Consider the following 189,082-nt stretch of genomic DNA (forward strand, 5'->3'; position numbering starts at 1 on the left):
CATGCCGGTCTGACCGGTGGACGAACCCGGCGAGAGCTTGACGTCGGTGCCTTTCGGGTTGCTCGACGGCGTGACACCGTTGGTCATGTCGCCGTTCCACTGCTTGTGCTCAGGCGTTTTCGGCATGTCCATGCCGGTCTGACCGGTGGACGAACCCGGCGAGAGCTTGACGTCGGTGCCTTTCGGGTTGCTCGACGGCGTGACACCGTTGGTCATGTCGCCGTTCCACTTTCTGTGCTCAGGCGTTTTCGGCATATCTTTGCCGGTTTTACCGGTTGCAGAACCCGGAGAAAGCGTTGGGTAATTCGTATTTGGAACGTCCCATTTTTTCTTCGGCGTTGTGCTGTCAGCCGGTTTCGGCGCAGGCTTCAGATCGTCCGCTTTCGACGGCGTAACGGCAGGCACCGCTTCGCTGTGCGCGGTTTCAGACGGGGTGGTATCCGTCTTCGTCGTGCTGTCAGCCGGTTTCGGTGCAGGCTTCAGGTCATCCGCTTTCGACGGCGTAACGGCAGGCACCGCTTCGCTGTGCGCGGTTTCAGACGGGGTGGTATCCGTCTTCGTCGTGCTGTCAGCCGGTTTCGGTGCAGGCTTCAGGTCATCCGCTTTCGACGGCGTAACGGCAGGCACCGCTTCGCTGTGCGCGGTTTCAGACGGGGTGGTATCCGTCTTCTTCGCGCTGTCAGCCGGTTTTGGTGTAGGCTTCAGATCGTCCGCTTTCGACGGCGTAACGGCAGGTGCCTCTTCGCTGTGCGCGGTTTTAGACGGGGTGGTATCCGTCTTCTTCGTACTGTCAGCCGGTTTCGGCGCAGGCTTCAGATTGTCGGCTTTCGACGGCGTAACGGCTGGCACATCTTCGCTGTGCGCAGGTTTCGCTGGCGTAACCTCTTTCTTCCTGGTGCCATCGCTCGAATGCTTCGACGAGCCGCTATTGTGGTGGTCGCTCGGCGTATCGACGTCGTAACTGCCTTTTTTCTTCTTACCGATGCCAGGATCCGCAAGGGTATAGGAGATATTGTTGCCCGCTTCTTTTTCGTCACGGGTGACAACGGACATCTCATCCTTGTTGGTGTTGATCTCGCCAGTCGTACCTTTGCTGGTGGTGCCCCCCACGGAAATGGTGGATTTCTGCGTTTCGTTACGGTGGATCTCATCGACCGTATCCACGTAGATGTTAGCCGATGGAATGCCGCCTTTTTTACCCGGCAGACCACCGATACCTACGCCGCCACCGCCGTACAGGCCGTCCTGCTCAACGGTATCTTGCAGGTCTTTGGCGTTGATATTGCCCGCAACGTTGACGTTACCGGTGCCATTATCAGAGACGATATTAGCCCCCGCCATGTTGAGGTCGCCGCCGGTTTTCACCTGCACGTCACCCGTGGTGTGAATGCCGGACTGCTTCGCGGTGGTTGCCGAGTCATAAGCCTCTGAGCCGCCGCCGCCGTTAACGGCCCCGGTAGGCATCACGCCTTTCGTCGACACGGCTACACCGACGGATACACCCCAGTTGGCACGCTCGTTGTCCGTGTGAACCGTATCCTGAAGGGAGTTCACGGTCATATCCCCTGCAACATCCACGTCCGCGGTATTGGCATCAATGTTGGCACCGCTCATGGTCATGTCGCCGCCGGACTTAATTTTGACGTCGCCTGCCGTAATGGTGCTGTTGGTGTAGCTGGTGCTGTTGCCTGTTCCGGTCTCTTTGCTGCCGCTGTAGTCGACGGACGCGCCGCCGCTCACGCCGGAGAGATCCACGCCCACGCCAGCCGAGATGCCCGCCGAGTGCTCCTCGGTGGTGTTGCTGTAGCTGGATGTGGATTTCGCCGCATTCATGTTCACATCGCCGCCTGCGTTAATTTCAACATTCTGGCCGCTAATGTCTGTTCCGTTCAACGTGGTGTCTTTTTTGGTGTTGATCGAAACGTTATTGGCGCTGATGTGATTAATGTTTTCCGCCGTGGAGGTGGAGGTTGAGTGCGATTTAGACGAACTGCCGCCAATGGTAACGGAACCGCCAGCCAGATCGTTGAGCAGCAGATTAGAGGCCTCGCCCAGCACTTCCGCAGCCGTTGTTCCGGCGTTGGCAGACTGGCCTTCGGTGCCTTTTTCAATCAGGTTACCGGCTTTATCAAAGGTATCCACAAGGGTGCTGTGGGCTTCGCCCGTGATACCAAACGACGTCGCTTTATGGGATGAGGTGTTTTTCATCTCATCTTCATATTTCGTGGTCGCGACGTCCTCGGCGTTGATGGTCAGGGCATCGCCCGCGCTGAGATCCGCCCCACCGATGTCAGCGGTCTTACCGGCTTCAATCGTCCCGGACTGGCCAAAGTTGATTGCGGCATTGGTGTTCTTTTTGCTGTCGGTGACGGACGAGTCACTGGAGGTGCTCATGCCAAACGTGAAGCCAGCCGTATCATTCACCGGCGCACGGCCAGGCTTCTTGCCGATTGCAGAGGTATCGGATTCTGATCCTGCGCTGACATAGTCGCCGGAGGTCGTTTCGGTGCTGCCGCCGTCCATGGTGCCGTAGCTGGTGTTAACCGACTGGCCGCCGCCGCTGACGCCCGCGCTGATGACAAACTCGCGTGACGAGCTGTGCTGTTCTTCGTGAGCAACGTCCTGGGACGTTTTGATCGTCACGTCATTTTCAGCGGTGATGCTGCCGGTCTGGGCGTTGTAGGTCCCTCCTTCCATCACCACGTCGTTTTTGGCCTCGATACTCATGTTGCCGCCAGCGGAAACATTCGCGCCAATGGCTTTGCCCGTGGTGGTTGAGGTATCAGACATCGTGTAGTTGAGCGCGCTTCTGACGTCGTTATCAATGATACGCGTGGCGTCAATTTCATGCAGGTCATTGAAGGTGACGTCGCCGTCGGTGGCCTTCATGCTTACATCCTGACCCGCCGTAATATCCGACGCGTTGGAGGTGATAGATTTAGCCTCCATGTTAATGCTGCCGCCTGCGGTAACGCCGTCCTCAAAGGCGTGGATCACCTGCTTGCCGCTCTCATCGCGCCCTACGCTGGCCGTCATGGTGATGTCACCCTGAGCTGCGGACATGTTCACGTCGCCCTCAGCGTTAATCGCCGCGCCGTTGTTATTGATATTGCCGCTGGTGCTGGACATATTGATGTCGCCGCCCGCAGAGATACCCGCGCTCATGCCGTTGCTAACGTTGTTGATATCCCCATCAGAGACCAGCGTCATGTCGCCTTTGGATGAGATTGTACCGTTGGCGTTATTGATGCTGTTCGCGTCGACGTTCATATCGCCACCGGCATGAACGGTCGCGGTGCCGCCGTTAACGTCTCCGCTCTCCATCTGACGAAGCGTTTCAGGGCACAGGTACACGACCGGGACCATCACGTCCACGCCGTTCACCGTCTGATTGACGAACCAGACGATATCGGCGTCCAGTCCGTTGCGCTGCTCCTCGGTCAGGGATTGACCGACAACCAGCCCCAGCTCGCTGTCCTGTGCGGCCACGCCTGCATTGTCCATCAGGGCCTGCACCAGCGCGTCGCCTTCCAGACCATCACGGATCGAAAAGAAACTGCCCACCGAGCTGTTGATCTCACGGCGGATCAATTCTGAGGTGAAGTAGTTATCACCAATAACGTTAACCGGCTTCTGCGGGTCATAGCCCACCTGATCGAAGAAGTAATCCGATCCTGTGTAAGCGCTCTGATCGATCATTGACGGACGCGTTTCAAAGATCGGAACGATATTGTTGGCTGGCCCCGGATAAGCCGTGCCATTTTTTTCCGCTTCGGCGGTTTTCTTAAAGTCGGTTGAGACTTCAAACATGCCCGGAATGGAGACCATATCCTTGATGGTTGGCATCGGGCTAATGCCCATCGCCAGCTCGTCAATTTTTTTGGTATTCACCTGGACATCGTAACCGGCAATGACCGTATCCACGGTGTATTCACCCACGTCGATATCGCTTACGTCGCTGTGGCTGTTAATCACCCCAGCGTCCGCAATACCGTTATCCAGCGTGCCGCCGTTATGCGTAAAGTTACCGCCCGCGGTGATCTCACCTTTTTCAGAAGGAACGAAGTAGGTTTTATTGTTTTTTAATGCCTCATTATTGGAGGCTGTTACGCTCGCCCAGATACCGCACATTGTACCGTAGTCGGTGGTTTGCCAGGTTTCACCGAAGATGTCGGACATCATTTTGTTGAAAAGCGTGGACTCGTTGCCGGTCATCACGACGGCGTTGTACCAGAGCGCTTTTTCAGGGTCATCACTGCCTGTCTTACCGGCCGCTGCGCCATTGCCAAACTCGAAGTCGAGGAACTGGTAAAGAGTATCAAAGTTCCACGTTGACGTATGATAGGCGCCTAAATGCCACTGATAGGTGAGCCCGCCCTGCATCTCTAACGGCAGCTGCAGATAATCATAAATGGACATTTCACCGTATTCCGGTGAGTTGTAGATATCACCGGTAACCGTAATATCTTTCGCCGCCTGAATCAGACCACCTTTGTTTGTAATCTGTTTTCTATCGTAGATATTGCGCTGGTTGATATTAATGTTGCCGCCCGCGCTGATCTCGGCCTGATGATCCAGTCTCAATCCCGAGGTCACAACCGGCATTGAGAAGTTAATCATGGTGTTAGATTTCGTCGCGAGATGCTCAACGGTGCTATATACCGCACTGGCGTTCTGATAACCCGTCATGGAGATTTCGTCGCCGGTATAGCTACTTTCGTTTCTGATGGATTCCGCGTCTAAATTCACGTCCTTCTCAGCGCGAATGATCCCGGCCTGGTTATGGATCTCCTTCGCGATAATCGACATATCGCCCATGCTGAGCACGTTACCCGACACGCCGTTGAAGAAAGTACCGTTACGGGCTTCCAGACTCATATCGCCCATCGTCCACAGCAGGCTACCGGCATTGTTGGTGATATTGCCCGCGGTGACGTTGAGATCGCCTCCGGTCACGATAGAGACGGCGTTGGTGAAATTACCGTCTGCATTCACGGTCAAATCGCCAATCGCTTCCATCTGGGTGCTATTGGTAAAGTCGCCGTGCGTGGCGATCGCCATCGCGCGTCCGGCGTAGATATTCTGGTTATTGGCGTCGAGGGTCAGGCTGTTGTCGACGCTAAGCGTGAGATCGCGTCCGGCCTCAAGAATACCGGCCGTGTTGTTCAGGCTGGCGAGAGTCAGCTGCAGATCCCGGTCGGCGATGATGGAGGCGTTGGCATCGTTTTGCAGGTTTTTGGTCGCAACAGCAATATTCGTGCCCGCAATGACTGCTTCAGTGGTGTTTTTGATGTTGCCTGTCTGAACATTCAGCGAGGTCGTTTTTGCCCCTGCGAGCACGGCTTCATCGCTGTTGTTAAGGGTGTTCTTCACGTTCAGCGTCAGGTTGTTATCCGTCGAGACAATGGCCGCGCCACTCTCGTTGGTCACATTCTCTGACGTCACGGTCACATCGCCGCCCGCCACCAGAGTCGAATTCGAACCATTTTCACTGCCGCTGTTGAGGAGTGAATTTGCCGCGACGGTTAACGCCCCATCAACGGCCTGAATCACCCCACCGGAGAGGTTAGTCAGTACGCCAACGGCGTTCAGCACCGTGTTCATGCTGGCCGTGATCACCGCCTGGCTGGAGTTGGTCAGGGAATCCACATCCTCGATCGTCAGGTTCCGCAGGGCCATGAGCACATGGTCGCTCCCGTCGTTCATCAGGCTGCGGATATTGCGGATAATCAGATCGGTGCCCGCCTGCACGACGCCGTTATTGTGCAGCGTGTCGCCGTTCTGCACCGTAATGCTGCCATCGCTGAGGATCACCGAGGCATTGTTCAGCGTATTCACACCGTCCAGGGTCATGTTGCCCGAGGCGAGGAGCGCCGCGTCAGTGCTGTTGTTCAGCGTACCCACGTTGTTGATGCTGAGGGCATGCTCAGACTGGATCACCGCACTGTTGCTGTTGTTGAGCGTATCCACATTGCTGATTGTTACGCTGCCGCTACCGACGATCGCGGCGCTGTTGGTGTTGGATACGTTTGTGATGTTCAGCATCGCCAGCGCACCGTCTGCAACCATCTGAGACGCATCGTTGGTGAGGGTACCGATGTTGGACAGAGTGAGATTGCCGCTGCTGTAGAGGGTAGCATCGCTGATGTTATTCAGCGTGCCGATGTGGTCCAGCAGGATGGACGTTGCCTGAATGCCGGAGGCCGAGTTGGTCAGCGTTGTTGTGCCGGACAGATCCATCGCCCCACTCGCGAGCAGAACGGCGTCGCCCGTGTTGGTGAGAGTGGACATGTTGGTCAGGGTGACGTTTTTCCCCTGGATCCGGCTATTGTCGTTGGTCAGTGCAGTCGTCTGCGCGCCGTCCAGCGTAAGGTTTTCTCCCGCCAGGATCTCGCCGCCGTGGGTGTTATTTAATTGCTTACTGACGTTCAGCGCAACATCGCCCGCTGCGCTCAGGGTTCCGCCGTTGTTATTCAGCTTCGCCGCTTTCACCTGCGCTTTTTGTCTGGCGTTCAGCGTACCGCTGTTTTCAAGCGTCGCGTCGGCGTTGGACGCGGTCAGGGTAACGTTTTTCCCCTCGATTTTGCCCTGGTTCTTGATGGATTTACCGCTGGCAGTCAGGGAGACATCTTTTTCGTTGCTGATGATGTTACCGCTGTTGTCGACGTCGCCGCCGACGTTCAGGCTGACGGCTGCCGCATCACCCACGAGGGTGCCGCTGTTGGTCAAATTGCCGGTCGTGGTGACCTGCAGTGCGTCAGTGGTCGCACCGATGTTTCCACGGTTGTTCAGCGCGCTGGCGTTCATCACCAGCCGTTTTTCCGCGAAGATGCGGCCGTTGTTGTCCAGGTTGCCGACGCGGAGCGTCTGGTTATTGGATGCGTACAGCACGCCGTCGTTCTTCAGTGAGCCGGACGCAATCGTCAGGTCCCCCGTGGCGCTGACGGAGCCGCTGTTCACAAAGGCCTCTTTCAGGGTGAACTGCAGGGTGCCTTTTTTCGCCAGGACGCTGCCGCCGCCGTTATTCATGCTGCCTGCGGTAATCTGTACGTCACCGCTGTGGCTGATCACCTGGGTATCCGAGATCAGCGAGGCAAACGGCACTTCAACGCCGTTGACCTTCACGACGAAATCGCCGTTTTTCAGCGTCACGACGCCGTTTGCAATGATCTTACCGTTGGCATCCAGCGCCTGCAGTTTGCCGTTCAGGGTATACTGGCCCGCGACGTTAATCTGAATCGCCGGAACGGTGGTGGTGGTGCTGTTGGTTACCAGCGAGGCGGCGTTTTGCACCAGCGAGCTGGCATCAATGCGGATTTTGCCGGTTGAGGCGATCACGTCGTTATTCAGCGTGATGCCCGCCAGGGCGTTCATGATAATGTCGTTTTTTGCCTGAACGCCGGAAGTGGATTTGTTCAGGGTGATATTCTTGCCGGAGAGCGACATATTTTTCTCGCTCGACAGGCTGGCGAGCGTAATGTCGCCATCCGCGCTGATCTCGAGATCGCTGCTGGCGATAATGCCGCCGGCATGACGGACGCCCGCCCCGGATTCGGTGCTGATTAGCTGGATCTTTCCGCCGTACATGGAGCCAAGCGCGCTACCGTCGATAGCCACGGCCGGACCCCGTCCGTCGCCTTTGTTACGCACGGTGTGGCTACGGGTCGCAAGGTCGTAGTCGTTCTGGCCCGCCAGCACTTTGATGTCTGCTTTACCGGCAATTTCGCCTTCCAGCTGCGCGCTGCGGCTAACGATGTCAAAGTAGCCCAGCCCGTCGGTATTAATGCCCTGACCGGTGACGGATACCGCCCCTTTTTCGACCGCCAGCTTATAGGAACCGTCGTTATTTGCCTGCACTTTACCGGTGCTGAGGGTCAGGCTGTTGGCATTGATGGTGGTTGCGCCGTTTACGCTAATGCCGTTTTCGTTGGCAATGATGATGTCGGCCTTTTTACCGAAAACTTCCATCGTGCCGTTAATGTAGGACGCTTTCGCACCCGTTACTTCGCTGATAATGGCGCTGGCTTCGTGCTGCAGTTGGGCGTTTTTTACCGCATAGCCGCCAATTTTCGTTACGCCGTCCTGCATGCTGTTGTTAAAGATCATCCCCTGTTTTTCAACGTTAAATTCGTTGAATTTATTCATGGAGATGCCTTTCGCATTAGGATCGGCAATATTCACCACGGGCGTGCCGTTGGCCGCCTGGCCCATGGTAGGGCCTTTCGACTGACGATTATCAGGCGTGGTTGCCGCATCGACCGGGGCCGAGAAAATGCCGGCCAAAGACAGATATAATGGGCAGAGCCGCTTATGCAAATTGCGCGTGGTTATTTTTCCGCTGCGTGTGTTTTTGTTTTTCATTATTCTTCCCTTTGTTAGAAGTTAATTTCCGTTTTGTAATAAACCACCGTGTTATCGACGGTTTCTTCTTCCATTGAGTCTGGTTTTTTAACGGGCCACCCTGCCATAACGTAGGAAGAGAAATGGCTGCCAGTGGCTTTAACGCCCACTGATGCGCCCATCATGAATTGGCTGTCGCAGACATTGACGCCTTTCGGGCAATTATCTTTTGTGAAGCCAACGTCGTAGCCAATATAGGGCGTCAGCTGGTAAATACCGGCCAGTCCAATATCGAAAGGAAATTGCAGGCTATTGGCAATCCACGCGCCGCTGTCGCTCATCACGTTATCGTCTTTGAAACCACGAACGGTGTATTCATCGCCGATAGTCACTTTGGCATCACTCACCAGCACATCCGGCGTGTACTGAAAACCGCTGTTCAGCTCGTAGGTCATGCCGAGTCGGCCAAACTTAGCGAGCGGGCGCGTCCAGGAGGCAATGCCGTTGTATTTCAGATAATCGACGTCGAAACCCTCAAGGTCTTTATCGCCGTCGCGGGCTGAACCAAACCACGGCACCGCCGCGGTGACGCTCAGATCGCCATAGAACCAGCCACCGCCCATGGCGCCAACGTAGGTCAGGCCCGACGCCAGCGAGGTGTAGGTTTTTGAGCTAACGTCAATGCGCGCGTTTTCGATGCCGTTGTAGTTATCCCGGCGTTCGACTTTCATCCAGGCGCTGGTTTTGCCCGTCGCGCCACGCATCAGCATGCGGCTGATACGCAGGGATGCACGCTCCGACGTGCCATCGGAATCGTAAATGCCGAAGCCGCCGTCGATGCCTTTTTCGTATTCGGATTTGTAATAGCTGGTATCAAACCCCCAATAGCCCAGCGGCACGCTGTAGCTAAATGACCAGGAGTCCTGTTTATCATTATTATTTTTCAGATCGTTCCAGGAGTAATACGCATTAAAAATGTCGTTTAATCCGGCAATATTTTTTGCCGTCAGGCTGCCGTAATATTGCTGCCAGCCTTCTGATTTGCTCCCGGAGTTATTTAACCCCGCCGCCGCGTCAATCGGAAATGAGGGCTGATGAATCAGGTTAAGATCGGAATAGCCATTAATGATTGAGGGTTCAACGCTAATATTATCCCTCTCCGAGACCCGCATCAGGTTCTCAACCATCTGGTCGACATCCTGCATATTGAGGATCTTGTCTTTGGCAAACGGGTAGGCGGTAAAAAGACGCGTGCTATCACGCAGGCCCGGTGTCTGGCCGTTCACCTTAAAATCGTTAATCTTTCCCCACAGCACGCGAAGCTTAAGCGTACCGCTCTTGATGTTGCCGGGGTCGATGCTGATAAGAGTGGTGGCATAGCCACGGGAAATATAAAAATCCGTTAACTCTTTCACTAAGGTGAAAATGTCAGATTTACCCAGATCCTTACCCAGATAACGCTGGACGATCTCCTCGCGCTGCGGCGATCCGTCGAACAGATGATCGTCGAGGATCTCGATCCGGGTTACGTTGAACTTCCACGATGAATTTGCCGGCAGGCCGGTCTCCGCGTCTTCGCCGCGAATTGCGCGCTGCTGTTGCAGCAACGCTTCCGTTCTTTTCGCCTCTTCAATCAGATACTGGTTACTCTGCCGCTCCAGGCGGTCAAGTTCCTGCTTGTTCTGAACTGAGGGCAGTATGGCGGCATGGGCCACCTGTAATAAAGGCAGTAAAAACAGGACGTTTTTGATTTTAAAATGACAACGCATCACTCTCTCCCTGAGCGTTATTTAATGACAACGGTGTATTGAACGGCGCCGACAACTTTGCCGGGGGTGAGGGCCGTCTTACGATCGACCCCGCCGCCAACATAGATTTGTGCCTGATAGTTTTTCGTGAGCGTGGAGGCGGTATAGACCTTCTCCTTACCCAGCGTGATCGCGGTTGAGTTCTTCTCAAAAAGGCGAATACTAAAATTGCTTGCATAGCCATCGCCGCTTTCAACGCCGATCACACCGGTCAACGCGCCTAAAGGGGTGTTAATTAAGGAGTTGAAGGTGATGCCAATTTGTTCCGTAGAAGGGCAGCCCACGGTGATGCTGAAGTCTTTTTTAACGCCCTGAAAAGTATCGTCGTTTTGAAAATCGGCGATGTTATAGGTGCCTAAATCGACGTTCGTCGCTGAGGGGTAAATGGAGCACGAGGCGGTCACCACCTTAATGGCAACACCAAAGTTGATGGCCATAATCGGCAGTTTTTCGCTTTCATCGGCGGACGGGATCACCAGTGCCTCCGCCACCTTACCCGCTGGAATAAAGTATTCCCCTTCAGGCATCGAGCCGGTCTGGACCATTTCCACCAGAACCGTACTGTTTTTCACTCCACAACCGGTGGAGCACGTGGTCGGCGAACCCGAGTTACCCGGCAGCCATGAAGATTCGGTCTGCGTGGGCCACCGCATGCGAATGCCTATCCCCGGGATTTCGGTGTTATAGACATGATCAATCTGCGAACGGATATAGCTTCGCGAATAGCTTGAATGCCATGAAGATTGGGTGGACGCGTCGCAGGTGTAGCTGACGTCCGGTACCTGATAGGTTTTGCTCCATAAAACCTTGCCGACTTCACGCTGCTTTATGACGTTAAGCGTGATGTCGTCCATGATATTCAGCGTCGCCAACGGGGACGTGAGGGTGCACAACGCCGCATAGGCGTTGTTGCACGTTAAAGAGATAAACGCCGTGGATAAAAGAATCAGCGCAGCCGTAAAAATCCGTTTCATGGTGTTGCCCCGTTATTGATACAGGTAATTTCAATAGCCTTAAACGCTTCTTCCTCGGTTGGCCGGTCCTCAGTGCCTTGCTTCACATAACGCGCACCGCACTGCGCGGGCTTTTTATTTTTCTTCCACTGGAGGGTAAAGACGTTTTGGCCTTCCTTAAGCGCCACCATCGCCACGCCGTTTTGACCGACCATGCCGATGGCGTTGTGCGATTCGTCCAGTACCGACGCACCAAATGGGATCACTTCGCCGGAAGGCTGCATAAAGCGCACAAAGCTCTGGCGATTGGCCTGGGTGTCCATTTTGATCAGCACTGCCGCGCCGGAGGTTGGCACGATGGTTCGGCGGGTGTCGTCGACCTCGACGGTATACGCGGTGCCTTTCGGGTCGGCGTACACCTCGTTGTACTTGTAAGGCACCAGATACCCGACAATGCCGTAGCCGTTGTCTTTGATGACGGCCTGGGAATCCGGGTAGATGCGGGAGCCTTCTGCGCCTTTTGCTTCCACGATGCCAATGGTGTCTGCGAGGGTTGGCACAAAGTTGATGCCGCCTTCATGCACCACCACGCCGCCGTTCAGGTTGACCCCTCCCATAAAGGAGTCCCGGGACTGGCTGTAGGTCATCCCGCCCGAGGCGCTCTCGCCCGTGTAGGAGAGGTTCATGCCGAAGTTAGTTTCCGGCGTGTTGGACTGGCTGAAATAGCCGCCAAAGCCAAACTGTGAGCGTTCCCCGGCGGAGCCGTTCAGCGAGGTACGGAAGTTGGCTTCTTCGCTGTTATAGCTAAAGTTGGCCCCCAGGCGAGCCTGCTTCTCGTAGTGGTGGCCAAGCGGCATGCTCACGTTCAGGTAGAGCGTATCTTCGTGGTCGCCATCGTCGTTATTGGTGCGGCCAAGGGAGATCCCCCAGGTCGTGATGCCAAACTGGTTGTTGTAGCCCAGCACGAAGTTCGACTTTTCATTCCGGCCCTGCTCGTTATTCCAGACGTTGCCCACAAACCCGCTGACGTAGAAGCTTCCCCAACCGGCGGGAAGCGTCTGGTTGATGTTGGCTTCCAGTCGCTCGCGATAGCGTTCCGGGAGAAAGTCTTCTTCATCGGCTTCAATCGAGCGCTTCAGGCTGACCGCGTCGCTCAGGGAGTAGAAATTCGCGCTGGAGTAGCGATAGCCAATCAGGCTGAAGTTCGTCCCGGTTGTCGGGAGGGTCTTCGCCAGGCTAATGCGCAGGCTCATATTGCAGAACGTGCCGCAGCCTGCGGTGTCCGGCTGCCCCTCGAAGCGGGTGAAAGAGCGCGTCACGTCTACGCCTAATGCGCCCAGACGGGTGTTAATCGCAAAACCGGTCATCAGCGCCGCATAATCACCCTCGAACGCGCTCTGTCCGCCAACGTAGCCGGTAAAGTTATTGAATAAGCCGTACTGAAACGTGCCCTCAACCGCTTTCGGATCCTCTTTCAGCCAGGTATCGCGGATTTCACCCGCAGCCACAGAGTAGCGGGAGTAACCTTCGCGCAGCAGCTGCGGCACGCTGGAGTAGGGGACCACGAAGTAGGACTCTTTGCCGTTTGTCTCTTTAACGGTGACCTCAAGATCGCCGTTATAGCCGGTCGCATAGAGATCGCTGATGGCGAACTCCCCAGGCGGCACCACTTTTTCATACAGGGTGTTGCCAGCCTGCTTGATGGTCACCGTGGCGTTGCTGTTGGCGATGCCGCGCACCACTGGGGCATAGTTGCGTACCGAGTCGGGAAGCATGCGATCGTCCGTGGCGAGACGAACGCCACGCAGGGCGGTAGTGTCAAAAAAATCACCGGTGGTGTTCAGATCGCCCAGCACTATCTGCGATTGCAGCGGCGCAATGGCCCGCTCTGCATAGGCCTGGATATGCTGTACGCCGGTATTTTCCGTGTCGCTGCCGGAGCTCAGGCTGTCGTAGGTCGTAAAACGCCATGCCCCCAGTGCGAGGGTGTTGTGCAAATTGCTGTAGAGATAGGTCGCGTTGTCCTGAGCGGGGCGATAACGTGAACTGGTGGCGCTAAGGGTATAGGAGGACATCAGCGCCGGTACGCCGTTATCCCATAACTCCGGGCTTACGTAACCCGCAGGCGTATTCAGCAGCATTGCCTGAGGAATCGTGACATCCAGCTGTTCTTCTACCGCATTATAATTAACCGTCGCGCCTTTAATCAGCTCAGGGAGAATAATGCAGGTATTCTGCTTCCAGTCGGGGGGAAGTTTTGATGTGTCGACGTCAAAGCGGACGACCATTTCGGGCGTCATGCAGGCGTTGAATCCCTGCTCATTATTTGCAGCCACAAAGGTAACGGTCCAGGTATTAACCGGCTTGAGGTTGCTGTAAACCTCAAGCGTATATTTCCCCGGCAGTATTTTTTCAACGCCGTCAAATTGTGTCAGATCGATTCCGCTATCGTAATACTTCATAAACCCACGAGAAAATGTCATCGGCTTACTGGTATCACTGGCATATACTGCGAGTGGCGCAATGGCCACCGAAATGACAAAGCCACTAATCACCCGCAGAATGTTAGTTTTCTTGTAAAACATCGACATATCACCGTCCTGGTCAATATGATTACTAATCAGAAGTTATACGTGCGCTTAATATAGGCACCCAGATCGGTAATATAATTGTATTGGAATGTCCCTTTCCCCTGCACGGCGTTAACCTGCGGGAAGTGATATACCAGCGTGCTATATGGCGCGATCATCTCGCCATCAATCATGACATCTTTACCCTGAGCATCTCTGAGCCAGACATTTGTCATGCTTACATGGAAAGGCGAATTATTTGTTCCAACGACGTCATAACCGTTGGCTGCTTTTTTTAATTGCCAGGTTAATTCATCCGCCGCTTTCATCGGATTACCTTTCAGACCAACCGGGCGATAGAAAAATTTAATCAGCGTTCTGAACGCCATCTTTAGCTGATTTTTATCTACGTCTTCCGCCATTTCAGGCGGAATATCCAGGACATTGAGCCACAGAACCGTTTCACGATCTTTTGGATATTTCGCGGCGGCGCCTTCCGTCTGGAATATGCGGAAAACTTTCCCCTTTTGGCCGTTAATTCTGGCCGCCGGTGGGGTGATAAAGAAAGGCAAATCTTCTTTGGCGATGCCGTCACTCTTATCGGTGCTGGAAAGCCACACCTGAACCAGTTCAGGCGCTTTGCTGACGTTATTAATACGAATCGTTTGTTCTTTCTCCCCGGCGTTGAATGCCACGCGGGTCGTCATAATTTGAATCGTTGCACTGGCCGCAAAGGAAAAGGCCAGCGTCATCATGAATACAGAAGATATAACAAGTTTTTTTAACATCTGGCCTAATCCTTTAGGTGATACTTTTAGCGGATAAACCCGCGGTGCGCGCGATTACTGATATTTAATGGAGTACACAACGTCGGTTGAGACTTGACCGGCAGTAGATGCACCACCCGTCGCCACATATTGTGCCCAGTAATCAAAGCGAGCCGTATTACCGGCAACCGTAACGGTTTTAGCGCTATCGTTTGCAGTATTCAGGTTCAGTTTTGCTTTTGAAGAATCCAGTAAACCAACCTGAACTTTCTCCGCTCCGCCTGACGCTTTAGCCACGGTATTTTTCAGGTTACCGGTGGTGGCATCGATATTGGTGCTTTGCGCCAGTTCGAAGAATACGCTGGCAACTTTGCCATTGGTGCAGTTTGCGCCGCTTAACGTAATGTGGAATGGGGTATCACCTGCGCGCTGTCCATCCGTTGCAAGCGCGGTTGTACTAAGGAGGGTGCGAATAAGTACCCTCCGCAACGAAAATGAAACTTTTAGTCAATTAAATTCAATCACTTACATAGGCGTTTTTTTGCGTTTGGTGACTTATTCGCACCTTCCCTAATAGAAGGTAAATGAACGGTAAAATCAGGGCTTTCAGATTCGCCCTGTGCGTCACCGCCGGTAATAGTACAGGTTGCGTCGCTAATAGTACCTTCAAAAGTAATCGTGCCATCTTCTGCTGCCGCGGCGGTACCGATGGTTGAAAGAACGGCCAGGATTGCCAGCTTAGATAACTTCTTCATAAAAATATCCATATCATTTCATTGGGGGGGGCTATTGTATAGAGGTCATCTCCTCCACCGCTATCGGCCAGGCCTAAATATATTCCTAGTTTTAAAATGGTATATTTATTTAATTTATGAATTAAGTTTTGCTTCAAACTTTTAAACGCAAATAATGCGAAGAAATGGGGGGCTTAAGATAATATCAATTCTAAAAATGAATTTTATCGGCATGGTGAATAATTAGGGGCCGTAAAAGTCTGGCAACACAATTGATTTATGTTTTGAAAAGTGAGCTTGAATCTTCACGTTTCAGAGGCTAGCATTAGGCAAAAGCAGTAAGGACATCAATCCCTTCCTCGTCGGGTTTAACGACGCGGAGGGGATTTTTTTTCATCTGTATCTAATGCAACGACTTTTAAGAGGTCAGGACATGAGCACTTTAGGTCATCAGTACGACAACTCTCTGGTATCTAACGCGTTTGGTTTTTTACGCCTTCCGATGAACTTCCAGCCCTACGACAGCGATGCTGACTGGGTGATCACCGGTGTGCCGTTCGATATGGCAACCTCGGGTCGTGCCGGTGGACGTCATGGCCCGGCGGCGATCCGTCAGGTTTCCACCAACCTGGCCTGGGAGCATAACCGCTTCCCGTGGAACTTCGACATGCGCGAGCGCCTGAACGTGGTTGACTGCGGAGACCTCGTGTATGCCTTCGGCGACGCGCGTGAGATGAGCGAAAAGCTGCAGGCCCACGCCGAGAAACTGTTGGCTGCCGGTAAGCGTATGCTCTCCTTCGGTGGCGACCACTTTGTGACTCTGCCACTGCTGCGCGCCCACGCGAAACACTTTGGCAAAATGGCGCTGGTCCATTTCGATGCGCATACCGACACCTACGCGAACGGCTGCGAGTTTGACCACGGCACCATGTTCTACACTGCACCGAACGAAGGCCTGATCGATCCGAACCACTCCGTGCAGATCGGTATTCGTACTGAGTTCGACAAAGACAACGGCTTCACCGTGCTGGATGCCTGCCAGGTGAACGATCGCGGCGTGGATGACATCATCGCGCAGGTGAAGCAGATCGTCGGCGATATGCCAGTCTACCTGACCTTCGACATCGACTGCCTGGATCCTGCCTTTGCGCCAGGCACCGGTACGCCGGTGATCGGTGGCCTGACGTCCGACCGCGCCATCAAGCTGGTGCGTGGCCTGAAGGATCTGAACATCGTCGGGATGGACGTGGTGGAAGTGGCGCCAGCCTATGACCAGTCAGAAATCACGGCCCTGGCGGCAGCGACCTTGGCACTGGAAATGCTCTACATTCAGGCGGCGAAAAAAGGCGAATAAGCCTTAGGCGCTGATTGCTGCTGCGCGACGCATGCGCAGCAGCAACATTCCTCCGGCCAGCAGGGTGATCGCCTGCGACACGACCAGGACCGAAAAGCCAGAGCTGACCGACCCGACCGATTTCATCACCACCCCCATCAGCAGCGGAATAAACGCCGCGCAGATATTCCCTATGCCATTAATGATCCCATACGCGCTACCCACCGCTTCCCGCGCGGCATGATGTTGGATCACCGCAGGGATCGCAGCTCCCTGAAGTCCCCAGAAAGCATTGGCGGACAACATAAACATCCCCAGCCAGACAGGCTGATGGCTGAGCATCAGCGCGACCACGGACAGCGCCGTTAACGCGCCTCCCACCACAAACAGCACCGGTGCCTGTTCCGGGCGCATTTTGTCGAGCAGCACGCCGCCCAAAAATTTCGATCCCAGGCTCAGCAGGAAGGGAATGGCTGCAAGCAGGCCCGTAGCATGCAGTGAGAAGTGATGTTCATCGCGCAGCCATGCGGGCAGCCAGGCGCTGCTCCCCCAGAGATAGCTCAGCGTGGCGATTTCAACCAACAGGATCCAGCCCAGCAGCGGCGTTTGCCGGGCAAGGGTGAAGGTCTGCACCCATCCCGGCTTTTTCATCTTCCCCCGGCTCTGGGGCGCAGGCAGAAAGCGCCAGATTAACCCGCCACCCAGCACAAGATTCATGACGGCCAACGCGTAGAACGATCCCGCCCAGCCCAGATGCGCCATCAGCCAGGTGATCAGTGGAAAGCCTACCGCCAGCCCGAGCGAGACGCCCAGCGCGGTCACCGCGTTGGGTTTGCCGATCTCTTCTGCGTCAAAGCGCTCGCTGATAAAGCGCGTTTTTAATGAAAAGAGCGGCCCCTCCGCAATCCCCAGAATCACGCGCGCAATGAGCATCCCCATCAGCGAGCCGAGCAAGGGCGAAATCGCACAGACCGCGGCCCAAATCGCAATGCTGCTTAATAATCCCTGCCGATAATGAAGTTTGCTTTCAATAACTGGCGTTAATAATAAAGCCGAAAAACCATAACCCAGCAGAAAGCAGGTCATGAGCATTCCTTGTAACATTCTGTTTTCATTTAACTGAAAATGTGCGGCAAATTCCGGGTGTAAAATCATTACCGAGATATTCACACGGTCGATGTAGGAAATAATGATGAGTAATAACAGTGCAATTGTACCTTGCCATCTTGCCGTCATGATGCCTGCCTTATGTCTGCGCGTGTGAATATTTTTTATCAGGGTGATTGTCACGGGTGTAAAATGGTTCACCTGTGAAACTCTTTGTTTATTAAGAATAAAGTAAAAATAAGTTTCACAGGTGAAACACGATGACGTGCCACCTTTTTATTTTTAATGAGCAAAAAGAAAAGAAGTCAATATCTGTTTTTTGAAATTTTAGACTATCGAAAAATCGTATTCTTTCACGCGGCAATAATGAAAATTTCATATCGCTGCATTTTTTCGTGATCCTTTGCACACTTAGTTAATTAATTACCTCCTGGTTAACAAATTCGTCACATTCGCGCTTGACGAAACATTCATCGCTTTTATATTGACCGTATTAAATAAGAAACAGAGTTTCATATATGAAACAAAAGCCTGGAGGATCGTGATGAGCTGGATAGGCGTATGTGACGCAGAACAAGTACAGGAAGATTTCCCTTTTAGCGGCAACGTCGACGGTAAAGAGATCGGCGTTTATTTGATTGACGGTGAATATTACGCGCTGGAAGACGTATGCCCGCACGCATATGCCCTGCTGAGCCAGGGCTTCATCGAAGATGGCAAGGTGGAATGCCCGCTACACGAGGCGGTGTTCGACGTCAAAACCGGCCAGTGCCTGCATGGCCCCGGTGGTCGCAACCTTAACCGCTACCCGGTTCGGGTCTTTGAAAACCAAATCCAGATTACCTTCGTCGAGGAGACCGTGGCATGAGCGACACCCTAAACTACAACCCGGCGCTGCCGGAAAGCCGCCAGTTTACTCCGCCTGCAGAAGGCGGTAACGGTGCCATTCATAAGCCAGGCGATTACCAGAACCTGATCTGGCAAACCCGCAGCCGCGAGCCGGAAAACTGGGAGATGAACCTGATCGCGACGCTGGAAGATCTCTTCGAGCAGGGCGTTGAAACCTTGCCGGAGCTGGTGAACGGGCTGAACGCGGTGCGCATGCACGACCAGCAGGGCAAGCCCTGGAGCGACGCCAGCTTCCAGGCATTCTTACAGGTTAATGGCTACTGAGGACAACGCGATGACGACTACCGTACAAAACTATCTGGATAAAGGTCTGCGCGGCCTCTGGTATCCGGTACTGGCGAGCTGGGAAGTGCAGTCCGCGCCGGTGGGGATTACCCGCCTGGGCGAGCAGATTGTGGTCTGGCGCAATAAACACGGCCAGGTGCAGGCGCTGGAAGACCGCTGTCCGCACCGCGGCGCACGCCTGTCGATGGGCTGGAACCTTGGGGACCGTATTGCCTGCTGGTACCACGGCGTGGAAGTGGCGGGCAATGGCGAAGTGAAAGATGTGCCCGCCGTGGACAAATGCCCGCTGGTCGGCCAGCAGTGCGTGCGCAGCTATAACGTGCAGGAGGCGCACGGCGCCATTTTCCTGTGGTTCGGCGTCACTGCTGACCAGCAGCCGGACGAGCTGACTTTCCCGGACGAGCTCGCCGACACGGACAGTTTCAGCAACTTCCTCTGCACCGCCGCGTGGAAATGCAATTACCAGTACGCGCTGGAAAACGTCATGGACCCGATGCACGGCACCTATCTGCATTCGTCGTCACATTCGATGGCAGAAGGGGATCGCAAGGCCGACATGGTGCTTCAGCCGACCAAAACCGGCTTCATCTTCGAGAAAAAGGGGCAGAGCGGCGTCAATTTCGACTGGGTGGAATTGGGCAACAGCGGCACCTGCTGGATGCGTCTCTCCATTCCGTATAAGAAGCGTTTCGGACCGGGCGGCCATTTCTTTATCGTCGGCATGGTGGTGCCGGAAGATAACGACAACTGCCGCGTTTTCTTCTGGCGCATTCGCCGCGTGCAGGGCTGGCAGCGCGATATGTGGCGCTTTATGTACCGCAATCGTCTGGAAAAACTGCACTGGGAAGTGCTGGAGCAGGACCGCGTGGTGCTGGAAAGCCTGGCGCCAAATGCCCGTGACCATGAATACCTCTACCAGCACGACGTCGGGCTCTCGCGCCTGCGCCGCATGATGCAAAAGGCCGCGAAAGAACAGCTGGCGATGCGCGAAGCGCAGCAGGGAGCCGCCTGATGAACGGACTGCTGAGCGGGAAGCGCATCGTCGTGACCGGCGCCGCGCGCGGGCTGGGTTACCACTTTGCCAGCGCCTGCGCTGCGCAAGGTGCCTGCGTGGTGATGTGCGACATCCTCAAAGGCGAGCTGGCCGAAAGCGCCCACCGTCTGAACGAGCAAGGGTATGCAACCGAATCGCACGTTATCGATTTGGCCGATCCGCAGTCCATCGAGCAGGTATTCAGCGCCATTGGCAAGCTGGGGCAGATTGACGGCCTGGTGAACAACGCGGCAATGGCGACCGGCGTGGGCGGTAAAAACATGCTGGATTACGATCCGGATCTCTGGGATCGGGTGATGAGCGTGAACGTCAAGGGCACCTGGCTGGTGACGCGTGCCGCCGTACCGCTGCTGCGCGAAGGGGCGGGGATTGTGAACGTGGCGTCCGATACCGCGCTGTGGGGCGCGCCGCGCCTGATGGCCTACGTGGCCAGTAAGGGGGCGGTGATTGCGATGACCCGCTCAATGGCGCGCGAGTTGGGGGAAAAACGCATTCGAATCAACGCTATCGCGCCGGGGCTGACCCGCGTCGAGGCCACCGAATATGTGCCCGCCGAACGCCATCAGCTCTACGAAAATGGCCGCGCGTTAACGGGCGCGCAGCAGCCGGAGGATGTCACCGGCAGCGTGGTCTGGCTCTTAAGCGATCTGTCGCGGTTTATCACCGGGCAGCTGATCCCGGTCAACGGCGGTTTTGTCTTTAACTAAGGTATGGCGATTATGGCAAACGATCAGGAAGTGAAGTATCTGGTGCCGGGGCTTGAACGCGGTTTGCAGCTGCTGTTGGCCTTCGGCGAGCAGCATCGCGAGCTGACCTTTGCCGAGCTACATCGGCTGGTGGATATGCCGAAGGCCACTGCCTACCGCGTGGTGCAGACGCTGGAGTATATGGGTTTTCTGGAGCGCAATGCGCGCACCAATACCTTCTCGCTGGGCATGAACGTGCTGCGTCTGGGCTTTGAGTACATCGCCTCGCTGGATGTGGCGCAGGTAGGCCAGCCGGTGATCGAGCAGCTTCGCGATGTCAGCCAGTGCAGCAGCCATCTGGCGATCCGCGACGGACGCGACATTATTTACATTGCCCGCGTCAGCGCCGCCGGGTCGCGTATCAATCAGGTCAGCATTGGCACCCGTCTGCCGGTGCACTGTACCTCGCTTGGGCGCATGTTATTGACCGATATTTCCCGCGCCGATTTTGAACAGCTGTTCCCGCACGAGCGGCTGCCGGGCAACACGCCGGGGCAGCTTCACGACCGCGAAGCCCTGTGGCAGATGGTGCAGCAGGACAAAGCCCGCGGATATGTGATTGGCGAGTCTTTCTTCCGCCACGGCATCTCTTCCATCGTCTATCCGGTGTATGACCGAAGCCAGCGCGTGACGGCGGTGGTCAGCATTCTGGTGCCGTCGGAGGAGATCCCGCAGACCGACCGCGAGCGGCTCCAGAACGAGGTTCGCCTCGCGGCAGATAAAATTTCTGGCTTCTTAGGGTACCTGTCACAGGCCAGTTAAATCAGTGAGTTAACGTCAGGCGCTTCAGTGCGTCGGGCATGTTTTACGCCCAATTTGGGCCAGATGAGGCAACGAACGATGAGTGTAACCGGAATTGAAAAGCTGGAATTTGGCGTGGAAGACCTGACGCACTGCGCCAAATTTATGCGTGATTTTGGCCTGACGGGCGATGCCAGCGGCCAGCGTTTTACCACCCTGAGCGGCGCGCGCGTGGAGCTTAATCCGATTGACAGCCCCGACCTGCCGCCAGCCTTTGAAGCGGGCAACACCCTGCGCCGTATGACCTGGGCGGTGGCCACCCCGGCAGACCTCGATGCGCTGCGCCCGAAGCTTGCCGGGCAGCCTGGCTTTCGTGAAGTGGGCGACGCCCTGGAGTGCCGCGATCCGAACGGCATGACGCTGCGCGTGCAGGTCAGCCAGCAGACCGACGTGGAGCTGAACGTTGAGCCGATTAACCAGTGGGGAGACGCTCGCCGAATCGACACCCCCAGCCCGGTCTACGATCACGCCCAGCCGATTAACGTCGGGCATGTGGTGTTTTTCGTTGAGGAGCTGGCCGCGGTGGAGACATTTTATCGCGAGGTGCTCGGCTTCCAGGTCTCTGACCGCTACATCAACCGCGCCGTATTCCTGCGCTGCGGCGTGCGCGGCGGCCATCACAACCTGTTCCTGCTGCAATTACCGAACCGCAAGCGCGGGCTAAACCACGTTGCGTTTACGGTGCGCGACATCCACGAGGTGATCGGCGGCGGTATCGCGATGAATAAAAACGCCTGGAGCACGTTTATTGGGCCGGGCCGTCATCCGGTGTCGTCGGCCTATTTCTGGTACGTCAACAGCCCGACCGGCGGCGCGTTTGAGTATTACACCAATGATGATTACCTGACCGAAAACTGGCAGCCGCGCGAGCTGGAGCATTCGCTGGTCTCCTTCACCGAATGGGCGGTGGAAGGCGGCATCGACCACGACACGCGCCGTCAGCAGAAAAAGCCGGAGGCGGTATGACGTCGCGCATTGTCATTATCGGCGGCGGTCAGGCGGGCGGCTGGGCGGCAAAAACCCTCCGCGACGAGGGCTTCGAGGGCGAGATTTGCGTGGTGGCGGAAGAAGCGTGGGATTTCTATGAACGTCCGCCGCTGTCGAAGGCTTCTCTGCTGGAGCCTGACGCGGCGCTCCCGCGGCTGTTTTCCGAAGAGGCACAGCAGGCGCTGGATCTGACCTGGTACCGCCCACTGCGTGCGGAGCAGATCGACCGTCAGACAAAAACGGTGCGTTTAAGCAACGGTACGCATCTTAGTTACAACATTCTTTTGATCGCCACCGGAGGGCGGGCGCGTCTGCCGGGCGAGGCGTGGGCGGTGCATCCGCAGGTCTATACCCTGCGCCACTGGCAGGATGCGCAGCGTCTGAAGGGGCGTCTGGCGCAGAGTAAAACCCTGGCGATTGTGGGCGGCGGCTGGATCGGCCTTGAGATTGCCGCCTCCGCGCGCAAAAACGGCGTGGCGGTCACGCTGTTCGAGCAGCAGCCCGCGCTGTGCATGCGGTCGGTGAGCGGAGAAGTATCGCAACGCTTAGCGGCCATCCATCGCGAACAGGGCGTCGACATCCGTACCGGCTGCGGCGCGCTGGAGCTGGAGGACGACAATGGCCTGCCGGTTATTCACTGTGATGGCCAGCGCGAAACCTTTGATGCGGTGGTGGTCGGGATCGGCGTCGATCTCAATCTGGAACTGGCGCGCGATGCGGGGCTTCATACCGGGCGCGGGATCGTGGTGGACGCTCAGGGGCGTACCTCGGATCCGTTCATCTTTGCGGCTGGCGATGTGGCTCAGCATCACCACTACGGCTTGTGCATTCAGTCGTGGGCATTTGCCCAGAATCAGGCGGTGGCGACGGCGAAAGCGATGCTCAACCCCGATGCGCCAGGCTACGACGACGCGCCGTGGCTGTGGTCGGATCAATACCAGCACAATATTCAGATCCTCGGCATTCCGCAGCCGGGCAGCAACACGATAGCGCGTGAAGATTCGCTCTTTTTCTCGCTGGATGAAAACGGGCGACTGACGCAGCTGGTGGCGTTTAACGATGCGCGCACCGTCAAGCTGGCGAAACGCTGGATGGCGGCAGGGCGGGATTTATCGGACGTACCGCTCGTCGACCCGACTTTTTCACTGATGTCATTGCGATAGCTAACCCGCACCCGTAGGGGGAGAGATGACCACATTAGAGACCAACACCGCGCCCGTTGAGGTAGGCGGTGAGGGAACCCGCACGCCTGAAAAAGCAGTGCGCTGGGCTATCCCGCTGTCGCTGCTGGCCTGCGTGCTGCTGGCGTTTTTCGACAAAATCAGTATTGCGGCGCTGTTTTCTGACAGCCATTTCCAGCAGGCGATGGGGATCGATTTCGACACCACGCGCCTCGGCATTCTGATGAGCGCCTTTCTGCTGAGCTACGGTTTTTCGTCAGTCTTTCTCAGCGGGCTGGGGGATAAAATCGCGCCGCTGCGCCTGCTGACCGGGATGATGGCGATCTGGTGCGTGCTGATGGTGGCGATGGGCTTTACCCACAACTATACGCTGATGATCGTGCTGCGCATTCTGCTGGGGGTGGCGGAGGGGCCGCTGTTCCCGCTGGCCTTCGCCATTGTGCGTCACAACTTCCCGCAGCATCTGCAGGCGCGCGCCACCATGCTGTGGCTGCTTGGCACGCCGGTGGGCGCGGCGATTGGTTTTCCGCTCTCCCTCTGGCTGCTGAACACCTTCGGCTGGCAGAGCACCTTCTTCGTGATGGCGATGCTTACCGTGCCGGTATTGATTTTCGTGCGCGTCGGTCTGCGTGGTATCCGCCTGGAGGCGAAACCTGGCACCACGCAGGCGTCTCAGGATGAGCGGCGTGCCGCGCGGCGCGAGCTGTTCGTCAGCCCGCACTTCTGGATCATCTGCATCTTTAACATCGCCTTCCTGACCTACCTGTGGGGCATCAATGGCTGGCTGCCGGGCTACCTGATCAAAGGCAAAGGCATTCACCTGGAGCATGCGGGCTGGCTGTCGTCGATGCCGTTCATCGCCATGCTGGCGGGCGAAGTGATTGGCGCGTGGCTCTCTGACCGGGTCGATAAGCGTGCGGCAGCCTGCTTTATCTCCATGGCGGGCGCGGCTGTCGGGCTGGCGGCGGTCATGCACCTCGACACCCCGCTGACCATCATCGCCGCGATGAGCTTCAGCACCTTTATGTGGGGCACTGGCGCACCCAACATTTTTGCCCTGCTGGCGAAGGCCACTCATCCACGGGTGAGCGCGACGGCGGGCGGCATTTTCAACGGGCTGGGAAACTTCGCGGGCGCACTGTCGCCAGCGGTGATGGGGGCGCTTATCGCCTTCACCCACAGCATGGATTCCGGGCTGATTTTTCTGGCGGTGATGGCGGCGGTGGGCTGCGTCCTGTTACTGCCGCTGCTGAGACATTACTGAGGAGAGTGTCATGACTGATTCAACCGTAACCCATAAATCAGGCATCAAACCTGAGCACCTGACGATGGAAGAGTGGGTCGAGTCGCGCATCGCGCGCTTTGAAGGCCGTAAGTACGACTGGAACGCGCTGAAGTTCCAGGCCGACTATGACCCGAAATATCGCCGGGCGCAGATGCGCTACATCGGCACCGGCGCAACGGGCGTGGCGAACGACACCAACACCGTGCAGGCGGACCATTTCACCTTCTCCACCATGGTGCTGCCGTCGAAGTGTGAAGGGCCGCTGCACCTGCATGACGACGTGGAAGAGGTGTTCTTCATGCTTAAAGGGCAAATCACGCTGATGATCCAGGACGGCGAACACTACACCGAAACCGTGCTGCGCGAGCGTGACCTGATCTCCGTCCCGCCGGGTATCTATCGCGGCCTGTTTAACCACGGGGAAGAAGAGGCGCTGATGTGCGTCATGCTGGGGACCAACAAGCCGGAAATCCCAACCTATCCCGCCGATCATCTGCTTTCAAAAGTGAAGCGGAACTAAGGGGGCATGATGACGGGTTTTCGTGAACAGGGAAGCGGCATTCCGCTGATGCTGCTGCATGGGATCAGCTCGGGTGCTGCCTCCTGGCATAAGCAGATGGCGCTGAAGGGTTTTCGCGTGCTGGCGTGGGACATGCCCGGTTATGGCGAAAGCCCGATGCTGACCGTAGAACGGGCGAGTGCGGGAGATTACGCCGATGCACTGGCGGCAATGCTTGACCGCGCGGGCGTCTGGCAGGCGGTACTGGTCGGCCATTCTCTCGGGGCGCTGGTCGCCAGCGCCTTTGCGGCGAAGTTTCCCGACCGGGTGCGGCATCTGGTGCTGGCAGATGCCGCGCAGGGCTACGGTCAGGCCGCACCGGAGCAACGCGAGCAGGTCTGGCGCAGCCGCGAGCAGCAGATGGCGCTGGGCGGTGAAATCCTTGCCCAGACCCGCGCGGCGAAGCTGTTGCGCCCCGGCGCCCGCGGGGAAGATATCGCCACCGTCGCGTCGGGCATGCGCAAGCTGCGTCCTGAGGGCTACCTTGCCGCCGCGTGGATGCTGGCACACGACGATATTCACGGCTGGCTTAAACGTTACTCCGGCACGTTTGAGGTCTGGTGCGGCGAGCAGGATGCGATCACGCAGCCCGAGCTGGTGCAGGGGCTGGCACTGCGCTACGGCATGCCGTTTACCGCCATTCCCCAGGCCGGGCACGCCAGCTATCTCGATAACGCGGCGTTTTTTAACCAACAGCTTTTACGCATTAACGAAGAGGTGCGCGATGAATGCACAAATTGACGGGCGCGTAGCGGTAGTCACCGGCGGTTCTTCTGGCATTGGCTTTGAAACGCTGCGCCTGCTGCTGGGCGAGGGGACAAAAGTGGCTTTCTGCGGCCGAGACCCGGACCGGCTCGCCAGCGCCCACGCGACGCTGCAAAACGAATACCCCGACGGCGAGATTTTCTCCTACCGCTGCGACGTGCTAAACGCTGCCGAAGTCCAGGGCTTTGCGGATGCCGTTCAGGCCCGCTTTGGCGCGGCGGACATGCTGATTAACAACGCCGGGCAGGGCTATGTGGCGCATTTCAGCGATACCCCGCGCGAAGCGTGGCTGCACGAAGCCGAACTGAAATTGTTCGGGGTGATCAACCCGGTGCAGGCGTTTCAGCCTCTGCTGGAGCGGTCCGATATCGCCTCCATTACCTGCGTGAACTCTCTGCTGGCGCTGCAGCCGGAGGAGCACATGATCGCCACTTCTGCCGCCCGTGCTGCGCTGCTGAATATGACGCTGACGCTCTCAAAAGAGCTGGTGGGTAAAGGTATCCGCGTGAATTCCATTTTGCTCGGCATGGTGGAGTCCGGGCAGTGGCAGCGCCGCTTTGAGAGCCGGACGGACAAAAGTCAGAGCTGGCCGGAGTGGACGGCGGAGATCGCGCGTAAACGTGGCATCCCGATGGCGCGTCTCGGCAAGCCGCAGGAGCCCGCGCAGGCGCTGCTGTTCCTCGCCTCGCCGCTGGCGTCATTCACCACCGGCGCCGCGCTGGACGTTTCCGGCGGCTTCTGCCGCCACCTGTAAGGACACATTATGAAAAAGATCATGTTAATTGGTTTTGGCGCCATGGCGCAGGCGGTGATTGAGCGTTTACCCGCGGGCGTGGCTATCGGCTGGATCGTGGCGCGTGAATCTCATCATGCGGCGATTCACACACAGTTTGGTGATGCAGTGATGGCGCTCGGTACGCCGGTGGCGTGCGCTGACACGCCCGATCTGGTGCTGGAGTGCGCCAGCCAGCAGGCGGTGGCGCAGTACGGCGAGGACATATTGCGTCGCGGCTGGCATCTGGCGGTGATCTCCACCGGCGCGCTGGCGGACAGCGCGCTGGAGCAGCGTTTGCTCAGTGCTGGCGGCAAGCTGACGTTGCTCTCCGGCGCGGTTGCCGGTATCGACGGGCTTGCGGCGGCGAAAGAGGGCGGGCTGGAACGCGTGACCTATCAGTCGCGCAAAAGCCCGGCCAGCTGGCGCGGCAGTTATGCTGAGCAGCTTATCGACCTTAACGCGGTGTCTGAGGCGAGCGTTTTCTTTGAAGGCAGCGCCCGCGAGGCGGCGCGCCTGTTCCCGGCGAACGCCAACGTGGCGGCGACGGTGGCGCTCGGTGGCGTCGGGATGGACGAGACGCGCGTGCAGCTGATGGTCGACCCGGCAACGAAGCGCAATACCCACACGCTGCATGTCGAAGGCGTGTTCGGCGAGTTCCATCTTGAGCTGAGCGGGCTGCCGCTGGCGTCTAACCCTAAAACCTCCACCCTTGCAGCACTGAGCGCGGTACGCGCCTGCCGCGAGCTGGCCCTGAGCTGAGGAGCGACGATGGACGATCTGAAGATTTTTATCGGCGGCCACTGGCGACATGGTGGTGGCAATCCGATGCAGAGCCATTTCCCGGCAGACGGGTCGATCAATGCGACGCTGAATGCGGCAAGTCTCGACGATCTGAATGACGCAATCGAGGCCGGCGAGCGGGCGTGGCGCGATCCCGCGTGGCGCAGCAGCCTGCCGCACATGCGCGCGAGGATCCTGCATAAGGTCGCGGATCTGATTGAATCCCGCGTCGACGAGCTGGCGAAAATGCAGAGCCGCGATAACGGCAAGCCGCTCGCGGAGGCGCGTGGGCTGGTGATGAGTGCGGCAGGGACGGCGCGCTACTTTGCCTCTGCCTGCGAGCTGCTGGAAGGGGAACTCCCGACGCCACGCCAGCCGGATCTGCTGACCCTGAGCCGCTATGAACCGCTCGGCGTGGTGGCTGCCATCACACCATGGAACTCGCCGATTGCCAGCGAAATGCAAAAGGTTGCCCCGGCGATTGCCGCCGGAAATGCGGTGATCCTCAAACCTGCCGAGGCCACGCCACTGATGGCGCTGGAGCTGGCGCGTATTTTTGAACAAGCCGGGCTGCCCGCCGGGCTGCTGAGCGTGCTACCCGGTAAAGGCTCGGTGATTGGCGATGCGCTGGCGCGTCACCCTAAGGTGCGCAAAATCTCCTTTACCGGTGGCACCACTACGGGCCGCCATCTTGCACACGTGGCGGCGGAAAAGCTGATCCCGGCATCGCTGGAGCTGGGCGGAAAATCCCCGACCATCGTGCTGGAAGACGCAGACATCGAGCAGGCCGCGCGCGGCATCTGCTACGGCATTTTTAGCTCGGCAGGGCAGGCGTGCATCGCCGGTTCACGACTGTTTATCCACGAGAGCATTTACGCGCCGCTGATGTCGCGGCTGCTTGAGCTCACGCGCGGACTGCGCGTCGGACATCCGTTTACTGACGGTACCCATGTCGGGCCGCTGATTAACCCTAAACATCGTCAGAGCGTGCAGGATTACGTCGAGCTGGCGAAGCGCGAAGGGGGCCGCGTGCTGTGCGGCGGGGAGATCCCGGCCGATCCTGAGCTGGCAAACGGCAGTTTCTTCCTGCCCACCCTCATCGAAGGGCTGAGCAACAGCGCCCGCGCGTGTCAGGAGGAGATCTTCGGCCCGGTACTGGTGGCGATGCCGTTTCGCGACGAGGCCACGCTTATCCGCGAGGCCAACGACTCGGTGTACGGCCTGGCGGCGGGGATCTGGACGCGCGATGCCGGGCGCGCGCTGCGCCTGAGCGAACAGCTTGAGGCGGGCACGGTGTGGATCAACACCTACAAAGTCTTTGCGATTTCAACCCCGTTCGGGGGCTTTAAAGAGAGCGGTCTGGGCCGCGAAAAGGGCATTCAGGGGCTGAAAGCCTGGATGCAGCAAAAGAGCATTTATCTGGCGACGGGTAACAGCGTCAACCACTGGTGCGACTGAGAAAGGGTGAGCAATGAGCGAAATGATAACCGTCGGCGACGCCATCGCCAGAACGCTGGAGCAGTATCAGGTTGAGGCCATCTACGGCGTCATCTCCATTCACAACCTGCCAATCGCGGATGCGGTCGGGCAGCGCGGCAACATTCGCTTCGTGCCCGCGCGCGGTGAAGCGGGATCCGTGACCATGGCCGACGCCCACGGACGTTTTTCCGGTCTCGGCGTGGCGCTGACCAGCACCGGTGCGGGTGCGGGTAACGCGGTAGGCGCGCTGGTAGAAGCGATGAACGCCTGCACGCCGCTGTTGCATTTAACCGGACAGGTCGAAAAAGCCTGGCTGGATGCCGATACCGGGTTTATCCATGAAACCCGCGACCAGCTGACCTTCCTGAAGGCCAGCTCCAAACGGGCGTACCGCATCAGCAACGCCAACCAGGCGATAGCTATCCTGCACAAAGCGATTCAGGACGCGCAGACGCCGCCGTGCGGGCCGGTCTCTGTTGAGATCCCGATTGATATTCAGAGTGCCAATATTCCGCTTTCGCTGGTGACCGCACCGATGAAACCGACGTCGGTCGCCACCGTGGACCCCGCGATAGTTGACGCACTCTGGGCGCAGCTGAAGCAGGCAAAACAGCCGTTGCTGTGGCTGGGCGGCGGAGCGCTGAGAAGCGCTGATGCGGTGAAAAAACTGGCGGATGCAGGCATCACCGTCATCTCCAGCACCCACGCGCGCGGCGTGCTGCCGGACAGCCATCGCGGTAGTCTGCGGGCGTTTCACAACTCGCCATCCGTTGAAGCGCTCATCGCGCAATGTGACTTTACGCTGGTCGCCGGTTCACGCCTGCGCAGCAACGAAACCCGCTCATGGACGCTGGCGCTGCCGTCTCCACGGGTACAGATAGATATCGACCCGGCGGCGGCGAGCCGTAATTATCTGATGGATAACACGCTGATAGCCGATTGTTCCGCGTTGCTTAGCGCGCTGGCCGACAACGTACAGGGGCGTGAGTGGGGCAACGCGCAGTGGGACGCGCTGGTTCAACAGGCGGTTGAGCAAGCCGGGCAGGGCCTGCGCGATCAGTGCGGCCCCTATGCGAGACTTAACGATGCCATCGAGAAAGCGCTTCCGCAGGACGGCCTGCTGGTGCGCGATATCACCGTGTCCGGCAGCCTGTGGGGCAGCCGCCTGTTCCGCGCCAACGGCCCGCTGATGAACATTCACTCGCTGGCCGGAGCCATTGGTATGGGGCTGCCGATGGCCATTGGCACCGCGATAGCTAACCCGCAGCGCAAGGTTGTGGGGCTGGTGGGTGATGGTGGTCTGAGTCTGAACCTCGGCGAACTGGCGACGCTGGCCCAGGAGAAAGCCAACGTGACGCTGCTGATCATGAACGACGGGGGGTACGGCGTAATGCGTGGTATTCAGGATAAGTATTTCGGCGGGCGTCAGTATTACAACGAGCTGCATACGCCGGACTTCACTCTGCTGGCGCAGGCGATTGGCCTGCAGGCATGGAGCGTTGAGCGTGCCGAGGATTTTGATGCCGTTATGACAGAAGCGCTGGCGATGCCGGGCCCGTCGGTAGTGGAAGTGCGGATGGGGCAGATTGGCGCCCTGAAGTTTGCCGGGCCGCCGCAGAAGACGCTGTATTGATATCGTGGATATCGCCCGGTGGCGCTGCGCTTACCGGGCCTACGGTTTCTCACTCAATAACAGCGAAAAAACCGTAGGCTGGGTAAGGCGAAGCCGCCACCCGGCTTTTTTCATCAGAACACGTTAAACGGGTATTCCACGTAAGCACGGATCTCATCCCCACCCACGTTGTAATCGCTGGCGTTGCTGGAGACACGCAGCACGGAATAGCGCAGCTTCAGCTTCAGATCTTTCGCCGGACCATCCTGCACCTGGTACTGGATCTGGTTGAACCACTCATGCTCTTTGCCGTTGCTGGTTTCAGAGGTTTTGATGTTATCGCCACGCACGTAGGCGGTGGTCCAGCTCAGGCCCGGCAGGCCGAGTCCGCCAAAGTCCAGGCCGTACGATGCCTGCCATGAGCGTTCGTCTTCGCCGTTGAAATCAGACCAGTAGGAGTTAGCCAGCCAGATGGTGTTGCCGCCGTCACCCACACCGCCCTGGTCGCGGTAGCCACCGTAGTTGTAGCCGGTGCTGCCGCTGCTCTGCTGGTATGCCACTTTGAACGTGTGAATGTCCCAGATATAGCTCGCTGCCAGGCTCCAGATGGTGTTGCTGCGGCCCGTGTCGAGGCTGTCGGCGTAACCCTGCTCCAGACGCGAGTTATAGCCGTTAAAGTCGAGTACCAGCTGCTGCCCGGTGCTGAACGGTTGTTTGAAGTTCAGGCCCAGGTACTGCTTGTTCATTACCTCTTCATTATGCGAGGCATACACCGCACCGCTGAACTGCTCGTTAAACTGGTAGCTCGCGCCACCGAAGGTCAGGCTCTTCAGGCCGCTGTCGTGGCGGTCATCACTTTTGCGCTGCTCGTCGGTGAAGTAACCGGCGTTGACTTCCAGACCGTCGATCTCTTTTGAGGTCAGCAGGGTGCCGGTGTAGCTTTCAAACAGCAGGCGGGAGTTGTCGGCATTCACGATCGGCAGCTCAGGACGCTGACTACCGTAGCTCAGCACGGTATTTGAGATACGCATTTTGGCGGTTGCGCCAAATTTCGCTAAATCGGATTTTGCCCGGCCATCCTCTTCCTGTTTAAAGAAGTCGATACCGCCCGCACCGCTTTTTCCACGGCCACCGTCCAGACGAACGCCATACTGTGCAATGCCGTCTACACCAAAGCCCACCAGCCCTTCGGTATAACCGGATGTGAAGGTGGCAATAATACCCTGGCCCCATTCGGCTTTATCCTGCTGGCCCTGATGATAGTCGCGACTGATATACGCATTGCGTAAAAACAGGTCCAGATGGCTGTCGTCAATAAAACCCTGACTGTCGGATTGCTGGCTTGCAGCGGCGGGTAATGCGGCGAATAAACCTAAAGCAATTAACGATAATTCTTTTTTCACGGAGGGAACGTCTCTGTCTTAATATATTAAAATGAATTACTGCAGGTCGGATAATTACCCGAATGGTTAATGATTGCAATAATTATGTGTCCAGACGTTTCTGCGCTAAAAGCCTGATATGGAGAGGGTTTTGCGGGAGTTACCGATACGTGCGATTAAGTTGGCAATTCATGCGAAATAAAAAGGAGGCAAATTTGCCTCCTTCCAGAATTATTTAATTCCATCTGCGGCCATACGGTCGCGAATATGTTGTGCACGTTCTTCTGAGGCCGGGTGATCGTCAAACATGGAGCTCTGGCGTCCCGCTTCCAGCTTCGCCAGTTTTTCGAAGCTGGTGGCTAAACCTGACGGATTAATCCCGCGTTTGCGCAACAGATCGTAAGAGTAGTCATCCGCTTCGGACTCCTGGCGCTGGGAGAACTGGGAATTGACCAGCTTTTCTCCGACATCGCCGAGCTGTGACTGAGACAGGCTGCCCACGATACCGCCCGCAGAGGCAGCCGCCGCACGGATGGCGTTGGTGCCTAAGGCAACCTGCATCCCTTTTTTCACGTGGCCGAGCGCAACGTGACCCATTTCATGGCCGATAACCGCTTCCACTTCGTTGTCGGTCATCATATCCATCAGCCCGCTATAGACGCGGATGCAGCCGTTTGCCATCGCGAAGGCGTTGACGTCTTTAGCCATGTAAACCTTATAGTTCACCGGCTGACCGTTGATGTTATCGCCGAGCGCGGAAGCAATCTTATTCAGACGCTGTGTGTAGGTACTGTTAGCCGGCGCAATCGTGGCTTTTCCGTCCATATCTTTACAGGCCTGATCGCTCAGCGCTTTAACCTGCGCATCGCTCAGGGAGTAGGCCTGAAAGGCTTCTGCACCTGACGTCATCAGACCGTTAGAATCCATATTCTGACAGCCGCTCAGCATGAGCGTTGTACCCAGGGCCAGCACTATTGCACGCATTTTCATGAAGTTGCTTCCGTACTTGTTAATCTCAATAAAATCCGAAAAGTGCACCCGCAACGAAGCCGGGGCCGGGATAAGTATAAGGAATATCTACAGGCGCGGGCGAGCAGATTGCGCAACATGCGAGCATGATCCAGAGATTTCTTAAGCTGCAAAAGAATGGTCCATGTACATGCCCTGCGGCTTGGGTTACATTGTTGGCACTTTTTTCCGGCGTAGCCCAAAACGCGCTGTCGTCAAGGGCATGGCCTTTAACAGTCCGATCTGGAGTTAAAATGTCCTCACGTAAAGAGCTTGCTAATGCTATTCGTGCGCTGAGCATGGATGCAGTACAGAAAGCCAAATCCGGCCACCCGGGTGCCCCTATGGGTATGGCAGATATCGCCGAAGTCCTGTGGCGTGATTTCCTTAACCACAACCCGCAGAACCCGGCATGGGCTGACCGCGACCGTTTCGTGCTGTCTAACGGCCACGGCTCTATGCTGATCTACAGCCTGCTGCACCTCACTGGCTACGATCTGCCTATTGAAGAGCTGAAAAACTTCCGCCAACTGCACTCCAAAACTCCAGGTCACCCGGAAGTGGGTTACACCGCTGGCGTAGAAACCACCACCGGCCCACTGGGTCAGGGTATTGCTAACGCAGTGGGGATGGCGATTGCTGAGAAGACGCTGGCGGCGCAGTTCAACCGTCCTGGTCATGACATTGTTGACCACTTCACCTACGCGTTCATGGGCGACGGCTGCATGATGGAAGGCATTTCTCATGAAGTGTGCTCCCTGGCAGGTACCCTGAAGCTGGGCAAACTGGTTGCGTTCTATGATGACAACGGCATCTCCATCGACGGTCACGTTGAGGGCTGGTTCACTGACGACACCGCAGCACGTTTCGAAGCCTACGGCTGGCACGTTGTGCGTGGCGTTGATGGCCACGATGCTGACTCGATTAAACGTGCAGTAGAAGAAGCGCGCGCGGTCACCGATAAACCGTCCCTGCTGATGTGCAAAACCATCATCGGCTTCGGTTCTCCGAATAAAGCGGGTACGCATGACTCCCACGGCGCACCGCTGGGTGACGCGGAAATCGCATTGACCCGTGAAGCATTGGGCTGGAAACACCCTGCATTCGAAATTCCATCTGAGATCTATGCTCAGTGGGATGCAAAAGAAGTGGGCCAGGCGAAAGAAGCTGCCTGGAACGAGAAATTCGCCGCCTATGCGAAAGCCTTCCCTCAGGAAGCGGCTGAGTTTACCCGTCGTATGAAAGGCGATATGCCGTCTGACTTCGACGCGAAAGCGAACGAATTCATCGCTAAGCTGCAGGCGAACCCATCTAAAATCGCCAGCCGTAAAGCGTCCCAGAATGCGATCGAAGCATTTGGTCCATTGCTGCCTGAATTCCTCGGCGGTTCCGCTGACCTGGCGCCATCTAACCTGACTCTGTGGTCTGGTTCTAAGCCAATTAACGAAGACACTGCCGGTAACTACATCCATTACGGTGTACGTGAATTCGGTATGACCGCGATTGCCAACGGTATCTCCCTGCACGGCGGTTTCCTGCCGTACACCTCTACCTTCCTGATGTTCGTAGAGTATGCGCGTAACGCCGTGCGTATGGCTGCGCTGATGAAACAGCGTCAGGTGATGGTCTACACCCACGACTCCATCGGTCTGGGCGAAGATGGCCCAACTCACCAGCCGGTAGAGCAGGTGGCTTCCCTGCGCGTGACCCCGAACATGAGCACCTGGCGTCCATGTGACCAGGTTGAATCTGCGGTAGCGTGGAAATACGGCGTTGAGCGTCAGGACGGCCCAACTGCGCTGATCCTCTCCCGTCAGAACCTGGCACAGCAGGAGCGTACGCCAGAGCAGCTGGCGAACATCGCTCGCGGTGGTTACGTGCTGAAAGACTGTGCAGGCCAGCCTGAGCTGATCTTCATCGCGACCGGTTCTGAAGTTGAACTGGCGGTTGCAGCATGGGAAAAACTGACTGCCGAAGGCGTGAAGGCGCGCGTGGTCTCCATGCCGTCTACCGATGCGTTCGACAAACAGGATGCGGCTTACCGTGAATCTGTTCTGCCTAAAGCGGTTTCTGCGCGTGTGGCAGTGGAAGCGGGTATTGCTGACTACTGGTTCAAATACGTGGGCCTGAACGGCGCTATCGTCGGTATGACCACCTTCGGTGAGTCTGCGCCAGCAGAATTGCTGTTCGAAGAGTTCGGCTTCACCGTTGATAACGTTGTCGCTAAGGCGAAAGAACTGCTGTAATTGCTTGTACGGTGCGGGCTGATGCCCTCACCCCAGCCCTCTCCCACAGGGAGAGGGAGCAAACACTAAAAACGGTAACCTTTGGGTTACCGTTTTGCTTTTACCTCCCCGGCATTATTCCACCGAAAATGTGACGCATGTCATATAGCACGCTTATTCATCTGGACAGCCATTCCTTTTATTCCTCGATTCGCTTATTCTTGCTGAAGCGTTTCAGTCGATTAAATGTTCGACAATTGACCAATCAATCGCAGTTTGTGATAGCAAAGATTCCCCTTCGGGCGTAGCTGGATTACTCTTTCAGCCACCTCAAACTCAGGGATAGCTTTGCAGGAGATCTATGACCGTACGCGTAGCGATTAATGGCTTCGGTCGCATCGGGCGCAACGTGGTTCGTGCTTTATATGAATCCGGGCGTCGTGCGGAAATAACCGTGGTGGCAATCAACGAACTGGCGGATGCTGCGGGCATGGCGCATTTGTTGAAATATGACACCAGCCACGGCCGCTTTGCCTGGGATGTTCGCCAGGAAAGAGAGCAGCTGTTTGTCGGTGACGATGCCATCCGCGTGCTGCATGAAAGCAGTATCGCAGGGCTACCGTGGCGTGAGCTGGGCGTGGATGTGGTGCTCGACTGTACCGGGGTTTACGGCAATCGCGAACATGGCGAAGCTCACCTGGCAGCCGGTGCGAAAAAAGTCCTGTTTTCTCATCCCGGCAGTAACGACCTCGACGCGACCGTCGTGTTTGGCGTCAACCAGCATGAGCTGCAGGCTGAACACCTCATCGTTTCCAACGCCTCCTGTACCACCAACTGCATTATTCCGGTCATCAAGCTGTTAGACGATGCGTATGGCATTGAGTCCGGCACCGTGACCACGATTCACTCCGCCATGCACGACCAGCAGGTTATTGATGCCTACCATCCGGATTTACGACGCACTCGCGCGGCGAGCCAGTCAATCATCCCGGTAGATACGAAACTGGCGGCAGGGATCACCCGAATTTTCCCGCAGTTTAATGACCGTTTTGAAGCGATTGCCGTGCGTGTCCCGACGATTAACGTCACCGCAATCGACCTGAGCGTGACGGTGAAAAAACCGGTAAAAGCCTGTGAAGTCAACCTGTTGCTGCAAAAAGCGGCACAGGGAGCATTTCATGGTATAGTTGACTATACGGAATTACCGTTGGTCTCAGTAGATTTTAACCACGACCCGCACAGCGCTATTGTTGATGGCACGCAAACGAGGGTCAGTGGCGCACACCTTATCAAGACGCTGGTCTGGTGTGATAACGAATGGGGCTTTGCTAACCGGATGCTCGACACCACGTTAGCAATGGCCGCTCAAGGTTTCAGGTAAGACGCATCGTGCGTCTGCAAAACTTTAAGAATCAACGAGAGGATTCACCATGTCTGTAATTAAGATGACCGATCTGGATCTGGCTGGTAAACGCGTTTTCATCCGTGCTGATCTGAACGTACCGGTTAAAGAGGGTAAAGTGACCAGCGACGCGCGTATCCGTGCATCCCTGCCAACCATCGAACTGGCTCTGAAGCAGGGCGCGAAAGTGATGGTCACCTCCCACCTGGGTCGTCCTACCGAAGGCGAGTACAACGAAGAGTTCTCTCTGCTGCCAGTGGTTAATTACCTGAAAGACAAACTGTCCAACCCGGTTCGCCTGGTAAAAGATTACCTGGACGGCGTTGAAGTGGCTGCTGGTGAGCTGGTTGTTCTGGAAAACGTTCGCTTCAACAAAGGCGAAAAGAAAGACGACGAAACCCTGTCTAAGAAATACGCTGCACTGTGCGACGTCTTCGTGATGGATGCATTTGGTACGGCGCACCGTGCTCAGGCCTCTACCCACGGTATCGGTAAATTTGCAGACGTAGCATGTGCGGGTCCTCTGCTGGCTGACGAACTGGAAGCACTGGGCAAAGCGCTGAAAGAACCTGCTCGTCCAATGGTCGCTATCGTTGGTGGTTCTAAAGTGTCTACCAAACTGACCGTGCTGGATTCCCTGTCAAAAATCGCTGACCAGCTGATCGTTGGCGGTGGTATCGCGAACACCTTCGTTGCTGCTCAAGGCCACAACGTGGGTAAATCCCTGTACGAAGCGGACCTGGTTGACGAAGCGAAACGCCTGCTGGGCACCTGTGACATCCCGGTTCCAACTGACGTTCGCGTGGCGACCGAGTTCTCCGAAACCGCAACCGCGACCCTGAAATCTGTTAACGACATCAAAGATGAAGAGCAGATTCTGGACCTGGGCGACGTTTCTGCACAGAAACTGGCTGATATCCTGAAAAACGCAAAAACTATCCTGTGGAACGGTCCTGTTGGCGTGTTCGAATTCCCGAACTTCCGCAAAGGGACTGAAATCGTGGCTAACGCTATTGCAGACAGCGAAGCGTTCTCTATCGCAGGCGGTGGTGACACCCTGGCAGCTATCGATCTGTTCGGTATCGCTGACAAGATCTCCTACATCTCCACTGGTGGCGGTGCATTCCTCGAATTCGTGGAAGGCAAAGTACTGCCAGCAGTAGCAATGCTCGAAGAGCGCGCTAAGAAGTAAGCCATTCAAGGGCAGGGAAACCTGCCCAATTTTCAGCGCGCTTATCAGAGCTCGCACCTTTTCTAACGGCCGAAGATACAGGACTAAGCAACATGTCTAAAATTTTTGATTTCGTAAAACCTGGCGTGATCACTGGTGATGACGTACAGAAAGTGTTCCAGGTAGCTAAAGAAAACAACTTCGCTCTGCCAGCAGTTAACTGCGTAGGTACCGACTCCATCAACGCCGTACTGGAAACCGCTGCCAAAGTTAAAGCGCCGGTTATCGTTCAGTTCTCTAACGGTGGTGCTGCGTTCATCGCGGGCAAAGGCGTGAAAACTGACATTCCTCAGGGTGCTGCTATCCTGGGCGCTATCTCTGGTGCGCACCACGTACATCAGATGGCTGAGCACTACGGTGTTCCTGTTATCCTGCACACCGACCACTGCGCGAAGAAACTGCTGCCGTGGATCGACGGTCTGCTGGACGCGGGTGAAAAACACTTCGCAGCCACCGGTAAACCACTGTTCTCTTCTCACATGATCGACCTGTCTGAAGAGTCACTGCACGAAAACATCGAAATCTGCTCTAAGTACCTGGCGCGCATGGCCAAAATGGGCATGACTCTGGAAATCGAACTGGGTTGCACCGGTGGTGAAGAAGACGGCGTGGACAACAGCCACATGGACGCTTCTGCCCTGTACACCCAGCCAGAAGACGTTGATTACGCGTACACCGAGCTGAGCAAAATCAGCCCACGCTTCACCATTGCAGCGTCCTTCGGTAACGTACACGGCGTTTACAAACCAGGTAACGTGGTTCTGACTCCAACCATCCTGCGTGATTCTCAGGAATACGTTTCTAAGAAACACAACCTGCCTCACAACAGCCTGAATTTCGTCTTCCACGGCGGTTCCGGTTCTTCTGCTCAGGAAATCAAAGACTCCGTCAGCTACGGTGTTGTGAAAATGAACATCGATACCGACACCCAGTGGGCTACCTGGGACGGTATCCTGCAGTACTACAAAGCTAACGAAGCTTACCTGCAGGGTCAGCTGGGCAACCCGAAAGGCGAAGACCAGCCGAACAAGAAATACTACGATCCACGCGTATGGCTGCGCGCTGCACAGACTTCAATGATTACTCGTCTGGAGCAGGCATTCAAAGAACTGAACGCGGTAGACGTTCTGTAATTTGAGCTGCTGAAAGCGTCAGAAGGCCCGCAAATGCGGGCCTTTTTTTATGCTTTTTCAATATCCTGCAATACCTGTTTTTGTGATCTGTTTGGCAATAGGCGTACTTTTTGTTTACCCTTTACTGACCTGCCTGTCTCGCTATGGGATGGTTTTTGTTGTTTATAAGAGCATAAGGAAAGATAAATGGAAGATCTCGGTGTTGTAGATAGCATCAATAACGCTGGCTCCTGGCTGGTGCGCAATCAGGCGCTGCTCATCAGCTACGCCGTGAATATTGCGGCGGCAATTGCCATTATTGTCGTGGGGATGATTGTTGCCCGTACCGTTTCCCGAGCCATCAATCGCGTCATGCTCACTCGCCACATTGACGCCACGGTTGCTGATTTCCTGTCAGCGCTGGTGCGCTATGGCATTATCGCGTTTACCCTCATTGCGGCATTAGGCCGTGTTGGTGTTCAGACCGCCTCCGTCATTGCCGTGCTGGGCGCCGCCGGTCTGGCCGTTGGTCTGGCACTTCAGGGCTCGCTCGCTAACCTGGCGGCTGGCGTTCTGCTGGTCACCTTCCGTCCGTTCCGCGCCGGTGAATATGTCGATCTGGGCGGCACGGCGGGTACCGTGCTGAATGTGCAGATTTTCTCCACCACGCTGCGTTCGATAGACGGTAAAATCGTGATCGTGCCGAACAAGAAGGTCATCGACGGGAACATCACCAACTTCTCCCGCGAACCGGTGCGTCGTAACGAGTTGATTATCAGCGTAGCGTACGATTCTGATATCGATCAGGTGAAGTCACTGATTAGCAACATCATTGCCTCCGACGATCGTATTCTGAAGGATAAAGAGCAGACTATACGCCTGAACGAACTGGGCGCGTCCTCTATCAACTTCGTGGTGCGTATCTGGAGCAAAAGCAGCGATCTGCAAAACGTATACTGGGACGTGCTGGAACGTATTAAGCGTGAGTTTGACGCCAACGGCATCAGCTTCCCGTATCCGCAGATGGACGTAAACGTCAAAAAAGTCAAAGAAGCAGAGTAACGTCACACCCAGGCCCGGTAAGCGTCAGCGCCACCGGGCTTTATTTTTATAAGCCCTGCTAATCCCCAATTAATATTATCCATTTCCTCTAATGTGATTCGCGCAGTATAGTCTGCATCCAGAACATTACTGTGAGAATTTCGTCATGTTATCCTATTATTTTCAAGGGCTTGCTTTAGGTGCAGCCATGATCCTTCCCCTCGGTCCCCAGAATGCGTTCGTGATGAACCAGGGTATTCGCCGCCAGTATCATCTGATGATTGCCCTGCTGTGCGCGGTGAGCGATTTGCTGCTGATCTGCGCCGGGATTTTTGGCGGGAGTGCGCTTCTGATGCAGTCGCCGTGGCTGCTGGCGCTGGTGACCTGGGGCGGCGTCGCCTTCCTGTTGTGGTACGGATTCGGTGCGTTGAAAACGGCGATGAGCAGTAACCTCGAACTGGCAAGCGCTGAAGTGATGAAGCAGGGGCGCTGGAAGATTATCGTCACCATGCTGGCGGTGACCTGGCTTAACCCGCATGTCTATCTGGATACCTTCGTGGTGCTGGGTAGCCTCGGCGGACAGCTGGACGTTGAGCCTAAACGCTGGTTTGCGCTGGGAACCGTCAGCGCGTCGTTCCTGTGGTTCTTCGGTCTTGCGATTCTGGCGGCGTGGCTGGCGCCACGACTGCGGACCGCCAAAGCCCAGCGCATCATTAATACGCTGGTCGGTCTGGTGATGTGGTTTATCGCTTTCCAGCTGGCGAAAGAGGGCGTTCATCATGTTCAGGGTTTGCTCAACTAAGCGTTGTCTTATGGACAACTGAGCCAGACCCGCTAAGCTTGCTGGCATGCGCCCTGTTTCTGGGGCACTCTTCGCAACATGGAGGAATGACAGTGAAGTTTAAAGTGATGGCCCTGGCGGCATTAGTGAGTTTAGGTGCGGTGTCGGCGCAGGCGAGTGAACTGCCGGATGGCCCGCACATTGTCACGTCAGGCACCGCAAGCGTGGACGCGGTACCGGATGTTGCAACCCTGGCAATTGAAGTCAACGTGGCTGCAAAAGATGCCGCCTCTGCCAAAAAACAGGCGGACGACCGCGTTGCGCAATATCTCTCCTTCCTGGAACAGAACGGTGTCGCCAAGAAAGACATCAGCTCTGCTAACCTGCGTACCCAACCGGATTACGACTACCAGAACGGCAAAAGCATCCTGAAAGGCTACCGTGCCGTGCGTACGGTTGAAGTGACCGTGCGTCAGCTGGACAAGCTGAATTCACTGCTGGATGGTGCGCTGAAGGCCGGTTTGAACGAAATCCGTTCCGTGTCGCTGGGCGTTGCGCAACCGGAGAAATACAAAGACGAAGCGCGTAAAGCGGCGATTGATGATGCCATTCACCAGGCTGAACAGCTGGCGTCCGGCTTCAAGAGCAAGCTTGGCCCGGTATACAGCGTGCGTTACCACGTCTCTAACTATCAGCCAAGCCCGATGGTACGGATGATGAAGGCTGACGCGGCACCGGTTTCTGCGCAGGAAACTTACGAGCAGCCAACCATTCAGTTCGACGATCAGGTGGATGTGGTGTTCCAGCTGGAGCCCGTTGCAGCACAGCCGAAACCGGCTCAGTAACCTGTAGGCCGGGTAAGGCGTAGCCGCCACCCGGCTTTTTCTTTTTAATCCTGTCTCAACACCTTATGCCCATACGCCAGCAGTGCATCGGTGACGTTGCGCATCATGCGGCTTTCCGGCGCAAAACGATGCCAGTAGAGCATGCGGCGCTGATATAGCCCCGGCGTTAAATCAATCAACTCACCGCTTTTCAACTCTTTCTCAATCTGCAGATGCGGGATCATACAGCAGGTAGTGCCCTGACGCGCAAGCTGCACAAAAGCTTCAGACGAGTTGACGATATGGCACGGCACGCTGCCCGGCGGCAGGTCAAAGTTCTGCTGCAGGAACGCCTGATGCATATCGTCCAGATGGTCAAACGCCACGGCAGGCGCCTTCAGCAGCGCGGCGCGGGTGACGCCGTTAGGGAAGTAGCGCTCCGCAAAGGCTTTTGAACCCACAAACAGGTAGTCCAGCGCCCCCAGTTGATCCACCAGGCAGCTTGGCAGCGCCTGAGGCTGAATACTGACCGCCCCAACAACTTCACCGCGACGCAGACGTTCCTGGGTACGGGTTTCATCTTCAACCTGTAGATTCAGGCGAATCGGGGAGTCGGCCAGGACCGGGGCAAGGGCGGGCAGTAACCAGGTTGCCAGACTGTCGGCGTTGACCGCCAGAGAGAGCAGCAGCGGCGTGGAGCCCGTTTGTTCGTCACCCAGCCACTCGTCTTCCAGCAGCTCAACCTGGCGCAGCAGGGCGAGGAGCTTTTGACCTTGCTCCGTTGGGCGAGGCGGCACGGTACGCACCAGCAGCGGCTGCCCGAACATGTTTTCAAGCTGTTTGATACGCTGTGATACGGCGGACTGGGTGATACACAGCTTTTGCGCTGCGCGCTCAAAACCGCGTTCACGAATAACTGCATCAAGTGCCTGTAGTGTTCTGTAGTCCGGACGTTTCATTGCTCTGGCTGGCTCCTAAATTTTGCTTAATCTGCACTATGACACAATTTTCCCTTTGTGGCAGACGAAATCCATTCGACGTGTTCTATAATGCGCCCTGAGTTTTCACACCACAGGCAAAACGATCATGACGCAGGATGAACTGAAAAAAGCAGTAGGATGGGCCGCTCTCCAGTACGTACAGCCAGGTACCATTGTCGGTGTTGGTACGGGTTCAACGGCGGCACACTTTATCGATGCGCTGGGCACGATGAAGGGGCAGATCGAGGGCGCGGTTTCGAGCTCTGATGCGTCCACGGAAAAGCTGAAAAGCCTCGGCATTACCGTTTTCGATCTCAACGAAGTGGATCGTCTTGGGATTTACGTTGATGGCGCAGACGAAATCAACGGCCACATGCAGATGATCAAAGGCGGTGGCGCAGCGCTGACCCGTGAAAAGATTATCGCTTCCGTTGCAGACAAATTTATCTGCATCGCTGACGCCTCCAAGCAGGTCGATATTCTGGGTAATTTCCCGCTGCCGGTCGAAGTGATCCCGATGGCGCGGAGTGCGGTTGCCCGTCAGCTGGTGAAGCTGGGTGGTCGTCCGGAATACCGTCAGGGTGTGGTCACTGATAACGGTAACGTGATCCTCGACGTGCACGGCCTGGAAATTCTCGACGCGATTGCCCTGGAAAATGCGATTAACGGTATTCCAGGCGTTGTCACCGTAGGGCTGTTCGCCAACCGTGGCGCGGATGTGGCGCTGATCGGCACCGCTGACGGTGTGAAAACCATCGTAAAATGATCTGACGGGGGGAGCGCTCCCCCCGCTAAAAAATTTTTGAAAAGCTAAATTCGGTGACTTGTGTCACGTTTTTCCACCTCTTTTGCCGATCCTGCCACGTTTGTAAATTTCCTTAGCATTTTGCTCTGCCATTTTGCCCTGTATGACTTCTCTTCAGAGTGCCGACGCAAACGTTCATATTGCTGCAATAGTTTTTTTTGATATGTTGGCTACAGCGGATTTCAATCCAGCACAACATCAGTTCAGATAAAAAACAGGGTCGGGGAAATGGCAAAGGTATCACTGGAGAAAGACAAGATTAAATTCCTGCTGGTCGAGGGCGTGCATCAGAAAGCGCTTGATAGCCTTCGTGCGGCGGGTTACACCAACATCGAATTTCACAAGGGCGCGCTCGATACTGAAGAGCTGAAAGCGTCCATCCGTGATGCCCATTTCATTGGCCTGCGATCCCGTACTCAACTGACGGAAGACGTTATTGCTGCGGCGGAGAAGCTGGTTGCGATTGGCTGTTTCTGCATCGGTACCAACCAGGTTGATCTGAATGCTGCCGCCAAACGCGGTATCCCGGTATTTAACGCCCCGTTCTCCAACACCCGTTCCGTGGCGGAGCTGGTGATTGGCGAATTACTGCTGCTGCTGCGCGGTATTCCGGAGGCTAACGCCAAAGCGCACCGCGGCGTGTGGAACAAACTGGCTGCGGGCTCATACGAAGCGCGCGGTAAAAAACTGGGTATCATCGGCTATGGCCACATCGGTACTCAGCTGGGGATTCTGGCGGAATCTCTGGGGATGCACGTCTACTTTTACGATATCGAAAGCAAGCTGCCGCTAGGGAATGCGACGCAGGTGCAGCATCTCTCTGACCTGCTGAACATGAGCGACGTGGTAAGCCTGCATGTGCCGGAAAATGCGTCCACCAAAAACATGATGGGTGCAGAAGAGCTGGCGCTGATGAAACCGGGCTCACTGCTGATCAACGCCGCGCGCGGTACGGTGGTCGACATCCCTGCGCTGTGCGATGCTCTGAAGCGTAAGCATCTGGCGGGGGCGGCCATTGATGTGTTCCCGACGGAGCCAGCCACTAACAGCGATCCGTTTAACTCTCCGCTCTGCGAATTCGACAACGTGATCCTGACGCCACACATCGGCGGGTCTACTCAGGAAGCGCAGGAGAATATCGGCCTTGAAGTGGCGGGTAAGCTGAGCAAATACTCCGACAACGGTTCCACGCTCTCTGCGGTGAACTTCCCGGAAGTGTCTCTGCCGCTGCACGGTGGTCGCCGTCTGCTGCACATCCACGAAAACCGTCCTGGCGTGCTGACGGCTATCAACCAAATCTTTGCCGAGCAGAGCGTCAACATTGCCGCCCAGTACCTGCAAACCAACTCGCAGATGGGTTACGTGGTGATTGATATCGAAGCGGATGAAGATGTTGCCGAGAAAGCGCTGCAGAGCATGAAAGCTATTCCGGGGACGATTCGCGCGCGTCTGCTTTACTGATGGTGTCGGGTGGCGAGGTAAATGCAAAACGGTAACTATCGTTACCGTTTTTTATGTTTTCACCCTCTCCCTGTGGGAGAGGGCTGGGGTGAGGGCATCAGGCTGCACGCCTGTTTCACCACTCCCACAACGTCGATGGCGTCACCACCGCTGGCAACGGCACATCCCATTTCTCGACGGGCAACGCTTCTACAGCCTGGCAATCATGCGCATACCCCACCGGCTGTAATCCGTACTGCTGCCAGTTTTGCAGCGTTCTGTCATAAAAACCGCCGCCCATGCCCAGGCGCTGACCCTGTTCATCAAACGCCACCAGCGGCGTAATCAGCACGTCCAGCTGTGACAGCGGGAGCACGTCGCGCACGTCGAGTTTGGGCTCGGTAATTTTCAGACGATTCACCACCAGCTCGCTGTGCGGATGGTAGTGCAGAAACAGAAGATTGCCTTTGCTAAAAGGATGCAGCACCGGCAGATAAACCTTCTTCCCGGCGCGCCAGAGCTGGTCGATAAGTGGTTGGGTATCGAGCTCGCCATCAAACGACAGGAACAGAGCGACCGTGTTAGCCATAACCACCGGGGGCCACGCCATCATGCGGGCGGCGGCCTGCTGGGCAAAATGCGACTGTTGTTCAGCCGTAAGTGCACGACGACGCTGGCGAATAAGTTGACGGATATCCTGGCGTGAGGCAGAAACTTCAGGGAATTGAATCATGGTAGTAGGTAGAAGAAGAAAGAGGGAATCTCCGAGATGCCGCCGCAGGCTGTAACCCTTGAACCCTTGGTTCAAGGTGAATGTGTCGTCATAGTTTTAAGGCTTCTCGGACGGACCGAGCATGCTCACCAACCATGGAGCGCCACATTCTTGTGGTATGAAATATCGGCTCAGGGGACTGGCCCGCTTGCGAACATCTCAGAGAAATTTTGTCTTCACAGTTACTCTACCATAGTCAACTGAGAAGTGTTATTCAAACTTTGGTCCCGGTCTTTCGGGATTGCGACCTTGATCAAGCAATGCCTGTTCTATGGTCTGCTGGAGCATTTTAATGCGCTGCTCCATGCTAGCCGCGTAGTCGCGGGTCTTCGCTTTTTCCTGAGTCAGTTCATAGCTGATGTTCAACGCGGCGATGAAAACCAGCTGCTCAGTATTTGTGACTCTAGTGCGTTCTTTTAGATCTTGCAACCGCTGATTCAAATCGTCCGCAGCCTGATTCAAAGCATCCCTTTGTTCAGGCGGACAATTCACTCGCAGTGAACGGCCAAAAATCTGGAGATCGACGGGTTGTGCAGACATGCCACCTTCCTGCTGATTGACTGCGCTGCCTTCGCTTACTGCCCCGGGGGCTGCGAAGGGGCGACACTATAGCTACCCTGATGTGAAGATACAAGCCCTTTTCTGGTATCACCAGGGTCCAAAGTGGTAGCATATCATGAATATCCTCCCTTTGATGACGAATGCGTATGTCTATACAGAACGAAATGCCTGGTTACAAGGATTTAAACCAGTTACTGAACCAGCAGGGAGTAGGACTTACCCCTGCCGAAATGCACGGTCTGATCAGCGGCATACTGTGCGGCGGAAACAGCGACAGCTCATGGCAGCCGCTGATCCATGACCTCACGAACGAAGGGCTGGCGTTTGGCCACGAGCTGGCAGAATCGCTGCGTAAAATGCATGCGGCAACCAGTGATTCGCTGGAGGACGATGGCTTCCTTTTTCAGCTTTATCTGCCTGAAGGTGATGACGTCAGCGTCTTCGATCGTGCCGATGCGCTCGCGGGTTGGGTAAACCACTATCTGCTTGGCCTGGGCGTAACCCAGCCTAAGCTTGATAAAGTGACCGGCGAAGCGGGTGAAGCGATCGACGATCTGCGTAACATCGCCCAGCTCGGCTACGATGAAGAGGAAGACCAGGAAGAGCTGGAAATGTCCCTCGAAGAGATTATTGAGTACGTGCGCGTGGCGGCGCTGCTGTGCCACGACAACTTTACGCGCTCACAGCCGACCGCGCCGGAAGTTCGTAAGCCAACCTTACATTAAGAAAAATAACGCACAGGAGGGTGTCATGGTTATCTCGCAACAAGAGTATTTGCGCCGTCGTCAGGCGCTGCTGGCAAAAATGCAGCCCGGCAGTGCGGCGCTGATTTTTGCCGCGCCGGAAGTGACGCGCAGTGCCGACAGCGAATACCCCTATCGCCAGAATAGCGATTTCTGGTACTTCACCTGCTTTAACGAGCCGGAAGCGGTCCTGGTGCTGATTAAGAGCAATGACACCCACAACCACAGCGTGATTTTTAACCGCGTACGCGATTTAACCGCTGAAATCTGGTTTGGCCGCCGCTTAGGGCAAGAGGCCGCACCGGAGAAGCTGGGCGTCGACCGCGCGCTGGCGTTTAGCGAAATCAATCAGCAGCTCTATCAGTTGCTCAACGGCCTAGACGTGCTTTATCACGCGCAGGGCGAATATGCGTACGCCGATGAGATTGTTTTCACCGCTCTGGATAAGCTGCGCAAAGGCTCGCGTCAGAATCTGTCCGCGCCGGCCACGCTGACGGACTGGCGTCCGGTGGTGCATGAGATGCGTCTGTTCAAATCTGAAGAAGAGCTGAACGTGATGCGCCGCGCTGGCGAAATCAGCGCCCTGGCACACACCCGCGCCATGGAAAAATGCCGTCCTGGTCTGTTCGAATACCAGCTGGAAGGCGAAATTCAACACGAATTTAACCGTCACGGCGCGCGCTTCCCGTCATACAACACCATTGTCGGCGGCGGGGAGAACGGCTGCATTCTGCATTACACCGAAAACGAAAGTGCGCTGCGCGATGGCGATCTGGTGCTGATTGACGCCGGTTGCGAATATCAGGGCTACGCGGGTGACATCACCCGTACTTTCCCGGTGAACGGTAAGTTCTCGCCCGCGCAACGAGCAATTTATGACATCGTTCTCGAATCACTTGAAACGGCGCTCACGCTGTATCGCCCGGGCACGTCCATTCAGGAGGTGACCGGCGAAGTTGTGCGCATCATGATCACCGGACTGGTGAAGCTTGGCATCCTGAAAGGCGACGTGGACACCCTGATCGCCGAAAATGCGCATCGTCCGTACTTTATGCACGGCCTGAGCCACTGGCTGGGGCTGGATGTGCATGATGTGGGGGCGTACGGTACCGACCGTTCACGCGTGCTGGAACCGGGCATGGTGCTGACCGTCGAGCCGGGGCTGTATATCGCGCCGGATGCCGATGTGCCCGAAGCGTACCGCGGAATTGGCATTCGTATTGAAGATGACATCGTCATCACCGAAACCGGTAACGAAAACCTGACCGCGAGCGTGGTGAAACACGCAGACGATATCGAGGCGCTGATGGCAGCGGCACGCGTATGAGCGTGATTATCGTTGGCGGCGGCATGACCGGCGCCACCCTGGCACTGGCGATCTCGCATTTGACGAAGGGGCAGCTTCCGGTGCATCTCGTTGAGGCGGTTGCACCACAAACGAAGAATCACCCCGGCTTTGATTCTCGCGCCATTGCCCTGGCGCAGGGAACCTGCCAACAGCTTTCCCGAATTGGCATCTGGCAGGCGATTGCCGACTGCGCCACCGCCATTCATACCGTGCATGTGAGCGATCGCGGCCATGCCGGGTTTGTGACGCTGGATGCTCATGATTATCGTATTGACGCCCTGGGTCAGGTCGTTGAACTCCATGATGTTGGCCTGCGCCTGTTTCGTCTGTTGCAGGACGCGCCAGGCGTGACCCTGCATTGTCCGTCACGCGTTGCGAGCTTTACCCGCAGTGAAGAAACGGTCAGCGTGACGCTGGATAATGGCACCGTTCTCGACGGCCAGCTTCTTGTGGCGGCGGACGGGTCGCGCTCGGCGCTCGCAACCCAGTGCGGCGTTGAGTGGCAGCAGCAGCCTTACGGGCAGGTTGCGGTCATTGCGAACGTCTCTACTGCCGCAGAACACAACGGCCGGGCGTTTGAGCGCTTCACGCAGCACGGTCCGCTGGCGATGCTGCCGATGTCGGATGGTCGCTGCTCGCTGGTCTGGTGCCATCCGCAGGAAAAGGCGGAAGACGTTAAGGCCTGGTCCGACGAACGTTTTTGCAGTGAACTGCAGAAAGCGTTTGGCTGGCGGCTGGGTCGCATTACCCATGCGGGAAAACGTGCGGTATACCCGCTGTCGTTAACTACCGCATCACAGTCTGTTTCGCACCGCGTGGCGCTGGTCGGCAACGCCGCGCAAACGCTTCACCCCATCGCGGGTCAGGGTTTTAATCTGGGTCTGCGGGATGTGATGAGCCTGGCCGAAACGCTTTCGCAAGCGTGGAGCGAACAGAAAGATTGCGGCGCATACCCGGTACTCAGCCATTACCAGAAGCGACGTCAGGCCGATAAAGAGGCGACAATCGGCGTTACCGATGGTTTAGTCCATCTCTTTGCCAATCGCTGGGCGCCGCTGGTTGCCGGTCGCAACCTAGGGCTGATGGCGATGGAACTGTTCATTCCGGCACGCGACGTGCTGGCGCAGCGGACCCTGGGTTGGGTCGCGCGTTAAGGAGTTATCACTGTGCAAAATGTTGATGTTGCCATCGTTGGCGGCGGAATGGTTGGACTGGCCCTGGCCTGCGGATTACAAGGCAGCGGCCTGCGTGTGGCCGTGCTGGAGCAAAAGCAGCCTCAGCCCGTCGCACCTGATGCCCCGCCGGAACTCCGCGTGTCGGCAATAAATGCGGCCAGCGAAAAGCTGCTGACGCGCCTTGGCGTCTGGTCAGATATCGTGGCCCAGCGTGCGAGCTGCTATCACGGCATGGAGGTATGGGACAAAGACAGCTTTGGTCATATTGCTTTTGATGATGAAAGCATGGGCTATAGCCATCTGGGTCACATCATTGAGAATGCGGTGATCCACCACGCGCTGTGGCAGAAAGCTCAGCAGTGCAGCGACGTAACGCTGGTTGCGCCTGCGCAAATCCAGCAGGTTGCGTGGGGCGAAAACGAGGCGTTTATCACCCTGCAAAGTGGCGATATGCTCACCGCGCGTCTGGTGGTCGGTGCCGATGGCGCTAACTCCTGGCTGCGCAATAAAGCGGATATTCCGCTGACCTACTGGGATTACCGCCATCATGCCATGGTGGCGACGATCCGTACCCAAGAGCCGCACGGCGGCGTGGCGCGCCAGATTTTCCACAACGACGGCATTCTGGCATTCCTGCCGTTAAGCGATCCGCATCTCTGCTCAATTGTCTGGTCTCTGGTGCCGGAAAAAGCGCAGCAGATGCAAGAGGCGACGCCAGAGGCCTTTAACCAGGCACTGTGCGTGGCGTTTGATAACCGTCTGGGGCTTTGTACTCTTGAGAGCGAGCGTCAGGTCTTCCCCTTAACCGGACGCTATGCGCGTCAGTTTGCCGCGCACCGTCTGGCGCTGGTGGGCGACGCGGCCCATACCATTCATCCGCTGGCCGGGCAGGGCGTTAATCTCGGCTTTATGGATGCGGCGGAGCTGGTAGAAGAGCTGCGTCGTCTGCAGCGAGAGGGTAAAGATATTGGGCAGCATGTGTATCTGCGTCGCTACGAGCGCAGCCGCAAGCACAGTGCGGCGATGATGCTTGCAGGCATGCAGGGCTTCCGCGAGCTGTTTGCCGGGGCAAATCCGGCGAAAAAACTGCTGCGTGATATTGGGCTTAAGCTCGCCGATACCCTCCCTGGCGTCAAACCTCAACTCCTGCGTCAGGCGATGGGTCTTAACGACCTGCCGGACTGGCTGAAATAAAATAGACCCCCGTCACACTTTCTTTTCCCGGCCTCTGTGCCGGGAAAATTCCCTCGTTTGAAATATTCTAATTCCACGTCATTTTTCGCATTAGATAATCTAATGTCATGATTTTTATGTGACGGAAATTCGGCCCGTTTTTCCGCATGAAATATCACCATGTGCTAAATCCTGTTAGATCATTGTTAATTTTGTGCGGGGTTAATCGCATTTTTCCAGTGAATAACTCTGTAGGCTTTTCAGCGTTTTTTGGTCATAAGCTAATGTGATGACCCGTTTTACCTTATGGTTAACCGCCGGTTTCGGTGGTAAGTTCAGGTAAAAGAGAACGTTTGCGTCGGCATTCGGAAACGAGGCCGATACCGGGTTTCACGGTGAATTTTTCAACGAGGACAAGATGGCTCAACAGACTCCTTTGTACGAACAGCACGTGTTATGCGGCGCCCGCATGGTGGATTTCCATGGCTGGATGATGCCGCTGCACTACGGCTCGCAAATTGATGAGCACCACGCGGTGCGCACCGATGCCGGTATGTTCGACGTGTCCCATATGACAATTGTCGATCTGCGCGGTAGCCGCACCCGGGAGTTTCTACGTTATCTGCTGGCGAACGATGTCGCGAAGCTGAAGACACCGGGGAAAGCGCTCTATACCGGTATGCTGAACGCCTCGGGTGGCGTGATTGATGACCTTATCGTCTACTACTTCACCGAAGACTTCTTCCGCCTCGTTGTAAACTCCGCCACCCGCGAAAAAGACCTCTCCTGGATCACCCAACACGCCGAACCTTATGCCATCGACATCACCGTCCGTGACGATCTGTCGCTGATTGCCGTGCAGGGGCCGAACGCGCAGGCGAAAGCCGCGTCTCTGTTCAGCGACGAGCAGCGTAAAGCCACCGAAGGGATGAAGCCCTTCTTTGGCGTGCAGGCGGGCGATCTGTTTATTGCCACGACCGGCTATACCGGTGAAGCGGGCTATGAAATTGCCATGCCAAACGAGAAAGCAGCTGATTTCTGGCGTGCGCTGGTGGAAGCGGGCGTGAAACCGGCTGGCCTGGGCGCGCGCGATACGCTGCGCCTTGAAGCGGGAATGAACCTCTACGGTCAGGAGATGGACGAAGGCGTCTCTCCGCTGGCGGCCAACATGGGCTGGACCATCGCATGGGAACCCGCTGACCGTGAGTTTATTGGCCGCGAAGCGCTGGAAATGCAGCGCGAGAAGGGCACTGAACAGCTGGTTGGCCTGGTGATGAAGGAAAAAGGCGTGCTGCGCGGAGAACTGCCGGTGCGTTTTACCGATGCCGACGGCAATCCGCGCGAAGGCGTGATCACCAGCGGGTCCTTCTCCCCGACGCTGGGCTACAGTATTGCACTGGCTCGCGTGCCGGCGGGCATTGGCGAGTCGGCGGTGGTGCAAATCCGCAACCGCGAAATGCCGGTCAACGTGACCAAACCGATTTTTGTTCGCGCCGGTAAGCCGGTCGCCTAACTATTTTTATCAGGAGAACTTCAATGAGCAATGTGCCAGCAGAACTGAAATACAGCAAAGAACACGAGTGGCTGCGCAAAGAGGCGGACGGCACTTACACCGTAGGGATCACCGAGCATGCGCAGGAGCTGCTGGGCGACATGGTGTTTGTTGACCTGCCGGAAGTGGGCGCAACCGTGAGCGCGGGCGATGACTGCGCCGTGGCGGAGTCCGTTAAAGCAGCATCCGATATCTACGCACCGGTAAGCGGTGAAATTGTGGCCGTAAACGACGCGCTGAGCGATTCGCCGGAGCTGGTGAACAGCGAGCCTTATGAAGGTGGCTGGATCTTCAAGATCAAAGCCAGTGACGAATCTCAGGTTGCCGCGCTGCTGGATGCGACCGCGTACGAAGCCCTGTTAGAAGACGAGTAATTGTTAATCCCCCTCTCCCTCCGGGAGAGGGCAGGGGTGAGGGTGCCCATCTTCCCCTCACCCTAACCCTCTCCCGAGGGGAGAGGGAACTTAAATTCACTGCACGTTTCAGGAACCATCGCTCATGACACAGACTTTAAGCCAGCTTGAAAACCGTGGCGCTTTCATTGAACGTCACATTGGGCCGGATGCTCAGCAACAGCAGGAGATGCTGAAAACGGTTGGCGCGGATTCATTAAACGCACTGATCGGCCAGATCGTGCCAAAAGACATCCAGCTTGCCACGCCGCCTCAGGTGGGAGAAGCCACCACGGAATTCGCCGCACTGGCGGAGCTGAAGGCCATCGCTGGCCTTAACAAGCGCTATAAGTCTTACATTGGCATGGGCTACACCAACGTGCAGTTACCGCCGGTTATCCTGCGTAATATGCTGGAAAACCCGGGCTGGTACACCGCCTATACCCCGTATCAGCCGGAAGTGTCCCAGGGCCGTCTGGAAGCGCTGCTGAACTTCCAGCAGGTGACGCTCGACCTGACCGGGATGGATATCGCTTCCGCCTCGTTGCTGGATGAAGCGACCGCGGCAGCTGAAGCCATGGCGATGGCAAAACGCGTCAGCAAGCTGAAAAATGCCAACCGCTTCTTCGTGGCGGCGGACGTGCATCCGCAGACGCTGGACGTGGTGCGTACCCGTGCGGAAACCTTTGGTTTTGACGTGATTGTCGACGACGCTGACAAAGTGCTGGATCACCAGGATGTCTTTGGTGTGCTGCTACAGCAGGTTGGCACCACCGGCGAAGTGCATGATTACAGCGCACTGATTGCCGAGCTGAAATCCCGCAAAGTGGTGGTCAGCGTTGCCGCTGATTTTATGGCGCTGGTGCTGCTGACGGCTCCGGGCAAACAGGGGGCGGATATTGTATTCGGCTCGGCCCAGCGTTTCGGCGTGCCGATGGGCTACGGCGGACCGCACGCGGCATTCTTTGGCGCGAAAGATGAATTTAAACGTTCCATGCCAGGCCGCATTATTGGCGTATCGAAAGATGCCGCCGGTAACACCGCGCTGCGCATGGCGATGCAGACTCGCGAGCAGCATATCCGCCGCGAGAAAGCGAACTCTAATATCTGTACTTCTCAGGTTCTGCTGGCAAACATCGCCAGCCTGTACGCCGTCTTCCACGGCCCGGTTGGGCTGAAACGCATTGCCGGCCGCATCCACCGTCTGGCGGATATTCTGGCCTGTGGCCTGCAGCAGAAAGGCCTGAAGCTGCGTCATGAGCACTACTTCGACACGCTGTGCGTTGACGTCGCAGATAAAGCGGCGGTGCTGGCACGTGCGGATGCCGCACAAATTAACCTGCGCAGCGACATTCATCACGCCGTGGGCATCACCCTTGATGAATCCACCACGCGCGACGATATCGTCAACCTGTTTAATGTCGTGCTGGGTGACGCGCACGGTCTGGATATTGATGCGCTGGACAAAGAGGTCGCGCATGACAGCCGCTCTATTCAGGAGAGCATGCTGCGCAATGACGCTATCCTGACGCATCCTGTGTTCAACCGTTATCACAGCGAAACCGAGATGATGCGTTATATGCACTCTCTGGAGCGCAAAGATCTGGCGCTGAACCAGGCGATGATCCCGCTGGGCTCGTGCACCATGAAGCTGAACGCCGCGGCAGAAATGATCCCTATCACCTGGCCTGAGTTCTCCGAGCTGCACCCGTTCTGCCCGCCAGAGCAGGCGGAAGGGTATCATGTCATGATCAACCAGCTTTCCGACTGGCTGGTGAAACTGACCGGTTATGACGCGCTCTGTATGCAGCCGAACTCCGGCGCGCAGGGTGAATATGCGGGGCTGCTGGCAATCCGTCACTATCACGAAAGCCGTAACGAAGGCCACCGTGATATCTGCCTGATCCCGAGCTCTGCCCACGGCACCAACCCGGCGTCTGCCCAGATGGCGGGCATGGAAGTGGTGGTCGTGGCGTGTGATAAGAACGGTAACATCGACCTGGCCGACCTGCGCGCGAAAGCCGAGCAGGCGGGCGATAAGCTCTCCTGCATCATGGTGACCTACCCGTCGACTCACGGCGTGTACGAAGAAACCATCCGTGAAGTGTGTGAAGTGGTGCATCAGTTCGGCGGTCAGGTGTACCTCGACGGCGCGAACATGAATGCTCAGGTGGGCATTACCTCTCCGGGCTTCATCGGCGCGGACGTGTCGCACCTGAACCTGCACAAAACCTTCTGCATCCCACACGGTGGTGGCGGTCCGGGCATGGGGCCTATCGGCGTGAAAGCGCATCTGGCGCCGTTCGTGCCGGGTCACAGCGTCGTGCAGATAGAAGGTATGCTGACCCGTCAGGGCGCGGTCTCTGCTGCACCGTTCGGTAGCGCTTCAATCCTGCCAATCAGCTGGATGTACATCCGCATGATGGGCGCGGAAGGGCTGAAACAGGCAAGCCAGGTCGCGATCCTGAATGCTAACTATATTGCGACTCGCCTGAAGTCGGCCTTCCCGGTGCTTTACACCGGTCGCGATGGGCGTGTGGCACACGAGTGCATCCTCGATATTCGTCCGCTGAAAGAAGCGACGGGTATCAGCGAACTGGATATCGCCAAGCGTCTGATCGACTACGGCTTCCACGCACCAACCATGTCGTTCCCGGTTGCGGGTACGCTGATGGTGGAGCCAACGGAGTCTGAAAGCAAAGCCGAGCTGGACCGCTTTATTGACGCGATGCTGGCCATCCGCATGGAGATAGACCGCGTGCAGGACGGCGAATGGACGCTGGAAGATAACCCGTTGGTTAACGCTCCGCACACCCAGCACGAGATGGTGGCCGAGTGGAATCACGGTTATTCCCGTGAACTGGCTGTCTTCCCGGCAGGCGTGGCGAATAAATACTGGCCGACCGTGAAGCGTCTTGATGACGTATACGGCGACCGTAACCTGTTCTGCTCCTGTGTGCCGATGAGCGAATACCAGTAATTTTTTTGCTGTAGTAACGTAGGCCGGGTAAGGCGAAGCCGCCACCCGGCTTTTTTATTGGGAGAAGACAATGGCAATTGCACTGGTCACCGGCGCCAGCCGCGGCATTGGCAAAGCCACCGCGCTGCAACTGGCTCGCGAAGGTTATACCGTGGCGGTGAACTATCACCACAATATCAAAGCCGCAAAGGACGTCATCAATCAGATCGTTGAGGCGGGTGGAAAAGCATTTGCCCTGCGTGCAGACATTAGCGATGAAGCGCAGGTCATGGCCATGTTTGACAGCCTCGATCGCGAAGGTGAGCCCCTTACCGCGCTGGTCAATAATGCAGGCATTCTGTTTGAGCAATCCACTATTGAAAATCTGTCCGCTGAACGCATTAATCGCGTGCTGAGCACCAACGTCACGGGCTATTTTCTCTGCTGCCGTGAGGCGGTAAAGCGCATGTCGCACAAACATGGCGGCAAGGGTGGCGCGATTGTCAATGTCTCCTCTGCCGCGTCTCGTCTGGGCGCGCCGGGGGAGTATGTCGATTACGCGGCCTCCAAAGGCGCGGTAGATTCCCTGACTACCGGATTATCGCTGGAGGTCGCGGCGCAGGGTATCCGCGTAAACTGCGTGCGGCCCGGGCTGATTTATACCGATATTCACGCGTCTGGTGGGGAGCCGGGGCGGGTGGATCGCGTGAAATCGTTACTGCCGATGCAGCGCGGCGGCCAGCCGGAAGAGGTCGCGCAGGCGATAGTCTGGCTGCTGAGCGAGAAGGCGTCATACGTGACGGGCAGTTTTATTGAACTGGCGGGCGGGAAATAAACGCCGGGTGGCGGCTTCGCCTTACCCGGCCTACGATTCGCAGGTTTTGTAGGCCGGTGCAAGCGTAGCGCCGCCCGGCGTTACGGCGTTAAAGTTGCTCGCCGTTGCTGGCAATCACGCCTTTATACCATTCGAAGCTTTTCTTACGGGAACGCGACATGTCGCCGGTGCCGTCGTCGTGTTTATTGACGTAGATAAAACCGTAGCGCTTGCTGTACTGGCCGGTAGTGAATGACACGCAGTCAATGCAGCCCCATGGCGTATAGCCCATCAGATCCACGCCATCGTGGGTGACGGCTTTGATCATCTCTTCAACGTGGGCGCGCAGGTAGTCGATACGATAGTCATCGTTGATGCTGCCATCCTCTTCCACCTTATCGTAGGCACCGAAGCCGTTTTCCACGATAAACAGCGGCTTCTGATAGCGTTCGTACAGTTCGCACAGGGAATAACGCAGGCCCACCGGGTCAATCTGCCAGCCCCAGTCGGACGCCTTGACGTGCGGATTAGGTACGCTGCCCTCGAAGCCAGAAATCGCGTCACCGGTGCCACCTTCCGCTTTCACCGCATTGGTCATGTAGTAGCTGAAGCCCAGGTAGTCGCAGGTACCTTCGCGGAGGATCTGCTCATCGCCTGCGTCCATTTTGATGGAGAAACCGCGGCGCTCCCATTCATTCAGTACGTAAGATGGATAGTAGCCACGCAGCTGAACATCGGTAAAGACATAGCGCTCGCGCATGGATTCCTGGGCGAACATCACGTCTTCCGGTTTGCAGGAGAATGGATAGAGCGCCACCATGGCCAGCATGCAACCGACTTTCATCTCCGGATTGATACGGCGCGCGGCTTTCACCGCCAGGGCACTCGCCACAAACTGGTGGTGCAGCACCTGATACATGGTCTCTTCCGGATTTTCATGTTCGGTATAGACCACGCCTGAGCAGCAATAACCAAAGAGCGGCGCACGCCAGTTACGCTGGTTGTTGATTTCATTGAAGGTCATCCAGTATTTGACCTTGTGCTTGTAGCGCTCAAAAACCACTTCCGCGAAGCGTACAAAGAAATCGACCACTTTACGGTTGGTCCAGCTGCCGTACTCCTGCACCAGGTGCAGCGGCATTTCGAAGTGGGAGAGGGTGATCACCGGCTCGATGTTGTATTTCAGCAGCTCATCGAACATGTCGTCATAGAACTTCAGCCCTTCCTCGTTTGGCTGCGTTTCGTCACCTTTCGGGAAGATGCGCGTCCAGGCAATCGAGGTGCGGAAACATTTGAAGCCCATCTCGGCAAACAGCTTGATATCTTCTTTGTAGTGGCCGTGGAAGTCGATGGCCTCGTGATTTGGGTAGTATTTACCCGGCACTACGTCCTGCGTGATTTCGCGCGGCACACCGTGCGCCCCGCCGGTCAGTACGTCGCAGATGCTTGGCCCTTTGCCGCCTTTGTCCCAGCCGCCTTCAACCTGATGCGCCGCAACGGCACCGCCCCATAGAAAATCTTTCGGTAAGGTCAATTTTTTCATCGCTGCTATTCTCAATAAATGACGTATTGGTTTTGAGTCTAGCAAAGCGAAATTGAATGTCACGATATAACAATTCGCGGAAATTGTGATTTGTCACATCAAAAAAACAGGATGTTTTATTCCGCCAGTTTCTTCGCCAGTTTGCGTCCGAGAGATTCCAGAATATAGATAACGGGGATTTGTGTGGTGATGTCGTAGACGCCTGCAATACGCGTCTGGGGAACGTGCCAGGAGAGATTAAAGTCCGCCAGTTTTGCCAGGCGCGAGTGTTCATGGCTGGTAATGGAGAGAACCTTGCAGTGATGCAGGCTGAACTGGCTGGCGAAGCGCAGGATCTCCTCGGTCTCGCCCGACACAGAGAGCACAATTGCCAGTGCATTTTTCGCCATATCATTGGTGACCGGGAAATAAGGGTCATCAATATGGTTGCTGAATTTTCCGATATTCGAAAAGAAACGGGCACCGTATTTTGCCAGCGATCCTGATGTCCCTGCGCCGACAAATATAATTCGCTCCGAAGAGAGAATGATATTTACCGCGTCATCCAGTAAAGCGTCGAACTCTTCATTATTCACGCTTTTAAAGAAACTGATAATTTCGCTGGCGCCGAAATTCGCCTGCTGAGGTTCGTTCTGTTCAAGATAGAGCTTAAAGCGCACGCGAAACTCAGAATACCCTTCACAGTTGAGCTTACGGCAAAAGCGCAGGATGGTGGTGGTTGAGACGCCCGCCACATCCGCCAGTTCGCGGATGGTCATGTACATCACTTTGTCACGGTTTTTAATGACATAGTTGTAGACCATCATCTCCAGGTTATTGAGACTGGCAATGGCGGAGTGGGTGAACATACTCACAGTGGCAAAACTCTCATTCAGACCTCGTTTAACCATCATAACATGCAGCCAGACGGCAGGATCTAATTTTATGCTATTGATTCGTAAAGCATAAATTTTAATGTGAACAAATGTCAGGTGAAAAATATATCTATGTTTTTGATTTTTATTGTAAAAAAATTACATGGAAAATATTTTAGCTAACAGGTGTTCACTGGAATCATTCTCAGTTAGCATAGTCATGCGATGAATAATCATCTTTAGTTTCCCGGAGTTTTGTATGGCGAGCAGACCATTAATCGCACAGGGATATTCACTGGCGGAGGAAGTAGCCAACAGCATCAGCCATGGCATTGGCCTGGTGTTTGGGATAGTCGGTTTAGTGTTATTGCTGGTACAGGCGGTTGATACCAATGCCAGCGCGATGGCGATTACCAGCTATAGCCTGTATGGCGGAAGCATGATCCTGTTATTCCTGGCGTCGACGCTCTATCACGCGATTCCGCATCAACGGGCCAAGATATGGCTCAAGAAATTTGACCACTGTGCTATCTATCTGCTTATTGCAGGAACCTATACGCCTTTTCTGCTGGTGGGGCTCAACTCGCCGCTGTCGCGCGGACTGATGATTGTCATCTGGAGCCTGGCGCTGCTGGGGATCCTCTTCAAGCTAACCATTGCACACCGGTTTAAAGTGTTGTCACTGGTGACCTATCTGACCATGGGGTGGCTGTCGCTGATTGTGGTGTATCAACTGGCGATTAAGCTGGCGGTTGGCGGGGTTACGTTGCTGGCAGTGGGAGGCGTAGTGTACTCGCTGGGCGTCATTTTCTACGTCTGCAAGCGCATTCCATACAATCATGCCATCTGGCATGGTTTTGTACTGGGCGGCAGCGTGTGCCATTTTTTGGCAATTTATTTGTATGTGGGGCAGGTGTAGTTTGTTGTCGGGTGGCGGCTTCGCCTTACCCGACCTACGGGATCGGTAGGCCCGGTAAGCGCAGCGCCACCGGGCGATACAGCATCACTCTTCCAGCGAATACGGTAACGGCTCAATACTCAACGTATTCGCATCATCACGCACGCGGAACACGCTGTCGGCTTCCATGTCGTTGTTCATGACGGCCTGGACTAAAAGACGACCATCATCCAGCTGTACGGCGGCTAACACGGTGCCGGTACGGCGCCAGTTATCGCCCATTTTCAGCTCTAAATCTTCACCCGCTTCCGGTACGCGGCTGGCATGACCTGCCAGTGTCCACAGTGCACGTTTATTTGCCCCACGGAATTTTGCACGCGCCACCATCTCCTGGCCGGTGTAACAGCCTTTTTTAAAGCTGATGCCGCCCAGCGCCTGCAGGTTGGTAGCCTGTGGAATAAACTGCGCGCTGTTGGCGGCGTCAATGATCGGCAGACCGGCTTCAATATTCAGCGCCAGCCACTGCTGGCTGTTGTTGAGCTGCGCTTCACCGCGCAGTGCTTCGGTGACGCGTTCGGCGGTTGCGGCATCCGTGACAAGCAGGAAGCGCTCCGCCGGATGTTCAAACCACAGGATGGAGGTGGCCCCCTCGCTGACGACCTGTTTTTCTGCATCCGGCAGCTCAGCAAACAGATTTTTCAGCGCGGCACGTGCCTGGAAGCCCGCCACGCCCAGCAGAACATGTTCGTCGTCCGGGACGATAGTGACTTTGGAAAAGACTGCATACTTTTTCAGCTCTTTGAGCTGCGCATCTCGCAGGCTGCGGCGTTCAATAAAGGCAAACCCGTCCTGACGGCGAAACAGACGCAGATTGCTCCACATTTTGCCTTTGGGGTCACAATGCGCCGCCAGCAGGTGCTGGTGTTCGGTCATCTGGCTGACGTCGGCGGTGACCTGGCCCTGGAGGTATTTTTCGGCGTCGGCGCCGGCGAGCGTCGCCAGCGCCCAGTCATCAAGAGAAATAAGCGTCAGCGGCAGACGCGCAGAGGCGGCGGGCTGGCGAGGAGAAAATGGTGTAAATGCCATAACGATATCCTGAATTGCTTAACGCTTTGATAATGCCTAATGGTAAAAGAGCCTGCTGGCAATGCAAGCGCTTTCAGCAGACCATTTGTGCCATAAACCGGTTATGCGTAGCGCTACGTAAAATAGTGTAATCCGCTGTCTTTGTAGGGTTTATTCTGGAAGCCTGCTCGTTGATCGCAATATTCCAGTAATGAAACGGTCAAAAACACGTTACACTAGCTGGTGTCCCCGTAGAGAAATAAAGAACACTGAACGGGGGCCCGACTGTGCCAAACGTAATGCAGGAAACTGAACATGGATATTAACAACAAGGCCCGTATTCACTGGGCATGCCGTCGCGGCATGCGTGAACTTGATATTTCCATCATGCCTTTCTTCGAATATGAGTATGACAGCTTAAGCGATGATGATAAGCGGCTGTTTGTTCGCCTGCTTGAGTCTGACGATCCGGATTTATTCAACTGGCTGATGAACCACGGCAAACCCGCCGACACCGAGTTGCAACGGATGGTGCAATTAATTCAAACACGGAATCGGGAACGTGGTCCTGTGGCAATCTGATCTTCGCGTCTCGTGGCGCTCACAGTGGATGTCGTTAATGCTCCACGGCCTGGTTGCGGCCATCGTGTTACTCATGCCATGGCCCCTGAGCTATACACCGCTGTGGCTGCTATTACTTTCGTTTGTCGTTTTTGACAGCGTACGCAGCCAGCGTCGCATTAATGCTCGTCAGGGTGAGATCAAGTTACTGATGGATTCCCGCCTGCGCTGGCAGGGAAAAGAGTGGGATATTCTGGGTATGCCATGGATGCTCAACTCCGGCATGATGTTACGGTTACGCAATGTGGACGGCGGGCGTTGCCAGCACCTGTGGCTGGCGGCTGACAGTATGGATGCTTCAGAATGGCGAGATCTGCGCCGGATGTTGTTGCAACAGCCGACGCAGGAGTAACCCACTCAGCTAAATTTTTCTGCCATTTCGCCAAGTATCTGTTCGCACCAGGCCTGCAGGCGCTCGTCGCTGAGATCGTACTGATTGGTTTCATCCAGGGCGAGTCCGACAAACAGCTGGCCGTCGGCAATGATCGGTTTTTGACTGGTGAACTCGTATCCTTCGGTTGGCCAGTAGCCGATAAACGTCGCCCCTTTCGGTACCAGTTTGTCATGCAGCATGCCAAGTGCATCAAGAAACCATTCGCCGTAGCCCAACTGATCGCCCATGCCGTACATCGCAATGATTTTGCCGTCGAGATTGACTGAATCGAGCTGATCCCAGATGGCTTCCCAGTCTTCCTGTATCTCACCAAAATCCCAGGTTGGGATGCCGAGGATCAGTACATCGTACTGTTCCATCAGCGCGACCGCGTCATCTTTCAGGTTATGCAACGTCACCAGTTCGGGGCCAATGATGTCGCGAATTTTCTCTGCCGCCATTTCGGTGTAGCAGGTGCTGGAACCATAGAAAAGACCAATATTCATCGCGTAACTATCTCAATTCATGCTTTGACTTTGTGCGTAGTGTACCAGAAACCGGTCGCAATCAGGCATAATGGCCTGACTGCAGAATCAAAGGGGCCGATGTGGAAAAGGATCTCGCACTCGTTGAACAGTTTCTCGATGCGCTGTGGCTGGAGAAAAATCTGGCCGAGAACACGCTCAGTGCCTATCGGCGCGATCTCACCATGCTGGTGGAGTGGCTGGCGCGTCGCGAATTATCGCTGGCGAGTGCGCAAAGCGACGACCTTCAGGCGCTGCTCGCGGAACGGGTTGAAGGGGGCTATAAGGCCACCAGTTCTGCACGCTTGCTCAGCGCGATGCGTCGGCTGTTCCAGCATCTCTACCGTGAGAAGATTCGGGAAGACGATCCGAGTGCGCTTCTGGCGTCCCCAAAACTCCCGCAGCGGCTGCCGAAAGATCTCAGCGAAGCACAAGTTGAGAGATTATTACAGTCACCTGCTGTTGACCTGCCGCTGGAGTTACGCGATAAAGCCATGCTTGAGCTATTGTATGCTACCGGTTTGCGTGTCTCTGAACTGGTTGGCCTGACGATGAGCGACATCAGCCTGCGTCAGGGCGTGGTGCGCGTCATCGGTAAAGGAAATAAGGAAAGGCTGGTGCCGCTGGGAGAAGAAGCGGTTTACTGGCTGGAAACGTATCTTGAGCATGGCCGTCCATGGTTGCTCAATGGCGTGTCTATCGACGTCTTGTTTCCGAGCCAGCGCGCACAGCAGATGACACGACAAACGTTCTGGCATCGCATCAAGCATTACGCCACACTGGCGGGTATCGACAGTGAAAAGCTTTCGCCGCACGTATTGCGTCACGCTTTCGCGACGCATCTGTTAAACCACGGCGCAGATTTACGCGTGGTGCAGATGCTACTGGGACACAGCGATCTTTCTACGACGCAAATTTACACCCATGTCGCGACGGAACGCCTGCGGCAGCTACACCAACAGCACCACCCTCGTGCGTGAGTGCCGACAAATTGTAACGGGATCAACTATGAAAAAGTCTTTCGCGCTGTTCACCCTGCTGGCAGCCTCTTTTACCGGGTTCGCCCATGCGGATGACGCCGCTATTAAACAGTCACTGGCTAAACTGGGCGTTACCAGCAGCGACATCCAGTCTGCACCGGTTGCCGGGATGAAAACGGTACTGACTAACAGCGGCGTGCTGTATGTCACCGAAGACGGCAAACATATTATTCAGGGGCCAATGTATGACGTGAGCGGCGCGCAGCCGGTCAATGTCACCAACCAGCTGCTGATGAAAAACCTGAATGCGCTCGAAAAAGAGATGATCGTCTATAAAGCGGCGCAGGAAAAACATGTGATTACCGTCTTCACCGACATCACCTGTGGCTACTGCCACAAGCTCCATGAGCAGATGAAAGACTATAACGCGCTGGGCATTACCGTGCGTTACCTGGCCTTCCCGCGTGCAGGCGTGCAGAGCCAGCCAGAGCAAGACATGAAAGCGATTTGGTGTGCGAAAGATCGCAACAAAGCGTTTGACGATGCGATGAGCGGTAAAGAGGTTAAGCCTGCGTCCTGCGATATCGATATTGCTAACCACTACGCGCTGGGCGTGCAGTTCGGCGTAAGCGGTACGCCAGCGATTGTCCTGAGCAATGGCTATGTTGTGCCGGGTTACCAGGGACCAAAAGAGATGAAAGAGTTCCTCGACGCGCACCAGAAACAGTTTGGTGGTAAATAATCCGCGTGAAAGCCCCGATAAAATTGCGCCGCCGCGAGGCGGTTGAACCGGTTGATTTGCCAGACGATCTCCCGCCCCTGCTGAAGCGTCTCTACGCCAGCCGCGGCGTGCGCAGTGCTGAGGATCTTGAACGCAGCGTCAAAGGGATGCTGCCCTGGCAGCAGCTCAACGGCATCGAAAAAGCCATCGAAATGCTCTACAACGCGCTCCGTGAGGGAACGCGTATTGTGGTGGTAGGGGATTTCGATGCAGATGGCGCAACCAGCACGGCCTTGAGCGTTTTGAGTCTGCGCGCGCTGGGCTGCGATAACGTCACTTACCTTGTGCCGAACCGCTTTGAAGACGGTTACGGCCTCAGCCCGGAAGTGGTCGATCAGGCTCACGCCCGCGGGGCACAGATGATCATGACCGTTGATAACGGGATCTCTTCCCATGCAGGTGTCGATCATGCGCACGCGCTGGGGATCCCGGTGTTAGTCACCGATCACCACTTGCCGGGTGAAACGTTGCCGGACGCTGAAGCGATCATCAATCCCAACCTGCGCGACTGCGATTTCCCGTCAAAATCTCTCGCCGGTGTGGGGGTAGCGTTTTATCTGATGCTGGCGCTGCGGACCCTGCTTCGTGATAAGGGCTGGTTCGAATCACGCGGTATCGCCATACCAAACCTGGCCGAATATCTCGACCTGGTGGCGCTGGGTACCGTCGCGGACGTCGTGCCGCTCGATACCAATAACCGTATTTTGACCTGGCAGGGCTTAAGCCGCATTCGCGCGGGCAAGTGCCGTCCGGGAATTAAGGCGCTGCTGGAAATTGCCAACCGCGATCCGCTCAAGCTGGCGGCAAGTGATTTGGGTTTTGCCCTCGGGCCGCGTCTGAACGCTGCCGGAAGGCTGGACGATATGTCCGTCGGTGTGGCGCTGCTGCTGTGCGATAACATCGGCGAAGCGCGCGTCCTGGCCAATGAGCTCGACGCGTTGAACCAGACCCGTAAAGAGATAGAGCAGGGAATGCAGGTCGAAGCGCTGACCCTTTGCGAAAAACTCGAACGCAGCGGTGAAACGCTGCCGGGCGGGCTGGCTATGTATCATCCTGAGTGGCATCAGGGTGTGGTTGGCATTCTGGCCTCGCGCATTAAAGAGCGCTTCCACCGCCCGGTGATCGCGTTTGCCCCGGCTGGTGACGGCACGCTGAAAGGCTCTGGCCGTTCGATTCAGGGTCTTCACATGCGTGATGCACTGGAGCGTCTGGATACGCTGTACCCGGGCCTGATGATCAAATTTGGCGGCCATGCGATGGCGGCGGGTCTGTCGCTGGAAGAGGCGAAATTTGACGAATTTCAGCGGCTATTTGGTGAACTGGTCACCGACTGGATAGACCCTGCCTTGTTGCAGGGAGAAGTGGTGTCCGACGGCGAGCTCTCACCGCATGAGATGACAATGGACGTGGCGCAGATGCTGCGCGATGCCGGTCCGTGGGGACAGATGTTCCCTGAACCGCTGTTCGACGGCCGTTTCCGCCTGCTTCAGCAACGTATCGTCGGCGAGCGTCATCTGAAAGTCATGGTTGAGCCCGTTGGCGGCGGACCGCTGCTGGACGGCATCGCCTTCAACGTCGATACGGCCATCTGGCCGGACAACGGCGTGCGCGAGGTCGAACTGGCATACAAACTGGATATCAACGAGTTTCGCGGAAACCGCACCCTTCAGATCATCATCGACAATATCTGGCCAATTTAGCGGCAGTAATCTCTATAAAAAAGGGCGTGGATTCGGTACAATCCCGCTCTTATCACCGCATTTTGACAAGTCCATAAAAGAAAACAGACCATGTTTGAAATTAATCCGGTAAAAAACCGTATTCAGGACCTCACGGAGCGCTCTGACGTTCTTAGGGGGTATCTTTGACTACGATGCCAAGAAAGAGCGTCTTGAAGAAGTAAACGCCGAGCTGGAACAGCCGGACGTCTGGAACGAACCTGAACGCGCACAGGCGTTGGGTAAAGAGCGTTCCTCTCTCGAAGCTATCGTAGATACGCTGGATCAAATGGCTCAGGGGCTGGAAGATGTTTCCGGTTTGCTCGAGCTGGCCGTCGAAGCCGACGACGAAGAAACCTTTAACGAAGCCGTGGCAGAACTCGACGTGCTGGAAGAGAAGCTGGCGCAGCTGGAATTCCGTCGTATGTTCTCCGGCGAATACGACAGCGCTGACTGTTACCTCGATATTCAGGCAGGTTCTGGCGGTACCGAAGCGCAGGACTGGGCCAGCATGCTGACGCGTATGTACCTGCGTTGGGCAGAAGCGCGCGGCTTCAAAACCGAAATCATCGAAGAGTCTGAAGGTGAAGTGGCCGGTATTAAATCCGTCACCATCAAGATCATTGGCGACTACGCCTACGGCTGGCTGCGTACCGAGACCGGCGTTCACCGTCTGGTGCGTAAGAGCCCGTTCGACTCCGGTGGCCGTCGCCATACCTCCTTCAGCTCGGCGTTTGTTTACCCGGAAGTTGACGAAGATATTGATATCGAAATTAACCCGGCGGACCTGCGTATTGACGTTTATCGCGCCTCCGGTGCGGGTGGTCAGCACGTTAACCGTACGGAATCGGCGGTGCGTATTACCCACATTCCAACCGGGCTGGTAACACAATGCCAGAACGACCGTTCCCAGCATAAGAACAAAGACCAGGCCATGAAGCAGATGAAAGCGAAGCTTTATGAGCTGGAGATGCAGAAGAAAAATGCTGAGAAACAGGCGATGGAAGATAACAAGTCCGACATCGGTTGGGGCAGCCAGATCCGTTCTTACGTCCTTGATGACTCCCGCATCAAAGACCTGCGTACCGGGGTTGAAACCCGTAACACGCAGGCGGTGCTGGACGGCAGCCTGGACCAATTTATCGAAGCAAGTTTGAAAGCAGGGTTATGAGGAACCAACATGTCTGAACAACAAGCACAGGGCGCTGACGCGGTAGTCGATCTTAACAACGAACTGAAAACCCGCCGCGAGAAGCTGGCAGCGCTGCGTGAGCAGGGCGTGCCGTTCCCGAACGATTTTCGTCGTGACCACACCTCAGACCAACTGCACGCTGACTTCGACGGTAAAGAGAACGAAGAGCTGGAAGCGCTGAACATCGAAGTGGCCGTTGCTGGCCGTATGATGACCCGTCGTATTATGGGTAAAGCCTCCTTCGTGACTTTGCAGGACGTGGGTGGCCGTATTCAGCTGTATGTTTCCCGTGACGATCTGCCGGAAGGCATCTACAACGAGCAGTTCAAGAAGTGGGATCTGGGCGATATCCTTGGCGCGAAAGGTAAACTGTTCAAAACCAAAACCGGTGAACTGTCTATCCACTGTACCGAGCTGCGTCTGCTGACCAAAGCGCTGCGTCCGCTGCCGGACAAATTCCACGGCCTGCAGGATCAGGAAGCGCGCTATCGTCAGCGTTATCTGGATCTCATCTCTAACGATGAATCCCGCAAGACCTTTAAAATTCGCTCCCAGATCATGGCCGGTATTCGCCAGTTCATGGTGAACCGCGACTTTATGGAAGTGGAAACCCCGATGATGCAGGTGATCCCAGGCGGTGCGTCTGCCCGTCCATTCATCACCCATCATAACGCCCTGGACCTGGACATGTACCTGCGTATCGCGCCGGAACTGTACCTGAAGCGTCTGGTGGTAGGTGGCTTTGATCGCGTATTCGAGATCAACCGTAACTTCCGTAACGAAGGTATCTCCGTTCGTCATAACCCAGAGTTCACCATGATGGAACTCTATATGGCGTATGCAGATTACAAAGATCTGATCGAGCTGACCGAATCCCTGTTCCGTACCCTGGCGCAGGACATTCTGGGCACCACCCAGGTCCCTTACGGTGAAGAAGTGTTCGACTTCGGCAAGCCGTTCGAAAAACTGACCATGCGCGAAGCGATCAAGAAATACCGTCCTGAAACCAACATGGCGGATCTGGATAACTTCGACTCTGCGAAAGCGATCGCGGAAAGCATCGGTATCAAGGTTGAGAAGAGCTGGGGTCTGGGCCGTATCGTGACCGAGATCTTCGAAGAAGTGGCCGAAGCGCACCTGATTCAGCCGACCTTCATCACCGAATACCCTGCTGAAGTGTCTCCGCTGGCGCGTCGTAATGACGAGAACCCGGAAATCACTGACCGTTTCGAATTCTTCATCGGCGGCCGTGAAATCGGCAACGGCTTTAGCGAGCTGAACGATGCGGAAGATCAGGCGCAGCGCTTCCAGGATCAGGTTGATGCGAAAGCAGCGGGCGATGACGAAGCGATGTTCTTCGACGAAGACTACGTGACCGCGCTGGAGCACGGCCTGCCACCGACGGCGGGTCTGGGTATTGGTATTGACCGTATGGTCATGCTGTTCACCAACAGCCACACCATCCGGGACGTGATCCTGTTCCCGGCGATGCGTCCGGTGAAATAAGGCGTTAAGATGTAAAAAAAGCCCCGTTAGGGGCTTTTTTATTGCGCGGCAAACGCTCTCAAAGCGTCTCGTGCGACCGTTGCTTCCAGCACCATCCACGGGCTGAAACCCCAGGGCGCGGCGTTTAGGGCCTGGAACAACGATTCCAGTTCAACCCATTCAAATTCCATCACTTCTTCGTGATTAATACGCAGTTCGCTGGTAATACGTGCCGCGAATACCGGGCAAATCTCATTTTCCACAATCCCGGAAGGATCGGTTTCGCGGTAGCGAAACTCGGCGGCCACGGGGGTAATCGCCGTGATTTCAGCGCCAACCTCAAAACGGCAGCGGCGGATAATCGCCTCTTCCGTCTTTTCACCGGTTTGAGGGTGCCCGCAGACGGAATTCGTCCAGACACCCGGCCAGGCTTTTTTGCTTAGCGCGCGTCGGGTGACCAGGCACTCCCCTTCGGCGTTAAACAGCCAGGAGGAGAAGGCCAGATGCAGAGGGGTTTGGGTGGTGTGTGCGGCGTACTTTTCCTGAGTGCCAATCACCATTCCCTGGTCGTTTACCAAAATAACGTGTTCTTGAATACTCATTCGTGCTCCAGTGCCAACGATGCGGATGGTTCTGCACCATCAGCAGAGCAGTATTATACGGCATTCTTATACGAACGGTTTGACCCACAGAGCGGAAAAGGGCTGACCCATTTCTGCCAGGGCTGGTATCATAGGGCGCCATTCACGCTGACCGAGGATCTGTTTTGTTTGCAGGAAGCCTGACGAGAAACCCCATCATCGCCATTTTTTGCCTGACGCTGACATTATTACTGGCCGGCTGTTCGGGGAGTAAATCTTCAGATATGGGCAGCTATTCCGGTTCGGTCTACACCGTTAAGCGCGGTGACACGCTGTATCGGATTTCGCGCGCGACGGGGACCAGCGTGAAGGATCTGGCGCGTCTGAATAACATCTCTCCACCGTATACCATCGAAGTGGGGCAGAAGCTGAAGGTTAACGGCAGTTCGACCTCGGGTAAAAAATCCTCTGCGAAAGGCAAAACCGCTAAAGTGACGCCATCCTATGCGGTGCCGCAGTCCTCCTGGCCACCGGTCGGTCAACGCTGCTGGATTTGGCCAGCCAGCGGTAAAGTGGTGCTGCCGTACTCCCTGTCTGAAGGGGGTAACAAAGGCATTGATATCGCCGCTGCACGCGGTACGCCGGTTTATGCCTCAGGCGCAGGTAAGGTGGTTTATGTCGGTAACCAGCTACGCGGCTACGGTAACCTGATCATGATTAAGCATGGCGAAGACTACATCACGGCCTATGCGCACAACGACACGATGCTGGTCAATAACGGGCAAAACGTCAAAGCAGGGCAGAAGATTGCCACCATGGGCAGCACGGGAACGGATTCGGTGAAGCTGCACTTCCAGATTCGTTATAAGGCGACGGCCATCGATCCGCAGCGTTATCTTCCGGCACCCGGCAGCAAACCGAAGTGCTAAGTGATTATTTTATCGCCACTTAGTGGTGAAGAGGCTTGTATGAAGAGGCGTAAGGTCTATAATGCCTTACGCACCTCAAAGCGGGCGTAGTTCAATGGTAGAACGAGAGCTTCCCAAGCTCTATACGAGGGTTCGATTCCCTTCGCCCGCTCCAGATCTCTCCCCTTGTGGAGAAGCCTTAAAAGCCTTCTCTATCAGCAACTTAAATAGTTACCTATTTTAGTCGCCTATTGGTTCTACCATTGTGATCCGCCCTTGGTAACTGTCACGCTAAGTTACATGGTGAGATGACAGTATAACTCAGCGTTGGCGGCAGTTGCATCCTCACACCGCGATAGAAAACGTGAAGAAAAAGCCCATCCAGGCATCGTTATGTCATCGACAGATTGAACACACGCGCCCTATGAGCCACGTAAGCAGGTTTATGGTGATAACGTACCTACAAACGACATGTAGGCTCTATCAGCGCTTCAGCCACGCTCCCGCAAAGGTACACGGTTATCCTGATAAGGTGTGATCCCTCTGACAGTCTGATGAAGTCGCTACGCTTGTTGCTGTATCACCAACGGGGCTTTATGGCTTCTATTGTCCAAAATCAGAGAGTTGCACAAGTTATGCTCGATAGTTAATCTAAGATAAATCTTAGATTGCAAGAGGTTTTTTGATGTCTTCAAAAGCAAATCGAACATACAAGTATGGCGACCAACCGATAAGAATCACTACTGTCCAAGTGATTGAGGAACAGTTCGGAGGGGCGGCAACGGCGAAGCAAGTGGATGCTTATCTGAAAGAGCGATTTCCACATTATAAAGACGACACCCACTTGAATCTCATTGTCAACTCAGTCAACTGCAATCGTAGCTACTGGAGTTTCAACAAAACAGCCAGGCGAACTGATGATGTAACCCATCGGCATCATGAGTATGACCGATTGTTCAAGCGAGGGAAGATCTTTGAAATCTATCAACCCTCTATTCATGGTATTTGGGAGTTGTATCAGGATCAGCAAGGTAAATGGTGTTACCGTAAGGTGAAATCTGAGTTTGAAAAGGCTGTTGATGATGCGTCAGAACTGCCCCCGTCAGAACGCAAAGAGATTTTAGACGCTGAGAATAAAACTCCTGAGCTAATCGAGGTTACAACACGAGTTTATAAGCGAAGCCCCTATGTGGTAGCCGAAGTTCTTTCAAGGGCTAATGGCAAGTGTCAAAGCTGTAAGAGTGACGCTCCTTTTCTCAAAGTAGACGGCACACCATTTCTTGAGGTTCATCACATTGAGTGGCTTTCGAATGGTGGGGAGGATTCCGTTGAAAATGCGATTGCATTGTGCCCGAACTGTCACAGACAGGCGCATTATGGCGTTTTGGAGTTAGTACCAGTTAACAAATAAACTGAACATGCTTGTGATAGTATGAATAGGGTAAGTATCTTGGGGATTCTATGAGACCTTATTTAATATCTTGCTAAGCAGGGAATGTAAATATCGACATTTTTATATTATGGGAAACTTATGAAAAGTATCTGTAAGTTATGTCTCGAAGAGAAAGAACTACTGGAATCTCATAGCATACCAAGAAGCTATTTCAAACGATTGAAGAAGAATGATTCGCAGTTGATTATATTTCAAAAAGGTAGTAAACCAAAACGAGAAAATGTTGATCCTAAAGAGCCACTTCTATGCTTCGAATGTGAGCAGTTTATCAGCCATGAGTACGAATCGTATGGAACAAGATTGTTGAGAAATCATCATAATATACGTAAAAACTCTGACCATATTATCATCAACTCTTTCGATTATAAGCGATTTTATCTTTTCTTACTAAGTATACTATGGAGAGCCTCTATCTCTAAAAGTGTGCATTATTCAACTGTTAATGGAGTTCCTGAGTTGGATGACTTGATGAGGCATTGCATTAAAAATAAACAGGTGAGAATAAATAAACTTAGTCATTTGAAGGTGGATAACTTCATCCGTATTTGTGTATTTAGATTGATCGATACAACGAATAATATTCCTGATCACGTTATTAAATCTATTCTTAGTAACTTTGCTTTTATAAAAAGTGATGAGGCTGACAGTGTACTATGGTATTTCGTTGTGGAGGGATTTGCTATATTCTATGTTTTCTCTGCTTCTAAAGATTATCATGATGTCATTAGAATGAGATTAAAATCACAGTTAACTTCTGGTAGTCATCAGAAGATCTTTAAGATTGATATTTTTAAAGACGCTCTCTTCTCCGAGATTTTTATTGATTTACTTACTGCCGCGAATGAACAGAAATGATGATTTAATAATCAAAGTGTTCTGAATACTCTACAGACGTCTTAATACATTTGCATTGTTCAAACGGACTGATCGTCATAGATTGTATTGCTGTAAATACACGCCTTAGTATTGTCAGTCTCCTGTTAGTCTATCAAGATTAGCGTGATAAGTTCTACGTGAGTTTGTTGGGTCATGAGCGCCAGTGTTATCAGTAATACCCTGTTTTTATGTGTGACTTCTTATAAATCCATTTTATTGATCATATGTCTATAAGTCCGGTGTGTAGCGTTATGAGCTACATAACATAAACAGGTGCAGAGTGGCAATCACTGCGATCATCCGTACCCATGTACTTGTAATATGCAGGTACTACAAGTACCTCGCTTATGCTCAGCTTGTTACTTGTATCATTAACGGGGCTTTGTGGATGGTATTGTCTAAACTAAAGTACATCCAATAAGGCGGAGGAAGATGATGAGCATCACGTATAAAATCACATACGAACACAGAGACGGGAAAGAAACCAGAGCGGAGACGGTGTTACTTCGCTCTGACCACGAGCCAACACAAGATGAAGTCCAGGACGCAGTCAGAAGGGATTCCGCCAGATTTCACTCTGGCAGAGGGGGGACGGAGATTGCTGGATTCTCTATTATTTCAGTTGTATCTGAACCTTAATCCATAATGGCTTACCCCTCATTAGCCTGATTTGGAATGTTAAGAGAAAAAACAAAACACTCAAGTTGCTCTGAGGTTAAATATGTTTAATAACAAACTGTTGACGGTGGATCATGTGTATTAAAGGATTATCACTTTTTTTCTGTGCCATTTGCGTCGGTTGTAGCGGGGGTTCTCAGCGGCAAGAGCACTTAGATGTGCCTACTTATTCGGAGAGTTATGATCAGAGCTTAGGATGGCTTGTAACCGCTCGTTACAGAGACGTAAGTAACGCGGATATTGTAATGTCACTGATTGGGGACTTTTGCAAAAGCAAGGGGAAGGAAGCAACTCTATATAAGACGAATGCTGGTACTTCATCCTCCATTCAAGATATTTGGGCTTGTCAGACTCCCCCATTGTTAAATGATACAGATGTACTAAGCGGGATTTATTGCCATTTCATTGCTAACGCGCCCCGCTACTCGGTAGATTTCACGAACTCCCAAAAGGAAATTGCAGAAAAAATATTTGTTAAAACTTTCATTAAAAAGGGGATTGAATATCCAGTTGGTGGCTTTTACGAAAAGTACCTGAATAACTTTTCTGTGTGGGCAGTAGCCAAACACAAAGAGAGCGCTACTACTGATGAGGTACGTGAGTGGTTTGACACACATTGCCAGTAGGCAAAACGCTGATGCTGTTGCACCACCCATTGTCATACCATCAATGGGCAATAAGGCTTTATTGTCCAAAATCTGTTAGTTGCGCATTTTCTGCACCCTGAATACTCTGCGATTAATCCTAATAACTCAAGGGTGAGCATGGCTATCGGGAACAGACAGATTCAAGATGAATCACCTGAGGAAGAGTTAGAGCGCTTGCTGGAAGAACTTGCACTGACGCATGAGCAACGAGAGTTTATTGAGTCCATGCTACAAGAGGACGGGGATAGTACCAATGGGGAGTAACGCTTGCACCATCACTGTATTTGATGAATGGCTAATGTTCGTGTATAGACTATTTCGACTTATGATTTTACGATTTAGATAAATCATACAAGGAGGACGGTTTATGAGCGCACAGGCAGAAGAAGGAACATTACGCCGGATGACTTTAGGCGAGATAGCAATGGCTCGTAGGGTGTTCGGTGATTCGATAGTGTATAGCCGTGTCTGGATTCATTGCGACAGCTATTTACCATTCGGACTACAAAAACAGAACTACGCGATGACTCCAAACGGGGAGTTATGGTACAGAAAGTCGATGTACAGGGAAGATTTTTCCGCAAACTCGGTTTTCATCGAAGATAAATATGTTTTCATCCATGAGCTGGGGCATGTCTGGCAACACCAACACGGGCAATGGGTGAGAATGCGGGGAGCTTTTAGCTGGGCTGCTGAATATACCTACAGGCTGGATAAAGAAAAGCTCACTGATTATTCTCTTGAACAGCAAGCCTCTATTTTAGCTGATTACTGGTTACTGCTGGTTTATGGGATCAGTAAGTGGTCTTACTATCAGAGACCAGGGCGCATGGGGATGTACAGGGGCGTAGATTTGTTGCAGGATGTCCCTTCGCTTTACCAGAAAATCGTAACAGGGAAGGGGCGTTAAACATGAAAAACAAAATGTTGCTGGGTGTTGTATTCCTCTTAACGGGATGCCCTGGGCCAGGTGATCGAATGGTAGATCGTGAATCTACAACGGCATTGATCAAAGATAATCAAGTTTGTGTGTTGTCACCACTGGAGCCGCAGGAACGGATCACTGCTATTCAAATCAAAAGCGATAATAGCGACTCTCTTCACAAGATTTTCGATGACAAGCCTGTTTATGTGCCGAAGGGGGAGTGTCTTCCTGTATTTGGATTTAAGTTTACGTCTGGGGAGCGGTATAGCTTCGCGTATGACGTCCAATCTGATAAGTCAGAATCACATTTAGTCACCGCTGAACTTTCATACCCTAAAGAATAGGGGGCAAACTGCCCCTTTATATTCATTTCAACGCACGTACGTGATCAAGTAAGCGTTTAATGCGCGTATATATCTCTTAATGCATATAGTCTATCACGCTTGCTGAAGCCGCTTAACAACCTGATCGAAGGCTCCCGCTTGTAACTGGGAGATTCCTCAAATATCAGTAAGATGGGTCAGTAGGTCTTTAGTCGGTAGAAGGTGGCTTTGCTGATAGCCAGCCTATCTTGAACCATTGCTGGAGAGCAACCTTGATCTAATAGCTCTCTCACCTGTTCAGCGGTTGCTTTAATCGGTCTGCCACAATGTTTGCCTTCCGATTGAGCACGCTTGATACCTGCCGTTCTGCGCTCTGCTATCAGGTCTTTCTCCAGGCTGGCAAGTCCTGCCATCATGGTAAGCATTGCTTTACCCACTGGTGTTGACAGGTCGAACCCTTCTCGCAAGCTGACAACCTTCACGCCCTTCGCTTGCAACATTTCAACTGTCGACAGTACATCAATGGTATTACGTCCCAAGCGGTCTATGGCAATCACAATCAGCGTATCGCCTTCTCGCACATAGCTGAGTAGTTCACCAAACCCTGGACGATCTGATGCCTTTACTGCACCACTCACGGCTTTATCACTGAACCAGCGATTAACACTATATCCAGCTTCGGTTATCTGCTGCTTCTGGTTTTCAACGTTCTGGTCGCTGGTGGAAACTCGCACATATCCGATCACAGTTGTCATGATGTTCTCTAAGTCTCAAAAGATAGTATCAAAATAATAGCTGTCCCAAAATAAAAGATCAACCTTTTGAGACAAGGCGAAGCCGCATTTTGCCGTTGTGTCGGTGTAGTCTTATAAGGAGATTGTTTTGAGACTGGATAATAGAGGTTTAGGACTCGGGACTGAGAGCAAATGTAAGTGGAAATGATAATCGCGAAGCTGGTGATAGGCTCAAATGCTCGTTGCGGTTTGATTGTTGGGGTCGAGCAAATATATAGGGCGTGATTACTCACGCCTTTGTTTACATCTCAGAGCACAGGCTGAGCGTGTAGACAGCAGTCTGTCCATCATTGTTTGTGGGGCGCATAACGAAAATAGGCTCACTCCCATTGTCGATGTATGTGACGGCAATCCCTCCGTCTGGCGTGGCGTACATCTTCGCAATACTTTTCTCACCCAAGAAACCGAGTCGCCAGGTTTTACCACCCATGTTCACCTTCATACTTTTGTCCTGCACATCAAGGCGAGTTTCGACTGAAGATTTTTGGCTACCAGAATCGATCTGCCCTTCCTGGATCGCCTTACAGGTGAATGTGGTTGCACTTGAGGCGAAGGGGAGAACGATCAGTGACGTGAGAATCAATCTTTTCATGGTCTTCCTTTTCTTGTTTGATTTGGTGACAAGGCGCTGTTAGCGCATTACCTTATCTTACCACTTTCATTAATTAAATCGATCTTATAGATCAGTAAAATCGATCGATGTGGGTGATACAATGCTATTGTACAAATACTGAGCACTGTGACATTCGGCGATAACAGTCAACTGGAGTGAGGCTTATGAAGAAATCAATATTGGTGATATCGGGACTACTGATTTCACAGTTGGTGATGGCAGGACAAATCACAATGACAGATCCGCAGCAGGAAAAAACGGAGAATGGTAAGACGCTTTGCACCTATGAGAACAGCCAGTATGTTTTCACCTACGTCACTAAAGGGCAGTGCCCGTATGCAAAGACTTTCAATACCAGTAGTTCAGAGTAAAAGTGGGTATAAAAATCGCTGGTTATTTTAACATCGCAAGAAAGAACGGTTGCTTAGTATTAGCACTTAATGATTCGTCATTGATTTAGCTGTAAGCCGCATAGAATAAGGCTTTGTTGAAAGTTGATGGAAGGATAAAAGTTTCGTAAAGGCGTTAGAAAATGAATAATAAGGGAGGAATTATGATAGGTTACATCTATCAAATGTGGTTGTTTATCGGTTATTTACATCCTGTTAGTCATGAGGAGTTTTCCGGCTTTCTGGAGTGTTGTTTCATGCGGAGCACTGCGACCATGAAAGGTATGCTGCATGAGTAGCATGTAATGCGGAGCATGGAAGATATCGATTACAGGAAAGTAACCTTTGTACCTGATGTTATTACTCAGAAGCTATTTTCCTGTAAAGAAAATCTGCTATGCTCGCAGTACTCACATAACGAACATTAATACCTAAAAAACCATTAACTACTATTTAAATAGTAAATATTGATTATTTCCTGTGTTATGTACTCGTACACCTCGTCCATGAATCCATTGTGCAAGTTACTCTTGTGAAAATGAGTTTATGCACCATTACACACTTTCAGTGTTTCATTGTAAGCCTCCATTTTTACCGAAGATGCAAATAACTCTAAAGTACCTTTAGACTTTTCTGCATCCTCTGTATCAGGTTACTTGTGCAAATGGCGTAGCCATAAGAGCGGCTTACTTGCATATTAAGCCGGAAATTTCATTGTTAATAATATAGATAAGATGGTATCCGAGTCAGTGAAGCTACCGGACATCCATGATGTATGTGGGAGAGCAACGTGACCATACGATCCTTGATAGTATCTTGTTGAAAGTTAATAAATAACTTGACAAAACGTTCGTTTCATGGTAAGGTGGTATTAAGTGAGGGATATCTTCACTTCTCTAACAAATGCCCACTCTAATGACTTTATCTTCATGCCTCCTCCGGGTAAACGGTGTGGGGGTTTTGTCATGTCTGGAACACAATACTCATTCCCGATGAGTTGCTAAGCAGGAGGAACATTGCTTTGAAATATTTTAGTAGTGACCAGGTTTTTAATGAACTGGTCAATGGCGAAGTCACTCGTGAAGTGATATATGCATCTATGAACGTAGCCAGAAAACGCAAATACGCGGAACGTGAAAAACTGTTTGCTGATGCACTCGCTCGATTTGATGAATACCGAAAGGAAAAAACAAAATGAATATCCGATTCACTGATGACATCCACAAGGCGCTGATTGAACGTGCCAACCGTGAAGACAAATCAGCCGCCGCGCTGGTGAGTGAGTTAATAACAGCAGTCCTAAACCGAGAGGAACCGAATGACCGAAAAGAAACCAGTAGTAAACTTCGTTAATGCGATTTGCGGCTCAGGAAAGAGCCACCGTTTGAAAGAACACATTTACGACTTCAATCGAGAAGCTGTCCCAGAAAAGTTCTTAATCGTAGTACCAACCCACGCTTTAGCCGAGCAGTTCAAGCAAGAACTAAATCGTTTGAGAATCCCAAATCATCACATTTGCGTTGAAGGTGCGACTCTCAACCTGAAAAGTACTCTGGCGAACAGCTTCCAAACGAATGTGGTGATAACCACCCACGAATGTTTCACCAACTACTGCCACCTCGCTACGTTCAATCCTGAGATGCGCTCTCTACTGGCAGAACACAACGTGATGATTGACGAGATCCCTGATGGTTGGTTTGGGGCTGAAGCGAAGATCCGACATGCGGACAGAACGGCAGAAAACTTCCCATTCCTGGCATGGCTGGAAGAGCGAAACGGGTTGCTCTATTTGCGTGATGAGCACTACGACAAGCTGTACCAGTATTACCATGAGAAGCACGCTAACAGCGACAGCCTGAAGAAAGTGCTTTACGTGGCGCTCGACGGTGGTGGTGTGATGCATACCGAGTGTGATTCTTCATACAGCTTCTTTGCATACACTTATAACCCGATACTGAAGGCCGCAACGTGGGCGAAGAGCTTCACTGTGCTTGGCGCTGGTGTAGATCGCAGTGGGTTTGTATGGATGGCTGAGAACGTTGCTCAAATCGCAGTACAGGAAGCCGGGGAACACCTTCAGCCAGAACCCGAGAGACGCAAGCATAAGAACGTGCCTATCAAGATTGTGGTTGTCCTCTCAGAAGATGTCAAAAGAGCGGGGCAGTCAGAGCTGGCTAATGTTTTTAACAGTCATCTGAAAGAGATAAATCAGATTGTTGGGAAGGATTTTATCTTCGCAACTAACAACGATAAACCCATCTGTGACTTCCAAACTATTGGACTCGCTGAGCTCGGTGATCGCATGGGAGGTGAAGCTGTTTCGATGTCCAGCTACGGAATGAACAGCTACCAGGATGTTCACAGTGCTGTGTTCCTCGGATGTGCAAATCTGGGCGATAAAGATCGTAAGAGATGGGCTGACTATTGCAAACGTATCGGTTGGGATTTTGAAACGGTGATGAAGAAGAAGCGCCAGGCAATGTATCTTGAACGGTGCTACCAGTTTCTTAGCCGAACATCCATTCGCAACACTGATACCGATCACCCTCTCGTCTTTGTCGTTCCCGACATGGCGGCAGCGGAATACCTCAAAACCCATTACTTCCCTGGCTCAACCATCGAATGCCTTGGGATCAAGAAAGCTGGCAAGCAGGAAGAAACACGCTTGAAGGTGCTGGAATACAAGGCGCAAGGGCTAACTCAGAAAAAGGCTGCTGAAGTGATGGCGGTGTCTGTGAGGACAGTCGCAACCTACTGGAACCAGGGCGCTTACGTATGATTATCGCGCTTTACTGGTATCTGCTGTTCCTGTTTATCTGGGATGCAATCCGCACCTTTGAAAAACGTAGAAAAACAGAACGCAAAACTGAATCTCGGGATGTTTGATGTGGTGATTGATACAGCAAAGGGGCTAATGCCCCTTTTCTCGTTTTTTTAGTTTGTAGATTGAGCTAACACCGTTGCTGCACGCTGTTTAGTTTTTTCGCTTGAGCGCGGATTATCGCGTGCCTTAGCTGCAACTGTCTCCATTCTTTTTCGCTGGTATGGCGGAAAGTATCATGTTGTGTAAGCGGTGAAGGTGTAGTTTTGATGAGTTTTAAAGTTTGTCCGGCAGCAGAAGCGAATTTACTGGGCATTTACCATCGCCACATACCTATCTAACTCTTCCATACTTCCAGACGGCATGCTTACCACTGTTTTTTGGCTGCTTTCTATACAGCTGATGATGTCTTCGCGTGGGCCGCTGCGCCAGTCAGTGCTTGCATAAAAAGCATCAAGGACAACAACCATGTTCTCATGGCTATCAAAAGCGCGTATCAAATAGTAGCAATCCGGGTTATGCATGGAGTGTCCGAACGAAATAACCTCGATCCCGTGGCGCTGGTGTAGGGGAATGCTGATTTCCCGCATGATATTGTGAAAAGTGACTCCGGTGCCTTTGCGTAATGTGTATTGCAATATTTCGATGATTCGTTCCATTAATGCGATCCCCAAATGAGCGCCATCCCTTCGCTTTCAGGACGGACGGTTTTAAAACCGAATTTTTCATATAGCTCTGGAACATCTGCGATCAAGGTAATGTATGCTCCAACTGGTGCTTGTTGCCCGAGCCAGGACATTAATGCCTCCATGACTTTCCGGCCCAGCCCTTTACCTTGATGTTCTGGATCGACTGCAACATCTACGATTTCGAAGTTGAGCGCTCCATCTCCGACAATCCGCCCCATGTCGACAATAAGATCAGAATATTCAATATATACGCCATGACAGCTTCTTGGGAGGGCTTGTTTTGCGGCCTCAAGAGGGCGGGGGGTTAAACCGGATATGATGCGCAAGCGGCAAAAGTCCTCTGCGGGTGGCACTGCATCAACCAGAGTGTATCGTGATTCCATATTCAGCCTCAGTGCCATGAATGATCTTTTGTTTAGCATTAACAATCGCATCTATGCAATCTTCACGGTCTATTATAAAGACCGCCTCGTCACTGCCGAAAATATTTGAGGGCTGTGACTGAGTGGGGGGACGGTCATCAACTGGGGGATGACGGTAGATATTACTTTTTTTGCTATATGTTGTATGATGTTTTTTAATGTTGTGTAGATGTTTTGTTTTTTCTTTGACGCCGCTTCGCTTATTACCTACTATTAAAAAGGTTAAGTAGTTCTATCCTTCATTTAAGATGAGGTGTTTTCATGCCTAAACAAAAGGTAGTTCGTGATGCGGGTACTGGTCAGTTTGTAAAGCCGGAAGAGGCTAAGAAACGTCCAGGGACAACTGTTACGGAAACTGTAAAAATCCCCCCTAAAAAAGGGAAAAAGTAAAAACATCTCAAAGCGCTCATTAGTAGCGCTTTTTCTATTTCTGGAGATCTTTTGATGGAAAACCATAACTTTGAAAGGCTAAAAGAACATATTTTGTCGTTATCTGTTTCAAAAAACTTCGAAGTTGCCAAAACAGAGTGGAGTCTACATTCGATAGAAGTTTCTGAAGAAATGGATTTCTGTCCCTGTGGTCAAGATATCAAAGAGCATTGCTATATTGAAAATAAAAAAAATGGCAATACCACGTATGTCGGTAACGTTTGTATAAATAGGTTTTTGAATATTTCAACTGGAACTTTGTTTGAAGGGTTGAAAAGGATTAAGAAAAATATTCATGCCAATCCAAACTTGGCATTGATTGAGTATGCAAATGATAAAGGGTATTTATACGATAAAGAGTATGATTTCCTTGTTGATACGATGAAGAAAAGAAATCTTAGTGAAAAACAAAGGTTGTGGAAAGAGAAAATAAATAATCGTATCCTTAAAGAAGTCGTTGTTAAGAATCGTACAGCAAGATGAGTATTATTTTTTAGTAACTCCGATTTGATAACGCTGAAAACCAACACATTATATACAGAGTTTAAGAAATAAGGGGCTTGCGCCCCCTTTTCTTAGATTAATGTTTTCACATCAAAATCTATGTTTGTATCGGTATCGGCTTCGTAGTTAACCTCTTCAAATCCGAAACCAAACAACTTCAGGAACTCTTCTTTATAAGCAATGTAGTCTGTTAGCTGCTCCAGATTTTCATTGGTGATCGTCGGCCACAGATCTCGACATGCTTGCTGAACGTCTTCCCGAAGTTCCAGATCGTCCATGCGGATTCGCTGCTCGTCATCAAGTTTGGCACTACCCCCATATAGGCTGGTAGTCATCAGACGATTAATTTGCTCGATGCAGCCTTCGTGGATCCCACGATCTTTCATGAGCTTGAACACGATAGAAATATAAAGCGGCATGACTGGAATAGCTGAAGACGCTTGGGTGACAACAGACTTTAACACCGCGACGTTTGCAGCACCGTTGAGAGGAGCCAGCTTGTTGCGTAACGCGTTTGCCGCCCGATCCAGGTCTTCCTTCGCCTTACCGAGCGCACCGTGCCAGTAAATAGGCCAGGTCAAATCCGTGCCGATGTAGGAGTAAGCAACGGTCTTCACACCATCAGCCAGAACGCCAGCGTTATTAAGCGCATCAATCCACAGTTCCCAGTCCTCGCCACCCATCACGGTAACAGTGTTACGCACTTCTTCTTCGGTTGCCGGTTCGATACTGGCAGTAATGATCTGATCTTTGTTGGTATCAATGGCTTTAGAGGTATAAACCTCACCGATTGGCTTCAGCGCAGAGCGAACAATTTCGCCTGTTTTTGGCATCTTTCTTACCGGAGATGCAAGCGAATAAACCACTAAATCAATCTGACCCAGATCTTCTTTGATGAGGCTGATAACTTCGTCGCGGCACTCATCGGAGAACGCGTCGCCGTTGATGCTTTTCGAGTAAAGACCTTCACGTTTCGCTGCTTCATCAAAAGCCGCAGAATTATACCAGCCCGCAGAGCCAGGCTTGGTATCCGTACCCGGTTTTTCAAAGAAGATACCGATAGTGGAAGCACCACCGCCAAATGCTGCAGAAATTCTGGATGCAAGCCCATAACCAGTTGAGGCACCGATCACCAGCACACGTGCAGGACCATCAGTGAGTTTTCCGTTTTTGCGGACGTACTCGATTTGTTTGTTTACGTTGACCTGGCAACCAACCGGATGTGTAGTTGTGCAGATGAAACCACGAATCTTGGGTTTAATTATCATGTTGATTTTAATCCATTTTGCAAAACTTCTTTAACATACAATAATGATAACTTTTTTATGAAAAGTTGTAATGAATAATACACATTCATTAACTAACTCTGGGAAGGATAATGGTCTTGTTGAAACGTTACTATAATTAGATTTCAGGGTAGTCCACCAATTCGACATACCCTGCTAACTCTTCCATGCTCGCCCCCTGTGAATAGGTACGGAATGCTTCGGTTTTCGCTTTCTGTTCAGTGTGTCCGGTGATACTGCCTATTCTTGTTTCCTGCACCCCGGCACGGTCTAAGCATGTGATGAACATCCCGCGCAAGCTGTGGAAGCATTGACGATCTGTAGCGGTAGGCAAAACCTTGTCACGCAACCTGGTGAAGTTTTGAGAGTAGTACGGCCCTTTCTTACCATCCTTCCTGTTAATCTTGTTAGCTTGTGGGAACAGGTATTCGCCGTAACTGTGGTTCAGGTATTCATCGACAATCGCAGATAGCCGGGAATGAATAGGGACGTACCGTACCCCCGCCTTAGTCTTTGATTTCGAAATGTAGAAACAGCGTACACATTCCACCGTTTTGATCTCTGACTTCTTTAGGCTTGCCAGTTCATCAAGGCGGCATCCTGAAAACAGCCCCATGATTATGATGTTCCTGATCTCCGGCTCTGCTGCATCAAGTAACTTTTGCATCTGGTCAGGTTCAAACGGCTGATAACTCTCTATCGTGCGGCGTGCTTCGAGGTTATGACCGTGAAAAGGGTTGCGGTCTGGTATGCCATCGTAGCGGCGCTTTGCAAACTCGTAGAGGCTCCCTAAACACGTTAGCCAGTTTTGACGAGATTGATCGGCGGCTCCTTTCTCCTTTTGTGTATCGAGGAACTCAGTCACCAGGCGGCGGCCTATCCTTTCTAAGGCAATGTCCGGTTGTTTGGCACTTTCAAGGAATAGTTCAACGGCTCGCGCTGATTTGCTTAACGTTGAATAAGAGCGGCGGTTTTTATAGCTTTCGGCGTATTCGTCCCGTAATAGGCACAGAGTGGGAATCGAACAGGATCGCGTTACAGGTTGAGGGCGGCTCTTGTTCTTCTTCTCTTCGGTATGCAAGGCGGCTATTGACTGCTGCAACCACTGATCGGGGTTGCTCGGATTGTACTTCCGCTTAAGCTCTTCCCATTCTAATAAGAGGTAGTTTCTGAACCGTCGAGCCTCATTGAGATCGCGGGTTGAGGTGGTTTTGCGCCACATCCGGCACGGATATAAAAATCTGAGGTACTTCGGGACGAAGATCTGAAACATCCAGATTCCGTCTTTTCGTTTGTATAGGTAAGCCTGGCCCTTGATTGACACGATAATGATCCTCTATTATCACGTAATCAGTTACCTATGCTGATCGCAATATCGTTATCTGTTAGTAGGTTACAGAAGTGGAATGGATTTTTGTTCGATTCCCTTCGCCCGCTCCACTCCTTTAAAAGCCTTGTAACCTCTTCCCTTTACCTTGAACAACAAGCTTCTGTTTTAGCTGATTATTTTTTTTTGCTGGTTTATGGGATCAGTAATAAGTTTACATCTGGGGAGCGGTATAATTTTGCGTATCACATCCAAACTGATAAATCAGAGACGCATTTAGTCACTGCTGATATTTCTTATCCCGGAAAATAAAGGACTGTACTCCCTGGTGCGGTAATTAGCCATTCCAGTGATCTGGCTGGCCTCCTGTACCCTGTGACGCCTGGGCGTAAATGCAGGTCAGTATAAATACGATCAGAGAATGCTGTTGTTCGTCTTCAAAGATAAAGCTATGACGTTCAAGTCCTTCTAATACTTCCTCAAGCGACAATCTGATCATTTATCTTCCCCGTTGCAGCCTCGCATCCATGCACGACAGAAGATCCAGCCGATGACGAGCCATAGCACTGACAGCGCCACTATTTCTAAAAAGATTTTCATTTTGTTTTGGTGAGTGATTATTATCCTGGTAACGTTTCTGGGCGGTATTATTACTGGTGAGATCGGATGGGGCAAGTAACTAATTTTAATCGGGTATTAGTGATTCTAATAATTTCCTCCCCCTTATAAGACGTAAAGCATCCGTCGTGATTCAAACCCATTATTAAAAACATATGTGTTTTTCCGAATGTGTATTGAGTTTTCGTTCATGCCGGGTATCCTGTTGGTAAATACTCAGGAGGTTTGATGTCACTAACATCCTTACAACTCTTCAAATACCTCTCCGATGAAACCCGTCTGGGCATCGTACTGCTGCTCAGAGAGATGGGAGAGTTGTGCGTATGCGATCTCTGCACGGCACTGGATCAGTCGCAGCCCAAGATTTCCCGTCATCTGGCAATGCTAAGGGAAAGTGGGCTATTGCAGGATCGTAAGCAGGGCAAGTGGGTTCACTATCGCCTTTCCCCGCATATTCCGTCATGGGCTGCTCAGGTGATTGAGCAGGCCTGGTTATGCCAGCAGGACGACGTACAGGCCATCGCCCGTAAGCTGGCAACGGCAAATTGCTCTGGTAGCGGTAAGGCTATTTGTCTCTAAAAAAAAATTTGCCTGAACATATATGATTTTTCAAATATGAGGTGTTCAGAATGAAAACGTTAACGGTGTTTGACCCGGCATTGTGCTGCAGTACCGGCGTATGTGGTTCAGATGTCGATCAGGTTCTGGTTGATTTTTCTGCGGATGTGCAGTGGTTGAAAGAACGCGGCGTACAGGTGGAACGTTACAACCTGGCGCAGCAGCCCATGAGCTTCGTTCAGAACGAAAAAGCGAAAGCCTTCCTGGAAGCCTCGGGAGCAGAAGGGCTTCCGCTGCTGTTGCTGGACGGTGAAACGGTAATGGCCGGGCGATATCCAAAACGCGCTGAGCTGGCTCGCTGGTTTGGGATCCCGCTGGAAAAAGTGGGCTTAGCGCCCACCGGCTGCTGTGGTGGGAATACTTCCTGTTGCTGAGTATGTCGGGAGGACATATGAAATTCTTACAGAATATCCCGCCTTACCTGTTTTTTACCGGAAAGGGCGGAGTGGGCAAAACCTCCATTTCCTGCGCGACGGCTATCCGCCTGGCGGGACGGGGTAAGCGGGTATTGCTGGTGAGTACCGATCCCGCTTCCAATGTCGGCCAGGTCTTTGATCAAACTATCGGTAACACGATCCACTCTGTTAATGCCGTTCCCGGGCTTTCCGCTCTGGAGATTGACCCACAGGAAGCTGCACAGCAGTATCGCGCCAGAATCGTTGATCCTGTTAAGGGGCTTTTGCCTGATGACGTCGTTAACAGCATCAGCGAGCAGCTTTCCGGCGCCTGTACGACTGAGATTGCGGCGTTCGATGAGTTCACCGGTTTATTGACAGACGCTTCCCTGCTGACCCGCTTCGATCACATCATTTTTGATACAGCGCCGACGGGCCACACTATTCGCCTGCTCCAGCTTCCCGGCGCCTGGAGTAGCTTCATTGAAAGTAACCCGGACGGTGCTTCCTGTCTCGGCCCAATGGCCGGGCTGGAAAAACAGCGTGAGCAGTACGCACACGCGGTAGAGGCGTTATCCGATCCTGCGCGTACCCGTCTGGTTCTGGTTGCACGACTGCAGAAATCCACTTTGCAGGAAGTCGCCCGCACCCATGAAGAACTGGCGGCGATCGGCCTGAAAAACCAGTATCTGGTGATTAATGGCGTTTTGCCGGCAGCCGAAGCGGAACATGACGCACTGGCTGCTGCGATATGGCAACGGGAGCAAGAGGCCCTGGCAAATCTTCCTGCCGGTTTATCCGGGCTGCCGACAGATACCTTATTACTGCAACCCGTCAACATGGTTGGCGTGTCGGCATTAAAGGGCCTGCTGGAAAGCCGTTCTGAGGCATTACCGCTCCCGGCAACGAACGCCCTGGGTACGCCTGAAAACGCATCGCTCTCTGGTCTGGTCGAGGATATCGCCCGTAACGAACACGGCCTGATTATGCTGATGGGCAAAGGTGGCGTGGGTAAAACCACGATGGCGGCTGCCGTCGCCGTCAGGCTGGCAGACATGGGGTTTGATGTCCATCTCACCACCTCCGATCCCGCCGCACATCTCAGCACAACGCTAAATGGCAGCCTGAATAACCTGCAGGTCAGCCGGATCAACCCACACGAGGAAACCGAACGCTATCGCCGGCATGTCCTTGAGACGAAGGGAAAAGATCTGGACGAAGCAGGGAAACGGCTACTGGAAGAAGATTTACGTTCCCCCTGTACTGAAGAGATCGCCGTCTTCCAGGCATTTTCCCGCGTGATCCGCGAAGCAGGTAAGCGGTTTGTGGTGATGGATACGGCTCCCACGGGGCATACGCTGTTGCTGCTTGATGCAACCGGGGCTTATCACCGCGAAATTGCCAAAAAAATGGGCGACAAAGGCCATTTTACTACCCCGATGATGCAGCTTCAGGACCCGGAGCGAACCAAAGTGCTGCTGGTTACGCTTCCGGAAACCACTCCAGTGCTGGAGGCAGCGAATTTGCAGGCCGATCTTGAACGCGCGGGGATTCATCCGTGGGGCTGGATTATCAATAACAGCCTTTCTATTGCGGATACGCATTCTCCATTGCTTTGCCAGCGCGCCCGGCAGGAATTGCCGCAGATTGAGGCGGTTAAGCATCAGCATGCTGACCGTATAGCGCTTGTTCCGCTACTGGCGTCAGAGCCTGCCGGTATCGAAAAGCTCAGAGCGTTGATGCGCTAATTTATTGGTTAATACAGGGCGGCAGAGCCGCCCTGTCAGGAGGTTTTATGTTACTGGCAGGCGCTATTTTTGTCCTGACCCTTGTTTTGGTTATCTGGCAGCCGAAGGGGGTGGGAATTGGCTGGAGCGCGACGCTGGGCGCAGCCCTGGCTTTAATTTCAGGCGTTGTGCATTTAGGCGATATTCCGGTGGTGTGGAATATCGTCTGGAACGCGACGGCAACGTTTATTGCCGTCATTATTATTAGCCTGCTGCTTGATGAATCCGGCTTTTTCGAATGGGCAGCGCTGCATGTATCGCGTTGGGGAAACGGTCGGGGCCGTTTGCTCTTTACCTATATCGTTCTGCTCGGCGCAGCGGTGGCTGCACTGTTTGCCAACGACGGTGCTGCTCTTATTCTGACACCGATCGTGATTGCCATGCTGCTGGCATTAGGGTTCAGCAAAGGCACCACGCTGGCATTCGTGATGGCCGCCGGGTTTATTGCCGATACCGCCAGCCTGCCGCTTATTGTGTCAAACCTGGTGAATATTGTTTCGGCAGACTTCTTCGGTCTGAGGTTCACCGAATACGCGTCGGTGATGGTTCCGGTCGATATTGCAGCCATTGTCGCCACGCTGGTGATGCTGCATCTGTTCTTTCGCAAAGATATCCCGCCGACTTACGAGCTGTCTCTTCTTAAGACACCGGCAAAAGCGATTAAAGATCCGGCGACGTTTCGTACCGGCTGGGTCGTTTTAATTCTGTTGCTGGTAGGTTTTTTCGTCCTTGAGCCGCTCGGTATTCCGGTGAGCGCGATTGCGGCGGTGGGGGCCGTCATCCTGTTTGCTGTGGCGAAACGCGGCCATGCCATTAACACGGGCAAAGTGCTGCATGGCGCACCCTGGCAGATCGTCATCTTCTCGCTGGGGATGTACCTGGTGGTCTACGGTCTGCGCAACGCCGGGCTTACCGAATACCTTTCAGGTGTGCTGAACGTGCTGGCGGATAAAGGACTGTGGGCCGCGACGCTGGGTACCGGTTTCCTGACGGCTTTCCTGTCCTCCATCATGAATAACATGCCGACCGTGCTGGTTGGTGCGCTCTCTATTGATGGCAGCACCGCAACCGGTGTTATCAAAGAGGCGATGATCTACGCCAACGTGATTGGCTGCGACCTGGGGCCAAAAATCACCCCTATTGGGAGCCTGGCAACGCTGCTCTGGCTGCATGTCCTTTCACAGAAGAACATGACGATTACCTGGGGATATTATTTCCGCACCGGGATCGTTATGACTCTGCCTGTGCTATTTGTAACGCTGGCCGCGCTGGCGCTACGTCTCTCTTTCACTTTGTAATGAGATACTGTTATGAGCAACATCACTATTTATCACAACCCGGCCTGCGGTACGTCCCGTAATACGCTGGAGATGATCCGCAACAGCGGAAATGAGCCGACCGTCATTCATTACCTGGAGAATCCGCCGTCTCGCGATGAACTGGTCAAACTCATTGCAGATATGGGGATCACGGTACGGGCACTGCTGCGTAAAAATGTCGAGCCTTATGAAGAACTGGGGCTGGCGGAAGATAAGTTTACTGACGATCGGTTAATCGACTTTATGCTGCAGCATCCGATCCTGATTAACCGGCCTATTGTCGTGACACCGCTGGGAACCAAACTGTGCCGTCCTTCAGAAGTGGTTCTGGATATTCTTCCTGATGCGCAGAAAGCGGCTTTCGCGAAGGAAGACGGCGAGAAGGTCGTTGATGAAACAGGTAAACGATTGAAATAAGTATGGAGGAGCGCATTCGCGCTTTGAATGTCGGCCTGCCATCCCGTTTAGCCACTGAATGGCAGGCCGATTTCTCTAGTTTTTCGGGAATATCCAGACATGCTTCTCTGGCAGCGATAGATGACAATGCTGCGGGTCGCGAAGCTCATTCCCGTAAGCGCGGATCACATAATCATCCCCCGCCGTGCGGAACAGGTACTCCCAGCGGTCGCCAAGATACATGCTGGTGAGGAGCGGCAGCGCAAGCTGATTTTCCCCCGGCCCCTCGACCACCGCCACGCGCTCGACGCGGATCACCGCCGTAGCCTCATTACCGCTCTGCACCCCTTCACCCGCCTGGCCCCAGAGCACCCAGTCTTTTCCTTCAATGCGTGCTTTGCCGTCGCGTACCTCGGTGATTTTGCCATGCAGGCGGTTATTACTGCCCATAAACTCGGCCGTAAACAGCGTCTTCGGTGAACCGTACATCTCCTGTGGTGTACCCTGTTGCTCAATTTTACCGTTGTTGAGCAGCAGGATGCGGTCGGAAATCGACATCGCTTCGTTCTGGTCGTGCGTTACCATCAGCGCGGATAACCCGAGCTTAATGATCAGCTCGCGCAGAAATACGCGGGCCTCTTCACGCAGTTTGGCGTCGAGGTTGGACAGCGGCTCGTCCAGCAAAATCACCGGCGGGTTATAGACCAGCGCCCGGCCAATCGCCACGCGCTGCTGCTGCCCGCCGGAGAGCTGGTGCGGGTGACGTTTACCAAGATGACCGAGACCCAGCTGGTCCAGCACATCCTGTACGCGCTGCTGGATCTCTTTAGTCGGGACTTTACGCAACTTGAGCGGATAGGCCACGTTTTCAAATACGGTTTTGTGCGGCCACAAGGCGTAGGACTGGAACACCAGCCCCAGGTTACGCTCCTCCGCCGGAACCTCGCTGCGCGGCGTACCGTCGTAAACTTTATTTTGACCAATGACAATCGACCCCTGGGTCGGTTTTTCCAGACCCGCGACGGCGCGCAGCAGGGTGGTTTTGCCGCTGCCGGAAGGGCCCAGCAGGGAGACCACTTCGCCGCGTTTCAGGTTCATGGAGACCCCTTTTAAAACAGGATTGTCGCCGTAGGTTAAGTGCAGATCGTCAACCGCTAATTCAATCATGTAATTTCACTCCGAAACGAAGGGCAATGCCCAGACCTACCACGACCAGCAGGATATTAATGAAAGAGAGCGCCGCCACGATATCAATTGCACCCGCGGCCCACAGGGAAACCAGCATCGAGCCGATGGTTTCCGTGCCGGGGGAGAGCAGGTACACACCGGTTGAATATTCGCGCTCAAAGATCAGGAACATCAGCAGCCATGAGCCGATAAGCCCGTAGCGGGAGAGCGGAATGGTGACGTGGCGGGTGATCTGCCCGCGCGTCGCGCCGGTGCTGCGCGCCGCCTCTTCAAGCTCCGGCCCCACCTGCAACAGCGTGGAAGAGATGAGCCTCAGTCCGTAAGCCATCCACACCACGGTATAAGCCAGCCAGACGCTAAAAATGGTGCTGCGCAGCGAGCGCAGCCAGACGATGACGTTTTCGCGCATCCAGTCGGTCCAGACGAATCCGGAAAGCCAGCCGGATTTCAGGGCGTTATCCAGCCACATCGGCAGGAACAGAAACACCCACAAAAAGGCCAGACCCGCCAGCAATCCCGGCACGGCGCGCGGCACCAGCACGCTGTAATCCAGGAACCGCGTGGTGTTGTCCGGTTTACGGTGCATGGCAATACCAACAAACAGGTAGCACGCGACGGCCAGTGCGCCGCCAATCACGCCAATAGACATCGAGTTGACGATGGCGCGCAGCAGGTTAGGCTGCGCCCAGATGGTGCGAAAGGTACTCAGCGAAAGCTCATCCCACAGCGAAACGCCCACCCCCCAGTTGGAGATGAACGCGCGCAGCACTACGCCGAGCAGGGGAACGCCGATGGTGACAGTCAGCCAGAAGGCGACCACCGCCCCGGCCACCCAGCGCCATTTACCCAGTGGTAACGCGCGAGCCTGAGAGGCTTTCCCTTTCATGGTGACAAAGCGGTTGGCGGTGCGCATCAGGCGACGCTGGAGCATGACCAGCGGGATAGTGATGCAAATCAGCACCACGGCGACCGCCGCCATCAGATGATAGGAAGGCGTTCCGAGCTTGTTCGTCAGCTGGTACAGATAGGTCGCCAGCACCATGTTGCCTTCCGGATCGCCAAGTACCAGCATCAGACCAAACACTTCCAGCCCGAGGAAGAACAGCAGCACGATGGCGTACAGGATGGATGGCCGCACCATCGGCAGGCTGACGGAGGTCATCACCTGCAGCGGAGAGGCGCCCGCGGTGCGCGCGGCTTCTTCCACATCGGAGCCCACGCTACGCAGCGCGGAGGAAATATAGAGATAGGCATGCGGAACATGCGTCAGGCCGGCAATGACCACGATGCTCGACATGTCATAGATGTTCCACGGCACAAAGCCGATCAGCGCCTGTGCCCACAGGGACAGAAAGCCCACCGGACCGGCAGCCACCACATAGCCAAAACCCAGCACCATCGGTGAAACGAAAATCGGGACCAGGATCAGCGGTTCGATCAGGCGTCGGCCTGGCAGATCGGTACGCACCATCAGAAACGCCAGCACGCCACCCAGCGGAATGGCAATGATGACCAGCCCGAACGCGAGAAGAAAGCCGCTTCTCAGGGCCTTGTAGAAATCAGGGTCGGTGAAGATAAAACCAAATGATTCAAGGCTCCACTCTTTTGCCGGGGAAAAGAACGGGGCGGACAGGAAGCTCTGTATCACGATAAACGACAGTGGCGTATAGATAACCAGGGCGGTTATCAACACGACAATACCGCGTGGCAGGCTTTGCCACTTTCTGCGTAATGTATTCATGGGGTATCCCTGGTGTTGCAGCCCGGAAAAATGAACTCAGTCAGATGAACAGACGCGCGACGGCGCACGCCGCCGCGCCAGGACGCTTATTTGGCGGCGGCTGCACGCCACTCTTTGATGTACTCCAGGCGTTTCTTCGGCTGCAGATACTCCAGCAGCGATTCATCAACCGGGATCGGCTTCAGCGCATTGCCGAGGATTTTGGTCAGGCCGTCGATATCGTTTTTGCCTTCGATATCGTTACGAATGGATGGAATGTCCGCCTGATTTGCCAGGATGCTTTGGCCTTTTTCAGACAGCACATAGTCCAGCCACAGTTTTGCCGCATTGCTGTTTTGCGCCTGCTGGCTGATGAACGACACGCGCGACAGCACCAGGGTGTAATCTTTTGGATAGGCTATGCCGAGCGACGGGTCGTTCTTCGCACGCGCTTCAGCGTAAGAACCAAGGATATTGAAGCCGATCAGGTTTTCACCGGAGGAGACCCTCTCCATCATGGTGCCGGTAGACGACTGTACCGCTAAGCCACCTTTGGCAACGTCGGCCAGGGTTTTAAAGTAATTTGGATCGGCCTTGTGATCCTGCACTGAGAGCATAAAACCAAGACCCGATTTCTCAATGTCATAGGTGGTGACTTTACTCTTGAATTTATCCGTCTGGCTGGCAATCAGCTTCGCCAGCGCGGCGTGTGAATCCGGCACGTCACCGGCCGGGATCAGGCGTTTGTTGTAGATAAAGACCACCGGCTCATAGGTGGTGCCGTACGCCTTATCTTTCCAGACCGCCCATTTCGGCAGCTGGCTCTGCTCCGGCGATTTGTACTCCATAGCGTAGTCAGCGGCGAGCTTCAGTCCGGTGTCCATGGACGAGCTCCAGACCACATCACCGCTCCCGCCACCGGAGGCCTGTTCGCTGATAAAACGGTTGTACAGTTCCGTGCTGTTCATGTCGTTATATTCAACTTTGATGCCTGGATACGTTTTTTCGAAGCCTTCGATCAGCGGCCCGGCGGCTTTGGTGTCGGTGGTGGAGTAGATGACAACTTTGCCCTCTTTCGTGGCGGCATCGACAACCTTTTGATACTCAGCCGGATAGCCCTGCGGCAGGGCAGACAGCGCAGAAGCGGAGAACAGGACGGTAGCGGTAATCAGAGAAATTCGGAATGTGTTCGACATTATAGTTAACCTTTTAGTTACATTTGAGGAACTAATTGTCAACATAGCCTATCAGCCTCCACCCACAATAGGGGGAAGCGGGCGATGATTCCGAAGTGTGATTGTCACCGTCGTTTCAGCAATTAACACCATAGAATCCGCGAACGTTTGCTGGCTAATGTTCGCGGATTACGTTTTATCGGGGGCTTTACGGTATAGCCTTCGCGGATGACCGATATTGCCGTACAGCATTTCGACGCTGATTAACCCACTCTCCACGCAGTATTCAAGATAGCGACGCCCCGTGGTTTTGCTGACCCCGACGTTTTCCACGACCTCCTCCACCGACATTGCGCTGTCGGGACGATCGGCGAACAGCCGTTTGATCCGCTCCAGGGTCTGAGGCTCAATGCCCTTCGTCGACGGCGTGTGCGGGGATTCCGCAGCAGGCAGGTTAAACAGGCGATCCAGCGCATGCTGGTCAACGACTTTTACCTGCTGCACGGTGTGGATGAAGCGCATAAAACGCTCCAGCGAGGCGTGCAGGCGCTGGAAAAAGACCGGTTTAATCAGGTAATCAAACGCGCCGCTGCGCATGGCATGGCTGCAGGTCTGCATATCGCTGGCGGCGGTGATGAAAATCACCGAGCACTCATAGCTTTTCAACAGGGGAGTGTCGATTAACTCCACGCCTTTGCCGTCCGGGAGATAGTTATCCAGCAGAATAAGCCGCGGCTGATGCTGGCGAATCAGGCTGCATGCCTGCTCAATCGACGCGGCGATGCCCACCACGTGCAGATGAAAGTTCTGCTCAATATACTCGCGATGCAGCTCCGCCAGGTGCGGCTCATCCTCAACGATCACAACATCAAGTGCTTGGGTCATGCTTTAGCCCATTCGGAATAAATACAGAGAAAATCGTGCCCTGCGGCGTATTGTCGGCAATCTCAATGCTGCCGCCCGCTTTGTTGATATAGCCTGCCACCAGAAACAGGCCGATACCGTGCTCGGTACCCACAATGTCGTTTTCACTGTCCGGCTTGCTGCTGAATCCCTGTCGAAAGATATGCGGCTTCAGCGCATCATCCACCCCGCAGCCCCGGTCGGCCACCTCAATCAGCAGCTCCTGGTTGCGATCGGAAATATAGAGTTCTACCGGCGCGGGGACCGGTGCGGTGAGGGTCGCATCCACGGCGTTATCCAGCAAATTACCAATAATGGACATCAGCTCCGTTTCACTGAGGCGGGACGGCATGCGGGTGAGCTGGCATGCGGGATCAAACTGTAGCTCAACCCCTTTTTCCCGTGCGCTGACATATTTCCCGAGCAGCAGCCCGCATAAGGCCGGAGAGGCAAAATGGGCCGACACGAAGTCCAGCACGCGCTGTGCTCCTTCCGACTGCACCTGGATATAGCGGATCGCTTCGTCATAGTGTTTCATCTGCAACAACCCCACCAGCGTCGCGGTCCAGTTCAGCTGTTCGTGGCGCATAATGCGCAGGTTGTCGGCATAGCGTTTGATCTGGCTGAGCTGGCTGCTGAGGGTATTAATGTCGTTTTTGTCGCGAAAGCTGTATACCCAGCCGCTTTCAACGCCAGGCTCGACCTCAATCGCCACGCGGTTGACGATGACCTCGCGCTGGTTAAGTACCGCAATCTGGTCGTGGCGGCCGCTGCTCACCGAGGCGTAGCGCTGTGTTAAAAACCCCGGCGAGGTTTGCAGAACCTCGTCCAGCGGCTTGCCGATAAGATCTTTTTCACTCCGATGAATATCCAGCATTTCTCGTGCCGCGCGGTTAATTAAAATCAGTTGCTTCTCTTCATTGACGGCAAATACCCCTTCATACATGGCTTCTAACAGCGCCCTTTGCTGCAAAACCAGCTGGGCAATATCTTTCGGCTCAAGTCTGAACATCTGTTTTTTAAGGTTGCGGGTAAACAGCCAGGAGAAAATAAACAGCAGCAGCAGAAGGGCAATCCCGTATAAACCGGCCTGCCAGAGAATGCGGGCGTTAATGTTGGCGATATACGAAGTCAGATAGCCGACCGAGACAATGCCAATCACCTGATGCTGTGCATTGAAGATGGGCGCTTTGCTGCGCAGCGAAACCCCAATCCCGCCCTGACGCACGGAAATAATGGTTTTGCCCTTGAGTACTTCGGCATTATCACCGCCGATCATCGGTAAATTAATGCGCTCCGGGGATTCCGAATGATAAAGATGCTGCTCGTGGGTATCGCCAATCACAATATAGCTGGCGTCACTTTCGGCACGAAGCGGCTGAATTAACCGGGCGATGCCGGGGATATCTCTGGCCGCCACCTTTTCCGCCAGACCCGGCATCAGCGCAATCTCACTGGCCTGAACCCGGGCGCGCTGGCCGAGATCGTGATGGAGCTGCCGGTCAATAAAATGAAACAGGATCGTACCCAGCAGCACTAACAGCAGGCAGGAGAAGCACACCAGCGCTAAAAACAGCTTTACCTGAAAAGAGAGTCTGCGTTTCATTCAACCCGCGCTAGCCTTGGAAAAGGGGATATTTATGGAGCCTGACATGTGCAAATAGTGGACGCAATCCGGTAAGAAAAGAGTTGTGAGCTGGCTTTTCGTTTTCAGCGTGATAGCCATCGGGATCCCGTAAGGCTATGCTTCATTCAGCACGAGAATAATTACAGAGGCAATGTCATGGATAAAGAACTACTGGATGCGGGTTACCGGGCCTATACCGGCGAGAAAATTGACGTGTACTTCAACACCGGGATCTGCAAACACTCAGGTAACTGCGTGCGTGGGAGCGCAAAGCTGTTTAATCTGAAACGTAAACCGTGGATTATTCCTGATGAAGTGGACGTCGAAACGGTTGTACGCGTAATTGATACCTGCCCGAGCGGTGCGCTGAAGTATCGCCAAAAATAAGCGAGGAACCATGGATATTCTGGAAGGCCATAACAAGTTTTACGTGAATGATGCAGACGGAAATCAGGTGGCGGAGATTGTCTTCGTGCCGACCGGCGAGCACCTTAGCATTATTGAGCATACTGATGTCGATCCGAGCCTGAAAGGGCAGGGCGTTGGCAAACAGCTGGTGGCGAAAGTGGTCGAGAAGATGCGCGGTGAGAACCGTAAAATTATTCCGCTGTGTCCGTTTGCGAAACATGAGTTTGATAATACGCGGGAATATGACGATATCCGGGCGTGATTCTCTGTAGGAATGTAGGCCGGGTAAGCGCAGCGCTACCCGGCACAATGTATGGCAGGAACATTAGCCAACAAACATCACCGACACGCACAGCACGCCGACGATCAGCGTCAGCAGGCTGCCAGGGGAGCGGTAAGGCTTCAGCGAAGGGATCAGGTACGTCGACAGCGTCGGCATGATAAACAAAATCATGGCGATAAGCGGGCCGCTGATGGCGTAAATCATCGAAATCGCGTTCGGGTTGATGCAGCAGACCGCGAAGGTAATTAACGACACACCCATAATGGAAATCGCGCGGTTAAAGGCGCGGCTCTTTTTCACACCCACCTGATTGAGCGACGACTTCACGATCTCCGTCGCCCCCTCAATGACCCCAAAATAGGTGCCGAGGAACGATTTCGACATCGCAACAATCGCCACGATTATCCCGGAAATGCCGAGCCATGCGGGAGAAGAGGGCATCATCGACAGTGCTGACAGGATGGTTACCCCTTGCTCTTTGGCGGCCACAATGTAGGACGGCGGAATCGAGAGCAGGCAGCTGAAGACAAAGAACAGCACGCTCAGGCAGATAATCAGGTACGCCACCTTCATGATTTTCTTGCATTTATCCATGGCGGCGTCAGCAAACTTCTCGCGACGATCCACGGCAAATGTCGAGATAATCGGGGTATGGCTGAAGGCAAACACCATCACCGGAATGGAAATCCATACCTGATGCAGCGTATGGCGATCAACGGCCATCTGGCTGGTAAGTAGCGAGGGTTGCCAGCTCCCGGTCAGGTAGATCGAGACAAAGAGGAAATAGGCAATCAGCGGGAATACCAGGAAGCCCATCACCTTTATCGTGATATGCCGTCCCATCAGGAAGATCAGATTCAGCACCAGCACCACACCTAAACTGACCAGCACGCGCACGGCGGTATCCACCGTCAGGTGTTTTGCCAGTTGCTCGGTTAACGAGTTGGTGATGGCCACCGCGTAAATCTGCACCACAACAAAGAAGGCGATGAAATAGAGTGTGGTGATCAGATTGCCAATCTTCTTGCCGTAATAGTGCGAGACGGCGCCGGTGATCCCTTCATTGCCTTTTGTTTTTGAAGAGAGAATAAATTGCGCCAGCGCGCGATGCGGCCAGTAGGTTAACGGGTAGGCCACAAGGGCGGTAATAAACAGAACAATAGCGCCTGCAGAGCCCAGCTGAATGGGCAAGAACAGCGTTCCTGCGCCCACGGCCGTGCCATAGAGAGCGAAACTCCAGAGAGTCTCATCTTTTGACCAAATTTTCGACATTAGAGCAACGTTTCAACTATCAAACCATCAGAATGGCGTGCAATTTACCATAGTTATGCTCGTAGAGCGCAGTTGCTTCGTTGGCGTTTGGCCGGAACAGGCGTCCGGCCAGAGAGCATTTAGCCTGCCAGGGCGCGTCGTTGCTGGCGACGCTTAAGGAATTTCTCACGCAGGTTATCGTATGCCCAGTTATAGAACATGGTGTAGGGCAGGAAGAACAGGAAGAAACCTATTTCCAGTGTGAATGCCTGAAGCAAGGTGACGCCCAGCACGGCCGCGACAATCGACACGCCAATCACAATAAACCCACATTCGAACCCCAGGGCGTGCAGCGCACGTACTTTTGCCGTGCGTGTTACCCGCTGGACTGGCCAGAAACGGTCGAAACCGAAGTTATAAATAATGTTCCAGAGCATGGCGGTAGTGGCCAGAATAACGGTCAATCCCCCCATTTCCACTACGGAGCGCTGCATGAGCCACGCCGCCGTAGGGGCGAGGATCGCTGTGGCAATCCCTTCGAAACAGACAGCATGGAAGATCCGCTCCGGCAGTTTACGTTGGAGTGCATCCTGATGTTGCATAGTGTAGACCTCATTAATTCGCCGGTATGGGCGGTGATGCGGCCTATTTTTATCGTTAAAGCTGATATATTAAAGATGGTATCCATCGATAAAGTAGATAGGTTATGCGCTATTCACCTGAAGCCCTTACCGCGTTTGTTGAGGCCGTTGCGGCTGGCTCTTTCTCTGCTGCTGCACGCCGGCTGCGTAAAAGTCAGTCGACGATCAGCACCTCCATTGCCCATCTTGAAGCCGATCTTGGTTTTGAGCTGTTTGACCGCTCGGCGCGTCAGCCGGTGTTAACGGCTCAGGGTGAACAGGTGCTGGGTTATGTGCAGGCCATCCTTGCCGCCAGCACGCGACTGGATGAACTGGCGGTGTCGCTAACGGCACAAACGGAGGCGCGTCTGACATTTGTCCTTTCCGATACCCTGAACCCGGACGTGCTGGAAGAGATGATGAAGCAGTTTGACGCTCGCTTTCCCCATACGGCGTTCGAATGTCTGATTGGCGAGGAAGAGGATGTGATCGATCTGCTGCAAAAGGCGCGAGCGCAGGTGGGGCTGACGGAAGCGCGGGACAGTTACCCCACCGATATTGGCGTTACCCGCCTGCCGATGCAGACCCGTATGGCAATTTATGTTGCGACCACGCACCCCCTGGCGGGCCAACCCAAAGTGCAGAGTGACGAGCTGCACGGCTGGCGCGAACTGCGGCTTAGCACCTATCTGGAACGCGAGGCTGAAATTGCGCGAGGACCCGTCTGGTCAGCACCGAATTACCTGTTACTCTTGAGTATGGCAGTGCAGGGATTCGGCTGGTGCGTGTTGCCGTGCGCGCTGGTGGATGAATTTGCCGCCGCGAAATCCCTGGTTCAGCTCAATGTGCCTGGCTGGCCAAGGGCGATCGGCATCGATCTGCTGTGGAATAAACGATCCCCTCCCGGCGTTGCCGGAAGCTGGCTGCGGCAGTATCTGCAGGATGTCCGTTAATCCTTGTGATTAAACTCACTATTTTTAAACAATTAAGATAATTGCCAGTAACAATCCTCTACTATCGTCATGTCATTTAACACAGAGGTCGTGATGAAAGATGTCGTCATAGTGGGTGCGTTGCGTACAGCTATCGGCTGTTTTCAGGGAGCGCTCGCGCGTCACTCGGCGGTTGACCTGGGCAGCGTGGTGGTCAAAGCGCTGGTGGAACGTAGCGGGGTCGCCGCACACGAAATTGATGAGGTGATCCTGGGGCAGGTTCTCACTGCCGGAGCCGGGCAAAACCCTGCGCGCCAGGCGGCCCTGAAAGGCGGTCTGCCCAACACCGTATCCGCCATCACCATCAACGACGTCTGTGGTTCAGGACTCAAAGCGCTTCATCTCGCTACGCAAGCCATTCAATGCGGTGAAGCGGATGTGGTTATTGCTGGCGGACAAGAGAATATGAGCCGTGCGCCGCACGTTCTCACCGACAGTCGTACCGGCGCGCAGTTAGGTAACAGTCAGTTGCTCGACAGCCTGGTGCATGACGGGCTGTGGGATGCGTTCAATGACTATCATATGGGCGTGACGGCGGAAAACCTGGCGCGCGAGTACGGTATCAGCCGTGAATTGCAGGATGCTTACGCGCTCAGTTCCCAGCAAAAGGCGCGTGCTGCGATTGATTCTGGTCGTTTTCGCGACGAGATTGTCCCGGTCAGTACGCAGCGTCAGAACGGCGAGGTGGTTGTCGTGGATACGGACGAACAGCCGCGCACTGACGCCAGTGCTGAAGGCCTGGCAAGACTCAATCCTGCGTTTGAAACCCAGGGCTCGGTCACGGCGGGCAATGCCTCCTCCATTAACGACGGCGCCGCAGCCGTTATGATGATGAGTGAAAGTAAAGCCCAGGAGCTGGATCTCCCTGTCCTGGCCCGCATCAAGGCGTTTGCCAGCGTGGGTGTTGATCCGGCACTGATGGGGATCGCACCCGTCTACGCTACCCGTCGCTGTCTGGATCGCGCAGGGTGGCAACTCTCCGATGTGGATCTGATTGAAGTGAACGAAGCGTTTGCCGCGCAGGCGATCTCGGTCGGCAAAATGCTGGAGTGGGATCCGCTGCGGGTCAACGTAAACGGTGGAGCCATTGCGCTGGGTCACCCTATCGGGGCGTCCGGTTGCCGGATACTGGTTTCACTGGTCCACGAAATGAAAAAACGCAATGCCCGCAAAGGGATAGCAACGCTCTGTATAGGCGGCGGGCAAGGGGTGGCGCTGGCCATAGAACGCTAATCTTTCCTGATTAATGAAACCTCCTCCGGGAGGTTTTTTTTATCCTCCCTTCATTCCCATACCTCTTAACCGTGATCCGGGTGTCATTTTCGTTATAAAGAAAATAAAAAATGAAACGTTGTTTTGAATTTAATTGAAAAGCCTATTTTATGCCGATAGTATGTGTTCATCATGAAAACGGAACGTTGTTTCGTTTATTTTCTTCTTTTGGGCATGACCACATCTGGAGGTTACCGTGGACGTCAGACAAAGCATTCACAGTGCGCACGCCAAAACGCTGGATACGCAGGGGCTGCGCAGTGAGTTTTTAGTTGAGCAGGTGTTCGAGGCCGACAAGTACACCATGGTCTACAGCCATATCGACCGCATTATTGTCGGCGGCATTATGCCGGTGGCAAAAACCGTCTCCGTGGGCGGGGAAGTGGGTAAACAGCTGGGCGTGAGCTATTTTCTGGAACGTCGTGAGCTGGGGGTGATTAATATCGGCGGGCCTGGCACGATTACCGTAGACGGCCAGTGCTTCGAGATTGGTCACCGCGATGCGCTGTACGTCGGTAAAGGGGCGAAAGAGGTGGTCTTTGCCAGCATCGACGGCGGTAAGCCCGCGAAGTTTTACTATAACTGCGCCCCTGCGCATACCTCATACCCGACCAAAAAAGTGACGCCTGAGGACGCAGCGCCCGTAACGCTGGGCGATAACCTCACCAGCAACCGTCGCACCATCAATAAATATTTCGTTCCGGATGTGCTGGAAACCTGCCAGCTCAGCATGGGGCTGACTGAACTGGCCCCGGGCAACCTGTGGAATACCATGCCGTGCCATACCCATGAACGCCGCATGGAAGTCTACTTCTACTTCAACATGGACGACGATGCCTGCGTGTTCCACATGATGGGGCAGCCGCAGGAGACGCGCCATATCGTCATGCATAACGAGCAGGCGGTGATTTCACCAAGCTGGTCTATTCACTCTGGCGTAGGGACCAAAGCCTATACCTTCATCTGGGGTATGGTCGGCGAAAATCAGGTCTTCGATGACATGGACCACGTTGCTGTTAAGGATCTGCGCTAGTCGCGGGCAGTTAAGTATCTATCTGCCTGTTGGTGACAGGCGCTGAAGAGTAAGGAACTAACATGATTCTGGATGCATTTTCTCTGCAGGGCAAAGTGGCGGTGGTTTCCGGTTGCGACACAGGCCTGGGTCAGGGGATGGCGTTAGGTCTGGCGGAAGCGGGTTGTGACATCGTCGGGATTAATATCGTTGAACCCACAGAAACGACTGAGCGCGTGACTGCGCTGGGGCGTCGTTTTCTTAGCCTGACCGCCGACCTGCGTAAAATTGACGGCATTCCGCAACTGCTTGAGCGCGCGGTGGCGGAATGGGGCCATATTGATATTCTGGTCAACAACGCGGGTCTGATCCGTCGTGAAGACGCGATTAACTTCAGCGAGACTGACTGGGACGACGTCATGAACCTGAATATTAAGAGCGTATTCTTTATGTCTCAGGCGGCGGCAAAGCACTTCATCGCGCAGGGAAAAGGCGGCAAGATCATTAACATCGCCTCGATGCTCTCCTTCCAGGGCGGCATCCGCGTGCCGTCTTATACGGCGTCAAAAAGCGCGGTGATGGGCGTGACCCGTCTGCTGGCGAACGAGTGGGCGCAGCACAATATCAACGTCAACGCGATTGCCCCGGGCTACATGGCCACCAATAACACCCAGCAGCTGCGTGCTGACGAAGAACGCAGTGCGGCCATTCTGGAGCGTATCCCGGCCGGGCGCTGGGGTCTGCCGAGTGACCTGATGGGGCCGGTTGTGTTTCTGGCCTCCTCAGCCTCGGACTACATCAATGGTTATACCATTGCGGTGGATGGCGGCTGGCTGGCACGATAACGTCGCTTCTGACAAAAACCTCTGCCCTTCAGCGGAGGTTTTTTTTGCTTAAAAATTGTCAAAATCCATATCGATAAACACGAAAAATCCATACTGAAAAATGATAAATGACCACTATCACACTTTTATTCCTGAAAAATTAACGCATTAGTAAAATATTGTGATTATTCAGGATTAGTTGAAATTGTAATGTCCATCACAGATCGCTATGCCATAGCGAAATCATCCATATCTTCGCGAATTCCAGCCTGACACTTTTCCGCGCTTTCTCGTAATTTCACTTAACAAATTTTGCTGTTGAGGCAGGAAAAATATGACATCTATCAATGACTCTACCCTGATGCCCGTTGCGCTGCGCGATACCCGACGCATGAACCAGTTTGTCTCCATTGCGGCTGCTGTAGCAGGTTTGCTGTTTGGCCTGGATATTGGCGTCATCGCCGGGGCGCTGCCGTTCATTACCGATCATTTTACGTTGAGTAATCGCCTGCAGGAGTGGGTGGTGAGCAGCATGATGCTTGGTGCGGCTATCGGTGCGCTGTTTAACGGCTGGCTTTCGTTCCGCCTCGGGCGTAAATACAGCCTGATGGTCGGCGCCGTCCTGTTTGTTGCGGGGTCGATTGGCTCTGCATTTGCGACCAACGTAGAGGTGCTGCTGCTTTCCCGCGTGCTGCTCGGCGTGGCAGTGGGGATCGCCTCCTACACGGCACCGCTTTATCTCTCTGAGATGGCAAGTGAGAATGTGCGCGGCAGGATGATCAGTATGTATCAGCTGATGGTGACGCTGGGCATCGTGCTGGCGTTCCTGTCCGATACGTACTTCAGCTACAGCGGCAACTGGCGCGCCATGCTCGGCGTGCTGGCGTTGCCTGCGGTGGTGCTGATTGTACTAGTGATCTTCCTGCCCAATAGCCCGCGCTGGCTGGCGCAAAAAGGGCGTCACGTCGAGGCGGAAGAGGTGCTGCGGATGCTGCGCGATACTTCTGAAAAAGCGCGTGAAGAGCTGAACGAAATCCGCGAAAGCCTGAAGCTGAAGCAGGGGGGCTGGGCGCTGTTTAAGGTCAACCGCAACGTGCGCCGCGCGGTGTTCCTCGGCATGTTGCTGCAGGCGATGCAGCAGTTCACCGGGATGAACATCATCATGTACTACGCGCCACGCATCTTCAAAATGGCCGGTTTTACCACCACTGAGCAGCAGATGATTGCCACGCTGGTGGTGGGGCTCACCTTTATGTTCGCCACCTTTATTGCGGTATTCACCGTCGATAAAGCCGGGCGTAAACCGGCGCTGAAAATTGGCTTTAGCGTGATGGCTCTCGGTACGCTGATCCTCGGCTACTGCCTGATGCAGTTTGATAACGGCACGGCCTCAAGCGGTCTTTCCTGGCTTTCTGTCGGGATGACCATGATGTGTATTGCCGGTTACGCGATGAGCGCCGCACCTGTGGTGTGGATCCTGTGCTCCGAAATTCAGCCGCTCAAATGCCGTGACTTTGGGATCACCTGTTCCACCACCACCAACTGGGTGTCGAACATGATCATTGGTGCGACCTTCCTGACGCTGCTGGATGCCATTGGCGCTGCGGGAACCTTCTGGCTCTACACGGTGCTGAACGTGGCGTTTATTGGCGTGACCTTCTGGCTGATTCCGGAAACCAAAGGTGTGACGCTGGAACATATTGAACGCAAACTGATGGCCGGGGAAAAACTGCGTAATATCGGCGTGTAATGTGAATACCGGGGCCCTACGCTTATTGGGCCTGCGTGGGCAAAATGTACGCCGGGTAAGCGCTAGCGCCACCCGGCTTTTTTTTAGCTCGATAATTAACAAGAGCAATGTCGTAAATAACTACCAACTTTGATAGCAAGCACACACACAGCCAATTCTTGCGTTCAGATTATTCTTATTTCCTAGTATTATCTGAAAACTGAACTCACCAGGCAGAACTTTACTGCAATCGCAACAGAAGAACGGCTATGTCAGCAATGGATTTCAAAAAAAATACGGATCTCGATTTTCCCTCATATGCTACCCCCGCAATCTCTCCAAAAGAGATCGACCTTCTGGGTCTGTTAGATGTTCTGCTTGCCGCGAAAAAACGCATCGTCACCATCGTCTTTATCTTTGCGCTGGCAGGTCTGGCTATTGCGTTTATGTTGCCGCAAAAATGGACCAGTAAAGCGGTGATCACCCCGGCAGAGCAGACGCAGTGGAACCCGCTGCGCCAGATGATGGTTGCGCTGCAGGTTCTTGACGTGAAGGCGCAGGTGACACGTTCGGAAATCTTTGACCTGTTTATCAAAAAATTCCAGTCGCAGTCATTGCTCAAAGAGTATTTGACCTCTTCCCCTTACGTCATGTCACAGCTCGAAGAGGTTGAGGTTGACGCGCTTGAACTGCACCGTGCGGTCGTCAATATTGCGGAAAGAATGAAAGCGGTGAATGACGCACAGGCAAAAGATGCGGATAAAGTGCCTTATGTCTCCTGGACTCTGAGCTTCACGGCACCGAAAGCCAGTGATGCGCAAACCGTACTGGAGGGGTATATCAATTATATCGCGGCGGTTGTTGAAAAAGAGACGGTGCAAAATATCCGTAACCAGATCGCCCTGAGGACGAATGAGGTAGAGCAGCAGCTGAGGCTAGACCGTGTTCGCCTGACCAATATTCACAATACTAACCTGCAGCGGCTGAATTATTCGCTGGAAGTGGCGAATGCCGCGGGCATTAAGAAGCCAGTCTACAGTAGCGGGCAGGCGGTAAAAGATGACCCGGATTACTCCGTTGCGCTCGGTGCCGACGGAATCGCGCAAAAGCTGCAGATTGAAAAAAATCTCAAAGACGTGACGGAGCTGAACGCGGAGTTCCAGAACCGGGAATACTATCTGGCGCAGCTGAAAAATCTCTCCTTTGCAGACGTTAAGCTTGAGCCCTTCAGGTATCAGCTTTCTCCGTCTTTGCCGGTGAAAAAAGACGGTCCGGGCAAAGCCCTGATTGTAATTCTGGCGGCACTCCTGGGCGGGCTCTTTGCCTGCGGTAGCGTGTTGCTGCGTGAAGCGATGCTCTCCCGTCATCCGCTGTCAGAGCCGTTGACACAATAAACGCAGGGTTTAAAAAGGCGCTGAATACAGCGCCTTTTTTTATGGGCGTCGGTTGTGTTAAAAGAGATACCAGAGATAAGGAGAGATAATGAAAACGATCGGCCTGATAGGTGGGATGAGCTGGGAATCGACAATCCCTTATTACCGCCTGATTAACGAAGGGGTAAAGCAGCGTCTGGGCGGACTGCATTCTGCGAGTCTGCTGCTGCACAGCGTTGATTTCCATGAAATTGAAGCCTGTCAGTCGAGCGGAGAGTGGGATAAAGCCGGTGAAATACTGGCGGATGCCGCGCTGGGGCTGGAGCGTGCGGGGGCGCAGGGCATTCTGCTATGTACCAATACGATGCACAAAGTCGCATCGCACATTGAAGCACGCTGTTCGCTGCCATTCCTGCACATCGCCGATGCCACAGGACGTGCGATTCACTCGTCGGGGATGTCGCGCGTGGCATTGCTCGGCACGCGCTACACCATGGAGCAGGATTTCTATCGCGGGCGTTTGCACAGCGAGTTCGGCATCGAAAGCCTGATACCGGATGAGAAAGACCGGGCGCGCCTCAATCAGATTATCTTCGAAGAACTGTGCCTGGGTACCTTCAGCGAGCCTTCCCGGGCGTATTACGTCAGCGTGATTGAAAAGCTGGCGCAGCAGGGGGCTGAAGGGGTGCTCTTCGGCTGCACGGAGATCGGCCTGCTGGTGCCTGCAGAGCGAAGCCCGGTCCCGGTCTTTGATACCGCCGCCATTCACGCTGCCGATGCCGTGGAGTTTATGCTCTCATAATGGGTTTTGCCGTTCAGGTAAGCGAAGCGCCACCTGGCGGGCGTGCTCCATTAAGTGTTCGGTGAATGTGTCCACCAGCGCGGAGGCCGGACGGTGTAGCGGGCGGATCAGGCTCACGGTGAACGGAACGGATAGGCTAAACGGGCGAATCACGATATCGCTCCCGGCATAATCCAGCGCCGTGAGCGGGTTAACGACCGCGACGCCGACGCCAGCCCGCACCATTGCACATATTGACGCCGCGCTGTGCGTTTCCACTACCATCCGCCGTTTCACCTGATGCTCAGCAAAAAGCGTATCCAGCAGCTGCCGGTAGCTGTCGGTTTGCGACAGGCTAATATAGTTCTCCCCGTGGAAATCCTCTGGTGCAATCACTGTCTTACCGGCGAGCCGGTGCCCGGCGGGCAAAACGCACACTTCATCTAAAGAAAGTAACTCCGTGCGTGCCGTTCCCGCAGGCGTGGAGAGCGTTTCGGTCAGGCCCAAATCATGACGCTGTGCTGAAAGCCACTCTTCAAGTAGGGGGGACTCCTGCGGCACGATGGTGAGATTGACTTCCGGATAGCGGGCCAGAAAAGGCTGAAGCAGGGTCGGTAAAAAAGACTGAGAGAAAACCGGAAGACAGACAATCGACAGCTCGCCCTGACGAAACTCGCGCAGACTTTCCGCCGCACTGACAATTCTGTCCAGCCCGTACCAGGAGCGCTGGACTTCCTCAAACAGGCGCAACCCCTGCACCGTCGGGTGAAGTCTTCCTCGGGTGCGCTCGAACAGTTTCAGTTCCAGTACCTTTTCGAAGCGCGCCAGCTCGCGGCTGACCGTCGGCTGCGACGTATGCAGCATCTGCGCGGCTTCGGTGAGATTGCCGGTGGTCATCACAGCGTGAAAAATCTCTATATGGCGTAAATTCACAGCGGGCATAGGGCACCTGAAAGCAGAGAACTGTCCATATCATTTTTGCATAGACTCACGATAAAACGATATTTTTTATTCTCCTTCCGCTGTGGCGTAATCATGAAAAATGAATTTATCCGGAGAAGACCATGCCACGCCCGCTCAATCAAACTGATACCGATTTAAATGCCGAAAATCTGCTGCGCCTGCCCGCCGAGTTTGGTTGCCCGGTATGGGTCTACGACGCGCAGATCGTTCGCGAGAAGATCGCGGCCCTGCATCAGTTTGACGTGGTGCGTTTTGCCCAGAAGGCCTGCTCCAATATTCACATCCTGCGCCTGATGCGTGAGCAGGGGGTCAAGGTTGACTCTGTCTCGCTGGGTGAAATCGAACGTGCGCTGGCGGCCGGATTTGATCCGAAAACCGATCCAGACGCGATTGTCTTTACTGCGGATCTGATTGACGATGCCACGCTGGCGCGCGTGCATGAACTGCAGGTGCCGGTAAATGCCGGTTCGGTGGATATGCTGGAGCAGCTGGGTCAGGTTTCACCAGGTCATCGCGTCTGGCTGCGTGTGAATCCGGGTTTCGGTCACGGTCATAGCCAAAAAACGAACACCGGCGGCGAAAACAGCAAGCACGGCATCTGGTATGCCGACATGCCAGCCGCGCTTGACGTGTTGCAGCGTTACAACCTGAAGCTGGTGGGTATTCACATGCACATTGGCTCTGGCGTGGATTACGGCCATCTGGAGCAGGTTTGCGGAGCGATGGTGCGCCAGGTTGTCGATTTTGGCCAGGATCTTGAGGCGATCTCCGCCGGGGGCGGGCTTTCCATTCCTTACCGCGAAGGAGAGGAGGCGATCGACACCGATCACTATTACGGCCTGTGGAGCGCCGCGCGTGACCAAATCGCCGCCCATCTCGGTCATGCCGTGAAGCTGGAAATTGAGCCGGGTCGTTTCCTGGTGGCCGAAGCCGGTGTGCTGGTGGCGCAGGTACGCAGCGTCAAAGAGATGGGCTCCCGCCACTTCGTATTGATTGACGCGGGCTTTAACGACCTGATGCGTCCATCGATGTACGGCAGCTATCATCACATTACCGCGCTGGCCGCTGATGGCCGCGATTTAACGCATGCGCCGCGCCGCGAGACGGTTGTCGCAGGCCCGCTGTGTGAATCGGGGGACGTATTCACTCAGCAGGAAGGTGGAAAAGTGGAAACCCGCGCGCTGCCAGAGGTGAAGCCGGGCGATTACCTGGTGCTGCACGACACCGGGGCGTACGGGGCGTCGATGTCCTCGAACTACAACAGCCGCCCGCTGCTGCCGGAAGTACTGTTTGATAACGGCAAAGCGCAGTTGATCCGTCGTCGTCAGACCATTCAGGAACTGCTGGCTTTAGAACTCATCTGAGTAAAGTACGGCCCAGTGGTGACCGAATCGCGTAATACCAGCGTGCCGGTAAACGGCGGGATCGCATCGACCGGCTGGTTTTTTGCCAGCCGGATCGCCTGATCGATAGCCGTAATAATCATGTTATCTATCGGCAGATAAACCGATGAAAGCGCAGGCTCCAGCCACTTCGCGCTTGGGGCATCGTCAAAACCGAACAGGGAGATATCCTGCGGGATCTTGAGTCCTGCCTGGTGCAACGCTTTGGACGCACCCAGTGCCATATCATCGTTACAGGCAAACAGGGCGCTAAACGGCACGCCGTCGGCAATCAGCTCCTTGCACAGCTCATAGCCTCTCGTCATTCCGGCATCACCGTACTTAATTCGACGCTCGTCCAGGCGAATACCGTGCTTTTCCAGCGCTTTGCGATAGCCCATCAGCCGCGCTTTACCCGTGGGCGTGTGGATCGGGACGGTAATACAGGCGATCTCCCGATGGCCCTGATTGATCAGGTAATCCACAGCTTTAAATGCGGCATCCTGCTGTTCGAAGAACACGCAGCGATCCGGAGCCTGACTGACTTCACGGTTGATGACCACCAGCGGCGTTTGCACGGTATTCATCAGTTTGATGATCGCTTTTTCGCTCATATAGCGCGTGTAAAGCACGATGGCATCACACTGACGATCGGCCAGCATTTGCACTGCCTGTTCTTCCTGTTCCGGCGCGTCGTGACCGTCGGTGACGATCAGCTGTTTGCCGTGGGTTTCGGTCTGCCGCGACGCCTGCTGCAGAAGGCGCCCAAAATAAAAGCCGTCGAAGGTGGAGACGACCAGACCAATGCTGTTGCTGGTCTGGTTAGCCAGTGAGCGCGCGAGAAAGTTGGGGCGGTAGCCCAGCTCTTCCATCGCAGCAAAGACCTGCTGACGCGTACTCTCTTTAACCTGACCCGTGCCGTTCAGCACGCGCGAGACGGTAGCCTTCGACACGCCCGCACGCATTGAGACATCCAGCATTGTTGCCATTCTACATTCCTGCTTCCACGTAATGCCCTGCAGTTTAACACAGACCTGACGGCGTATAAGCGATGCGGGAAGGGCAAAACTTCTGCCACGATCACGCTTTTTGGTAACGATTCGCCAGGCCCCTCAGAAGTAAAACGTAATAGTCTGACTCTGGTAAAATAATCGACAGACCGGGCTGTAGGCGTCAGGCTAGCCCATTAATAAGAACACCCAGGTGAAACGTGAAAAAGAGTGTCATCCTCCCGCTTTATGAAGCCCCGCAGTATGCGGAGCAGGTTACCGACTGGATATGGCAGGCGTTTGGCGAGGGGCTCCCACGGGCATTTTTCCACAGCATCGTTGAGCACAGCCAGGCGCCGGGGGCACTGCCGTTGACGTTTATCGCTTTAGAAGACCAACAGCTTCTCGGCACGGTGGGCCTCTGGCGCTGCGATTTGATTACCCGACAGGATCTCTGTCCGTGGCTGGCGGCGCTCTACGTTGATGAGGCGGCGCGCGGTAAGGGACTGGCAGGTAAGTTACAGCAACACGTTATCGCCTTTGCCGCACAGGCCGGATACGACGAACTCCATCTCTGGTCTGCCTGCCGTGACTTCTATGAACGTTACGGCTGGCGGTACATTGGCGATGGGCTGGAGTATCCCGATAAAACGGTACATCTGTACCGTTATTCGCTTTGCGCTTCAGCAGGCGACGCAACGGAGTGACGGCGCACTAAGGTTGGGCTGAAGAGATTGGTAATTTCCGGTGGCTGGCGTTGCTCGGCCAGTGCTAACGCCAGCTCGGCAGCCTGTGTGGCCATCGTGATGATAGGGTAACGCACGGTGGTCAGGCGCGGGCGCACATAGCGAGAGACCAGCACATCATCAAAGCCAATCAGCGAGATTTCTGCCGGGACCTCAATCCCGTTATCATTCAATACCCCCATTGCGCCAGCGGCCATCGAGTCGTTATAGCTTGCCACTGCCGTGAAGTTCCGTCCGCGGCCCAGCAGTTCCGTCATAGCCTGTTCGCCACCGCTCTCATCCGGTTCACCATAGGCCACCAGACGGTCATTACAGGGCAGACCGTTTTCGCGCAGGGCATCGTAGTAGCCCTGAAGACGATCTTCTGCGTCAGAAATAGGGTGGTTGGAACAAAGATAGCCAATCCGCGTATGTCCCTGTTGAATCAGATGACGGGTCGCAAGCCAGGCGCCGTAGCGGTCGTCGAGAGCCACGCAGCGTTTTTCAAATCTAGGAATAATGCGGTTGATGATGACCATGCCGGGCATCTGCTTCATCAGGTGGATCAGTTCGGCATCCGGGATCATTTTGGCGTGAACCACCAGCGCTGCGCAGCGGTGGCGGATCAGCTGTTCGATCGCCTGGCGCTCTTTTTGCTCATTATGATAGCCATTGCCGATCAGTAAAAAGTTACCCGTCTGATAAGAGACCTGTTCAACCGCCTTCACCATGGCGCCGAAAAAGGGGTCGGAGACATCACCCACCACCAGACCAATGGTTTCAGTGGACTGCTGGGCGAGCGCGCGAGCATTGGCGTTGGGGTGGTAGTTCAGGGTTTCCATGGCGCTTTGTACCGCCTGGCGTGATGCGTCGCTGGCTTTGGGGGAATCATTAATCACGCGGGAGACGGTGGCAACCGAAACACCGGCCAGACGAGCCACATCCTTTATTGTCGCCATTTATAACCTTCTTATTAGGGGTAAGCGTTTACACACCAAATAGTGTTGCGGAAAAGTGGCGTGCATTCAAGGGGCACCGATTTCCCCTCACTACAAACGTGACGCAGAACACCCCTGATCGTGTAATCGTTACACGCGCAGTCATGTCAGAAGACGGTGAATCTGAACCTTTGGTTACACTTTGCCTCAGGCTGTTGCGATTGTCCGGTGGCGATGACGTTAAAGAGGTTGATAGAGTCGAGATCCCAGAGGTATTGATAGGTGGAATCAACTCCGGTTGATTAACACGACTTACACCAGCCTGCGTTTTTACGCAGGTTTTTTTTTGCCTGATAGTTCAACCTGTAACAGCAAAAGAGAATATTCACACCTGGTTGCACTTCGGCTCATTCCCTTGCGTTTTCCTGCTGGCGAAGCGCAGGGGCAACGGCCACAATCAAGATCCCAGAGGTATTGATTGGTGAGAATTCTTAGTACGTTTTCGTACTCATCTCTTGCACCAACCTGCGCGGATGCGCAGGTTTTTTTTTGCCTCCACTTTTGCTGTCGCTCCCATAGCACTTCTCGTGTAATCTGCCACCATTTACTGTCAACCCTCCACACTGTCTGGCAAAGGGAGTTGAGATGCTATTTGGGTTCTTCCGTACACTTTTCCGTATTCTTTTTCGCATCCGCGTCACTGGCGATGCCCAGGCGCTTCGCGGCGAACGCGTTCTCATCACACCAAATCATGTTTCCTTTATCGATGGCATCCTGCTGGCGCTGTTTTTGCCCGTGCGTCCGGTGTTTGCGGTGTATACCTCCATCAGCCAGCAGTGGTATATGCGCTGGCTCACGCCGCTGATTGACTTCGTGCCGCTCGACCCCACCAAACCGATGATGATTAAACATCTGGTACGTCTGGTTGAGCAGGGGCGTCCGGTGGTCATTTTCCCGGAAGGGCGCATTTCAGTGACCGGCTCGCTAATGAAAATCTATGACGGCGCGGGATTTGTCGCGGCGAAGTCAAAAGCGACCGTGGTGCCACTGCGTATCGAAGGCGCAGAGCTGAGCCACTTCAGCCGCCTGAAAGGGCTGGTGAAGCAGCGTCTGTTCCCAAAAATTACCCTGCATATTCTGCCGCCAACGTCGTTACCGATGCCCGATGCACCGCGTGCCCGCGATCGCCGTAAAATTGCCGGAGAAATGCTGCACCAGATTATGATGGAAGCGCGAATGGCCGTTCGTCCGCGCGAAACGCTGTATGAATCTCTGCTTTCGGCACAGTATCGCTATGGTGCCAGGAAAAACTGTATTGAAGACATCAATTTCACGCCTGACACATATCGCAAACTGCTGACCAAGACCCTGTTTGTGGGCCGCATTCTTGAAAAATACAGTAAGAAGGGTGAAAAGATTGGCCTGATGCTGCCTAACGCGGGCATCAGCGCAGCGGTGATTTTTGGTGCGGTGTCCCGCGGCCGTATTCCGGCAATGATGAACTACACGGCGGGTGTAAAAGGGCTGACCAGTGCCATCACTGCGGCCCAAATCAACACCGTTTTTACCTCTCGCCAGTTCCTGGATAAAGGCAAGCTGTGGCATCTGCCGGAGCAGCTGACTCAGGTTCGCTGGGTCTTCCTGGAAGATCTGAAGGCGGACGTGACGACGGGCGACAAGCTGTGGATTTTCGCTCACCTGCTGATGCCCCATCTGGCACAGGTTAAACAGCAGCCGGAAGATGACGCGATTATCCTCTTTACCTCCGGTTCGGAAGGCAACCCGAAAGGCGTCGTCCACAGCCACAAGAGTATTCTCGCGAACGTTGAACAGATCAAAAGCATTGCTGACTTTACCGCCAGTGACCGTTTTATGTCTGCGCTGCCGCTGTTCCACTCCTTTGGTCTGACGGTGGGGCTGTTTACGCCGCTGCTGACCGGCGCAGAAGTGTTCCTCTATCCCAGCCCGCTGCATTACCGCATTGTGCCGGAGCTGGTGTATGACCGTAACTGCACCGTCCTGTTTGGGACCTCAACCTTCCTGGGCAACTATGCGCGTTTCGCTAATCCATATGATTTCTATCGTGTGCGTTATGTGGTGGCGGGGGCGGAAAAACTGCAGGAGAGCACGCGTCAGATCTGGCAGGACAAGTTTGGCCTGCGCATTCTTGAAGGCTATGGCGTTACGGAGTGCGCACCCGTCGTCTCCATCAACGTGCCGATGGCGGCGAAGCCGGGTACGGTTGGCCGAATTCTGCCGGGAATGGATGCGCGTCTGCTGGCGGTACCGGGCATTGAAGACGGTGGCCGCCTGCAGCTGAAAGGACCAAACGTGATGAACGGTTACCTGCGCGTGGAAAACCCGGGCGTGCTGGAAGCGCCAACGGCGGAAAACGTGAACGGTGAGGTCGAAACCGGCTGGTACGACACCGGTGATATCGTTCGCTTCGACGAGCAGGGCTTTGTGCAGATTCAGGGGCGCGCAAAACGCTTCGCCAAAATCGCCGGTGAAATGGTCTCTCTGGAGATGGTTGAACAGCTGGCGACGGCGGTGTCCGCGGATAAGATGCACGCGACCGTGGTGAAGAGTGATGCCAGCAAAGGCGAGGCGCTGGTCCTGTTTACCACCGACAGTGAGCTGAAGCGCGACAGGTTACTTAGCCATGCGCGTGAGCATGGCATTCCCGAGCTGGCGGTACCGCGCGATATTCGTTACCTGAAACACCTTCCGGTACTGGGTAGCGGTAAGCCTGACTTTGTGACCCTGAAAGGCATGGTTGAAGAGGCGGAACAGCAAAATGCGTGAGTCAGTGCACACTAACACATCGCTTAGGTCTAAAGGCATGATGGCAGTGATTGCCGCGCAGTTTCTCTCTGCGTTCGGCGATAACGCGCTGTTGTTTGCCACCCTGGCGCTGCTGAAGGCCGAGTTTTACCCTGACTGGAGCCAGCCGATCCTGCAGATGGTGTTTGTGGGCGCTTACATTATCTTCGCGCCGTTTGTAGGGCAGGTGGCGGACAGTTTCCCCAAAGGCCGGGTGATGATGTTTGCCAACGGTCTGAAGCTGCTGGGGGCTGCCAGCATTTGCTTTGGTTTCAATCCGTTTATTGGCTACACGCTGGTGGGCATTGGTGCTGCCGCCTACTCACCGGCGAAATATGGCATCCTCGGAGAGCTGACCACGGGTGATAAGCTGGTGAAAGCCAACGGCCTGATGGAGTCGTCTACTATCGCCGCTATCCTGCTCGGCTCCGTCGCGGGCGGTGTTCTGGCCGACTGGCATGTCCTGGCGGCGCTGGGCGTCTGTGCGGTGGTGTATGGCGGTGCGGTCGTGGCTAACCTGTTTATTCCGAAGCTGCCGGTAGCCCGTCCAGGACAATCCTGGCGCTTCAAACCGATGACCGGCAGTTTCTTTAATGCCTGCCGCGTGCTCTGGCGTAACGGTGAAACACGTTTCTCTCTGATGGGCACTAGTATGTTCTGGGGCGCAGGCGTCACGCTGCGCTTCCTGCTGGTGCTGTGGGTGCCGGTGGCGCTGGGCATTACCGACAATGCGACGCCGACCTATCTTAACGCGATGGTGGCGATTGGCATTGTTGTTGGTGCGGGCGCGGCGGCGAAGCTGGTGACGCTCGAAACGGTGGCACGCTGCATGCCTGCGGGGATCCTGATTGGCGTCGTGGTGCTCCTTTTCTCGCTACAGCATGCGTTATTGCCTGCTTATGCTCTGCTGATCCTGATTGGTATTCTGGGTGGTTTCTTCGTGGTACCGCTCAACGCGTTACTGCAGGAGCGCGGCAAGCAGACTGTTGGGGCGGGGAATGCCATTGCGGTGCAAAATCTGGGTGAAAACCTGGCGATGCTGTTAATGCTGGGGCTCTACTCGCTGGCGGTGAAAGTCGGTGTGCCAGTGGTGGGAATTGGCGTCGGGTTTGGTGCGCTGTTTGCGCTGGCGATTGCCGCATTGTGGCTTTGGCAGCGTCGCCGTTGATTTATGCGGTCTGATGCCCTCACCCCGGCCCTCTCCGACGGGAGAGGGTGCGAACACTAAAAACGGCAACGTGCGTTGCCGTTTTGCATTTATTACGGTGCAGGATACGTATAAACCTGATGCACCGCTTCAATCTCCGCTAATACCTCTTCACTCAGGTCCAGATGGAAACTCTCAATATTGGTTTTCAGCTGTTCCAGTGTGGTTGCCCCCAGCAGAGTACTGGCCACAAACGGCTGACGGCGCACGAAGGCCAGCGCCATCTGTGCGGGGTCAAGACCGTGACGCTTTGCGATATCCACATAGGCCGCAACGGCTTTCTGTGTCTGCTCGCCGCTGTAGCGGGTAAAGCGGCTAAAGAGGGTATTACGCGCCCCGGCCGGTTTTGCGCCGTTCAGGTATTTCCCCGTCAGCGTGCCAAAACCGAGGCAGGAATAGGCGAGCAGTTCCACCTCTTCATATTGTGTCACTTCCGCCAGGCCAACTTCGTAGCTGCGGTTAAGCAGGCTGTAGGGGTTTTGAATGGTGACGATGCGCGGCAGATCGTGTTTATCCGCCAGGTGCAGATAGCGCATCACGCCAAAGGCCGTTTCGTTAGACACGCCAATGTAGCGGATTTTCCCCGCGCGCTGGCATTCGGTCAGCGCTTCCAGCGTTTCCAGCAGCGTAACGGCGGGAGCGCTCTCATTCCAGCTGTAGCCAAGCTTACCGAAACAGTTGGTTGGACGCTGTGGCCAGTGGACCTGGTACAGATCAAGATAGTCGGTTTGCAGGCGCTTCAGGCTGGCATCCAGCGCGGCGCGGATATTTTTGCGATCGAGGATTTGGTTTGGGCGGATCCCGGCATCGTTATTGCGCGAGGGGCCGCTGACTTTCGAGGCGATAACCAGCTTTTCACGGTTGCCGCGTTTTGCCAGCCAGTTACCGACGTAGGTTTCGGTAAGTCCCTGGGTTTCAGGGCGTGGCGGCACAGGGTACATCTCTGCGACATCAATCAGGTTAATGCCCTGGCTGACGGCATAATCGAGTTGTGCATGGGCATCGGCTTCGCTGTTTTGTTCACCAAATGTCATCGTGCCCAACCCCAGTTGACTTATCTCCAGAGCGCTGTAGGGGATACGGTGATAATGCATAGCCGGCTTCCTTCAATAGACATGTAGACCGCGTCAGGAACCTCCCGACAAAGGAATATAAACATGGCAGAGGGGAAGCAAAAGGGGAAGAAAAAAATCAAAAAGGCCAGTACGCTACTGACCTCTGACTGTTATCGCTCAATAATTTGCGAAACTTCGTCGCGATTGATCTGCATTTTATTGCCTGCCTGGTCGTGGTAGCTGACCAGACCGGTATCGTCGTCGACTTCGGGTTTGCCGTCGGTCAGGATCATCCGGCCATCTTTTGTCGCCATAACGTAATCGCTGCTACAGCCCGATACAGCAAACGCCAACCCGACTGCTGAAATTAACACCGCCCATTTTTTCATCATTATCGTCCTCATCTGGCTCGTATCAAATCATAGTGTAGTATTAACCCGTTATGAAAACAGGGAAAAGCAGTAAAATCTTAAAAACCAGGCGATTATGTTTGTTAGCTCGCAAAATAAGTAAAAAACTATGTTTTTAGTAAGAAATGACGAGCAAGCAGTGCGCCGGTGAAATTCTTTTTGAGATAAAAACCGCGCGGCAACGTCAGTATCGGCTCGCCCATTGCGCCGATCGCCTCGGTCAGCGCTTTGCTGTTAGCCGCCTTTGGGCGCAGCTGTAACACTTCTCCGTGTCGGGCGGTGATGCGCTCCACCTGCCCGAGCACGATCATGTCCATCAGCTCTTCCCAGTCCAGACGCAGCTGATGCTCTTCCTCTTCATCCGGGCTCCAGAGCAGCGGCGCGCCAACGCGACGCTCAGCCAGTGGGATCTGACGTTCACCTTCAACCGGAACCCACAGCACGCGCTTCAGCTTATGGCGCACGTGGCTGGTCTCCCACGTCACGCCGGTGTTACCGGTCAAAGGCGCAACGCAGACAAACGTCGTCTCCAGAGGCTTGCCCTGGCTGTCGATGGGAATGGTTTTTAACTCTACGCCAAGGGCAGCAAAATCTTGCTCTGGTTTGCTCCCGGCGCTGGCACCCAGCCACAGTTCCAGCAGCATGCCGATCCAGCCTTTATCTCGTTTCAGATCCTTCGGGATCGGAAGCCCTGCCATCGCCGCCAGTTCGCCCAGCGAGAAACCCGCCAGACGCTGAGCCTGCTGCAGCAACTGACGCTCGCTTGACGGCGGTGTGAGCAAGGGGGTAAGCGGATGCATGAAGGTAACCTTTTGATTAAAAAATAAACGAAGAAATTGTCCCTTGTGGATAGAGTTTAACTTTTTCTGTACCAATATTCCATGTCTATGATTTATAGGTTTTTTTATCGAAAATTTAGCACCAGATCTGAAACGTAAAATGGGTTGTTCAAATCTGGTCACTGACAATAAACAGGATCTTACACCATGTTATCCACAGAAAAGTGGGATAACTGGGCATAACCCTGACTACTGTTTCAATTTACAGCCTTGACGTGCGACGAAAATCCAAATTTCAGACAAATTGTGTTTAACTTATTGGCACAATCTGTGGATAAAACCGACGCTGTTCGATCTTTCATCAGCACGATGATCCCTGGTGTGATGATCGTCACGCTATTCTCTTTTTTGTTGATGGTTTCATGCTTAACTATATGAAAATAATAATTTTATATAATTTCATTAAAAGAGGGAGCCTGACGGTGATTCAGGTTGTTCATGGGTAATCAGACACTTCTTCACAACTATATCCACAGAAAAGGTGAATAAAATTCCCTTCGCAACTGCACTTCTGTTTATAACTCTGCCCTTATTTGTGAGTTATTCAAATGTTATTAGGTTGCAGGCCTGTAAGAGAGTGGTTTACCGCCTCCCTGTAGTGTGAAACAATCATTCATATATAAGGTTTAGATTGGGGTAGTCCGGTGATTGATGACGATGGCTACCGCCCGAACGTAGGAATAGTAATTTGTAATCGTCAGGGCCAGGTCATGTGGGCAAGGCGATATGGTCAGCACTCCTGGCAGTTCCCGCAAGGTGGGATCAATCCGGGAGAGTCCCCAGAACAAGCGATGTACCGGGAGCTTTTTGAAGAGGTCGGTTTAAGCCGTAAAGATGTTCGCATCCTGGCGTCGACCCGCAACTGGTTGCGTTACAAGTTACCGAAACGTTTGGTGCGTTGGGACACAAAGCCGGTTTGTATCGGCCAGAAACAGAAGTGGTTTCTTCTGCAGTTGGTGGGCAACGATTCAGACATCAATATGCAAACCAGCAGTACGCCGGAGTTCGATGGCTGGCGCTGGGTAAGCTATTGGTATCCTGTTCGTCAGGTCGTGTCATTTAAACGCGATGTTTACCGTAGGGTGATGAAAGAGTTTGCAAGTGTGGTTATGCAGCTTCAGGAGATCCCGCCTAAGCCGCAAAGCGCACCTGCCTGGCGACGTAAAAGAGGTTAAGCTACGCAAATCATGCTCACCCGCTTGCGAGAAATAGTCGAGAAGGTGGCCAGTGCTCCGCGTCTGAACGAGGCGTTGAATATTCTGGTTACTGACATCTGTCTTGCGATGGAGACCGAGGTCTGTTCGGTGTATCTGGCCGACCACGATCGGCGCTGCTATTACCTGATGGCGACCCGTGGTTTGAAAAAACCACGGGGACGAACCGTAACGCTCGCATTCGATGAAGGGATTGTCGGTCTGGTTGGACGGCTGGCGGAACCCATCAACCTTGCCGATGCGCAAAAACACCCCAGTTTTAAATACATTCCTTCCGTAAAAGAAGAGCGCTTCCGCGCTTTCCTTGGTGTGCCAATTATCCAGCGTCGTCAGCTGCTCGGCGTTCTGGTCGTCCAGCAGCGTGAGCTGCGTCAGTACGATGAAAGCGAAGAGTCATTCCTCGTTACGCTTGCCACACAGATGGCGGCGATCCTCTCACAGTCTCAGCTTGCTGCGCTTTTTGGTCAGTATCGTCATACGCGTATCCGTGCTCTTCCGGCCTCGCCAGGCGTGGCGATTGCTGAAGGCTGGATGGACGCCACGCTGCCGTTAATGGAGCAGGTGTACGAAGCCTCCACGCTTGATGAAGCGCTGGAGCGCGAGCGTCTTACCGCCGCCCTGGAAGAGGCGGCGAATGAATTTCGTCGCTACAGCAAACGCTTTGCGGCGGGTGCGCAAAAAGAGACGGCGGCTATCTTTGACCTCTATTCGCACCTGCTCTCAGACGCGCGTTTGCGTCGTGAGCTTTTTGCCGAGGTGGATAAAGGTTCGGTAGCAGAATGGGCCGTTAAAAAGGTTATCGAAAAGTTTGCTGAACAGTTTGCAGTATTAACTGACGGTTATCTGAAGGAGCGCGCCGGAGATTTACGCGCGCTGGGCCAACGTCTGCTGTTCCATCTGGATGACACCATTCAAGGGCCAAATGCCTGGCCAAAACGGTTTGTCCTGGTTGCCGATGAACTCTCGGCAACCACGCTGGCTGAACTGCCTCAGGACCGGCTGGCCGGCGTCGTGGTGCGCGATGGTGCCGCCAACTCACATGCCGCCATTATGGTACGTGCGCTGGGTATTCCTACCGTTATGGGGGCGGATATCCAGCCGTCGGTACTGCACCGACGCACGCTGGTGGTTGATGGTTACCGCGGTGAACTGCTGGTCGATCCTGAGCCGGTTCTGCTTCAGGAATATCAGCGTCTCATCAGCGAAGAGAATGAATTAAGCAAGCTGGCGGAAGATGACGTTAACCTGCCTGCGCAACTCAAAAGCGGAGAGCGGATCAAAGTCATGCTCAACGCGGGCTTAAGCCCGGAACACGAGGAGAAGCTTGGCAGCCGCATCGACGGCATCGGTTTATACCGCACTGAAATCCCGTTTATGCTGCAAAGTGGTTTCCCCTCCGAAGAGGAGCAGGTGGCGCAGTATCAGGGCATGTTGCAGATGTTTAACGACAAGCCCGTCACCCTGCGTACCCTGGACGTCGGGGCGGATAAACAGCTGCCGTATATGCCGATCAGCGAAGAGAACCCATGCCTGGGCTGGCGCGGGATCCGTATTACGCTCGATCAGCCGGAGATCTTTCTGATCCAGGTGCGCGCCATGCTGCGCGCCAACGCGGCGACGGGGAATCTCAGCATCTTACTGCCGATGGTGACCAGTATTGATGAGATCGACGAAGCGCGGCGCCTGATTGAACGTGCTGGCCGGGAAGTGGAAGAGATGATTGGCTATGCGATCCCTAAACCACGGATCGGTGTCATGCTCGAAGTGCCGTCGATGGTCTTTATGTTGCCGCAGCTGGCTAACCGCGTTGATTTTATCTCTGTCGGTACGAACGACCTGACGCAATATATTCTGGCCGTAGATCGTAACAACACCCGCGTCGCCAGTATCTACGACAGTCTGCATCCGGCGATCATTCGCGCGTTAGCGATGATTGCCCGTGAGGCGGAGCAGTACGGCATTGATTTACGCCTGTGCGGCGAAATGGCCGGGGATTCAATGTGCGTCGCGATCCTGATTGGTCTGGGGTATCGCCACCTGTCGATGAACGGCCGTGCCGTCGCACGCGTGAAGTATTTGTTGCGACATATCGACATCAATGATGCTCGCGAGCTGGCTGAGCGCAGTCTTGAAGCGCAGCTGTCCGCGGAGGTACGGCACCAGGTGGCGGCGTTTATGGAACGACGCGGTATGGGTGGCCTGATTCGCGGCGGCCGCTAATCCTCTTACTCCCTCTCCCTGTGGTGAGAGGGCACCAGTGCGGATAAAACCCTATACACATCTTTTACATCTCTGGCGCATCCTCCACGCCCGCCTTATGCTATGATTCGCAACTTTGGAGCCTCTGCTTAAGGCAGAATCGCATTTCTACCGCTGTCCACTTTCAGCGGAATAACAACATCTTGTGGTGACAGATGAACAGTGGTTATCTGCATTTTCCGGAATTTGATCCGGTCATTTTCTCATTAGGACCTGTTTCGCTTCACTGGTACGGTTTGATGTACCTGGTGGGCTTCATTTTTGCCATGTGGCTTGCTGGTCGTCGCGCCAGCCGTCCTGGCAGCGGCTGGACCAAAAACGAAGTGGAAAATCTGCTGTACGCGGGCTTCCTCGGCGTGTTCCTCGGTGGCCGTATTGGGTATGTGCTGTTCTATAACCTCCCGGTATTCCTGAACGATCCCCTCTACCTGTTCCGCGTCTGGGACGGCGGCATGTCCTTCCACGGCGGCCTGATTGGGGTGATCCTGGTGATGGTGATTTTTGCCAAACGCACCAAACGCAACTTCTTCCAGGTATCAGATTTTATCGCACCACTGATCCCATTTGGGCTGGGGGCTGGCCGTCTGGGCAACTTTATCAACGGTGAGCTGTGGGGGCGTGTTGACCCGAGCGTCTCTTTCACCATGCTGTTCCCCGGCTCGCGTGCAGAAGACATGGCGTTGCTGCCGTCGCATCCAGAGTGGCAATCCATTTTCGATACCTACGGCGTGCTGCCGCGTCATATGTCCCAGCTTTATGAGCTGGCGCTGGAAGGCGTCGTGCTGTTCATCATCCTGAACCTGTTTATTCGCAAACCGCGCCCGATGGGGTCTGTCTCCGGCCTGTTCCTGATTGGCTACGGCGCGTTCCGCATCATTGTTGAATTCTTCCGCCAGCCGGATGCACAGTTCACCGGTGAATGGGTACAGTACATCAGCATGGGACAGATCCTCTCCATTCCGATGATTGTCGCGGGTGCCATTATGATGATTTGGGCGTATCGTCGTCGTCCACAGCAACAACTTTCCTGAGGAACCATGAAACAGTATCTTGAATTGATGAAAAAAGTGCTCGATGAGGGCACGCCGAAAAACGACCGTACCGGCACCGGTACGCTCTCCATTTTTGGCCACCAGATGCGCTTCAATTTACAGGAAGGCTTCCCTCTGGTGACGACCAAGCGCTGCCATCTGCGCTCGATCATTCATGAACTGCTCTGGTTCCTGCAAGGCGATACCAACGTTGCATATCTGCACGAAAACAACGTCTCCATCTGGGACGAATGGGCAGATGAAAACGGCAACCTGGGCCCGGTTTACGGCAAGCAGTGGCGCGCATGGCCAACGCCTGATGGCCGCCATATTGACCAGATCACCACCGTGATGAACCAGCTTAAAAACGATCCGGACTCGCGCCGAATCATTGTTTCCGCCTGGAACGTGGGCGAGCTGGACAAAATGGCGCTGGCTCCGTGCCACGCGTTCTTCCAGTTCTACGTCGCTGACGGAAAGCTCTCCTGCCAGCTCTACCAGCGTTCCTGTGACGTGTTCCTCGGCCTGCCGTTTAACATTGCCAGCTATGCGCTGTTAGTCCATATGATGGCGCAGCAGTGTGACCTGGAAGTGGGGGATTTTGTCTGGACCGGTGGGGACACCCATCTCTACAGCAACCATATGGAGCAGACCCATCTCCAGCTGACCCGCGAACCGCGCGCGCTGCCGAAGCTCATCATCAAGCGCAAACCGGCGTCAATCTTTGACTACCGCTTCGATGATTTTGAGATTGAGGGCTACGACCCGCACCCTGGCATCAAAGCGCCCGTCGCTATCTGATGCGGTAAAGCGTGACACAACCGGTGCTATTTAGCGCCGGTTTTTTTTCGTCTTTATCCCGTTTCCCGAGGCGTTATCCAGAAAGCGTGCAACGCGCTGCAACTCGCTTAATCCCCTGGATAACGCCTCGTAAAACGTTAATTCGCTGCTCGCCACTTTATCGGCGCATCGCCACACTCCCCGTATGAAAAAAGAGAACGGTTTTACGCTTATCGAAACGCTGGTGGCTGTGTCGCTGGTCGTCATTCTCAGTGCCTCAGGCCTGTACGGCTGGAGCAGTTGGCAGGGGCAGCAGCGGCTGTGGCAAACCGCCAGCCAGGTGCGCGACTACCTGGTGTTTCTGCGCAACCATGCTAACCGGTACAACCGCGAGCACCGCATTACCTTGCAGCAGGTGGGGGAAAGGGCATGCCTGGTGAGTTCTGCCGTAAAAGGCTGTGAGCAGGGCAGCCCCTTTGCACTGATTCCACTCTGGCCAGAAGTCGCGGTCAGCGAGGTAACGCCGTCACTCGGGTTCTATGGATTGAGGGATACGGCATGGGCAGGTCGGATAAGAGTGCAAAGCCGTGCAGGAGAATGGCTGATTATTGTCTCAGATGGAGGGCGCATCAGGATGTGTCAGGTCTCGCAGGGGGGGCAATGTTGAAGCGTCAGCAGGGATTTTCCCTTACTGAAGTTCTGATTGCTACGGCCATCAGCAGCCTGTTATTGATCGGCGCATCGCGCTTTTTACCCGGTTTGCAGCGAGCGGTGTTACTGCAATCCGGCCAGCGAGAACAGGAAGAGGAGGTCTGGCAGAGACTGTTTTCCCTCGGCAAACAGCTCCAGCGGGCAGGCTACTGTGCGGGTAACTGCCAGGGACAAGGGTTGTTAACGGGCAGGCAAGGTAGCTGTGTCATTGTGCGATGGGATGCCAACAGTAACGGCAGCTGGGATAACAGTGCATCAGAAAACGACAGCACCGGTTTTCGTCTGGAGTCGGGTGCACTGGAAACCCTGCGTGGTGCAACCTCGTGTGAAGGCAAAGGATGGGAAAAGCTCACGGATCCGGACAGGCTGGTGATCACGCACTTTATGGTGAGAAAAGTTGAACACGCCAGGTTTGCGCCTGAGTTCACTATCGAACTGGCCGCTATCCGCAAGGGCGAGCAGGGGAAGCCTTATCAGGCGGTGTATACGGTCACGGGGTACAACTTGTGAACCGTCAACGTGGAATGTCTTCCCTTGCGCTGGTTCTGCTTTTACTGGTGCTTGGTACCCTGATCCTCACCGGTCTCAACCAGCAACTCACTACGTTTAGTGCGCTCGTTGGCGGAGAAAGCCGTTCATTTCAGCAGCAGGCCGCGGTGCAATCTGCGCTTGAGTGGGGACGCGTTCAGCGTTGGTCATCGGAGCCTCTGGCGCAGTGCAAACAGGCATCAGCGTGGCGAGTGTGTTTACGGCGGCTGAGTGAGACGAGTGTGCTGCTGATTGCCGGAGGCAATGACCTGCTGCTCTGGCGCTCAGGAGAGATAATCGACGGTAAAATTCACTTTTCACCCCACGGCTGGAGTGATTTTTGTCCCCTTAAGGAGCGCGCGTTATGCCAGCTACCGTAAACAAAGAGAAAGGATTTAGCATGGTTGAGGTTCTGCTGGCGATGATGCTGCTGGTGATGATCGTAACCGCACTGGCCGGTTATCACAGGGCACTGGCGGCGCGGTTTACCCTGTTTAACCAGTACCGCCAGCTCTGGCATTATGCCTGGAACCAGGCTCAGCTCTCAACGACTGCGCTGCCCGCAGGCTGGCAGGTGAGTCGGGTGCAGACAACGCACTCAGGATGTGTCAGCATCACGGTTACACTTTTTTCGCCTCTGGGGCGGCGCGGTGAGATAACGCGTCTGCATTGCCCTGTTAGCCAGTAGTCGGGAGCGTCTATGTTAAGGGTCTACCACTCAAATCGTCTGGATGTGCTGGAAGCGCTGATGGAATTTATCGTTGAGCGCGAGCGGCTGGACGACCCTTTTGAGCCTGAAATGGTGCTGGTGCAAAGCACCGGTATGGCGCAGTGGCTGCAAATGTCGCTTTCCCGTAAATTTGGCATTGCCGCGAACATTGATTTTCCGCTGCCGGCGAGCTTTATCTGGGAAATGTTTGTTCGCGTATTGCCAGACATTCCCGAGCAGAGCGCCTTCAACAAGCAGAGCATGAGCTGGAAGCTGATGGCGCTGCTGCCGGAAATGCTGCAGCACGATGAATTCGCCATGCTGCGCCACTATCTCAATGACGATACCGATAAGCGCAAGCTGTTCCAGCTGGCGTCCCGTACCGCCGATCTCTACGACCAATATCTGGTTTACCGTGCTGACTGGTTAATTCGCTGGGAAGCGGGTGAGCGGGTTGAAGGGCTACCGGAGGCGCAAATCTGGCAGGCGCCGCTGTGGAAAGCGCTGGTTGAGCATACGGAGAAACTGGGCCAGCCTAAGTGGCACCGTGCCAATTTGTACGATCGGTTTATCTCGATACTCGAAAATGCGTCGGAGCGCCCGGCCCGTCTGCCGTCACGCGTCTTTATCTGTGGGATATCCGCATTACCCCCTGTCTATCTGAAGGCGCTGAATGCGCTGGGTAAACATATTGATATTCATATTTTGTTTACCAACCCCTGCCGGCACTATTGGGGGGATATCCTCGATGAACGCTGGCTTTCACGACTGGTAACCCGCCAAAGAAAGCGCCTTTTTGAAGAGCGATCCGTCCCTTTGTTTAAAGACGGCTCCACCGCCGCGCAGCTTTTCGATGAAGACGGTATTCAGAACCTGCCCAATCCGCTGCTTGCCTCATGGGGGAAGCTGGGACGTGATTACATTCACATGCTCTCTGATATCACTTCATCGGGTGAAGGCGATGTGGATGCTTTTGTCGAGATCGCCCCGGATAACCTGCTGCATAACATTCAGCTCGATATTCTTGATCTGGAAAACCGTGCCGTTATGGGCGTGACGGCGAAAGAGTTTGAACGCAGCGACAGCAAGCGTCAGCTGGACGCTGACGATCGTAGTATCACGATCCATGTGTGCCATAGCCCGCAGCGTGAGGTCGAAGTGCTTCACGACCAGTTGCTGGCGATGCTGCAGGACGATCCCGAACTCACGCCGCGTGACATCGTGGTGATGGTGGCAGACATCGATAGCTACAGCCCCTTTATTCAGGCTGTTTTCGGCAGTGCGACAGGGGAGCGATACTTGCCTTACGCTATCTCTGACCGTCGCGCTCGTCAGTCGCATCCCGCCTTGCAGGCCTTTGTTACCCTGCTTTCACTGCCGGATAGCCGCTTCATCTCGGAAGATGTCCTGGCGTTACTGGATGTTCCCGTGCTGGCCGCACGCTTCAACATCAATGAGGAAGGGCTGCGCTACCTTCGCCAGTGGGTGAATGAATCTGGCGTGCGCTGGGGGATTGATGACGACAACGTCCAGGAGTTCGAGCTTCCTCCGACCGGGCAACATACCTGGCGGTTTGGCCTGACGCGTATGCTGCTGGGCTACGCCATGGAAAGCAGCCAGGGCGAGTGGAATGAGGTGCTGCCATACGATGAGTCCAGCGGTTTGATTGCTGAACTGGTGGGGCATTTAGCGTCTCTGCTGATGCAGCTTAACCGCTGGCGTCGTGAGTTAATGCAGCCGCGTCCGCTTGAAGAGTGGCTTCCGGTTTGCAGGGCGTTGCTCAATGATTTCTTCCTGCCAGACAGTGACACCGAAGCGGCGATGGCGCTCATTGAAACGCAGTGGCAGGCTATCGTCGACGAGGGCGTGAATTCCCACTATCACGCGGCGATTCCATTGTCGCTGCTGAGGGACGAATTGACGCAGCGTCTTGACCAGGAGCGAATCAGTCAGCGTTTCCTGGCGGGCCCAATCAATATCTGCACGCTGATGCCAATGCGTTCAATCCCCTTTAAGGTGGTCTGTTTGCTCGGCATGAATGACGGCGTTTATCCTCGCGCCCTGGCGCCGCTGGGGTTCGATTTAATGAGCGCAAATCCAAAGCGGGGTGACCGTAGTCGTCGTGATGATGACCGCTATCTTTTCCTCGAAGCGCTCATCTCTGCCCAGAGTAAGCTCTATATCAGCTATATCGGCCGCTCCATTCAGGATAACAGCGAGCGCTTCCCCTCCGTTCTGGTGCAGGAGTTAGTGGATTATATCGGCCAGAGCCACTATCTGGCGGGTGATGAAGCCCTTAACTGTGATGAAAGCGAACAGCGGGTCAAAGCGCATATCACCTGTGTCCACAGCCGTATGCCGTTTGACCCGATGAACTACGTTGTTAGCGAACAGCAGAGCTATGCCCGCGAGTGGCTACCGGCGGCGAAAAAGGAGGGGAGAGCACATACGGATTTCATTCAGACACTTGACCCGCTGCCCATTAACACCCTGACTTTTGAACAGCTTCAACGCTTTTGGGCGCATCCTGTTCGCGCCTTCTTCCAGCAACGATTGCAGGTCAACTTCCGTTCTGAAGAGAGCGAAATTCCGGATGCAGAACCTTTTACGCTGGAAGGGCTGGAGCGCTATCAGTTAAATCTGCAACTGCTGAATGCACTGGTTGACGAGGAAGATGCCGACAAGCTTTATCGCCGCTATCGTGCGGCAGGGCAACTGCCTTATGGCGCGTTTGGGGAGATCGTCTGGGAGGCGCAATGCCAGGAGATGAACGCTCTGGCGGAGCGCGTAAGGGAGCAGCGTCAGCCCGGACAAAGTTTTGAAATCGATCTCAGCTGCAATGGCATCCAGCTCACCGGCTGGCTCACTCAGGTTCAGCCTGATGGGCTGCTGCGCTGGCGGCCTTCACTGCTCAGCGTTTCACAGGGATTGCAACTCTGGCTGGAACATCTTGTCTACAGTGCGTTGGGCCATATAGGCGAAAGCCGGATTTTCGTGCGCAAAGAGGGCGAGTGGCGCTTTCCGCCAATGGAGGCAGAGCAGGCGTTTCGCTACCTCTCTTTGTACATTGAAGGCTATCTCCAGGGAATGAACAAACCTCTGCTGTTATTGCCTGAAAGTGGTGGTGCGTGGATAAAAGCCTGTTACGACGCACAGAATGATGCGATGTTAACGGATGAGGCTTCTCTGCAGAAAGCGCGCAGTAAATTTATACAGGCCTATGAAGGGAACATGATGGTGCGCGGCGAGGGGGAAGATGTCTGGTACCAGCGCCTATGGCGCACGCTCGAACCAGAGTACTTTGAGGCTATCACGGAAGAGGCAAAGCGCTACCTGTTACCGTTGTTTAAATTTAATCAGTCCTGAGTGCTGTATAAAAATTGCGCAGCATGGGGTGTTCATTTATGATGCACTTCTTATCACGGACTGATGTACCCCCAATAAAGAGATGTTGGCGTGTCCAGCACGCAGTGTGTTAATGATGTTTACCCTAAATAATTCGAGTTGCAGGAAGGCGGCAAGGGTGTGAATCCCCTGGAGCTTACATAAGTAAGTGACTGGGGGGGAACGCACGCAGCCAACGCACATGCAACTTGAAGTATGACGGGGATAGCCGTGATAAAGAGGTCGTAATGCCAGGCAGCACCGTGTTCAAAGCGTTTGTTTTGTTTATCGCCCTTTGGGCTCCCTTCACTCAGGCAGACTCCGGTTGGCAACCCGTTCAGGACACTATCCGTAAGAGCGAAAAAGACACCCGGCAGTATCAGGCGATCCGGCTTGATAACGGCATGACCGTGCTGCTGGTTTCCGATCCGCAGGCGGTGAAATCCCTCTCGGCATTGGTCGTGCCGATTGGATCGCTGGAAGATCCTGAGGCTCATCCGGGGCTGGCGCATTACCTCGAACACATGACGTTAATGGGGTCAAAGAAGTATCCGCAGCCGGATAGCCTGTCCGAATTTCTAAAAATGCATGGCGGCAGCCACAATGCCAGCACGGCACCTTACCGCACGGCCTTTTATCTCGAAGTCGAAAATGACGCGCTGGACGGGGCGGTTGATCGTCTTGCGGATGCTATCGCCGCGCCGCTGCTGGATAAAAAGTACGCCGATCGTGAACGCAATGCGGTGAATGCCGAACTGACGATGGCCCGTACCCGAGACGGTATGCGTATGGCGCAGGTCAGCGCTGAGACGATCAACCCGGCGCACCCAGGTGCACGCTTCTCGGGCGGCAATCTGGAGACGCTCAGCGATAAACCCGGCAGCCCGGTCATTGATGCTCTGCATGCGTTTCGCGACAAATACTACTCAGCCAACCTGATGAAGGCGGTTATTTACAGCAACAAACCGCTGCCTGAACTGGCTGGTTTGGCGGCAAAAACGTTTGGCCGGGTGCCAAATAAAAATATCGACCTGCCCAAGATTGACGTGCCGGTTGTCACGGACGCGCAAAAAGGGATCGTCATCCACTACGTTCCTGCCATGCCCCGCAAGGTGCTGCGCGTTGAGTTCCGCATTGATAACAACACCGCACAGTTTCGCAGCAAAACCGACGAGCTGGTGACCTACCTGATTGGTAACCGCAGTCCGGGAACATTATCCGACTGGCTGCAAAAACAGGGGCTGGTGGAAGGGATTCGCGCCGATTCGGATCCTGTTGTAAACGGCAACAGCGGCGTGCTGGCAATTTCCGCCACCCTGACCGACAAAGGGCAGGCCAACCGTGATGAAGTGGTTGCCGCTATCTTCAGCTACCTCTCTTTGCTGCGTGAGAAAGGCGTCGATAAGCGCTATTTTGATGAACTCGCTCATGTGCTGGATCTCGATTTCCGTTACCCGTCCATCACCCGCGACATGGATTATGTGGAGTGGCTGGCGGATACCATGATCCGCGTGCCGGTGGAACACACTCTCGATGCGGTCAATATTGCCGATCGCTATGATGCGGCGGCGTTAAAAGCGCGCCTGGCGATGATGACCCCGCAAAATGCCCGTATCTGGTACATCAGCCCGAACGAACCGCATAACAAAACGGCCTACTTTGTCGATGCACCTTATCAGGTAGACAAGATCGGCGACCAGACCTTCGCTGCCTGGCAAAAGAAGGCTGGAGAGATTGCGTTGACGTTGCCGGAACTGAACCCTTACATTCCGGATGATTTTACGCTTATCAAAACCACTAAGGATTATCCGCACCCCCAGCTCATTGTCGATGAGCCGACGCTGCGCGTGGTGTATACCCCAAGCCGTTATTTCGCGAGCGAGCCAAAGGTGGATGTCAGCGTGGTGCTGCGTAATCCGAAAGCGATGAATAGTGCCAAAAATCAGGTGATGTTCGCGCTTAATGACTATCTCGCGGGTATCGCGCTCGATCAGCTTAGCAACCAGGCAGCCGTTGGCGGGATCAGCTTCTCCACCAATGCCAACAATGGGTTGATGCTGAATGCAAATGGCTATACCCAGCGTTTGCCTCAGCTGTTCCAGGCACTGCTGGAGGGCTATTTTAGCTATACACCGACGGAAGAGCAGCTTGAGCAGGCCAAGTCCTGGTATGCGCAGATGATGGATTCTGCGGAAAAGGGCAAAGCCTACGATCAGGCGCTGATGCCAGCGCAAATGCTGTCGCAAATCCCGTATTTCCAGCGTGAAGAACGCCGGGCATTGCTGCCATCTATCTCATTAAAAGAGGTGCTGGCTTACCGTGATGCGCTGAAAACTAACACGCGTCCTGAGTTCCTTATCGTCGGTAACATGAGTGAGGAACAGGCTAAAACGCTGGCAGAGAATGTCCGCACTCAGCTGGGTTCGAAAGGCGACGAGTGGTGCCGTAACCAGGACGTGCTGGTTGAGAAAAAACAGAATGTGATTTTTGAAAAAGCGGGTAGCAGTACCGATTCCGCGCTGGCTGCAGTGTTTGTGCCCACGGGCTATGACGAATTCTCCGGGTCCGCACAGAGCGCGGTGCTGGGGCAGATTATTCAGCCGTGGTTCTATAACCAACTGCGTACGGAAGAGCAGCTTGGCTACGCGGTATTTGCTTTCTCGATGAACGTTGGCCGTCAGTGGGGGCTGGGCTTCCTGCTGCAAAGCAGCGATAAACAACCGGCCTATCTCTGGCAGCGCTATCAGGCGTTCTTCCCGCAGGTGGAAGCAAAGCTGCGGGCCATGAAGCCGGAAGAATTTTCCCAGATCCAGCAGGCCGTCATTGCGCAGGTGATGCAGCCGCCGCAGACGCTGGGCGAAGAGGCATCGCAGCTGAGCAAAGATTTTGATCGCGGTAATATGAAATTTGATTCGCGTGATAAAGTAGTGGCCGAGATAAAACAGCTGACGCCGCAGAAGGTTGCGGACTTCTTCCATCAGGCCGTGATTAAGCCGCAGGGCATCACCATTCTGTCTCAGGTTTCCGGTAGCCAGAACGGGAAAACGGAGTACGTGAACCCACAAGGCTGGAAAGTCTGGAAGAGCGTCAGCGCGCTGCAGCAATCAATGCCCTGGAGTAAGAAAGAATGACCGATACCGCTGAGTCCCTTGATCCCTTACGTTTACCTCTACAGGGTGAACGATTGATTGAAGCCTCAGCGGGAACGGGAAAAACGTTTACCATTGCCGCGCTCTATCTGCGCCTGCTGTTAGGGCTTGGCGGTAACGCTGCTTTTCCGCGCCCTTTGAGCGTTGAAGAGCTATTGGTCGTGACCTTTACCGAGGCCGCCACCGCTGAGTTGCGCGGCCGTATTCGTACCAATATTCACGAACTGCGCATCGCCTGCCTGCGCCAGAGTACGGATAACCCTCTCTACGCGAGCCTTCTGGAAGAAATTGCTGATAAGCAGCAGGCCGCCCAGTGGCTGCTCCTTGCGGAACGACAGATGGACGAAGCGTCCGTCTTCACCATTCACGGGTTTTGCCAGCGCATGCTGAGCCTGAATGCGTTCGAATCCGGCATGCTGTTTGAACAACAACTCATTGAAGATGAATCCGTGCTGCGCTATCAGGCCTGTGCGGATTTCTGGCGTCGCCACTGCTACCCGTTACCGCGCGATATCGCCGAAGCGGTACATGCCTTGTGGAAAGGGCCAGAGGCACTGCTGCGCGCCATCGATCGTTATCTTCAGGGGGAAGCGCCGATCATCAAATCGCCGCCGCCAGCGGATGAAACCCTGGCCTCACGTCATGAAAAAATCATCGCGCGAATCGCAGACATCAAGCAAAAATGGAATGAATCAGTCGGCGAGATTGAGGCGATCATCGAGAGTTCCGGGATCGACAGACGCAAGTTCAACCGTGGCAACCAGGGGAAATGGATCGAGAAGATCAGCGCATGGGCGCAGGAAGAGACGCGCGGTTATCAGCTTCCGGACGCGCTGGAGAAATTCTCACAGCGTTTCCTGGTTGAGCGGACCAAAGCCGACGGCATTGTGCCTGAACATCCCCTGTTTGTGGCAATTGAAACTCTGCTGGCGGAGCCCCTGACGCTTAACGATCTGATGATCACCCGTGCGATGACGGAAATTCGCGATGCCGTGGCGCGCGAAAAGCGCCGGCGGGGCGAGCTGGGTTTTGATGACATGCTGAGTCGCCTTGATGCGGCGTTGTGCAGCGAAAATGGCGAAGCGCTTGCAGAGGCGATTCGTACTCGCTTCCCGGTCGCAATGATTGACGAGTTTCAGGATACCGATCCTCAGCAGTACCGTATTTTCCGCCGTATCTGGCGCCATCAGCCCGGCACCGCACTGCTGTTAATCGGCGATCCGAAGCAGGCCATTTACGCTTTCCGCGGTGCGGATATTTTCACCTACATGAAAGCCCGCAGTGAGGTTGATGCGCACTATACGCTCGATACCAACTGGCGATCCTCTCCCGGCATGGTGGAAAGCGTTAACGCGCTGTTCAGCCGCATGGATATGGCGTTTATGTTCCGGGAAATCCCGTTTCTGCCGGTCAAATTTGCCCCGAAAAACGATTCGTTGCGCTTCGAATTCAACGGTGAGACGCAGCCCGCCATGCACTTCTGGCTGCTGGACGGCGAAGGCTGTGGCGTCGCCGACTATCAAAATGCCATGGCCCAGTACTGTGCGGCGCAGATTAGGGACTGGCTCAGCGCAGGCGCGCGGGGAGATGCGCTGCTGTGGAAGGGCGATAAACCCGCGCCGGTAAAAGCATCCGATATCACGGTGCTGGTACGAAGCCGCCAGGAGGCCGCGCTTATTCGCGACGCCCTGACGCTACTGAATATTCCGTCCGTCTATCTTTCAAACCGCGACAGCGTTTTTGAAACGCTGGAAGCCCAGGAGATGCTTTGGCTGCTGCAGGCCGTGCTGGCGCCAGAGCGTGAAAGTACGCTGCGCAGTGCACTGGCGAGTGCGATGCTCGGGCTGAATGCGCGTGATATTGATGTGCTCAACAATGACGAAGCCGCGTGGGATGCCGTGGTAGAAGAGTTTGTTCGCTACCGCGAAAAATGGCAAAAGCGCGGCGTGATGGCGATGGTGCGCGAGCTCATGGCAGAGCGTCACATTGCGGAGAACATGCTCGCAACCGCGGGCGGTGAGCGCCGTCTGACCGATATTCTGCACATCAGCGAACTGCTGCAGGAAGCGGGGACACAGCTGGAGAGCGAGCATGCCCTGGTGCGCTGGCTGGCGCAGCAGATTGCCGACCCGAACAGTAATTCGTCCAGCCAGCAGATGCGCCTTGAGAGTGATAAACACCTGGTGCAAATCGTCACCATTCACAAATCGAAAGGCCTGGAATATCCGCTGGTCTGGCTGCCCTTTATCGCCAATTACCGCGTGCAGGATCAGGCTTTTTACCACGATCGCGAGTCGTTTGAAGCGGTACTCGATCTCAGCAACGCAGAGTCAAGCGTTGAGCTGGCCGAAGCCGAGCGTCTGGCAGAAGACCTGCGTCTGCTTTATGTGGCGCTGACCCGCTCGGTCTGGCACTGCAGCCTGGGCGTTGCGCCGCTGTTTCGTCGCCGGGGCGATAAGAGCGGCGAGAGTGATTTTCATCTGAGTGCGCTGGGAAGGCTTATCCAGCGAGGCGAACCCAAAGATGCTGCCGGTCTGCGCCAGTGCATCGAATCTCTTTGCTCAGAGCATGTTGCCCTGCATATTCCGTCTCAGCCCGACAACAGCCGCTGGCAGACGCCGGAAGAGAGAGCGTCAGAGCTGCATGCCCGCCAGGTTGCCCGCACGATTGCCGACGACTGGCGCGTTACCAGTTACTCCGGTTTACAGCAGCACGGGCAAAGCGTTGCTCAGGATTTAATGCCTAAACTGGACGTAGATGCCGCAGGCGCAGGAAGCGCGCCCGCTGAACCGGTGCTCACACCGCATCAGTTCCCGCGTGGGGCCTCGCCGGGCACGTTTTTACACAGCCTGTTTGAAGAGCTGGATTTTACCCAGCCTGTCTCTGAAGAATGGGTGCTGAAGATGCTCCAGAGCGGCGGCTACGACGCCCAATGGCAGCCGGTTCTCACCGACTGGCTCCGCGCTGTTTTGCACGCGCCGCTCACGACACAGGGGATTTCCCTCAGCCAGCTGACCGCCAAAGATAAACAGGTCGAAATGGAGTTTTATCTCCCCATTGCCAGCCCGCTCAGGGCCGACGCGCTTGACGCATTGATCCGTGAGTACGATCCGTTATCCGCCGGGTGCCCACCGCTCAACTTCCGCCAGGTTCAGGGGATGTTAAAAGGGTTCATCGACCTGGTTTTCCGCCACGAAGGGCGCTACTACCTGCTGGATTACAAATCGAACTGGCTGGGTGAGAACAGCGAAGCCTATACCCAACAGGCGATGGCCTCAGCGATGCAAATGCATCGCTACGACCTGCAGTATCAGCTCTATACCCTGGCGTTGCACCGGTACCTGCGCCATCGCATGGCCGATTACCGTTACGAAGACCATTTTGGCGGCGTTATTTACCTGTTCCTGCGCGGTGTAGATGCTAACGACCCGCAGTCGGGCGTTTTTAGCACCCGTCCGGATGCGGAGCTGATTGAAAAAATGGATAACCTGTTTGCTGCACGCACAGAGGAGGTGGCATGACGATGCAGGCGCTATTGCTGGAGGCGGTAGAACAACGATTATTGCGCCACCTGGACGTGCAGTTTGCCATGATGGTGGCGGGCGAGGAGCCAGCCGTTATGCTCGCTGCCGCCATTCTGAGTAAGGACGCAGGCGAGGGGCATGTGTGCCTTCCGCTGTCGCGTCTGGCTGTGGATGAGAAAATGCCTCCGGCGCTGCAGTCGTGTTTCGCGCTGCTCGGTGAGGCAGTGGACTGGCAGGCGATATTACTCCGCTCGCCTGCCGTCAGCGCGACCGATACCGGGACGCCACTGATTTTGACCGGCGAGCGTTTGTATCTGAACCGACTCTGGCGTAACGAACTGACGGTGGCGCGCTTCTTCAGCGAGACCAACGCCCCGCTTCCCTGCGATGAAGCGCAGCTCCGGCAAGTGCTGGATACGCTGTTTACCTCTGACGACGCGACTGACTGGCAGAAAGTGGCGGCCGCCGTGGCGTTAACGCGGCGGATCTCGGTGATTTCGGGCGGCCCGGGCACCGGGAAAACAACGACGGTGGCAAAACTGCTTGCCGCGCTGATTCAGTTATCCGGTGAGCAAAAGTGTCGTATTCGTCTGGCGGCTCCCACCGGTAAAGCCGCGGCACGTCTGACGGAGTCATTAGGCGGTGCCCTGCAAAAATTGCCGCTCACAGGGGAACAGCTTGCGCTTTTTCCCAATGAAGCCAGCACGTTGCATCGGTTACTTGGCGCGCAGCCGGGTAGCCAGCGTCTGCGCTACCATGCCGGTAACCCGCTACACCTGGATGTGCTGGTGGTGGATGAAGCGTCGATGATTGACCTGACGATGATGTCTCGGCTGATCGATGCTTTGCCGCCTCATGCGCGGGTCATTTTCCTCGGCGACCGTGACCAGCTAGCGTCTGTGGAAGCTGGGGCCGTGCTGGGTGATATCTGCACCTATGCCAGTCTGGGTTATACCGCGGAACGCGCGGAGGAGTTGGCCCGCCTGACAGGGTGTTCCCTTGCGGCGGAACAGCACTCGATCGCGGGCGCGCTGCGCGACAGCTTGTGCCTGCTGCAAAAAAGCTACCGTTTCGGCAGTGACTCCGGCATCGGGCAGCTTGCGTCGGCGGTGAACCGGGGAGACCGGCACACGACCTGTGCGGTGTTTGACGGTACCTTTACCGACATTGAGAAAAAATCGCTGCAAAGTGGGGAAGAGTATCAGGCGATGCTGGATGATGCCCTGCTGGGGTATCAACATTTTCTCACCGGCGTACAACAGCAACGTCCGCCGGAGCAGGTGATTGCCGCGTTTGGCGAATATCAGTTGCTCTGCGCGTTGAGGGAGGGGCCGTTTGGCGTCAGCGGCCTGAATGACAGGCTGGAACAGCTGCTGGCGCAGAAACGTAAAATCAACCGTACCCTGCACTCGCGCTGGTATGAAGGGCGCCCGGTGATGATTTCCCGCAACGACAGTGCGCTGGGGTTGTTTAATGGCGATATCGGCATTGCACTCGATCGCGGGCAGGGGTTGCGCGTCTGGTTCCAGATGCCGGATGGTAGCGTGAAGTCCTTCCAGCCCAGCCGTTTGCCCGAGCATGAAACTGCGTGGGCGATGACGGTGCATAAATCGCAGGGCTCTGAGTTTAACCATGCGGCGTTGATCCTGCCGACGCAGCTTTCACCTGTCGTTACCCGCGAGCTGATCTATACCGCCATCACGCGTGCGCGTCAGCGCCTGTCGCTGTATACCGATGAACGCGTGCTGATGCAGGCCATCGCCACCCGCACGGAACGCCGAAGCGGGCTGGGCGCAATCTTTGAGTCTCTCTGAATGGGGGACGAAATGCAGGCCGGGTAAGCGCAGCGCTTCCCGGCAAGTGGCGTATTATCCCAGGTCGGCCATCAGCACTTTTGAACGGCGCTGATAGTTGTACATCTCTTTCTTCGTTTCCGGCAGGGAATCGATATCCACCGGCGTGAACCCGCGTTCCTGGAACCAGTGAATGCTGCGCGTGGTCAGGACGAACAGCTTGCTCAATCCCATCTGGCGCGCCTGCGCCGCCACGCGCTCTAGCAGCATTTCTCCGCGAGAAGAGCTCCGGTAGTCAGGATGCACAGCCACACAGGCCATTTCACCGATCTTCTCTTCCGGGAACGGATAGAGCGCGGCGCAGGCAATGGTCAGGTTATCGCGCTGAATAATGGTGAATTTGTCGATCTCCATCTCCAGCTGTTCACGGGAACGACGCACCAGAATACCCTGCTGCTCCAGCGGGCGGATCAGTTCCAGAATACCGCCGATATCGTTGATGGTCGCGCGGCGTATCTGCTCCGCACTCTCCATGACAATCTGGGTACCGATGCCATCCCGGGAGAACAGCTCCTGCAGTAAGGCCCCGTCTTCCTGATAGCTGATCAGGTGGCTACGGCGCACGCCGCTACGGCAGGCCTTCACCGCACCACGCAGAAAACGCACGGTGCCGGAGTGGTAATCTCCTTCGGCCTCCAGCGCTTCCACGCGCGCCTGGGCTTCATTCGGGAAGAGTTCCGGCACAATCACCCCTTCATCGTTAACGACGCCCTGTGAGGAGCAAAACCCAATCATTTTTTCCGCCTTCAGCTTGATAGCCAGCTGGGTGGCAATCTCTTCTGACGTGAGGTTGAAGCTTTCGCCGGTCACGGATACCGCCACCGGGCCCATGAGCACGATGGCACCGCTGTCCAGCTGACGGTGAATGGCCTCTTCATCAATACGACGAATGCGGCCGCTGTGGCAGTAATCCACGCCATCGTCCACGCCGAGGGGCTGGGCGATGATAAAGTTGCCGCTCACGACGTTGATATGCGCCCCCTGCAGCGGCGTGTTGTTCAGACTCATCGACAGGCGAGCCGTAATATCCAGCTGCAGCAGCCCCGCCGCCTGTTTCACCAGTTCCAGGGTTTTCGCATCTGTGACGCGGGTATGTTTGTGATAAATCGGCTCGTGGTGGTGAGCGGCCAGGTTGGCATCGATCTGCGGGCGCGCGCCGTAGACCACCACCAGGCGGATCCCGAGACTGTGCAGCAGGCCTATGTCATTGACGATGCTTGAAAAGTTTTCATGTTCAATGGCTTCGCCACCAAGCATGATGACAAATGTTTTTCCCCGGTGGGCGTTGATATAGGGAACAGAATGGCGGAATCCCTGGACCAGTTCGGTTCTACGTTCCTTCACCATGGCACAACCCTTAATGAATGTTTATTCGTAATTTCTGTATTTTTATTCGATTGTGGCCGCGTGTGCAAGTGCAAATTTTCTGCGACCCACAGAAATGAATAAGTAATCCGTGCGTTAGCAGCGAATTGTTTACCCTTTTATAGATGACAGTTTATGCGTCATTCGTTAAAGTTTTCGGTCAATCTGGACTTTTATATATCAGTTCGTTTTCTTGCTCGGGAGAAGCATGTCGGGATCCAATTCAGCAATAAGCCGCCGCCGTTTGTTAAAAGGGGCCGGGGCAATGTGGTTGCTTAGCGTCAGTCAGGTCGGCCTTGCCGCCACGAGTCAGGTGGTGGCGGTGCGCGTCTGGCCGTCGTCCACGTACACGCGCGTGACGGTCGAATCCAATCGTGTGCTGAAATATAAGCAATTTGCCCTCAGCAATCCTGAACGTGTGGTAGTGGATCTCGAAGGCGTGAACCTTAACTCCGTGCTGAAGGGGATGGCGGCGCAGATCCGCGGTGACGATCCGTTTATTAAATCGGCGCGCGTCGGGCAGTTTGATCCGCAAACCGTGCGTATGGTGTTTGAGCTTAAACAGAACGTGAAGCCGCAGCTGTTCGCTCTCGCCCCTGTGGCGACGTTTAAAGAGCGTCTGGTGATGGATCTCTACCCAGCCAATGCAACGGATATTCAGGATCCGCTTCTGGCCCTGCTGGAAGATTACAACAAAGGCGATCTGCAACGTCAGGTTCCGCCTGCGCAAAGTGGTCCGCAGCCGGGCAAAGCGGGGCGCGATCGCCCGATTGTGATCATGCTCGATCCTGGCCACGGCGGCGAAGACTCCGGTGCGGTGGGGAAATATCATACGCGGGAGAAAGACGTGGTGCTGCAAATTGCCCGTCGTCTGAAGGCGTTGATTGATAAAGAGGGCAATATGCGCGCCTACATGACGCGCAATGAAGATGTCTTTATCCCGCTGAAAGTTCGCGTGGCAAAAGCGCAGAAGCAGCGCGCCGATCTCTTCGTCTCGATCCACGCAGATGCCTTTACCAGCCGTCAGCCGAGTGGATCGTCAGTGTTTGCGCTCTCAACCAAAGGCGCGACCAGTACCGCGGCGCGTTACCTGGCCGACACTCAGAACGCCTCGGATCTGATCGGTGGCGTGAGCAAAAGCGGTGACCGCTACGTCGACCACACGATGTTCGATATGGTGCAGTCCCTGACCATTAACGACAGCCTGAAGTTTGGTAAAGCAGTGCTGGGCAAGCTGGGTAACATCAATAAGCTGCATAAAAACAGCGTTGAGCAGGCCGGGTTTGCGGTGCTTAAAGCGCCGGATATTCCCTCCATACTGGTCGAAACGGCGTTTATCAGTAACGTTGAAGAGGAGCGTAAGCTCAAGACGGCAAAATTCCAGCAGGAGGTGGCGGAGTCGATTCTGGCGGGGATTCGGGCGTATTTCTCAGACGGGGCGACGCTGGCGCGACGCGGATAGCGCATTCAGCCGGGTAAAACGCCCGGCACATTCACAAACGACAGATACAAAAAAACACCCTTCAGGGTGTTTATTGTTTTTAGAAGTGTTGGTTGCGGGGGCCGGATTTGAACCGACGACCTTCGGGTTATGAGCCCGACGAGCTACCAGGCTGCTCCACCCCGCGTCCGTCTTTCTACTCTTGTAGAAACTTACTTCTTCAAATTTGATTGGTTGCGGGGGCCGGATTTGAACCGACGACCTTCGGGTTATGAGCCCGACGAGCTACCAGGCTGCTCCACCCCGCGTCCGTCTTTCTACTCTTGTAGAAACTTACTTCTTCAAATTTGATTGGTTGCGGGGGCCGGATTTGAACCGACGACCTTCGGGTTATGAGCCCGACGAGCTACCAGGCTGCTCCACCCCGCGTCCGTCTTTCTACTGTCGTAGAAGATACTTCATCAAATTTTAATTGGTTGCGGGGGCCGGATTTGAACCGACGACCTTCGGGTTATGAGCCCGACGAGCTACCAGGCTGCTCCACCCCGCGTCCGTGGATGCGCACTATACTCGGATAGGTTTGTGATGCAACCCCTTTTTTACATAAATCATGATTTTGTATGCAAATTGAACGACATGGCGCTGTATGGACTATTTTGTGCGCAAAATTTACCAAAGGGCATGCGAACGCATTTCATTAGCCCTGGCGGTTTGTTATCTTCATCACGCGGAAATGGGCAACTTAAAGACGAGATATAATGAAAGGACGTTGGGCGAAGTATCTGATGGCAGGCGCAATGGTAGCGATTCTTGCGGCCTGCTCTTCCAAACCGACCGATCGCGGTCAACAGTATAAAGACGGGAAGTTATCCCAGCCTTTCTCTTTAGTTAATCAGCCTGATGCTGTCGGTGCTCCGATCAACGCCGGCGATTTCTCCGAGCAGGTTTACCAGATCCGCAATGCGTCGCCGCGTCTGTATGGCACTCAGAGTAGCGTGTACAACGCGGTCCAGGACTGGCTGAAAGCAGGCGGTGATACACGTAACATGCGCCAGTTTGGTATTGACGCCTGGCAGATGGAAGGGGCGGATAACTACGGCAACGTCCAGTTCACAGGGTATTACACGCCCGTGATTCAGGCGCGACACACGCGCCAGGGTGAGTTCCAGTATCCTATCTACCGTATGCCGCCAAAACGCGGTCGTCTGCCTTCTCGTGCAGAGATCTACGCGGGTGCGCTGAGCGAAAACTACGTTCTGGCTTACAGCAACTCCCTGATGGATAACTTCATCATGGACGTTCAGGGCAGTGGCTACATCGATTTTGGCGACGGTTCGCCGCTTAACTTCTTCAGCTATTCCGGTAAAAACGGCCACGCCTATCGCAGTATTGGTAAGGTGCTGATCGACCGCGGTGAAGTGAAGAAGGAAGATATGTCGATGCAGGCGATCCGCGAGTGGGGCGAAAAGCACAGTGAAGCCGAGGTGCGTGAACTGCTGGAGCAGAACCCGTCGTTCGTCTTCTTTAAACCGCAAAACTTCGCACCGGTGAAGGGGGCGAGTGCCGTTCCGCTGATTGGCCGCGCGTCGGTGGCATCGGATCGTTCTATTATTCCTGCGGGTACTACGCTGCTGGCGGAAGTCCCGCTACTGGACAACAACGGTAAATTCAACGGTCAGTATGAGCTGCGTCTGATGGTGGCGCTGGATGTGGGCGGGGCGATTAAAGGCCAGCACTTCGATATTTATCAGGGCATTGGCCCGGATGCTGGCCACCGTGCGGGCTGGTATAACCACTACGGACGCGTGTGGGTGCTGAAGGCCGCACCGGGTACCGGAAACGTATTCAGCGGTTGATTGTGGTATTCTGAGCGCAATACGGATTACTTGTTCAGGGTGAGGAAGAACCTCACCCTTTTTACATCTGAGGTTTTATGTCTGTGGTAATCAGCGATGCCTGGCGTCAGCGTTTTGGCGGCACGGCACGTCTCTATGGTGAAAAAGCCCTACAGCTGTTTGCGGATGCGCATGTCTGCGTCGTGGGCATTGGTGGTGTGGGGTCGTGGGCGGCAGAGGCGCTGGCGAGAACCGGTATTGGCGCAATCACGCTGATTGATATGGATGACGTTTGCGTCACCAATACCAACCGTCAAATCCATGCCCTTCGTGATAACGTCGGCCTGGCGAAGTCTGAAGTGATGGCGGAACGCATTCGTCTCATTAACCCGGAATGTCGCGTGACGGTGATCGACGACTTTGTCACGGCAGATAACGTCGCGGAGTACATGAGCAAAGGCTATAGCTATGTGATTGACGCTATCGACAGCGTGCGTCCCAAAGCGGCGCTGATCGCCTACTGCCGTCGCTACAAGGTGCCGCTGGTCACGACGGGCGGCGCGGGCGGGCAAATCGATCCGACGCAAATCCAGGTCGCCGACCTGGCGAAAACCATTCAGGATCCGCTGGCGGCAAAGCTGCGTGAACGCCTGAAAAGCGACTTTAACGTGGTGAAGAACAGCAAAGGCAAGCTGGGCGTTGACTGCGTGTTCTCGACCGAAGCGCTGGTCTATCCCCAGGCGGACGGGTCGGTCTGCGCAATGAAAAGTACGGCGGAAGGACCCAAACGTATGGATTGCGCCTCAGGGTTTGGGGCGGCCACCATGGTAACCGCTTCCTTTGGCTTTGTGGCGGTTTCTCACGCCCTGAAAAAGATGATGGCGAAGGCGGAACGTCAGGCCTGAGCCTGACGTGCTGCGTCCAGTACCGCGTCGCTGAGCGCGATCAGACCCTGACCGCGTGAGGCGCTGAGCTGCGCGCGCAGCCCGAGCTCATCGAAGAACATTAGCGGCGAATGTGCTAACAATTCTGCCGCGCTTTTCCCTTCCACTGCGGTTAACAGAACCGCCAGCAGCCCGCGCACGATACGGCCTTCGCTGTCGCCGAAGAAGTGAAGCTTCTCCCCGGATACGCTAAACCCGAGCCAGACGCGGTTCTCGCAGCCAGCGATCTCTTTCGCCTGCGCTTTAAGATCGTCTGAAAGCGTGGGGAGCTGCTTGCCCAGCAGGATCAGCTGACGATATTTGTCCTCCCACTGCGTGAGGGGAGCGAAGGTCTGTTTTAAGGTCTCTTCTGTGATGACCGTGCCGAACGGATGTCCGGCTAACGCTGCTTGAGTCATTAATCCACCAGTATTTCAAGGGCGCGGTCAACGGCGCTAATCAGTGCCTCGACATCGCTTTGAGTATTATACGGCGCAAACGAGGCTCGCAGGGTGCCGCTCACGCCGAGCGCTGCCAGAAGCGGCTGGGCGCAGTGCTGTCCTGCCCGCAGGGCAATGCCGTACCCGGCCAGCAGCGTCACCATGTCGCTATGATGAACGCCTGCGAAATCAAAGGCGAGCAGGCTCGAGTCTTGTACGCGGAACGAGCGGAAACCGGGGCGTTTTTTAAGTTCTTCTTCTGCCAGCGTCGCCAGGCCGCGGCTCCAGCTCTCCGCCTGAACAATGTCTGTTTCAGTCAGCCACTCCAGCGCAGCGCTTAAGCCAATCACGCCCGCCACGTTTGGCGTACCGGCTTCCAGACGATAAGGTACATCCTGCGTTTTGAAGCCGTCGAATGTCACCTCGGTAATCATTTTGCCGCCCCCGAGCCACGGCGTCATTTGCGCCAGCCGTTCCGGCTTGCCGTAGAGTGCGCCAATGCCGGTTGGCCCGTAGAGCTTATGTCCGGAGAAGGCATAGAAGTCGATATCAAGCGCCTGCACATCAGCCGGGAAATGCACTACCCCCTGCGCCCCGTCGACCATCACCACCATACCGCTGGCATGGGCAATCTCAATAGCGCGGGCCAGATCCGGGCAGCCACCGGTGACGTTGGACATCTGCCCCAACGCCAGGATGCGGCTGCGTGGGGTAATCAGCTCGGGCAAACGTGCCACATCAGGCAGGAAGTCTGCACCCAACGGAAGTTTGACAATCTGCGCCCCCGTTTGCTCGGCCACCATCAGCCACGGCACCAGGTTAGCGTGGTGTTCCGCCTCGCTGACGATGATTTCATCTCCTGCCTGCAGCCGTGGGCGGGCATAGCACTGAGCCACCATATTAATGGCTTCGGTCGTGCCGCGCGTCCAGACGATACTTTTTCCGCTTTCAGCATTGATCAGGCGTGCAACCTGATCGCGTGCGGCTTCGTAGCGCGCGGTTAAGCGCTGCGCTTCGGCAAACTGACTGCGATGCACGTTCCCGGCGCTCAGGCTGTAGAACTGCTGCGTCGCGTCAATCACCGCCTGGGGCTTCAAAGCGGTGGCGGCGCTATCAAGGTAAACACCGGCATCGGCCAGCGCCGGGAACTGTGCGCGAAACTGCGCAGGACTGAAAGCGTTCATGGGACTCCTCATATCAATAACGCGATCGTCGCGCAATTTCAGCGGCAGGGCAAGGAGGTTGATATCTATCAGATTCGTCTGCTTATCCTGGCGACCTCGTAAAAGCAGGTTATGCTAAATAGTGTTAGGCGGATGTTTTAGCCTGTTATAAATCGAGGTTTGAATAGCATTAATTGCTAAAGGAGAATAATCATGAATAAGACAGCTGCAATCATTTCTGCCTGTGCGTTTACTTTTGCCCTGAGCGCCTGTTCTGGTAACAACTACGTGATGCATACCAACGATGGTCGTTCCATCGTTTCGGAAGGGAAACCGACAACCGATAACGATACCGGGATGATTTCGTATAAAGATGCGAACGGGAACAAGCAGCAGATCAACCGCACGGACGTGAAAGAGATGAAAGAGATCGAGCATTAACCGATCGCAGGCGAAAAAAAAGCACCGCAAGTTGGCGGTGCTACATTAATCACTATGGACAGACAGGGTAAATGTACAGGAAGTGAAAAATTGGTAGCGTTGCTACCGTGGTCTGAATCGCAGACCAATTGCAAACACAACAACACAACATCACAACCGTAAGCCAAAAGCCCTTCAGAACACGCATTCCGAAAAAAGCTCTTCGTTCCGGCTCAGGAAGTGCCGCCACTATAGGTATTTGCTGGTAGTTCCTCAACGGACAAATTATAATGGCTCAGATAAAAAAAACTAATAGGTTAAACGTTGTTTCCTATTTGTTAAATTCAGTTAACATCTAAGCCAGATAACCATGTCAAAGCGATTGCCACCCCTTAATGCATTACGCGTTTTTGATGCAGCAGCACGTCACCTCAGCTTCACCCGTGCGGCAGATGAGCTTTTTGTGACACAGGCCGCAGTAAGTCACCAAATCAAGTCTCTGGAGGATTTCCTGGGCCTTAAGCTATTTCGTCGACGCAATCGTTCATTGCTGTTGACTGAAGAGGGGCAGAGCTATTTTCAGGATATTAAAGAGATTTTTTCCCAGCTTACGGAAGCCACGCGCAAGCTGCAGGCCCGCAGTGCAAAAGGTGCCCTGACTGTCAGTTTATTGCCCAGTTTTGCCATTCAATGGCTGGTGCCAAGACTCTCAAGCTTTAACTCAGCTTATCCGGGGATCGACGTTCGAATCCAGGCGGTGGATCGTCAGGAAGACAAGCTGGCCGATGATGTGGATGTCGCCATTTTTTACGGTCGAGGTAACTGGCCGGGCTTGCGTGTCGAAAAATTATACGCAGAATATCTGCTGCCGGTCTGCTCGCCTTTGCTGTTAACGGGCGACAAAGCGCTGAAGACACCCGCTGACCTGGCGCAGCATACGCTTTTACATGATGCCTCTCGCCGCGACTGGCAAACGTATACCCGTCAATTAGGTCTAAGTCATATAAACGTGCAGCAGGGGCCCATTTTTAGCCACAGTGCGATGGTGCTACAGGCTGCCATTCACGGGCAGGGCGTGGCGTTGGCTAACAACGTGATGGCGCAGTCCGAAATTGAGGCTGGCCGTCTGGTTTGCCCGTTTAATGACGTACTGGTCAGCAAAAATGCATTTTATCTGGTTTGTCATGACAGTCAGGCAGAACTGGGTAAAATAGCCGCCTTCCGGCAGTGGATACTGGCAAAGGCGGCAAGCGAGCAAGAGAAATTCCGCTTCAGGTATGAACAATAACGTTTGTGTGCCGGGCACGCATTAATTCAGGACTTAAACATGACCAGCCGATTCATGCTTATTTTTGCCGCGGTGAGTGGCTTTATTTTTGTTGCACTGGGCGCCTTTGGCGCACATGTATTGAGTAAGTCGTTGGGTGCTGTCGAGATGGGCTGGATCCAGACCGGCCTTGAATACCAGGCGTTCCATACGCTGGCTATTTTCGGACTGGCGGTGGCGATGCAGCGTCGGATCAGCATCTGGTTTTACTGGAGCAGCGTTTTTCTGGCGCTGGGTACAGTGCTGTTCAGCGGCAGCCTCTACTGTCTGGCACTTTCACATCTGCGCCTGTGGGCGTTTGTTACACCCGTCGGCGGCGTCAGCTTCCTGGTGGGGTGGGTATTAATGTTTATCGGAGCTATCCGTCTGAAACGCAAGGGCGTTGTTCATGAATAAAGTTGTTTTATATTGTCGCCCGGGGTTTGAGAAAGAGTGCGCCGCGGAAATTACCGATAAAGCGGCGAAGCGCGACGTCTTCGGCTTTGCCCGCGTGAAAGAGAATGCGGGCTATGTGGTCTTTGAATGCTATCAGCCCGAAGATGCGGATAAGCTGGCGCGCGAACTGCCGTTTAGTTCGTTGATCTTCGCTCGTCAGATGTTTGTGGCGGGTGAGCTCTTGAAAGACCTTCCCCCGGAAGACCGCATCACGCCAATTGTCGGCATGCTGCAGGGCGTAGTGGAGAAGGGCGGCGATCTGCGCGTGGAAGTGGCGGATACTAACGAAAGTAAAGAGCTGATGAAGTTCTGCCGCAAATTTACCGTGCCGCTGCGCGCGGCGCTGCGTGATGCGGGCGTGCTGACGAACTACGAAACGCCGAAGCGTCCGGTAGTACACATCTTCTTTATCGCTCCGGGCTGCTGTTATGCCGGCTATTCGTATACCAACAATAATTCGCCATTCTATATGGGGATCCCGCGTCTGAAGTTCCCGTCGGATGCACCGAGCCGCTCAACCCTGAAGCTGGAAGAGGCCTTCCACGTCTTTATCCCGGCCGATGAGTGGGACGAGCGTCTGGCTAACGGTATGTATGCCGTCGATCTTGGCGCGTGCCCGGGCGGCTGGACCTATCAGCTGGTGAAACGCAATATGTGGGTATCGTCTGTTGATAACGGCCCAATGGCGCAAAGCCTGATGGACACCGGGCAGGTAACCTGGCTGCGTGAAGACGGTTTCCGCTATCGTCCGACCCGTAACAACATCTCCTGGATGGTGTGCGACATGGTTGAGAAGCCAGCAAAAGTGGCCGCGCTGATGGCCTCCTGGCTGGTGAACGGCTGGTGCCGCGAGACCATTTTCAACCTCAAGCTGCCGATGAAAAAGCGCTACGAGGAGGTCTCCCAGAACCTGGCCTACATCCAGGCGCAACTGGATGAGCACGGTATTAACGTGGAGATCCAGGCACGTCAGCTATATCACGATCGCGAAGAGGTGACGGTACATATTCGTCGCTGGTGGGCGGCAGTAGGCGGGCGTCGCGACGAGCGATAGCGCGCGCTTTGTTTTGCCCGGTGGCGCTGTGCTTGCCGGGCCAACAAAACCGTGAACCGTTTAACGCTCTAACCGCAACTGCTGCAAGTTCCCGTCCAGCTGTAAATCCGTCTGTAACGTCGCCACATCCCGACAGATAAACGCCATCTCTTTGTGCGCCTCCAGCTTTTTGCGCCATTTTTCCGGCACGTCATCCAGCCTGGCGTATATCCCCTCCAGACTCTGAAAATCTGTCAGCAGCTGGGCGGCGCTCTTCGGCCCGATGCCCGCGACCCCCGGTACCTTCGAGCTGCTTATCCCCGCCAGTCCCCAGTAGTCAGGCAGTTGATCTGGTGAGACGCCAAACTCGCTGGCAATAAATGGCGCGTCCAGCCAGCGTTTCTGGAAGTAATCGCGGATGCGGATGGTGGGAGAGAGAAGCTGGCAGTAGCCTTTGTCCGTTGAAACGATAGTGGCCTGATGTCCGGCACTCGCTACCTTGACCGCAAGCGTCGCGGCCAGATCGTCAGCTTCGTTGCCGTGCGCGCCCCAGCAGGGAACGCCGCGTTGTTCAAAGGCCGCGCGAATAACGGGCATTTCGGCATGCAGGTCGTCCGGCATCGGCGCGCGTCCGGCCTTGTAGTCAGGGAGACGCTGGTGTCGCCAACCGCTGTTCCGCGCTTCGTCATCAAACACCGCCACTGCATGGGTAGGTTCGCTATGGCGAATAAGCTGCTCCAGCGCGTGCAGGCAAGTGTCCTTACAGGGCGTGCCCTGTACCGCATGGATACGGCGAATCAGGTTGAGCGCGTCGACGATAAGTAAATGAACAGCCACAGATAATCTCCCTTAAAGCTAATGGGTAAAGGGTATCACTGTCAGCGGGTTGAAACGAATAGCGTGAGGGAAAACAGGAAGAAGCCTCGCAAAACGAGGCTTCCTGAGAGGCTTAATCGCAGGTCACGATCTTCATCGCCAGGCCGCCGCGAGAGGTTTCGCGGTATTTGGCGTTCATATCTTTGCCTGTTTCGTACATGGTTTCGATAACTTTATCGAGGCAGACGCGCGGTTCGCTGGTGCGGCGCAGGGCCATACGTGCCGCGTTCACCGCCTTCACGGAGGCGATCGCGTTACGCTCGATGCACGGTACCTGTACCTGCCCGGCAACCGGGTCACAGGTCAGACCCAGGTTATGCTCCATGCCGATTTCCGCCGCAATGCACACCTGAGCCGGGCTGGCGCCCAGCAGTTCAGCCAGACCCGCCGCCGCCATGGAGCAGGCCACGCCGACTTCACCCTGGCAGCCTACTTCCGCACCGGAAATCGACGCGTTCATCTTATACAGAGAACCAATCGCGCTGGCGACCAGCAGGTAGCGCGCCAGAGAGTTGGCGTTGACCTCACGGATAAACTTGTCGTAGTACGCCAGCACGGCCGGAACGATACCGCATGCGCCGTTGGTCGGCGCGGTGACCACGCGGCCCCCTGCGGCGTTCTCTTCATTCACCGCCAGGGCGAACATGTTAATCCAATCCACGACGGCCATAGGGTCGGTAGTCGTTTTGTCGGTGCTCACCAGCATACGGCGCAGCGCCGCCGCACGACGCGGTACGCGAAGCTTGCCAGGCAGAACGCCTTCGGTAGTGATCCCGCGCTCAATACCGCCGCGCATCACTTCCCAGACGCTGGTGAAGTGCTGTTCAAGTTCCTCTTTGCTGTGAAGGGCCAGCTCGTTTTTCATCATTAGACCAGAGAGGGAAAGCCCCGTCTCCTGGCAGTGACGCTGAAGATCCGCCGCCGTTTTGTACGGATACGGCACTTCAACAGAAGAGGTACTGGTTTGACCAAAGTGGTCTTCGTCGACGATAAAACCGCCGCCGATAGAGTAATACGTCTGGCTGTAAACCGCTTTGTCGCCGGCCAACGCGGTAATGCGCATGCCGTTTTCGTGCAGCGACAGGTTGTCCGCATGGAAATTCATGCAATGGTCAACCGGGAATTCAACCTCATGCTCACCGTTCGCCAGCAGCAAACGACCGTGGGTGTTCACATCCTGGATGAATCCAGGGATCGCATCAATATCAACGGTATCCGGCAGGTTCCCCGCCAGGCCCATGATAATGGCGATATCGGTATGGTGGCCTTTCCCGGTCAGAGAAAGGGAACCGTAAACATCGACAACCACGCGGGTAACGTCATGCAAGATGCCGCGTGCAATCAAGTCGTCCGTGAACTGCTTACCGGCTTTCATTGGTCCGACGGTGTGAGAGCTGGAAGGACCAATACCGATTTTGAAGATATCGAATACGCTAATCATGATGCGTCCATTGCTTTCAGTCAGAGAGGGAGGAGTGCGCCGTCCGAAGACGGCGCGGGTGACAATCAGAACATGGTGTACAGGGAGTAGAAGATCGCAGAGATAGCGATAAGACCCATGATAACCACGAAGACATTACTCACATGGCCGCTGTACTTACGCATGGCTGGCACTTTCTGAATCGCATACATCGGCATCAGGAACAGAATCATCGCGATGACCGGGCCACCCAGCGTTTCAATCATACCCAGGATGCTTGGGTTCAGGGTCGCTACCGCCCAGGTGGTGAGCAGCATGAACAGCGCAGTGATTTTATTCAGCTTGCTGATTTCAATGCTCTTGCCTTTACCACGCAGAGATTTAATCACCATACCGTTGAAGCCTTCGCGTGCGCCCAGGTAGTGGCCCAGGAAGGATTTGGTGATGGCGATCATCGCGATGATCGGTGCCATCCACGCAATCAGCGGTGCGTTAAAGTGGTTCGCCAGGTAAGACAGAATAGAGATGTTCTGATCTTTCGCTGCCGCCAGGTCTGCCGGGGAGAGGCTCAGTACGCAGCTGAAGACGAAGAACATCACGGTCAGCACCATCATGATGTGAGCGCGAGCCAGGATGCTGGAGCACTTCTTCTCAGCGCCATTACCGTACTCTTCACGTTTCGCCACCGCGAAAGAGGAGATGATCGGGGAGTGGTTGAAGGAGAAGACCATGACCGGGATTGCCAGCCACAGGGTCATCAGCAGGCCGTTACCGGTTGCAGACGCGCTGCTCAGGGACAGCGTTTCCAGTGCGGCACCGTTCCACTGTGGGATCAGGTAGCAGGCCAGCAGCATCAGTGCAGCGACAAACGGGAATACCAGCACGCTCATGGCTTTCACAATCATCTGCTCACCGAAGCGCACGATGGTCATCATGCCGACAATCAGGATCAGAGACAGGATGGCACGCGGTGGTGGCGTCATGTGCAGCTGGTGCAACATGAAGCTTTCAACGGTGTTGGTGATGGCCACGCTGTAAACCAGCAGGATGGGATAAATCGCGAAGAAGTAGAGCAGGGTAATCAGTTTACCTGCACCCACGCCGAAGTGTTCTTCAACAACTTCAGTGATGTCTTCGCCCGGGTTTTTACCGGACAGCACGAAGCGGGTCAGACCGCGGTGTGCGAAGTAGGTCATCGGGAAGGCGATGATGGCCATGATGATCAGCGGAATCAGACCGCCGACGCCTGCGTTGATAGGAAGAAACAGTACACCAGCGCCGATTGCTGTGCCGTAAAGGCCAAGCATCCACATGGTATCCGTTTTGCGCCAACCACTTCGGGATTCAATCGAAGCAACGGTGCTGGTTTGAGTGGTTTCCATCTATATCTCCTGGAGGAAGCAAATTGTCAGGTTTCTAGTCAAATCCGATGAAAAAGTGCCTGACGGTAATATGAAATTCGTTCAGTGACGGTTTTTTAATAATTTTCGCCCGTAACTATTGGCGGGCGGAAAGATACATTCTCGTTATGAATCTATCAGTGATCCTGATCCCAAATGCAATAATCCACTTATGAAGTGGGCATCTTTAGACCATTTATCTGTTAAAAAAACATCAAAGAGAATTTACGCGCGCGCAGGCTATCACCAACGACATGTAAGCTAAAAGGGCGGCCCGCGAGATAGGTGTCTTTTGCTGTAAAGAAATGGCTTTTTAGGATTTTCTGGCGGGTAATTTAGATTAAGGCTGATAATTTGCGGTTGCTAATGCGAGGTAATCGTTTGCGTTTGCGGCGAGTTTGTTTAAGACATAAGTGATATCTATGAATTGATTCGGTAATAAAAAAGCCGGGACGCACAACAGGGCGTCCCGGCTTTAACGACAACAGACCAACCGTTAAGTGCAGATTTCGTAGCACGGAATATAGGCTGAGCCCGGCAACTTCATGCGGTGTTGGGCCACAAAGCCCTGAAGCATGTCATCCATGCGACGCATCATCTCCCGGTCACCGTGGATCTTGTACGGACCATACTGCTCAATCGCGCGAATGCCCATCTCTTTCACGTTCCCCGCGACAATCCCGGAGAAGGCGCGACGCAGATCGGCAGCCAGCACTTCCACCGGCTGGTCCGGGTAGAGTTTGAGGTTCGCCATATTTTCATGGGTAGGCTCAAACGGGATCTGCAGATCGGGCGCAATACGAATTGACCAGTTGAAGCTGTAAGCATCGCCGGTATCACGACGATTCTCTTTCACCAGCGGCATCGCTTTTTTCATCTGACGCGCCACTTCCGCCGCGTCATCGATGATGATGCGGTAGTGACGACGCGCGGTTTCTCCCAGCGTATGCACGATAAACTCGTCCAGCACGCGGAAGTAGTCTGCGCTCTCTTTTGGCCCGGTCAGGATCAGCGGCAGAACCTGATCTTTGTTGGCCGGGTTCATCAGAATACCCAGCAGATAGAGCAGCTCTTCCGCCGTGCCCACGCCGCCCGGGAAGATGATAATACCGTGCGCGATACGGACAAACGCCTCCAGGCGTTTCTCGATATCCGGCATGATAATCAGCTCGTTCACCAGTGGGTTAGGCGGCTCAGCGGCAATGATTGACGGCTCGGTCATGCCGATAAACCGTCCCTCTTTGTAACGCTGCTGCGCATGACCCACCGCGGCACCTTTCATTGGCGCTTCCATTGCCCCTGGACCACAGCCGGTACAGATATTTAGCTCACGCAGGCCAAGCTGCGTTCCTACCCGGCGGGCATAGAGATATTCGGTTTCGTTAATCGAGTGACCGCCCCAGCAGACCACCATGTTCGGGGCTTCGCCAACGTGCAGGGCACGTGCGTTGCGCAGAATAGAGAATACCAGGTTGGTAATATGGACCGAGCTTTCCAGATCGAGATGCTGGAAACGGCCTGCGTTGTGGATCTGCCCGTTAACAAACAGGATGTCACGCAGTACGGCAAACAGGTTGGCCTGAAGGGAACGAATGATACGCCCGTCAACAAAGGCCTCTTCTGGCGGGTTGATCACTTCCAGTTTCACGCCGCGCTCGCGGCGCAGCACGTTGATATCAAAGCTTTCGAAGCGGGACAGCAGTTCTTTACTGTTATCTGTCAGGCTTCCGGAGTTCAGTACGGCAAGTGAACAGTTACGAAACAATTGATACAAATCGCTGCTGGCCGTGCGTTTAAGCATGTCCACTTCCAGCTGCGACAACATATCCATTGAGCCAAGCGGGCTAATATGTGTAATCAAGTGAGCTCCTTATGGGACGATTATCGTCATTCCCTTTGATTACAATAGCCCTGGCGTGTGAGGTTTCACAACACTTCGGGCGGAATACCGCCCGCATATTGTGAAAAAATTTATATTATTGACGTACCAGGCGACCCGTCGCTGGCACAAAATCAGTGTTGGTGCGCCACGGGTTAATGTCCAGCCCACCACGTCGGGTATAGCGCGCGTAAACGCTCAACTTCTCTGGCTGGCAGAAACGCTGGATATCACTAAAAATACGCTCCACGCACTGCTCGTGGAATTCGTTGTGATGGCGGAACGACACCAGATAGCGCAGCAGCTTTTCGCGATCGATTTTCGGGCCGCGATACTGGATCTGTACCGAACCCCAGTCCGGCTGGTGGGTAATCAGACAGTTGGATTTCAGCAGATGGCTGACCAGCGTCTCTTCAACCACCTTGCCGCTCGCCGCGTTTTCGAGGTAATCGGCGCTGAATTCATAATTCTCCACCTCGATATCCTGATCGTCGATGCAGGTTCCGTTGAAGTGGGCGATCGGCTGCCCTTCCAGTTCGTGCAGGCGGTACAGCGAAACGCTGACCTGACCCTGAGCACAGGCGGTTAAATCGCGTTCCAGCGTCTGCTGAACCTCATCCCAGTGATTAAATTTGGTCTGGTTGAAACTGTTGAGATAGAGCTTAAAGCTCTTGGATTCCACCAGATTCTGGCTGGCGTAATCCAGCTCAACGTGTCCGACCGCCACCTGCGGCAGGCCGCGCGCGTTGAGCCAGGAGATTTCATACAGCGTCCAGATATCGCCGCCCACGAACGGCAGCGCGTCCGCGTGCAATCCCAGAGGATCGCGGTTCAGACTGCGCGGCACACCCTGCAGCAGGCTTGCATCGTAGGTATCGCGGTAATCGGTCGATTTACCCAGCGTTAAGCCGGTTAACGCCTGATGATTTTCGTAAGACATGTTTCATAGCCACTTTACAGGTACACTTATGGGCTGAGTTTATCCTGTCTTACAAGAAGAGAGAAATCGGTGGACATCGAAACTGCAAATGCCCTTACTACCTTCACGACCCGCTATTGCGATGCGTGGCATGAAAAGCATGGAACGTGGCCGCAAAGTGCTGAATTATATGGCGTACCGTCACCGTGCATTATCTCTTCTCAGGATGATTATGTTATCTGGCAGCCGAAGCCGAGTACCGCCGGGCAAAATGTAAATGCGGTTGAACGGGCTATGGAGATTGTGGTACAACCAGCGGTTCACGCGTTTTACGTCACGCAATTTGCAGGGGATATGCCCGCTCGCTTGGGTGATTTGACGCTGACGCTGTTGCAGACCTGGAGCGAAGACGATCTGCAGCGTGTTCAGGAAAACCTGATTGGTCATCTGGTCACGCAAAAACGCCTTAAGCTTTCTCCGACGCTCTTTATTGCTACGCTCGACAGTGACCTGGATGTGATTTCCGTCTGTAACCTGTCTGGCGAAGTGATTAAAGAGACCATCGGCACCCGCAATCGCGAGACCCTCGCCCCTTCACTTGCGGATTTCCTTACCCGACTTGAGCCTCTTCTGTAATCCATAATGCTACAGCGCGTGTGAGAGATCTCTTACAAGGTTTGTGAGAGATCGCTGGAACATTCAGTATTACCTCATTTAATTAAGATTAATATCACGCTGTTTTTCAATGGATTAGCTGTTTATCCCAGCTTTTATAGGGCTTTCTTACGTCTTACAACGCTCCCCTGGTGGGTTGTAAGACGAAGCGGAATAGCGGATTCTATCTCTGTCGACAGGACGCCGACACGAGAAACGAACATCAGGATGATGGCGTTTCTTACTCAGGACACGTCAGGATGACGCTGCAGGAAGGCTTCAGGATGAAGCAAAGGGATAACGCAGGACGCGTAAGGGACACCTCCAGGAAGGAGAACGAGAGCCGAACAGGACGGTCGGTGGGTCAGGAAGGCCAGGACGTTTCAGGATGAAACAAGCACGTCAGGAAGATGTGTGCAGGATGCGAAAGGTAGACGGATGACCAGCCCTTCGGGCATCAGGAAAAGTTGTCACGGATGAGCAGGGAGCACGAATTGTAGCTGGAATGCTGCGGAACGAACCGGGAGCACTGTTTTTACAGTGCTCCCTTTTTTTATTTCTGCCTCCCGCAATGCTATGCTGCGCGCCGTTCACTTTTTCAGTTGAGGTTACCATGACGCAACACGATAGCATTCGTGCTCAGTTGCACGCCATCGAAGCCCTTTTGCGCCAACATCAGCTGTGGCAAGAGACCGCGCCGCAGCCGGAAGCGTTCGCCAGCACCCAGCCATTTTGTCTGGATACCCTGGCCCCGTTCGAGTGGCTCCAGTGGGTGTTAATTCCGCGCATGCACGCGCTGCTGGAAGGCGGTCATCCGCTGCCGCAGGCGTTTGCGGTCTCTCCCTATTATGAAATGGCTCTTGAGGCGACGCACCCTGCGCGCGCGGTCATGCTGGTTGAGCTGGAAAAACTGGATGCCCTGTTTGCCGGTGAAGATGCATGACGCTTGAGATCCTCTATCAGGACGAGTGGCTGGTGGCGGTGAATAAACCGTCTGGCTGGCTGGTGCACCGCAGCTGGCTGGATCGCGACGAGAAAGTGGTCGTGATGCAGACCGTACGCGACCAGATTGGTCAGCATGTTTTTACCGCCCATCGTCTCGACAGACCGACCTCCGGCGTGCTGCTGATGGGGCTTTCCAGCGAGGCGGGACGTCTGCTGTCTCAGCAGTTCGAACAGCACCAGATCCAGAAACGCTACCACGCGATCGTGCGCGGCTGGCTGACGGACGCCGCCACGCTCGACTATCCGCTGGTAGAGGAGCTGGATAAAATCGCCGATAAATTTGCCCGCGATGACAAAGGCCCGCAGCCTGCCGTGACGGATTATCGCGGCATGGCGACCACGGAAATGCCGGTGGCAACCAGCAAATTCCCCACTACGCGCTACAGCCTGGTTGAGCTTTTGCCCAAAACCGGGCGTAAACACCAGCTGCGACGCCATCTTGCGCACCTGCGCCACCCGATTATTGGCGACAGCAAGCACGGCGATCTGCGCCAGAATCGCAGCGCGGCCGAGCATTTTGGCTGTAACAGACTGATGTTACACGCCAGCGAGCTTAGCCTGACCCACCCGTTTACCGGCGAACCGCTGAATATCCGTGCAGGGCTGGATGATGTCTGGATGCAGGCGCTGTCACAGTTTGGCTGGCTGGGGCAACTCCCCGAAAATGAAAGGGTTGAGTTTGTATCTGGCAACGTTCAGGATGAACAGTAAACGCATTCATAGGGAAAAATATCATGGCTGAAGTAGGCATTTTTGTCGGCACTATGTACGGCAACTCACTGCTGGTAGCGGAAGAGGCTGAGGCGATTCTGGCAAGCCAGGGCCATAAAGCCACGGTCTATGAAGACCCGGAACTGGCAGACTGGGAAAAGTACAAAGATAAATACATTCTGGTGGTGACGTCCACTACCGGGCAGGGCGATCTGCCGGACAGCATCGTGCCACTTTTCCAGGGCATTAAAGACCAGCTTGGCTATCAGCCGGACGTTCACTACGGCATCATTGCCCTGGGCGATAGCTCTTACGCAAACTTCTGCGGCGGCGGCAAGCAGTTTGATGCGCTCCTGCAGGAACAGAGCGCCCAGCGCGTCGGCGAGATGCTGCTGATTGATGCCGGTGAGCATCCTGAACCGGAAAGCGAATCGAACCCGTGGGTCGAGCAGTGGGCTACGCTCCTGAAATAGTTTTCCAGGCCGGGTCAGGCGAAGCCGCCACCCGGCAATACACTCCGCACCAAACCTCAATTCCGTGAACCACCTTCCACTTGCCTGGGCTTATGCCATAAACAACCGCTCGCACACCCTTTAATACTGTGTTTTTGCACGGTGAGAGAACGTGTTACTCCTTCATATACTTTTCCGGTCACTTATAAAACGGCTTCAGGCCGTACCAAAACGACAAAACACATCTCATTCTGATTACCCTACCGGTGCTGTACAGAATGAACCAGGCGAAAGCTATGTTTCAGGAGTGCAACAATGAGTACATTAAGCCACGCAGCGAGCAGCGCTGAGAAGCGCACGAATGCCCGCTACTGGATAGTGGTGATGCTGTTTATCGTCACATCCTTTAACTATGGTGACCGCGCCACGCTGTCGATTGCCGGCTCTGAAATGGCAAAAGATATCGGCCTTGATCCGGTGGGCATGGGTTACGTTTTCTCCGCATTCTCATGGGCCTACGTCATCGGGCAAATTCCAGGCGGCTGGCTTCTGGACCGTTTTGGCTCTAAACGTGTCTATTTCTGGTCCATCTTTATCTGGTCTGCATTTACACTTTTGCAGGGCTTTGTCGATGTTTTCAACGGTTTTGGCATTATCGTCGCGCTCTTTACGCTGCGCTTCCTGGTAGGCCTGGCAGAAGCGCCTTCCTTCCCGGGAAACAGTCGTATTGTCGCGGCCTGGTTCCCGGCGCAGGAGAGGGGAACGGCGGTGGCGATTTTTAACTCCGCCCAATATTTCGCCACGGTGATCTTCGCACCCATTATGGGCTGGCTGACGCACGAAGTGGGCTGGTCGCACGTCTTCTTCTTTATGGGCGGGCTAGGGATCATCATTAGCTTCGTCTGGCTGAAAGTGATCCACGAACCGAATCAGCATCCTGGCGTAAACAAGAAAGAGCTGGAGTACATTGCTGAAGGTGGTGCGCTGATCAACATGGATCAGAAGTCCGGGAAAGTAAAAGTCCCTTTCAGCCAGAAATGGGCGCAGATCAAACAGCTTGTCGGTACGCGGATGATGATCGGCATCTATCTGGGCCAGTACTGTATCAACGCGCTAACCTACTTTTTCATCACCTGGTTCCCGGTGTACCTGGTGCAGGCGCGAGGTATGTCGATCCTGAAAGCGGGATTTGTTGCTTCGATCCCGGCGATCTGCGGCTTTATCGGTGGCGTGCTCGGCGGGGTGATATCCGACTGGCTGATGCGCCGCACCGGATCGCTGAAAATCGCGCGTAAAACGCCGATTGTGCTCGGCATGTTGCTCTCCATGACCATGGTGTTCTGCAACTACGTCAGCGCCGAGTGGATGGTTATCGGCTTTATGGCGATGGCCTTCTTCGGCAAAGGCATTGGCGCGCTGGGCTGGGCGGTGATGGCGGATACCGCGCCAAAAGAGATCAGCGGCCTGAGCGGCGGTCTTTTCAACATGTTCGGCAACATTTCCGGGATTGTTACGCCAATCGCGATTGGCTACATCGTTGGTACGACGGGGTCGTTCAACGGTGCACTGATCTACGTCGGCGTGCATGCGCTGGTGGCAGTCCTGAGTTACCTGGTGCTGGTGGGGGATATCAAACGTATTGAACTCAAACCCGTAGTGGAGCGTGGCTGATGACAACGCAATCAAGCCCCATCGTGACTGAAATGAACGTTATTCCCGTGGCCGGGCAGGACAGCATGCTGCTCAATATTGGCGGCGCGCACAATGCGTGGTTTACCCGCAATATCGTGGTGTTGACTGATAGCGCAGGAAATACTGGCGTGGGTGAGGCGCCTGGCGGGGAGGTGATCTACCAGACCCTGGTCGATGCAATTCCGCAGGTGGTGGGCCAGGAGGTTGCCCGCCTGAACAAGGTGGTTCAACGGGTGCATAAGGGCAATCAGTCGGCAGATTTTGATACCTTCGGTAAAGGAGCCTGGACGTTTGAGCTGCGCGTCAACGCGGTGGCCGCGCTGGAGGCCGCCCTGCTTGATTTACTGGGTAAGGCGCTGAATGTCCCGGTCTGCGAGCTGCTGGGGCCGGGCAAACAGCGTGATGCCGTCACCGTGCTGGGCTATCTGTTCTACGTGGGCGATCGCACGAAAACCGATCTCCCCTATCTGGCGCAATCACCGGGTAACCACGACTGGTATCAGCTGCGCCACCAGCAAGCCCTTACCCGCGACGCGGTGGTCCGCCTGGCCGAGGCGGCTCAGGATCGCTACGGCTTCAAAGATTTCAAGCTCAAGGGTGGCGTGCTGCCCGGTGAGCAGGAGATTGAAACCGCCCGGGCGTTGAAAAAACGTTTCCCGGAGGCGCGTATCACCGTTGACCCTAACGGCGCCTGGCTGCTGGAGGAAGCCATCAGCCTGTGCAAAGGTCTGGGAGACGTGCTGACCTACGCAGAAGACCCGTGTGGCGCGGAGCAGGGCTTCTCTGGCCGTGAAGTCATGGCCGAATTCCGCCGTGCCACCGGCTTACCGGTCGCCACCAATATGATTGCCACTAACTGGCGCGAAATGGGTCATGCGGTGATGCTGAACGCCGTCGATATTCCGCTGGCGGACCCGCACTTCTGGACGCTCTCCGGCGCGGTGCGTGTGGCGCAGCTGTGCGATGACTGGGGACTGACCTGGGGCTGCCACTCCAACAATCACTTCGACATTTCGCTGGCGATGTTCACCCACGTTGGTGCCGCGGCACCTGGAAATCCGACCGCTATCGACACCCACTGGATTTGGCAGGAAGGCGAAGCCCGCCTGACGAAAAATCCGCTGGAAATCAAAAATGGCAAGATTGCTGTACCCGATGCGCCGGGCCTGGGCGTGGAGCTTGACTGGGATCAGCTTCATAAAGCCCACGAGGCGTATAAAAAGCTACCGGGCGGTGCGCGTAATGACGCAGGCCCGATGCAATACCTTATTCCCGGCTGGACATTTGACCGTAAGCGCCCTGTTTTTGGACGTCACTGATAAAAGGATTACACGATGAGTACTTTTACGACCCCTGTCGTCACTTCCATGCAAATCATTCCGGTCGCGGGTCATGACAGCATGCTGATGAACCTGAGCGGGGCACATGCACCGTTCTTTACCCGCAATATTGTCATTATCAAAGACAATGCCGGCCATACCGGTGTGGGTGAAATTCCGGGCGGGGAGAAGATCCGTAAAACGCTGGAGGATGCCATTCCGCTGGTGGTGGGCAAAACGCTGGGTGAGTACAAAAATGTCCTCAACACCGTGCGCAACACCTTTGCCGACCGCGATGCGGGTGGCAGGGGGCTGCAAACCTTCGATCTGCGAACCACCATCCACGTGGTGACCGGGATTGAAGCCGCAATGCTGGATTTGCTGGGCCAGCACCTGGGCGTTAACGTTGCCTCGCTGCTGGGTGAGGGGCAGCAGCGTTCAGAAGTAGAAATGCTTGGCTATCTGTTCTTTGTCGGCAATCGCACACTGACGCCGCTGCCGTACCAAAGCCAGACGAAGGAAGCATGCGACTGGTACCGGCTGCGCCATGAAGAGGCGATGACCCCGGATGCGGTGGTGAGGCTGGCGGAAGCGGCATACGAAAAATATGGCTTCAATGATTTCAAACTGAAAGGCGGCGTGCTGGCGGGTGAAGAAGAGGCAGAGGCCATTTCCGCGCTGGCAAAACGCTTCCCACAGGCGCGCGTGACGCTTGATCCAAACGGTGCATGGTCGCTTGATGAAGCGATCAAAATAGGTAAACAGCTCAAAGGTGTGCTGGCGTATGCCGAGGATCCCTGCGGGGCCGAGCAAGGTTTCTCGGGCCGCGAAGTGATGGCGGAATTCCGTCGCGCCACGGGGCTGCCGACCGCGACCAATATGATTGCCACCGACTGGCGTCAGATGGGGCATACCCTGTCATTACAATCCGTCGATATTCCGCTGGCTGACCCGCACTTCTGGACGATGCAGGGCTCGGTCCGCGTGGCGCAGATGTGCCATGAGTTTGGCCTGACCTGGGGATCGCATTCTAATAACCACTTCGACGTGTCGCTGGCAATGTTCACCCACGTTGCCGCCGCCGCACCGGGCACCATTACTGCTATCGACACCCACTGGATCTGGCAGGAGGGGAATCAGCGTCTGACCAAAGCGCCGTTTGAGATAAAAGGTGGCATGGTGCAGGTGCCTTCAACGCCGGGATTGGGTATTGAGCTCGATATGGACCAGGTGATGAAAGCGCACGAGCTTTATCAGAAACACGGTCTGGGCGCGCGGGACGACGCGATGGCGATGCAGTATCTGATCCCCGACTGGACATTCGACAATAAACGTCCGTGCATGGTACGATAAACGCACTGGGACCGCTCCCATGAGCGGTTCTTTACGTGGTGTATGCTTAACGTAACGACTATGCGTAAGGATGGCTTATGAAAATTGTTATCGCACCGGACTCGTATAAGGAAAGTTTGAGTGCGCTTGAGGTTGCGACAGCGATAGAGCGCGGTTTTCGCGAGATCTTTCCCGAGGCGGTTTACGTCAAACTGCCCGTCGCGGATGGCGGAGAAGGCACCGTTGAGGCGATGATCGCGGCAACGCAGGGGCGAAGGGTACATGTCCCGGTGACCGGTCCCCTCGGCGAGCGGGTGGAAGGATTTTACGGGATTTCGGGTGACGAACAGAGCGCCTTTATTGAAATGGCGGCGGCAAGCGGTCTGGAACTGGTTGCGCCTTCGCAGCGCGATCCCCTGAAAACGACCTCCTGGGGCACTGGTGAACTTATCCGTCACGCGCTGGATGCGGGCGTTAAGCATATCATCATCGGTATCGGCGGCAGCGCCACCAATGACGGCGGGGCCGGGATGATGCAGGCGCTGGGGGCGAAGCTGCTCGACGCCAGTGAACAGCCGCTGGGGCAGGGCGGAGGCGAGCTGGGAAAACTCGCGCGTATCGACCTGAGCGGCCTGGACACGCGTCTGGCCGAGTGCCGGATTGAGGTCGCCTGCGACGTGACCAATCCTCTGGTTGGAAAGGATGGCGCGTCAGCCGTATTTGGCCCGCAAAAGGGGGCCACGCCTGAGATGATCATCACCCTGGACAATGCGCTTGCTCATTATGCGCGGATTATTGCCCGGGATCTGGATATGGATGTGCTAAACCTTGCTGGCGGTGGTGCGGCGGGGGGAATGGGCGCGGCGCTGTACGCTTTTTGCGGCGCACAGTTGCGCCAGGGCATTGAGATTGTAACCGATGCGCTGCACCTGGCCGACCAGGTGGCCGATGCAGATTTGGTTATCACCGGCGAAGGCCGCATCGACAGCCAGACGATCCACGGCAAAGTCCCGGTGGGGGTAGCGAAGGTCGCGAAACGCTTTAACAAACCCGTTATCGGGATTGCGGGCAGTCTGACGGCGGATGTTGGCGTGGTTCACGATCACGGCATTGATGCGGTGTTTAGCGTGATTTACACCATCTGCTCGCTGGAAGATGCGCTGGAAAATGCCAGCGCGAATGTACAGATGACCGCCAGAAATATCGCGGCGGTGCTGAAAGTGGGGCAGGGAATGTAGTTCTCCCTCTCCCTGTGGGAGAGGGTTGGGGTGAGGGCATCAGGCCGCACCCGCAATCGTAGGCCCGGTAAGGCGAAGCCGTCACCGGGCTTTTATCTCAGCTCCCCAATACCTTCATCGCTTCACGCGTCACGTTATCCATTTCATCCAGCAGCTCCAGAAACTCGGGTTCCAGCTCCGATTCTGGCGTACCTGCGCGCAGTTGCTGCTCCAGCAGCTGGCAGAGATTTTTAAGCCGCGGTACGCCGCTATAGCCGCAGCTGCCGTGAAGCTTGTGGATGGCTTCCAGCAGTTCATCCGGGTGTTCCCCCACAAGCTGTTCTTCAACTTTATTACGAATCTCCGGCAGAAACGCGACCAGCATTTGCAGCATCTCGCGGGCTAAATCGGGTTTACCTGCCGCCTGACGCAGCGCAAGCTGCCAGTCAAAGGTTGCGTTTTGATTGACGGTAACCTCAACCGGCTCGCTGGAAACCGTGTAGCTTCCGCCAATATGTCCCGGCTTATAGCGTAACAGCAGGTTATGAAGCTTCTCTTCGTCGATAGGTTTCGCCAGATAATCATTCATCCCGGCGCTCAGTAACTTCTCTTTCTGACCGGCCATCGCATGCGCGGTGACCGCAATCACCGGTGTTTGCTGCTGATGTGGCAGCTGGTGGATCAACTCACAGGCCCGAATGCCATCCATGCCCGGCATCTGAATATCCATCAGAATTAAATCGAACTGCATCTGTTTGGCTTGTTCAACGGCCTGCGTGCCGCTGGTGCACAACTCCACATGCTGAACCTGATCTTCCAGCAACACGCCAATGAGCTTCAGGTTTGCCGGGTTGTCATCAACTGCCATCACGCTCATCGGCAGTTTTTGCTCATCGTTAATCAGCGGAAGGACATGCTGGCTAAGACGGCAATACTCCGTGAGGGCGGGCAGCAGGCGGGTGGCGGTGAGGGGTTTAAGCAGACACGCAGCTGCCCCGTCGTTTTTCAACTCCTCCGCGTTTATCTGAGCGTGACAGGGCAGCGCCAGCAGCAGATAGTCGGTCATCGACGCGGCTTTCGCCAGCCGCTCCTGCTGCATGGTCAGTTCGCCGGTGAACGTCACCGGAATACCCATCAGCAGAATGTCGTAGTGCTCAACGGCAAGCGCCGAAAAGGTAGGGCTGTAGACTACCTCCAGAGGTGTGGTGCTTAAAATATCCAGCGTGCACTGCGCGGCCGCCGCGTTAGGCTCGACGTAGGCCTGACGCTTACCGTTCAGGCAGCTTGTCACCGGACCGTCGGTCAACGCGTTCGGATTGAGATCCAGGTTAATGTGGAACCAGAAGGTTGAACCGCGGTTTGGCTGGCTGTGGAAAGAGATATCGCCGCCCATCTCGTTTACCAGCCTCTGCGTAATCACCAGCCCCAGACCGGTACCGCCATGACGACGGGAGATACTGGCATCCGCCTGGCGGAACGCCTGGAACAGACGCGACTGATCGCGCTCGGGAATACCAATCCCGGTATCGCGGATCTGAACCTCAATCTGTACCTTGTTGTTACTGAGCGCGCGTTTTTCTACCAGAATGTCGATGTTGCCGCTTTCGGTGAATTTAATGGCGTTGCCAACAAGATTGGTAATGACCTGCTGAAGGCGCAGAGGATCGCCGATGACGTTATCCGGCACGTCGTTTTTGATGTTAAGCGTCAGTTCAAGGCCTTTGTCGTGTGACGAGTGGGCGAGCAGCGTGACCACTTCATCGAGCGTACCGCGCAGCGGGAACGGTATGCTCTCCAGAATAAGCTTGCCCGCCTCCAGCTTGGAGAAGTCCAGCACGTCGTTAATGATCGCCAGCAGGTTGTTGGCCGAACGTTCAATGGTGTGCAGGTGATCGCGCTGCGTCGGGTTAAGCTCGCTTTTCAGCGTCAGGCGGGTAAAGCCGATCACCCCATTGAGCGGTGTACGCAGCTCGTGCGACATATTGGCAAGGAATTCAGATTTAATCCGCGCCGCTTCCTGGGCGCGCTTTTTCGCCAGATCCAGCTCAACGTTCTGGATCTCCATCTGCTCCAGCGTTTCGCGCAGGTCAGACGTCGCCTGGTCAACGTTATGCTGCATCTCTTCGTGATAGGCCGCCAGCGACATGGCCATCGAGTTGATGCCGTTTTTCAGCATATCCAGCTCGCCCAGCATAAAACCTTCTACGCGGCTGTCGAGCTGTCCCCGGCGGATGCGGTCAACAGTATTGACCATATTGCGGATGGGGCCCGTTACGTCGCGCATCAGGCGCCAGCCGAAGATCAGTGCAATACCAATACAGAACAGCATCATCACGCCAGAGATAAAAATCTCTTTGTACTGTTGTAGCCGGACTGATTTGAGATCCAGCTCCAGCGCCACGTATCCCAGCATGTTATTGCTGGATTTGGCGTCAGATTGCGCAGACTCGTCGGGGGAATAACTTTCCGACACGATCGGCGTGCGCAGGATCATGATATCGCCGCGCCGCAGTACGGTGAGATGGCGCGGAAATGGCGTACCGTCCGGGATTTTCAGGGCCGCCGGATCGAGATGAAAATTCGAGGTGACAAACAGGCGGTTATGTTCGTCGTAGACGGAAATGGCGCGTACGATGTCCGAGTGGCGTCGGTGAAGCACGCTGATTAACTGCCCAATGGATTCGCGGTTTTGCAGGTTCATCCCGTACTCGCTTGAGACGGCGAGCGGTTCGATGATGCTGGCACCTGCATCCTCCAGCTGTCGCTGCAAATCGTTATAGCGGTGCACCACAAAGAAGATACTCAGCAGCAAACCGATGAGAACGGTGGGGGCGAGGATCAAAATCATCATGCGCGCGCGCAGGCTGTAGTTGGTCATGGCGTTCCGTTATGGGACAATTAAGATAATTATGTTTATGTGAGAAAAATCTCGGCGATGGCGCAATTCTACTCTGCAAAACGACGCGTGACGACGCGTCAAATCATTACTGTTGAAGCCACAGACCTTGACCCGTTTGGTCAGGGGGTGGCTCATCACAATGGTAAGACTCTGTTTATAACAGGTTTGCTGCCAACAGAACGAGCAGAAATTACGCTGACGGAAGACAAACGCCAGTACGCGCGCGGACAGGTGAAGCGTCGCCTCAACGATAGCCCGGCGCGCGTTGCGCCACGCTGTCCGCATTTTGGCGTTTGCGGAGGCTGCCAGCAACAGCATGCGAGCACAGAATTACAGCAAAAAAGCAAAAGCCGCGCCCTGGCGCGTCTGCTGAAGCACGACGTGAATGAAGTTATTGCTGATCAGCCCTGGGGCTACCGTCGCCGCGCGCGTCTGAGTCTGAGCTATCAGCCCAAAACGGCGCGGCTGGAGATGGGTTTTCGCAAAGCGGCCTCCAGCGATATTGTTGATGTGAAGCAGTGCCCTGTTTTGGTGCCCCATCTTGAGGCATTGCTTCCGCACGTGCGCACTTGCCTCTCAGGACTGGACGGCGTTCGCCATCTTGGGCATGTCGAACTGGTCATGGCCAATAATGGCCCGCTGATGGTGTTGCGCCACACCGCGCCATTATCGAAAAAAGATCGCGAAAAACTGGAACGCTTTTCGCATTCCCACGACCTGGCGCTTTTCCTTGCTCCACAAAGCGAGATACTTGAACAGGTTACCGGTGATGCGCCCTGGTATGCGTCAAACGGGCTACGCTTAACGTTTAGCCCGCGGGATTTCATTCAGGTAAATGATGGCGTAAACCAGCAGATGGTTGAGAAAGCGCTGGCGTGGCTTGATATACAGCCCACCGATCGGGTGCTCGATCTGTTCTGCGGCATGGGCAACTTCACGCTGCCGCTGGCGCGAAAAGCAGCAAGCGTCGTTGGCGTGGAAGGCGTTGAAGCGCTGGTGGCTAAAGGGCAGGAGAACGCACAACAGAACGGCTTGCAAAATGTGACATTCTTTCATCAAAATCTTGAGGAAGATGTGACGCAACAGCCGTGGGCACAGCAGGGATTTGACAAAATCCTGCTCGACCCGGCGCGCGCCGGTGCCCCGGGTGTCATGGCGCATGTGATTAAACTTGCCCCGAAGCGTGTGGTCTATGTTTCCTGTAACCCGGCAACGCTTGCCCGTGACAGTGAGGTATTAATCAGCGCGGGTTACCATATTCAGCGTCTGGCAATGCTGGACATGTTCCCGCACACTGGACATCTGGAATCGATGGTGTTGTTCGAGCACATCTAATTTGTTTGGCTTGTCGACTTCGACAGGCCCTGGTCCCTAAAGGAGAGGACAATGGTTGCGGTAAGAAGTGCACATCTCAATAAAGCTGGGGAGTTTGACCCACAAAAATGGATCGCAAGTCTGGGAATTTCCAGCCAGCAGTCGTGTGAACGCTTAACCGAAACCTGGGCCTACTGTCTTCGCACCACACAGGGTCATCCGGATGCCGATCTCCTCTTGTGGCGCGGTGTGGAGATGGTTGAAATCTTATCCATGCTGAACATGGATATTGAAACGCTGCAGGCCGCGTTGCTGTTTCCTCTCGCCGATGCGAACGTCGTGACGGAAGACGTGCTGCGTGAGAGCGTCGGAAAATCCGTCGTCGCGCTGATCCACGGCGTGCGCGATATGGCGGCTATCCGCCAGCTTAAAGCCGCGCACACCGATTCCGTCTCCTCTGAGCAGGTCGATAATGTCCGCCGGATGCTGCTGGCCATGGTGGATGATTTCCGCTGTGTGGTCATCAAACTGGCCGAGCGTATTGCCCACCTGCGTGAGGTGAAGGATGCGCCGGAAGACGAGCGCGTGCTGGCCGCCAAAGAGTGTACAAACATCTATGCGCCGCTGGCGAACCGGTTAGGTATCGGTCAGCTCAAATGGGAGCTGGAAGATTACTGCTTCCGTTATCTGCACCCGGCGGAATATAAGCGCATTGCCAAACTTCTGCATGAACGCCGCATCGACCGTGAGCACTATATCGAGGAGTTCGTCGGCGGCTTGCGCCAGGCGATGAAAGAAGAGAACGTGCGCGCCGAAGTCTACGGGCGACCTAAGCACATCTACAGCATCTGGCGCAAAATGCAGAAGAAACACCTCGCCTTTGACGAGCTGTTTGACGTGCGTGCCGTGCGTATCGTGGCGGAACGTCTGCAGGACTGCTACGCCGCGCTGGGGATCGTCCACACTCACTTCCGCCATCTGCCGGATGAGTTTGATGACTATGTGGCTAACCCTAAACCTAACGGTTATCAGTCCATTCACACCGTGGTGCTTGGCCCTGGCGGCAAAACGGTCGAAATTCAGATCCGCACCAAACAGATGCACGAAGATGCCGAGCTGGGCGTTGCCGCGCACTGGAAATACAAAGAGGGAACGTCGGGCGGGGCGCGTTCTGGTCACGAGGATCGCATCGCCTGGCTGCGCAAGCTGATTGCGTGGCAGGAAGAGATGGCCGACTCGGGCGAAATGCTCGACGAAGTCCGCAGCCAGGTCTTTGACGACCGGGTCTACGTCTTTACCCCGAAAGGGGATGTGGTCGACCTGCCAGCCGGTTCAACGCCGCTTGATTTTGCCTACCACATCCACAGTGACGTGGGGCACCGCTGTATCGGGGCGAAAATCGGCGGGCGCATCGTCCCGTTCACTTACCAGTTGCAGATGGGCGATCAGATTGAAATCATCACCCAGAAGCAGCCTAACCCGAGCCGGGACTGGCTTAATCCGAACCTGGGGTACGTCACCACCAGCCGCGGACGCTCAAAAATTCACGCCTGGTTCCGCAAGCAGGATCGTGACAAAAATATCCTTGCCGGTCGTCAGATCCTTGACGACGAGCTGGAACATATCGGGATCAGCCTGAAAGAGGCCGAGAAATTCCTGCTGCCGCGCTACAACTTCAACGAGCTTGACGAGCTGTTAGCGGCAATTGGCGGCGGCGATATTCGTCTCAATCAGATGGTTAACTTCCTGCAGGCGCAGTTCAATAAGCCAAGCGCGGAAGAGCAGGACGCGGCGGCGCTGAAGCAGCTGCAGCAGAAAACCTACGCCCCGCAGCAGCGCAGTAAAGACAATGGCCGCGTAGTGGTCGAGGGAGTGGGCAATCTGATGCACCACATTGCCCGCTGCTGTCAGCCAATTCCGGGCGACGACATCGTCGGCTTTATCACCCAGGGGCGCGGGATCTCGATCCACCGTTCCGACTGTGACCAGCTTGCCGAGCTGCAGTCCCATGCGCCGGAGCGCATCGTGGAAGCGGTCTGGGGGGAGAGCTACTCCGCCGGCTACTCGCTGGTGGTGCGTGTTACCGCCAATGACCGCAGCGGCTTGCTGCGCGATATCACCACCATTCTCGCCAACGAGAAGGTCAACGTGCTGGGTGTTGCCAGCCGCAGCGATACCCGCGAGCAGCTTGCCACCATCGATATGACCATCGAAATCTACAACCTGCAGGTGCTGGGTCGCGTGCTCGGCAAACTGAACCAGGTGCCGGATGTGATTGACGCGCGTCGTCTGCACGGCGGGTAAATACACTCTTCTGTAGGCCGGGTAAGGCTTTGCCGCCACCCGGCTTGTTTTTTAATGGAAAACACTATGACTCAAATCGACCGCCTGCTCGGCATCATGAAACGCCTGCGCGATCCGGAAAACGGCTGCCCGTGGGACAAAGAGCAGACTTTCTCCACCATCGCCCCGTACACGCTTGAAGAGACCTACGAGGTGCTGGACGCCATTTCTCGCGAGGATTTTGACGACCTGCGTGGTGAACTCGGCGACCTGCTGTTCCAGGTGGTGTTCTACGCCCAGATGGCGCAGGAAGAAGGGCGCTTTAACTTTGATGATATCTGCGCCGCTATCAGCGACAAGCTTGAGCGCCGTCACCCGCATATCTTTGGCGATGCCACCGCAGGTAACAGCGCGGAAGTACTGGCCCGCTGGGAGCAGATAAAAAGCGCCGAGCGTGCTGAAAAATCCCAGCATTCGGCGCTGGACGATATTCCTCTGAGTCTGCCTGCGCTGATGCGCGCGCATAAAATTCAAAAGCGTTGTTCCGCCGTCGGTTTTGACTGGGACTCTCTGGGGCCGGTGCTGGATAAAGTGCATGAAGAGATCGACGAGGTTATGCACGAAGCACAGCAGGCGGTGGTGGATGAAGCAAAGCTTGAGGAAGAGATGGGCGATCTGTTGTTTGCGACCGTCAACCTTTCGCGCCATTTAGGTGTAAAAGCGGAAACCGCATTGCAAAAAGCCAATCTGAAATTCGAACGTCGTTTTCGTGAAGTGGAGCGGATTGTCGCCTCGCGCGGCCTGGAAATGACCGGAATTGACCTCCAGGCGATGGAAGAAGTCTGGCAGGAAGTAAAACGCCAGGAATCTGATCTCTAACGGAATTTTGCGATCAAGCGCAATTTGTGTGATTTTTTAAATGACAAGCGCTTGATTTGCGTCAAAAACATTTACCCAAAAGGGGCTATTTTCTCACTCCTTATGTTTGTCATGGCCTGGAATGGAGACGGAGAATGAAAGTTTGTGGCGCTCGCCGTGTTCGGGTATACTACTTTCCCGTCCTGGTTATTCCATCGTTTCACCCTAACTTCTCAGGTTCAGCATGACAACGAACTATATTTTTGTGACCGGCGGGGTCGTATCCTCTCTGGGTAAAGGCATTGCCGCAGCCTCCCTCGCAGCCATTCTTGAAGCCCGTGGCCTTAATGTGACCATGATGAAACTGGATCCGTACATCAACGTCGATCCTGGCACCATGAGCCCAACCCAACACGGGGAAGTGTTCGTTACTGAAGACGGCGCTGAAACCGATCTGGATCTTGGCCACTACGAGCGTTTCATTCGTACCAAAATGACCCGTCGTAACAACTTTACGACTGGCCGCATCTACTCCGACGTTCTGCGTAAAGAGCGCCGCGGTGACTACCTGGGCGCGACCGTTCAGGTTATCCCACACATCACTAACGCCATCAAAGAGCGTGTCCTTGCCGGTGGCGAAGGGCATGACGTTGTGCTGGTTGAAATCGGAGGTACCGTAGGGGATATCGAATCCCTGCCGTTCCTCGAAGCGATTCGTCAGCTGGCGGTAGATATTGGTCGTGAGCATGCGCTGTTCATGCACCTGACGCTAGTGCCTTACATGGCGGCTGCAGGTGAAGTGAAAACCAAACCGACTCAGCACTCTGTTAAAGAGCTGCTCTCCATCGGTATTCAGCCTGACATCCTGGTTTGCCGTTCCGATCGCGCTATCCCGGCGAACGAACGTGCGAAAATTGCATTGTTCTGTAACGTGCCTGAAAAAGCCGTTATTTCAATGAAAGATGTCGATTCCATTTATAAAATCCCGGGCCTGTTGAAATCGCAGGGCCTGGACGATTATATTTGTAAACGATTCAGCTTGAACTGTCCGGAAGCTAACCTGTCTGAATGGGAACAGGTTATCTATGAAGAAGCCAATCCGGCGGGCGAAGTGACTATCGGTATGGTCGGCAAGTACATTGAACTGCCGGATGCCTATAAGTCAGTTATCGAAGCGCTGAAACACGGTGGTCTGAAGAACCGCGTCTCCGTGAACATCAAGCTGATTGATTCGCAGGATGTTGAAACGCGTGGCGTGGAAATTCTGAAAGATCTGGATGCGATTCTCATCCCTGGCGGCTTTGGCTACCGCGGTGTTGAAGGCAAGATCGCCACTGCACGCTACGCGCGTGAAAACAATATTCCTTACCTCGGCATCTGCCTGGGTATGCAGGTTGCGCTGATCGAATTTGCGCGCAACGTAGCGGGAATGGAAAACGCGAACTCTACGGAATTTGTGCCAGACTGTAAGTACCCTGTAGTGGCACTGATTACGGAATGGCGCGACGAAGACGGTAACGTCGAAGTCCGTACCGAGAAGAGCGATCTGGGTGGCACAATGCGTCTTGGCGCACAGGCCTGCCAGCTGTCCGACGATAGCGTGGTTCGCAAGCTGTATGGCGAATCGGTCATCACCGAGCGCCATCGTCACCGCTATGAAGTCAACAACATGCTTTTGAAACAAATTGAAGCTGCGGGCCTGCGCGTTGCGGGCCGCTCCGGGGATGATCAGTTAGTCGAGATCATTGAAGTGCCAAACCATCCATGGTTTGTTGCCTGCCAGTTCCACCCGGAATTTACTTCAACGCCGCGTGACGGGCATCCGCTGTTTGCAGGCTTCGTGAAAGCCGCCAGCGAGTACCAGAAGCGTCAGGCGAAGTAAAAAAAGTTAGAACGGCAACGCGTACCTTTGGTACGCGTTGTTTGTCTGGAGTTTTAGTTTAACTTGTACTGAGGAAAATCTAATGTCCAAAATCGTTAAAGTCATCGGTCGTGAAATCATCGACTCCCGTGGTAACCCGACCGTTGAAGCTGAAGTTCATCTGGAAGGTGGTTTCGTCGGTATGGCAGCTGCTCCATCAGGTGCTTCTACGGGTTCCCGCGAAGCGCTGGAACTGCGCGATGGCGACAAATCCCGTTTCATGGGCAAAGGCGTACTGAAAGCGGTTGGCGCTGTAAACGGTCCTATTGCTCAGGCCATCATTGGCAAAGACGCTAAAGACCAGGCTGGCATCGACAAGATCATGATCGATCTGGACGGTACTGAAAACAAATCTAACTTCGGTGCGAACGCAATCCTGGCGGTTTCCCTGGCGAACGCCAAAGCAGCAGCGGCTGCTAAAGGTATGCCACTGTTCCAGCACATCGCTGAACTGAACGGCACCCCAGGCAAATACTCCATGCCTGTACCAATGATGAACATCATCAACGGTGGTGAGCACGCAGACAACAACGTTGATATTCAGGAATTCATGATTCAGCCAGTTGGCGCGAAATCCCTGAAAGAAGCGGTACGTATGGGTTCTGAAGTGTTCCACAACCTGGCTAAAGTTCTGAAAGCTAAAGGTATGAACACGGCTGTAGGTGACGAAGGTGGCTATGCGCCAAACCTGGGTTCTAACGCAGAAGCTCTGGCTGTTATCGCAGAAGCAGTAAAAGCTGCTGGCTACGAGCTGGGCAAAGACATCACCCTGGCGATGGACTGTGCAGCATCTGAATTCTACAAAGACGGTAAATACGTTCTGGCTGGCGAAGGCAACAAAGCGTTCACCTCCGAAGAGTTCACTCACTTCTTGGAAGACCTGACCAAACAGTACCCAATCGTCTCTATCGAAGACGGTCTGGACGAGTCTGACTGGGATGGTTTCGCATACCAGACCAAAGTACTGGGCGACAAAATCCAGCTGGTTGGTGACGATCTGTTCGTAACCAACACCAAGATCCTGAAAGAAGGCATCGAGAAAGGCATCGTTAACTCCATCCTGATCAAATTCAACCAGATCGGTTCTCTGACCGAAACCCTGGCTGCGATCAAAATGGCGAAAGACGCTGGCTACACCGCTGTCATCTCTCACCGTTCTGGTGAAACTGAAGATGCAACCATTGCTGACCTGGCAGTGGGTACCGCTGCAGGCCAGATCAAAACCGGTTCTATGAGCCGTTCTGACCGTGTTGCTAAATACAACCAGCTGATTCGTATCGAAGAAGCGCTGGGTGAAAAAGCACCATACAACGGTCGTAAAGAGATCAAAGGCCAGGCATAATTGCTTAAGCCTTAAATGAAAATGCCAGTCGAAAGACTGGCATTTTTTTTGGCTATTTAAAATCGACCGCCATTTGCTCCGGGATGGTCAATCCCCGGGTGGTCTGGACGCAGCGGGCGATATAATCCGTAAAACGCGGGGGTTTCGGCATTCCCATGCTGAGCAGCTTATCGTTGCTGAAGCGCACGTTCAGCGTGGCAAAGGCGCCGTATAAGCGCATCGCTCTCAGCATCAGGCGTTCGTTGCATGGACCAAAAATCGTTTTCAGCTCGCGGCGCATTCTGACCAGCGTTTCGTAGCTGACCTGCGCATATTTATCACCGACGGGCGCTTTCTCCAGCGCCTGCGCCATCGCCTGATCGATGTCTGCAAAGCGAACGCTGTTTTCTTCCCCGGCAGAAATATGCACCACCTCACCCGGACGCGCGTTGCTGCCGAGCAGCATTAACAGCGCGTCGGCGCAATAATCCACCGGCACTACGTCGATCCGGTCTTCCATTGAACACATAAACTTTTGCAGCATCAGGCCCATACTGAAGACCCAGAAGATGCTGCTCGACGGCGTGCAGCCGTGACGGGTATGGCCGACGACGATGGAGGGGCGGGCGATAAGCAGCGGCAGGTCCGGGCACTCCTGACGCATCAGCTTTTCAATGGTTGACTTCGAATAAGTGTATTCCACCAGATGTTCAGCATTTTCTCTGAATTCAGCACTTTCCGCGACCAGTGAATCCTGCTCCGGGGTGCATGACATTGCTGTGCCTACGTGCAGGAAACGCTGCAGTCCAGTGACCTGTTCCATGCGGCGTGCCAGCGCAAGGGTACCGTCGACGTTTACCTTCCAGATAAGCGGGTTGTTTCCAAATGAGGCGACAGCCGCGCAGTTAACCACATGCGTGACCTGGTTCAGTCGCGGATCGTTCAGAAAGGCCTCCGGCTGACTGAGGTCGCCAATGAGAATATTCTCCACGCTCAGGGAAGCCAGTTTCTCCTCAGAAACGTTGAACTTACGCATGTTCTCCTGCACGCGCTCCAGCCCGCTTTGCGGATCGCCGGCGCGGGTAAGCAAAAGGAGTTTCACGGATTGATCGCTCGTCAGGATTTTTTCAAGTACTGCACCGCCCAGGAAACCGGTCACGCCTGTAATCAATAACATCTTCATTAATACCGTCTCATTATGATTGATGAGGCGGATTGTAGGCGCGCAAAAGTAAACGGCATTTAAATAATAAATCGCCGAAACAGGCAGCATCTTAAGCTTATTTTAAGGAAAGGAAATCAGGTGGAGATATTGGACATTGCGGAAAGGTGAAAAATTCAATTTATAAATAATTATATTTCAACTTTATGATTTGTATGTATTTTTATGATTCAGGGTTAGGGTGGTTACAGCATAGAAAATGTAATAAATAAAATATTTTGTTACACCAAACATTTATCTGGAAAATAAATTAAATTTTGCTTAAGGGAAATTGAGTAACGTAAAAAGCAGGCTAGTTTATGTAGCCTGCGTAATATTTTCAGAGCAGCAAAGGAAGCGTAGCGCTGGCTGTTTGCTGGCTAACATCCGCGTAATGGTTGTCCAGCGTAATAAGAGTGGTGGTCAGCAATTCGACCAGCAGCATGACACCCACCTTTGCATTGAGCGCGCCAGCGCTAAGCGGGCCTTCTGGCTTGGCGGCTACCAGTTGCATATCACTCAGGGAAGCCAGCGGGCTACGTGGCGTGTTGCTGAGCGCCAGAACCTTTACGCCGCGCTTGCGGGCCAGTTTCACCACATGAAGTAAATCCCGCGTAGAACCGGAACTGGAGATAGCCACGACCAGCGTTTCAGCCGAGAGCGTTGCCGCATTCATGGCTGCGCGGTGCATGTCGCTAAATAACTGTGCGGGTTTACCCAGCCTTAATAACTTGTAATGCAGATACTCACCGAGGATTGCGCTGGCCGCGACGCCATAGATCTGCACGGAGTGCGCCTGGTGCAGTGCCAGTGCGGCTTTTTCAAGCAGCGCCCGGTCCAGGAGCCTGGCGGTATCCTGCAGAGCCAGGATTGACTCATCCACCACGTTATCAATTTCATCCCCGGCCTCTCGCGCGGGCTGACCCTGCTGAATATCCAGCGCCAGCGCCATTTTGAATTCGTTGTAGCCCTTGCAGCCCAGCGTCCGGCAAAGACGCGTCACGCTGGCCTCGCTGGTGTGACTCTCGCGCGCCAGTTCCGTGATCGTCAGGTAGAGCACTCGGGCGGGATCGCTGAGGACAAACTCGCCGAGTTTTTGTTGTGTTGGGCTGTACCCGGAAGCCTCCTGGCGGAGCTTCAGCAGCAGATTTTCATGGTCCGACATGCCAGGTCCTTAATGCGTTTCTCTGTGACTAGTGTGACGGAAAGCGGGGGAAAGATGCCAGTCATTTTGAAAAAGTATGATCGGTCTCCTGGTTTTTGATGATAATTTTCACTATTAAATATTTATATGGTAAAAATTTTCATCAATAAATGAGGGGATGAAAAAATGATGCAAATGTTCAGTGGAGCCTCTTCGGGGGGATGGTTTGAAAAAGCGCAGCGCTTCGGCAAATCGTTTATGTTGCCCATCGCCGTGTTGCCTGCGGCGGGTCTGCTGCTTGGGATAGGCGGCGCGTTGTCGAATCCCAATACGCTGACGGCCTATCCGTTTTTAGATGTGGGCTGGCTGCAGGCGGTTTTCACCATCATGAGCAGTGCAGGTTCCATCGTATTTGCGAACCTCTCTGTGCTGTTTGCGGTTGGGGTGGCCGTTGGGCTGGCAAAAAGTGATAAAGGCACGGCAGGGCTGGCGGCGTTACTGGCGTTTCTGGTGATGAACGCCACCATCAACGCGCTGCTGATCCTCACAGGCAAACTGGCGCAGGAAAACCCGGGGGCCGTGGGGCAGGGGATGACGCTGGGGATTCAGACGCTGGAAACGGGTGTATTTGGCGGCGTAGTGATTGGTCTCGTGACCTGCGCGTTGCATCACCGGTTTAATAAAATTGCCCTTCCGCAGTTCCTGGGCTTCTTTGGCGGCTCGCGCTTTGTCCCGATTATCAGCTCGCTGGCGGCGATACTCGTCGGCGCGCTGATGACCGTGGTCTGGCCGCATTTCCAGAAACTGATCTTTGGTCTGGGCGGGCTGGTAGACGCCACAGGTTATTTGGGCACCCTGCTGTACGGCTTCATTTTACGCATGCTGGGCCCGTTCGGGTTGCACCACATCTTCTATCTTCCGTTCTGGACCACGGCCCTTGGCGGCAGCGAGATCGTCAATGGTCATCTGGTGGAGGGTACGCAGCGTATCTTCTTTGCCCAGCTGGCCGACCCGACGACGCGTCAGTTTTATGAAGGTACGTCGCGCTTCATGTCTGGGCGCTTTATTACGATGATGTTTGGCCTGCTCGGCGCGTGTCTGGCGATGTACCACACGGCAAAACCCGAGAACAAAAAGCGCGTTGCCGGGCTGCTGCTCTCTGCGGCGTTAACCTCATTCCTGACGGGCATTACCGAGCCCATCGAGTTCTCCTTCCTGTTTATTGCGCCGGTGCTTTACGTCATCCATGCGCTGTTTGACGGGCTGGCGTTCATGCTTGCACACATGCTGCATATCACCATCGGGCAAACCTTCTCCGGCGGTTTTATCGACTTCGTGCTGTTCGGTATTTTGCAGGGGGAGGCCAAAACCAACTGGATGTTCGTTCCGCTGGCCGGCGTGCCGTGGTTCTTCCTTTACTACTTCACCTTCCGCTACCTGATTAACCGTTTTGATTTCGCCACGCCGGGTCGTGAAAAGACGGCGATGGTTGATGAAGTGAGTCTGCCGCAAAGCGAGCGCGCTGCGGCGGTGATCGCCGGATTAGGTGGAAAAGACAATCTGGACGAGGTGGACTGCTGCGCCACGCGCCTTCGCGTCACGGTCAAAGACGGCAGCAAGGTGGATGACGCGGCGCTGAAAGCGACCGGCGCGCGCGGCGTTATCGTGCGCGGTAACGGGGTTCAGGTCATTTATGGCCCGCACGTCACCATTATCAAAAACGAAGTGGAAGAGATTTTATCGTAATGAAAACTGTACTGGATAACCTGAAGGGAAAACTGGTCGTCTCCTGTCAGGCGCTGGAGAATGAACCGCTGCATAGCCCGTTTATTATGTCGCGGATGGCGCTGGCGGCGGCGCAGGGCGGGGCCGCTGCCATTCGTGCCAACAGCGTGGTGGATATCGAGTCCATTAAGCAGCAGGTCTCTTTGCCTGTCATCGGCATCATCAAACGGGATTACCCGGAAAGCGAAGTGTTTATCACCGCCACGATGAAAGAGGTGGATGAGCTCATGGCCGTCGCTCCGGAAATCATAGCCCTTGATGCCACGGCCAGGGAACGTCCCGGTGGGGAATCCCTGGAAACGCTGGTCATGCGCATCCGCTCGCGCTACCCCTCGGTACTGCTGATGGCGGATATTTCCACCGTGGACGAAGCCGTGACGGCGCAGGCGCTGGGCTTTGACTGCGTCGGCACGACGCTTTACGGCTATACGGCGGAAACGGCAGGCCATTCGCTTCCGGAGAACGACTGCGCGTTCCTGAAGGCCGTGCTGGCTGCCGTGACGGTTCCCGTGGTTGCCGAAGGGAACGTGGATACTCCTCAACGCGCGGCCCGGTGCCTGGCGCTGGGTGCGCACACGGTCGTCGTCGGCGGCGCGATCACCCGTCCACAGCAAATTACCGAACGCTTTATGGCGGCGATTAGCGCGCAAAGCACCGATGGAGCATGACCATCCGGCGGGGATCTGCGATACTTATCGTTTATCCCCTTAACTGAGATGACTATGCAGTACCCGATTAACGAGATGTTCCAGACCCTGCAAGGCGAGGGTTACTTTACCGGTGTTCCCGCTATCTTTATTCGTTTACAGGGATGCCCGGTTGGCTGTGCCTGGTGTGATACCAAACATACGTGGGATATGCTCGCAGATCGGGAAGTGTCGCTGTTTAGCATTCTGGCGAAAACCAAAGAGAGCGATAAGTGGGGCGCGGGCAGTTCAGAAGATCTGCTGGCGATTATTGGTCGTCAGGGCTGGACGGCGCGCCATGTGGTGATCACCGGCGGTGAACCCTGTATCCACGATCTGACTCCGCTGACCGAGCTGCTCGAAAAGAACGGCTACAGCTGCCAGATTGAAACCAGCGGCACCCACGAAGTGCGCTGCTCTCACTCTACCTGGGTGACGGTTTCGCCAAAAGTGAATATGCGCGGCGGGTATGACGTGCTCTCTCAGGCGCTGGAACGCGCGGATGAGATTAAGCACCCGGTAGGGCGCGTGCGCGATATCGAAGCGCTGGACGAACTGCTGGCGACGCTGACGGATGAAAAGCAGCGGGTGATTGCCCTGCAGCCTATCAGCCAGAAAGAAGATGCGACGCGTCTGTGTATTGAAACCTGCATCGCGCGTAACTGGCGCCTGTCGATGCAGACGCACAAGTACCTGAATATAGCCTAAAAAAAAGCCCGGTTTTGCCGGGCTATTTTTTTACTCTCCGCGATACACGCAGCCTGCCGTGCAGGTCTCTTTGATCATCACCGCGCTCAGCAGTGGTACCAGCGGCTTCATCTGATCCCAAATCCATTTTGCCAGCACTTCGCTGGTCGGGTTTTCAAGGCCCGGGATCTCATTCAGATAGTAGTGATCCAGACGGTCGTAGGTCGGTTTAAACGCGGCCTTCAGTTCGGCAAAATCCATGATCCAACCGGTATGCGGATCAACTTCACCGGTGATCTCAAGACGCACCATAAACGAATGCCCGTGCAGACGGCCACATTTATGCCCTTCAGGAACATGCGGAAGGTGGTGGGCGGCTTCGAAGGTGAAATCTTTAAACAGTGTGGTGGACATGATCGCTCTCAGTAATGCGGAAAAAACCGCCGCATAGTACCGGAAAGCACAATTTTTAGCATTAACTAAAACGGCTCTGAAGGCGCAGCCATGGCGGTAAGGTGCTTTTTTGGTTTTTTGCTATTTATTTTCAATGAGTTAGTTAACCTGTTTTATCGCTAAGAACGATAACTAAAACAGGTTAGTCCATTTGGTTATTTATTATTTCCATCCCTTCTTTAATTGTTATTATCCTCGCCGTTAACCTTATCTTCAGTTTGGATTTATTCGCTTAAAGTCCGCTTGGCTACTGGAACATAACGACGCATGACAACACAGGCCCCACCATCAAATTTGCTTCCCCTGAACCCGGAGCAACTGGCGCGCCTTCAGGCTGCCACCTCTGATTTTTCTCCCACTCAGCTTGCCTGGGTCTCCGGTTATTTCTGGGGAATGCTCAATCAGCAGCCTGGCGCTGTCGCGGGCGCACCGGCAACGGCTGTGGAAATTCCCGCTATTACGCTGATTTCCGCCTCGCAGACGGGCAACGCCCGCCGCGTGGCCGAAGCGTTGCGTGACGACCTGCTGGCCGCCAAACTGAACGTGAACCTGGTCAACGCCGGCGATTATAAATTTAAGCAAATCGCGTCAGAAAAGCTGCTGGTGGTGGTCGCCTCTACCCAGGGCGAAGGTGAACCCGCTGAAGAAGCGGTAGCGCTGCATAAGTTTCTGTTCTCGAAAAAAGCCCCAAAACTGGATGGCACGGCGTTTGCCGTGTTTGGCCTGGGCGATACCTCCTATGAATTCTTCTGTCAGTCCGGTAAAGACTTCGACAGTAAGCTGGCGGAGCTCGGCGCAGAGCGCCTGCTGGACCGCGTCGACGCGGATGTGGAATACCAGACTGCCGCCGCCGAATGGCGCGCGCGCATTGTTGAGGTGCTGAAAGCGCGCGTGCCGAAAGAGACGCCGGCGCAGGCCGCATTGACCTCAGCGGGCGTCGTCAACGATATCCATACCAGCCCTTACACGAAAGAAGCACCGCTGGCGGCAAGCCTGTCGGTGAACCAGAAAATCACTGGCCGCGACTCGGAAAAAGACGTGCGTCATATCGAAATCGATCTCGGTGACTCTGGCCTGCGTTATCAGCCTGGCGATGCGCTGGGCGTCTGGTATCAGAACGATCCGGCGCTGGTGAAAGAGCTGGTTGAGCTGCTGTGGCTGAAAGGTGATGAGCCTGTCACCGTTGACGGCAAAACCCAGTCGCTTTCTGATGCGCTGCAGTGGCATTTCGAACTGACGGTCAACACTCCGAACATCGTCGAAAATTACGCCACCTTAACGCGCAGTGAATCGCTGCTGCCGCTGGTGGGCGACAAAGCGAAACTACAGCATTACGCCGCGACGACCCCGATTGTCGATATGGTGCGTTTCTCTCCGGCGCAGCTGGATGCCGATGCAGTGGTCGGGCTGCTGCGTCCATTGACCCCGCGCCTCTACTCCATCGCCTCTTCTCAGGCAGAGGTGGAGAGCGAAGTGCATATCACCGTGGGCGTGGTGCGTTATGACATCGAAGGCCGCGCCCGTGCGGGTGGGGCATCAAGTTTCCTGGCGGACCGCGTGGAAGAAGAGGGCGAAGTGCGCGTCTTTATCGAACACAACGACAACTTCCGTCTGCCGGCAAACCCGGAAACCCCGGTGATCATGATTGGTCCAGGCACCGGTATTGCGCCGTTCCGCGCCTTTATGCAACAACGTGCGGCGGACGACGCGCCAGGCAAAAACTGGCTGTTCTTCGGCAACCCGCACTTTACCGAAGATTTCCTCTACCAGGTTGAGTGGCAGCGTTACGTCAAAGAGGGCGTGCTGACCCGCATCGATCTGGCCTGGTCCCGCGACCAGAAAGAAAAAGTCTACGTACAAGACAAACTGCGCGAACAGGGCGCAGAGCTGTGGCGCTGGATCAATGACGGTGCCCACATTTATGTCTGCGGCGACGCCAATCGCATGGCGAAAGACGTTGAGCAGGCACTGCTGGAAGTGATTGCCGAATTCGGCGGTATGGATGCCGAAACGGCGGATGAATTTTTAAGTGAGCTGCGCGTTGAGCGCCGTTATCAGCGAGATGTCTACTAATGAGCGAAAAACATCCAGGGCCACTGGTGGTCGAAGGTAAACTGACAGACGCCGAGCGCATGAAGCTGGAAAGCAACTACCTGCGCGGCACCATTGCTGAAGATTTGAATGACGGTCTCACCGGCGGTTTTAAAGGTGACAACTTCCTGCTAATCCGTTTCCACGGTATGTACCAGCAGGACGACCGCGATATTCGCGCTGAGCGTGCCGAACAGAAGCTGGAGCCGCGTCATGCGATGCTGCTGCGCTGCCGTCTGCCGGGTGGGGTCATCACCACCAAACAGTGGCAGGCGATTGATAAATTCGCTGGCGAAAACACGATCTACGGCAGCATCCGCCTGACCAACCGTCAGACCTTCCAGTTCCACGGTATTCTGAAGAAGAACGTGAAGCCGGTGCACCAGATGCTCCACTCCGTTGGGCTGGACGCACTGGCTACCGCCAACGACATGAACCGTAACGTGCTTTGCACGTCGAACCCGTACGAGTCTGAGCTGCATGCCGAAGCGTATGAGTGGGCGAAGAAGATCTCTGAGCATCTGCTGCCGCGCACCCGCGCCTATGCAGAGATTTGGCTTGATCAGGAGAAAGTCGCGACCACCGATGAAGAACCGATTCTCGGCCAGACCTATCTGCCGCGTAAGTTCAAAACCACGGTCGTGATCCCGCCGCAGAACGATATTGACCTGCACGCCAACGACATGAACTTCGTGGCGATTGCCGAAAACGGCAAGCTGGTCGGCTTTAACCTGCTGGTGGGCGGGGGCCTGTCCATTGAGCACGGTAACAAGAAAACCTACGCCCGCACCGCGAGCGAGTTTGGCTTCCTGCCGCTGGAGCACACGCTGGCGGTGGCGGAAGCCGTGGTCACGACCCAGCGCGACTGGGGTAACCGTACCGACCGTAAAAACGCGAAGACCAAATACACCCTCGAGCGCGTGGGGGTGGAGACGTTCAAAGCGGAAGTGGAGCGTCGCGCGGGGATCAAATTTGAGCCAGTCCGTCCTTACGAATTCACCGGTCGCGGCGATCGTATTGGCTGGGTGAAAGGTATCGACAATAAATGGCATCTGACGCTGTTTATCGAAAATGGTCGAATTCTGGATTATCCGGGCCGTCCGCTGAAAACCGGTCTGCTGGAAATTGCGAAGATCCACAAAGGCGAGTTCCGCATTACCGCTAACCAGAACCTGATCATTGCCGGCGTGCCGGAGAGCCAGAAGGCGAAGATCGAGACGCTGGCGCGCGATCATGGGTTGATGGATGCGGTCAAACCGCAGCGTGAAAACTCCATGGCCTGCGTGTCGTTCCCGACTTGTCCGCTGGCGATGGCCGAAGCGGAACGTTTCCTGCCGTCATTTACTGACAAAGTGGAAGCGATTCTGGAAAAACACGGCATTCCGGACGAGCATATTGTTATGCGAGTGACCGGCTGCCCGAACGGCTGCGGCCGCGCGATGCTGGCCGAGCTGGGGCTGGTGGGGAAAGCGCCGGGTCGCTATAACCTGCATCTGGGCGGTAACCGTATCGGCACACGTATTCCGCGTATGTTCCGCGAGAACATCACCGAGCCGGAAATCCTTGATTCCATCGATGAGCTTGTCGGGCGCTGGGCGAAAGAGCGCGAAGCGGGTGAAGGCTTCGGCGACTTTACGGTGCGTGCGGGCATCATTCGCCCGGTGCTCGATCCCGCAAGGGATTTCTGGGAGTAACCACGAGAGGTAATTATGTCCGTACTCGATCTAAACGCCCTTAACGAACTGCCAAAAGTCGAACGCATTCTGGCACTGGCAGAAACCAACGCCCAACTGGAAAAGCTCGACGCCGAAGGGCGCGTGGCCTGGGCGCTGGAAAACCTGCCGGGAGACTATGTGCTTTCGTCGAGCTTTGGTATTCAGGCGGCGGTGAGTTTGCATCTGGTGAATCAGATCCGTCCGGACATTCCGGTGATCCTCACCGACACCGGCTACCTGTTCCCGGAAACCTACCAGTTTATTGACGAGCTGACGGACAAGCTCAGGCTGAACCTGAAAATCTACCGCGCGACGGAAAGCGCGGCCTGGCAGGAAGCACGCTACGGCAAGCTGTGGGAGCAGGGCGTTGAGGGCATTGAGAAATACAATGAGATCAACAAAGTCGAGCCGATGAACCGGGCACTGAAAGAGCTTAACGCGCAGACGTGGTTTGCAGGGTTGCGCCGTGAGCAATCCGGCAGCCGTGCCACGCTGCCGGTGCTGGCGGTTCAGCGCGGAGTCTTTAAGGTGCTGCCGATTATCGACTGGGATAACCGGACGGTGTACCAGTACCTGCAAAAACACGGGCTGAAGTACCATCCGCTGTGGGACCAGGGCTACCTGTCAGTTGGAGACACCCACACCACGCGCAAATGGGAACCGGGAATGGCGGAAGAAGAGACGCGATTCTTTGGGCTGAAACGCGAGTGCGGGTTGCACGAAGGGTAATTCCTCAACCGCCCTCTCCCTGTGGGAGAGGGTTGGGGTGAGGGCATCAGGCCGCGCTATACTTAAAAACCTCAGCCTTTCCCCGCCTTCGCCAGCTCCTTCACCAGCGGCAGCATCACTTTCACCACGTCCCGGCTGCGGTGTTCAATTCGCTGCGGCAGGGCGCTATCAATATGCTGCTGATTATCCAGCATCACGTTATGCCAGCTTGTCCCGTCCGGGAAGGCTTTCGATTTTCCCCGTTGCTGGTAGCCATCTTTTTTCCCCAGCGCCCAGTTAGTTGCTTCCACGTACAGGACCGGAATGCCCGCTTTATCGAACACTTCGCCGTCGTTGCAGCAGCCCGTTCCTCGCGGATAATTTGGATTGCCGCCCGGGTTGCTGGCGGCATACACCCCGTGGCTGCGGGCAATGGCGAGCGCCCGGTCACGCGTCAGTTTACGCACGCTACCCGGTGTACTCTGCCCGCTATTGAAATACAGTTTATCGCCGACAATCAGGTTATCGAGGTTAATTACCAGCAGCGTATTTTTCTTCTCTTCAGCGCTCATGCGTTTAAGGAGATTCTCAGCGCCGAGCTTACCCTCCTCTTCACCGCTAGTGGCAACGAAACGAATGCCATATTGCGTCGGAATGTTCTTCATTCGCTCGGCCAGTTCGAGCATCACGCCAAGACCCGCTGCGTTATCGTCAATGCCCTGCAGCGTCAGCCCGCCGAGGTTGTTATCGGTGTCGGCATCGCTGAGCGGTGCGTAAGTATCGAGATGCGCCATGATAATAATCTGTTCCGCCGCGCGACCTTCGTGAGCCGCAATAACCGTACTGCCGGTCACGTTGTGCCAGTTTTGTGTTTTATTGCGCGAGGTATAGATATAGCGGCTGTGAAACGACCGGATATCGCTCTGGTAACCCATATCAGCAAATTGCTGGCGAATATAGTCAGCAGAGAGCATTTCCGCAGGTGAACCGGTCATGCGGCCAGGGAAAACGGTGGCAATATGCCGCGCCTGCTGAGTGGCGATTTCACCATAGGGTTGATTTTTTGCCTGAGCCGGAAGAATAAAGCAAACGCCTAGCGCCAGGGCAGCAACACAGTGGCGCGTTGCGGAAAACATAGTGAGTCCTTAAAAACAGAGCAAAATTTTAACTGGCCTAGTATGAAACTGTGATCGCCCATACACAATTTGAATTGCTCTTAAATGCCCGAAAATTCGCGTGTTAAGCACTTTTTGATATTAACTTTTTCACATCGTTATTCCATTGAGTAACTACTCATTCCAATTCGTAATTTCATTCGGTCTAAGCCGCCCCCTATAGTCCCTCTATTCCTCGTTGTTAGTGAGTTGTTGCCTGTGGACTATCTGCCCTTATTTGCCGCGATTAAAGAGAAACCGGTGCTGGTTGTTGGCACGGGTGAAATTGCCGATCGCAAAATCGCGTTTTTGCAACGTGCGGGGGCGCAGGTGTGGGTAGTGGCAGAAGCGGATTTTGACGAATCACAAATCGACAGCGTAGTGCTGGTAATAGCGGCGACCGAAGATCGCGACCTGAACCGTCGTGTTTCCGACGCCGCTCAGGCCCGTTACCGCCTGGTGAACGTGGTGGACGACCAGCCGTTATGCTCGTTTATCTTCCCGTCGATCGTTGACCGTTCGCCGCTTCTGGTGGCGATCTCCTCCGGCGGTACTGCTCCGGTGCTGGCGCGCGTGCTGCGGGAAAAAATCGAAGCACTGCTGCCGACAAGCCTCGGGCGCATGGCGGAGACAGCCAGCTACTGGCGTAACCATCTGAAGACCCGGCTGACCAGCGTTGCGGAACGTCGTCGCTTCTGGGAGCGGGTGTTTCGCGGCCGCTTTGCCAGCCTGATGCAGGCCGGCAATGAGACGGCGGCGCAGAAAATTCTCGAAGACGAACTGGATAACCCTGGCAGTACGAACGGGGAGATCATTCTGGTGGGCGCAGGGCCGGGCGATGCCGGGCTTCTGACGCTGCGTGGCCTTCAGGTGCTGCAGGACGCGGACGTGGTGTTCTACGACCATCTGGTCACCGACGGCGTACGCGAGCTGATCCGTCGCGACGCGGAGCAGATCTGCGTCGGCAAACGGGCAGGCGAGCACTCTGTGCCGCAGCACGACACCAATCAGATGCTGATTGCTGCCGCCAAAGCGGGCAAAACCGTGGTGCGTCTGAAAGGGGGCGATCCGTTTATCTTCGGACGCGGCGGAGAAGAGTTGCAGGCCGCAGCCGAAGCGGGCGTGCCGTTCCAGGTGGTGCCTGGCATTACGGCGGCATCAGCAGTAACGGCCTATGCCGGTATTCCGCTGACCCATCGCGATTATGCGCAGAGCGTCACGTTTGTGACCGGGCACTACAAGGCCGACAGCACGCCGTTTGACTGGTCGCATCTCGCCCAGAGCCGGCAAACGCTGGCGATATACATGGGCACGATGAAAGCCGCAGACATCAGCGAACAACTGATTCAGCACGGTCGCGAGGCAGCGACGCCCGTTGCCGTGATTTCTCGCGGCACCCGCGTCGATCAGCATGTTGCTATCGGCACATTACTCGAACTTGCAGACCTGGCGAAAGATGCCCCGATGCCCGCCCTGATCGTGGTGGGGGAAGTGGTACAGCTGCACAGTACGCTCGCCTGGTTTCAACATACTACAGACTCAGAGGGGTTTGGTTCCTCTGTGGTGAATCTGGCTTAAGGAACGGTTATGGACCAAAAACGACTTACTCACCTGCGGCAGCTCGAAGCGGAAAGTATCCATATTATCCGCGAAGTGGCAGCCGAATTTTCTAACCCGGTGATGATGTACTCCATCGGTAAAGATTCCAGCGTCATGCTGCATCTGGCGCGTAAAGCGTTTTATCCGGGTACGCTGCCGTTCCCGCTGCTGCACGTCGATACCGGCTGGAAATTCCGCGAAATGTACGAATTCCGCGACCGTACCGCAAAAGCTTACGGCTGCGAGCTGCTGGTGCATAAAAATCCGGAAGGGGTGGCGATGGGCATTAACCCCTTCGTGCACGGCAGCGCCAAACATACGGATATCATGAAAACCGAAGGGCTGAAGCAGGCGCTGAACAAATACGGCTTTGATGCCGCCTTCGGCGGCGCGCGCCGTGACGAAGAGAAGTCTCGTGCTAAAGAGCGTATCTACTCTTTCCGCGATCGTTTCCACCGCTGGGATCCGAAAAACCAGCGCCCGGAGCTGTGGCACAACTACAACGGCCAGATCAACAAAGGCGAAAGCATCCGCGTTTTCCCGCTCTCCAACTGGACCGAGCTGGATATCTGGCAGTACATCTATCTGGAAAATATCGAGATCGTTCCGCTGTATCTGGCGGCTGAGCGCCCGGTGCTCGAGCGCGACGGCATGCTGATGATGATCGACGACGATCGCATCGACCTGCAGCCGGGCGAAGTCATCAAAAAACAGATGGTGCGTTTCCGTACCCTCGGCTGCTGGCCGCTGACCGGCGCGGTGGAATCCAACGCGCAGACGCTGCCGGAGATCATTGAAGAGATGCTGGTGTCGACCACCAGTGAGCGACAGGGGCGCGTGATTGACCGCGACCAGGCAGGCTCCATGGAGCTGAAGAAACGTCAGGGTTATTTCTAAGGAGCCGCCATGAACACCACTATTGCTCAACAAATTGCCAACGAAGGCGGCGTGGAAGCGTATCTGCACGCGCAACAACACAAAAGCCTGCTGCGTTTTCTGACCTGCGGCAGCGTGGATGACGGGAAAAGTACCCTGATTGGTCGCCTGTTGCACGATACACGCCAGATTTACGAAGATCAGCTCTCTTCTCTGCACAACGACAGCAAACGTCATGGTACCCAGGGTGAAAAACTCGACCTGGCGCTGCTGGTGGATGGTTTGCAGGCGGAGCGCGAGCAGGGCATCACCATCGACGTGGCCTATCGCTATTTCTCAACGGAGAAGCGCAAATTTATTATCGCCGACACCCCGGGGCACGAGCAGTATACCCGTAATATGGCGACCGGCGCGTCGACCTGCGACCTGGCGATCCTGCTGATCGACGCCCGTAAAGGCGTGCTGGATCAAACCCGTCGTCACAGCTTTATCTCCACGCTGTTGGGGATCAAACACCTGGTCGTGGCGGTCAACAAGATGGATCTGGTGAACTTCAGCGAAGAGAAATTTGAGGAGATCCGCCAGAGTTACCTGACCTTTGCCGAACAGCTGCCGGGTAATCTGGATATCCGCTTCGTGCCGCTTTCCGCGCTGGAAGGCGATAACGTCGCCTCCCAGAGTGCGAATATGCCGTGGTACAGCGGCCCGACGCTGCTGGAAGTGCTGGAGACCGTTGAAATTCAGCGCGTGGTTGATACCCAGCCGATGCGCTTCCCGGTGCAGTACGTTAACCGTCCAAATCTCGATTTCCGCGGCTTCTCCGGCACGATTGCCTCCGGCTCCGTGAAGGTGGGACAGCGTGTCAAAGTGCTGCCCTCCGGCGTAGAATCGGCAATCGCGCGCATCGTGACGTTCGACGGCGACCTCCAGGAAGCCGGGGCAGGGGAGGCGGTCACCCTGGTGCTGAAAGACGAGATTGATATCAGCCGGGGCGATCTGCTGGTCGACGCGCAGGAAACGCTGGCAGCAGTGCAGGGCGCGTCTGTGGATGTGGTCTGGATGGCGGAACAGCCGCTGACCGCAGGCCAGAGCTACGACATCAAAGTTGCGGGCAAGAAAACTCGCGCCCGCGTGGACGGCATTCAGTTCCAGGTGGACATCAACAATCTCACCCAGCGTGACGTGAGCGAGCTGCCGCTGAACGGTATTGGCCTGGTGGATCTGACTTTCGATGAGCCGCTGGTGCTGGATCCGTATCAGCAGAACCCGGTAACGGGCGGCCTGATCTTTATCGACCGTCTGACTAACGTCACCGTCGGTGCGGGGATGGTTCGTGAGCCAAACGAGCAGGCGACCGTCGCCTCTGAATTCAGCGCCTTCGAACTGGAGCTGAACGCGCTGGTGCGTAAGCACTTCCCGCACTGGGGCGCCCGCGATCTGCTGGGAGGCAAATAATGGCCGCACATGATGAGAACGTCGTCTGGCATCCTCATCCGGTCACCGTCGCGCAGCGTGAGCAACTCCACGGACATCGTGGGGTTGTGCTGTGGTTTACCGGGCTGTCTGGCTCCGGTAAATCCACGGTAGCGGGCGCGCTGGAAGAGGCGCTGCATCAGAGGGGCGTGAGCACCTACCTGCTGGACGGGGATAATGTCCGTCATGGTCTGTGCAGCGATTTAGGCTTCAGCGACGACGACCGCAAAGAGAATATTCGCCGGGTGGGAGAAGTCGCCAGCCTGATGGCGGATGCCGGGCTGGTGGTGTTAACGGCGTTTATCTCGCCGCATCGTGCTGAGCGCCAGATGGTACGTGAGCGCGTGGGGCAGGATCGCTTTATCGAAGTGTTTGTCGATACGCCACTGGCGGTCTGCGAAGCTCGCGACCCGAAAGGGCTGTACAAAAAAGCGCGTGCCGGCGAACTGCGCAACTTCACCGGAATTGACGCGGTTTACGAAGCGCCTGAATCGCCTGAGATTCACCTGGAAGGTCAACAATTGGTAACAAATTTAGTAAGCCAATTATTAGACCTGCTCAGACGGGACGATATTATCAGATCCTGAGGCGGTTGTCCGAGGACAATAAAGTTGTACACAAAGCACTAAAGTTGTAACCATTC

162 protein-coding genes, 5 tRNA genes, 1 other RNA gene and 2 pseudogenes are annotated in these 189,082 nt (G+C 54.7%); 114 read left to right on the forward strand and 56 right to left on the reverse strand.

Annotated elements, in window-relative coordinates:
• From ACOTXR_RS10285 to ACOTXR_RS10310, 6 genes and pseudogenes are all read right to left on the reverse strand, one after another.
• Positions 1 to 8,361, reverse strand: an 8,361-nt coding sequence (locus ACOTXR_RS10285) for a hemagglutinin repeat-containing protein (protein WP_421767029.1), incomplete at its 3' end; no start/stop codon positions are given.
• A 14-nt stretch (positions 8,362 to 8,375) separates the two neighbouring features.
• Positions 8,376 to 10,109, reverse strand: coding sequence for a ShlB/FhaC/HecB family hemolysin secretion/activation protein (locus ACOTXR_RS10290; protein WP_023337753.1), 1,734 nt, complete (start codon positions 10,107 to 10,109; stop codon positions 8,376 to 8,378).
• Positions 10,110 to 10,126: 17 nt separating this feature from the next.
• Positions 10,127 to 11,122, reverse strand: a complete 996-nt coding sequence (locus tag ACOTXR_RS10295) for a fimbrial protein (RefSeq protein ID WP_014885179.1) — start codon at positions 11,120 to 11,122, stop codon at positions 10,127 to 10,129.
• Entirely contained in the window at positions 11,119 to 13,692 is a 2,574-nt protein-coding gene (locus ACOTXR_RS10300; RefSeq protein WP_058689851.1) for a fimbria/pilus outer membrane usher protein, read from the reverse strand. The genes ACOTXR_RS10295 and ACOTXR_RS10300 overlap by 4 nt, the downstream gene beginning before the upstream one ends.
• 29 nt (positions 13,693 to 13,721) lie before the next feature.
• Positions 13,722 to 14,459: a fimbrial biogenesis chaperone gene (locus tag ACOTXR_RS10305; RefSeq protein WP_014885177.1), complete on the reverse strand. Its 738-nt coding sequence runs from the start codon at positions 14,457 to 14,459 to the stop codon at positions 13,722 to 13,724.
• Positions 14,460 to 14,513: 54 nt separating this feature from the next.
• A pseudogene (locus ACOTXR_RS10310) lies at positions 14,514 to 15,193 on the reverse strand (fimbrial protein).
• 412 nt (positions 15,194 to 15,605) lie between these two features.
• On the opposite strand from ACOTXR_RS10310, the gene speB reads away from it, so the two are divergent.
• Positions 15,606 to 16,526, forward strand: coding sequence for an agmatinase (speB, locus tag ACOTXR_RS10315; protein ID WP_002434404.1), 921 nt, complete (start codon positions 15,606 to 15,608; stop codon positions 16,524 to 16,526).
• 3 nt (positions 16,527 to 16,529) lie between these two features.
• Here the strand turns inward: speB and ACOTXR_RS10320 are convergent, their stop codons facing one another.
• A complete protein-coding gene (locus ACOTXR_RS10320; RefSeq protein ID WP_058689850.1) occupies positions 16,530 to 17,741 on the reverse strand; it encodes an MFS transporter in 1,212 nt (403 codons plus the stop codon).
• Between the two features lie 415 nt (positions 17,742 to 18,156).
• On the opposite strand from ACOTXR_RS10320, the gene ACOTXR_RS10325 reads away from it, so the two are divergent.
• From ACOTXR_RS10325 to ACOTXR_RS10390, 14 genes are all read left to right on the forward strand, one after another.
• Positions 18,157 to 18,480: a Rieske (2Fe-2S) protein gene (locus tag ACOTXR_RS10325; RefSeq protein WP_058689849.1), complete on the forward strand. Its 324-nt coding sequence runs from the start codon at positions 18,157 to 18,159 to the stop codon at positions 18,478 to 18,480.
• A complete protein-coding gene (locus ACOTXR_RS10330; protein ID WP_058689848.1) occupies positions 18,477 to 18,785 on the forward strand; it encodes a recombinase-like helix-turn-helix domain-containing protein in 309 nt (102 codons plus the stop codon). The genes ACOTXR_RS10325 and ACOTXR_RS10330 overlap by 4 nt, the downstream gene beginning before the upstream one ends.
• 10 nt (positions 18,786 to 18,795) lie before the next feature.
• Complete coding sequence (locus ACOTXR_RS10335) at positions 18,796 to 19,818, forward strand: aromatic ring-hydroxylating oxygenase subunit alpha (protein ID WP_058689874.1); 1,023 nt, start codon at positions 18,796 to 18,798, stop codon at positions 19,816 to 19,818.
• Positions 19,818 to 20,567, forward strand: coding sequence for an SDR family oxidoreductase (locus ACOTXR_RS10340; protein WP_023337747.1), 750 nt, complete (start codon positions 19,818 to 19,820; stop codon positions 20,565 to 20,567). The genes ACOTXR_RS10335 and ACOTXR_RS10340 overlap by 1 nt, the downstream gene beginning before the upstream one ends.
• Before the next feature lie 12 nt (positions 20,568 to 20,579).
• A complete protein-coding gene (locus ACOTXR_RS10345) occupies positions 20,580 to 21,368 on the forward strand; it encodes an IclR family transcriptional regulator (RefSeq protein ID WP_058689847.1) in 789 nt (262 codons plus the stop codon).
• A 78-nt stretch (positions 21,369 to 21,446) separates the two neighbouring features.
• A complete protein-coding gene (locus tag ACOTXR_RS10350; RefSeq protein WP_058689846.1) occupies positions 21,447 to 22,373 on the forward strand; it encodes a VOC family protein in 927 nt (308 codons plus the stop codon).
• Positions 22,370 to 23,557: an NAD(P)/FAD-dependent oxidoreductase gene (locus ACOTXR_RS10355; protein ID WP_200923703.1), complete on the forward strand. Its 1,188-nt coding sequence runs from the start codon at positions 22,370 to 22,372 to the stop codon at positions 23,555 to 23,557. Before ACOTXR_RS10350 ends, ACOTXR_RS10355 begins: the two co-directional genes overlap by 4 nt.
• Before the next feature lie 25 nt (positions 23,558 to 23,582).
• Positions 23,583 to 24,839 carry an MFS transporter gene (locus ACOTXR_RS10360; protein ID WP_058689844.1) on the forward strand — a complete coding sequence of 419 codons (1,257 nt, stop codon included), beginning with the start codon at positions 23,583 to 23,585 and terminating at the stop codon, positions 24,837 to 24,839.
• Between the two features lie 10 nt (positions 24,840 to 24,849).
• Positions 24,850 to 25,380 carry a cupin domain-containing protein gene (locus tag ACOTXR_RS10365; RefSeq protein ID WP_058689843.1) on the forward strand — a complete coding sequence of 177 codons (531 nt, stop codon included), beginning with the start codon at positions 24,850 to 24,852 and terminating at the stop codon, positions 25,378 to 25,380.
• A gap of 9 nt (positions 25,381 to 25,389) precedes the next feature.
• On the forward strand, positions 25,390 to 26,160 hold the full coding sequence (locus ACOTXR_RS10370; RefSeq protein ID WP_023337743.1) for an alpha/beta fold hydrolase: 771 nt from the start codon (positions 25,390 to 25,392) through the stop codon (positions 26,158 to 26,160).
• Entirely contained in the window at positions 26,144 to 26,938 is a 795-nt protein-coding gene (locus ACOTXR_RS10375; RefSeq protein WP_050862337.1) for an SDR family oxidoreductase, read from the forward strand. Before ACOTXR_RS10370 ends, ACOTXR_RS10375 begins: the two co-directional genes overlap by 17 nt.
• 9 nt (positions 26,939 to 26,947) lie before the next feature.
• Complete coding sequence (locus ACOTXR_RS10380; protein ID WP_023331260.1) at positions 26,948 to 27,718, forward strand: aspartate dehydrogenase; 771 nt, start codon at positions 26,948 to 26,950, stop codon at positions 27,716 to 27,718.
• Between the two features lie 9 nt (positions 27,719 to 27,727).
• The gene (locus ACOTXR_RS10385; RefSeq protein WP_050862336.1) at positions 27,728 to 29,197 is read left to right on the forward strand and encodes an aldehyde dehydrogenase; all 1,470 of its coding nucleotides are present in this window, start codon (positions 27,728 to 27,730) and stop codon (positions 29,195 to 29,197) included.
• A gap of 13 nt (positions 29,198 to 29,210) precedes the next feature.
• Positions 29,211 to 30,851 (forward strand): thiamine pyrophosphate-binding protein, encoded by a 1,641-nt coding sequence (locus ACOTXR_RS10390; protein WP_058689842.1) that lies wholly within the window; start codon positions 29,211 to 29,213, stop codon positions 30,849 to 30,851.
• A 113-nt stretch (positions 30,852 to 30,964) separates the two neighbouring features.
• On the opposite strand, the gene ACOTXR_RS10395 is transcribed toward ACOTXR_RS10390, so the two are convergent.
• Complete coding sequence (locus ACOTXR_RS10395; RefSeq protein ID WP_023331257.1) at positions 30,965 to 32,233, reverse strand: OprD family outer membrane porin; 1,269 nt, start codon at positions 32,231 to 32,233, stop codon at positions 30,965 to 30,967.
• 210 nt (positions 32,234 to 32,443) lie between these two features.
• Positions 32,444 to 33,202 carry a M48 family metallopeptidase gene (locus tag ACOTXR_RS10400; protein WP_023331256.1) on the reverse strand — a complete coding sequence of 253 codons (759 nt, stop codon included), beginning with the start codon at positions 33,200 to 33,202 and terminating at the stop codon, positions 32,444 to 32,446.
• A 272-nt stretch (positions 33,203 to 33,474) separates the two neighbouring features.
• Between ACOTXR_RS10400 and tkt the strand changes: the two genes are divergently transcribed.
• The 7 genes from tkt to ACOTXR_RS10435 all read left to right on the forward strand — a co-directional run bounded on the left by tkt (position 33,475) and on the right by ACOTXR_RS10435 (position 41,857).
• Positions 33,475 to 35,466: a transketolase gene (gene tkt / locus ACOTXR_RS10405; protein ID WP_023331255.1), complete on the forward strand. Its 1,992-nt coding sequence runs from the start codon at positions 33,475 to 33,477 to the stop codon at positions 35,464 to 35,466.
• 340 nt (positions 35,467 to 35,806) lie between these two features.
• The gene (gene epd / locus ACOTXR_RS10410; RefSeq protein WP_014885157.1) at positions 35,807 to 36,826 is read left to right on the forward strand and encodes an erythrose-4-phosphate dehydrogenase; all 1,020 of its coding nucleotides are present in this window, start codon (positions 35,807 to 35,809) and stop codon (positions 36,824 to 36,826) included.
• 49 nt (positions 36,827 to 36,875) lie between these two features.
• Positions 36,876 to 38,039, forward strand: coding sequence for a phosphoglycerate kinase (pgk, locus tag ACOTXR_RS10415; protein ID WP_014885156.1), 1,164 nt, complete (start codon positions 36,876 to 36,878; stop codon positions 38,037 to 38,039).
• Positions 38,040 to 38,131: 92 nt separating this feature from the next.
• A complete protein-coding gene (fbaA, locus tag ACOTXR_RS10420; protein ID WP_014885155.1) occupies positions 38,132 to 39,211 on the forward strand; it encodes a class II fructose-bisphosphate aldolase in 1,080 nt (359 codons plus the stop codon).
• Positions 39,212 to 39,397: 186 nt separating this feature from the next.
• Entirely contained in the window at positions 39,398 to 40,252 is an 855-nt protein-coding gene (gene mscS / locus ACOTXR_RS10425) for a small-conductance mechanosensitive channel MscS (RefSeq protein ID WP_023331254.1), read from the forward strand.
• Between the two features lie 145 nt (positions 40,253 to 40,397).
• Positions 40,398 to 41,033, forward strand: coding sequence for an arginine exporter ArgO (gene argO / locus ACOTXR_RS10430; protein ID WP_023338768.1), 636 nt, complete (start codon positions 40,398 to 40,400; stop codon positions 41,031 to 41,033).
• A gap of 92 nt (positions 41,034 to 41,125) precedes the next feature.
• The gene (locus ACOTXR_RS10435) at positions 41,126 to 41,857 is read left to right on the forward strand and encodes an oxidative stress defense protein (protein WP_014885152.1); all 732 of its coding nucleotides are present in this window, start codon (positions 41,126 to 41,128) and stop codon (positions 41,855 to 41,857) included.
• Between the two features lie 44 nt (positions 41,858 to 41,901).
• Here ACOTXR_RS10435 and argP read toward each other — a convergent pair whose 3' ends face one another.
• Positions 41,902 to 42,795: a DNA-binding transcriptional regulator ArgP gene (gene argP / locus ACOTXR_RS10440; protein ID WP_008499727.1), complete on the reverse strand. Its 894-nt coding sequence runs from the start codon at positions 42,793 to 42,795 to the stop codon at positions 41,902 to 41,904.
• Positions 42,796 to 42,922: 127 nt separating this feature from the next.
• On the opposite strand from argP, the gene rpiA reads away from it, so the two are divergent.
• Both rpiA and serA read left to right on the forward strand, forming a co-directional pair.
• Positions 42,923 to 43,582: a ribose-5-phosphate isomerase RpiA gene (gene rpiA, locus ACOTXR_RS10445; protein WP_003860091.1), complete on the forward strand. Its 660-nt coding sequence runs from the start codon at positions 42,923 to 42,925 to the stop codon at positions 43,580 to 43,582.
• 267 nt (positions 43,583 to 43,849) lie between these two features.
• Positions 43,850 to 45,082 carry a phosphoglycerate dehydrogenase gene (serA, locus tag ACOTXR_RS10450; protein ID WP_014885150.1) on the forward strand — a complete coding sequence of 411 codons (1,233 nt, stop codon included), beginning with the start codon at positions 43,850 to 43,852 and terminating at the stop codon, positions 45,080 to 45,082.
• Between the two features lie 115 nt (positions 45,083 to 45,197).
• On the opposite strand, the gene ACOTXR_RS10455 is transcribed toward serA, so the two are convergent.
• The 3 genes from ACOTXR_RS10455 to zapA all read right to left on the reverse strand — a co-directional run bounded on the left by ACOTXR_RS10455 (position 45,198) and on the right by zapA (position 46,373).
• Entirely contained in the window at positions 45,198 to 45,794 is a 597-nt protein-coding gene (locus ACOTXR_RS10455) for a 5-formyltetrahydrofolate cyclo-ligase (protein ID WP_058689841.1), read from the reverse strand.
• 24 nt (positions 45,795 to 45,818) lie between these two features.
• Positions 45,819 to 46,002: non-coding RNA, 6S RNA (ssrS, locus tag ACOTXR_RS10460), on the reverse strand.
• Positions 46,003 to 46,043: 41 nt separating this feature from the next.
• A complete protein-coding gene (gene zapA / locus ACOTXR_RS10465; protein WP_006811891.1) occupies positions 46,044 to 46,373 on the reverse strand; it encodes a cell division protein ZapA in 330 nt (109 codons plus the stop codon).
• A gap of 167 nt (positions 46,374 to 46,540) precedes the next feature.
• Between zapA and ACOTXR_RS10470 the strand changes: the two genes are divergently transcribed.
• The 8 genes from ACOTXR_RS10470 (at position 46,541) to ACOTXR_RS10505 (ending at position 56,571) form a co-directional block, all read left to right on the forward strand.
• On the forward strand, positions 46,541 to 47,119 hold the full coding sequence (locus ACOTXR_RS10470) for a YecA family protein (protein WP_014885148.1): 579 nt from the start codon (positions 46,541 to 46,543) through the stop codon (positions 47,117 to 47,119).
• 31 nt (positions 47,120 to 47,150) lie between these two features.
• Positions 47,151 to 48,464, forward strand: coding sequence for a Xaa-Pro aminopeptidase (pepP, locus tag ACOTXR_RS10475; RefSeq protein ID WP_222834865.1), 1,314 nt, complete (start codon positions 47,151 to 47,153; stop codon positions 48,462 to 48,464).
• Entirely contained in the window at positions 48,461 to 49,639 is a 1,179-nt protein-coding gene (ubiH, locus tag ACOTXR_RS10480) for a 2-octaprenyl-6-methoxyphenyl hydroxylase (RefSeq protein ID WP_023331249.1), read from the forward strand. The genes pepP and ubiH overlap by 4 nt, the downstream gene beginning before the upstream one ends.
• 12 nt (positions 49,640 to 49,651) lie before the next feature.
• The gene (gene ubiI, locus ACOTXR_RS10485) at positions 49,652 to 50,854 is read left to right on the forward strand and encodes an FAD-dependent 2-octaprenylphenol hydroxylase (RefSeq protein ID WP_023337733.1); all 1,203 of its coding nucleotides are present in this window, start codon (positions 49,652 to 49,654) and stop codon (positions 50,852 to 50,854) included.
• A gap of 397 nt (positions 50,855 to 51,251) precedes the next feature.
• Complete coding sequence (gcvT, locus tag ACOTXR_RS10490; RefSeq protein ID WP_047626080.1) at positions 51,252 to 52,346, forward strand: glycine cleavage system aminomethyltransferase GcvT; 1,095 nt, start codon at positions 51,252 to 51,254, stop codon at positions 52,344 to 52,346.
• 23 nt (positions 52,347 to 52,369) lie between these two features.
• Positions 52,370 to 52,759 (forward strand): glycine cleavage system protein GcvH, encoded by a 390-nt coding sequence (gene gcvH / locus ACOTXR_RS10495; protein WP_014885143.1) that lies wholly within the window; start codon positions 52,370 to 52,372, stop codon positions 52,757 to 52,759.
• A 124-nt stretch (positions 52,760 to 52,883) separates the two neighbouring features.
• The gene (gene gcvP, locus ACOTXR_RS10500; protein WP_023331246.1) at positions 52,884 to 55,757 is read left to right on the forward strand and encodes an aminomethyl-transferring glycine dehydrogenase; all 2,874 of its coding nucleotides are present in this window, start codon (positions 52,884 to 52,886) and stop codon (positions 55,755 to 55,757) included.
• Between the two features lie 70 nt (positions 55,758 to 55,827).
• Positions 55,828 to 56,571 (forward strand): SDR family oxidoreductase, encoded by a 744-nt coding sequence (locus tag ACOTXR_RS10505; protein WP_014885141.1) that lies wholly within the window; start codon positions 55,828 to 55,830, stop codon positions 56,569 to 56,571.
• Positions 56,572 to 56,659: 88 nt separating this feature from the next.
• On the opposite strand, the gene bglA is transcribed toward ACOTXR_RS10505, so the two are convergent.
• On the reverse strand, positions 56,660 to 58,093 hold the full coding sequence (gene bglA / locus ACOTXR_RS10510) for a 6-phospho-beta-glucosidase BglA (protein ID WP_014885140.1): 1,434 nt from the start codon (positions 58,091 to 58,093) through the stop codon (positions 56,660 to 56,662).
• A gap of 116 nt (positions 58,094 to 58,209) precedes the next feature.
• Entirely contained in the window at positions 58,210 to 58,941 is a 732-nt protein-coding gene (locus tag ACOTXR_RS10515; RefSeq protein ID WP_058689873.1) for a MurR/RpiR family transcriptional regulator, read from the reverse strand.
• 265 nt (positions 58,942 to 59,206) lie between these two features.
• Between ACOTXR_RS10515 and trhA the strand changes: the two genes are divergently transcribed.
• Positions 59,207 to 59,866, forward strand: coding sequence for a PAQR family membrane homeostasis protein TrhA (gene trhA, locus ACOTXR_RS10520; protein WP_023331242.1), 660 nt, complete (start codon positions 59,207 to 59,209; stop codon positions 59,864 to 59,866).
• 84 nt (positions 59,867 to 59,950) lie between these two features.
• Here trhA and ygfZ read toward each other — a convergent pair whose 3' ends face one another.
• On the reverse strand, positions 59,951 to 60,931 hold the full coding sequence (ygfZ, locus tag ACOTXR_RS10525; protein ID WP_014885137.1) for a tRNA-modifying protein YgfZ: 981 nt from the start codon (positions 60,929 to 60,931) through the stop codon (positions 59,951 to 59,953).
• A gap of 294 nt (positions 60,932 to 61,225) precedes the next feature.
• Between ygfZ and sdhE the strand changes: the two genes are divergently transcribed.
• On the forward strand, positions 61,226 to 61,492 hold the full coding sequence (gene sdhE, locus ACOTXR_RS10530) for an FAD assembly factor SdhE (protein WP_010435322.1): 267 nt from the start codon (positions 61,226 to 61,228) through the stop codon (positions 61,490 to 61,492).
• On the forward strand, positions 61,473 to 61,883 hold the full coding sequence (locus ACOTXR_RS10535; RefSeq protein WP_014885136.1) for a protein YgfX: 411 nt from the start codon (positions 61,473 to 61,475) through the stop codon (positions 61,881 to 61,883). The genes sdhE and ACOTXR_RS10535 overlap by 20 nt, the downstream gene beginning before the upstream one ends.
• Before the next feature lie 5 nt (positions 61,884 to 61,888).
• On the opposite strand, the gene fldB is transcribed toward ACOTXR_RS10535, so the two are convergent.
• Positions 61,889 to 62,410: a flavodoxin FldB gene (fldB, locus tag ACOTXR_RS10540; protein WP_014885135.1), complete on the reverse strand. Its 522-nt coding sequence runs from the start codon at positions 62,408 to 62,410 to the stop codon at positions 61,889 to 61,891.
• 101 nt (positions 62,411 to 62,511) lie between these two features.
• Between fldB and xerD the strand changes: the two genes are divergently transcribed.
• The 5 genes from xerD to lysS all read left to right on the forward strand — a co-directional run bounded on the left by xerD (position 62,512) and on the right by lysS (position 68,605).
• Positions 62,512 to 63,408 (forward strand): site-specific tyrosine recombinase XerD, encoded by an 897-nt coding sequence (xerD, locus tag ACOTXR_RS10545; protein WP_014885134.1) that lies wholly within the window; start codon positions 62,512 to 62,514, stop codon positions 63,406 to 63,408.
• Between the two features lie 28 nt (positions 63,409 to 63,436).
• A complete protein-coding gene (gene dsbC, locus ACOTXR_RS10550; protein ID WP_014885133.1) occupies positions 63,437 to 64,150 on the forward strand; it encodes a bifunctional protein-disulfide isomerase/oxidoreductase DsbC in 714 nt (237 codons plus the stop codon).
• Positions 64,151 to 64,155: 5 nt separating this feature from the next.
• Positions 64,156 to 65,889: a single-stranded-DNA-specific exonuclease RecJ gene (gene recJ / locus ACOTXR_RS10555; RefSeq protein WP_023331239.1), complete on the forward strand. Its 1,734-nt coding sequence runs from the start codon at positions 64,156 to 64,158 to the stop codon at positions 65,887 to 65,889.
• 90 nt (positions 65,890 to 65,979) lie between these two features.
• Positions 65,980 to 67,078, forward strand: a protein-coding gene (gene prfB / locus ACOTXR_RS10560; protein ID WP_096059326.1) for a peptide chain release factor 2 whose coding sequence is annotated in 2 segments (ribosomal slippage) — positions 65,980 to 66,054 and positions 66,056 to 67,078 — 1,098 coding nt in all. Because the reading frame shifts where the segments join, the coding sequence is not laid out codon by codon here.
• Positions 67,079 to 67,087: 9 nt separating this feature from the next.
• Positions 67,088 to 68,605: a lysine--tRNA ligase gene (gene lysS, locus ACOTXR_RS10565; protein ID WP_014885130.1), complete on the forward strand. Its 1,518-nt coding sequence runs from the start codon at positions 67,088 to 67,090 to the stop codon at positions 68,603 to 68,605.
• A 38-nt stretch (positions 68,606 to 68,643) separates the two neighbouring features.
• Here the strand turns inward: lysS and idi are convergent, their stop codons facing one another.
• Entirely contained in the window at positions 68,644 to 69,186 is a 543-nt protein-coding gene (idi, locus tag ACOTXR_RS10570; protein ID WP_058689839.1) for an isopentenyl-diphosphate Delta-isomerase, read from the reverse strand.
• Positions 69,187 to 69,350: 164 nt separating this feature from the next.
• On the opposite strand from idi, the gene actS reads away from it, so the two are divergent.
• The 8 genes from actS (at position 69,351) to ACOTXR_RS10610 (ending at position 74,996) form a co-directional block, all read left to right on the forward strand.
• Positions 69,351 to 70,094: an amidase activator ActS gene (actS, locus tag ACOTXR_RS10575; RefSeq protein ID WP_032635615.1), complete on the forward strand. Its 744-nt coding sequence runs from the start codon at positions 69,351 to 69,353 to the stop codon at positions 70,092 to 70,094.
• A gap of 80 nt (positions 70,095 to 70,174) precedes the next feature.
• A tRNA-Gly gene (locus ACOTXR_RS10580) sits at positions 70,175 to 70,248 on the forward strand.
• 510 nt (positions 70,249 to 70,758) lie between these two features.
• Positions 70,759 to 71,484, forward strand: coding sequence for an HNH endonuclease (locus tag ACOTXR_RS10585; RefSeq protein WP_023337724.1), 726 nt, complete (start codon positions 70,759 to 70,761; stop codon positions 71,482 to 71,484).
• 120 nt (positions 71,485 to 71,604) lie between these two features.
• A complete protein-coding gene (locus tag ACOTXR_RS10590; protein WP_023294871.1) occupies positions 71,605 to 72,381 on the forward strand; it encodes a hypothetical protein in 777 nt (258 codons plus the stop codon).
• 944 nt (positions 72,382 to 73,325) lie between these two features.
• Positions 73,326 to 73,706: a hypothetical protein gene (locus ACOTXR_RS10595; RefSeq protein ID WP_032635618.1), complete on the forward strand. Its 381-nt coding sequence runs from the start codon at positions 73,326 to 73,328 to the stop codon at positions 73,704 to 73,706.
• Between the two features lie 138 nt (positions 73,707 to 73,844).
• Entirely contained in the window at positions 73,845 to 73,991 is a 147-nt protein-coding gene (locus tag ACOTXR_RS10600) for a hypothetical protein (protein WP_023294874.1), read from the forward strand.
• Between the two features lie 103 nt (positions 73,992 to 74,094).
• Entirely contained in the window at positions 74,095 to 74,637 is a 543-nt protein-coding gene (locus tag ACOTXR_RS10605) for a hypothetical protein (RefSeq protein WP_023294875.1), read from the forward strand.
• Between the two features lie 2 nt (positions 74,638 to 74,639).
• Positions 74,640 to 74,996: a putative T6SS immunity periplasmic lipoprotein gene (locus tag ACOTXR_RS10610; protein ID WP_032635620.1), complete on the forward strand. Its 357-nt coding sequence runs from the start codon at positions 74,640 to 74,642 to the stop codon at positions 74,994 to 74,996.
• A gap of 176 nt (positions 74,997 to 75,172) precedes the next feature.
• Here the strand turns inward: ACOTXR_RS10610 and ACOTXR_RS10615 are convergent, their stop codons facing one another.
• Both ACOTXR_RS10615 and ACOTXR_RS10620 read right to left on the reverse strand, forming a co-directional pair.
• Complete coding sequence (locus tag ACOTXR_RS10615; RefSeq protein ID WP_023294876.1) at positions 75,173 to 75,730, reverse strand: recombinase family protein; 558 nt, start codon at positions 75,728 to 75,730, stop codon at positions 75,173 to 75,175.
• Positions 75,731 to 76,010: 280 nt separating this feature from the next.
• The gene (locus tag ACOTXR_RS10620; RefSeq protein ID WP_023294877.1) at positions 76,011 to 76,361 is read right to left on the reverse strand and encodes a hypothetical protein; all 351 of its coding nucleotides are present in this window, start codon (positions 76,359 to 76,361) and stop codon (positions 76,011 to 76,013) included.
• 185 nt (positions 76,362 to 76,546) lie between these two features.
• On the opposite strand from ACOTXR_RS10620, the gene ACOTXR_RS10625 reads away from it, so the two are divergent.
• The 4 genes from ACOTXR_RS10625 (at position 76,547) to ACOTXR_RS10640 (ending at position 79,550) form a co-directional block, all read left to right on the forward strand.
• On the forward strand, positions 76,547 to 76,753 hold the full coding sequence (locus ACOTXR_RS10625; RefSeq protein ID WP_023294878.1) for a hypothetical protein: 207 nt from the start codon (positions 76,547 to 76,549) through the stop codon (positions 76,751 to 76,753).
• Positions 76,754 to 77,792: 1,039 nt separating this feature from the next.
• Positions 77,793 to 77,969 (forward strand): hypothetical protein, encoded by a 177-nt coding sequence (locus ACOTXR_RS10630; RefSeq protein ID WP_032635622.1) that lies wholly within the window; start codon positions 77,793 to 77,795, stop codon positions 77,967 to 77,969.
• On the forward strand, positions 77,966 to 78,124 hold the full coding sequence (locus ACOTXR_RS10635; RefSeq protein ID WP_023294880.1) for a hypothetical protein: 159 nt from the start codon (positions 77,966 to 77,968) through the stop codon (positions 78,122 to 78,124). Before ACOTXR_RS10630 ends, ACOTXR_RS10635 begins: the two co-directional genes overlap by 4 nt.
• Positions 78,090 to 79,550 carry a DEAD/DEAH box helicase family protein gene (locus tag ACOTXR_RS10640; RefSeq protein ID WP_023294881.1) on the forward strand — a complete coding sequence of 487 codons (1,461 nt, stop codon included), beginning with the start codon at positions 78,090 to 78,092 and terminating at the stop codon, positions 79,548 to 79,550. The genes ACOTXR_RS10635 and ACOTXR_RS10640 overlap by 35 nt, the downstream gene beginning before the upstream one ends.
• Positions 79,551 to 79,897: 347 nt before the next feature.
• On the opposite strand, the gene ACOTXR_RS10645 is transcribed toward ACOTXR_RS10640, so the two are convergent.
• Positions 79,898 to 80,251, reverse strand: a complete 354-nt coding sequence (locus tag ACOTXR_RS10645) for an NIPSNAP family protein (RefSeq protein ID WP_023294883.1) — start codon at positions 80,249 to 80,251, stop codon at positions 79,898 to 79,900.
• The gene (locus ACOTXR_RS10650; protein WP_023294884.1) at positions 80,251 to 80,664 is read right to left on the reverse strand and encodes a GNAT family N-acetyltransferase; all 414 of its coding nucleotides are present in this window, start codon (positions 80,662 to 80,664) and stop codon (positions 80,251 to 80,253) included. The genes ACOTXR_RS10645 and ACOTXR_RS10650 overlap by 1 nt, the downstream gene beginning before the upstream one ends.
• 300 nt (positions 80,665 to 80,964) lie before the next feature.
• Between ACOTXR_RS10650 and ACOTXR_RS10655 the strand changes: the two genes are divergently transcribed.
• Positions 80,965 to 81,093: a hypothetical protein gene (locus tag ACOTXR_RS10655; protein ID WP_023294885.1), complete on the forward strand. Its 129-nt coding sequence runs from the start codon at positions 80,965 to 80,967 to the stop codon at positions 81,091 to 81,093.
• A 54-nt stretch (positions 81,094 to 81,147) separates the two neighbouring features.
• Positions 81,148 to 81,615, forward strand: a complete 468-nt coding sequence (locus ACOTXR_RS10660) for a hypothetical protein (protein WP_023294886.1) — start codon at positions 81,148 to 81,150, stop codon at positions 81,613 to 81,615.
• A gap of 92 nt (positions 81,616 to 81,707) precedes the next feature.
• On the opposite strand, the gene fabV is transcribed toward ACOTXR_RS10660, so the two are convergent.
• The 3 genes from fabV to ACOTXR_RS10675 form a co-directional block, all read right to left on the reverse strand.
• Complete coding sequence (gene fabV, locus ACOTXR_RS10665) at positions 81,708 to 82,904, reverse strand: enoyl-ACP reductase FabV (RefSeq protein ID WP_023294887.1); 1,197 nt, start codon at positions 82,902 to 82,904, stop codon at positions 81,708 to 81,710.
• A 136-nt stretch (positions 82,905 to 83,040) separates the two neighbouring features.
• Positions 83,041 to 84,246: a tyrosine-type recombinase/integrase gene (locus ACOTXR_RS10670; RefSeq protein ID WP_023294888.1), complete on the reverse strand. Its 1,206-nt coding sequence runs from the start codon at positions 84,244 to 84,246 to the stop codon at positions 83,041 to 83,043.
• Positions 84,247 to 84,586: 340 nt separating this feature from the next.
• Positions 84,587 to 84,748: a hypothetical protein gene (locus ACOTXR_RS10675; protein ID WP_176686917.1), complete on the reverse strand. Its 162-nt coding sequence runs from the start codon at positions 84,746 to 84,748 to the stop codon at positions 84,587 to 84,589.
• Positions 84,749 to 85,095: 347 nt separating this feature from the next.
• Here ACOTXR_RS10675 and arsR point away from each other — a divergent pair, with 347 nt between their 5' ends.
• From arsR to arsC, 5 genes are read left to right on the forward strand one after another with little or no spacing between them, the layout of a single operon-like run.
• Positions 85,096 to 85,446, forward strand: coding sequence for an As(III)-sensing metalloregulatory transcriptional repressor ArsR (gene arsR, locus ACOTXR_RS10680; protein WP_047625995.1), 351 nt, complete (start codon positions 85,096 to 85,098; stop codon positions 85,444 to 85,446).
• A 50-nt stretch (positions 85,447 to 85,496) separates the two neighbouring features.
• Entirely contained in the window at positions 85,497 to 85,859 is a 363-nt protein-coding gene (gene arsD, locus ACOTXR_RS10685) for an arsenite efflux transporter metallochaperone ArsD (protein WP_050862151.1), read from the forward strand.
• A gap of 17 nt (positions 85,860 to 85,876) precedes the next feature.
• Positions 85,877 to 87,628: an arsenite efflux transporter ATPase subunit ArsA gene (gene arsA / locus ACOTXR_RS10690; protein WP_058690166.1), complete on the forward strand. Its 1,752-nt coding sequence runs from the start codon at positions 85,877 to 85,879 to the stop codon at positions 87,626 to 87,628.
• A 47-nt stretch (positions 87,629 to 87,675) separates the two neighbouring features.
• Positions 87,676 to 88,965, forward strand: a complete 1,290-nt coding sequence (gene arsB / locus ACOTXR_RS10695; RefSeq protein ID WP_023331234.1) for an arsenite efflux transporter membrane subunit ArsB — start codon at positions 87,676 to 87,678, stop codon at positions 88,963 to 88,965.
• Between the two features lie 12 nt (positions 88,966 to 88,977).
• Positions 88,978 to 89,403, forward strand: a complete 426-nt coding sequence (arsC, locus tag ACOTXR_RS10700; RefSeq protein WP_014885108.1) for a glutaredoxin-dependent arsenate reductase — start codon at positions 88,978 to 88,980, stop codon at positions 89,401 to 89,403.
• Between the two features lie 75 nt (positions 89,404 to 89,478).
• Here arsC and ACOTXR_RS10705 read toward each other — a convergent pair whose 3' ends face one another.
• From ACOTXR_RS10705 to ACOTXR_RS10725, 5 genes are all read right to left on the reverse strand, one after another.
• Positions 89,479 to 90,549 (reverse strand): ABC transporter ATP-binding protein, encoded by a 1,071-nt coding sequence (locus ACOTXR_RS10705; protein ID WP_023331233.1) that lies wholly within the window; start codon positions 90,547 to 90,549, stop codon positions 89,479 to 89,481.
• Entirely contained in the window at positions 90,542 to 92,311 is a 1,770-nt protein-coding gene (locus ACOTXR_RS10710; RefSeq protein ID WP_023331232.1) for an ABC transporter permease, read from the reverse strand. The genes ACOTXR_RS10705 and ACOTXR_RS10710 overlap by 8 nt, the downstream gene beginning before the upstream one ends.
• Before the next feature lie 86 nt (positions 92,312 to 92,397).
• Complete coding sequence (locus tag ACOTXR_RS10715) at positions 92,398 to 93,486, reverse strand: ABC transporter substrate-binding protein (protein WP_045134116.1); 1,089 nt, start codon at positions 93,484 to 93,486, stop codon at positions 92,398 to 92,400.
• Between the two features lie 168 nt (positions 93,487 to 93,654).
• Positions 93,655 to 94,350, reverse strand: a complete 696-nt coding sequence (locus ACOTXR_RS10720) for a response regulator (RefSeq protein ID WP_014885104.1) — start codon at positions 94,348 to 94,350, stop codon at positions 93,655 to 93,657.
• On the reverse strand, positions 94,334 to 95,974 hold the full coding sequence (locus tag ACOTXR_RS10725) for an ATP-binding protein (RefSeq protein WP_014885103.1): 1,641 nt from the start codon (positions 95,972 to 95,974) through the stop codon (positions 94,334 to 94,336). Before ACOTXR_RS10725 ends, ACOTXR_RS10720 begins: the two co-directional genes overlap by 17 nt.
• A 177-nt stretch (positions 95,975 to 96,151) precedes the next feature.
• Between ACOTXR_RS10725 and yjdI the strand changes: the two genes are divergently transcribed.
• Both yjdI and ACOTXR_RS10735 read left to right on the forward strand, forming a co-directional pair.
• A complete protein-coding gene (yjdI, locus tag ACOTXR_RS10730; RefSeq protein WP_008499689.1) occupies positions 96,152 to 96,382 on the forward strand; it encodes a 4Fe-4S mono-cluster protein YjdI in 231 nt (76 codons plus the stop codon).
• 10 nt (positions 96,383 to 96,392) lie between these two features.
• Positions 96,393 to 96,665 carry a GNAT family N-acetyltransferase gene (locus tag ACOTXR_RS10735; RefSeq protein WP_014071634.1) on the forward strand — a complete coding sequence of 91 codons (273 nt, stop codon included), beginning with the start codon at positions 96,393 to 96,395 and terminating at the stop codon, positions 96,663 to 96,665.
• Positions 96,666 to 96,728: 63 nt separating this feature from the next.
• On the opposite strand, the gene ACOTXR_RS10740 is transcribed toward ACOTXR_RS10735, so the two are convergent.
• Both ACOTXR_RS10740 and ACOTXR_RS10745 read right to left on the reverse strand, forming a co-directional pair.
• Entirely contained in the window at positions 96,729 to 97,958 is a 1,230-nt protein-coding gene (locus tag ACOTXR_RS10740; RefSeq protein ID WP_032635639.1) for an amino acid permease, read from the reverse strand.
• 119 nt (positions 97,959 to 98,077) lie between these two features.
• A complete protein-coding gene (locus ACOTXR_RS10745) occupies positions 98,078 to 98,539 on the reverse strand; it encodes a multidrug/biocide efflux PACE transporter (protein ID WP_032635641.1) in 462 nt (153 codons plus the stop codon).
• 104 nt (positions 98,540 to 98,643) lie between these two features.
• Between ACOTXR_RS10745 and ACOTXR_RS10750 the strand changes: the two genes are divergently transcribed.
• The 7 genes from ACOTXR_RS10750 to ACOTXR_RS10780 all read left to right on the forward strand — a co-directional run bounded on the left by ACOTXR_RS10750 (position 98,644) and on the right by ACOTXR_RS10780 (position 106,561).
• A complete protein-coding gene (locus tag ACOTXR_RS10750) occupies positions 98,644 to 99,510 on the forward strand; it encodes a LysR family transcriptional regulator (protein WP_045269587.1) in 867 nt (288 codons plus the stop codon).
• A gap of 93 nt (positions 99,511 to 99,603) precedes the next feature.
• Positions 99,604 to 100,782 (forward strand): acetyl-CoA C-acetyltransferase, encoded by a 1,179-nt coding sequence (locus ACOTXR_RS10755; protein WP_058690167.1) that lies wholly within the window; start codon positions 99,604 to 99,606, stop codon positions 100,780 to 100,782.
• 235 nt (positions 100,783 to 101,017) lie between these two features.
• On the forward strand, positions 101,018 to 101,854 hold the full coding sequence (kduI, locus tag ACOTXR_RS10760) for a 5-dehydro-4-deoxy-D-glucuronate isomerase (protein WP_014885098.1): 837 nt from the start codon (positions 101,018 to 101,020) through the stop codon (positions 101,852 to 101,854).
• Between the two features lie 62 nt (positions 101,855 to 101,916).
• Positions 101,917 to 102,678, forward strand: a complete 762-nt coding sequence (gene kduD, locus ACOTXR_RS10765; RefSeq protein WP_058690168.1) for a 2-dehydro-3-deoxy-D-gluconate 5-dehydrogenase KduD — start codon at positions 101,917 to 101,919, stop codon at positions 102,676 to 102,678.
• A gap of 313 nt (positions 102,679 to 102,991) precedes the next feature.
• Positions 102,992 to 104,407, forward strand: coding sequence for a sugar porter family MFS transporter (locus ACOTXR_RS10770; RefSeq protein WP_058690169.1), 1,416 nt, complete (start codon positions 102,992 to 102,994; stop codon positions 104,405 to 104,407).
• Between the two features lie 248 nt (positions 104,408 to 104,655).
• Entirely contained in the window at positions 104,656 to 105,780 is a 1,125-nt protein-coding gene (gene wzz(fepE) / locus ACOTXR_RS10775; protein ID WP_058690170.1) for an LPS O-antigen length regulator Wzz(fepE), read from the forward strand.
• 88 nt (positions 105,781 to 105,868) lie between these two features.
• Positions 105,869 to 106,561 (forward strand): aspartate/glutamate racemase, encoded by a 693-nt coding sequence (locus tag ACOTXR_RS10780; protein WP_058690171.1) that lies wholly within the window; start codon positions 105,869 to 105,871, stop codon positions 106,559 to 106,561.
• Here ACOTXR_RS10780 and ACOTXR_RS10785 read toward each other — a convergent pair.
• Positions 106,556 to 107,482 (reverse strand): LysR family transcriptional regulator, encoded by a 927-nt coding sequence (locus tag ACOTXR_RS10785; protein ID WP_014885093.1) that lies wholly within the window; start codon positions 107,480 to 107,482, stop codon positions 106,556 to 106,558. The two genes, ACOTXR_RS10780 and ACOTXR_RS10785, sit on opposite strands and share 6 nt — an antisense overlap.
• Before the next feature lie 122 nt (positions 107,483 to 107,604).
• Between ACOTXR_RS10785 and lysA the strand changes: the two genes are divergently transcribed.
• Positions 107,605 to 108,867: a diaminopimelate decarboxylase gene (lysA, locus tag ACOTXR_RS10790; protein ID WP_014885092.1), complete on the forward strand. Its 1,263-nt coding sequence runs from the start codon at positions 107,605 to 107,607 to the stop codon at positions 108,865 to 108,867.
• Here lysA and ACOTXR_RS10795 read toward each other — a convergent pair.
• A complete protein-coding gene (locus ACOTXR_RS10795; protein ID WP_058690172.1) occupies positions 108,837 to 109,874 on the reverse strand; it encodes a LacI family DNA-binding transcriptional regulator in 1,038 nt (345 codons plus the stop codon). The genes lysA and ACOTXR_RS10795 overlap by 31 nt on opposite strands.
• A 221-nt stretch (positions 109,875 to 110,095) precedes the next feature.
• Here ACOTXR_RS10795 and ACOTXR_RS10800 point away from each other — a divergent pair, with 221 nt between their 5' ends.
• On the forward strand, positions 110,096 to 110,581 hold the full coding sequence (locus tag ACOTXR_RS10800; protein ID WP_058690173.1) for a GNAT family N-acetyltransferase: 486 nt from the start codon (positions 110,096 to 110,098) through the stop codon (positions 110,579 to 110,581).
• Here the strand turns inward: ACOTXR_RS10800 and galR are convergent.
• Positions 110,542 to 111,558, reverse strand: coding sequence for an HTH-type transcriptional regulator GalR (gene galR, locus ACOTXR_RS10805; protein WP_058690174.1), 1,017 nt, complete (start codon positions 111,556 to 111,558; stop codon positions 110,542 to 110,544). The two genes, ACOTXR_RS10800 and galR, sit on opposite strands and share 40 nt — an antisense overlap.
• 624 nt (positions 111,559 to 112,182) lie before the next feature.
• Here galR and aas point away from each other — a divergent pair.
• Together aas and lplT are read left to right on the forward strand one after the other, a co-directional pair.
• Positions 112,183 to 114,342: a bifunctional acyl-ACP--phospholipid O-acyltransferase/long-chain-fatty-acid--ACP ligase gene (gene aas / locus ACOTXR_RS10810; protein ID WP_023331223.1), complete on the forward strand. Its 2,160-nt coding sequence runs from the start codon at positions 112,183 to 112,185 to the stop codon at positions 114,340 to 114,342.
• A complete protein-coding gene (gene lplT, locus ACOTXR_RS10815; RefSeq protein WP_047343440.1) occupies positions 114,335 to 115,528 on the forward strand; it encodes a lysophospholipid transporter LplT in 1,194 nt (397 codons plus the stop codon). Before aas ends, lplT begins: the two co-directional genes overlap by 8 nt.
• A 92-nt stretch (positions 115,529 to 115,620) precedes the next feature.
• Here the strand turns inward: lplT and ACOTXR_RS10820 are convergent, their stop codons facing one another.
• The 4 genes and pseudogenes from ACOTXR_RS10820 to ACOTXR_RS10835 all read right to left on the reverse strand — a co-directional run.
• Positions 115,621 to 116,661 carry an NADP(H)-dependent aldo-keto reductase gene (locus ACOTXR_RS10820; RefSeq protein WP_058690175.1) on the reverse strand — a complete coding sequence of 347 codons (1,041 nt, stop codon included), beginning with the start codon at positions 116,659 to 116,661 and terminating at the stop codon, positions 115,621 to 115,623.
• Between the two features lie 131 nt (positions 116,662 to 116,792).
• Entirely contained in the window at positions 116,793 to 117,011 is a 219-nt protein-coding gene (locus tag ACOTXR_RS10825; RefSeq protein WP_014885085.1) for a YgdI/YgdR family lipoprotein, read from the reverse strand.
• 128 nt (positions 117,012 to 117,139) lie between these two features.
• The gene (gene mutH / locus ACOTXR_RS10830) at positions 117,140 to 117,832 is read right to left on the reverse strand and encodes a DNA mismatch repair endonuclease MutH (RefSeq protein WP_014885084.1); all 693 of its coding nucleotides are present in this window, start codon (positions 117,830 to 117,832) and stop codon (positions 117,140 to 117,142) included.
• Between the two features lie 154 nt (positions 117,833 to 117,986).
• A pseudogene (locus ACOTXR_RS10835) lies at positions 117,987 to 118,052 on the reverse strand (hypothetical protein); the annotation flags it as partial.
• Positions 118,053 to 118,515: 463 nt separating this feature from the next.
• Between ACOTXR_RS10835 and rppH the strand changes: the two are divergent.
• From rppH to recD, 12 genes are all read left to right on the forward strand, one after another.
• Complete coding sequence (gene rppH, locus ACOTXR_RS10840; RefSeq protein ID WP_013098553.1) at positions 118,516 to 119,046, forward strand: RNA pyrophosphohydrolase; 531 nt, start codon at positions 118,516 to 118,518, stop codon at positions 119,044 to 119,046.
• Between the two features lie 12 nt (positions 119,047 to 119,058).
• The gene (ptsP, locus tag ACOTXR_RS10845; protein WP_014885083.1) at positions 119,059 to 121,305 is read left to right on the forward strand and encodes a phosphoenolpyruvate--protein phosphotransferase; all 2,247 of its coding nucleotides are present in this window, start codon (positions 119,059 to 119,061) and stop codon (positions 121,303 to 121,305) included.
• A 194-nt stretch (positions 121,306 to 121,499) separates the two neighbouring features.
• Positions 121,500 to 122,375: a prolipoprotein diacylglyceryl transferase gene (gene lgt, locus ACOTXR_RS10850; RefSeq protein WP_032635654.1), complete on the forward strand. Its 876-nt coding sequence runs from the start codon at positions 121,500 to 121,502 to the stop codon at positions 122,373 to 122,375.
• A 6-nt stretch (positions 122,376 to 122,381) separates the two neighbouring features.
• A complete protein-coding gene (gene thyA / locus ACOTXR_RS10855) occupies positions 122,382 to 123,176 on the forward strand; it encodes a thymidylate synthase (protein WP_014885081.1) in 795 nt (264 codons plus the stop codon).
• Positions 123,177 to 123,360: 184 nt separating this feature from the next.
• Positions 123,361 to 123,822 carry a prepilin peptidase-dependent protein gene (locus ACOTXR_RS10860; RefSeq protein WP_023331219.1) on the forward strand — a complete coding sequence of 154 codons (462 nt, stop codon included), beginning with the start codon at positions 123,361 to 123,363 and terminating at the stop codon, positions 123,820 to 123,822.
• A complete protein-coding gene (locus tag ACOTXR_RS10865) occupies positions 123,816 to 124,376 on the forward strand; it encodes a prepilin peptidase-dependent protein (protein ID WP_023331218.1) in 561 nt (186 codons plus the stop codon). Before ACOTXR_RS10860 ends, ACOTXR_RS10865 begins: the two co-directional genes overlap by 7 nt.
• Positions 124,373 to 124,774 carry a DUF2509 family protein gene (locus tag ACOTXR_RS10870; RefSeq protein WP_032629471.1) on the forward strand — a complete coding sequence of 134 codons (402 nt, stop codon included), beginning with the start codon at positions 124,373 to 124,375 and terminating at the stop codon, positions 124,772 to 124,774. The genes ACOTXR_RS10865 and ACOTXR_RS10870 overlap by 4 nt, the downstream gene beginning before the upstream one ends.
• Positions 124,759 to 125,082: a prepilin-type N-terminal cleavage/methylation domain-containing protein gene (locus ACOTXR_RS10875; protein WP_023331216.1), complete on the forward strand. Its 324-nt coding sequence runs from the start codon at positions 124,759 to 124,761 to the stop codon at positions 125,080 to 125,082. The genes ACOTXR_RS10870 and ACOTXR_RS10875 overlap by 16 nt, the downstream gene beginning before the upstream one ends.
• A gap of 12 nt (positions 125,083 to 125,094) precedes the next feature.
• A complete protein-coding gene (gene recC, locus ACOTXR_RS10880) occupies positions 125,095 to 128,469 on the forward strand; it encodes an exodeoxyribonuclease V subunit gamma (RefSeq protein WP_200923701.1) in 3,375 nt (1,124 codons plus the stop codon).
• 266 nt (positions 128,470 to 128,735) lie between these two features.
• A complete protein-coding gene (gene ptrA / locus ACOTXR_RS10885; RefSeq protein WP_023331214.1) occupies positions 128,736 to 131,618 on the forward strand; it encodes a pitrilysin in 2,883 nt (960 codons plus the stop codon).
• The gene (recB, locus tag ACOTXR_RS10890; RefSeq protein ID WP_058690178.1) at positions 131,615 to 135,157 is read left to right on the forward strand and encodes an exodeoxyribonuclease V subunit beta; all 3,543 of its coding nucleotides are present in this window, start codon (positions 131,615 to 131,617) and stop codon (positions 135,155 to 135,157) included. The genes ptrA and recB overlap by 4 nt, the downstream gene beginning before the upstream one ends.
• On the forward strand, positions 135,154 to 136,974 hold the full coding sequence (gene recD, locus ACOTXR_RS10895) for an exodeoxyribonuclease V subunit alpha (protein WP_047027303.1): 1,821 nt from the start codon (positions 135,154 to 135,156) through the stop codon (positions 136,972 to 136,974). Before recB ends, recD begins: the two co-directional genes overlap by 4 nt.
• 54 nt (positions 136,975 to 137,028) lie before the next feature.
• On the opposite strand, the gene argA is transcribed toward recD, so the two are convergent.
• The gene (gene argA, locus ACOTXR_RS10900) at positions 137,029 to 138,360 is read right to left on the reverse strand and encodes an amino-acid N-acetyltransferase (protein WP_014885072.1); all 1,332 of its coding nucleotides are present in this window, start codon (positions 138,358 to 138,360) and stop codon (positions 137,029 to 137,031) included.
• Between the two features lie 226 nt (positions 138,361 to 138,586).
• Between argA and amiC the strand changes: the two genes are divergently transcribed.
• Positions 138,587 to 139,840: an N-acetylmuramoyl-L-alanine amidase AmiC gene (gene amiC, locus ACOTXR_RS10905; RefSeq protein ID WP_014885071.1), complete on the forward strand. Its 1,254-nt coding sequence runs from the start codon at positions 138,587 to 138,589 to the stop codon at positions 139,838 to 139,840.
• A gap of 89 nt (positions 139,841 to 139,929) precedes the next feature.
• On the opposite strand, the gene ACOTXR_RS10910 is transcribed toward amiC, so the two are convergent.
• The 4 genes from ACOTXR_RS10910 to ACOTXR_RS10925 all read right to left on the reverse strand — a co-directional run bounded on the left by ACOTXR_RS10910 (position 139,930) and on the right by ACOTXR_RS10925 (position 140,369).
• Positions 139,930 to 140,006: transfer RNA gene (locus ACOTXR_RS10910), tRNA-Met, on the reverse strand.
• Positions 140,007 to 140,050: 44 nt separating this feature from the next.
• A tRNA-Met gene (locus ACOTXR_RS10915) sits at positions 140,051 to 140,127 on the reverse strand.
• 44 nt (positions 140,128 to 140,171) lie between these two features.
• Positions 140,172 to 140,248 (reverse strand) — tRNA-Met (locus ACOTXR_RS10920).
• Between the two features lie 44 nt (positions 140,249 to 140,292).
• Positions 140,293 to 140,369: transfer RNA gene (locus tag ACOTXR_RS10925), tRNA-Met, on the reverse strand.
• Positions 140,370 to 140,577: 208 nt separating this feature from the next.
• Between ACOTXR_RS10925 and mltA the strand changes: the two genes are divergently transcribed.
• Both mltA and tcdA read left to right on the forward strand, forming a co-directional pair.
• Complete coding sequence (mltA, locus tag ACOTXR_RS10930; RefSeq protein WP_014885070.1) at positions 140,578 to 141,675, forward strand: murein transglycosylase A; 1,098 nt, start codon at positions 140,578 to 140,580, stop codon at positions 141,673 to 141,675.
• Positions 141,676 to 141,752: 77 nt separating this feature from the next.
• Positions 141,753 to 142,559, forward strand: coding sequence for a tRNA cyclic N6-threonylcarbamoyladenosine(37) synthase TcdA (gene tcdA / locus ACOTXR_RS10935; RefSeq protein ID WP_006811804.1), 807 nt, complete (start codon positions 141,753 to 141,755; stop codon positions 142,557 to 142,559).
• Here the strand turns inward: tcdA and csdE are convergent.
• Together csdE and csdA are read right to left on the reverse strand one after the other, a co-directional pair.
• Positions 142,550 to 142,996, reverse strand: a complete 447-nt coding sequence (gene csdE, locus ACOTXR_RS10940; RefSeq protein WP_014885068.1) for a cysteine desulfurase sulfur acceptor subunit CsdE — start codon at positions 142,994 to 142,996, stop codon at positions 142,550 to 142,552. The genes tcdA and csdE overlap by 10 nt on opposite strands.
• Positions 142,996 to 144,201, reverse strand: coding sequence for a cysteine desulfurase CsdA (csdA, locus tag ACOTXR_RS10945; RefSeq protein WP_045134125.1), 1,206 nt, complete (start codon positions 144,199 to 144,201; stop codon positions 142,996 to 142,998). The genes csdE and csdA overlap by 1 nt, the downstream gene beginning before the upstream one ends.
• A 192-nt stretch (positions 144,202 to 144,393) precedes the next feature.
• Here csdA and ACOTXR_RS10950 point away from each other — a divergent pair, with 192 nt between their 5' ends.
• From ACOTXR_RS10950 to rlmM, 4 genes are all read left to right on the forward strand, one after another.
• Positions 144,394 to 144,621, forward strand: a complete 228-nt coding sequence (locus tag ACOTXR_RS10950; RefSeq protein WP_008499648.1) for a YgdI/YgdR family lipoprotein — start codon at positions 144,394 to 144,396, stop codon at positions 144,619 to 144,621.
• 349 nt (positions 144,622 to 144,970) lie between these two features.
• On the forward strand, positions 144,971 to 145,888 hold the full coding sequence (gene gcvA, locus ACOTXR_RS10955) for a glycine cleavage system transcriptional regulator GcvA (protein WP_014885066.1): 918 nt from the start codon (positions 144,971 to 144,973) through the stop codon (positions 145,886 to 145,888).
• Positions 145,889 to 145,927: 39 nt separating this feature from the next.
• Positions 145,928 to 146,323: a DUF423 domain-containing protein gene (locus ACOTXR_RS10960; protein ID WP_014885065.1), complete on the forward strand. Its 396-nt coding sequence runs from the start codon at positions 145,928 to 145,930 to the stop codon at positions 146,321 to 146,323.
• Positions 146,316 to 147,416 (forward strand): 23S rRNA (cytidine(2498)-2'-O)-methyltransferase RlmM, encoded by a 1,101-nt coding sequence (rlmM, locus tag ACOTXR_RS10965; RefSeq protein ID WP_014885064.1) that lies wholly within the window; start codon positions 146,316 to 146,318, stop codon positions 147,414 to 147,416. Before ACOTXR_RS10960 ends, rlmM begins: the two co-directional genes overlap by 8 nt.
• Positions 147,417 to 147,476: 60 nt before the next feature.
• Here rlmM and xni read toward each other — a convergent pair whose 3' ends face one another.
• The 5 genes from xni to queF form a co-directional block, all read right to left on the reverse strand.
• The gene (gene xni, locus ACOTXR_RS10970; RefSeq protein ID WP_023337708.1) at positions 147,477 to 148,232 is read right to left on the reverse strand and encodes a flap endonuclease Xni; all 756 of its coding nucleotides are present in this window, start codon (positions 148,230 to 148,232) and stop codon (positions 147,477 to 147,479) included.
• Between the two features lie 112 nt (positions 148,233 to 148,344).
• Positions 148,345 to 149,712, reverse strand: a complete 1,368-nt coding sequence (gene sdaB, locus ACOTXR_RS10975; protein WP_014885062.1) for an L-serine ammonia-lyase II — start codon at positions 149,710 to 149,712, stop codon at positions 148,345 to 148,347.
• A gap of 65 nt (positions 149,713 to 149,777) precedes the next feature.
• Positions 149,778 to 151,073: an HAAAP family serine/threonine permease gene (locus tag ACOTXR_RS10980; RefSeq protein ID WP_014885061.1), complete on the reverse strand. Its 1,296-nt coding sequence runs from the start codon at positions 151,071 to 151,073 to the stop codon at positions 149,778 to 149,780.
• 514 nt (positions 151,074 to 151,587) lie between these two features.
• A complete protein-coding gene (ppnN, locus tag ACOTXR_RS10985; RefSeq protein WP_014885060.1) occupies positions 151,588 to 152,952 on the reverse strand; it encodes a nucleotide 5'-monophosphate nucleosidase PpnN in 1,365 nt (454 codons plus the stop codon).
• Between the two features lie 115 nt (positions 152,953 to 153,067).
• Positions 153,068 to 153,910, reverse strand: a complete 843-nt coding sequence (queF, locus tag ACOTXR_RS10990) for an NADPH-dependent 7-cyano-7-deazaguanine reductase QueF (protein WP_014885059.1) — start codon at positions 153,908 to 153,910, stop codon at positions 153,068 to 153,070.
• Between the two features lie 69 nt (positions 153,911 to 153,979).
• On the opposite strand from queF, the gene syd reads away from it, so the two are divergent.
• From syd to ACOTXR_RS11030, 8 genes are all read left to right on the forward strand, one after another.
• Positions 153,980 to 154,525: a SecY-interacting protein gene (gene syd / locus ACOTXR_RS10995; RefSeq protein WP_032635665.1), complete on the forward strand. Its 546-nt coding sequence runs from the start codon at positions 153,980 to 153,982 to the stop codon at positions 154,523 to 154,525.
• Between the two features lie 631 nt (positions 154,526 to 155,156).
• Positions 155,157 to 155,486: a YqcC family protein gene (locus tag ACOTXR_RS11000; RefSeq protein WP_014885057.1), complete on the forward strand. Its 330-nt coding sequence runs from the start codon at positions 155,157 to 155,159 to the stop codon at positions 155,484 to 155,486.
• The gene (gene truC / locus ACOTXR_RS11005) at positions 155,483 to 156,259 is read left to right on the forward strand and encodes a tRNA pseudouridine(65) synthase TruC (RefSeq protein ID WP_023331205.1); all 777 of its coding nucleotides are present in this window, start codon (positions 155,483 to 155,485) and stop codon (positions 156,257 to 156,259) included. The genes ACOTXR_RS11000 and truC overlap by 4 nt, the downstream gene beginning before the upstream one ends.
• Positions 156,260 to 156,282: 23 nt before the next feature.
• On the forward strand, positions 156,283 to 156,732 hold the full coding sequence (locus tag ACOTXR_RS11010) for a flavodoxin (RefSeq protein WP_023337703.1): 450 nt from the start codon (positions 156,283 to 156,285) through the stop codon (positions 156,730 to 156,732).
• 294 nt (positions 156,733 to 157,026) lie between these two features.
• A complete protein-coding gene (locus tag ACOTXR_RS11015; RefSeq protein WP_058690179.1) occupies positions 157,027 to 158,382 on the forward strand; it encodes an MFS transporter in 1,356 nt (451 codons plus the stop codon).
• Positions 158,382 to 159,722, forward strand: coding sequence for an enolase C-terminal domain-like protein (locus ACOTXR_RS11020; RefSeq protein ID WP_058690180.1), 1,341 nt, complete (start codon positions 158,382 to 158,384; stop codon positions 159,720 to 159,722). Before ACOTXR_RS11015 ends, ACOTXR_RS11020 begins: the two co-directional genes overlap by 1 nt.
• Before the next feature lie 15 nt (positions 159,723 to 159,737).
• Entirely contained in the window at positions 159,738 to 161,075 is a 1,338-nt protein-coding gene (gudD, locus tag ACOTXR_RS11025) for a glucarate dehydratase (RefSeq protein WP_023331201.1), read from the forward strand.
• Between the two features lie 77 nt (positions 161,076 to 161,152).
• Positions 161,153 to 162,292, forward strand: a complete 1,140-nt coding sequence (locus ACOTXR_RS11030; RefSeq protein WP_014885051.1) for a glycerate kinase — start codon at positions 161,153 to 161,155, stop codon at positions 162,290 to 162,292.
• A 97-nt stretch (positions 162,293 to 162,389) separates the two neighbouring features.
• On the opposite strand, the gene barA is transcribed toward ACOTXR_RS11030, so the two are convergent.
• Positions 162,390 to 165,149 (reverse strand): two-component sensor histidine kinase BarA, encoded by a 2,760-nt coding sequence (barA, locus tag ACOTXR_RS11035; protein ID WP_421767030.1) that lies wholly within the window; start codon positions 165,147 to 165,149, stop codon positions 162,390 to 162,392.
• A gap of 57 nt (positions 165,150 to 165,206) precedes the next feature.
• On the opposite strand from barA, the gene rlmD reads away from it, so the two are divergent.
• The 5 genes from rlmD to eno all read left to right on the forward strand — a co-directional run bounded on the left by rlmD (position 165,207) and on the right by eno (position 172,888).
• Positions 165,207 to 166,505 carry a 23S rRNA (uracil(1939)-C(5))-methyltransferase RlmD gene (gene rlmD / locus ACOTXR_RS11040; RefSeq protein ID WP_058690182.1) on the forward strand — a complete coding sequence of 433 codons (1,299 nt, stop codon included), beginning with the start codon at positions 165,207 to 165,209 and terminating at the stop codon, positions 166,503 to 166,505.
• 51 nt (positions 166,506 to 166,556) lie between these two features.
• Entirely contained in the window at positions 166,557 to 168,788 is a 2,232-nt protein-coding gene (gene relA, locus ACOTXR_RS11045) for a GTP diphosphokinase (RefSeq protein WP_014885048.1), read from the forward strand.
• A gap of 66 nt (positions 168,789 to 168,854) precedes the next feature.
• Complete coding sequence (gene mazG / locus ACOTXR_RS11050; RefSeq protein WP_014885047.1) at positions 168,855 to 169,646, forward strand: nucleoside triphosphate pyrophosphohydrolase; 792 nt, start codon at positions 168,855 to 168,857, stop codon at positions 169,644 to 169,646.
• 223 nt (positions 169,647 to 169,869) lie between these two features.
• Complete coding sequence (gene pyrG / locus ACOTXR_RS11055) at positions 169,870 to 171,507, forward strand: glutamine hydrolyzing CTP synthase (protein ID WP_014885046.1); 1,638 nt, start codon at positions 169,870 to 169,872, stop codon at positions 171,505 to 171,507.
• Positions 171,508 to 171,589: 82 nt separating this feature from the next.
• On the forward strand, positions 171,590 to 172,888 hold the full coding sequence (gene eno, locus ACOTXR_RS11060; RefSeq protein ID WP_058690183.1) for a phosphopyruvate hydratase: 1,299 nt from the start codon (positions 171,590 to 171,592) through the stop codon (positions 172,886 to 172,888).
• 52 nt (positions 172,889 to 172,940) lie between these two features.
• On the opposite strand, the gene ACOTXR_RS11065 is transcribed toward eno, so the two are convergent.
• The gene (locus ACOTXR_RS11065) at positions 172,941 to 174,050 is read right to left on the reverse strand and encodes an SDR family oxidoreductase (RefSeq protein WP_058690184.1); all 1,110 of its coding nucleotides are present in this window, start codon (positions 174,048 to 174,050) and stop codon (positions 172,941 to 172,943) included.
• A gap of 358 nt (positions 174,051 to 174,408) precedes the next feature.
• Entirely contained in the window at positions 174,409 to 175,233 is an 825-nt protein-coding gene (locus ACOTXR_RS11070) for a MurR/RpiR family transcriptional regulator (RefSeq protein WP_048997118.1), read from the reverse strand.
• Between the two features lie 165 nt (positions 175,234 to 175,398).
• On the opposite strand from ACOTXR_RS11070, the gene ACOTXR_RS11075 reads away from it, so the two are divergent.
• The 3 genes from ACOTXR_RS11075 to queE are packed head-to-tail and all read left to right on the forward strand — an operon-like array spanning position 175,399 to position 178,391.
• The gene (locus tag ACOTXR_RS11075) at positions 175,399 to 176,958 is read left to right on the forward strand and encodes a maltose/glucose-specific PTS transporter subunit IIC (protein ID WP_058690185.1); all 1,560 of its coding nucleotides are present in this window, start codon (positions 175,399 to 175,401) and stop codon (positions 176,956 to 176,958) included.
• A complete protein-coding gene (locus ACOTXR_RS11080) occupies positions 176,958 to 177,665 on the forward strand; it encodes an N-acetylmannosamine-6-phosphate 2-epimerase (RefSeq protein WP_058690186.1) in 708 nt (235 codons plus the stop codon). Before ACOTXR_RS11075 ends, ACOTXR_RS11080 begins: the two co-directional genes overlap by 1 nt.
• Positions 177,666 to 177,719: 54 nt before the next feature.
• A complete protein-coding gene (queE, locus tag ACOTXR_RS11085; RefSeq protein ID WP_058690187.1) occupies positions 177,720 to 178,391 on the forward strand; it encodes a 7-carboxy-7-deazaguanine synthase QueE in 672 nt (223 codons plus the stop codon).
• A 30-nt stretch (positions 178,392 to 178,421) separates the two neighbouring features.
• On the opposite strand, the gene queD is transcribed toward queE, so the two are convergent.
• Positions 178,422 to 178,784 carry a 6-carboxytetrahydropterin synthase QueD gene (queD, locus tag ACOTXR_RS11090; RefSeq protein WP_014885039.1) on the reverse strand — a complete coding sequence of 121 codons (363 nt, stop codon included), beginning with the start codon at positions 178,782 to 178,784 and terminating at the stop codon, positions 178,422 to 178,424.
• A gap of 306 nt (positions 178,785 to 179,090) precedes the next feature.
• Here queD and cysJ point away from each other — a divergent pair, with 306 nt between their 5' ends.
• The 3 genes from cysJ to cysH are packed head-to-tail and all read left to right on the forward strand — an operon-like array spanning position 179,091 to position 183,358.
• Complete coding sequence (cysJ, locus tag ACOTXR_RS11095; protein ID WP_023331194.1) at positions 179,091 to 180,896, forward strand: NADPH-dependent assimilatory sulfite reductase flavoprotein subunit; 1,806 nt, start codon at positions 179,091 to 179,093, stop codon at positions 180,894 to 180,896.
• Positions 180,896 to 182,608: an assimilatory sulfite reductase (NADPH) hemoprotein subunit gene (gene cysI, locus ACOTXR_RS11100; protein WP_014885037.1), complete on the forward strand. Its 1,713-nt coding sequence runs from the start codon at positions 180,896 to 180,898 to the stop codon at positions 182,606 to 182,608. Before cysJ ends, cysI begins: the two co-directional genes overlap by 1 nt.
• Positions 182,609 to 182,623: 15 nt before the next feature.
• Positions 182,624 to 183,358: a phosphoadenosine phosphosulfate reductase gene (cysH, locus tag ACOTXR_RS11105; RefSeq protein WP_023337698.1), complete on the forward strand. Its 735-nt coding sequence runs from the start codon at positions 182,624 to 182,626 to the stop codon at positions 183,356 to 183,358.
• 71 nt (positions 183,359 to 183,429) lie between these two features.
• Here the strand turns inward: cysH and ACOTXR_RS11110 are convergent, their stop codons facing one another.
• Positions 183,430 to 184,473, reverse strand: a complete 1,044-nt coding sequence (locus ACOTXR_RS11110; protein WP_023331191.1) for an aminopeptidase — start codon at positions 184,471 to 184,473, stop codon at positions 183,430 to 183,432.
• A gap of 237 nt (positions 184,474 to 184,710) precedes the next feature.
• Here ACOTXR_RS11110 and cysG point away from each other — a divergent pair, with 237 nt between their 5' ends.
• Genes cysG through cysC form a run of 4 tightly spaced genes read left to right on the forward strand, consistent with a single transcriptional unit; the run spans position 184,711 to position 189,026 of the window.
• The gene (cysG, locus tag ACOTXR_RS11115) at positions 184,711 to 186,069 is read left to right on the forward strand and encodes a siroheme synthase CysG (protein ID WP_058690188.1); all 1,359 of its coding nucleotides are present in this window, start codon (positions 184,711 to 184,713) and stop codon (positions 186,067 to 186,069) included.
• 9 nt (positions 186,070 to 186,078) lie between these two features.
• Positions 186,079 to 186,987: a sulfate adenylyltransferase subunit CysD gene (gene cysD, locus ACOTXR_RS11120; RefSeq protein WP_008499613.1), complete on the forward strand. Its 909-nt coding sequence runs from the start codon at positions 186,079 to 186,081 to the stop codon at positions 186,985 to 186,987.
• Positions 186,988 to 186,996: 9 nt separating this feature from the next.
• Entirely contained in the window at positions 186,997 to 188,421 is a 1,425-nt protein-coding gene (gene cysN, locus ACOTXR_RS11125; protein ID WP_058690189.1) for a sulfate adenylyltransferase subunit CysN, read from the forward strand.
• A complete protein-coding gene (gene cysC / locus ACOTXR_RS11130; RefSeq protein WP_014885032.1) occupies positions 188,421 to 189,026 on the forward strand; it encodes an adenylyl-sulfate kinase in 606 nt (201 codons plus the stop codon). Before cysN ends, cysC begins: the two co-directional genes overlap by 1 nt.
• Positions 189,027 to 189,082 lie beyond the last annotated feature (56 nt).

It is taken from the genome of Enterobacter cloacae complex sp. IR53030 (assembly GCF_049238365.1).
Taxonomy (GTDB): Bacteria; Pseudomonadota; Gammaproteobacteria; order Enterobacterales; family Enterobacteriaceae; genus Enterobacter; species Enterobacter kobei.

Bases quoted from the DNA above. Each gene is read 5' to 3' on its own strand.
- ACOTXR_RS10290 (WP_023337753.1), bottom strand. From the start codon at position 10,109: ATGCGTTGTCATTTTAAAATCAAAAACGTCCTGTTTTTACTGCCTTTA.
- ACOTXR_RS10295 (WP_014885179.1), bottom strand. From the start codon at position 11,122: ATGAAACGGATTTTTACGGCTGCGCTGATTCTTTTATCCACGGCGTTT.
- ACOTXR_RS10300 (WP_058689851.1), bottom strand. From the start codon at position 13,692: ATGTCGATGTTTTACAAGAAAACTAACATTCTGCGGGTGATTAGTGGC.
- ACOTXR_RS10305 (WP_014885177.1), bottom strand. From the start codon at position 14,459: ATGTTAAAAAAACTTGTTATATCTTCTGTATTCATGATGACGCTGGCC.
- speB (WP_002434404.1), top strand. From the start codon at position 15,606: ATGAGCACTTTAGGTCATCAGTACGACAACTCTCTGGTATCTAACGCG.
- ACOTXR_RS10320 (WP_058689850.1), bottom strand. From the start codon at position 17,741: ATGACGGCAAGATGGCAAGGTACAATTGCACTGTTATTACTCATCATT.
- ACOTXR_RS10325 (WP_058689849.1), top strand. From the start codon at position 18,157: ATGAGCTGGATAGGCGTATGTGACGCAGAACAAGTACAGGAAGATTTC.
- ACOTXR_RS10330 (WP_058689848.1), top strand. From the start codon at position 18,477: ATGAGCGACACCCTAAACTACAACCCGGCGCTGCCGGAAAGCCGCCAG.
- ACOTXR_RS10335 (WP_058689874.1), top strand. From the start codon at position 18,796: ATGACGACTACCGTACAAAACTATCTGGATAAAGGTCTGCGCGGCCTC.
- ACOTXR_RS10340 (WP_023337747.1), top strand. From the start codon at position 19,818: ATGAACGGACTGCTGAGCGGGAAGCGCATCGTCGTGACCGGCGCCGCG.
- ACOTXR_RS10345 (WP_058689847.1), top strand. From the start codon at position 20,580: ATGGCAAACGATCAGGAAGTGAAGTATCTGGTGCCGGGGCTTGAACGC.
- ACOTXR_RS10350 (WP_058689846.1), top strand. From the start codon at position 21,447: ATGAGTGTAACCGGAATTGAAAAGCTGGAATTTGGCGTGGAAGACCTG.
- ACOTXR_RS10355 (WP_200923703.1), top strand. From the start codon at position 22,370: ATGACGTCGCGCATTGTCATTATCGGCGGCGGTCAGGCGGGCGGCTGG.
- ACOTXR_RS10360 (WP_058689844.1), top strand. From the start codon at position 23,583: ATGACCACATTAGAGACCAACACCGCGCCCGTTGAGGTAGGCGGTGAG.
- ACOTXR_RS10365 (WP_058689843.1), top strand. From the start codon at position 24,850: ATGACTGATTCAACCGTAACCCATAAATCAGGCATCAAACCTGAGCAC.
- ACOTXR_RS10370 (WP_023337743.1), top strand. From the start codon at position 25,390: ATGACGGGTTTTCGTGAACAGGGAAGCGGCATTCCGCTGATGCTGCTG.
- ACOTXR_RS10375 (WP_050862337.1), top strand. From the start codon at position 26,144: ATGAATGCACAAATTGACGGGCGCGTAGCGGTAGTCACCGGCGGTTCT.
- ACOTXR_RS10380 (WP_023331260.1), top strand. From the start codon at position 26,948: ATGAAAAAGATCATGTTAATTGGTTTTGGCGCCATGGCGCAGGCGGTG.
- ACOTXR_RS10385 (WP_050862336.1), top strand. From the start codon at position 27,728: ATGGACGATCTGAAGATTTTTATCGGCGGCCACTGGCGACATGGTGGT.
- ACOTXR_RS10390 (WP_058689842.1), top strand. From the start codon at position 29,211: ATGAGCGAAATGATAACCGTCGGCGACGCCATCGCCAGAACGCTGGAG.
- ACOTXR_RS10400 (WP_023331256.1), bottom strand. From the start codon at position 33,202: ATGAAAATGCGTGCAATAGTGCTGGCCCTGGGTACAACGCTCATGCTG.
- tkt (WP_023331255.1), top strand. From the start codon at position 33,475: ATGTCCTCACGTAAAGAGCTTGCTAATGCTATTCGTGCGCTGAGCATG.
- epd (WP_014885157.1), top strand. From the start codon at position 35,807: ATGACCGTACGCGTAGCGATTAATGGCTTCGGTCGCATCGGGCGCAAC.
- pgk (WP_014885156.1), top strand. From the start codon at position 36,876: ATGTCTGTAATTAAGATGACCGATCTGGATCTGGCTGGTAAACGCGTT.
- fbaA (WP_014885155.1), top strand. From the start codon at position 38,132: ATGTCTAAAATTTTTGATTTCGTAAAACCTGGCGTGATCACTGGTGAT.
- mscS (WP_023331254.1), top strand. From the start codon at position 39,398: ATGGAAGATCTCGGTGTTGTAGATAGCATCAATAACGCTGGCTCCTGG.
- argO (WP_023338768.1), top strand. From the start codon at position 40,398: ATGTTATCCTATTATTTTCAAGGGCTTGCTTTAGGTGCAGCCATGATC.
- argP (WP_008499727.1), bottom strand. From the start codon at position 42,795: ATGAAACGTCCGGACTACAGAACACTACAGGCACTTGATGCAGTTATT.
- rpiA (WP_003860091.1), top strand. From the start codon at position 42,923: ATGACGCAGGATGAACTGAAAAAAGCAGTAGGATGGGCCGCTCTCCAG.
- serA (WP_014885150.1), top strand. From the start codon at position 43,850: ATGGCAAAGGTATCACTGGAGAAAGACAAGATTAAATTCCTGCTGGTC.
- ACOTXR_RS10455 (WP_058689841.1), bottom strand. From the start codon at position 45,794: ATGATTCAATTCCCTGAAGTTTCTGCCTCACGCCAGGATATCCGTCAA.
- zapA (WP_006811891.1), bottom strand. From the start codon at position 46,373: ATGTCTGCACAACCCGTCGATCTCCAGATTTTTGGCCGTTCACTGCGA.
- ACOTXR_RS10470 (WP_014885148.1), top strand. From the start codon at position 46,541: ATGTCTATACAGAACGAAATGCCTGGTTACAAGGATTTAAACCAGTTA.
- ubiH (WP_023331249.1), top strand. From the start codon at position 48,461: ATGAGCGTGATTATCGTTGGCGGCGGCATGACCGGCGCCACCCTGGCA.
- gcvT (WP_047626080.1), top strand. From the start codon at position 51,252: ATGGCTCAACAGACTCCTTTGTACGAACAGCACGTGTTATGCGGCGCC.
- gcvH (WP_014885143.1), top strand. From the start codon at position 52,370: ATGAGCAATGTGCCAGCAGAACTGAAATACAGCAAAGAACACGAGTGG.
- gcvP (WP_023331246.1), top strand. From the start codon at position 52,884: ATGACACAGACTTTAAGCCAGCTTGAAAACCGTGGCGCTTTCATTGAA.
- ACOTXR_RS10505 (WP_014885141.1), top strand. From the start codon at position 55,828: ATGGCAATTGCACTGGTCACCGGCGCCAGCCGCGGCATTGGCAAAGCC.
- bglA (WP_014885140.1), bottom strand. From the start codon at position 58,093: ATGAAAAAATTGACCTTACCGAAAGATTTTCTATGGGGCGGTGCCGTT.
- ACOTXR_RS10515 (WP_058689873.1), bottom strand. From the start codon at position 58,941: ATGTTCACCCACTCCGCCATTGCCAGTCTCAATAACCTGGAGATGATG.
- trhA (WP_023331242.1), top strand. From the start codon at position 59,207: ATGGCGAGCAGACCATTAATCGCACAGGGATATTCACTGGCGGAGGAA.
- ygfZ (WP_014885137.1), bottom strand. From the start codon at position 60,931: ATGGCATTTACACCATTTTCTCCTCGCCAGCCCGCCGCCTCTGCGCGT.
- sdhE (WP_010435322.1), top strand. From the start codon at position 61,226: ATGGATATTAACAACAAGGCCCGTATTCACTGGGCATGCCGTCGCGGC.
- fldB (WP_014885135.1), bottom strand. From the start codon at position 62,410: ATGAATATTGGTCTTTTCTATGGTTCCAGCACCTGCTACACCGAAATG.
- dsbC (WP_014885133.1), top strand. From the start codon at position 63,437: ATGAAAAAGTCTTTCGCGCTGTTCACCCTGCTGGCAGCCTCTTTTACC.
- lysS (WP_014885130.1), top strand. From the start codon at position 67,088: ATGTCTGAACAACAAGCACAGGGCGCTGACGCGGTAGTCGATCTTAAC.
- idi (WP_058689839.1), bottom strand. From the start codon at position 69,186: ATGAGTATTCAAGAACACGTTATTTTGGTAAACGACCAGGGAATGGTG.
- ACOTXR_RS10585 (WP_023337724.1), top strand. From the start codon at position 70,759: ATGTCTTCAAAAGCAAATCGAACATACAAGTATGGCGACCAACCGATA.
- ACOTXR_RS10590 (WP_023294871.1), top strand. From the start codon at position 71,605: ATGAAAAGTATCTGTAAGTTATGTCTCGAAGAGAAAGAACTACTGGAA.
- ACOTXR_RS10595 (WP_032635618.1), top strand. From the start codon at position 73,326: ATGTCACTGATTGGGGACTTTTGCAAAAGCAAGGGGAAGGAAGCAACT.
- ACOTXR_RS10600 (WP_023294874.1), top strand. From the start codon at position 73,845: ATGGCTATCGGGAACAGACAGATTCAAGATGAATCACCTGAGGAAGAG.
- ACOTXR_RS10605 (WP_023294875.1), top strand. From the start codon at position 74,095: ATGAGCGCACAGGCAGAAGAAGGAACATTACGCCGGATGACTTTAGGC.
- ACOTXR_RS10610 (WP_032635620.1), top strand. From the start codon at position 74,640: ATGAAAAACAAAATGTTGCTGGGTGTTGTATTCCTCTTAACGGGATGC.
- ACOTXR_RS10615 (WP_023294876.1), bottom strand. From the start codon at position 75,730: ATGACAACTGTGATCGGATATGTGCGAGTTTCCACCAGCGACCAGAAC.
- ACOTXR_RS10620 (WP_023294877.1), bottom strand. From the start codon at position 76,361: ATGAAAAGATTGATTCTCACGTCACTGATCGTTCTCCCCTTCGCCTCA.
- ACOTXR_RS10625 (WP_023294878.1), top strand. From the start codon at position 76,547: ATGAAGAAATCAATATTGGTGATATCGGGACTACTGATTTCACAGTTG.
- ACOTXR_RS10635 (WP_023294880.1), top strand. From the start codon at position 77,966: ATGAATATCCGATTCACTGATGACATCCACAAGGCGCTGATTGAACGT.
- ACOTXR_RS10640 (WP_023294881.1), top strand. From the start codon at position 78,090: ATGACCGAAAAGAAACCAGTAGTAAACTTCGTTAATGCGATTTGCGGC.
- ACOTXR_RS10645 (WP_023294883.1), bottom strand. From the start codon at position 80,251: ATGGAACGAATCATCGAAATATTGCAATACACATTACGCAAAGGCACC.
- ACOTXR_RS10650 (WP_023294884.1), bottom strand. From the start codon at position 80,664: ATGGAATCACGATACACTCTGGTTGATGCAGTGCCACCCGCAGAGGAC.
- ACOTXR_RS10655 (WP_023294885.1), top strand. From the start codon at position 80,965: ATGCCTAAACAAAAGGTAGTTCGTGATGCGGGTACTGGTCAGTTTGTA.
- ACOTXR_RS10660 (WP_023294886.1), top strand. From the start codon at position 81,148: ATGGAAAACCATAACTTTGAAAGGCTAAAAGAACATATTTTGTCGTTA.
- fabV (WP_023294887.1), bottom strand. From the start codon at position 82,904: ATGATAATTAAACCCAAGATTCGTGGTTTCATCTGCACAACTACACAT.
- ACOTXR_RS10675 (WP_176686917.1), bottom strand. From the start codon at position 84,748: ATGATCAGATTGTCGCTTGAGGAAGTATTAGAAGGACTTGAACGTCAT.
- arsR (WP_047625995.1), top strand. From the start codon at position 85,096: ATGTCACTAACATCCTTACAACTCTTCAAATACCTCTCCGATGAAACC.
- arsD (WP_050862151.1), top strand. From the start codon at position 85,497: ATGAAAACGTTAACGGTGTTTGACCCGGCATTGTGCTGCAGTACCGGC.
- arsA (WP_058690166.1), top strand. From the start codon at position 85,877: ATGAAATTCTTACAGAATATCCCGCCTTACCTGTTTTTTACCGGAAAG.
- arsB (WP_023331234.1), top strand. From the start codon at position 87,676: ATGTTACTGGCAGGCGCTATTTTTGTCCTGACCCTTGTTTTGGTTATC.
- arsC (WP_014885108.1), top strand. From the start codon at position 88,978: ATGAGCAACATCACTATTTATCACAACCCGGCCTGCGGTACGTCCCGT.
- ACOTXR_RS10705 (WP_023331233.1), bottom strand. From the start codon at position 90,549: ATGATTGAATTAGCGGTTGACGATCTGCACTTAACCTACGGCGACAAT.
- ACOTXR_RS10710 (WP_023331232.1), bottom strand. From the start codon at position 92,311: ATGAATACATTACGCAGAAAGTGGCAAAGCCTGCCACGCGGTATTGTC.
- ACOTXR_RS10715 (WP_045134116.1), bottom strand. From the start codon at position 93,486: ATGTCGAACACATTCCGAATTTCTCTGATTACCGCTACCGTCCTGTTC.
- ACOTXR_RS10720 (WP_014885104.1), bottom strand. From the start codon at position 94,350: ATGACCCAAGCACTTGATGTTGTGATCGTTGAGGATGAGCCGCACCTG.
- ACOTXR_RS10725 (WP_014885103.1), bottom strand. From the start codon at position 95,974: ATGAAACGCAGACTCTCTTTTCAGGTAAAGCTGTTTTTAGCGCTGGTG.
- yjdI (WP_008499689.1), top strand. From the start codon at position 96,152: ATGGATAAAGAACTACTGGATGCGGGTTACCGGGCCTATACCGGCGAG.
- ACOTXR_RS10735 (WP_014071634.1), top strand. From the start codon at position 96,393: ATGGATATTCTGGAAGGCCATAACAAGTTTTACGTGAATGATGCAGAC.
- ACOTXR_RS10740 (WP_032635639.1), bottom strand. From the start codon at position 97,958: ATGTCGAAAATTTGGTCAAAAGATGAGACTCTCTGGAGTTTCGCTCTC.
- ACOTXR_RS10745 (WP_032635641.1), bottom strand. From the start codon at position 98,539: ATGCAACATCAGGATGCACTCCAACGTAAACTGCCGGAGCGGATCTTC.
- ACOTXR_RS10750 (WP_045269587.1), top strand. From the start codon at position 98,644: ATGCGCTATTCACCTGAAGCCCTTACCGCGTTTGTTGAGGCCGTTGCG.
- ACOTXR_RS10755 (WP_058690167.1), top strand. From the start codon at position 99,604: ATGAAAGATGTCGTCATAGTGGGTGCGTTGCGTACAGCTATCGGCTGT.
- kduD (WP_058690168.1), top strand. From the start codon at position 101,917: ATGATTCTGGATGCATTTTCTCTGCAGGGCAAAGTGGCGGTGGTTTCC.
- ACOTXR_RS10770 (WP_058690169.1), top strand. From the start codon at position 102,992: ATGACATCTATCAATGACTCTACCCTGATGCCCGTTGCGCTGCGCGAT.
- ACOTXR_RS10780 (WP_058690171.1), top strand. From the start codon at position 105,869: ATGAAAACGATCGGCCTGATAGGTGGGATGAGCTGGGAATCGACAATC.
- ACOTXR_RS10785 (WP_014885093.1), bottom strand. From the start codon at position 107,482: ATGCCCGCTGTGAATTTACGCCATATAGAGATTTTTCACGCTGTGATG.
- lysA (WP_014885092.1), top strand. From the start codon at position 107,605: ATGCCACGCCCGCTCAATCAAACTGATACCGATTTAAATGCCGAAAAT.
- ACOTXR_RS10795 (WP_058690172.1), bottom strand. From the start codon at position 109,874: ATGGCAACAATGCTGGATGTCTCAATGCGTGCGGGCGTGTCGAAGGCT.
- galR (WP_058690174.1), bottom strand. From the start codon at position 111,558: ATGGCGACAATAAAGGATGTGGCTCGTCTGGCCGGTGTTTCGGTTGCC.
- aas (WP_023331223.1), top strand. From the start codon at position 112,183: ATGCTATTTGGGTTCTTCCGTACACTTTTCCGTATTCTTTTTCGCATC.
- lplT (WP_047343440.1), top strand. From the start codon at position 114,335: ATGCGTGAGTCAGTGCACACTAACACATCGCTTAGGTCTAAAGGCATG.
- ACOTXR_RS10820 (WP_058690175.1), bottom strand. From the start codon at position 116,661: ATGCATTATCACCGTATCCCCTACAGCGCTCTGGAGATAAGTCAACTG.
- ACOTXR_RS10825 (WP_014885085.1), bottom strand. From the start codon at position 117,011: ATGAAAAAATGGGCGGTGTTAATTTCAGCAGTCGGGTTGGCGTTTGCT.
- mutH (WP_014885084.1), bottom strand. From the start codon at position 117,832: ATGCATCCGCTTACCCCCTTGCTCACACCGCCGTCAAGCGAGCGTCAG.
- ptsP (WP_014885083.1), top strand. From the start codon at position 119,059: ATGCTCACCCGCTTGCGAGAAATAGTCGAGAAGGTGGCCAGTGCTCCG.
- lgt (WP_032635654.1), top strand. From the start codon at position 121,500: ATGAACAGTGGTTATCTGCATTTTCCGGAATTTGATCCGGTCATTTTC.
- thyA (WP_014885081.1), top strand. From the start codon at position 122,382: ATGAAACAGTATCTTGAATTGATGAAAAAAGTGCTCGATGAGGGCACG.
- ACOTXR_RS10860 (WP_023331219.1), top strand. From the start codon at position 123,361: ATGAAAAAAGAGAACGGTTTTACGCTTATCGAAACGCTGGTGGCTGTG.
- ACOTXR_RS10865 (WP_023331218.1), top strand. From the start codon at position 123,816: ATGTTGAAGCGTCAGCAGGGATTTTCCCTTACTGAAGTTCTGATTGCT.
- ACOTXR_RS10875 (WP_023331216.1), top strand. From the start codon at position 124,759: ATGCCAGCTACCGTAAACAAAGAGAAAGGATTTAGCATGGTTGAGGTT.
- recC (WP_200923701.1), top strand. From the start codon at position 125,095: ATGTTAAGGGTCTACCACTCAAATCGTCTGGATGTGCTGGAAGCGCTG.
- ptrA (WP_023331214.1), top strand. From the start codon at position 128,736: ATGCCAGGCAGCACCGTGTTCAAAGCGTTTGTTTTGTTTATCGCCCTT.
- recB (WP_058690178.1), top strand. From the start codon at position 131,615: ATGACCGATACCGCTGAGTCCCTTGATCCCTTACGTTTACCTCTACAG.
- recD (WP_047027303.1), top strand. From the start codon at position 135,154: ATGACGATGCAGGCGCTATTGCTGGAGGCGGTAGAACAACGATTATTG.
- argA (WP_014885072.1), bottom strand. From the start codon at position 138,360: ATGGTGAAGGAACGTAGAACCGAACTGGTCCAGGGATTCCGCCATTCT.
- amiC (WP_014885071.1), top strand. From the start codon at position 138,587: ATGTCGGGATCCAATTCAGCAATAAGCCGCCGCCGTTTGTTAAAAGGG.
- mltA (WP_014885070.1), top strand. From the start codon at position 140,578: ATGAAAGGACGTTGGGCGAAGTATCTGATGGCAGGCGCAATGGTAGCG.
- tcdA (WP_006811804.1), top strand. From the start codon at position 141,753: ATGTCTGTGGTAATCAGCGATGCCTGGCGTCAGCGTTTTGGCGGCACG.
- csdE (WP_014885068.1), bottom strand. From the start codon at position 142,996: ATGACTCAAGCAGCGTTAGCCGGACATCCGTTCGGCACGGTCATCACA.
- csdA (WP_045134125.1), bottom strand. From the start codon at position 144,201: ATGAACGCTTTCAGTCCTGCGCAGTTTCGCGCACAGTTCCCGGCGCTG.
- ACOTXR_RS10950 (WP_008499648.1), top strand. From the start codon at position 144,394: ATGAATAAGACAGCTGCAATCATTTCTGCCTGTGCGTTTACTTTTGCC.
- gcvA (WP_014885066.1), top strand. From the start codon at position 144,971: ATGTCAAAGCGATTGCCACCCCTTAATGCATTACGCGTTTTTGATGCA.
- ACOTXR_RS10960 (WP_014885065.1), top strand. From the start codon at position 145,928: ATGACCAGCCGATTCATGCTTATTTTTGCCGCGGTGAGTGGCTTTATT.
- rlmM (WP_014885064.1), top strand. From the start codon at position 146,316: ATGAATAAAGTTGTTTTATATTGTCGCCCGGGGTTTGAGAAAGAGTGC.
- sdaB (WP_014885062.1), bottom strand. From the start codon at position 149,712: ATGATTAGCGTATTCGATATCTTCAAAATCGGTATTGGTCCTTCCAGC.
- ACOTXR_RS10980 (WP_014885061.1), bottom strand. From the start codon at position 151,073: ATGGAAACCACTCAAACCAGCACCGTTGCTTCGATTGAATCCCGAAGT.
- queF (WP_014885059.1), bottom strand. From the start codon at position 153,910: ATGTCTTACGAAAATCATCAGGCGTTAACCGGCTTAACGCTGGGTAAA.
- ACOTXR_RS11000 (WP_014885057.1), top strand. From the start codon at position 155,157: ATGACGCAACACGATAGCATTCGTGCTCAGTTGCACGCCATCGAAGCC.
- truC (WP_023331205.1), top strand. From the start codon at position 155,483: ATGACGCTTGAGATCCTCTATCAGGACGAGTGGCTGGTGGCGGTGAAT.
- ACOTXR_RS11010 (WP_023337703.1), top strand. From the start codon at position 156,283: ATGGCTGAAGTAGGCATTTTTGTCGGCACTATGTACGGCAACTCACTG.
- ACOTXR_RS11015 (WP_058690179.1), top strand. From the start codon at position 157,027: ATGAGTACATTAAGCCACGCAGCGAGCAGCGCTGAGAAGCGCACGAAT.
- ACOTXR_RS11020 (WP_058690180.1), top strand. From the start codon at position 158,382: ATGACAACGCAATCAAGCCCCATCGTGACTGAAATGAACGTTATTCCC.
- gudD (WP_023331201.1), top strand. From the start codon at position 159,738: ATGAGTACTTTTACGACCCCTGTCGTCACTTCCATGCAAATCATTCCG.
- ACOTXR_RS11030 (WP_014885051.1), top strand. From the start codon at position 161,153: ATGAAAATTGTTATCGCACCGGACTCGTATAAGGAAAGTTTGAGTGCG.
- barA (WP_421767030.1), bottom strand. From the start codon at position 165,149: ATGACCAACTACAGCCTGCGCGCGCGCATGATGATTTTGATCCTCGCC.
- rlmD (WP_058690182.1), top strand. From the start codon at position 165,207: ATGGCGCAATTCTACTCTGCAAAACGACGCGTGACGACGCGTCAAATC.
- relA (WP_014885048.1), top strand. From the start codon at position 166,557: ATGGTTGCGGTAAGAAGTGCACATCTCAATAAAGCTGGGGAGTTTGAC.
- mazG (WP_014885047.1), top strand. From the start codon at position 168,855: ATGACTCAAATCGACCGCCTGCTCGGCATCATGAAACGCCTGCGCGAT.
- pyrG (WP_014885046.1), top strand. From the start codon at position 169,870: ATGACAACGAACTATATTTTTGTGACCGGCGGGGTCGTATCCTCTCTG.
- eno (WP_058690183.1), top strand. From the start codon at position 171,590: ATGTCCAAAATCGTTAAAGTCATCGGTCGTGAAATCATCGACTCCCGT.
- ACOTXR_RS11065 (WP_058690184.1), bottom strand. From the start codon at position 174,050: ATGAAGATGTTATTGATTACAGGCGTGACCGGTTTCCTGGGCGGTGCA.
- ACOTXR_RS11070 (WP_048997118.1), bottom strand. From the start codon at position 175,233: ATGTCGGACCATGAAAATCTGCTGCTGAAGCTCCGCCAGGAGGCTTCC.
- ACOTXR_RS11075 (WP_058690185.1), top strand. From the start codon at position 175,399: ATGATGCAAATGTTCAGTGGAGCCTCTTCGGGGGGATGGTTTGAAAAA.
- ACOTXR_RS11080 (WP_058690186.1), top strand. From the start codon at position 176,958: ATGAAAACTGTACTGGATAACCTGAAGGGAAAACTGGTCGTCTCCTGT.
- queE (WP_058690187.1), top strand. From the start codon at position 177,720: ATGCAGTACCCGATTAACGAGATGTTCCAGACCCTGCAAGGCGAGGGT.
- queD (WP_014885039.1), bottom strand. From the start codon at position 178,784: ATGTCCACCACACTGTTTAAAGATTTCACCTTCGAAGCCGCCCACCAC.
- cysJ (WP_023331194.1), top strand. From the start codon at position 179,091: ATGACAACACAGGCCCCACCATCAAATTTGCTTCCCCTGAACCCGGAG.
- cysI (WP_014885037.1), top strand. From the start codon at position 180,896: ATGAGCGAAAAACATCCAGGGCCACTGGTGGTCGAAGGTAAACTGACA.
- cysH (WP_023337698.1), top strand. From the start codon at position 182,624: ATGTCCGTACTCGATCTAAACGCCCTTAACGAACTGCCAAAAGTCGAA.
- ACOTXR_RS11110 (WP_023331191.1), bottom strand. From the start codon at position 184,473: ATGTTTTCCGCAACGCGCCACTGTGTTGCTGCCCTGGCGCTAGGCGTT.
- cysD (WP_008499613.1), top strand. From the start codon at position 186,079: ATGGACCAAAAACGACTTACTCACCTGCGGCAGCTCGAAGCGGAAAGT.
- cysN (WP_058690189.1), top strand. From the start codon at position 186,997: ATGAACACCACTATTGCTCAACAAATTGCCAACGAAGGCGGCGTGGAA.
- cysC (WP_014885032.1), top strand. From the start codon at position 188,421: ATGGCCGCACATGATGAGAACGTCGTCTGGCATCCTCATCCGGTCACC.